Below are 229,677 nucleotides of genomic sequence, written 5' to 3'. Positions count from 1 at the left end.
GTTTCCGGCAAGCAAAGGCTTGAGTAAATCGGCTGGCTTGACCGCATCGCCATACTTTGCATTACGCGCAGCACCACGCCATTCACTCATTTGCATTTCTTGAATAGTGCATGCCAATGGAGAGGCAGAATCGATTGCCTTTAACAACGCCCGCGCCGTCTTGGCATCTTCAACAATCCAGTGCCTTAGCCTGGCTGTTTGTGTAATCGTTTCAGATGGAAGAACCCAAGGCAATTGCTCAACACGACCATCATCACCCAAGGTATTGGGAACTAAATACAAGGTGCCGAGTTTGCTCATGAATTATTTTTTTCTAATGAATCTAGTTATTAATTTTTGCTTTATTTTTTTGATGGAATTGCATAGCCAGCATCGCGTAGCATGCTGGTTAATGCAATCAGCGGCAAGCCAATTAAAGCGGTTGGATCATCGCTCTTGATCGACTCTAGCAGGCTGATGCCTAGGCCTTCTGACTTGGCGCTGCCAGCGCAATCATACGGCTCTTCAGCCAGTAGGTAAGCCTCTAGGGTGCTGTCTGGAAGTTTGCGAAAAGTCACTTCAGTAGGAACACATAAAGTGGTTTGGGTATCACCCTTCATCAAACATAGCGCCGTTTGAAAGGTCACCACTTGACCACGCATGAGTTGTAGCTGCGCTAAGGCTCTTTCAAAATTACCAGGCTTACCAATCGCTGCACCACAAAGATCGGCGACTTGATCAGAGCCAATGACCCAAGCATCAGGATGCTCTTTAGCAACTGCAGCTGCTTTTGCTTGAGCAAGTCGTAGTGCCAAATCAAGAGTGCTCTCTCCAGTAAGTGGGGTTTCATCTACCTTTGGTGAGATGATTTCAAAGGGGATGCGTAGGCGTTCTAAAAGTTCACGTCGGTACACCGAAGTGGATGCCAAGATGAGGCTTGGATTTTTAGGTGTATTTGTGGATGTAATCATTTTTGCTGTGCTTTCTAAGGCGCCTTCATTTAGACTGATGCCATGAATCGTAATCAAGTTTTACCTCAAGTCGAACTATCTCCCGAGCCTAGCGCCTTAAAGAGGGTAGATTTTTGTGCCCCCCAATCTTATGCAGGCACCGGTTTTTTAAGCTTGTCAGATATGCCAAGGGTGGCCGAGGAGGCGTCAACCGTTAACCCAGCCGATGGCTTTAATTGGTCTGTGAGGACCCATTTTGAGGATTCCCCGGGGAGTGAACCCCATCAAATCCTCGAATTAGGGCTAAAAGGACGTCTGCACCTGGTTTGTCAGCGCTGTTTGCAAGATTGCGCGGTGGATTTGGACGAAAAACGTCGATTTATTCTGGTTTTGACAGATTCTGAAGCAGATGAATACCCTTTGGAGGATGAGGAGCAAGATCCTCTGGTCGTAAATCAGCACTTCAACCTCCTGGAAACGATGGAGGATGAGGTTTTGCTGTCTTTTCCCCTGATTCCAAAGCATCCAGATGGGTTTTGTGAACCTCATGCATCTACCTTTGGGGATGAGGCTGATGAGGAGCCGTCAAATGAGCGGGAAAACCCCTTTAACATATTGAAAAATATGAAGAAAAACTGAAATTAGGGGCCTGATTTCAGTTGTTGTTTTAAGTATCTTTTGTCAATAAATCAAGCATTTAGGCGCATTTCCATGCTAGAATATCGCCTTGCTTAGGAGTTCAATATGGCCGTTCAACAAAACAAAAAATCACCTTCCAAACGTGGCATGCACCGTGCGCACGACTTCTTGACCGCACCTGCTACGGCTGTTGAAGCCACAACTGGTGAGGCTCATTTGCGCCACCACATTTCACCTAACGGCTACTATCGTGGTCGTAAAGTTGTTAAAACTAAAAACGACTAATTTTTTAGTCTAAACAGATAGAAGCGGCTCCAGTAAAAGCCGCTTTTTTCTTGGATAAATCACTTGCAGCAATCAATGAGCTTATGAGCGTTACTCTTGCTATTGATGCCATGGGCGGAGATCATGGAGTCGTCGTGACGGTTCCGGCTGCCTGCGATTTTTTAGAAAAACACGCTGACGTGAAGATTACCCTCGTTGGTGATCCCGATTTAATCAAGCAAGTCTTGAGTAAATCTCCTAAAGCTCCTATGGAGCGAATTCAAATTATTTCCGCTAGCGAAGTTGTCTTAATGGATGATCCCATTGAGATTGCTCTGCGTCGCAAAAAAGATTCGTCTATGCGTGTTGCCATTGAGCAAGTTAAAGAGGGTGCTGCTGATGCTGTAGTTTCATCAGGCAATACTGGCGCACTCATGGCGATCTCTCGCTACATTCTCAAAACGCTTGATGGCGTTGATCGCCCTGCGATTGCTACCGCGATCCCCAATGAATTAGGGCGCGGGACAACTATGCTGGACCTCGGCGCAAATGCCGACTGTGAACCAATGCACTTGGTGCAGTTTGCTCAGATGGCAAACGTGATGGTGCAAGTGGTGGATGGCAAACAAAACCCTTCAATTGGCCTTCTCAATATTGGTGAGGAAGTGATTAAAGGGAATGAAGTTGTTAAGCAAACCAGTGAGTTACTTCGTCAAACCTCTTTAAACTTTTACGGCAACGTAGAAGGCAACGATATTTTCAAGGGTACTACGGATATCGTGGTGTGCGATGGTTTTGTTGGCAACGTCGTTCTGAAAGCCAGTGAAGGCTTGGCAAAAATGATGAGTGGTTTGATTCGCCAAGAATTTAATCGCTCATGGCTTACCAAGTTAATGGCGATCTGTGCAATGGTGCCATTGCTAAGAGTACGTAAGCGTGTTGATCATCGTCGTTATAACGGCGCAGTATTGTTGGGTTTACGTGGTTGTGTAATTAAGAGCCATGGTTCTGCTGATCGGTTTGCTTTTGGCTTTGCCTTGGATCGCGCCTATGAGGCGGCTAAGAACCGCATGGTGGAGCGCATTGCTGCAGCCTTTGTAGTGGAGACAAAAGTATGAGTATTTTTGCAAGAGTAGCGGGTACCGGAAGTTATCTTCCTGAGTTGCGCTTAACTAACCAAGACTTAGTGGAGCGTCTTGCTAAAACTGGCTTAGAGACCAGTGATGAGTGGATTAAAACGCGTAGCGGTATTTCCGCACGTCACTTTGCCGCTGAAAATGAGTTAACTAGTGATCTGGCTGCCAAGGCGGCACAAGCTGCATTAACTAGTGCCGGCAATACCTCTGAAGATTTGGACCTCATCATTTTGGCCACTTCTACTCCAGATCATTTGGGTGGTTTTCCAAGTACCGCTTGCGTTGTACAAGACAAATTGGGCGCACACACTGCTTGTGCTGCTTTTGATGTGCAAGCAGTGTGTGCTGGTTTTACTTATGCGCTTGCCATTGCAGATGCATTTATTCGATGTGGCTCATACAAAAAAGTATTGGTCATTGGCGCAGAAACATTCTCCCGTATTCTAAATTTCCAAGACCGTGGCACTTGCGTCTTGTTTGGCGATGGTGCTGGAGCTGTTGTACTTGAGGCTTCTAAAGAAGCCGGCATTCTCTCTACTGCATTACATGCCGATGGTAGTCAACGCGATATTTTGTGTGTTCCTGGGCGTGCAGGTAATGGCGAAGTGCATGGTTCCCCATTTATGACTATGGATGGTCCAGCGGTCTTTAAGCTTGCTGTGAAGGTCTTAGAGCAGGTAGCTCACGAGGCGCTCGAAAAAGCGAACCTCAAGGCTGAGCAAATCGACTGGCTAGTACCGCATCAAGCCAATATTCGCATCATGGAAGGCACGGCTAAGAAGATGGGTATGTCCATGGATAAAGTCATTGTTACTGTGCATGAGCATGGCAATACTTCGGCTGCATCCATTCCGTTGGCATTAGATGCTGGCGTGCGCTCTGGGCAGATTCAGCGTGGACAACATCTCTTGCTAGAGGGTGTTGGCGGCGGGTTCGCTTGGGGTGCGGTTGCGATTAAATACTAAGAGCGGCACACTATTTTTATTCATTCATCTCTTTAATTTCTTTTCAGCGAATTAATCACATGACATTTGCATTTGTATTTCCTGGTCAAGGCTCTCAATCCGTTGGCATGCTCAATTCCATTTCTGAGCGTCCAGAAGTACGCGCAACATTGCAAGAGGCTTCTGAGGCATTAGGTGAGGACGTTGCAAAGCTGATTTCTGAAGGCCCTGCAGAGGTGCTGTCATTAACCACGAATACTCAGCCTGTGATGTTGACTGCAGGCGTTGCTTTTTATCGAGCCTGGCTGGCAGCAGGTGGATCTGCGCCTAAGGTAATGGCAGGTCATAGTCTTGGTGAGTACACTGCCTTGGTTGCATCTGGCGTTATTTCTTTTAAAGATGCTGTTCCATTGGTGCGCTTTCGTGCTGAAGCAATGCAAACTGCTGTGCCGGTAGGTACAGGCGGCATGGCTGCGATTCTCGGCTTGGATGATGCAATCGTGATTCAGGTGTGTGCTGAAGCAAGTGCTGTTTCTGGTGGTGTTGTTGAAGCCGTCAATTTCAATGCCCCCGGCCAAGTGGTGATTGCTGGTGCAAGTGATGCCGTTACTAAGGCATGTGAATTATTAAAGGCTGCTGGCGCTAAGCGTGCCTTGCCGTTGCCAGTATCTGCACCATTTCATTCTTCTTTGCTGCAGCCAGCCTCTGAAAAATTGAAAGGCTACTTAGCCAGCATTGAATTTAAAGCACCAACCATTGCTGTGATTAATAACGTGGATGTTCAAATCTTGAATGACCCGATTGCAATTAAAGATGCCTTAGTGCGTCAAGCTGCTAAGCCTGTACGTTGGCAAGAAACCGTTCAGGCTATGGCCTCTCAAGGCATTACTCGGGTAGTAGAGTGCGGTCCTGGCAAAGTATTGGCAGGCCTTACCAAGCGCATTAATGATCAGGTCACTGGTGTGCCGGTATTTGATGAAGTCAGCTTGAATGAAGTTCTGGCAAGCTTTCAATAAAACAAACGTTATAGCGGAAGATAAAAATGAATCTCGACTTAAGCGGACAAATTGCTTTAGTAACTGGCGCCTCACGCGGTATTGGTCAGGCAATCGCGGATGAGCTAGTCAAGTGTGGCGCCAAGGTAATTGGAACGGCTACATCCGAGAGTGGAGCTAAAGCGATTGATGAGCGTTTAAAAGCTTCAGGCGGTGCTGGCAAAGTATTGAATGTGACTGCCCCAAATGCTTGTGAAGAAATTATTGATCTGATCGTCAAAGAGTATGGCGGCATCAACATCTTGGTGAATAACGCCGGCATCACTCGTGACAATTTAGCAATGCGCATGAAGTCTGAAGAGTGGACTGATGTGATTGATACCAACCTCAGTTCAGTCTTCCGTCTTTCTCAAGCAGTAATGCGTCCCATGATGAAGGCCCGTGGTGGCCGCATTATTAATATCACTTCAATTGTTGGTCATATGGGTAATCCTGGTCAGGCAAACTACGCAGCTGCAAAAGCAGGCGTTTCTGGAATGACCCGTGCCTTAGCCCGTGAAATTGGTAGCCGCAATATCACTGTGAATTGCGTAGCTCCTGGATTTATCGACACTGATATGACCCGCGCCTTGAGCGAAGAACAGCAAAATGCCCTAAAAGTGAACATTCCTTTGGCGCGTTTGGGTAGTCCTGAGGATGTTGCCCAAGCGGTGGCCTTTTTGGCCTCTCCAGCGGCTGGCTACATTACGGGTAATACCCTGCACGTCAATGGCGGACTCTATTTAGCCTAACGGCAAAGCCAGGATTTGGTCATTTTTAGGCGAATTTGCTAATTCGGTCCGCCAAACTGATAAAATCCTTTCATCGTTTTTTACAACCCCTGGGGAAATTAATGGACAACATCGAACAACGCGTTAAGAAAATCGTCGCTGAGCAATTAGGCGTCGCAGAAGGAGACATCAAGAATGAATCTTCTTTCGTGAACGACTTGGGCGCTGACTCTCTTGACACTGTTGAGCTGGTTATGGCCTTGGAAGATGAATTCGGCATCGAAATTCCTGATGAGGAAGCTGAAAAGATCACCACAGTTCAGCTCGCGATCGACTTCGCTACATCAAAAGCTCAGGGTTAATTCCCTAGCCTAGGTATTACTGTGTCAGCATCAAATGGCCGACGCCGGGTAGTAGTCACCGGCCTTGGCCTTATCTCACCTGTTGGTAATTCAGTTGATGTAGCTTGGTCTAATTTGCTTGCGGGCAAATCAGGTATTGCTACCATCACTAAGTTTGACCACACTCCGCTTAGCGTTCATTTCGCTGGAGAGGTGAAAGATTTCAATGTCGAAGAATATGTTTCTGCCAAAGAAGCGCGCCACATGGATACCTTTATCCATTACGGCATTGCTGCTGGTACACAAGCCATTCGCGACAGTGGTTTAGAGATCACCGAACAAAACGCTGAGCGCATTGGCGTCATGGTTGGTTCCGGCATCGGTGGCTTGCCAATGATTGAAGAAACGGGTGCTGAGTTATTGGCTCGTGGTCCTCGTCGTATCTCCCCTTTCTTTGTTCCAGGCTCCATCATCAATATGATTTCTGGCCACCTCAGCATCTTGTTTGGTCTCAAAGGTCCAAACGTGGCTGCGGTAACAGCTTGTACAACGGGTTTACACAGCATTGGATTGGCTGCACGCTTAATTCAGTACGGTGATGCTGATGTCATGGTTGCTGGCGGTGCTGAATCGACTATCTCCGCATTAGGGGTTGGTGGCTTTGCTTCTGCAAGAGCGCTTTCTACTCGCAATGATGATCCTGCAACTGCATCACGCCCTTGGGATAGAGACCGCGATGGTTTTGTTCTGGGTGAGGGCGCAGGCGTAGTGGTGATTGAAGAGTATGAGCACGCTAAAGCCCGTGGCGCAAAAATCTATTGCGAATTACTGGGCTTCGGCATGAGTGGTGACGCTTATCACATGACTGCCCCAAATATGGATGGCCCCCGTCGTTGCATGCTTAATGCAATGCGCGACGCAGGCCTAAATGCTGATCAGATTCAATATATTAATGCTCACGGCACTTCCACGCCTTTGGGTGATAAAAATGAAACTGGCGCTATTAAGGCTGCTCTTGGCGACCACGCTAAGAAGACTTTAATTAACTCCACCAAGTCTATGACTGGTCACCTCTTGGGCGGTGCAGGTGGCCTGGAGTCTGTTTTCACGATTTTGGCTCTTCATAACCAAAAATCACCACCTACTATCAATATTTTCAATCAAGATCCTGAGTGCGACCTGGACTACTGCGCCAATACCGCTAGGGATGTGAGGATTGACCATGCAGTCAAAAACAATTTTGGCTTTGGGGGTACTAACGGTACCTTGATTTTTGGCAAACTGACCTAATATTCTTAATATCTTCATTGTTGGTTTTCACCAAGTAGGTCTATAGCATCATGAAAAAGTACTTCATTGCACTCTTGGCTATATTTAGTCTGGGACAAGTCGCCTTTATTCCATTTGCTTCTGCGCAAAATCCCCGGGTCACGATTCCTGACTTTGCGGATTTGGTTGAACGCGCAAGTCCTGCAGTTGTCAATATTCGTACCACTGAAAAAGTAGTAGTGCAGCAAGCGCAAGGTGGCATTCCGGGAATCCCAGAAGATCAGGCGGAATTTTTCCGCCGTTTCTTTGGTGTACCAATTCCAGGAATCCCAAATGGACCTAAACCAGCGCAACCTAATTTAGGCAAGCCGCAAGAAGCGGATCGTGGAGTAGGCTCTGGTTTCATTATCGAATCCAATGGTCTGATTTTGACTAACGCTCACGTTGTTGAGGGTGCCACCACTATTTATGTGACCCTGACTGATAAGCGCGAGTTCAAAGCAAAGTTACTCGGCATGGATAAGCGTACCGATGTTGCAGTCGTCAAAATTGAAGCGCGTGATTTACCAAAGCTACCTTTGGGTGATTCATCGAGGGTGCGAGTAGGTGAATGGGTGCTTGCAATTGGTTCCCCGTTCGGCCTTGAGAACACGGTGACTGCAGGTATTGTGTCGGCGAAGAGTCGCGATACAGGCGACTACTTACCTTTTATTCAGACTGACGTTGCTGTGAATCCAGGAAACTCTGGAGGGCCGCTTTTAAATACGGCTGGTCAAGTAATTGGTATCAACTCACAAATCTTTAGTCGCTCTGGTGGGTATATGGGTATCTCCTTTGCGATCCCGATTGATGAAGCAATGCGTGTTGCAGATCAATTGCGTACATCCGGAAAGATTTCTCGCGGGCGTATTGGTGTTGCTTTGAGTGAGATGACGAAAGAGGTAGCTGAGAGTCTTGGTTTAGGAAAACCTCGTGGCGCTTATGTGCGCAATGTTGAACCAGGTGGCCCTGCAGCCGCCGGTGGAATTGAGGCGGGCGATGTGATTCTGAGCTTCAATGGCAAAGATATTTCTAAGTCCACCGATTTGCCTAGAGTCGTAGGTGAAACCAAGCCAGGTACTTCTGTGCCTGTGCAAGTTTGGCGTAAAGGCGGAACCCGTGATTTAACGGTTACCGTAACTGATACCGAATCCGGTCAGGTGGTCAACAAGAAGCCTGATGCACCCGCAACCAGTGGCAATAGCGTCAATACCCTTGGAGTTGTTGTAGGCGAGTTATCGGATGGCAAAAAGAAGGACTTAAATATTAAAGGTGGAGTTGAAGTGACTGGTTTAGGTGATGGCCCCTTGGCAAAAGCGGGGATTCGACCAGGTGACGTCATTATTCGGGTGGCGGATGCCGATATTACGAGCGTTAAGCAGTTTGAGGCTCTAGTTAAGGGTTTGGACGCCAATAAGGCTGTACCGGTCTTTATCCGCCGCGCTGACAGCACTTTAGTCGTTCCTGTAAGGCCTAAATAACCCCATTTTGGGTCTAAAAAAGGGGTTTGGCGCCTTTTAGGCGCCACCCATTACAATCACTTTAAGACGACTTTTTGCAGCGCATCATCGTGGTGCGTTCTGACAAGGCGTTTTTTGAATGACCTATTAAGACGCTATGGATTTAATCCGCAATTTTTCTATCATCGCCCATATCGATCACGGCAAATCGACGCTTGCTGATCGCATTATTCAGCTCTGCGGCGGCCTCTCCGACCGTGAAATGGAAGCCCAAGTTCTAGACTCAATGGATATTGAGCGTGAGCGCGGCATCACCATTAAGGCGCAAACCGCAGCTTTAAATTACAAAGCCAAAGACGGCAAAATTTACCACATCAACCTGATTGACACACCGGGACACGTTGACTTCTCTTATGAGGTTAGTCGCTCTTTGTCTGCCTGTGAAGGTGCTTTGTTAGTCGTAGATGCCAGTCAAGGTGTTGAGGCGCAAACCGTTGCCAACTGTTACATGGCGCTTGAGTTGGGCGTTGAGGTTGTACCAGTACTGAATAAGATTGACTTGCCGCAAGCTGATCCTGAGCGCGCTAAAAAAGAAATTGAAGATGTCATTGGTATTGATGCTTCTGAAGCGGTTACTTGCTCAGCCAAGACTGGCTTGGGCGTTGCGGACGTGATCGAAGAAATGATCGCCAGGGTGCCGCCGCCAAAGGGTAATGCAGAAGATCCATTGCAAGCCTTGATTATTGACTCCTGGTTTGACAACTACGTAGGCGTAGTCATGTTGGTGCGTGTTGTGAATGGCACTTTAAAACCAAAAGAAAAAATTACCTTGATGGCCAATGGTTCAAGCCATTTAGTCGAGCATGTAGGTGTCTTTAGCCCAAAGTCAGTAGATCGTCCAGAGTTATCTGCCGGTCAAGTGGGCTTCGTGATTGCTGGCATTAAAGAATTAAAAGCCGCCAAGGTTGGCGACACCGTGACACATACTACTGGGCAGCAAGGGCGCGTTCCTGCGGCCGAGCCACTTCCTGGTTTTAAAGAAGTGAAGCCCCAAGTTTTTGCTGGCCTATATCCAGTAGAAGCGAGTGAATACGATCAGTTGCGCGAGTCCCTTGAAAAGCTCAAGCTAAATGACGCCTCACTCTTGTATGAGCCAGAGGTATCTCAGGCTTTAGGTTTTGGATTCCGCTGCGGCTTCTTAGGTTTGCTCCACATGGAGATTGTGCAAGAGCGTTTGGAGCGTCAGTACGGCATGAATCTCATCACGACCGCTCCAACGGTGGTGTATCAAGTAGAGCAATCTGACGGCACGCTCATGATGGTGGATAACCCTTCGAAGATGCCTGAGGCCAGCAAGATCAATACCATTCTTGAGCCTATCGTGACCGTTAATTTATACATGCCGCAAGAGTATGTAGGAGCGATGATTACCTTGTGTGTTGGTAAGCGTGGTATTCAGATGGACATGAACTACTTAGGTCGTCAGGTCAAACTCACTTATGAGTTGCCGATGGCCGAGATTGTTTTGGACTTCTTTGACAAAATGAAATCCATCTCACGCGGATATGCCTCAATGGATTACGAGTTCAAAGAATATCGCCCGGCAGACGTAGTTAAGGTCGACATCCTCATTAATAGTGAGCGGGTTGATGCCCTCTCAGTGATTGTTCATAGAAGCAATAGCCAACATCGTGGGCGCGAAGTAGTTGCCAAGATGCGCGGCATTATTCCTCGTCAAATGTTTGATGTAGCGATTCAGGCGGCAATTGGTAGCAATATCGTTGCGCGTGAAAACGTCAAAGCTTTGCGTAAAAACGTTTTGGCTAAGTGCTACGGTGGTGACATTTCCCGTAAGCGTAAGTTATTAGAGAAGCAAAAAGAAGGTAAGAAGCGTATGAAGCAAGTCGGTAACGTAGAAATTCCACAAGAAGCCTTTTTGGCCATTCTGCAGGTGGAGGATTAATGAACTTTGCTTTAGTCCTTTTTATCTTGGTGATTGTTTCTGGAATCGCTTGGGTTGCTGACAAATTACACTTTGCCCCGCAAAGACGTTTGGTTGGTATTGACCGTATGCCTTTGTGGCTTGAATACACAGCAGGTTTCTTCCCAGTAATTTGTGCCGTATTTGTATTACGCTCTTTTATCGCTGAGCCTTTTAAGATTCCTTCTGGCTCAATGATCCCTACATTGCAAATCGGCGACTTCATTTTGGTTAATAAATTTACCTATGGAATTCGTTTACCGGTGCTCAATCAAAAAGTCGTTGACTTGGGCTCACCCAAACGCGGTGATGTTGTTGTGTTTCGCTATCCACGTGATGAATCGGTGGATTACATCAAGCGCATAGTGGCCTTGCCAGGTGACGAAATCACTTATGAAAATAAGCGTCTGACTATTAATGGTCAGCCTCTGCAATATAGCGGTGGCGAGCCGTATCTCGATCCTGAGAATATGCGCTATGCCAAACGTTTCACAGAGACTTTCCCAGCAGACTTGGGCGGTAATCGTCATGACATCTTGAATGACCCTGATCGTCCGGCTACTGTATTTCCGACTGAGCGTTTTCCGGGTTCTGAGTTCTGCCAGTACCAGCAGTCTGGCGTGACTTGCAAAGTACCTCCAGGGCATTACTTCGCGATGGGCGATAACCGTGACAACAGTGCAGACTCACGTTATTGGGGCTTTGTACCGGATAAAAACATTGTCGGTAAGGCCTTCTTTGTGTGGTTGAACCTGGGTAATCTTGGCCGCATTGGCGGATTCGAGTAAATATCATGAATGCGCGCGCCGTTATCGAAACTGGGCCGCTACAAGAGCGCCTCGGCTATACCTTCAAGAAGCCAGAGCTACTAAATCAAGCCTTGACTCATCGCAGTCATAGCAAGAAAAATAACGAGCGCTTAGAGTTTCTGGGCGACTCTATTCTGAATTGTGTCGTTGCTGAAATGCTCTATGAGCGTTATTCGGACTTAGATGAGGGCGATCTTTCTCGCGTACGTGCAAACTTAGTAAAGCAACAAGCTTTATATGAAATTGCCCAAACATTATCCTTGTCGGATTACTTGCGCCTGGGCGAAGGTGAGTTGAAGAGCGGTGGCTTCCGTCGCCCCTCTATTCTTGCTGATACCTTAGAGGCAGTGACTGGCGCAATCTTTATGGATGGTGGTTTTGAAGCGGCTAAGGCCAGCTTACGTAAGCTGTATTCCATTATCTTGGCAAACGTAGACCCTAAAACCTTAGGTAAGGATGACAAAACTTTATTGCAAGAATGCTTGCAAGGCTATCAATTGCCATTGCCGACCTATAACGTTACCGGCACTACTGGTGCTGCACACAACCAGCAGTTTGAGGTGGAGTGCTTGATCCCTAGTCATAAAGTGGCGGTCAAAGGTGAGGGTGCTTCGCGTCGTGCTGCTGAACAAGCGGCAGCAAAGTTAGCTTTGATTGCTATGCTTAAGGCTTTACCGCAAGAATCTCGCAAACCCAAGAAAACTCGGTCGGCCAAGAAGAAAGCGGCCAAAAAAGAAGCAACCGAAGAGCAGTTCAATCTTAAGCTGAAGGGCTAATCGTGTTTAGATGCGGCACCATCGCCATTGTTGGGCGTCCTAATATGGGTAAATCAACTCTTCTGAATGCGTTGGTTGGTCAGAAGATCAGCATTACTTCTCGTAAAGCGCAAACGACACGTCACCGTATATTGGGTATTCAGAATCGCGAAGAAGCGCAGTTTATCTTTATCGATACCCCAGGCTTTCAGACCCGTTTAATGAATACCTTAAACAAAGCGTTGAACCGCACTGTCACTACAGCTTTGCAAGATGTAAACGTAGCGTGCTTTGTGGTTGAGGCTGGATACTTTGGTGAAGACGATAAGAAGGTATTGAAGCTGCTGCCAGATGACTTGCCGGTTGTTCTGGTTCTGAATAAATTAGATCTGTTTAACAGTCGCTTTCAGACTCCATCAGAGCGTGACCAAGCTCTCCTTAGCTTCATTAAAGACATGGCTCGCCCTTGGTGCGAACTAGGTGGCCATGAAGACCAGAAGTGTGAGTTTTCTGAGATAGTACCGATGAGCGCCAAGAGTCCTGGCGATATTGAAAGATTGTTAGATGTCCTTGAGGGCTACCTGCCTGAGGCTGCGGCTGTCTATGATGGCGATACTATTACCGATCGCAGCGAGCGCTTCTTAGCTGCTGAGATTCTGCGTGAAAAAGTATTCCGCTTTACTGGCGAAGAACTGCCATACACCAGCACGGTAGTAATAGACCAGTTCAAGATGGATGGCAAGATGCGTCGGATTGCGGCAACTATTTTGGTTGATCGTGACAGTCACAAGGCAATGATCATTGGTCAAAAGGGTGAGCGTCTCAAGAAGATTTCAACTGATGCCCGCATCGATATGGAAAAGCTCTTTGACGGCAAAGTCTTTTTAGAGACTTGGGTGAAGGTTAAACGTGGCTGGGCAGATGATCGAGCTGAATTGCGGGCTCAAGGTCTGGAATAAGTTTCATGGCCTCGATTCGCATTGCTGACGAGCCTGCTTTTGTATTGCATAGCATTCCCTATAAAGAGACTAGCTTAATTCTGGATGTCTTTACTCGGCAATATGGCCGCATGGCTTTAATTGCTAAAGGTGCCAAGCGTCCACACTCAACCTTAAGACCTGTTCTACAGCGCTTCCAGCCATTATTAGTTTCTTGGAGTGGTAAATCAGAGCTCCGCACTTTAACGAAGTCAGAGTGGGTGGGGGGTATGCCTTCTTTGGTTGGCGATGCTTTGCTCTGCGGCTTCTATCTAAATGAATTGCTCGTCAAGTTTTTAGCGCGCGAAGATGATTATGAAAAACTCTACGATCGCTATTCTGAGACTATTAATGCTTTATCGAATCTGGAGTTTGAGTCTAAAGGCTTAGAAGAGATTTTGCGTCCGTTTGAGTTATCACTCTTGCAGGAGACGGGGTATGCAGCCGCCTTAGATCGCTGCGTTGAAACAAATGAAGTACCTCTAGCTCAAGAGCAATATGTCTATCAACCAGAGCGAGGGGTACGCCCTGTTCAGGCCGATGATCCTGGGCACTGGCCTGTTCTTACTGGTAAATCCCTTTTGGCGATTGCAGCGGGGGATTTCTCAGACCCTGAGACTCTTTCTGAGAGTAAGCAATTAATGCGTTTTCTTCTTGGCCTGCACTTGCAGGATCAGGTATTGACGACTCGCCAAATTTTGATTGATCTGAAGAAAATCTAGTAATCTACAGAGATGAGCAGCCATCCAAGCCTTGAACTAGGTATCAATATCGATCACGTCGCCACTTTGCGTAATGCACGAGGCACCATCTACCCTGATCCGTTAAGAGCGGCAACGTTGGCTGAGGAGGCGGGTGCAGATCTCATTACGTTACATCTGCGCGAAGATCGTCGCCATATTAAAGATGCCGATTTATTGGCACTTCGCCCACTCATCAAAACCCGTATGAATTTAGAGTGTGCGGTAACGCCTGAGATGATTGATATTGCGTGCCAAGTAAAGCCGCACGACGTCTGTTTAGTCCCAGAGAAACGTGAAGAAGTTACTACTGAAGGTGGTTTGGATGTCTTAGGGCATTTTGAGGCGGTGAGGGCTGCCACAAAAAAATTAGTTGATGCTGGTATTCGGGTATCTCTATTCATTGATCCAGAAGAAAAACAAATTCAAGCGGCCAAAGAAGTTGGTGCAACTGTAGTGGAATTACATACCGGTCGTTACGCGGATTTATCTGGAGCTGATCAGGCGGTAGAGCTTGAGCGTATTCGTAAGGCGGCGATATTTGGAAAAAGTATTGGCCTGAGAGTCAATGCGGGCCATGGTTTGCATGAGGGTAATGTCAAACCAGTAGCAGCCATTGTTGAATTATCCGAGCTCAATATTGGCCATGCCATTGTTGCTGAGGCTTTGTTCAAAGGGTGGCAAAAAGCAATCATCGATATGAAAGCCTTGATGGATCAGGGCAGAGCCAGTGCTTAAGTATTAATAACGGCAAATAACAAAAAGCCATTACAGTAAATATGATCATCGGCATAGGCACAGACATTCTGCAGATTGAGCGCTTACAAGCGGCTTACGATCGCACTAATGGCCGCTTAGCTGAAAAAATTCTGGGGCCAGACGAGATGCTGGTATTTCAGCATCGCCTTGCCAGAAACCATAAGCGGGGCATTGCGTTCTTGGCCACACGCTTTGCAGCCAAGGAGGCCTTCTCAAAAGCGATTGGCTTGGGAATGAGAATGCCTATGACTTGGCGTTCACTCCAAACCCTAAATGAGCCTAGTGGCAAACCAATTACTTCTTACTTAGGAGCTTTGGCGCTATTTATGATAGAAAAAAATTGGGAAGCTCACGTTACTGTGAGTGATGAAAAAGATATGGCAATTGCGCATGTCATCGTTACTCAAATGTAAATAAAAAATACAGTTTAATCAGAGGAAGAAATGAGTAAGTCAACCATGGCCCCCGGCCCAGTCACTCTGGATGTAGTTGGTCTGGAATTAAATGCCGAGGATCGTCGACGCATCTTGCATCCCCTGACTGGTGGCGTTATTTTATTTGGTAGAAACTTTACTAATCGCCAGCAGCTCACTAAATTAACTGCTGCTATTAAGAAGCTGCGCCCTGATGTGCTTATATCCATTGATCATGAGGGTGGTCGAGTACAGCGCGCAAGAACAGACGGCTTTACCCACTTACCAGCTATGCGTAAATTGGGTGAATTGTGGAGCGCTAAAAATAAATCAACTCATGCCGCAGAATCTGCTGCTATCGCAATGGCTGCAGCAACAGCTTGCGGATATGTGCTCGCTGCTGAATTGCGTGCTTGTGGCGTTGACTTCAGTTTTACACCAGTGCTCGATTTAGATTTTGGTCGCAGCGGTGTGATTGGTGATCGATCTTTTGGTCGCGATCCACAAATAGTCTTTGCTTTGTCGAAGAGTCTGAATGAAGGCTTACGTCTTGCCGGCATGGCCAACTGCGGTAAACACTTTCCAGGACATGGCTGGGCTGAGGCAGATTCACACGTGGCCATCCCGGTAGATGAGCGCCCCTTAAAGGAAATTTTGAATGATGATGCTAAGCCGTATGAGTGGTTGGATTTGAGTTTGGCATCAGTCATGCCTGCCCATGTGATTTATCCAAAAGTGGATAAGAACCCAGCAGGATTTTCAAAGATTTGGCTTCACTCCATTCTGCGTCAAGAGTTGGGTTTTGAAGGCGTGATCTTCAGCGACGACCTATCCATGGAAGGTGCAAGCGTTGCAGGATCGGTAGTGAAGGGTGCAGAAATGGCGCTAGAGGCTGGTTGCGATGCGGTATTAATCTGCAATCGCCCAGACCTTGCAGATCAGCTATTAAGTAAGCTAAAGGTATCAAAAGCTAAGCAGGAAGAGTCAAAAGCGCGTTTAAATAAGTTAATGCCGACAGCGCTTGCATTGGGTTGGGATGAATTGCAGAACGAGGCTCAGTACCAGCACGCTAAAGGCCTGCTTGTGCAGTTAGGTTTGATTGCTGAGTAAGTTAAATTCATTTGTAGAAATAAAAAAGCCCGGCATGCCGGGCTTTTTAACATCTGTAGCTAGCTAATTAGTTAGCGCGGCTACGGTATTCACCGGTGCGAGTATCGATCTCGATCTTGTCACCGGTATTGCAGAATAGGGGAACTTGTAATTCATAACCAGTTGCCAATTTTGCATTCTTCAATACCTTGCCTGAGCTGGTATCGCCTTTAACTGCTGGCTCTGTGTAAATGATTTCACGAACCAATGAGTTAGGCATTGCTACTGAGAGCGCTTTACCTTCGTAGAATACTACTTCACACGGCATGCTTTCTTCGAGGTAGTTCAATGCATCACCCATGAACTCAGCTTCAACTTCGTACTGGTTGTATTCAGTATCCATAAATACATACATTGGATCTGCGAAATAAGAATAAGTGCATTCTTTCTTATCGAGAATCACAACATCAAATTTGTCATCCGCTTTGTAAACACCTTCGTTTGGCGCGCCGGTTAACAAATTCTTAAATTTCATTTTTACAACAGAGGAGTTGCGGCCAGAGCGGCTATATTCGGCCTTTAAAACGACCTGGGCATCGGTGCCGATCATCACTACGTTACCAACGCGGAGTTCTTGTGCTGTTTTCATCTTGCTATTCCTGGGGGCAGAGCTAATTTTCTGCGGTTTTTATCAAAAACAAGATTGTAACCGCCCGCAAGCCTTTATTGCTTGGGATTAGGCGACAAAGCGGATTAAACGCGCTGGCAAGCCGCCATCTGCTTGTTTTCCAAGTAAATGGGTGCGCCAATGCTCGGCATGCGCATTCCAGCTGTTTAAGTCCTTAAACCATTCGCTGGGCGTTGCCCAAGTCATGGCGGCTATCGTAGCTAGCCTCAACCCTTGGCTAGCCTCTTCCAGGTAGAGGTCCAGAAAAGCTGCTAATTTCACTTCATGGGCGCGGTCTTCTTGGGGATAGATATGCCAAATAAATGGTTTGCCAGCAAGTTGCGCCCGAACAAAAGAATCTTCTCCCCGCACAATATTGAAGTCGCATTGCGATAGTACCCAGTCATATTCATCCTGAGATACAAATGGCATCGAGAGCAGTTGGATATTGGTGGATAGAGAGATTGGGTGCTCTCCATAAAGACTTAATTGTTCGGCATGACCATGGGCAAGCAAGACATCAACATCTTCACCAAGATGTCCTAAGTCAACTAGCCATTTTTTCAGAGGAGCGCCGGGATAGCAAAAGATGCTGATTCGTTTTGCGCCAGGACGCAATTTAGACCATACGGTCTTCAGATCGCCAGGAATATTTTTTGCCACAATATGACCTTCTGGCGGAATGGGGTCTAGCAATAGCCCACCCACCTCATCCTGGAAGCCGGGAAAGAAAAAATATTTCGGAATACCGTGTGACTGAGGTGACGCTTTGCCATGAAAATCAATTACCCAGGGCTCTGCGCTCAAGTATTCCAAGTTAATAATGATGGGTTTGACCGGGGCGATAAAAAGGCCCACCAAGTAACGTTCTGGCAGTTCGCAACCAAAAGCCTCAATCACAACGTCGGGTATTTGTACTGGATGACGGGCATTAGCATGGCTGGCCTCCCATGGCTGTATATCGATTTTTTGCTTAATGGACGGCTCTACTCCTGATGCGAGTAAATTAAGGGTTGGCAGATCATCGCAAAAAATACGGACCCCTTGCCTATGAATGCTTGATAAGCTTCGGGCTAGACGCCAGCAAACACCGGCATCACCATAGTTATCGACGATTTGGCAGAAAATATCCCAACGCATGAGTAATTCGCTTTTCGAAACCCTTCAGCAGGATGTTAAACGGCTACCCGGATTACCGGGGGTATATCGCTTTTTTGATGAAGCGGGACATATTCTGTATGTAGGCAAAGCGCGCAACCTCAAAAAGCGTGTCTCTAGTTATTTCCAGCGTACCCAGTTATCACCGCGTATCGAACTAATGGTGGGCAAAATTGCCCGCTATGAGACAACGGTAACACGGACTGAAACGGAAGCCCTCATTTTAGAGAACAATCTCATTAAAGAGTTGGCTCCTCCATTCAATATTTTGTTTCGTGATGACAAGTCTTATCCCTATGTGATGTTAACGGGGCATCAGTTCCCAAGGCTGGCCTCGTATCGTGGAAAAGTGGATAAGCGCAATCATTACTTTGGACCATTTCCGAATAGCTGGGCAGTACGCAATAGTGTGCAGATTCTTCAAAAAGTATTCCGCTTAAGAACTTGTGAGGATTCTGTTTTCAAGAATCGCAGTCGTCCTTGCCTCTTACATCAGATTCATCGCTGCAGCGCTCCTTGCGTTGGCCGTCTGAGTATTGAACAGTATGGGCAGGATGTTGCCCAAGCAACTCGATTTTTAGAGGGTGATCACAGCCGAGTGTTATCCGAACTCGAAAAAGAAATGCACAAGCATAGCGAAGCAATGGAGTTTGAGATGGCTGCGGTATTGCGAGATCGTATCGCTGACTTATCTAGCGTGCTACAACAACAGTCGATGGATACCGTTGCCGAGGGTGAGGGTGATGTAGATGTGATCGCTGTAGCACAAATGGAGGGTATGGTTTGCGTGAACTTAGCAATGATTCGTGGCGGCCGTCACTTGGGTGATAGAGCCTATTTCCCTAAAGGTTTGCGCTCCACCTCTGGTGAGCTGCCATCCCCCGCGGAGATATTGGAAGCCTTTATTACTCAGCATTATTTAGAAGAGCATGTGGATGCAACTGCCGCCAATTTAATTCCACCAGTACTAGTTTTAAATCATCCCCTTCAATCCGCAAGCGATGACCTGACTCAACTCAATGAATCTCCCCCTGAAGATTTGCACGAGTTATTAAATGCACAAGCTGGCAGAAAAATTACTTTCTTGCATCAACCCCAAGGTCAAAGACGTCACTGGCTTGGGATGGCAGAGGGTAATGCGAAGATTGCACTCACTAAACGCTTAGTTGAGACGGGTGGGCAGTTGGCTAGGGCACGTGCATTGGCTGATATCTTGAGTCTCGAATTGGAGAGTCTTGAGCAGTTGCGCATCGAATGTTTTGATATTAGCCACACCTCTGGTGAAGCAACCCAAGCATCTTGTGTGGTGTATACCAAGAACGCGATGCAGTCGAGTGAGTATCGACGCTTCAATATTAATGACATTACACCAGGTGATGATTACGCAGCTATGCGCCAGGTCTTGCAGAGACGCTATGCTAACTTTCAAGAGTTACCTGTTGAAAAAATTCCTCAAGTGATTTTGATTGATGGCGGCAAAGGCCAGGTAGAGATGGCAAGACAAGTGCTTTCTGAATTTGGCATGGATGTGGGTTTAATTGTGGGCGTTGCTAAGGGTGAAGGTCGTAAGGTTGGACTGGAAACCCTCATTTTTGCGGATGGACGCAAGTCTTTGGAATTGGGTATTGATAGCGCGGCATTGCTATTAGTCGCCCAGATACGAGATGAGGCCCACCGGTTTGCCATTACTGGCATGCGCGCTAAGCGTGCCAAGGCTAGGACAATCTCCCGTTTAGAGGAGATTGAGGGCATTGGCGCCAAGCGTCGTCAAAAGTTGTTGGCTCGTTTTGGTGGCTTAAAGGGCGTCTCCAATGCCAGCATCGAAGAGATCGCCGGTGTTGAAGGCGTCTCTTTAACGCTCGCTGAACAGATATATCGTCAGCTTCACTAGGAGCATTGACCGTTCTTGGTTTATGCTTATCTAATGCCTTTTAATCTACCGATCGCCCTGACCTGGTTGCGTGTTGCAGCGATTCCGCTGTTGGTAGCTATTTTTTATCTTCCCAATTCTTGGCTTACTCCGTTTGATAAGAATCTGATTGCTGCAATCATCTTTATCTCTGCCGCCATTACCGATTGGTTGGATGGTTTCTTAGCGCGCCGTTTAAAACAAGAATCTGCATTTGGTCAGTTCTTGGATCCTGTGGCAGATAAGCTTATTGTTGCTGCCGCTTTATTGGTTTTATTAAACATGGATCGCGTCCAAGTTTGGGTTGCACTCATCATTATTGGTCGTGAAATCACAATCTCCGCCCTGAGGGAGTGGATGGCTTTATTAGGGGCCGGAAAAAGTGTGGCAGTTCATATGGTTGGCAAGCTCAAAACGACTGCTCAACTCATCGCCATTCCCTTTTTATTGCTGAATGACACCTTATTTGGTTGGTTAAATTGTGCGCAAGTGGGTACCTGGTTAATTTGGATTGCCTCATTTTTAACTCTTTGGTCGATGTTCTATTACATGAAAAAGGCCTTGCCTCAGCTCGTTGGAAAAATCGACTAAGCGTTATAAAGCCCAGCCAGTTAAGCCTTTCAGGGAGATTGAGTTCCCCTGGCTTTAAGGTTTTGTGAGGAATAATGCTTTCTTGAAGATTGTTTGTTAAACTACTGCCCTGTTATGCGGGAATAGCTCAGCTGGTAGAGCGATACCTTGCCAAGGTATAGGTCGGGAGTTCGAACCTCCTTTCCCGCTCCAAGTTCGATGGGAAGCCCTCAAAAGCTTCCCATTTTTGATTCAAGAGTATGGCGCGTTGGCCGAGTGGTTAGGCAGGAGCCTGCAAAGCTTCGTACGGGGGTTCGATTCCCTCACGCGCCTCCAGTAATTTCGCTTGACGAAATAGGTAGAGCACCTAAAATACTTTCAGCATCTATAAGAAAGTCGCATCAATTCTGTAAAGCGAAAAATGATCAAACTTCACACCCTTAAAATCAGCGCTCTTACTTTGTTCCTGTCGGTATTGTTAGGAGCATGCGCTAGCTCTGGCGATTCGCCAACAGGTACCCCTCAGGAAGTTCAAGAAGTTCAGGCTCAGTTGTTGGGCGATATGCCTTTGCCGGCAGCCTCAAAAATTATTGGCGCGGATTCATTAATTATTGGCCGTGGTGATAACTGGGTCGGTCGTGTAGTTTTATCTGGTGTGCAAACGCCCACTGATATTTATGCATTTTTCCAATCTGAATATCCACGCGCTGGCTGGACAACTGTGAGCGCAGTGAAAACAAAAACGAGCATCTTGGTATTCACCAAAGGTGATCGTACTGCTACAGTGGAACTCAATGAAGGGTCATTAACTGGACCAAAGACATTGATCACGATTACTTCTTCACCAAAGAACGCTAACGTAGTGGCGCCCAGTAAGAAGTAAATCAAAAATACCGCTCTTCACGGCAGTAAATAAAAAGGCCTCTACTCAGAGGCCTTTTCTTATATGCAACTTTGCTTACAGGCCTTCAGCCCTAATTAAGCCAACCGCTTGTCCTTCTATAGCAAAGTTGGGCTGACGATCATCTACCAAAATGTTTTTGAAGTCTGGGTTCTCTGCTTGTAATTCGATGAACATGCCATTCGCAGTTTTCTTTTGTTGCCAACGCTTCACAGTCACCTCATCATCTAAGCGAGCGACAACGATGTCACCATTACGAACTTCGGTTGTCTTTCTTACTGCCAAGTAATCGCCATCTAAGATGCCGGCATCGCGCATGCTCATACCTTTTACTTTTAATAGGTAATCAGCGCCTTTACTAAATAAATTTGGATCCACTGGAACATGTTTTTCAATATGTTCCACAGCCATGATTGGGGATCCAGCTGCAACGCGACCAATTAATGGCAATGTGAGTTGTTGTAATGCGCCTGACGGTAAAGAAAGCTGGCGGTATTTATTGCTGTTGTGCGATTGATTAAATCGTTGCGGAATCCGAATGCCGCGTGAAGTACCGGGCGTTAATTCGATATAACCTTTTTTAGCAAGCGCGCGCAAATGTTCTTCAGCGGCATTGGCAGAAGCAAATCCGAGTTGGGTAGCTATTTCTGCACGAGTGGGCGGCAGGCCGCTTTCATCGATGGCCTTAGTAATCAACTCCAAAATCTCATTCTGACGTGGAGTGAGCTTGGGGAGGGCAGTCAGCTCCTCTGGAAAATCGACTGTGTTTATGTCCATACTGGGATTGTATACAGCAGTATTTGATAGATCAAGCTATTTCAGGGGGATAATGGGGTATGAGTTCACTACAAAACACCTCTGAAGCTGCCCCCCAAATCCTTGTTTTGGGTATGGGTGGCACGATTGCCGGTTTGGCACCGAGCCCAGCTGACAATCCTATGCAATATGAAGCTGGCCAGGTCGAAGTCGCCTCCTTGCTTACCCATATTCAGTCTGCCGTTCCTGAGGGCATCAGCTTGGTTTCTAGGCAGATTGCCAACATCAATAGTCGCAATCTGACAGAGTCCTTATTGACCTTACTGGGTGAGGTTGTAAGAGAGGCCCTGGCTAATACCTTGGTTAAAGGGATAGTGGTCACTCACGGAACTGACACGATTGAAGAGGCAGGCGTCTTTTTACAGCTGACTTGCGGAAAATATGCTCAAAATTTAGGCAAAAGAGTCATCTTGACTGGCGCTATGTTGCCGTCCAATGCCCCTAAGGCAGATGGCCCATCCAACTTGCTGGACGCCATTCGTTGGGCATCTACTCCGATAGATAACTGCCCGGGCGGTATTTATGCCGTTATGGATGGCAGAGGTTGTTTGGCTATGGATCTGGCAAAACGCCACGGTAGTGCCCTCAATGCACCTATCCAAGCCTCTCCTAGCAGCTCAGTTGGGTTGATTAATCCATCCTGGCTATCCGGCGTGAAGGCTGTTCAAGCTCTCTGGACTGAAGATTTGCCGATTCCAAAGGAAAACGAGTGGCCTTGGGTTGAAATCTTAACTAGCCATGCTGGCGCCCGTTCAGAGACGATTACCCATTGGTTGAACTCTAAGGTAAAGGGCTTGGTCCTTGCTGGATCTGGCATGGGAGGCTTTCATGATGCCTGGAGAGATTCGCTGGTTGCGGCAGTAAAACATGGCATTGCTTTGGTGCGAACCACCAGAACTGGCGCAGGGGAAACCTTGCCTGATCTTCCTGAAAAGGACATTGCCGGATGTCTGGCGGCAGGCAGTCTTTCTGCACCCAGAGCTAGGATTGCCCTTCAACTTTCTCTGAATGCCGAAAAACAAGCTCAGCCCACAGGTAAATCCCTGACTTGGCAGGATTTTTTTGCTAGAATAGCAATCTTGCCAGTAATACGGTAAGTGCTGAAAAGCAGTTTTAAAAGTGTTGTTAGCAGTACCTACAATTTGTTACTACCTTGTCACACTGGCGCTGAGTTCACAACCATCAGAACTTAGCAAGACGCCCAGGTGACTCTATCCTTAAGGAGTGTTAGATGCGTCATTATGAAATCGTCTTTATCGTCCATCCGGACCAAAGCGAGCAAGTGCCAGCGATGATCGATCGTTACAAAGCTACATTAGCAGCTGCGGGCGGCAAAATTCATCGTATGGAAGACTGGGGTCGTCGTCAGATGGCTTACATGATCGACAAGCTTGCTAAAGCCCACTACGTTTGCATGAACATTGAGTGCGACCAGAAAACTCTGGAAGAGCTCGAGCATGCGTTCAAATTTAACGATGCTGTTTTGCGTCACCTCATCATCAAGACTAAGAAAGCTGAAACAGAGCCTTCCATCATGATGAAAGAAGTGCAACGTGAAGAAGCGCGTAAATCTGCTCAAGCCGACGCTCCTGTAGCGACAGCCTAAGTTAGAAATTTGAAGAGGAATACACAGACTAGAAAACGTATCAGAGAAGCGGAGCGGCGTTGAATCATTTCACCCTCACTGCGATCTTGGTATCTAAAGACGCGATTCGATTTACACCAGCAGGAATACCGGTGATGCATTGCCAGCTAGAACATAGCGGCCAAGCAAACGAGGTAGGAGTGGCAAGGAAAATTCAGATGAACGTTGAAGCCATCACAATCGGTCCGATACAAAAGGACTTAGAGCGAATGGATTTAGGGGCTGAGGCAGTGTTTGAGGGATTCTTAGCACCCAAGACTCTACGTAATCAAAGACTTGTTTTCCATATTACCCATATTCAATTGAAAAATTAAAGAGGAAATCATCATGGCGTTTGGAAAGAAACCCGATTTCAAAAAGAAACCAGCTCAGAACCCATTGTTCAAGCGTAAGCGTTATTGCCGTTTCACTGTTGCTGGCGTAGAACAGATTGACTACAAAGATGTAGATACATTGAAGGACTTCATTGGCGAAAACGCCAAGATCACTCCTGCTCGTTTGACAGGCACAAAAGCAAAGTATCAGCGTCAGTTAGACACTGCTATCAAGCGTGCTCGTTACTTGGCTTTATTGCCATTCTCCGATCAACATAAGAAATAATTGGGAGCCCTCAATGCAAATCATTCTTTTAGAAAAAGTAACTAACCTGGGCAACCTTGGCGACGTAGTTCGCGTTAAAGACGGTTTCGCTCGTAACTTTTTAATCCCACAACGCAAAGCCCGTCGTGCAACTGAAGCAGCAATTGCTGATTTTGCAGTTCGTCGTGCTGAGTTGGAAAAATTGGCTGCTGAGAAATTGGCTGCTGCTGAAGTAGTTGGCGCAAAGCTTAAGGACTTGGTTCTCGAAATTGGTCAAAAAGCGGGTGTTGACGGTCGTTTGTTTGGTTCTGTAACCAATCATGACATCGCTGATGCTTTGAAAGCTAAAGGCTTCACAATTGAGAAGTCTTCAGTACGCATGCCTACTGGCCCATTGAAAATGGTTGGTGATCACCCTGTAGCGGTTGCTGTTCATACCGACGTAGTTGCAGACATCACTATTCGTGTAGTTGGCGAGCAAGCTTAAGTTTTAGAACTGTAAATAAGCCACATGGCTGAATCCCGTTCACGTTCCGTTACGCTGAATCCCGGCATGATGGGTTCTGGGGATGCAGTCGTGCAGGCTTTAAAAGTCCCGCCGCATTCTGTAGAAGCCGAGCAATCACTGCTCGGCGGTCTACTGATCGATAACTCTTCTTGGGATAACCTGGGTGGAGTATTAAACGATAAAGATTTCTATCGCCCCGAACATGCTTTGATCTACAAGGCAATTGCTCGTTTGGTTGGCGACAATCATCCCGCTGACGTCATTACTGTTCATGATGCAATTAAATCTGAACAGGGTGGTGATTTGGTTGGTATTGATTACCTAAATTCATTGGCGCAAAACACTCCCAGTGCAGCGAACATTAAAGGCTATGCCGATATTGTTCGTGACCGCAGTATTTTGCGTCGCTTGATTGAGGTTTCTGACAGCATTGTTAATTCAGCATTTGTTCCTGAGGGACGTACTGTTAGAACGCTGTTGGATGAAGCTGAGTCACGCATTCTTCAGATTGGCGAAGAAGGTAGTCGCAAAGCCGACTATCTAGAGATTGAACCTTTGCTGAAGGCTGTTGTTGCCCGCATTGATGAGCTCTATAACCGCCAAGGTGGAAGCGACATCACCGGTATTGCAACTGGCTTCATAGATTTAGATAAGCAAACTAGCGGCCTGCAAAAAGGTGACTTAGTGATTGTTGCGGGTCGTCCTTCTATGGGTAAAGCTCAGCCTCTAGATGCAAAAGTGAAAACGGTTGATGGCTGGAAGTTGATGGGTGATTTGCGTTTTGGCGATCGCCTGGCTTCCGTTGATGGCCAGCATTCAATGGTTACCGGTATTTATCCGCAAGGCATGAAACAGATTTATAAAGTTACTTTTTCCGATGGTCGTCAAGCTGAGTGCTGTGATGAGCATCTCTGGCGGGTGATGTATCGCGATTGGTCCGAGCCACGCGTTATCAATACCACCCGATTAATGGAAATGCTGCAATGTGTTCGATATAAAAATAGATTGTGGATTGATCCTGTTTCGGGTGACTTTGGCCACTCAAATGCCTTACCAATTCATCCATGGGTATTGGGTGCATTGCTTGGCGATGGAACTTTGGCCCTATCTCATAGGAGTATTTCATTCTCCACTAAATCTCCAGAGTTGGTGGAGCGTATGAATTTGCTTGCGAACTATGAGATGGAGTTGGTGCATGCTAATGCTTATGACTGGAGATTGGTTTCGAAAGAAAGAATTGCCGCTAATGGTCAAAGAGCAGCTGTAAAGACAAATTATTTTAGAGCTGCTTTAGGTGAATTAGGCGTACTAGGTTGCAGAAGTTTTGATAAATATATTCCTGCTACTTATCTAGAGGCGAACAAGACTTCTCGTCTCGCATTATTCCAGGGATTGATGGATACCGATGGGTGGATTGAGAAGTGGGGTTCTATTCGTTTCTGTACGGCGAGTAAGCAATTGTCTGAAGACGTTGCGGCTTTAGCCAGGTCTTTGGGTGGCTTTTGCTCAACAGCACAGAAAAAATCAAGCTACACCTACAAGGGTGAAAAGAAGCAAGGCCGCTTATCTTATGTTTTAAATATGAGTTTTGGTCCCGGTTTTCAAGCTTTTACTCTGCCCGAAAAGACTGAAAGATTAAGAGCAAGTTGGGATCGCCAACGTAGACTTTCATTCAAGAGTATTGAGCCGTCTAGGATGTCTGAAGCGCAATGTATTTCAGTAAGCCATCCTCAAAGAACTTACGTAACGAATGATTATGTCGTTACTCACAACACTGCATTTGCCTTGAATATTGCTGAGAACGTTGCATTGGCAGAAGGTTTGCCTGTTGTGGTTTTCTCCATGGAGATGTCGGGCGAACAATTGGCTGCCCGTTTATTGGGTTCGGTAGGGCGCGTAGACCAGAGTCGCATGCGTACCGGTAAGTTGCAAGATGATGAGTGGCCGCGTGTCACTGATGCCATTGCACGTTTAAGTAATACCCAAATTTTGATTGATGAGACCGGCTCTTTATCTAGCTTAGAGTTGCGCGCACGCGCACGCCGTATCGCCAGAAACTTTGGTGGTACTCTTGGTTTGGTAGTGATTGATTACTTGCAGTTGATGAGTGGCTCCGGTTCTGAAAACCGCGCAACCGAGATTTCAGAAATCTCCCGCTCCCTCAAGTCTCTTGCAAAAGAACTGCAGTGTCCTGTAGTTGCGCTATCACAGTTAAATCGTGGTCTTGAGCAACGCCCTAATAAGCGTCCAATCATGTCAGACTTGCGTGAGTCAGGCGCTATCGAGCAAGATGCCGACTTAATTATGTTCATCTATCGTGATGAGGTTTATCACCCGGACACTACCACCGATAAAGGTATGGCTGAGATCATCATTGGTAAACAACGTAACGGTCCGATTGGAACTGTGCGCTTAAGTTGGCAAGGTCCATATACTAAGTTTGATAACTTGGCGATGGGCTCTGTTGGTTATTCATCTGGTGGTTATGAGCCTTTCTAATGCTGAAGAAGTAAAAAGAATACGGAATAATAGATAAAGAAAAGCCTCACAGTGTGAGGCTTTTTTAATACAGAAAATTAGTCTGATCAAAACAGATTAAATAACTAACCTTATTTTCCGCCTTCACATTTTTTGATTGAGGCTGCTTTAGCCGCACCGTACAGTGGCTTGCCATCTTTGCTAATTGCTTTAGCTTCACAGTCATTTGCTTGAGCTCCGCCCATGCATTTTTTAATGGAAGCCTCTTTAGCTGCGCCATAGAGGGGTTTGCCTTCTTTGCTCACTGCTTTGGCTTCGCAAGCCGCTTGGTCAGCAAAAGCAGAAGTAGGGAGTGCAAAACTAAACGCAATACTTAAAGCGATGATGATTTTTTTCATAACATCTCCAATTATGAGTACTTCTTATCGTGGACTACTTAATTAAATACTGTAATCTAAATTAAGCCATTAGGAAACATGGGGAAAGTGCTATTAACCCTAAAGAATGTCAATATCAGGGCACCATACGACGTGTTTCAGTAAATTTAGCCGCCCAATAGGGTGCCGTAATGTAATCTAGGCGCACGGTTCCTCCAGCACTTGGGGCATGCACAAATCTGCCTTGACCAACATAGATTCCTGCATGGGAATATTTTTCACCGTTAGTGTTGAAGAACACTAAGTCTCCTGGAGCTGGTGGTTGACCTTCAATACTTACACCCTTAGCGCTCATCAATTGAATTGTGCGCGGTAGTTTGATCCCCGCCGCTTTGTTATAGACATAAACAATGAGGCCGCTACAGTCAAAACCGCCTTTGGGAGTATTGCCACCATATCGATAAGGAACATCGACTAGACCTACCGCTGCAATAGAAATGTCCTCTGTTCCAACACTGGTGTCTTGCTTGAATTGAGAAACTTTTGCGGCGTTTGGCTTACCGCTGAATGTGCTGCATCCACTTAGGATGAGTAAGCAACAAATAAAAATGCCGCACCCCAGGAGAGTGCGGCATGAGAAAGATTGCTTAAAGTGCGTCAGCAGCATGATCCGCAAGACGTGAGCGCTCACCACGCGCCAATGTCACATGACCACCATGACGCCAGCCTTTGAAGCGATCAACTACATAAGTCAAACCAGAAGAACCTTCTGTTAAGTAAGGTGTATCAATCTGGGCGATATTACCCAAGCAAATAATTTTGGTTCCAGGACCTGCACGAGTCACCAAAGTCTTCATTTGTTTAGGGGTGAGGTTTTGCGCTTCATCAATAATGACGAATTTACTCACAAAAGTTCTACCACGCATAAAGTTCATGCTCTTTACTTTAATGCGCGAACGAATTAACTCTTGAGTTGCGGCGCGACCCCATTCACCAGCGCCGCCATCTTCATTGCGCTGTAATACCTCAAGGTTATCGTCAAATGCACCCATCCAAGGTTGCATCTTTTCTTCTTCGGTGCCTGGAAGGAAGCCAATATCCTCACCCACAGGGACGGTGGCACGTGTAATGATGATCTCGTTATAGCGTTTGCTGTCGAGGACCTGCTCGAGGCCGGCAGCCAGTGCAAGCAAAGTTTTTCCGGTACCAGCCTGTCCCAATAGGGTCACAAAGTCTACATCTGGGTTCATGAGTAAATTCATGGCAAAGTTCTGCTCGCGGTTACGCGCAGTCACACTCCAAACATTATTTTTCTGATGAGAGAAGTCTCTGAGTGTTTGTAAGAGAGCGGTCTTCCCATTAATTTCTCTAACCTGTGCGTAGAAAGGCGTAGAGCCATCTGGATTTTCTTGATAGACAAACTGATTGACCAGCATGCTTTGTACGGATGGTCCGGTGACTCTATAGAACATGGTGCCAGATTTGGAGTCAGCCCAGCTTTCCATATCCTTGCCATGCTTAGGCCAGAAATCTGCATTCAGTTGCATGACTCCGGCATACATCAAGTCGCGATCTTCTAAAACTTGGTCATTGAAATAATCTTCAGCCGGTAAGCCAAGTGCGCGTGCCTTGATGCGCATATTGATATCTTTGGATACCAATACCACTTCTTGACCCTTACGAGTTTTTTGTAGCTCGCTGACTACTGCCAAAATCAGGTTGTCACCTTTACCTTCGGGCAAACCCTCCGGTAATGCTTGCGTAGAGAATTTGGTTTGGAAGAAGAGGCGACCGGTGACATCTTGGTTGCCCAACTTGTTCAGGGGAATGCCCTCATCTAGAGTGCCGCTTGTTCCGGCAATCAGTTGGTCCAAGGATCTGCTGACAGTGCGGGCATTACGAGCTACCTCGGTCATGCCCTTCTTGTGGTTATCCAGCTCTTCTAGAGTCGTCATCGGTAAATAAAGGTCGTGCTCTGAGAAGCGGAATAGGGAGCTTGGATCGTGCATCAATACGTTGGTATCGAGAACAAATAAGCTTGGTGGTCCAGTTCGAATCACGCGTTTAGGTTTTGCGGGTGTAGACGCCTTACTTTCGTTTCGCACATTAGAGGTGGGGCGATGATCCGCTTTGATCTTTTCGAGAGCTACTTCTGCAGCAGATAAATCTTCCTCTGCGTCATTAGTCCAATCAACGGCTTCCACTACCACCGGTTTTGCTAGAGCGGGTCGTTTCTTTAAGTCGGGAGTATCTTTGCGACTGAGTTTGACTTGATCAGCAATTTGAGTGGGGATTGGGGGCAGTGGCATGGACTCTCCTAAAAGAAAAAACCGCCAAGCGGAGTGCGTTGACGGTTTATTACGAAACTAGTTGCAGTGATACTTGAAAAACGGAGGGGGTTGCTCCCCGTACCTGATCTGAGATATTCAGGTTTCTGATTCAAACGGATTGTCAGACTTTCCCGTCGTTTACGGTGCATATGAATCACTTTACCCCAAATTTTGGGGTTTGCAAGCACCTCTGATCAAATTATTGTAAAAATTATTTAGTGGCTTGGGCAGCTTGTAATACCTCTGTCACATGACCGGGAACCTTCAGGCCGCGCCACTCTTTTGCTAGCTTGCCAGTAGAGTCAAACAGGAAGGTGCTGCGCTCGACGCCACGGACTTGTTTGCCATACATATTCTTCATCTTCATAACGCCAAAAATCTGGCAAAGCTTTTCTTCCGTGTCAGCAACTAGCTCAAACGGGAGTTCTAGTTTGCTGCGGAAATTGTCATGTGACTTAAGGCTATCTCGTGAAACGCCTACGACCAGAGTATTGGCTTTGGTGAATGCTTCAATGTTGTCTCTGAACTCGCCGGACTCGGCAGTACATCCCGGAGTCATATCTTTAGGGTAAAAATAAAGAACCAATTTTTTACCTTTTGCAGAGGCAGGTGAAAACATCAATCCAGAGGTTGCTGGAATTGTGCACTGTGGCATAGGTTGACCGATGGCTACTGTCATGATGATCCTTCGTTGGTTGTTATCTCTGAGTTCTAGTTATTTTGAATGATTAAGTCGCCACTGCGATTGGGTATTTCTCCCCAGGTCAGCGGTAGTACAGCTATTTTATCGAGTTGCTTGGTGGCTTCCCAGGATTTATGAAGCTCGCCCATAGTGACGAGCTCATGACCTTGATTTAGCCATCCAGCTAGCAGCTGCTCGAACGCAGGCAATAGCTTTTGCCCCTCTAGTTCAGCGTGCAGTGTGAAGACTTGGTCATTTGGATTGCTTTGGGTGATTTCTAATAATTTTTTAACTGCGCCAAATTCATCTGCGCCATCGATGCCAATAAGTTCATCAAAGGTAGGGAGTGTGGTTGGGTACTGAACATGCTTTGCTTTTCCTGAAGGAAGTGCAAGGCGATAGGGCATGAGATTGGGTTCAGCTCTGCCATCAGAGGAATAGGCAATGCCCCATTGATCGAGTTGCTCAAAGGCGGCGGCGTTCATTTGCCATCCTGCAGCACCATAGGTCACTGGTGCATGACCAAAAATTTCTATAAAACGATCCCAGCTTTTTTGCATCATCGCTTTTGTCCAGGATGCATCTTGATTACGAACTGCATCTTGCCAGGCAACGTGATCCCACGTATGAATGCCCGTCTCATGACCTGCTTTATCAATGGCGCGCATTTCTGCGGCAGCTTTCTTGCCAATATCCGGTCCAGGAATGAGGACGCCATAGAGTAATGTCCTAATCCCATAGTGCTCCACAACAGAGGTACGGCTAACTTTTTTCAGAAAGCCTGGGCGAAAGACGCGCTTTAAGGCCCAGCCGGTGTGGTCAGGCCCAAGACTAAATAGAAAGGTGGCTTTCAGGCCAAAACGCTCAAGAGTACGAGCTAGATTCGGTACGCCTTCTTTGGTGCCGCGTAAGGTATCTACATCAACCTTGAGAGCTATCTTTGCCATGTACCTTTGAGTTTACTTTTGCTTATTCTTTGTCGACTAGGTGACGTGCTTTTTCTACGTCTCCACGATAGGCTTCAAAAATGTTCTTGAGCGCATCAGTCATCGTAGTGGTTGGCTTCCAACCCAATTCGCTCATCGTATTGTCAATTGCTGGAACACGATTTTGAACATCTTGATAGCCTTCACCGTAGTAAGCACCCGAAGTAGTTTCTACAATCTTCACTTCATTCGCATTCTTTGCGTACTCAGGAATGCTGCGAGCAATTTCCAACATTTGATTGGCTAGCTCACGAATAGAGTGATTGTTCTTTGGATTACCGATGTTATAAATCTTGCCATTAGCAATACCATCTTTGTTATCGATAATATGCATCAAAGCATCGATACCATCATCAATATAAGTAAAGGCACGTTTCTGTGCGCCACCATCAACAACGTTGATGGATTCGCCGCGAACGATATGACCTAAGAACTGAGTCACAACGCGGGATGAGCCTTCTTTTGGTGTGTAGATACTATCTAGACCAGGGCCAATCCAGTTAAATGGGCGGAAGAGTGTAAAGCGCAAGCCTTCCATGCCATAACCCCAGATCACGCGATCCATCAATTGTTTGGAACAAGCGTAGATCCAGCGCGGCTTGTTAATTGGGCCATAAACCATATTCGATTTGGTAGGATCAAATTCACCATCCTCACACATTCCATACACTTCAGAAGTTGATGGGAATACCAAATGCTTTTTGTATTTGACTGCAGAGCGTACGATCGGTAAGTTGGCTTCAAAGTCGAGTTCAAATACTTTGAGTGGTTGTTGTACATAAGTTGCAGGCGTTGCAATCGCCACTAAAGGCAAGATGACGTCGCATTTGCGAATGTGATATTCAACCCATTCTTTATTGATGGTGATGTCACCTTCAAAGAAATGCATGCGTGGATGATTGATTAAATCACCAAGGCGATCGTTTTGCATATCCATGCCGTAGACATCCCAGTCGGTTGTCTCGAGAATGCGCTTGGAAAGGTGGTGACCAATAAAGCCGTTAACACCAAGAATGAGTACTTTTTTCATCTTTACTGCCTCGTTTTAATCTAATTTGCTATTGCTAAATTTTCTACTTATTTGCTTGCTGGGAACCATTCCAAAACTTCAACCGCTTGATGGTCGCCACAAATACCGAATACCCGATTATCAACCACTTGGATGCCGCAAACCCCAAGATTGAGCTTGTCTGGAAATGGCCGATTTAGGCTGGTACGCGCCACAATCATGGCCTTCCCCTCATGATCAGTAAAGGCGCCTGGATAAGGGGGTGCAACAGCCCTAACCAGGTCGTGAACCTGTTTGGCGGTCTGATTCCAATGAATTTGCCCGTCTGCAGGCTTTCGCCCTCCAAAATAGCTCCCTTTTTGGAGCTCATTTGCCTTGCGCGGAACAGTTCCCTTTAAAAGGCCGGGCAAGACTTGATCGATCACGCTGACGGCAGCCTGACTGACCTTAGCAAATACATCGGTAGCGGTCTCATCTGGGTCGATGCTGACGGCTGCTTGCCCAACAATATCTCCGGCATCGGGTTTTGCGTCCATGAAGTGTAAAGTTGCGCCGGTCTCCGTTTCGCCATGCAGAATTGCCCAATTAACTGGTGCGCGTCCGCGATATTTTGGAAGTAGTGAGCCATGCATATTGAGTGCGGCAATTTTGGCGCAATCCAAAATCTGCTCCGGAATCATGAAGCGATAGTAGAAAGAAAAAATATAGTCAGGAGCTAACGCTTGGAGCTTGGGAACTAAATCTATTAATTCATTAGCGCTTGGAGTAATGTAAGAAATATTTTTTTCTTGGCAAAGTTTTGCAACGCTCCCAAACCAAACATTCTCATTGGGATCATCCTGATGGGTTACTACGAGATCAACTTGTATGCCAGCATTGAGAAGTGCTTTGAGGCAGTTGACGCCAACATCGTGATAGGCAAAGACGACTGCGTGCAATTATTTTTTCTCTAAAACAGTTTGCACCACATAGCGGGGACGCTTGCGGATTTGCTGATAGATACGGCCAATATATTCACCTAAAAGACCGAGCCCAAAGAGCATTACACCAATCAGGAAGAAGGTTAGGGCGAATAGGGTAAATACCCCCTCAACCTCAGCACCCAGAAGGAAGCGACGCACTAGCAGGTAGACGAACAAGCTACCAGCCGCAAGTGATAGAAGCATGCCGAGTATTGAGAAAATCTGCAATGGCATGACAGAGAAGCCAGTGACTAAGTCAAAGTTCAGGCGAATCAATTGGTACAAACTGTATTTGGATTCACCCGCAAAACGCTCTTCGTGTTTGACAGTAATTTCGACTGGATTTGCAGAGAAGGTATATGCCAGTGCCGGGATAAATGTATTACTCTCATCGCATTGACGTACTAAGTCAACAATGCGACGGCTATAGCCACGCAACATACAACCTTGATCAGTCATCGTGATGCGCGTAATATTTTCGCGCAAGCGATTCATAACGCGTGAAGCGAATTTTCTGAAGAAACTATCGCGGCGATCGGCGCGAATAGTGCCTACGTAATCATGACCCTTTAATAGCTGCTCAGTTAAAGCATCAATTTCTTCGGGAGGATTTTGTAGGTCTGCATCCAGAGTAATGATGTGTTCGCCTTTGGCGTATTCAAAGCCAGCCATGATGGCCATATGTTGGCCAAAGTTGCTGTGAAATAAAACGGCACGGGTTACATCAGGACGTAACTCGACTTGCTTGGAAAGAATGCCAGCAGATCGATCTTTGCTACCGTCGTTAACAAATACAATCTCATAGGTGATCTTGCGTTTGGCAGACAGGACATCCAATGCCGGATAAAGGCGATCAAATAGAGCCTGAAGACCATCTTCCTCGTTGTAAACGGGAATAACGATGCTGAGTATTGGGTTGGCAACTAAATTTGCAGTCATGCTGCAATTTTGCCTGATTCTTTGGGTTTAACCCAGGAACGCTAGTTTTTGCGGTATTTCTGCAAAATTCCGACCAATCCACTGGCTATACGGGCAATATCTTCATCTGCCATTGCGGGAAATAAGGGGAGGGTGAGAATAGATCGACCAATGCGTTCGGCAACCGGAGTGTCTGAAGTTTTGTAGCCCTGGTTTTTATAGAGAGTGAACCCAGTAATTGCGGGGTAATGAACGCCAGTGCCAATACCCAAATCTTTTAACTCCGTCATCACTTGAGCACGATCAATATTGAGCTGATCAAGTGGCAAAATAACTTGAAACATATGCCAGTTACTATCAGTGAAATTTTCTACTGGAAGTTCTAATCTCAAGCCTTCCAATCCAGCAGATTTCAGTTTGGCACGAAGCATATCAAAGTATTGGCGCGCGAGTTCGGCACGACGTGTTTGATAAGGGGGAAGTTGCTTGAGCTGTTCAAGGCCGATGGCTGCATTCACATCGGTCAAGTTATCTTTGCCGCCCAATACATCAACATCCATGCCGTCCATGCCTTGACGGGTTAATCCTTGTAGGCGGAATTTCTCAGCCAGCTTTGCTTCGTCGAGATTATTGAGAACAAGGCAGCCACCCTCAATAGTGGTGAGGTTCTTATTGGCCTGGAAGCTAAAGCTCACCAGGTCACCAAAGCTGCCAATCTTCTTGCCTTGCCACTGCGAGCCAAAGGCCTGAGCTGCATCCTCAATCACGCGAAGCTTGTGTTGTTTGGCTAGCGCATAGAGTTGATCCATATCAACAGGTAATCCAGCTAAATAGACCGGCATGATCGCGCGTGTCTTTGGCGTGATTGCAGCCGCCACTTTATTCAGATCAATGTTGCGTGTAATAGGATCAATATCCACAAATACTGGTTTGGCACCAACACCTAAAATCACATTAGAAGTTGCGACCCAAGAAATTGGGGTGGTGATCACTTCATCGCCATTGCCAATGCCGGCAACTTGTAGAGCGATCTTCATGGTCGCTGTCCCATTTGCAAAACAGCGCACAGGACGGTCACCAAAGTATTGGCTTAGGGTTGCCTCAAACTCTGCTAACTTCGGTCCAGATGTCACCCATCCTGAACGCAATACCTCTGAAACAGCATCAATGGTTTCTTGATTGAAGCTCGGGCGCGTGAAGGGGATGAAGTTTGACATGGTGTCCTATATTACTGCGAGATATCTGGATGCTTGACAATGACCCTGCGTGAATCACGATCGACCTCCTGCATTGGAAAGCCTTGAGCCTTAAGCGCATTAAATTGCTCTGGAACCATGATGGCATAGGCCGTTTGATCTTCTTTCCAGCGATTAACAAAAGTATCTAAAGTCGGCATCCAAAGTTCTGGCTCTTGATTAACCCCAAACTCAAGCTCATCGGGTGATTCAACCATGATCATCGTTCTGCCTAAATAGAAAGGCATGGTGTGATCCAAAAGACGCACTGAATAGAAATTCACTTTTTCCGGAATTGAGGCTTTGACTCGCTCTACTAGATCGATGCCAGAGACTGCGCGACCTAGAGTTTCGTGACCTGTTCCTGCGATGATGGCGCATAGAAAAAATCCATAAGCAAAACTCACAATACTTTGAGTGCCATTACGTTTGCTTTGCCATGCTGCATAAGCGCTAAAGCTGACAAGTGCCACTAATGCAGTAATCACCCAATAGGTATATTGCGCATAAGCTTCAATCTCATCTGGTCTTGCTTGTTTGCCAATAGCATCTAAAAAGAAGAATCCAATGCATCCAAGAATTGCAAAAGCTAGTGTCTGCAATTTCCATAGAAATGCCATGGTGTTGGTGTGACTAAGTAAGCGATCTAAACGATTGCCAATAATTAAAGCGAGCGCTGGGAAAACGGGAATGATATAGCCAGGTAATTTGGAGTGAGATACGCTAAAAAATGCAAAGATCACTGCAAACCAGCAGACTAACAACCAACCTGCTGAGAACTCGCGACGGCGCCCGCTCCATGCCTGTGCAATAGCCCCCGGGACTTGCAGAATCCAGGGGAGTAAGCCAATCAGGAGTAGCGGTACAAAATAATAAATAGGGCCTGTTCTACTGTGAGCATCTTGTGTGAAGCGTTGTAGATGTTCGTGAATAAAGAAGAACTCTAGGAACTCGGGATTGCGTTGGGCCACTAGTGCGAACCAAGGCGCAGTAATTGCTAAGAACAATATGCTACCGCTAAGTAAACGTAAACGAGTCCAGATTTTCCAGTCCCACGTAGTTATGGAGTAAACAATAAAAACCATTGCAGGTATCGCTGCACCAATAACTCCTTTAGATAGTGTTGCTAGTGCCATAAAAATCCAGCAAGCCCACATCCAGTTGCGACAGTAATTTTTGTTATGGGAAGTTTGTGCAAGTAAGAGGCTACAGAGAGCTGCCACTAAAAATGAGGATAAGCCCATGTCGAGCGAGTTGAAGTGACCGCTGATAATCCAGATTGGGCTCGATGCCAATACAACGGCAGCCAACCATCCTGCTCTCGCGTTGAAGATGCGTGCACCAGTAAAGCCGACTAAAAGAATAGTTAGGAAACCCGTTAGCGCTGTCCAAAGGCGCGCTTGCCAATCACCAATACCAAATACTTGAAAAGCGGCGGCAGTTGCCCAGGCCTGGAGAGGGGGCTTTTCAAAATACTTGTAACCGTTGTAACGAGGGGTTATCCAGTCACCGGTAACCAGCATTTCTCGGGCTATTTCTGCATAGCGGCCTTCGTCGGATGGAATGAGATGGCGGTAATTGAGGGTGCCAAACCAGAGTAGGGCATAAATGATGACCAACAGCAAAATCTTGCCTGGATGCAGGGCTGAAGACTGCCGAATTTGGCCAAATTGCATTAAATAGGCTCCACAATCAGGGCTAGTAAGACTTGACGACCCTCGCCGACTAGGATGTTGTAGGTGCGGCAGGCAGCCTGGGAATCCATGATTTCAAAGCCAATTTTGGCCTCAATCAAGGATTTAAGAAGTTCTGGCTTAGGAAAGCGCTGGCGGCTACCGGTTCCGATGAGGATTAATTCTGGTTTTAAATCAACCATTTGCGCGAAATGACTGGCTTCTAAACTATCAAATGTTTGCGCAGACCAGTTAGAGATGGCGCCGTCCGAGCTGAGTAGGACTGCATGGTCATAAGAGATCTTATTGATCTCTACGTAGCCATCACCATAGCCAGTGATCGTATTCGCTCCGGAATGGGGGTCAGATTGAAGCTTCAAGTGGACTCTCTGTCATAATTATGTGGATTATAGCTAGCTGTTTTTTCTCATATTTCAAGAACTTACCCTTAAACTTATTGTGAAACCGATCCTAAAGTCCCAAAAGCTCAATAACGTCTGTTACGACATACGTGGGCCGGTGCTTGAGCTTGCTCAGCGCATGGAGGAAGAGGGCCACAAAATCATCAAATTAAACATCGGAAACGTAGGGGTTTTCGGTTTTGATCCGCCTGAAGAGATTCAGTTGGACATGATTCGCAATTTAAGCAATGCCTCAGCTTATTCTGATTCCAAGGGAATCTTTGCTGCTCGCAAAGCCATCATGCAGTATTGCCAAGAAAAAGGTATTCAAGGCGTGACCTTGGATGATGTATATACCGGTAATGGCGTATCCGAGCTCATTGTTCTGTCGATGAACGCACTTTTAAATGATGGCGATGAGGTTTTAGTCCCAACTCCAGATTATCCGCTTTGGACTGCTGCAGTTAGTTTATCGAGCGGTACACCGGTGCACTATCTTTGTGATGAATCCAAAGAGTGGGCGCCAGACTTAAACGATCTCCGTAAAAAAATTACACCGCGTACCAAAGCAATTGTGGTGATCAATCCAAACAATCCTACTGGTGCAATTTATTCCAAAGAAGTTCTGCTGGAGTTAACGCAAATTGCTCGTGAGCATGGTTTGATTTTGTTTGCGGATGAGATTTACGACAAGATGTTGTACGACGGCGAGAAGCATCTCTCATTAGCTTCTTTGTCTACAGATGTAGTCATTATTACCTTCAATGGCCTTTCTAAAAATTACCGCTCCTGCGGCTACCGCGCTGGTTGGATGGTGGTTTCAGGTGATAAAGAAATGGTCCGAGACTATATCGAAGGTCTCAATATGCTGGCCTCAATGCGCTTGTGTGCGAACGTGCCAGGCCAGTATGCGATTCAAACTGCATTGGGCGGTTACCAAAGCATTAATGATTTAGTTAGTGAGGGTGGTCGCCTTGCGAAGCAACGTGATCTTGCATGGAAACTCATAACTGATATTCCAGGTGTGACTTGCGTGAAACCAAAATCCGCTTTGTATTTATTTCCAAAACTAGATCCTGAGGTTTATCCAATTGAAGATGATCAGCAATTTGTAGCTGATCTTTTGAAAGAGGAAAAAGTATTGTTAGTGCAGGGCTCTGGTTTCAACTGGGGCAAACCTGATCACTTCCGTGTAGTGTTCTTGCCTCACGAAGATGTGCTCAAGGAAGCTATTAGCCGCCTTGCCCGTTTTCTGGAGCGTTATCGTAATAAGCACAGCCGTAAGGCTTCTTCAACTGCAGCAAAGGCATCATGAAACCGATTCAAGTAGGTCTGTTAGGTATTGGCACTGTTGGTGGTGGCGTATTCACCGTTCTCGAGCGTAACCAAGACGAAATTACACGTCGTGCTGGACGCGGCATTCGCATTAATACAGTTGCTGATTTAAATGTAGAGCGTGCCAAAGCATTGGTTAAAGACCGCGCACAAGTGGTGAGTGATGCCCGTACAGTAATCAATAACCCAGAGATCGATATCGTTGTTGAGCTTATTGGTGGTTATGGCATTGCTAAAGACTTGGTTCTTGAGGCTATCGCTGCCGGTAAGCATGTGGTTACAGCCAATAAAGCATTGATCGCTGTTCACGGTAACGAGATCTTTAAGGCGGCACATGCTAAAGGCGTGATGGTTGCCTTTGAAGCTGCTGTTGCAGGTGGTATTCCGATTATTAAGGCCTTGCGTGAAGGCTTAACGGCTAACCGCATCGAATGGATTGCCGGCATCATTAATGGCACTACGAATTTCATCCTGTCAGAGATGCGCGACAAAGGTTTGGATTTCTCAACAGTGCTTAAAGAAGCGCAACGCCTAGGCTATGCAGAAGCAGATCCGACTTTTGACATCGAAGGTTTTGATGCTGCTCATAAAGCGACCATCATGAGTGCGATTGCATTTGGTATTCCAATGCAGTTTGAAAAAGCACACATCGAAGGCATCACTAAATTAGATGCAATTGATATTAAGTATGCAGAGCAATTAGGCTATCGCATTAAGTTGCTTGGTATTGCCAAGAAAACGTCAACTGGTGTCGAGTTGCGTGTCCATCCAACTCTCATTCCTTCCAAGCGTTTGATTGCAAACGTTGAGGGCGCCATGAATGCCGTGCAAGTATTTGGCGATGCCGTTGGAACAACTTTGTATTACGGCAAAGGTGCAGGCTCTGAGCCAACTGCTTCCGCAGTGATTGCTGACTTAGTAGATATCACTCGTTTGCTAAGCGCTGACGCTGAGCATCGTGTGCCTTACTTGGCCTTCCAGCCAGATGCTGTCCATGACACACCAGTGCTCCCTATTGGCGAAATCACTACTAGTTACTATCTGCGCTTGCGTGTAGCTGATCAAGCTGGCGTATTAGCTGACATCACTAAAATTTTGGCATCGCATGGTGTTTCTATTGACGCACTTTTGCAAAAAGAAGCTGATGAGGGTGAAAGTCAAACTGATTTGGTGGCTTTAACTCACGAGACTAAAGAAAAGAACATGCTTGCCGCGATTAAAGAGATTCAGAATCTCAAGACAGTTACTGGCGAAGTGGTGAAGATCCGTTTAGAAAATCTGTCTTAAGTAAAACTCAGCAAAATATATGCGTTACCAATCTACTCGTGGCAATAGTCCACAACAATCCTTCTTAGAAATTTTGTTGGGTGGATTGGCGCCTGATGGCGGGTTGTATTTACCTACTCAATACCCACAAGTCACTGCAGCGCAATTGGATTCTTGGCGCGGCTTGTCATACGCAGACCTCGCTTATGAAGTATTGAGTCTGTATTGCGACGATATTCCTGAGGCGGATTTGCGTGCAATCTTGCGTAAAACGTATACCGAGCAGGTCTATTGCAATGGCCGTGCACAAGATAACGCTAAAGACATCACGCCTTTGCATTGGTTGGGCGAAGAGCAGGGAACACGCATTGGGCTATTGAGTCTTTCAAATGGCCCAACCTTGGCTTTTAAAGACATGGCCATGCAATTGCTGGGCAATCTTTTTGAGTACACTCTCAAGAAAAAAGGTCAGCAGCTCAATATTTTGGGCGCTACATCTGGTGATACGGGTAGCGCAGCTGAATATGCGATGCGCGGTAAAGAGGGTGTGAAGGTATTTATGCTTTCTCCCCGCGGCAAGATGAGTGCCTTTCAGTCTGCACAGATGTATTCCTTGCAAGACCCTAATATTTTTAACTTAGCAGTAGCTGGTGTCTTCGATGACTGCCAGGATATTGTTAAGGCAGTCAGCAATGACCATGCTTTTAAAGCGAAGAACCAAATTGGTACCGTGAACTCCATTAATTGGGGTCGTGTAGTGGCTCAGGTGGTGTACTACTTTCAAGGTTATCTACTGGCCACTAAGTCCAGCTCCGAAAAAGTCTCATTCACCGTACCATCCGGTAACTTCGGTAATGTCTGCGCTGGTCATATCGCCCGCATGATGGGTTTGCCTATCGAGCATCTCATCGTTGCTACCAATGAAAACAATGTATTGGATGAATTCTTTTCCACAGGCATCTATCGTGCACGTAAGTCTGCTGAGACCTTGCATACTTCCAGCCCTTCGATGGACATCTCTAAAGCTAGTAATTTTGAGCGCTTCGTATTTGATTTTATGGGTCAAGATGGTAAAGCGACTGCAGCTATGTTCAAGCAAGTAGATGAAGCAGGTGGTTTTGATATCTCAAAAGAGGCAGTCTTTAAAGAGCTGGGTAAATACGGCTTCCAATCTGGCCGTAGCACTCACGAGAATCGCTTAGAAACTATTCGTGATATTGATCAACGCTATGGCGTCATGATTGATACCCATACCGCTGATGGCGTGAAAGTGGCTCGTGAGCATTTGCAAGCCGGAATCCCGATGATCGTGCTCGAGACGGCGCTCCCCATTAAGTTTGAAGAGACAATTGAAATTGCTTTAGGACGTCCAGCAGAATGTCCACCAGCATTTAAAGACATTAAATCTAAGCCGCAGCGCGTAGAAAATATCGATGCCGACATGAATCAAGTTAAAGCGTTTATTACTTCACATCTAAGTTAATTCTTAACTTAGAAAATTTAAGCAATAAATAATTACTCTATGACAAAGCCACCGATGTTGACTGCGCAGCAGGCTTTAGATCACTTACTTTCGCATGCTCAAACTGTTGGCGAGAGTGAGAAAGTTGCCATGCAGGCCGCTTTAGGCCGTGTGCTCGCTGAAAACGTCAATAGCCTTGTTGATGTGCCTCCACTTGATAACACTGCGATGGATGGGTATGCGGTTCGCTCTGCTGATATTGCTACTCCAGGAAAATCACTCAAGATTGCTCAGCGCATTCCGGCTGGATCGATGGGAACCCCCTTGGAGTCAGGCACTGCCGCTAGAATTTTCACAGGAGCCCCTGTGCCTCCTGGTGCAGATGCAGTTGTGATGCAAGAGGATTGCTCGGTAGAGGGTCAAGCCGATCAAGTTACTGTAAACATTGCTCCGACAGCAGGTCAGTGGATTCGTCGTAGAGGCGAGGATTTAACTGCCGGGAAGACTTGTTTGACTGCAGGTGCTTTCTTGCGCCCACAAGAGTTGGGTGTAGCTGCTTCAGCGGGTTTGACTCACTTAAGCGTTAAACGTCGCGTCAAGGTGGCCGCCTTTTTCACTGGCGATGAATTAGCCCTTCCTGGTGAGCCATTAAAACCAGGCGGTATTTATAACTCCAATCGCGACACCTTATTAGCCTGCCTCAAGTCTTTGGGTTGTGATGCCACTGATTTGGGTATCGTCCCAGATCGCTTAGATGCAACCCGTGCAGCATTGCGTAAAGCCAGCAAGGACCACGATTTAATTATTACCTCTGGTGGCGTCTCAGTTGGCGAAGAAGATCACATCAAGCCAGCAGTTACCGCTGAAGGAAGATTGGATCTATGGCAGATCGCGATTAAGCCAGGTAAGCCATTGGCATTTGGTGCAGTCCGAAAATCAGACGAACCTAAGGATGGTGAGGCTTGGTTTATTGGTCTGCCAGGCAATCCGGTATCCAGTTTTGTAACTTTCCTATTGTTTGTACGTCCTTTTATTCTGAAGTTGCAGGGTCGTGAAGTGAGTCTTCCTCAGTCGTATTTAATGCGCGCAGATTTTGATTGGTTGAAAGCCGATCGACGTAATGAGTTTCTGCGTGTCAAATTGAATAGCAACTGCGGCTTAGATTTATTTCCTAATCAAAGTTCTGGCGTGCTCACTAGCGCCTCTTGGGGTGATGGCCTGGTTGATTGCCCGCCAAACCAGCCAATCAAAGCTGGCGATTTGGTGAAGTACATCCCATTTGATGCGCTGCTCAAATAATCGGTTTACGATTAGCTCATGAAACTCGAATTACGATTCTTTGCCTCACTACGTGAAGCGCTTGGCATCTCACAAGAGAGCATTACTATCCCGGCGACAGTAAAAACCATTGCCGATCTCAGAACGCACCTCATTGAACGTGGCAATCCATGGTCTGAGGTCTTGGCAGATGGCAAAGTCTTGCGTTGCGCCTTGAACCAGCACATGGTTGATGCAAATACAGCATTGCAAGATGGTGCAGAAGTTGCTTTCTTTCCTCCGGTGACTGGGGGCTGATATGCCAATCAAAATCCAAGAGAGCGATTTTGATGTCAGCGCTGAAATAGCGGCATTACGTAAAGGTGATCCGCGAGTAGGTGCGGTAGTTTCTTTCTTGGGTACCGTGCGAGATATGAATGACGGTAGCCAAGTAAAGGGCATGACGCTTGAGCATTACCCCGGCATGACTGAAAAAGCGCTACAGGAAATTCTGGATCAAGCCAAAGCGCGCTGGGATATTTATCAGGCCTTAGTGATCCATCGTGTTGGTCCCTTATTGCCCGAAGATCAAATCGTATTAGTGGTGGTCACCAGCGCACACAGAGGTGAAGCATTTGCTGCCTGTGAGTTCGTCATGGACTACCTTAAGACGGCGGCCCCATTTTGGAAGAAAGAAGACACCCCTGAAGGGGCTCGCTGGGTTGATGCCCGCGTTACCGATGAAGTGGCATTATCTAAATGGAAAAAATAATTAAAAAACATATAACGAGAAAGCTCTATGTTTGCCTATCGATCATGCTTACAGGCGGACTATCTGGTTGCGGTGCTGGCGATAGTGTGCAAGCACAATCAACCCCATCTACTTTGGCAACAAAAGATCTTACTGCTTTTGTGGATACGTATTGGTATGTGCCTACGGATTATTTGCTGGCCTATGCCTATAGCTCTTCCGGAAATCCAAAGACTAGTGCGGTAAACGATCAGACTATTTGGCATATCACTTCTGTCAATCAGGGATTTTTATTGGGCTGCTCTTTTGCTAGCACCAATAATGGCGCTACTTGGTCTGCATCAACTATTGTGGGGTCTGTAACAGCCAATAATTCGGTATCTATTGGTTTTTATGGATCATCTCTAACCGTAGGTTCTGGGCAGTTAACTACATCTAGCGGTCAACCTGCATTTTTGATGCAGATGTCAACCGGAAATGGAGCAGCCGGTCTCACGCACTGGGCTTATATGCTGCCCGTAACCTCATCTAATCCTGCCTGGTCTAGTTTGCCTGGCACTAATAGTGTGAGCGTCCCTACGGCAACTGCTTCGGGGTGCTAGATCAAATTCGTTTTATAGAAGCAGATGCCTGTTTGAAAAGATGAGCCATCCTTAGGGGTGGTTTTATTTTTATTGGTGCATCAAGCTGCATCAAAATAAGCGCTTCTGCACCATATCAGGGAATTCCTTAGTAATTACCCGTAAATTTAGATCAAAATGCATTAACAAAAGCATTTTAGAAATTTTGATTAAACAAAGCTCAGGAGATTTACATGACAACAGCAGCATTGAGTACGGAAAGTACTAGTAGCAGCCCCCTAAAGTCGAAATGGGTGCAATTGGCTTTAGGCGTCATTTGTATGATGTCCATATCCAGCCCTCAATATGTGTGGGCTTTATTTACTAAGCCAATCATGGGTCAGCTCGGTGTTACTTTGACTGAGTTGCAAATTACATTTTCGATTTTGATTGTGTTGCAGACTTTCTTTTCACCGTTTCAGGGTTACTTAGTTGATAAGTTTGGCCCTCGCCTTTTGTTATCCATTGGTACTATTCTGACGGGTGCAAGCTGGGTTCTTTCGGCTAACCTGACTACTGTATCCCATCTTTACCTCACCTATGGTGTGTTAGGTGGCTTGGGTACCGGTATTGTTTACATCGGCGTTGTTGGCTTGATGGTTCGTTGGTTCCCAAACAATCGAGGATTTGCAGTAGGTATGGTTGCTGCAGGTTATGGCATCGGTGCATTGCTGACGACTTTCCCAATCGCCACTAGCTTGACTGAGACAGGGATTCAGGGCACGTTGACATTCTTTGGTTACATCATTGGCGCTGTTGGACTATTGGCTGCTCAAGGCATTCGTGTGCCGCACGCTGATCGTGTGCAAACGGCTGATCAAAAAGAGGCTGCTGCATCGGGAGTTGCACCAAAGGTAATGTTAAAGACACCGGTTTTTTGGCTTATGTTTTTAATGATGTCCATGATGTCTACATCAGGTTTGATGGTTATCTCCCAAATGGGCGCATTTGCAAAAGACTTTGGTATTACATCGACCATGGTTTTTGGTATGGCTGCCTTACCTTTGGCCTTAACAATTGACCGCGTTACCAATGGTTTAACTCGACCAATATTTGGCTGGGTATCTGATCGTATCGGCCGTGAATACACCATGACGATTGCTTTTGGTTTAGAAGCGGTCGCTATGTTTGCTTGGGTAATGACACGCTCAGATCCCGTCATGTTCGTATTGCTCTCAGGTATTGTGTTCTTTGGTTGGGGTGAGATTTTCTCCTTATTCCCATCTACTTTGACTGATACTTTTGGCCAAAAGCATGCCACTACAAACTATGGTTTCCTTTACATGGCTCAAGGCGTTGGCTCTATTGTTGGCGCACCAGTTGCAGCCTACATTCATGGTGTTACAGAAAGCTGGATACCAGTATTTGGCATCATGATCGTATTGGATGCTACTGCGGCTATCCTGGCATTCTTCGTACTACGCCCAATGCGTGCTAAGTATTTGAAGACCTGTGCTGCATAAGTGCTAACTCAGTGGTGATTTGAAATTCGAAGATAGAAAAAGGCTACCAAGTTTGGTAGCCTTTTTTAATGCCATCTAATTGTTACTGAATTGAGACCTATTAGAATGAGCTCACAGCCCCATCACTTCTAGGATCCCATCCACCTTGTAGCGTACCCGATGGATCGCGAATGATACAACCCGCATGACCAACGGTTTCGTCAAATGCATCGAGCATTTCAATTTCATGACCTAAAGCGTGAAGTTCTTTAGCTACCCATGGACTAAAGCGCGACTCTAATTTAAGGCTATCACTGGTTTGCCCCCAGGTCCGTCCAAGCAACCAGCGTGGACGACTGATAGCATCCTGTGGATCAAGACCATAAGTTGCTGTTCGAGTAAATACTGCGCACTGGGTTTGTGGTTGACCATCTCCACCCATCGTTCCATAAACCATTGAGCGACCATCTTTAAATAAAGCCATCGCTGGGTTAAGAGTATGAAAAGGCTTGCGATGCGGCTCAAGGTGATTGAGTGTATTTGGGTCAAGAGAAAAGCTGCAACCACGGTTTTGCCAGTTGACACCTGAGGTAGGAAGCACAATGCCTGCGCCAAACTCATGATAGATGCTTTGAATGAAAGAAACACAATTGCCGTCGCCATCAATCACACCCATCCAAATAGTATCTGCAGGACCTTTACCCTGACCCCAAGGGAGCGCTTTTTCTGGATCAATATTCTTGGCTAACTTTTTCAGGAATGCGGGTGATAAGAAAGATTGCGCATTCTTTGTCATATAGGCAGGATCAGTTACAAATTGATCGCGTACTTTAAATGCTTGTTTGGTAGCCTCAACACAATGATGAACGTACTCGGCGCTATCAACCTTAAAGCGTTTTAAGTTCAACTGGTCCAAGATGCCAATAATCATCAATGAGACAACGCCTTGTGTGGGCGGCGTCATGTTGTAGACATTACCCATGCTATGTTTGAGCTCTAGAGGGTCTATGAGTTTTGCCTTATGACGGTGTAGATCGTCTAACCTCAGTGGACTGCCTAACTCAGCGAGTTCTTTTGCTAGTGATTGAGCTAGTTCGCCGCGGTAATAGTCATCCGTACCTTTTTTGGCAATCTGACGTAAGGTTTTAGCAAGACGCTCTTGCTTAAAGATGCTGCCAACAGCGGGCGCTTTGCCATTTGCTAAAAAAGTCTCTGCAAAGCCTGGAATGGGACTCAGTTCTTGACGCTTCTTTTCTGTGAGGCTGGATTGACTAAAGGTAACTGGTGTGCCAGCTTCTGCATAGTGAATCGCATCAGCCAATAGGCGTGAAAGAGGTAGTTTTCCACCCAGTCCTTGCTTGGAGAGTTGGTGCGCTGCGCCCCAGCCAGAGATAGTTCCAGCAACGGTATTCGCTGCTACTGCACCACGAAATGGAATGGCCTTAGTGATACCACGTTCTGCGTACCACTGCTTTGTCGCCAAACCAGCAGCCGCTCCACAAGCATCAATTCCACCCATGGCCTTTCCAGGAGAATGAACTACCCAGAAAGAGTCACCGCCTATGGAGTTCATATGAGGGTAGACCACTGCAATAGTTGCAGCAGCAGCTACCATTGCTTCTAAGGCGTTGCCACCTTCTCGTAAAACAGCTAAAGCAGATTCTGATGCTAGAGAATGTGGCGCTACCGCCATTCCTCTGGTTCCCCATTTTGGTTGCATGATTGTTGTCCGGTTAAATAATTGGTTTTGTTATAGCTATATTGTATTGCTGGCTCATAGATTGCTCTGACTAACTGTGCCCAGTTTTGGTGGTGATCTCAGTCTCAAAAAAGGCTAGCTTTTCAGACCTTGGTAAACGCTTTAAGCGGAGCTCTGCTTTAGAGGCTTCAGAACGGTCAGGGTGCTTTTGTGTTGCTAAGAGGACAACTGGTCCGCGCGATCTTGTATAGCGAGCGCCTTGCCCTGAGTTATGGGCCTCTAAGCGATGTTCTAAGCGGTTAGTAATGCCGGCATAGTAGGTGCCATCTGAGCATTCAAGGAGGTAAACAAGCCAGGTCAAAATAGGGAAAATTAGGGTTAAAAGTGCGGTAGATGCTTGAAATTATTAATATTGCCCTTATATTCTATAGATAGATAGACGGAGCTCAAAAATGAGAATAGATAAATTAACAACCAAATTTCAAGAGGCCTTAAGTGAGGCCCAAAGTATCGCTTTAGCCAAAGATAACCAATATATTGAGCCTGCCCACTTGTTGCTGGCCATGTTGCGTGATTCCGATGGTGGCGCCAAGAGTTTATTGACTCGAGCAGGAGTCAATGTCCCTAGCCTTGAAAAAGGCGTAGAGAAAATCATCAGCAATCTCCCCGAAGTGCAAGGAACTAGTGGAGAAGTGCAGGTGGGCCGTGATTTAAGTAATTGGCTCAACCTATGTGAAAAAGAAGCCAATAAACGCAATGATCAATTTATTGCAGGCGAATTGTTTTTGCTTGTGGTGGCTGATGACAAGGGCGAGCTCGGTAAAGTGGCTCGTGAAAATGGATTAAATCGCAAATCGTTAGAAGCGGCTATTGATTTAGTGCGCGGAGGAGAATCAGTGAATAGTGCAGATGCTGAAGGCCAACGTGAAGCCTTAAAGAAATACACAGTGGATTTAACTGAGCGCGCTCGTATGGGCAAGCTTGATCCAGTCATTGGGCGTGACGATGAGATTCGTCGCACCATTCAGATCTTGCAACGTCGCGGTAAGAATAACCCTGTACTCATCGGTGAACCTGGTGTGGGCAAGACTGCCATCGTTGAGGGCTTAGCGCAGCGCATCGTTAATGGTGAAGTGCCTGAGACTCTGAAAAATAAGCGTGTCCTAGTCTTGGATATGGCCTTACTTCTAGCTGGCGCTAAGTACCGCGGTGAGTTCGAAGAGCGCTTGAAAGCAGTTCTCAGTGATGTCGCTAAAGATGAAGGTCAAACAATCATCTTTATTGATGAAATTCATACGATGGTAGGCGCTGGTAAGGGTGATGGTGCAATGGATGCTGGAAATATGCTCAAGCCTGCCTTGGCCCGCGGTGAATTACATTGCATTGGTGCAACTACCTTAGACGAATATCGTAAGTACATCGAAAAAGATCCAGCGTTGGAACGTCGTTTCCAAAAAGTGATGGTGGAGGAGCCTACCGTAGAGGCAACTATTGCCATCTTGCGAGGCCTTAAAGAGCGCTATGAACTACATCATGGCATCGAAATTACTGATCCAGCGATTGTTGCGGCTGCTGAGTTATCGCATCGCTACATTACGGATCGTTTCTTGCCAGATAAGGCGATCGACCTGATTGACGAAGCGGGTTCGCGTATTCGGATGGAGATTGATTCTAAGCCTGAAGTGATGGATAGGCTGGAGCGTCGTCTGATTCAATTAAAGATTGAGCGCGAAGCGGTTAAGAAGGAGAAGGACGATGCTTCGCAAAAACGCCTAGGTCTCATTGAGGATGAAATTAAACGTCTGGGTGCTGAGTATGCTGATTTAGAAGAGGTTTGGAAAGCAGAGAAGGGCGCTGTATTAGGCGCAGCTCAGCTGAAAGAGGAAATTGAAAAAGTAAGGGTAGATATTGCAAAGTTACAACGCGATGGCAAGTTAGAGAAGGTTGCTGAATTGCAATATGGCAAGCTCCCCGAACTCGAAGCAAAACTGAAGTCTGCCGCAGCTGCCGAAGCTAAGGGTGACAAAGATGGCGTATTGAAAAACAAGTTACTTCGCACTCAAGTTGGCGCAGAAGAAATTGCTGAAGTGGTTTCTCGTGCGACAGGTATTCCAGTTTCGAAGATGATGCAGGGTGAGCGCGATAAGTTACTCAAGATGGAAGAGCTATTGCATAAGCGTGTAGTTGGTCAAGAAGAGGCCATTCGAGCAGTATCGGATGCTATTCGTCGTTCCCGTGCTGGCTTGGCTGAAGAGAATCGTCCTTATGGATCCTTCTTATTCCTTGGGCCTACCGGTGTTGGTAAGACTGAGCTCTGCAAAGCTCTGGCGGGCTTCTTGTTTGATAGCGAAGATCACCTCATTCGTATTGATATGAGTGAGTTTATGGAGAAGCATAGCGTGGCCCGTTTAATTGGCGCGCCTCCAGGTTATGTTGGTTACGAAGAGGGTGGTTATTTAACCGAGCAAGTTCGCCGTCATCCATATAGCGTGATCTTGTTTGATGAAATTGAGAAGGCTCACCCAGATGTATTTAATGTGCTCTTGCAGGTATTGGATGATGGTCGTCTAACTGATGGTCAAGGTCGTACCGTAGACTTTAAAAACACTGTCATCGTAATGACTAGTAATATTGGATCACATTTGATTCAGTCGATGGTTGATAAGAAGCAAGCAGAGATTAAAGAGGCAGTATTCGAAGAACTAAAGAATCATTTCCGTCCTGAGTTCTTAAATCGTATTGACGAAATCGTAGTGTTCCATGGTTTGGATAAAGGCAATATCGCCAATATTGCGAAGATCTTGCTGAAGAACTTGTCAGATCGTTTGGCAAAAGTGGATATGCAACTTGAGGTCAGTGATGCCGCCTTGAATAAGATTGCTGAGGTGGGCTTTGATCCAGTCTTTGGAGCAAGGCCTCTGAAGCGGGCGATTCAGCAGCATATTGAGAACCCAGTCTCCAAGATGATTTTGGAAGGTAAGTTCGGACCCATGGATGTGGTACCTGTCGATGTAGATAAATCAGGTGAGTTTAGCTTTAGCCGTCAGGTTCATTAAGTAGTCCTAAGTAGCAAATACGTAGTTCAGCAGGAATATTCCTGCCCTAGTAAACTCGGTACATGACTGTTGCGCTTAGTAGGCGTGCCAGTGATGTCCGGGTTATTAGTCTCATTAGCCTAGCTCACGGCAGCTCTCATTTCTTTCATTTAATCCTTCCTCCCATGTTCCCATGGTTGAAGGACGCTTTTTCCCTTAGTTATGCTGAGCTTGGCATGCTCATGTCAATATTCTTTGTAGTCTCTTGCATTGTGCAGGCTGCCTCCGGATTTTTGGTGGATCGTATCGGCGCAAGACCCGTACTGTTTGCTGGGCTTGCTTTGCTAGCGCTTGCAGCACTTACCTATTCACAAAGCACTAGTTATGCCATGTTGATTTTGGGTGCGGTAATTGCTGGTTGCGGTAATGGTATTTTTCATCCAGTTGATTACACGCTCATTAATCACAAAGTATCGCCACCCAATCTTCCTTATGCCTATTCAATGCATGGAGTGACTGGATATTTAGGGTGGGCTGCTGCACCCACCTTTATGGTTGGGATTGCAGAGTTATCTGATTGGCGCATTGCCTTCTTATCTGCAGCGCTATTAGAGGTTTGTATCCTAGTGATTCTTTGGATGAATAAAAGCTATTTACTGGATAACGTCAAAGAGCGTCATGAAAATAGTTATGCAAGCGCTCAGGTTGCTAGGCTTGGCGTAGCACCTGAGAGTACATTCGCATTTCTGAAGCTCACTGGGGTTTGGTTATGCTGGATTTTCTTTTTCTTCAGCATGGCTTCTACTTCTAGCCTGCAATCATTTGCCCCTAGCGCGCTCTTTAAGCTTTACGAGATACCTTTAGATGTGGGAAGTTATTTCATTACCCTGCTGGCATTAGGAAGTGCTGGAGGAGTTTTATTTGGTGGATATTTAGCAGCCAAGTTGCAAGCTCCTGAGCGTATTGTGAGTTCTTGCTTATCTATTACCGTAGCTATGTGTTTATTACTTGCTACTGGACTACTTTCCGCACAGATCATTCCCTATGTATTTTTTGCGCTGGGATTTGGATATGGTGTCGTAGCGCCTTCTCGAGATCTCATGGTGAAGCAGGCAACCCCTAAGGGAGTGGCGGGTCGCGTTTATGGGATTGTCTATTCAGGAATTGATTTAGGAGCAGCGGTTGGCCCATTTATCTTTGGCTTCTTTATGGACGCCGGTCTTCCTAAGGCCTTGTTTATTGGAATTGCCCTATTCCAATTGATGATCATTCCTACCGTCTTTAAGGTGTCATCGAGCACACAGAGTAGAGTCTAAGAGAGTGCCGCTTTAATTTTTTTAGCAAATTCAATGGCATGTGGGTTATCCCCATGAATGCAGAGCGTATCCGCTTGAATTGAAACTTCACTACCGTCGATCGCTATCACTTTTCCAGTTTGTGACATTCCCAATACCTGCTTGAGTGCCGCCGATTCATCTTCAATCATTGCGCCCACTTGGCCGCGTGGCACCAAAAACCCTTCTTTTGAGTATCTGCGATCCGCAAATACTTCCTGCCACACGGGAATATCGAGTTCATTAGCAGCATCAACTAAACAACTTCCCGCTAATCCATACAAAATGACATCGTTACCAAGATCTTTCACCGCTCTAGCAACTCCTCGGGCAAGTTTCATATCCCTTGCGGCTTGGTTATATAAAGCGCCGTGTGGTTTCACGTGATGCAGTTTTTTGCCTACCGCTTGAACAAATGCTTGCAAGGCACCTGCTTGATACAATACATAGTTATAGGCATCTTGTTCGGAGATAGCCATTTCTCGTCTGCCAAATCCTTCTAAATCAGGAAGGCCGGGATGTGCGCCAATATGAACCTTTTTTTGCGTTGCGAGTCCAACTAATTTTTTCATACGGGCGGGATCACCAGCATGCCAGCCGCAGGCGATATTGGTGGAGGTAATGTAGTCAAGCAAGAGGGCATCATTGCCCATTTCCCAAGCTCCGAATCCTTCGCCCATATCACTATTTATATCCATCACGCTTTTCCAGTAGTTTGAATCATGGTTTGAATTGAGTGCATCGTTGCATCTTGTAACTTTAATGCTTCTGCATTGATGCGATCCGCCTCTTCAAGATCAATTGGCATCAATTGAATTTTATTACCTGGTTTCAGTTGCGCTAACTTCACAAGATCTGCGCGAATAACTTCTGCGAGGCGCGGGTATCCTCCCGTAGTTTGATGTTCTGCCAACATGACGATTGGCTCTTGAGATGGCGGAAATTGCACAGTTCCGAATGTGATTGCTTGAGAGGGGATATGAGGTAAATCTTTTTTAAGTTTGAAGTTACTTTGTAAGCGCACACCCATACGGTTACTTTGATTGCTCACAGTCCAAATGGTAGACCAAAATAATTCTCGGTCTTTTTCTGGTAAAAAAGATATGTGAGGCCCTGCTAAGCAATTGATGTGCGTTACGGAGTTTGCAGGGTGGAAAGGTGATCTCACATGCCATTTTGGGAAGCATGGCAACAGACCAGATTTATAAAGGGACTTTAGGAATGGTGAGCTCAGAGGTGCTTTGACATCGGAAAGCAAAAGTACATCACCTTTTTCTAAGCGCTTCGGACCGATATCAGCACTGATGTGGGAGCCTGCCCGACCTAAAATTTTAGGAAGCTCAAGACCTCCCCCAATAGCCAGCACTACTCTAAAACCCAAATTGAATGAAGAAAATTTGAGGGTATTTCCCTTTGCCAACCATACTGGCCGATTGCCTGGAATACGTTGGCCATCCACAATACCTTCGCAGGAGGCGCCAACCCAAGCTACACAGCATGCTTCGTGGAAAAGCAGTGTGGGTCCGGTAGAGGTCATTTCAATGGCGGCAGTTTCTGGTGAATTGCCAACCATTGCATTCGCTAGATGAAGCGAATCAAGGTCACACGCGCCCCCGGGTCCCACGGCCCAGTGAGATAAATTTTCACGAGGATTATCTTGAATGGTACTGAATGTCCCAGCCTGCAATACTTCAATACTGGCATTGCCTTCATCGGGTTTCGGTGCGCGAAGAATTTCAGATGAGGGTTGATTTTGATCTAGCTGTTTAAATTCATCTAAGGAGATTTCATGAATTTCCATTTGATCGCCCGCCATAAATAATCCTGGCGGATTTTTTTGAATATCAAACAATGTATTGGGCGATCTGCCGATGATATTCCAGCCACCCGGTGTAGTACGCGGATATATGGCTGTTTGTAGTTCTGCAATCGCCACGCTTCCTTTGGGCACTGATGGTCTAGGAGAGCTGAGTCGGGGTAGACGCAATTTCGGATTCAGCCCGCTGAAATAGGTAAAGCCGGGCATGAATCCAAGAATGTCAGCGGTGTAGAGGCTATCTTTGTGTATGCGGATGACCTCTTCAGTAGTTAGCTTACAAGCCTTGGCGATTGTCATTAAATCCAAAGCTACATCAGGGTGATAGCAAACCTGAATACGATGCGTAGTACTTAGCTCTGACTGAATCCTTTTTTGCTTGAGGAATTTCTCCCCCAGCTTTTCTAATTCATCAATAGCGCGCCTGCGAACGACGCTGGGGTTATCTGAGGAGTACTTCAGTTGCACAATCAAAGACTCTAGTCCGGGGATAATTTCGCCTGCCCATTCTGGCTTATTCGCAAAAAGGAGCTTACTGATTCCATGGATCTCACTTAAAGGATTCGGTGATTTCGAAAAATCTGCCAAAACACTGTGATCGCCAATTAGTGTGCAATGCATCATGAAAAGATATTAAGGGTTTTCTCTAGTTTGCCCTGTGGGCGCAATATTTGAGTTATAAAGATGCTACTCATTCAATAATTTAAAGCCTAAAAATAAAGGAGACAAAGTGAGTCAACAAACAGATACTAGTCTGACCGGTTTTTATAAAGTCATGAACCCTAAAGAGAAAAAAACCTTTTGGGGTTGTTTCTTGGGCTGGGCTTTGGACGGCATGGATTTCATGATTTACCCTCTGGTGATTGGCACCATTATTGCAGTATGGCAGGTGGACCGCGGAATGGCTGGTCTTGCTGTGACGGGTACGCTCTTGGCATCCGCATTTGGTGGCTGGTTTGCTGGTTACTTAGCTGATCGTATAGGTCGCGTTAGAACTTTGCAGTTCACTATTCTTTGGTTTTCTAGCTTTAGTTTGATCTGTGCATTTACCCAAGACTTCAATCAATTGATGGTTGCACGCGCATTACTTGGCTTTGGCTTTGGTGGTGAGTGGGCTGCTGGTGCGGTGTTAATGGGTGAAACGATTCGTGCAGAATATCGTGGCCGTGCAGTGGGTACCGTCCAATCTGCCTGGGCAATTGGTTGGGGTGCTGCAGTACTCTTACAAGCGATTATGTTTAGCCTGCTTCCGCCTGATATGGCTTGGCGTGCAATGTTCGTAGCTGGCTTCTTCCCTGCTGTTCTTTTGTTATACATTCGTCGCCATGTCGAAGAGCCAACAATTGCTAAGCTTGCTCGTGAAAAAGTAGCAGCAGCAGGCCAATCACCCTCCATTCTAGAAATCTTTAAACCTGGTTTATTGAAGACTACGATTTGGGCTTCATTACTCACGATGGGTGCACAAGGTGGTTACTATGCAATTACCACTTGGGTTCCTACATTCCTCAAGACGGAGCGTAAATTGACGGTAGTTGGCTCTACTGGTTATTTAGCATTTCTTATTGCGGGTAGTTTTATAGGCTACTTGGTTGGCGCGTGGATGGCTGACCGATTTGGCCGTCGGAAATTATTTATCACCTTTTCAATTGGCGCGATTGTCTTGGTTCTGGCATATACCCAGCTAGAAATCACAAATGAAATGATGATGTGGCTTGGCTTCCCATTGGGATTCTTTGCTAGTGGATATTTTTCCGGTATGGGCGCTTTCTTGACAGAGTTATTTCCAACTCGCTTACGTGGATCCGGACAAGGCTTTTGCTATAACTTTGGTCGCGGAATTGGCGCTTTATTTCCAGCCTTAGTGGGATATTTTTCAGCGCAATATGGATTGGCAATGGCAATTGCTATTTTTGCTGTCATTGCTTACGGAGTTTTCTTGATCGCTGCTATTGTGCTTCCGGAAACACGTGGTCGCGAGTTACAAGCAAACTAAATAAAGATCCTAACGTTGGAAAAAGATATTCCGTTTTGCCCAGGGCCGCCTGAACATCAAGGCGGTCCTTTTCCTTTTGTGATGCCTAAAGGTGCGGTCGATACACACGCCCATGTGATAAGCGCTGCCAGTCTCGTTCCTGGCCGCTCTTACACTGCGCCAGAAGCAACGGGTGAGCAATATATAGAAATGCTCGATGAGGTGGGTATGACCTATGGTGTTTTGATTCAGGTCAGCGTCAATGGGCAAGACAATGAGCCCATGCTAAGAGTGCTAGACCAACACCCCAAGCGGTTGCGGGGAGTAGCGGTCCCATTGCTTGGGCAGCCCAATGCTTACTATCAAAATATGAAAGATAGGGGTGTAGTAGGAATTCGAGTCAACGTCATGTTTGCTGGTGGTGGTCTAGATCTATCAAACCTAGAAGAATGCGATGCGCTTGCTCGAGACTGGGGATGGCATATTCAGTTCTTATTAGATGCAAATGATTTGCCCGCTCTGATGCCGCGCATGCAAAAGATGAAATCTACTTTAGTCATTGATCACATGGGTTTCCTGAAAACTTCAGTCGGCGTTCATTCCCCTGGGTTTATGGCATTGGTGGAATTGGTGCGCGAGCGAGCTTGGGTAAAAGTATCGGGTGCTTATCGCTTGAGTGAAAAATACCCCGGCTATCATAATCTGGTTCCTTATGCAAAGGCATTGATTGAGGCTGCGCCCAATCGCTGTATTTGGGGATCGGATTGGCCGCATGTTGCAACGTGGGGGAATATGCCTACCATTGCACAATTATTGGATTGTTTCGCTTTATATGCTCCTAATGAGGCAATTCGTAAGCAAATCTTGTGCGACAACCCTCAGCGTCTATACGGGTTTTAATTACCCATACCTAGCACTTTCTTTTTCATAATATGAAATCTCATTACGCTGCGTAAAATCCAGCGCAACATCTAGCCCTATATTCCATTCCAAGAAGTGAATAAATATTCCACATAGTAAAAATATATTTATAAGTTATTGAATTTAAATAACTAAATATTTTGAAAAATATCTTAAATTCCTCTTGCCTGCTTTTTTGAACTGTCTAAACTCTTATATAAGACATAAGACTGAACTCAGTCTTAAGAGTCCTCAAATTTAGAAGTACTTGTTTAACTTAGGGAGAAAAACATGGCAGATCGCAAAGCAGAAATCGCAGCACTACAAAAAGACTGGGATACCAATCCACGCTGGAAAGGTATTACTCGTGGCTATACGGCTGAGGACGTAGTGCGTCTTCGCGGTTCATTGAAAATTGAGCACACTTTAGCTAAGCATGGCGCTGAGCGTCTTTGGGAATTAGTAAATAACGAAGCTTACGTTAACTGTTTAGGTGCTTTGACTGGTGGTCAAGCAATGCAACAAGTTAAAGCTGGTGTACAAGCTATTTACTTGTCAGGCTGGCAAGTAGCTGCTGACGGTAACTCTTACGCAGCGATGTACCCAGACCAATCTTTATATCCAGTAGATTCAGTTCCTAAGATGGTTGAGCGTATTAATAACTCATTCCAACGCGCTGATGAAATTCAAACAGCTAAAGGTATCAACAAAGGTGATGCAGGTTACATTGAGTATTTCGCTCCAATCGTTGCCGATGCTGAAGCTGGTTTCGGTGGTGTATTGAATGCATTTGAGTTGAGCAAAGCATTGATCAAGCAGGGCGCTGCTGGCGTTCACTTTGAAGATCAATTGTCTTCTGTTAAGAAGTGTGGACACTTGGGTGGCAAAGTATTGTTACCTACTGCCGAGTCAGTCCAGAAGTTGATTTCTGCACGTTTGGCTGCTGACGTGATGGGTGTTTCTACTATCATCTTGGCCCGTACCGATGCTGAAGCTGCTGACTTGTTGACATCTGACTATGATGCAAATGACAAGCCATTCTTGACAGGCGAGCGCACTCCAGAAGGTTTCTACAAAACACGTAAAGGCTTGGATCAAGCGATCTCACGTGGTTTGGCTTACGCTGCTTACGCTGATATGGTTTGGTGTGAAACTGGTACACCTGACCTGGAATTTGCTCGTCAGTTTGCTGAAGCAATTCGTGCGAAGTTCCCAGGCAAGATGTTGGCTTACAACTGCTCACCATCTTTCAACTGGAAGAAGAACTTGGATGACGCAACAATCGCTAAGTTCCAACGTGAATTAGGTGCAATGGGTTACAAGTATCAGTTCATCACATTGGCTGGTATCCACTCTATGTGGTACAACATGTTCGACTTGGCGCAAGACTACATGCAGCGCGGTATGACTGCATACATCGAGAAAGTACAAGAGCCAGAATTCGCTGCTCGTGATCGTGGTTACACCTTCGTTTCACATCAGCAAGAAGTTGGTACTGGTTACTTCGATGACGTAACTACTGTTATCCAGGGTGGTAAGTCTTCCGTAACAGCATTGACTGGTTCTACTGAGGAAGAGCAGTTCCACTAATCTTTACTAGATCCCTAAGTAGTATGTAGTAAGCAGTAGTACACCAATACTGCCGCGGCACCTAAATGACCCCACAAGGGTGACTTAGGTGCCGTTTTCGTTTACATTCTTCCCATGACTAATTGCGTACTCTGTAAAGACGACCTCAAGCCTGAAGAAGGCCAACTCATATGGCGTGGGGATGACTGTCGAGTCATCCTGGTAAATGATCCTGACCTACCTGGTTTCTGCAGGGTGATCTGGAATCGCCATGTGGCCGAGATGACTGATCTGAGCTACGGAGAGCGTGAGCACATCATGACCTTGGTATTTGCTGTTGAAGAAGCAATCCGTCATGTCATGCATCCAGATAAGGTGAATATTGCTGCCTTAGGGAATATGGCTCCCCACATTCATTGGCATGTCATCCCTAGGTTTAAAGATGATACTTTCTTCCCGGGATCAGCTTGGTCTAAAAAGACTCAAGAAACATCAAACGATGTTTTAGAGGCGAGAAGAAAAAAGACTGAAGCATTGCCAGCAGCTATTAAGAGTGCAATTGCTAATCTTGCCTAGGAATCTAATGCGTAATTTATTTATAACTTTCTTAATCTTCATAGCAAATGTTTTTTCTGTCAGTTTTGTTTATGCGGCAGAAATTCAGGTAATTACCTCTGGCGCTTTTGCCGAAGCATTAAAAGACTTGGTCCCGGTGTATGAAAAACAATCTCCGAACAAAGTCATCATTTCTTATGGCTCATCGATGGGCGCTGCGCCTGACTCCATTCCATCCAGATTGGCCAAGGGCGAGAAGTTTGATGTATTAATCCTAGCTGCGCCTGCATTAGATGGTTTTATTAAAAGTGGGGCAGTGCAGTCTGGTACGCGAGTCGATTTGGTGGCATCAGTTACGGGTGCAGTAGTTAAAGCGGGCGCGCCAAAACCCGATATCAGCACGATGAATGGCTTGAGATCTGCATTATTAAATGCAAAGTCCGTTGCGTATTCCGCAAGCGCTAGCGGTGTTTATTTATCAACAGAGTTGTTTCCAAAGATGGGTATTTCTGAGCAGATGGATAAAACTGCTAGAAAAATTTATAGCGAGAGGGTCGCATCTGTTGTAGCTAGAGGTGATGCAGATTTGGGTTTTCAGCAGGTTAGTGAGCTCCTTCCTATTCCCGGCGTAGACTTTATCGGTGAATTGCCTCCTGAAGCGCAAAAGACCGTTCTTTTCTCTGCGGGAATCACCAAGGACTCAGCTAATGAGGGGGCTTCTAAAGACTTGATTGCTTTCTTGGCCTCTCCTAAGGCAGTGCCTACTATTCAGAAGGCGGGCTTAAAGCCAGTATTACCAGCTTTACCTTGGTAGTAAATATAAATAAAAATGTATTTCAAATGAAGGAATAAGAGATGAAAAAAATAAAGATCCTTTTTAGGGCGGCGCTTGTTCTTGCTACTTGCATGACATTTAGCCAGTCATATGCAGCAGACCCATGGCCCAATCACCCTATTAAGTTTGTTGTCGGGTTTGGTCCCGGGGGTGCTAACGATACTGTTGCAAGGGTGGTTGCTGAAGCAGCCTCTAAGCAACTGGGTCAACCAATTATTGTGGAAAACAAACCAGGAGCTGGCTCTGTATTGGGCGCGGATTTTGTAGCAAAAAGTGCACCTGATGGATATACCTTCTTTGTTAGCGCAGGTGGAATTGTTACTAACCCAATGATTAAATCATCCATGCCATATAAAGAGGGCGATCTAGTTCCTGTTGGGATGCTTGCTATCAGCCCATCCATCATTGTTGTTTCTGCAGATTCAAAAATCAATAACATGAAGGATCTTTTGGTATTGGCCAAAGATCCAAAAGGTCTTAACTTCTCTACAGCTGGTACTGGTAGCACTCCACACTTTGTCGCCGAAATGTTGAAGGTGAAAGCAGGCGGTAAATATGAAATCATTCCTTACAAGAGTGGTTCCGAAGGAATGGTAGCCGTTATCTCCAATCAAGTAGATGCTACTTCAGAGGCAAGTGTTGTAGTGATTCCGCAAATTCAGGGCGGTAAGCTAAAAGCAATTGCATCTACTTGGAATAAAAGAATTGCCGCTCTGCCTGATGTTCCAACAACCAAAGAGCAGGGATACCCAGAAGTTTTCATTGGCCACTGGGCAGGTGTCTTTGCGCCTAAAGGAACGCCTGATGCTATTTTGGAGAAAATGAATCAGGCGATTAACGCGGGCCTAAAGACCGCTGCTGTTCAAAGCCGCTTAACACCACAGGGCATTGAGCCATCACCTGGAACGAGAGCCTCGTTTACGAAATTCCTCGCAGATGAGAAAGCAAGGCTAGAGCCTATTGTGAAGCGCGCCAGCATGAAAGAGGATTAAACCAATTTCTTAAGGGCTTCGAGATATTTCTCGGGATTGAGTGACTGACCTTCACGCTGCGCTTCCCACATCACTTGCCCGAGGCATTCCATCATGACATGTTGCGCCTCATGCATGGAGCCAAGCTTTAGCGATAGTTTGTCTGCGATCTCTTTAATGCCAGGCGGCTGATTAATTGAGATCTGCTCGCTAATGGACAGATGCATTGATAAATGCAGGAATGGATTAGTTTCACCGCGTTCTGGTGTGTAGTCCTGTCCTAGGGCACCTTCTGGGTCGGAGAGTAGGTCGTGATATTCGGGATGTTCAACCATCCAATCGCTCGCAAGCGTTTCCATGGGATCAAGAATGTGATTCTCAGTTTTCTTTTTCCAGGTGTCACAGAAAAAGCGACGCACTTCTTCACGGGTTGGATTAAATATCGCCACGAACTTTTCCTTTGCCAGTCTTTTGTTTAAAGCCACATAGTGGCTCTACTATGCATTGTGCGCAATCTGGGTTGCGTGCTTTGCAAGTATATCGACCATGCAGAATAAGCCAATGATGGGCGTCATGCAGATACTCTTTTGGTACGCGTTTAAGTAATTGCTCTTCAACCTTCACCACGTCTTTGCCGGGCGCTAATCCTGTGCGGTTCGATACTCTGAAGATATGAGTATCAACGGCGATAGTTGGTTGCCCAAAGGCAGTATTGAGAATGACATTCGCAGTCTTTCTGCCGACACCGGGTAGGGCCTCTAATTCTTCGCGAGTTTGTGGAACTTCACCCCCATGTTTTTCTAAGAGTAGTCGGCAAGTTTCTTGAATATGCTTGCCCTTGGAGTTAAATAATCCAATATGCTGAATATAGGGTCTGACACCTTCTTCGCCAAGAGCTAAGAGGGCCTGTGGAGTATTGGCAACCTTATAGAGTTTGCGAGTCCCCTTATTGACTGATATGTCAGTTGCTTGAGCAGATAGCAATACTGCGATTAACAGTTCAAAAGGCGAGCTGTATTCCAGTTCAGTTTCTGGTTTTGGATTATTGGCTTTGAGCTGCTCAAAAAAAGCACGACGCTTTTCTAGATTCATCATTTCTTTTGTTGGGCTCGTGCGATCGCAGCTGCAATGATGGCGCGTTTACGCTCCTGCTCTTTTAATTCGTCTGCGGATGAAGGGCTTTCAGCATTAACTGCTGCTAATTTGCTTGCCGCTTTTTTTGCCAGACGCTCATCATTATCTTTTTGTTCTCTATCAAGCCGTTGTTCTCGATCGTGATAGCGCTTGCGAGCAATATCGGCAAGATCTTGTGACCAAGCATTCCAACCAGTTTGATTGCCTGTCACATCAATCATGCTGATGCAATCAACAGGGCATGGTGGAATACAAAGATCGCAACCAGTGCACCATTCTGTCAGCACCACATGCATTTGCTTGGATGCGCCAACAATCGCATCAACAGGACATGCCTGAATACAGAGTGTGCAGCCAATACATTTCTGGGGATCGATGAACGCTACTGGACGGGGACGTTCTACGCCGCACTCTGGATCAATAGAGGGGTGAAGTTCAAAGGCGTCTTTTGGGTAGATCGGTAGCAGGATTTTGCTTAGGCGCTCAATACCCTCAACTCCACCAGGAGGGCAGCGATTTGGCAGTGCATCACCAGAAGCCATTGCCTCAGCGTATCCACGGCAATCTGGGTAACCGCACTTAGTGCATTGTGTTTGCGGAAGAATATCCTCAAGTTGATCGATGAGGTTATTGGCTTGGCTCATGGAAATTGCTTGTGAAGATCTTCTTAAAATTAAAGGCTCCGAAGAGCCCTTAATTTAAGCAGACTTGGTAGTCCGTGTCGCGGTTTTCTTCGTATTCTGATGCTCACGAATGAACGCCTTAATCTTTGGATACACTTTCTCGCGCCAACGACGGCCAGCGAAAATTCCGTAGTGACCTGCGCCCATCACTTCGTAATGATCTTTATCTTGCTTTGGAATGCCTGCACATAAAGCATGCGCTGAACGAGTTTGTCCGCTTCCAGAAATATCGTCTAACTCACCTTCAACTGTAAGCAGGGCAGTCTTTTTAATATCTTGTGGTTTAACTAGTTCACCAGCAACTTCCCATGTGCCATTAGGCAGTGAGTAGTCTTGGAAAACAGTCTTGATGGTATCTAAGTAGAACTTGGAGTCCAAATCTAATACCGCGTTGTATTCGTCGTAGAAGCGAATATGTGATTCAGCATCTTGTTCGTCGCCGCGTACCAAGTTTTGGAAGTAATCCCAATGAGACTGCAAATGGTTTTGCGGGTTCATGGCAATAAAGCCAGTGTGTTGCAAGAAGCCTGGGTAAACGCGACGACCAGCGCCTGGATAGTTAGGCGGCACGTTATAAATCACGTGACTCTCAAACCATTCGTAAGACTTCTGGTCTGCTAAGTTATTTACGGCAGTTGGTGATTTGCGTGCATCAATTGGACCGCCCATCATGATCATGGAGGCTGGTGTTGCTTCACCGGCAGAAGCCATCAATGAGATTGCGCCTAAAGTTGGAACCGTAGGTTGGCAAACAGAAATCACATGCAAATCTTTAGCGCCAATGGTGCGAATAAATTCTTGTACGTAGTGCACGTAGTCATCAAGACCAAATTCACCATCTGCTACTGGTACTAAGCGAGCATCGATCCAATCGGTGATGTAAACCTTGTGATCTTGCAAGAGCGTGCGCACAGTGTCACGCAGCAATGTGGAGTGATGTCCAGATAACGGGGCAACAATTAATACGACTGGATCGTCTTTGAGCTTCTTAATGACTTCGACATCATCAGAGAAGCGCTTGAAGCGCACTAAGTTGCAAAATGGTTTCGCAACCGCAGTTCTTTCATGGATGGCCACTTCTTTGCCATGCGCCACGACTGAACGAATGCCAAATTCTGGCTTCTTGTAATTTTTACCTAGGCGGTAGAGGAGTTCATAGCTAGCGGCTAAACGGTCAGATCCTGGAACTTTAGAAGCGGGATTCGAAGCGTTAATAAAAGCTTCTGAAGCAGCTCTTGCCCATGAACTAACTGGTTGAAGTAGGGCTTTTTGAAATTCGTGTAACTGATATAGCATGGTACCTCCGGTAATTCAGTGTATCCGCTTATTACGCTTTGTTAAGCCAATACGCGGGCGATTGCTTTTGCCACTTTATCAATATTTTTAGTATTGAGGGCTGCGACACAAATGCGTCCAGTAGAGAGTGCATAAATGCCATCTTCTTTCTGTAGGCGCTCAACTTGCTCAGCCGTTAAGCCTGAGTAAGAAAACATTCCACGTTGCTTTTCGATGAACGCAAAATCTTGCTTCACACCAGCAGCAGCGAGTTTTTCTAAGAGACCATGACGCATCGCTTTAATACGATCACGCATTTCTGCCAACTCATCTTCCCAGAGCTTACGCAATTCTGGTGAATTTAAAACAGCGGCAGCAATCGCAGCGCCGTGAGTTGGAGGATTGGAATAGTTTGTGCGAATCACACGCTTCAATTGTGAAAGTACGCGAGTAGATTCATCTTTGCTTTGTGTCACGATAGACAGCGCGCCCACACGCTCACCGTACAGTGAGAATGATTTGGAGAAAGAGCTAGATACAAAGAAAGACATGCCTGACTCAGCAAAGAGACGCACTGCAATGCCGTCTTGCTCAATCCCAGCTGCAAAGCCTTGGTAGGCCATATCCAAGAAGGGGATGAGACCTTTGTTCTTGCAGATATCAATCACTTGGCGCCATTGCGCTTCTGTAATATCTGCACCAGTAGGGTTGTGGCAGCAAGCGTGCAACAACACGGTCGTGTTCTTTGGGAAAGACTCTAAGGACTTCACCATACCGTCAAAATCTACGCCACGAGTTTTGCCGTCAAAGTAGGTGTACTCGACAACATCAAAACCAGCAGATTCAAAAATGCCGCGATGGTTTTCCCAGGTTGGGTTGCTAATCGCGCAAGGCGCATTGAGGTTCAGGCGCTTAATGAAATCCGCACCAACGCGCAATGCACCGGTTCCACCAAGGCATTCGGCTGTGACAACGCGACCGTCTTTAATGAGTGCGGAGTCAGCGCCAAACAATAAATTTTGCACTGCACTGTTATATGGGTTTGGTCCTTCGATTGGAATGTAGCTACGTGGCGAGTGCTTTGCAACAATCGCCTCTTCCGCTTTAATCACCGCCTTAAGAAGTGGAACTTTGCCTTCGTCTGTGTAATACACGCCCACACCTAAATTCACTTTGTCAGCACGTTGGTCTGCAACGTAGGCTTCTGTAAGGCCAAAAATAGGATCTTTAGGGGCTAGCTGGACTGAGGCAAACAGGGTCATATGAGTTTGAAAGTGGTAGTTAGGGGGTGATTAAGGATGGTTTTGTTTGTTGTTGACGTTATATTCAGTTTAATTGTCGGTTTTTGAAGCCAGAATCAACTATTTCCTAAGAAAAACGGCAAAATCATTGTTTGTACAAAATTCGCTGTGAATAACTCTCACAGGTGAAATGATAGCCGAGATGCCCCCTAAGTTGCCCAAAACTGGTCTAAATGTTGAAGTAAAAGAAGTGCAAAAAACCCCTGTGGCAGATCCCTTGGGTGAGGCGGGTCACGACCTCGATCCGGCCAAGTTTGTAAGCTTCCCAGACTCCCCCTATCAGCTCTATCAGCCATTTCCGCCTGCTGGAGACCAGCCCCAGGCCATTGACGCCCTGGTTGAGGGTATTGAAGATGGTCTGACGTTTCAGACACTCTTGGGCGTTACAGGGTCCGGAAAGACCTTCACGATGGCGAATGTCATCGCCAGAACCGGCCGTCCTGCCATCATTTTTGCCCCGAATAAGACCCTAGCTGCCCAGCTTTACAGTGAATTTAGGGAGTTTTTCCCGAGAAACGCCGTTGAGTACTTCGTCAGCTATTACGACTACTACCAGCCAGAGGCTTATGTACCTCAACGCGACCTCTTTATTGAAAAAGATTCCTCTATTAACGAGCACATCGAACAGATGCGTTTGTCTGCAACCAAGAGTTTATTAGAGCGTCGAGACGTCATTATTGTTGCGACCGTATCTGCAATTTACGGCATTGGTAATCCTGGTGACTATCACAGTATGGTGATGACATTGCGTCCTGGCGACAAGATGAGTCAGCGTGATATTTTGATGCGCCTCATTGCGATGCAATACGACCGCAACGAAACGGATTTCAAGCGCGGTGTATTTCGAGTGCGTGGCGACACAATTGATATTTTCCCGGCTGAACATAATGAGTTAGCAGTAAGGGTGGAGTTGTTTGATGATGTCGTGGAGAGTTTGCAATTCTTTGATCCCCTCACTGGCAAGATTCGTCAAAAGATTCCACGCTTCACTGTTTACCCAAGTTCTCATTACGTTACACCTCGCGATACTGTTTTGAAAGCAATTGAAACTATCAAAACAGAGTTGCGCACGCGCTTAGATGAGTTTGTGAAGGATGGCAAACTGGTCGAGGCACAACGTCTCGAGCAACGTACTCGTTTTGATTTAGAGATGCTCAATGAGTTGGGTTTCTGTAAAGGTATTGAGAACTATTCTCGCCACCTGTCTGGTGCCGCTCCGGGCGATGCCCCGCCGACGCTAGTCGACTATTTGCCGAATGATGCCTTGATGTTCTTGGATGAAAGCCATGTCTTAATTGGGCAGCTTAATGCAATGTATAACGGAGATAAATCTCGTAAACATACTTTGGTGGAATTTGGTTTCCGTTTGCCTTCGGCGATGGATAACCGCCCACTCAAATTTACTGAGTTTGAAACCAAAATGCGTCAAACTATTTTCGTTTCTGCAACACCGGCTGATTATGAGAAAACGCATCAAGGACAAGTTGTCGAGCAAGTGGCTAGACCAACTGGTTTAGTCGATCCAGAAATTGAAGTGTTGCCAGCAAGTACACAGGTTGATGATTTGTTAGATCAAATTCATGCACGCGTCAAAGTGCATGAGCGAGTTCTAGTTACTGTATTGACTAAACGTATGGCTGAGCAATTAACGGACTATCTTTCTGATAATGGTGTAAAGGTGAGGTATGTTCACTCAGACATCGATACAGTTGAGCGAGTAGAAATTTTGCGTGACTTACGTTTGGGCGTCTTCGACGTACTGGTCGGTATTAATTTATTACGCGAAGGCTTGGATATTCCTGAGGTATCTCTTGTAGCCATTTTGGATGCCGATAAAGAAGGCTTCTTACGTTCAGAACGCAGCCTGATACAGACCATAGGCCGTGCTGCTCGTAACGTTCGTGGCAAAGCCATTTTGTACGCCGATCGGATTACCGACTCCATGAAACGCGCAATGGGCGAGACCGAAAGACGGCGAACCAAGCAAATTGCCTTCAATAAGCTTCATGGGATTGAGCCTAAGGGCGTCAAAAAGCGCATTAAGGACATTATTGATGGCGTCTATGACGTCAAAGAGAAGCGTCAGGAGATGCAGGTTGAGCAGGAGCGGGCTCATTATGAAGATATGAGTGAGAAGGACTTGGCGGCTGAAATTAAGCGCCTAGAGAAGCAAATGAACGCTGAAGCCAAGAATTTGGAGTTTGAAAAGGCTGCCAGCACCAGGGATAGACTCACTAAGGTTAAAGAAATGGCTTTTGGGGCCAGATCTAGGGACTCTGTCTAAAGATTCGGCGGCCAATTCCTGGCTTCCATTGAGGTTTTTTGGGATAATTCCCGAGCAATTTGATAGGGAATATGGTAAAGTTGAGTGGAATGGTCGGGTATTACCCGCCCGACTGTTAGCTGTCCATAACAATCCATTACCAAGGTGACATATGAGACTTACAACCAAAGGTCGTTTTGCAGTAACCGCAATGATTGATTTAGCCCTGCGTGAAACGCATGGTCCCGTAACTTTGGCCGGAATTAGCCAGAGACAAAAGATATCCCTTTCTTACCTCGAGCAATTGTTCGGCAAATTACGCCGTTTCAATATCGTGGAGAGCACTCGTGGTCCTGGTGGTGGTTACACCTTGGCGCGTCCGTCCTCTGAGGTGAGTGTGGCTGACATTATTGTTGCTGTCGATGAACCTCTCGATGCAACCCAATGTGGTGGCAAAGGTAACTGTCATACCGATGAAGAAAATCATGGTCGCTGTATGACGCATGATCTCTGGAGCAATCTCAATTCCAAAATGGTTGAGTACCTGAGTTCGGTGAGCTTGAAAGACTTGGTTCATCAACAAGAAGGGCGCGGCATTGTGATTCAAGATATGCGTCAAAAGAAAATTAAAGTTGAAAGCTCTAAAGCAGATAAGCCTGCTACAGCACTTGCAGCTAAAAAAGAAGTGGCACCTAAAGCACCATTAGTGAATTCTGTATTCAATTTGGCGCGCCAAAGTTAATAACGTATTACCTACCTATAAATAAATCATGAACGCACCACAAGACCTTCCTAAGCAACCGGTTCCAATGTTTAGCCCTAAGCACTTCCCTGTGTACATGGACTATTCAGCTACAACGCCGATTGATCCGCGTGTGGTTGAAAAAATGCTGCCTTATTTGCGCGAGCAGTTTGGTAACGCCGCATCCCGTAGTCATGCTTATGGCTGGGCTGCAGAAGAGGCGGTTGAGTGGGCGCGTTCAGAGGTTGCTCAATTAGTACACGCTGATTCAAGAGAGATTGTGTTTACAAGCGGTGCTACTGAAAGTATTAATCTTGCATTAAAAGGCGCAGCACATTTTTACAAAGATCGCGGTAATCACATCATCACCGTCAAGACCGAGCACAAAGCGACTTTAGATACTTGTCGTGAACTTGAGCGCGAAGGTTTTGAAGTGACTTATTTAGATGTATTGCCTAATGGTCTGATTGATTTTGCGCAGCTTGAAGCTGCAATGAAGCCAGGCACAATTTTGGCTTCAGTGATGTATGTCAATAATGAAATCGGTGTGGTGCAAGATATTCCTGCAATTGGTGAGTTGTGCCGTTCACGTGGTGTAATTTTTCATGTGGATGCAGCGCAAGCAACTGGCAAAGTGGACATTGATCTAGAAAAGATCAAAGTGGATTTGATGAGCTTTTCTGCTCATAAGACTTATGGCCCTAAAGGTATTGGCGCTTTGTTTGTGCGTCGTAAGCCACGTATTCGTATTGAGGCGCAGATTCATGGCGGTGGCCATGAGCGCGGTATGCGTTCTGGAACCTTGGCGGTTCACCAAATCGTTGGTATGGGCGAAGCCTTCCGTATTGCTCGTGTTGAAATGATCGAAGAGAACAAGCGTATTCGCGGACTGCGTGACCGCTTACTCAATGGCTTGAAAGATATTGAAGAAGTCTATGTCAACGGCGACATGGATGATCGTGTTCCGCATAACCTCAACATTAGCTTTAACTATGTTGAAGGCGAGTCTATGTTGATGGCGCTCAAAGATTTGGCGATCTCCTCTGGTTCAGCGTGTACCTCAGCATCGTTAGAACCTTCTTATGTATTGCGTGCCTTGGGTCGCAACGATGAATTGGCACATAGCTCCATACGCTTTACCTTGGGTCGCTTTACGACTGAAGAAGAGGTGGACTTCACTATCAAGTTGGTAAAAGAGAAGATTGCCAAGTTGCGTGAGTTATCTCCGCTCTGGGAAATGTATAAAGATGGAATCGACATCAGCACGATTCAATGGGCTGCACACTAAAAGATATTTAAAGATAAAGAAATTAAAGAGGAAATACCATGGCATATAGCGAAAAGGTCATCGACCATTATGAAAATCCCCGTAATGTTGGCTCATTTGAAAAAGGCGACGACAGCGTAGGTACTGGTATGGTTGGAGCTCCAGCCTGCGGCGACGTAATGAAGTTACAGATTCGCGTGAACGATCAAGGTGTAATTGAAGATGCTAAGTTTAAGACTTATGGATGCGGCTCTGCAATTGCCTCCTCTTCACTAGTAACCGAGTGGGTTAAAGGTAAGACATTAGATCAAGCACTTGAGATCAAGAATTCATTGATCGCAGAAGAGTTGGCTTTACCGCCAGTAAAAATTCACTGCTCTATCTTGGCTGAAGATGCCATTAAAGCGGCGGTAGCTGACTACAAAGAAAAGCACCCAGCGAAATAAAGAGTAAAGAATAAGCAGGCATAACTATGGCAATTACCCTAACTGACAAAGCAGCTGCACACGTAAACCGCAATCTTGAGAAACGCGGCAAGGGTTGTGGCTTACGCTTGGGCGTTCGCACAACAGGTTGCTCTGGCTTGGCATATCAGCTTGAGTATGTGGATGAGCCTGCTGCTGAAGATCAAGTATTTGAGTCTAATGGTATTAAGGTATTTGTGGATCCAAAAAGCTTGGCTTACCTGGATGGAACGGAGCTAGATTTTGTGCGCGAGGGTTTGAATGAAGGATTTAAGTTTCAAAATCCAAACGTAAAAGATGAGTGTGGTTGTGGCGAATCCTTCCGCGTCTGACGATTACTTCCGCTTCTTTGGATTAAATCAGCAGTTCAAAATCGATTTGCCTGCTCTAGATCAGGCATACCTGGCAATTCAGAAAGAAGTTCATCCTGATCGCCATGCGCGTGGTAGTGATGCAGAGCAACGCCTTGCTATGCAGATGGCTACCTTTGCTAATACTGCTGTTCAAACACTAAAGAATCCCATCCAACGTGGCCTCTATATTTGCCAGCTTCATGGCGTTGATGCCAAGCTAGAAACCAATACTGCCATGCCTGCTGCTTTTCTGATGAAGCAAATGGAATGGCGTGAGAATTTAGATGAACAAGCGGAAGACTTGCCTGCACTTGAAGTCTTGATGGCTGAAGTAGAGCAATCAAAACAAGATACGCTTGCAGAAATCGCCCAAGCCATTGATGCCGCCAAAAACTATGTACGTGCCGCGGAGCTACTTCGTGGCTTGCTCTTCATTGATAAGTTTGCGGTTGAGCTTGATGATGCCATCGCAGCCTTAATCTAGTCCCCACTCAAGCTAAACTCTATCTCCTATGGCCTTATTACAAATCTCTGAACCCGGTAAATCACTCGCGCCCCATCAGCGCCGTATTGCTGTGGGCATTGATTTGGGGACCACTAATTCTTTAGTAGCCATTGTGCGTGATGCCTTGCCTAAGGTGTTACCAGATGCGCAGGGGCGCGAGCTACTTCCATCCGTTATTCGTTATTTGCCTAATGGTAGAACTCAAGCTGGCTTTGAAGCGCTTGAGAGCGTGGTCATTGACCCAAAAAACACCATTGTTTCAGTGAAGCGTTTCATGGGTCGCGGCTTGTTGGATGTCGAGAATATTGAAAGCGCCCCATACGACTTTGTTGATCAACCGGGCATGCTTAAACTCAGAACAGTTGCTGGGGATAAGAGTCCAATTGAAGTCTCGGCAGAAATCTTGGCGCGCTTGCGTCAATTAGCGGAAGATTCTGTATCTGATGAGATTGTTGGCGCTGTGATTACAGTCCCTGCTTACTTTGATGATGCACAGCGTCAAGCAACCAAAGATGCTGCTAAGTTAGCTGGCATCGAAGTTCTCCGTTTATTGAATGAGCCGACTGCTGCTGCGATTGCCTATGGATTAGATAATGCCTCTGAAGGCGTCTATGCAGTTTATGACTTAGGTGGCGGAACATTTGATATCTCGATACTGCGCATGAGTCGCGGTGTCTTTGAGGTGCTCTCTACAGGCGGTGATTCTGCTTTAGGTGGTGATGACTTTGACCACCGCTTGTACTGCTGGGTAATTGAGCAGGCCAAGCTTCCCCCTTTATCCATTCATGATCATCGTACGCTGCTACAGGCCTGTAAGCATGCCAAAGAGCTACTAAGCCACAACCCTCTGGCGCGCGTTCACGAGACGCTGGCAGATGGTACGGTAGTTAATGTTGGCGTTAGTCAGGCGCAGCTCTTTGAGATAACCCAAAATCTAGTAACCAAGACTTTGATAGCGTGTAAAAAAGCTTTGCGTGATGCTGGTCTTAAAGCTGAAGATGTTAAAGGTGTAGTAATGGTGGGCGGCTCAACCCGTATGCCAAATGTACAACGCGCTGTTGGCGAACTCTTTGGCACCCAGCCATTGAACAATCTGAACCCCGATCAAGTAGTTGCATTGGGTGCGGCGATGCAAGCTGATTTATTAGCTGGCAATCAAAGCAAAGATGATGAGTGGCTCCTATTGGATGTTATTCCGTTATCGCTTGGTATTGAAACCATGGGCGGTTTGGTAGAAAAAATCATTCCACGCAATACACCTATACCGGTAGCTAGAGCGCAAGACTTCACGACCTTTAAAGATGGACAGACTGCCTTAGCTATTGCGGTGGTGCAGGGCGAGCGCGAACTTGCGCAAGACTGTCGCTCATTAGGTAGGTTTGAATTACGCGGCATACCGGCAATGGCTGCAGGCGCAGCCCGTATCCGGGTCACCTTTCAGGTGGATGCCGATGGTTTATTGTCTGTAAGCGCGGTAGAGCAAGGCTCTGGCGTAAAAGCATCCATTGATATCAAGCCCTCTTATGGCCTAACTGATGCAGAAATTACTCGCATGCTGCAAGACGGTTTTGCATCTGCTAAAGAGGATTTGCTTTCGAGATCATTGCGTGAAGAGCAGGTAAATGCGCAGCGCTTATTAGATGCAGTGCAAACGGCGCTAGCAAGTGATCGCTCTTTACTGAGTTCGGCAGAGCAGAAAGAGGTTGATCAAGAGATGGCAATCCTACAAAAGATCTTAAATGAAGAAACTGATAGCGCTATTGTTCGCAAGGCCGTTGATCATGCCGCCAAGGCGACTGATGACTTCGCACAAAAACGCATGAACGCTAGTATTAAGAAGGCTTTATCTGGCAAGAATGTTGCTGAAATTTAAGTAAATAAAATACAAACTGAATACCAATAGAAAAGAATCATGACTCAAATCGTTGTACTACCGCATAGTGAATATTGTCCTGAAGGTGCAGTTGTTGAGGTTGCCCCAGGCACTTCGATTTGCGAAGCTTTGTTAGAGAATGACATTCCCATTGAGCATGCTTGCGATATGGTGTGCGCTTGCACTACTTGCCATGTGATCGTGAAAGAGGGCTTTAACAGCCTTAATCCTCCTGATGAGAATGAGGAAGATATGCTCGATCGTGCATGGGGGCTAAACCCGCAATCCCGTTTATCTTGCCAAGCCATTGTTGCCAAACAAGATTTAGTGATTGAAATCCCTAAATATTCAATCAATCACGCCAAAGAGAATCACTAATGCACCAAAACAATGCATTAATGCCTACAATCATGCATCCCTAATACGGAGAGCTTTCTAGCGGGACTAATATGAAGTTGTAGTTCATTCTTTAGGTAGTACCTCCAAAAAAATCTTTTAAGCCATCCTTCGGGGTGGCTTTTTCTTTGCTAGTTTTTAAATTATTGCGTAGGAATATTTCTCGCCTTAATTACTTTTTCCCAGTTTGCAGATTCGACCTGTATTTTGGTGTCTACATCCTTGCTCTTCATCATCATTGGTGTCAAGCCGTTGGTATCCATATTGGCAAGTAGAGACGGCGCCTTAAATGATTTCTCAGTTGCGACATAAATTTTGTCAATGATAGATTGTGGGGTGCCTGCTGGAACTGCTAAGGCATACCAGCCGGTATTTTCAAATCCAGGAATACCTGCTTCAGAGGCTGTGGGAACATTGGGGAGTTGCTTCAATCTTTTGCTGCTGGTAACAGCAAGCGCTTTTACTTGACCTGCTTTAGCAAACCCTCCGGTTGCTGGAAAATTCCCAGCCATAAAATCAATTTGTCCAGCAATCAAATCATTTAATGCAGGGTTCTCACCTTTATAGGGCACATGCGTCGCATGAATTCCTGCGGAGTACAGAAAATTCTCGTTAGCCATGTGTATCTGGCTCCCAATGCCAGCTGATCCAAAGTTCAACTCTTTTGTTTTGGCTAAGGCAATAAGTTCTACAAGCGTATTGACTGGTAGTTTTGGGCTTACTGCAATCACCATAGGAACGGTTGCTATGGCAGTGATATAAGTTAAATCCTTTATATAGTTAATAGAGGATTTTTTATAGATGAAGGGATTGACGGTCATCATGCTGCCAGAAGCTAGCAGGATGGTGTAGCCATCCGCTGGCGATTTGGCAACCATTTCTGCGCCGATATTGCCGCCGGCACCTCCACGGTTTTCAACAATCACGTTTTGACCAAGATTCTTAGCAAGTTCTTGGGAAAGTATTCTTCCTAGAATATCTGCGCTTCCACCTGCAGCAAACGGAACAATCATTTTGATCGGTTTATCGGGCCATGATTGCGCAGAGATATTGGCAGAAGAAAATATGCCTAGTGTTGCGCAAAGCGCAAGAATAATTCTATTATTTTTGGTAAAGATGCTATTTAAAAGTTGCATGGTATTTTTCTCCAACTACTTTGTTATGAATATTTTTTATTGATAAAAGAGGATGCCTTAAATTCTCCAGCCCAATTTTTTAGGGTGCTTGCCACATTACTGGGATCTTCATCCCAGCTAAGACGGTGTTGAAAAGCGGGTCGTAATTCTGATCCAATTCCGCAACCCCACAATTGAAGATGGGGTTGCTGCTCACACCAAGAAATAGCCTGCAAAAGATGATCTTTTAGAAACTCTTCACCGTTTGCCTCAATAGTCGCTCGATCCATTGGACACCCATCAGAAAAGAGGATGAGTGTTTTATTGGAATGCTTATTGCGATCAGTCTTTTGCAAGCGCTCCACAGCCCATAGAAGTGCCTCGCCATCAACGCTCTCGGTATAGATTTCTGGGCGCAATAGTGCAGCGATACCAGCTCGAGATCTTCTCCAACTGGTATCGAAGTCTTTAAAAATCCAATGCGCTCGTTCATTGAGTCGGCCAGGATTGGATGGCTGACCACTTTTGCGCCACTCTTTGAAAGGTTTTCCACCTTGCCAGGTATTGGTGCTGTATCCGAGCACTTCAGTTTTAATGCCAGCCCGCTCAAGGATTCTCACTAAAGAATCAAGGCAAGCGGCAATTTTGACGCGCTGCTCTTTCATGGAGCCAGAACAATCTACTAAAAGTGTAACCCTAGCATTTACTTGGCTAGTAGGTATCAGTTGCTTGTACAGTGCTGGCTGCAGTGGGGAAGTTACAGTACGAGTAAGATAGCGCCGATCAAGAACTGCCTCAGCCTCAGTGGTTTGCCAGTGATTGGGGGCATTACTTGAAAATAATTGCTGGTACATGCGAATGAGCTTTGCCCAGGGAATATTTTGTTTGGCTATTTCAGCATTCAACTGATCTTGATAAACAGCCAATTGGGCTAATCTGATTTTTTTCTTAGCCTCAACCTCGGTGTCATAACTTGAGTTGTAAATGACATACTTTTCAAGTGATTTCTGAGCTTGGTGTCGCCTCTCGCTCGAAGATGTTGCTGGACTTTTAAAATCTACCGAAATTTTTCCGGCATGTGGTGGCACCCATTCAATTTTTAGTTGGGTTGCGCTTTGACTTTTGCGTTTGGTGCGAATGCTGGGATTATTGCGGTACTCATTAGCAATTAATCCAGATACTAGATTAATCACTTCATGCGAGGTATTCCCATACTGTGCTTGGTCGTATCGGTTGGCTTTTAGTTTCACTAAAAGAGGCCCCATACTTTCAGCCAATCCAGCTCTGGTGGCTTCCACGATATCTTGCATTAACTGCGGAATAGGTTGGCTATTGAGTTTCATCCAAACCGTTGAAAAGATCGTGATGAGTAAAAGGCCGATACTTCCTTCCACTCCGCCACTGGCAATGAATTGCTGCATCCAAGCGATAAATTGAGTCTGAACATTTTGCTGGCTGCCTTTGAGCTCATCTGGACAATTGCTCTCTACTCGAATTTGCTCTAAGACTTCAAATATCAGCGATTCAATCATGCCTTCAGGTGTTAGTGATGCATGTATATCGGCATCCGAATACCGAAGACGCAATGCAATGCCATCCAATATCCCTCTTGGGAATGCCCATGATGTTTTGAGATTCTCTAAATTGAGATGTGGCGCAATAGAGTCCAGCGGCGCAGATTGATGAAAAAGTTGCCAATCGCGAATTTGCGCGCTTGCTTCCCCAGACAATGAACGAATCATCGCACCATATTGCTGCTGCTGTTCGAAGTCTTGGTGAGTTTGGGTTTGCAAGGTGAGTCTAATCGCGCCTAAAGTTATTTCGTATTTAAATCAAGCTCGCTAGCGAAGCAGCGTTGGTAGTATTCAGCTACCAATGCTTTTTCTTCGGATTCACATTTGTTTAAAAATGCGAGAGCAAATGCAATCTGCAAGTCCTTAAAAATGCGCCAATTTTCTCCCCAGGTAATAAGGGTTCTTGTTGACATTAATGTCGAAATGTCTCCGGCTGCAAAGCCGCTTCTAGTCAGGTTCGCAAGGCTAATCATCGCTTTTGCTTGGGCATCAGAAAGCTCTGGTACTTTTGCCATTAAAATCTTTTGCTCTTCGCTGGGCTCAAGATAGTTAAGCGCAGCGACGATATCCCAACGATCCATTTGGCCGTGGTTTAGTAATTGTGTGCCTTGATATAACCCATTCCAATTTCCTAGTCCAACTGTATTGCTGGTAGCAAAGATGCGAAATGCAGGATTGGGATTAATGACCCTATTTTGATCGAGTAGAGTAAGGCGACCTTCGCGCTCCAACATTCTCTGAATGACAAACATGACATCTGGTTGACCGGCATCGTATTCATCTAGGATGAGTGCAACAGGGCGTTGCAGGCTCCAAGGTATGAGGCCTTCTTGAAAGCGGGTAATTTGCTTTCCATCCTCTAGACCAATGACATCTTTTCCGATGAGATCCATCCGAGTAATTTGGCCATCTAGGTTGATGCGTAAGCAGGGCCAATTTAAACGGGCTGCAACTTGCTCAATATGAGTGGATTTGCCAGTGCCGTGCATGCCCTGAAGCATCACTCTGCGATTAAAGGCAAATCCAGCCAGAATGGCTAAGGTTGCCTCTGGATTGAGTTGATAGCTAGGGTCGATAGCCGGCACAAGCTCGGTGGCCTTATTAAAGGCAGGGATCTGAAAGTCTGCAAAGCCCTTGCACTCTGGAAAGGCGGAGTGCAAAGAAACCCTCTTTTCGGGCTGTAAACCCATTAAATCGATTGAAGATGTGCTTTCAGCCATTTCTTTGCCTTTAAAAGTCTTAATATGTTGTCAAATATATTCCAGATTGGGGTTTATATGCTTGACTTTCCTAAAAATACGCTATTATTATTCATATTGTAGAACAAAATGTTCCGTTTAATCGAATACCTAGGAGAGCTTTATGTCTAAGTCTGGCACTAATTTACCCACTGGCCCGCAGAAAATGACCCCTTCCGAAGCGTTTGTGGAGACCATGGTCGCCAACAAGGTGAAGGATATTTTTGGAATCATGGGCTCTGCCTTTATGGATGCAATGGATATTTTTGCTCCAGCGGGGATTCGCTTGATTCCGGTAGTGCATGAACAAGGTGCTGCACACATGGCCGATGGCTATGCTCGTGTTAGCGGAAGTCATGGTGTTGTCATCGGACAAAATGGCCCTGGCATTAGTAACTGCGTTACTGCAATTGCAGCGGCTTATTGGGCTCATAGTCCTGTGGTGATCATTACTCCTGAAACAGGAACCATGGGTATGGGCTTAGGTGGTTTCCAAGAAGCTAACCAATTGCCAATGTTTGAAGAATTCACAAAGTATCAAGGGCATGTAAATAATCCTAAGCGTATGGCTGAATTTACTGGCCGCTGTTTTGATCGCGCATTATCTGAAATGGGTCCAACTCAGCTCAATATTCCACGTGATTATTTTTATGGCGAAATAGAAGTAGAAATTCCACAACCAAATCGTCTTGATCGCGGGCCTGGTGGCGAGAAGAGTTTGGATGAGGCTGCAGAGCTCTTAGCAAATGCTAAGTTCCCCGTGATCATTTCTGGCGGCGGCGTGGTAATGGGCGATGCTGTAGAAGAATGCAAAGCCTTTGCAGAGCGCTTGGGTGCTCCTGTAGTGAATAGCTACCTACATAACGATTCATTCCCTGCAAGCCATCCTTTGTGGTGCGGCCCTTTGGGCTACCAAGGCTCCAAGGCTGCAATGAAGTTGATGGCGCAGGCAGACGTAGTCGTGGCTCTTGGATCACGTCTTGGACCTTTTGGAACATTGCCACAGCATGGCATGGACTACTGGCCTAAGAATGCCAAGATTATTCAAATCGATGCTGATAACAAGATGCTTGGCTTAGTGAAGAAAATTTCAGTAGGCATTTGTGGTGATGCTAAGGCTGCTGCAGTGGCATTAACCAAGCGTTTAGAAGGTAAGAAATTAGCTTGTGATGCTACCAAAGCAGAGCGCGCTAAGACCATTGCTGCTGAAAAAGCCGCATGGGAAAAAGAGTTGGATGAGTGGACTCATGAAAAAGACCCATTTAGTCTTGACATGATTGAAGAGCAGAAAAAAGAAGTGACTCCAACAGGTGGTCATTACTTGCACCCACGTCAAGTTTTGCGTGAGCTTGAGAAGGCTATGCCTGCTGATGTAATGGTGTCTACCGATATTGGCAATATCAACTCGGTTGCTAATAGCTATCTTCGCTTTGAAAAGCCACGTAGCTTCTTTGCTCCAATGAGTTTTGGTAATTGCGGTTATGCACTACCAACCATTATTGGAGCTAAAGCAGCCGCCCCTAATCGTCCAGCGGTTGCATATGCTGGCGATGGCGCTTGGGCAATGAGTATGGTCGAGATTTTGACGGCGGTTCGTCATGACATTCCAGTTACGGCGATTGTGTTCCACAACCGTCAGTGGGGTGCTGAGAAAAAGAACCAAGTGGATTTCTATAACCGTCGCTTCGTAGCGGGTGAGTTAGAGAGCCCAAGTTTTGCAGGCATTGCGCAATCCATGGGTGCCGAGGGAATTGTGGTCGACCAGCTTGATCAGGTTGGCCCAGCACTCAAGAAGGCAATTGATATGCAGATGAAGGAAGGTAAAACTTGTGTAATCGAGATCATGTGTACTCGTGAACTCGGTGATCCATTCCGTCGTGATGCATTAGCTAAGCCAGTACGTTTCTTGGATAAATACAAAGATTACGTATAAGTCACTACGAGCAATAAGAAAAGGTCCGGTTTAGCTGGACTTTTTCTTTTGCACTTGACTAACCCCATTCGCACTTTGCTGAGGTCTGTTTTTATGAATAGCCTAGTAATAAAAGGTTTTAAATATTTTTTAACTTGCTTTGGCTTAATTTTGCTTTCAAGCAATGTGATAGCGGATGTCTATCCCAGTAAGCCTATCAGGCTAATTGTCCCCTTTCCACCGGGAGGGCCAACTGATATTGTTGCTAGACCGTTAGCAGTTCTTCTGGGTGATCGCCTTAAAGAGCAAATCATTATTGAGAATAAAGGCGGTGCTGGCGGTTCAATTGGCGCTGATCTTGTCGCTAAATCTTTACCAGATGGCTACACCTTGTTTATGGGTACTGTAGGAACAAATGCAATCAATGGCAGTTTGTATAAACAGCTGCCATATGACATGACTAGAGATTTCACACCAATTGCTTTGGTTGCCACCGCTCCTGTTGTCATTGTGGTTAATTCAAGTGATCGCATTAAAACGCTTGCTGAGTTAATTGCTGAGGCCCGTTCAAAACCCGATACGATTGCGTATGGAACAGCTGGAAATGGAACTCCAGGACATTTAACCGCGGCCTTATTTGAATCAACTACTCAGATCAAGCTAAAACATATTCCCTACAAGGGTAGTGCGCCTGCTGTTACAGATCTGATTGGCAACCAGATACCATTAGTCTTTGATCCGATTCAATCGGTATTGCCGCACATCTCATCAGGAAAGCTGCGTGCTTTAGCGGTAACCAGTAAGACGCGCTCACCTTTATTGCCTAACGTACCAACGGTTGCAGAATTGGGATACCCCCAGTTTGAGTCAACTGCTTGGTGGGCCTTATTTGGTCCAGCGAAATTGCCAGATTCAATCACCAAAAAATTAAGAGTCGATACAGAGAGGGTGGCCCAATCAGCTGCGTTCAAAGAGCGGTTGGGTAACTTGGGGGTTCAGCCAAATACAGACTTCAAAGAGAGTTTGGCTAACTTCCAAACTAGTGAGATTGCGAAATGGGCTAGGGTTGTTAGAGATTCTGGCGCCACTATTGATTGATAGTAGATGAATGAGGATTGAGAAGAGAACAAGATGAAGCTAAATCAAGAAGAAAAGGCTATGCTTGCTGGTGAGTTTGGTCCAGTAAGGCAAACAGCTATCGCACATCAAATTAAAGTAGGTGAGTTCTTTGGCGCTAAAGATTTGGTGCCTGTATCTCAAGCGCACATCATGGCGGATACCGAGAGCTTGGGTGAAGCTGGTGTTGAGTGGTTAGAAGGCCTAGCTAAGAATGTGATTGAGGATCGATCGGTTCGAATTCCCACTATTACTGATCCAAGAGGCACCGACTTTAGTAAAGCAAAGCAATTAGGTCAAACCGAAAAAATGCTTGAGCTTGAAAGACGTGCAATAGATGCATTTGTAAAAATGGGTGTGTCCATGACAGACACTTGCATTAATTACCAAACTATTATGGCTCCCGTATTTGGAGAGCATTTAGCATTTGGTGACACCGGAGTGGTTATCTATTCCAATAGTGTCTGCGGTGCCAGATCGAATTTTGAAGGAGGTCCTTCTGCGTTGGCGGCAGGTTTGACCGGTAGAACTCCTCGCTATGGTTATCACCTTGATGAACATCGTAAGCCTACGCATCGCTTTAAAACTTCATGGACACCCCAAACGCTCAATGAGTGGGGCGCTTTAGGAGGCTTGATTGGCAAGAAATCAGGGAACTATTGGTCAGTTCCTATTTTGGAGGGGATCGAAGGCCATCCAGGCTCTGATGCTATGAAGCACTTTGGCGCGGCAATGGCGAGTTTTGGATCTACTGCCTTATTTCACGTATTAGGTGTTACGCCTGAAGCGCTTCGCGCTCGAGATTTGGAGTACTTGCATCTGCCAGAGGTTCTTATTACCAAAGAAGAGGTAATGGGATTACAAAATTCTTATCGTATTGCTGAAGAAATTGATGTTGTAGTATTTTCTGCGCCGCAGTTGAGTCTCATGGAGATGAAGAGTATTGCGGAGTTATGCAAAGGTAAGAAATTCATTAAACCTTTGCTAGCCATGACTAGCCCGCAAGTAAAACCAGACTCAGATCGCATGGGGTATACGGAGATGATAGAAAGTGCAGGCGGTACAGTATTTTCTGGAATGTGTTTCTATCAATCCTATGCGAGAGAAATTGCGGAGACTAATGGGTGGAAGGTATTAGCAACCAATAGCGCAAAAATTGTGAATATTTTGGGCGGCTATGGTTATACGCCGATGCTGGCCTCCATGGAAGACTGTGTGCAAGCTGCTGTAACGGGGAGACTAAAGTGAGCGGAAAAATTTATAAGGCTAAACACGCCCAGGGCGATAGTATTGAGGGCGAATGTCTGAGTGCATCCGACGGATTTTCGGCTCGCTATGATTTAGATCGAATAAAAGGAGTGTTTTCACGTCCAGCGCATAAGCTTTTTGGACAATCCTATAAAGATAAGATTCTAGTGCTGGATGCCGCCAAAGGTGGGGTTGCAAGCGCATGGATGCTCTATGAGATGAAATCGAGAAATCTTTGCCCTGCTGCCATTATTTTTAATGCGGCCAATCCAATCTTGGCCCAAGGCGCTGCACATGCCGGCATTCCGATGTTGAGTGGCTTCGATTGCGACATTACTCAGGCAATTGCAAGTGGCGCTAAATTACGCATCGATACTAAAAACCAAACAGTAGAAGTGCTTTAGTGATAATCTAAAAAATAGAGTGGTACTCAGATAAGCTCGGCCGAATACGACCGGGCTTATTTTTTTGAACGGTGCCAATCGTAATGAAGCAAATCGGCTCTTCATCTTTTGTTAGTTGAAATAGCGTCCTGATACGATCACTTTGTAGAGCTCTGCCGCTAGATAGTCCAGAGCCAAAGCCAAAGGCATGAGCACTCAGGAGAATATTCTGAATGGCGCACCCAAGGGAAACCAGCTTTTCTTGTTTACTGATGTCGTTATTTGCGTCTTGGTAGTTTGCTATAGCTAGCAGGAGTAGTGGGCCACGAGATGCTTTGTCGCGCGCTTCTTGCTGTTGTATCTCCGTAGCCTCTTGGTCACGATCTAAGAGGCAGTGGTGGAATACTTCTCCCAGGGCAGGGCGACTGCTTTCCTGAATCTCAATAAAGCGCCATGGAACCATTCTGCCGTGATCAGGGGCGGCATTAGCTGCCAAGAGGATAGTTTCTTTTTGGCTAGGGCTAGGACCCGGATTCCCTAATCTCTTGGGTGATATATGCGCTCTGCCATGAATCAGTTGTTCAGCGAATTGATCCATAGGCATCGGGCGTACTCAAGAGACTCTTTGGTAATACAAGTTCTGCGGATGGTTTGCCTCTGCAAAGAACATCCATCTTTCAGCAAGCAGGCCTAGATAATTAATCAGCAATGCTAGTGCAATTATCAAGATGCTTGGAATAGTAATGGTGTAGGCCATCAATATCATTGGTATTACATAGGCACACAGCAAGATAATTTTACGAAGATTTACAATCACACGATCAGTTTGGTGATGAAAGAATTCGCGGGTATTAAAGCTACCGCCCATTAAACCCATTGATGTTTGACGAATATTGCTACCTTTAATGCCTGTTGCTGTAGAAAGATTTGATTTTGGTTTTAGATCCCGATTGCGTCTCCAAATCCAGAGCTTTAGATTAAAGGATAGGAATAACAGCAAGAATGCAACGATGGAGAGTGGGGCATCTATGATTTGAGCGGAGGAATCACCCCATGCCGCAATCAGTAATTCCAATAAAATTAATCCCGAGGTCAATCCCAAGAGAATGAAGTTCGTTAGGGTGGAGGGGTGTGACCATTCTTGGATAAAGCGTATGCATTGATAAATCTTTGCAGTGCAGACCCAAAGCGCGATCGTAGTAAGCAGCAGGGCAAGCCACAACCATTGTGGCACTACGCTAATGCAGGCATAAAAGTAAGTTGACGCAGTCACCGCCATAAGCGCTGGCAAGGCAATCACTTCTCTGGATAGCCATGAGGTCTTCCACATCATGGCAGCTCGCCAAGCACGCTCAGGGTGGCCTAAGTGAAAGAATGAGGCCACCAAGCCTAACGTCAGAAGTACAAATGCAACTGGCAGTGCCAGATTGGTGAGGAATACATTGGGGGTGGCTTGGCTATATAAATTTGATAAAGCCAGGAAGAATAAAAGACCCTGCGCCATTCCGGCTAGGGTAGTAAAGAAGATGATTGAAAATTGTGGGCGCATTATTTGTCATTCCTTGCTGCATCAATCGTTTCCATGATGGAGCGCGGTAAATAGTGATTGGCAGGTTGGGTTTCCCATTCGGGCATGAGTGCGTAACCTGAGCGTTCTTCGATCGCTTTGCTGGCGGCAGATTCTGGATCATGAACATCGCCAAAGATACGTGCGCTAGTAGGGCAAGCAAGAACGCATGCAGGCTTTTTCTCAGACTCCGGCAAAGTCTCGCTATAGATTCGATCCACACAGAGAGTGCACTTAGTCATTACTTGACGCTCTTGGTCCAGCTCTCGAGCGCCATAAGGGCATGCCCAAGAGCAATAGCTGCAACCGATACATTTATCGTAATCCACCAGCACAATCCCATCCTCTTTGCGCTTATAGCTCGCACCAGTAGGGCAAACAGGAACACATGGCGGCTCTTCGCAATGCAAACACGATTTTGGAAAATGAACTGTTTGGGTATTTGGGAATGTTCCCGCCTCAAAAGTTTGTACTCGATTGAAAAAAGTGCCGCTTGGGCTAGCACCATAGGCGTTCAGATCAGTAAGCGGGCCTGCTGAGCCGGAGGTATTCCACTCCTTACATGAGGTTACACAGGCATGACATCCTACGCAAACATTAAGATCAATAACTAGAGCGAGTTGTTTATTTTTTTTGCTCATTTTGTCTCCCCCGATTTTTTGAGGGCCATTCCAGGAACTTCAAATGCTTTTACTTGTGGCCAAGTTTCTTTGGGTTCATTTTCATCTGCAGGCGCCAATCGCACCCTGACGTCATACCATCCTGCTTGACCAGTAATTGGATCAGAGTTGCTAACAGTAAAACCTCCCAACGGAAGCTCTTCTGAGATGAGGTGATTTAGCAGAAAACCTTTTTTAGATTCATCGGCATCACTAGTCAAACTCCATGCTGACTCTGCTTTGCCGATAGCATTCCAGGTCCATACTGTTCCAGGGTCAACGGCTTCTGAGTGTCTTGCCATACATCTGACCTTGCCCCACTGAGATTCAATCCACATCCAGGCGCCATCTGCAATGCCCCTCTTGAGTGCAGTCGCAGTATTGACGTATAGATAGTTATGACTATGAATTTGTCTTAACCAGGCATTTTGTGAATCCCATGAGTGATACATCGCCATTGGGCGTTGAGTAATCGCATTAAGGGTAAATTTAGTAAGGTCAGTCGCTTCATCCTCAAGTGGCGGATACCAGAAAGGCAGTGGATCAAAATACTTATAGATGCGCTCTTTGAGATGCTCTGGTGGTTGGGCGCCAGGACGTTTGCCGGTTGCCGCTAAGCGAAAACGTTGCAATATGTCTGAATAGATCGCAATCATGATCGGATCATTCTTCTGACGCAGAGCATTGTCTTTGGAGAAATCTAAATAACCTTTGTTCCAGTTGCGCATGTACTGATGCTCGGGAGGCATGTGATATTGATGCACACAATTGTTCTCAGCATATTTTTGCCATTGGTTCGGATTAGGTTCGCCACGCAATGATTTATCACCATCTTTACCGCGCCATCCACTTAAGAAGCCAATTCCTGAATCTGGAGTGGTCTGGAAGCGAGTAATAAAATCGGGATAATCCTTAAACTTACGCTCACCTTCTGGGGTAGTGAATGCAGGGAACTTTAAGCGGGAAGCTAATTCAATCAATACTTCCTGGAATGGTTTGCATTCTCCCAAGGGCTCGAGAACCGGAATTCGAACAGAGTCTACAGGACCGTCAAATTCAGAGATTGGTCGATCGAGCATGCTCATCACATCGTGACGCTCAAGATAAGTTGTGTCAGGGAGCACTAAGTCGGCAAAGTCCACCATTTCCGACTGGAATGCATCGCATACCACTAAAAATGGAATCTTAAATTCACCATCCTCATTTTTAGCATTGAGATGTTCCCGCACTTCCATCGTATTCATGGTGGAATTCCATGACATATTCGCCATGAAGATCATGAGCATATCAATAGAGTAGGGGTCGCCTTTGACTGCATTGGTAATCACGTTGTGCATTAATCCATGGGCTGCTAAAGGATGCTCCCATGAATAGGCTTTATCAATGCGCAGTGGCTTGCCATCGGAATCCAATGCCAAATCTTCTGGCTGTGTTGGCCAGCCAAGTGGAGGTTTAGCTAATGGAGTATTGGGCTTAATGTCATTCTCAGAAGACGGCGGCTTTGCATTCGGCGGAACTTGACGTGGGTAAGGCGCTTTATGTCTAAACCCACCTGGGCGATCAATGGTTCCCAGCAATGACATCAGTACTGCTAAACCACGGGTAGTTTGGAATCCATTGGAGTGTGCTGAGAGACCACGCATTGCATGGAAAGCAACTGGTCTGCCAGTTACAGACTCATGCTTTTCACCCCAGGAGTCTGTCCACTGAATGGGTAGCTCAAATTCTTGACCAAATGCGGTATCCGCCATCTCTAGAGCAAGCTTGCGAATACGTTCCGCAGGAATGCTGGTAATGGCTGCTGCCCACTCTGGAGTGGTTTCACTCACTTGTCGCTTAAGAAGCTCAAATGAAGGAACCACTTTCTTTCCTTGGTGTGGTCCTGGGCCCATGACATATTCACCTAGAAGAGCGGGTGAGGTGCCTTGAGCAAAACAAGGTTTCGCACTTTGGGATTTTTCATCCCAAACGTATTTATTGTGAGGTAAATCCAAGTTAAGCGGATCGGAGTCAGGGTCATACAAGAATAATCCCTCTTCTGGACCTGAGTCCATGCATACCAATTGCGCTGAATTACTAAAACGTTTTAAGAAAGGAGCGTCGTACTTCTCAATGCGAACCAGCTCATGCATCAAAGCCATGAAGAGTGCGCCATCAGTTCCTGGTTTAATCGGAATCCATTCATCTGCAATTGCAGAATACCCAGTTCTCACCGGATTGATTGAGATAAAGCGACCGCCAGCCCTTTTAAATTTGGATAAAGCAATCTTCATTGGATTGCTATGGTGATCTTCAGCTGTGCCAATCATCACAAACAACTTCGCCTGATCTAAATCGGGACCACCAAATTCCCAAAAGCTTCCACCAATGGTGTAGATCATGCCGGCAGCCATATTAACCGAGCAGAAACCACCATGGGCTGCATAGTTAGGCGTACCAAACTGTCTTGCAAACAAACCAGTGAGGGCCTGCATTTGGTCGCGGCCGGTAAAGAGGGCGAATTTTTTTGGATCAGTAGCGCGAATTTTGGCAAGACGCTCAGTCAGGATCTCAAATGCTTTTTCCCAGCTAATAGGTTCAAACTCGCCATTGCCTCTTTCGCTGCCCGCTTTTCGCAACAGTGGTTGCGTGATACGGGCAGGAGAGTTCTGTTTCATGATTCCCGAGGAACCTTTGGCGCAAATGACGCCTTGATTCAATGGGTGCTCAGGATTTCCATCGATGTAAACCAATTTACCATCGCGTAAATGTGCCCGAATGCCGCAACGACAGGCACACATGTAACAGGTAGTCTTTTTTATCTCAGTTGCTGGTGCTTGTTTATTGATAGGGTCATGCACTGGATCATTTGAAAATATTTTAAACATAGGATTACTCAGTTATTGAGAATTTTTAGCAAGAACAATGGCCATCGCGCAGGATGCAACTCTGGAGAAAACAGAGTCAGCTCTTGATGTGAGAATGATGGGAACTTGAGCGCCCAGAACGGCACCTGCGCACTCTGCTCCAGCCATGTAAACAAGGGATTTATAAAGAATATTGCCCACTTGTAAATCGGGCACTATCAAAAGGTCTGGGTCACCCGCAACAGCCGACTGAATCCCTTTTGTTTTTGCTGATGCGGAAGAGATGGCATTGTCAAAGCCAAAAGGACCCTCAATAATCGTATCGGGATGAATAGGATTAATTGCATGGACATCAACAATTTCTTTGGCATCGATTGTGGCTTGCATAGCCGGGTTGACGACTTCAGTAGCCGCAATGACGGCAACTTTTGTGCGCTTTACTCCCAACTTGCCAAGTGCTTCAAGACTGCTTTTAAGAATTTGTATTTTTTGAGCAGCATTGGGTGCAATATTGACTACGCAATCACTAATACCTAGTAGTTTCGGGTAACGCTCGAGCTCAAATAAAAATAAATGACTGGTTCTGCGATCAGTACGTAGGCCATCGCGACTCACAATTGGCCCCATGAGATCTTCGGTATGTAAAGATCCCTTCATGAGAACTGCCAGTTTACCTTCTTTGACCATCTGCACTGCTTTCTTGGTCGCCAAGATTGGATCCTTAGGCGTATCGACAATTTGGATGTCTTCTAAGGAAAGTTTTTCTATGGCGGCCAACTCCTCAATCTCCTTTTTGGGGCCAATAAGGATGGGAACGCACAGCCGTCTTTTGATGAGATCAAACACCGTTCCCAGTGCTGGTGCGCTAAGGGGATACACAACTCCCAGTGGGAGATCGCTCTTAGCCTCCTCAATCATTTTTTCTAAGAGTGGATATTGCACGTTTAGATTTGTCCTGAGGTTGTAGTGATGGGCTGCTGATTAAGATAGGGTTTGAGAAATGCGCTCAGAAGCTTTTTTAAGTTTTGGGATATGCTCCATCGCTTGATTTAATGGGAGTCTCGCGGTGGCAGCGTGGACAGCAATTGCAGCTACTACCTCGCCAAGAGAATCTTTGACGGGGACGGCTACACAAGAAACACCTAAAACATACTCTTCGTTATCGACTGCATATCCAGTGCTAACAATTCTTTCCATCTCTGATTCCAATAGGTGGCGATCAGTAATGGTTCTGTGGGTAAATTGCTCCAATGGAAGATTTTCTAAAATCTTAGTGCGCTCATCTACAGGCTTATAAGCGAGAAGTAATTTTCCGCTAGCGCTGCAATGTGGTGGCAGCACTGTTCCAGGCGGGAGATGCAGGCGTAAAGCCCAATTTGCCTCAACACGGTCCAAATAAAACAATTCACCACGTCTTAAGACCGCAAGGTTGCAGGTTTCACCAAGATCAGCTACTAGGCCCCGAAGAATCGTATGGCGAATTGCTGAAACAGTGTCATGAGTCAAGGTGGATAACGCCAGGTGCGATAGTCGATTGCCTGGCGCATAGGTGCGGCCACCGGGCTCCCTAGCTACCAAACCCGCTTCCTCAAAAATTGCTAGAGTTCTATGGAGGGATGCCTTTGGCATACCTGTTATTTGTATTAGCTGGGCAAGGGTGGCTGGCTGCTGGGTGGCTGCTAAAGCTTCCAAAATGACAATGCCCTTGAGCATTGATGAGTTTTCACTCGAGCTATCTTTTTTGACGCTATCTAGCTGTTCAGTTGTGTCGATTTCGAGCATAAGTTTAAAATCTCAAGAATTGTGCTATTTTGTTCATTCTAATAGAACAAATGTGAAAATAATAGGATTTTTACTAGTGTTTTTACTAATATGAAACAAGTTGTCCTACTGTATAAGATCTATGGTACACAGATTTACTGTTGATAGGAGACGTCATGAAGGGTATTTTTAAGACTCGCCACCTAATTTTGGGTGTGATTTGTTTGATGTACTTCATTACCTATATTGACCGCGTCAATATTTCAGTAGCGGGGCCGATGATTAAGCAAGAATTTGGTCTAACTGCTACGCAACTCGGTATTGTCTTTTCAGCCTTTGCATACCCTTACGCTGCAATGCAGATCATTGGTGGCTGGTGTGCAGACCGATTTGGTCCTCGCATTGTTCTGACAATCCTCAGTATTATTTGGGCCATCGCCACCATCCTTTGTGGCTTTGCTTGGGGCGTCACATCACTTCTCGTTTTCCGCTTCGTTCTTGGCATTGGCGAAGGAGGTGCCTTCCCAACTGCAACTCGAGCATTTACTTTTTGGTTGCCTGCAACCGAGCGTGGGTTTGCACAAGGTATTACCCATAGCTTTGCACGACTTGGGGGCGCCGTAACTCCACCAATCGTCCTTGGGATATCGATGTTATATGGCTGGAGAGAGTCTTTCATTATCCTCGGCGTGATTAGCTTGGTCTGGACAGCATTGTATGTTTGGTATTTCCGAGATACCCCTCTTCTCCATAAGGGAGTGACCGAACAAGAGCTGAGAGAAATTTCGCTTGACACACGTAAGATGCGCTTTAGTCCATCGGTAACTAAAAAAACACCTTGGGCCGAAATGATTCGGAAGATGTGGCTTGTGACGTTTGTAGATTTTTGTTACGGCTGGTCATTGTGGGTATTTTTGACTTGGCTGCCTTCTTACTTGAAGGATGCGCGTGGATTCGACTTGAAACAGTTAGCGCTTTTCACTTCATTGCCTTTGCTAGCTGGAGTGATCGGGGATACTTTGGGTGGAGTAGTGTCAGACCAGATTCTCAAACGAACTGGTAACCTCAAATTGGCTAGAAGATTGATGCTCATCATTGGTATGGGTGGCTCTTTGGCCTTTATTCTGCCTGTGGTTTCGGTTGAAGATCCGATTGCTGCTGTGGCATTACTTTCAGCATCATTCTTTTTCCTGGAACTAACTAATGCGGTTTTGTGGAGCTTGCCGATTGATATCGCAGGTAGTTATGCAGGCACTGCTGGCGGTATGATGAATACTGGATTTGGCGTAGCGGGTATGATCTCCCCAGTGGTATTTGGTTACCTGATCGAGACTACGGGAAGCTACCAAGTTCCATTCTTTGTATCAGCTGGATTATTGGCTATCGGTGTTGTTGCCACTTTATTTATTGATCCAACCAATAAATTGGCTGACTCCTAAGATCCTTATCACTAATTTTTAAAAAAAAGTAAATATGACGCCAGTAGAAGCTATTGTTGAGCGCGGACGTGCGGCTCAAAAAATATATGAACAGTACACTCAAGCGCAAGTCAATTTGGTGGTTGAAGCTGTGGCTTGGTCTATTTTGGAGCCAAAGCGTAATCAAGAGTTGGCTGAGCTAGCGGTCAGAGATACGGGCCTCGGAGATGTGGCTGACAAGTTTAAAAAGAACTTTAGAAAAACCTTGGGCTTGGTCCGCGACTTAAGTTATGCCAAAACAGTTGGGGTAATTTCTGAAGATACGAAAACAGGCCTTACGGAGTATGCCCGTCCAGTCGGGGTAGTGGCAGCAATAACGCCATCAACCAATCCGGGTGCTACTCCGATTAATAAGATTCTCAATGCCATCAAGTGCCGCAACGCGGTAGTAGTGGCGCCATCACCCAAGGGATACTCTACTTGCGCTCGTTTACTAGAGTTTGTTCATCAGCAGCTAGACCAAGTCAATGCGCCTAGAGACTTAGTACAAATGCTGCCGTTTCCAATTACTAAGGATTCCACAAACGAGTTAATGCGTTTAGCGGATTTAGTTGTGGCAACAGGCTCGCAAGCTAATATTCGCTCTGCATACACATGTGGCACACCCGCATTTGGTGTTGGCGCAGGCAATGTATTGGTGATCATTGACGAGCACGCAGATTTTGCGGGTGCAGCTAATAAAATTTTGCAGTCTAAAACATTCGATAATGCAACCAGCTGTTCAAGCGAGAATGGTGCAGTGATTTGCTCTCAGGTCTATGACAAAGCCATTGATGCTTTGGAAGCGGTAGGCGGCTTGATGTTGGATGCTGACGATAAAAAACGTCTCGAAAATGTCATGTTTCATGATGGCAAACTTACCTCTACCCTGACCGCTCAAAATCCTGCAGTCATTACAGAGCGTGCCCAATTGCAAAACCCTAAAGCAAAATCAGCCAAGTTTTTTATGGTTGAAGAGCAAGGGTTTGGTCCATCAGTTCCTTTTTCTGGTGAGAAGCTAAGCCCAGTTCTAACGGTGTGGAAAGCGACTGACTTTGATGCGGCTAAGAAATTAATTGCCGATGTATACGCATACCAAGGCGCTGGACATTCCGTTGGATTACATACCGCAAGAAGCGGCGACATTTTAGAGTCCAGGGCTGCAGCATTAGCGCAGCAGTTGCCAGTGGCGCGAATTATTGTGAATCAGGCCCATGCAATTGCAACAGGTGGCAGCTTTGAAAATAGCTTGCCATTCTCTTTATCTATGGGTTGCGGAACTTGGGGAAAAAACAATTTCTCTGAAAATATGAACTATCGTCACTATATGAATATCACGCGGGTTGTCAGGCCAATCCCTGAGCATGTACCTAAGGTGGAAGATTTGTTGAAAGACTATTTCACCCGTTTTCCTCAGGCCTAATCAGAATATGACGGTTTCTTGTAAGAGTTTGGGTGAGGTGCTATTGCACTGGGAGGCGATTCAGCCTGTCAAGCCATTTCTATTTGCTCCCGAGATTGGGGCTGCGCTAACTTATGGCCAATTGGCTCAAGAAGCCCGTCATTTTTCTACTTGGTTAGATCAGCAGGGCATTAGTGCGCAGGGTCACGTCGGTTTATTTATGCAAAACGGACGTCAGACTAGCACAGTCTTTTTGGCAACCATGTCTTGTGGTCGCGTGATTACTCCATTGAATCTCTTGGCCCCAACCGATCAGTTGGCTTGGGTCTTGGATCACAGTGATATTGAAGTTTTATTCTATTCGCCAGACAAGAAGCAAAGTTTGTTTTTGGCGATTGAAAAAACCAAGCGAAAGTTCTTATTAGTCGAGCTGGATCCAGATGCAGCCGAGGGCCCCTTCATGCAATGCGCCTTGGGAGATCTACCTCTAGTGGAGTCTTCACGACCAGCGCTCTTAATGTATACCTCAGGTACAACGGGTACGCCCAAGGGCGTTTTACTGACCCATGCAAATTTATTACATGCTGCACGATCCATGGCGGCATGGCACTCATTAACACAAGCAGATGTTGTTTTGAGTTCTTTGCCCATTTATCACATTAATGGCCAAGTTATTTCTACCATTACACCTTTTGTTTCTGGTGGATCTGTTGTGGCTCCGCATGCATTTTCTGTTTCAAGTTGGTGGAACTTGGCGATTCAGTATCACTGCACCTGGATCAATATGGTGCCTACCATCATTGCATACTTAATTAACGCCGCTAAAAGTGGTGGGGCATTGCCGAGCCGCGAAGAATTAAAGTTAATTCGGTTTGGACGCTCCGCTTCTGCACCGCTACCACCTGAGCATCATCGCGAATTCGAGAATCTATTTGGAATTACGGTGATAGAGGGTATGGGCATGACAGAGTCTGCTTCAATGGTCTTTTGTAACCCCCATGATGAAAGCAGGCGTTATGGAAGTCCAGGCCAGCCATGCGGGGTTGAGGCTAAAGTGGTTGATCCAGCGGGCAATCCTCTTGGCAATAATACTGTTGGTGAAATTTGTCTGCGTGGCGGCAACGTTCTCAATGCTTATTACAAGGCAGAGACTGAAACTGCAAAAGCCTTTGATAGTGAAGGGTGGTTAAAAACAGGTGATCTGGGAATGCGGGATGATGATGGTTTTTATTTCATCACGGGTCGCCTGAAAGAGCTCATTATTAAAGGCGGGGAAAATATTGCCCCTCGAGAAATTGATGAGGCCGTCCTTAGGCATCCCGCTGTATTGGATGCAGCAGCAGTCGGTATTCCGGATAGCAACTATGGACAAGAGATTATGGTTTGCATTGTTCTCAAGCCAGGAGCAAGCTGCTCCGAGGATGAGATGCGTGCATTCTGCTTAAAGGAGTTGGGCAAATTTAGAACGCCGAAGTTTATTCTCTTTATGGAGGATCTTCCACGTGGCCCATCTGGAAAAGTCCAGCGCTTAAAGCTAATGGATGTGATTCCTAAAGCTGCTTAGTTTGTGATTTAACTTAACGAGCGTGCAATTACCCACACCCCTAGGCTGACAAGGTAGCAACCCAATAAGCGTTGCCTGAGGCCATCTCTCATTCTGACTAATTTTCCCGCTGCTAGTGTTTGTGCCAGCGCAGCACTTACCCCTAGAATGAGTATCAAAATTAACATCGTACTATCTATGCTATCTGCCCCGTGAATTCCTACCCATGCTGAGCTTAGGGTAGTTAAGCTGACGATGGAGGTGGCTGATACAAATAGAATCGAAATATCAACGCAAATCGCAATCGGCAATCCAACCCACATTGTTAAGAGTGGCATCAAGAGAGTTGCTCCGCCGAGACCAAATAAGGCTGAGGAAATTCCAGAAATTGCCCCTACGGTAATGAGTTTATAAGTACTAGGTTTGACGAGAGTAGTAGCTGATTTGCTAGATGGATTTTTACCAAAGAGAGTCCATAGCCCAATTAAAACAATCGTCCCAGAAAATCCTAGGCGCAGTGCTTGATCAGCCAATTGAGTCGCTGCTAGGCTTGCCAGTAATATGAATGGTAGAGCGCTGAGTATTAATAGTCTTGCAATACCGCGTTCATTTTTATCGCCAATTAGAACTTTAATAGCGCGGGGTAGGGATCCTATAACAATGGTGCATAAGCTACCAATGACTATCAGTTGAAAAGGTGGATGAGCAGAATTGGGCACTGCTAAAAAGGCGGCGTCTAATGCTGGAACAATAAATGCGCCACCGCCGATACCAAATAGGGCCATTAACAAGCCTGTCATTACCCCGATCATGGAAAAGATAAAGTAATGCATTAGTGAGATTAAATCTTTCCTAGAATGAGGTCTGATGCTCTTTCAGCAAGCATCACTGCAGGCCAATTGGTATTGCCTGAGGGAAGTGTTGGCATGGCAGAGCAATCCACCACTCTTAGGGCTTCTACGCCCCTCACTCTTAAAGAGGAATCAAGTACTGCCATTGGATCACTGTCTGGCCCCATCTGGCATGTGCCGGTGGGGTGGAAAATAGTTGCGCCGTTATTGCGGCAAAACTCTAGGATTTCTTCATCCGATTGTGGATTGTTAGGCTTTACTTCTCTAACCACAAGAGATCGTAGCGGTTCGGTCTGCGCAATTTTTCTGGCGTACTTAACTGCAGCTATGCTGATATCGCGATCGTAGGGCGTAGACATATAGTTCGCAAACATTTTTGGAGGTACGAGTGGGTCTGAAGATTGAATGCGGACATGACCTCGAGATTCCGGTCGCAATTGACATACCGACATAGTGAATCCAGAAAAAGGGTGAACCTTGCCACCAGCCATTTCAGCAGAAAGCGTTGCTAAGTGAAACTGGATATCGGGCGTTTTGGAGTCTTTCATGACCCGTGTAAAGAGGCCGCCTTGATTGATGCCAATAGACAGTGGACCACCACGGAAAAGCAGCCAATCCAAGCCCATTTTTAATTGCCCAAACCAAGAGGAGAGTTGGTCGTTGGTGGAGATGGGTTGGTTTAGTTCATAAATGAGGCGGTGTTGCAGATGGTCTTGTAAGTTTTCTCCGACCCCTGGCAAATCTTGTACAACAGGAATATTAAATTCTTGTAGTAGTTTGGCTGGGCCCACTCCAGATAGCTGCAGGAGTTGTGGGCTGAGGATGGCGCCGGCGCTAAGAATAACTTCTTTGTTTGCATGGACGACACTCTTAACGCCGTTGCGAATGATCTCAACCCCAACAGCTTTTTTATTTTCAAAAATAACTTTGCAAGCCTGGCTGTCTGTCAGGATCTGTAAATTGCTGCGTTTCTTAGCGGGTTTTAAGTAAGCAACTGCAGTGCTGCAGCGAAAACCTTTGTGAGTAGTCAGTTGATAGTAGCCAACACCTTCTTGCGTTAAGTTGTTGAAGTCATCTGTCTCGGGCACTCCTAGAGCATTTGCCGTCTTTTTGAATGCCTCAACCAATGGATGCTTCTTTGGAATGGACGAAGCTTTTAATGGCCCAGTTTTAGAATGCAATGGCTCGTCTAGGCGATCATTGCCTTCAGCCTTTTTAAAATAGGGGAGTACATCATCCCAGCCCCAGCCTGGGTTACCGAGATCACGCCAAGTGTCGTAATCTTCTTTCTGGCCACGAATAAAAATTAAGCCGTTGATTGAGCTAGAGCCACCCAATGTCTTTCCTCTAGGCCAATAAATTTGCCGATTGTTGACACCAGGATCAGGTTCGGTCTGAAATTTCCAATTCAGTTTTGGATCCCACATTGTCTTCGCGTATCCAATTGGTAGATGGATCCAAGGGGAGCGGTCCTTAGGCCCCGCCTCAATAAGGCAAACGGAATTCTTGGGATCCTCCGAGAGGCGGTTGGCTAAAACGCAGCCGGATGAGCCGCCGCCGACAACAATGTAATCGAACGATGTGTTTGACATGCTGATTAGTGCTTTCGTAATCCTAAAATTTCACGAGCTTGTGCTGGTGTTGCTACTGTTCGGTTATATCTAGGCGCTATTTCAGCTAAGCGTGTCACAAGCTCTGCATTATCTTTTGCCGCACGGGTTTTATCAAAGCGCGTATTGTCTTCGAGTCCAGTTCTAACATGGCCACCTAATTCAAGTGTCCATTCGTTGACAGTTAATTGGTGGCGCGCAATACCTGCTGCAGTCCAAGTAGCATCAGGCATAACGGCTTTTAATTCTGAAATAAGAAATTCCAGTATCGAACGTCTTGCTGGCATCGCGTTAGGAATGCCCATGACAAACTGCACATGAGCTGGCGCCTTTAATAAGCCCCTTTCAATGAGGTTTGCCGCGTTATAGAGCATCGCTAGATCGAATATCTCAATTTCTGGCTTGATGTCATATTTAAGCATCTCACTTGCAAGTCCATCTACAAATTCTGGCGGATTCTCATAGATTCCGGTGGGGAAGTTGACTGATCCGGTTGCCAGTGAGGCCATATCAGGCCGATGAAATAGCATGCCGCCTCGCGCTGCTTGATCGCGACCACGACCACCGGTAGAAAATTGAACAATCATTCCTGGGCAATGTTTCTGTATGCCTGCTTGTACGATTGCGTATAAATCGGGATCAGAGCTTGGAGTTTCGTCTGAGTTGCGCACATGGATATGTGCAAGAGATGCGCCTGCTTCAAAAGCCTTATGGGTTTCTTCAATCTGCTCGCTGGTAGTTACCGGCAAACCTGGACAATCCTTTTTTCTAGGAATCGCTCCGGTCATTGCTACTGTGATGATTACTGGTGTACTCATATAAATTCCAAGAAATTAATTGCTGGTTTCGGATAGGCTGCTTTGAATATCTTGCGCAGCGCGTTTTAAAGGTTTGATATAAAAATCAATGGATTTTTCTTGCATGCGAGGCGCTGGACCATGAGCGGTAATCGTTGCATATGTTTTCTGTTTAGAGTTAACTACTGGTACGGCAATACCAATAAATCCCTCTAGGAAGGCCGATTCATCGAGGGCATAGCCATTTTGACGAATATGTTCTAGCTCAGAAAACAATGTATCGTAAGTAGTGATTGTTTTGGATGTGTAAATTTCAAAAGGCTCATTTCCTAGTGAGCGTTGAACCTGCAATTCCGTCATGCCAGAGAGAAATAATTTCCCGCTAGCGGTGCAGTGGAGCGGAACGCGCATGCCTAGGTCTACGTGTAGCCGAATAGGGGCACTTGTTTCGACGCGATCTAGATACATTACTTTGTTGCCATCGAGAATGTTGAAGTTACAAGTTTCGCCAATTTCCTCTACAAGACGTTTCATTACTGCTACGCGTTGTGATCGGATAGAGTCCACCGAGAGAATATTGATCCCCAGGATTCTGAGTTTTGCGCTGGGTTGAAAACGTCTCCCATTGGGGTCGCGCTCAATAAATCCTTGCGTGACCAATGTGTTTAGTAATCTAAATGCCGTAGGTTTGGCTAAGCCGGTACCCGTCGATATGGTCTCAAGCGTCAGGGGGAATTCTGATTGCGCAATTGTCTCCAGGATAAGCAGAACCTTTTCCGCCATGCTGGATTTGGCGGATTCTTCCAATATTTCAGTTGGAGGAGTGATGCGGGAGAGCTTTTGTGGCATTTATTAAGGATTTTTTGAAGATATTTGCATTTTTAAGTGTTTACCCTTAAAGCATTTCACCTGATGATACTTTAAATTTCATTAGAGAAAATATTAACTAAAAATACGAGACAGTGCAAACAAAAAAGAAAGTCGCCCCTAAAGCGAAAGCAAGCCCAAAGACTTCTAAAAAAGTTCCAGCAAAAAAAGCTGCGACCAAGGTGAAGGTGCCTCCTGAATTCACAATGAAGCAGGTGAAGGAAATTGTTGCCCTCATTAAGGACGCAGGAACATTTACGACCTTTGGTTATAAGACTGAAGAATTTGAGATTGAGATTTCGGTTGGAGCGCCAAGTGCTGCTCCTCAAGCTACTTATGTTGCTTCCCAGGCTACTGTTTCTGCCCCAACACAGATTGTTACCCCAGCGCCTAATGCAGCGCTGACTATTTCATCTACAGAGCGCATGATTGTGAGTCCGATGATCGGTACTTTTTATCGTAGGCCAAGCCCAAGCTCTCCGCCATTTGTTGAAGTAGGTGATAGCGTTACGCCTAGTACGGACCTATGCATTGTTGAGGTAATGAAATTGCTCAACACAATCCCCGCAGAATGCACCGGCAAAGTCTCTAGGATCTTGGTGGAGGATGGTGCAACGATTGAGGTTGGACAGCCTCTAATGGTGATTGAGCTTACGTGATGACCAAGAAAAAGCCATTCGAAATGATCGATGTCACTCTGCGCGATGCGCATCAGTGCCTTTGGTCAACGCGTATGACGACTCCCCATATGTATCCAGCCTTGGCTGATATAGACCAGGCTGGCTATGGCTATATCAATATATTGGGTGGGGCTGTATTCGATGTCATGGTGCGATTCCTGCGTGAAGACCCATGGAAGCGTATGGAGTTTTTGAGTAAGCAACTCAGCACGCCCACAGATGCATTAACGCGTGGCCAAAGTATTTATACGTTTGAGTTATTCCCAGATGACGTGGTTGAGTTGAATGTGGAGTTATTGGCTCAGTCTGGCGTGAAGGTTCTTACTGTTTACGATGCGCTGAACGATAACCGCAATATTGAATCGTCTGTTAAGGCGGGTAAAAAATACGGCATGTTGATTAATGCAATGCTGACTTATGCCTTAAGTCCTGTGCATGATGATGCTTACTTTATTTTTCGCACACGTGAGTTGGTAAAACTAGGCGTAGATTTTATTTCGGTGAAAGACCCAACTGGCTTACTCACTCCTGAGCGGGCCGCAACACTTTTCCCTGCGGTAGTAGCCGCGGCTGCTGGTATCCCGATTAAATTACATTCTCACTGCCAATCTGGTTTGGCGCCATTGGTCTACGAAGAGGCTATCAAGGCTGGTTTTGCTTATGGTTATGTCGCAACTGACTGTTTGGCGAATGGCGCCTCCTTGCCATCAGTCTTAGATGTTTATGCCAGCGCTCAGAAGTTAGGGCGTGCACCAAAGATGAATCATTCTGCTTTGCAAAAAGCGGATGAATATTTTGATTGGATTTGTGCTCGGGATAACTTTTCTCGCGGAGAGAAGGCGAGTTATGACCCGGCCTTATATGAGCATCAAATTCCTGGCGGGATGATCTCAAACTTGCGCGCTCAGTTAGCCACAATGGCAATTTCTCATAGAGAGGCTGAGATTCTTGAGGAGACAGCCAGAGTTCGTGAAGATTTGGGTTACCCCATCTTGGTTAGCCCATTTGCTCAATACATTGTGACCCAGGCCGTTCTGAATGTGATGCAGGGTGAGCGTTACAAAACGATTCCTGATGAGGTTAAGTTGTACCTCAAAGGTCACTACGGAAGATTAGCTGGCACCCCAAGTGCTGAAGTGATGAGTCGTGCCAATGTAGATTACGACGCCTCTCGCAGGCCTGGAGAGCTAATTGAGCCGGCATTGCCTGGGTTAAGAAAAAAATGGGGTCGCTCCATTAGCAAGGAGCAGTTGAGCCTTCATGCTTTCTATCCCGAAAACCTTGCTACAGGATTAAGAGATGGTGCCCAAGAAGCTTTGCAGCAGGGACCTACCTTGCAGCCCTTTACTGAGCTGGTGAAGTATTTAGTTATGAAAAAAGAATATAGAAAAATTAGAACCAAGTTGGGCGGTATAGAGTTAAGCTTCAGCAGTTAGTTTTTTGACCTTTGCTTGTTGTATTCGGTACAAGAAATTTCATTCTTAAGGAGATCGTAATGAAACAATTTAGCGCATCACGCCGTATCTTTTCAGTACTTGCTGTCGCCATGTTATCGGGCGCTCCAATGTTATCGATGGCTCAGAACGCCACCAAATTCAATGACTATGGATGGCCGGAGGGTGCTGATGAGAAGGTATCCGCCAAGTCTGTAGCCTGGCTCAAAGAAAAGGGTTGGTGGCCATTGCAGATTGCATTTCAGCCACCATGGTCAGGTCAAAATACGATTAACTTAGTAATGGATAAAAAAGGTCTATTGGCCAAGCGGGGTATTGAATCGAAATTGCAGGCGTTCCCTTCTGGGCCGGCTATTAACGAGGTCATCATCTCTGGTCGTTTCCAGTTTGGCAACGGCGGCAATTTCCCGTTCACTTCATTAATAGATAAAAATATTCCTGTTAAAACCATTGCAGTGATCAACACGAATTTGATGCATGCAGTTTTGGTGCCATTGGATTCCAAAATTAAATCCTTTAAGGACTTTAAGGGCTCGAATCCCCCAGCAACTATTGGTATCGTGACTGGCTCTTCAGCTGAGTTTTATATTCAAGCCGCAGCCAAGGCTAATGGTATTGAGATTGGAAAAGACATCATCCTAAAGAATATGCCTCCGGGTGAGCAAATGGCGATGCCTAAAGGAATTGATGCGGTAGTACCTTGGGATCCAACCCCAACCATCATGTCGAAGGAGCGCAAGAACGCCAGAATTATTAGCGATAGCTATCCCTACAATATTTATGAGGGAACTTTCTATGTGCGCCAAGAGGTGATTGATAATGCGCCCGACGTGGTTCAGGCCTTTACCGATGCCATTGCTGAAGCAACGCTTTGGATTAGAAAGAATCCGGATGCCGCTGTAGATGTTATGCAAGAAGATCCGAATCTCAAGAATTACTCAAAAGAAATCTTACGTCAGCAAATTTCTGCCTACAACCTCTTGTACAAGCCCAATTACATTTACCCAATTCCAGTGTTCTGGGGTCGTGCAAATGAGCCGATTTATACCTGGCTTTATGAAAACAAGCGCATTCAGAATAAGCTAACGGGTATTGATTTCGCCCGTGCTGTGGATACCCGATTTATGGATAAGACTTTTGAAAAATTAGGTTGGGCAACTATTACAAGACCACCATTCTTGCCGGCTAACTGGTCTGCACCAATGGATAAAACGCCTTACCCAACTTATATGAATCCATTGAATACTACAAAACCTCAGGCTTTCCCAGAAAAGGGCGATCTCACAAGAGATTGGTCTTTTGACGGCAAGGTTTATAAAAAATAAAGCGCTATGCCAATAATTCATTTTTTGAAGCAATTTCGTCGCCTAGCTTTATTGGTTCTATTGCTTGCTGCCTGGGAATATGCCAGTCGGTTTATTCTGGATAAAACAGAAGCCACCTTGTTGCCTCCTCCTTCGGGGGTGGCGCAAGGCGGATTTGAATTAATGAAATCTGGAGAAATCTGGAAACATTTGTTCGATAGTTTGTCTAGAGAGTTTGTAGCATTTTGTTATGCCTCTGTCGCTATCCCTTTGGGGATAGTGATGGGATGTTTTAAGTGGGTAAATGAGCAGGTAGATCCCATCGTAGAAATCTTGCGACCTATTCCGCCAATTGCTTGGATTCCATTAAGTATTTTGTGGTTTGGAGTTGGTAACACTCAAAACCAATTCATTATTTTCTTGGGAATCTTCTTCCCAATCCTAATTAATACAATCGATGCAGTAAAAAATGTAGAGCCGAATCTCATTCGAGCTGCGCGTTGCCTAGGTGCGAGTTCTTGGAGTGTGATTACTCGCGTTATTTTGCGCGCTGCACTGCCTCAGATAGTGACTGGCATTCGCATTGGTCTGGGAGTGGGTTGGATGGCTTTAGTGGCAGCTGAATTGGTTGGTGCTAATTCTGGTCTTGGCTTCCTTATTAACGACGCCCGTACTGTTTTGCGCACAGATTATATTTTGGTTGGCATGTTAGCTATCGGAGTTATTGGTTTATGTTTGGATAGGCTGATTCGATATACCGCGCAGAAACTCATGCCTTGGTCGAGAGCGCTGAATGCGTAAGCAGTATTGTTAATCATTAAACATGTAAATAGATAATCTAATGCCAGCACTTAAAGTAGAACACGTACGAAAAATTTATCCGTCAATGCACGCCAAGGGCCAAGAGGTATTGGCTATTGACGATATTTCATTAGAGGTTCGCAAGAATGAGTTTTGCTCAATCTTAGGGCACAGCGGCTGCGGCAAGACTACTTTGCTCAATTTGATTGCTGGCTTTGAGGTTCCAACGGCTGGCCATATCGAGTGTGCTGGTAAGGTGGTCAAGGGTCCTGGCGCAGATCGCTCCATGGTATTTCAGGATTACGCACTCTTTCCTTGGTTGACTGTATTTGACAATATTGCTTTCGGTTTAAAAATTAAAGGCATTAATGCTGCAGAAATTAAACAAATCGTTACTCGCTTTGCTGCGCTAGTTGGCTTAAGTCAATTTATCAACCATTACCCACATCAACTTTCTGGCGGTATGCGTCAACGTGTATCGATTGCAAGAGCGCTAGTTGTGGATCCGACGGTGCTCTTAATGGATGAGCCTTTTGCAGCCTTAGATGCGCAAAATCGCGCGATGATGCAGGCTGAAATGATTCGAATTCTGAATGAAGAAAGCAAAACAGTCGTATTGGTAACCCATAGCATTGAGGAAGCCATCAATCTTTCCGATGTCATTGTTGTGATGACGCGTCGTCCTGGCAGAGTGAAGGAGATTATTCGCGTCCCTGAGCCGCGAAGAATGGTTGAAGATACTCCTGCTTATTTAGAAATCCGTCGTCAGATTCGTGACCTCATTGCTGGCGAACATGATGTCAGTGAGGCCGTTTGATTCTTGAAAGCTTGCCCTCGATCGGCTTATTGCTAGTCGCAGCAGTTTTTGGCGGATTCATCAGAAGGTTAAGTGGTTTTGGAGGGGCGCTCATCATGACGCCTCTTCTAATGTGGGTGTTCCCAATCCCCTTTTTGATTCCAATTGTGATGTGCTCTGAAGTGTTTGGAGGCGTATTACTTTCCCGGCAATGGAAGCTCCATCAAACAGATCGCCCTCGACTTTGGCTGATGTTGGTTTTTTCTGCAGCGTCTTTACCCATAGGTATTTGGTTGGGAAGATTTATTCCATTGGTAACGCTGAAGACAGCGACAAGTTTGGTTGTTTTGTTTTTTGCTGCTTACTTATTATTTAAGCCCCATGTACGAGTAACTAGCTCTAATGCTTTGGACGGACTGGCAGGCGGCTTGTCAGGCTTGTTGTTGGGAGCCTGTGGAATTGGTGGGCCTCCAGCAGCTTTGTATCTCAACTCAACCAATCAAGCATTCGATAGAACGCGGTCTTTGTTATCCCATTTCGTTTCTGGGATCTCTATATTTGCGATCGTTGCTGCAAGCTTCATGGGTGGTGGATTAGGCTGGATTACCTATCTTGTATTCGCTATTCCAGCATATTGGCTTGGTCTAAGGCTGGCTCAGTGGGTTTTGGGGGTTCATGCTGTTTCAGACAATGCCTTAAAGAGGCTCTGTTTATGGCTTCTCATTGCTAATGCAGGCTTTAATTTGCTCTTTCTACTTATATTTAAATAGATATAAGCAAATGAAATATATATTCTTCTCAGATATAAAAAAACACCCTATTCTGTAAGCTCATTAGGCAAATACGCCGGCATAGATTAGATATGGGAGTTCGACATGGGTTGCACAGTTGAAAATAAACAAGATGCAGTTGTTAAATCCGTTTTGCAGACTACGGAAAAAACTTTCACCTCATCTAAGGTTGCTGATCAAGTTGTGATTAGCCAGGCTAGCAAACAAGCAAACGCTGAAGTGTATTTTCAAATAGAAGATTAATAAGTGAAGCCAAAATAAGTCGCCCTGATGTTAGGTGCTTTTCAGGTCAATAAAAAAACCGCCATTTAGGCGGTTTTTTTATGTCTTAGAAATGACTACTTAAGAGAATGAAGTTTCAAATTCTGCAGTTTTGATGGCATTCATTAAAAAGAGAATTTGGCGCTGAAAACTTTTTCTTTCAGCAATATTGTCATGGGGTAACTGATCGTGTGCACGCAACAGGCTGATAATGGCCGGGTTGTAATGTTCTCTGGTAGGTGACATCTTAATTCCTTGAAACTGATCTCGTTAGAAACACTGTATCAAGGCCGCTATATATTCGCAAGGAATATATAGCGATAACTAAACTACTTTTAGCTATATTGATTCGAGGCTTACTTTTCTACAAAGGCGCGTTCGAATACATAGTCGCCGAGTTGGCCTAGGCTTGGAGATACCTTAAAGCCTTTGGCATCCAGCATCTCAGCGGTTTCCTTGAGCATGGAAGGGCTTCCGCAAATCATAGCTCTATCAACTGCAGGATCCAATGGCGGTAGGCCGATGTCTTTGAATAACTGACCAGATTCGATAGCGGTCGTTAAGCGTCCGGTATGCTTAAAGGCTTCTCTGGTTACGGTAGGGTAGTAGATGAGCTTTTCTCTAATCAACTCTCCCAGATACTCATCTTGAGTCAGCTCATTCTTAATATAGTCCCCATAAGCCAGCTCGCTGACTAGGCGAACGCCATGAATCAGAACTACCTTTTCAAACTTTTCGTAAGTCTCTGGATCACGAATAATGCTCATGAATGGTGCAAGACCAGTGCCCGTGCTGAAAAGGTAAAGATGTTTTCCAGGATTTAAATCATCAATCACTAAAGTGCCAACCGATTTTTCGCTAACGAGGATGGGATCCCCCACCTGAATTTTTTGTAAGCGCGATGTTAGTGGGCCATCCTGGACTTTAATGCTTAAAAATTCGAGATGCTCTTGGTAGTTAGGGCTAGCAACACTATAGGCCCTCACAAGTGGCTTGCCTTCAACCTCAAGACCAATCATCAAAAAGTGACCACTACGAAAGCGCAGACCTTTATTGCGAGTGGTGGTGAAGCTAAAAAGGGTGTCATTCCAATGGTGAACGGTCAGAACGGTTTCGGTGTTATAGGCTGCCATAAATACGTAATCTTATTGAGGTTATCTAATCCTTAATTATCCTCAATCTTGGGGGCATCCATGACTCAGCTACCAATTAACTTCTTATAAGGTACCCACTTTTAGTTATAAAAGCCTTAGTTTGGGTCTTTTGGAAGGCGATCTCGCTATCATCTAGGGATGCGTCGCACCCAATATCTATTTATTTCATTGTTTAGCCTGAGTTTGGTGGTCCTAGCCGCCTTGCTGCAGCAATTTGGCTATCAGAACACTCCTTTTTTGCCATGCCCTTTATGTATCTTGCAGAGAATTGGCTATCTTGGAATCGCTATCAGCTGTTTTTTGGCGGCCGGAATTCCTCCTCTGAAAAAAATCTTCCACTCCTTGGCGCTCACATCTGCTTGTTTTGGAGTGATCATTGCGGGCAAGCAGGTCTGGTTGTTATCTCATCCAGATTCATCTTGTGGAATTGATCCTCTTGAGACGTGGATAAATCAATTTCAGTTGGCCCAAGCTCTGCCTTGGTTATTTAAAGCCGATGGACTTTGTTCGGCTCAGTTGCCTGCCATTTTGGGATTGCATGTTCCGGAGTGGTCATTGCTTTGGTTTGCAGCACTCTTACTAGTATTGTTGATTGCTTTTTTTAGAAAGCCTTAGCCTAAAGAAGATTTGGTTCTTAGCAAATAACCATCCCTTCTTTTACAAAAACTACTTTAACCCATAAGATCTCCATCAATCTCATTGCATTAAGGAATCCCGATGACTTACTTTACCGACAACTCCCAAACCATTGGCAAGACTCCTTTGGTACGCTTAAATCCCGTAACCGATGGCGCTAAAGCAACTGTACTTGCCAAGATTGAAGGTCGCAATCCAGCCTATTCAGTGAAGTGTCGTATCGGTGTGGCCATGATTAATGATGCGCAAGAACAAGGCATCTTGGGGCCAGGAAAAGAATTGGTTGAGCCAACTAGTGGCAATACTGGCATTGCTTTGGCTTTCGTAGCAGCAGCTCGGGGCATCCCACTAACACTAACCATGCCGGAGACCATGAGTATTGAGCGTCGTAAATTGCTCACTGCTTTGGGTGCAAAGATTGTTTTGACCGAAGGCCCTAAGGGTATGAATGGCGCCGTTGCTAAGGCGAAAGAAATTGCGGCATCTGACTCTAAATATGTCTTACTGCAACAATTTAGTAATCCATCCAATCCGGCGATTCATGAAAAGACCACTGGTCCAGAAATCTGGAAAGACACTGATGGCAAGATCGATGTATTTGTAGCGGGCGTTGGTACTGGCGGAACAATTACGGGTGTCTCTCGTTACATCAAGAACACCAAGAAAAAGAATATTGAGGTAGTCGCTGTTGAGCCAACTTCAAGTCCAGTCATCACGCAAAAATTGAATGGTGAAGAAATTAAACCAGCCCCTCATAAGATTCAGGGTATTGGCGCAGGCTTTATTCCGGACAACCTGGATTTATCAGTGGTCGATAAAGTTGAGCAAGTCAGCAACGAGGAAGCCATTGAATTTGCCCGTCGCATCGCCAAAGAGGAGGGTATCTTGGTAGGCATCTCTTGTGGTGCCGCAGCTGCAGTTGCGGTTCGTTTGGCCAAGAGGCCTGAATACGAAGGAAAAACCATCGTGGTTGTTCTGCCCGATACCGCTGAGCGTTATTTAAGCTCTGCCTTATTCGAAGGGGTGTTTGACGAAAAAGGCTTGGCTGCATAATTGCTCTCCAAGCGGAATGCTCGGTAGGCTCTTTAGCCTAAATGGTTTATAAAGAGATTATGAAAAATACTTATAAATTTCTTGCCCTCTTTTTAGCTACATTTTCATTGGCTTCGGCCGCTAATGTTACTGCGCCCACCGTGTACTTCAACGGGGACATTCTCACGATGGAGGGTGATACCCCTAAGTATGTTGAAGCACTGGTTGTCAAAGACAACAAGATTGCCTACACCGGCGACATGCGCGAAGCCTTGACTCAGGCTGGAACCAATGCCGCTCTTCAAGATTTAAAAGGGCACACCCTATTGCCTGGCTTTATTGATACATGGGGCCACTTTGCATTAATCGCCCAAGATACGCTCGGTGTCAATCTTGCCTACTTCTCTAGAAATCCTCCGCAAACTAGAGCCCAGTTGATTAACAGGCTGCGTTCAGAGGCCAAAGTGTTTAATGGCTGGGTTATTGGCACTGGTTACGCTGAAGCAATGTTGTCTGATGGTGGATTGACAATTTCAGATCTAGATGCGGCCTACCCAAATCAACCGGTATTACTTGAGAATATTTCTACGTTGACCGGTATGGTCAATTCTGCCGGCCTCAAGAAGTTGGGGATCACAAAAGCTACAAAAGCTGTTTCTGGGTTTATTCCGGTAGACCCCAAAACTGGTCAACTCACAGGTGAATTGATTGGCATGCCTTATTTAGAGGCGGTTGCTAAGGCGGTCGGGAAGTATTCGCAAGATCTGACATTTGAAACTTACCGCAAAGCCGAGAAGATCTACGTCTCCAATGGTTTTACAACAGCACAAAGTTATGAAGCCAGCATTGCGGATATGCGTAATATGCGATTAGCTATCGATAGAAAAATTGTAGCCATCGATTTAATTGCTTTACCAACTTTCGATATCGTCGATCAAATGTTGGCTTCTAATCCTAATACCCAGTTTGGCGTTTATAGCCACGGAGATGGAGGATTTAAAGTTGCCGGAATTCAGGTGCCAACGGATGGAGCACCGCAACTGCGTTTGGCCTACTTTACCAAGCCCTATCTCGATACCACAGGCTTTCCAAAAGATTGGCGTGGCTTTGCCTACTACCCACAAGCCTTGTTTGATAAGTACACCAAGATGGCTTACGAGAAAAATATTCAATACTTTGGATATAGCAATGGTGATGCTGGCATTGATATGACTCTAGCTGCTTTAAGTAAAACGATTGCGGAGACTGGCATCACAGAAGATCGTCGTACCGTGATTGCCCACTCTTTCTTTGCGCGCGATGATCAGTTAGATGATTACAAGAAGAAAAATATTATGGCGGTAATGATGCCAAACGATACCTGGTTATATGGTGATGTTTATAACAAGGTCTTAGGTGGTGAAAGAGCGGCTAATTTAAGCCCTGCGAATAGCGCTAATGCAAAAGGTATAACACTTGCTCTACATAATGACACTCCTTCATCCGGCCCGAATGTGCTCTTTTCGGTTTGGAGTGCCGTGAACCGTAAGACATTCTCTGGTGCAGTGTTGGGGCCTGAACAGCGGATTACTCCGTATTTGGCTCTACAGGGCTTTACTCGCAATGCAGCCTATCAATATAAGGAGGAGCTCAGCAAGGGATCGCTAGCACCAGGAAAGCTGGCTGATTTAGTAATTCTTGATCAAAACCCCTTAAAGGTTGCGCCAGATGATATTAAGAATATACAAGTCCTTAAAACCATTAAAGGCGGCGTTGAGGTCTATGGCAATTAAGTGATTGCTTGTATGGCAGTAAAAAAGAAGTTAAAAAAAGAGAGGTAGTTGCCTCTCTTTTTCTTTGCTGAAGAATTTATTCTTCTTCGCGCCGCAAGTGCGGAAATAGAATCACATCGCGAATATTAGGTGCATCCGTCAGTAGCATAACTAAACGATCGATGCCAATACCACAACCACCAGTTGGAGGCATGCCGTACTCGAGGGCGCGGATGAAGTCATGGTCAAAGTACATGGCTTCTTCATCACCAGCTTCTTTTTGTTCTACTTGCTTACGGAAGCGGTTCGCTTGATCTTCAGCATCATTTAACTCAGAGAAGCCATTGGCAATTTCACGGCCGGTAATAAAGAGTTCGAAGCGTTCAGTGATGCCTGGGCGGGTATCGGATTCTCTGGCGAGTGGGCTGACTTCAATTGGGTAATCAATGATGTAAGTTGGCTCCCAAAGATGTTCCTCAGCAACTAATTCAAATAAAGCAAGTTGAAGTGCGCCGATACCTGCATTCTTGAGGGTTGGGGCGTCTGGGTTCTCACCACCTTTTTTCAATTCAGCGCGAATGAAGTTGATGTCATCCAACTGAGATGCATCATAGTCTTTGCCTGACTGGCCACAGTATTTGAGGATGGCCTCAGTAATAGTTAGGCGTTGGAATGGTTTGCTCAGATCAAGTTCGCGACCTTGGTGAGTTAGTACAGCAGTGCCTTGGGCATCTATTGCTGCTGCACGAATTAAGCCTTCTGTGAAGTCCATTAACCAGCGATAGTCTGTATATGCCGCATAGAATTCCATCATGGTGAATTCAGGGTTATGACGTGGGCTTACGCCTTCGTTACGGAAGTTGCGGTTGATTTCAAAGACACGCTCAAAGCCTCCGACTACCAAACGCTTGAGGTAAAGCTCTGGAGCAATACGCAAGAACATTTGCATGTCGAGTGCATTGTGGTGAGTAATGAAGGGCTTCGCTGCTGCACCACCAGGGATAGGGTGGAGCATTGGTGTCTCTACTTCCATGAAGTCGGCATCTAACATATGGCGACGTAAAGATGCGATTGCATTACTACGTGCTTTAAATGTATTGCGACTTTCTGGGTTCACAATGAGGTCTACATAGCGCTGGCGGTATTTAGTCTCTAGGTCTGAGAGGCCGTGAAACTTATCAGGCAGCGGACGCAGTGATTTACTGAGTAAGCGTAAGTTGCTGCACTCAACAGACAATTCACCTTTATTGGTCTTAAAGAGATTGCCTTCAGCAGAGATAAAGTCTCCCATATCCCAATGCTTGAAAGCACCATGAATGTCGGCACCGCTGAGCTCATCATTGATGTAGAACTGAATCTGTCCACTGCGATCTTGAATGGTGGCAAAGCTGGCTTTACCCATCACGCGTTTGAGAACCATGCGTCCGGCTACTTTGACATGAACTTTCTTGGCGGCTAATTCTTCTTTAGTCAGACTGTCGTAATGAGCATGTAAATCAGCCGCTAAATGAGTAGGAACAAAGTCATTCGGAAATGCAACACCACCAGCACGTAGCTTGGCCAGTTTTTCACGACGCTCCGCAATGATGTGATTTTCATCAACTACTTCAGTAGCTGGGGCAGTATCTAAATGGGTTTTATCGTTCATATCTATAGTGGTGCAGTAATGGGTGTTAGTTATTACACGCCTTGTTTTAGGCTGGCTTCAATAAAGGCATCGAGATCGCCATCTAATACTTTTTGAGTGTTGGAGATTTCGACGTTAGTGCGTAAGTCTTTAATGCGGCTTTGGTCAAGGACGTAGGAGCGGATTTGATGTCCCCAACCCACATCGGTCTTGCTGGCTTCTAACTTATCTTGTTCGGCACGGCGCTTTTGCATCTCATGTTCGTAGAGGCGAGACTTCAGCATGCTCATCGCTTCAGCGCGATTGCGATGCTGACTACGGTCGTTCTGACACTGCACCACAATTCCCGTTGGTATGTGGGTTAAGCGGACGGCTGAGTCTGTTTTATTAATGTGCTGACCACCCGCACCAGAGGCGCGGTAGGTGTCAGTGCGGATATCGGCAGGGTTAACGTCGATCTCAATCGAGTCATCAATCTCTGGATACACGTAGATAGAGGCAAACGAAGTATGACGACCGTTAGAGGAGTCAAAGGGGGATTTGCGCACCAAACGATGCACGCCAGTTTCAGAGCGAAGATGTCCGTATGCGTATTCACCATCGACTTTAATCGTCGCACTCTTAATGCCTGCAACATCACCATCAGACTCTTCGAGAATTTCTGTTTTGTAACCCTTACGCTCGCAATACTTGAGGTATTGACGATAGAGCATGCTAGCCCAATCACAGGCTTCAGTACCACCAGCTCCAGCTTGAATATCGATAAAGCAATTACATGAATCCATCTCGTTGTGGAACATGCGGCGGAACTCTAGATCACCGATAGTCTTGCTATAGCTCTCAACATCTTTCTCAATAGCGCCGATTGTTTCAAAATCGCTTTCCTCTTTGGCCATATCAAACAGTTCAAGCGCGCTAGTAATATTGGTATTGAGATCGGTAAGAGTCGCCACTACGCCATCAAGCAATTTCTTTTCTTTGCCCAGTGCTTGCGCTTTCTTTTGATCATCCCAAATGGTGGGATCTTCCAGAATGGAGTTAACTTCGGTAAGACGACGTGACTTTACTTCGAAGTCAAAGATACCCCCGAAGAGCTTGCTCACGGGTGAGCAGATCGGACAAGGTATTCGAAATAGTATTTAGTTGTTCAGCTTCCATCCCTTGATTATAAGGGGGTTATTGCCTTCGACCCTTAGGTGCTGGTCGCCTCATCATAGGCTTCAATCATGATCTGTACTCGGGCTTGACCCTGATACCGATCAGTGACAAGGCGATAGGCTAATTTGGCTTTAGCGGGCAGGCTTTGAGTGCGGTTAAACCAAACAGCGGTGAGTGGTTTGCCAGTCGGCTTGAGTTCAGAGCCGCTAATAGGGCGAACCATCAGTCGTAAATGCTTTTCTTTCATGAGGCTTTGCTGGGTAATCTCGAATTCCCCATAGAAAACGGGCTGAGGGAAGCCCTGACCCCAGATCTCTTCAGCAAGTAGATCACCAATCTCAGGGGTAAATTCAGAGAGCTCCAACGTGCCATCGTGGGCATGGCGACGCTCTAGTAACTCATCCGTTAATAGGCTACTTGCTACCTCCTGAAAGCACGCATCAAACTTTTCAAAATCACTTTTTCGAATCGTCAAGCCTGCTGCCATCGCATGACCGCCAAACTTCAAAATCAGTCCGGACTCTTTTTTAGAAACAAGATCTAAGGCATCTCTCAAGTGAAAGCCTGTCAGTGAACGACCGGAGCCACGTAATTCTTCACCGGTGCTGCCATCGGCAGGAGCAAACACAATCGCTGGGCGATTAAAACGCTCCTTCAGTCGTGAAGCCACAATGCCAACAACTCCCTGATGCCATTCGGGATTCCATAAACAAATGCTAGAGCGCTCAGTCATAGTGCCATCAAGTTGATCTTCTGCAAGATGAGAGAGGGCAGTTTCTTGCATCCCCGTTTCAATCACGCGGCGTTCGCGATTAATGCGATCGAGTTCATGCGCAAGATTAAGAGCCTCATCTATATTGTCAGTGAGGAGCAAGCGGATGCCTAAAGTCATATCCGCTAGACGCCCAGCAGCATTGAGTCTGGGGCCGATGGCAAAGCCTAGGTCAAAGGTATTCGCTTTACGTGGATCTCGTGTTGCCGCCTGAAATAGCGCCTGAACGCCTGGCTGGGATATCCCAGCGCGGATACGCTTCAAGCCATTAGAAACTAATACTCGATTGTTGCGATCGAGTTGTGCTACGTCAGCAACTGTTCCTAAGGCAACAAGGTCGAGGAGGTTTTCTACTTTAGGTTGAGTTTCATTGGTGAATTTTCCGCGCTTGCGAAGTTCAGCGCGTAATGCCACCAGCATATAAAACATCACGCCAACACCAGCAAGAGCTTTGCTTGGAAAGCTGCAACCTGGTTGGTTGGGATTAACGATTGCCAGCGCCTTCGGTAAGTTATCTCCAGGTAGATGATGGTCGGTCACAATCACTTCCATACCTAATTCACGAGCACGATCAACGCCAGCCTCACTAGCAATGCCGTTATCGACAGTGATCAGGTATTTCGGTTTAGGCGTTTGCTGTGCTGCTAACTCAACAACCTCAGGCGTGAGGCCATACCCCATCGCAAAGCGGTTCGGAACCAGAAACTGAATTGGGGTGTCAGGTCCGCCGAGCATGCGTAGGCCCCGCAGGCCAACAGCACAAGCGGTTGCGCCATCACAGTCATAGTCTGCGACGATCAGCATAGGCTCTTTTTTCTCAAGGATATCGGCGAGTAAAGAGGCGGTGCTGATGCAATTCTTTAGTTCAACTGGTGAAATCAGTTGCTTTAAATCGAGCGAGAGTTCTTCTGGAGATTGCAGGCCTCGAGCAGCATAGAGTCGAGCCAGTAGTGGGTGTAAGCCACTCTGCGCTAACCAGGTGGCAGTGCGCTCTGAGAAGGGGCGTTGTGAAAATAAGCTCATATGAAACTCATGCGTAACTCATAGCTGACTAATTTCTTTCCAAGTCAGTGGCTCTGCTTTTTTCCAGAAGGCCCAAGATTTTTTATTGAGATCTGTAGCGGTGAAAGTACGTTCACGAACTTTACCTTTCGGAAAATCAATGATGACAACCTCATCTAGTTGTTTGCTATGTAGTGCTGCACTTAACTGAGGCCATGCTGCTTGTGGTTGATCTAGCCAGGCGAAGGCACCAAGTAAATTTTTATCATCTAAATCGATTTCATGCGGAAGGGTTAATAGCTTTGATAGGCCAGCCAGAATGGGGTGTGAGCCGATGAGACGCTGCGATTGTTTTAATAATGCAGGCGCTTGAACATCATTGAGCTTACCGATGCCGCTAATCCAGATTGAGTTGATGCTGGGCATGCCACGTTGTCCGCGCTCTTCATTAACGGGGCCAATATGCCAAAGCATTTGGATTTCATTTTGAAGTTTGCGCCAACGTTTCGCGATGCCTTCTTCTTGAGTATCACGCGGCATCCACCAGTCAATATTTCGGCCATGAGCCTGATCCACGCTATAACTTTCTAAGCTGGAAAATGGGCCAGCAGGAACAAACCAATAATGCTGGTTATGGAAAAGTACAGAACCCTGAAAATCTTCTTCAATAAAAGGTAGCGCTGCTTGTAGAAGCTTAGCTGACTCTTCGGGGGTCAGATCAATCTGGTTTTGACCCATCAAAATGAGGTGATCTCGGGTGGCATGCAGATGAACGGGCTGTAAGCAGGCAATGACTTCGTTTGGGTTGACTGGTTGATTGGATTGACCGAGCAGTAAGACCGGTGCAATAGGAAGTAATTCTCCGAGCAAAAACCGCTCATGAGGTAGTCCCTTGTGGGGGCTATCTCTACTTTCGAGCTCATCCAAGGCATCTTCCCCTGAAAGCATCAGGGTGAAGCGGCGTAGCGGGGCTTTGGGGGAGGTGAAATTCGCAGTCATTCCCCTGATTTTAGGTGGCATTTAAGTATTCCATCAGTTTGTCCGCGCGATTCACTAAACTGTGGCTATGTTGAGACTTCCTATTGAGCTAGAAATTGGCCTACGCTACACCCGATCCAAGCGTCGTAAGACCGTGGGGAAGCGTGATGGCTTCCTATCCTTTATCTCCGGGATTTCTACAGCCGGTATCGCTTTAGGGGTTGCCGCGCTGATTGTGGTTCTTTCGGTGATGAATGGTTTCCAAAAGGAAGTGCGTGATCGCATGTTGTCGGTGCTATCTCATGTGGAGATTACCGCTCCCGATGGTTTGGCAAATTGGGAGCCACTGGCGCTGAAGGTTTCAGCTCAACCACACGTTATTGGTGTGGCACCCATGGTGAGTTCGCAAGGCTTATTGACTCGCGAAGGAGTGATACGTGGCGTTGCTATTCGTGGCATCTTGCCTAGCGAAGAAGGTAAGGTTTCGGATTTACCAAAACAATTTGTTACCGGCAATATTGATGATCTAAAGCCCGGTAGTTTTGGTGTTGCTCTGGGCGCACAACTTGCAGCAATTGTTGGCGCACATGTCGGCGATCGTATTAATTTAATTGTTCCTGAAAGTGATTTAACTCCAGCAGGTGCTATGCCGCGGATGCGTACTTTGCAGGTAGTCGGCATTGTTGATAGCGGTCATTATGAATACGACAGCTCTCTAGCCATCATGCATTGGAAGGATGCTGCCGCCTTGTTACGCCTACATGATCCATCTGGTCTGCGCGTCAAGGTGGATGATATGCAGCGGGCCCCAGAAGTCGCTAATGAGTTAGCAGCGATTGTTCCTCAGGCGCTTTGGGTCACTGATTGGTCAAGATCTAACCGGAATTGGTTTGCAGCAGTTCAGACTGAAAGAAAGATGATGTTCATCATTCTGACTTTAATTATTGCCGTAGCCGCATTTAATTTGGTGTCCACCTTAGTCATGACGGTGAACGAGAAGCAAGCTGACATTGCCATTCTGAGAACTATGGGTGCAAGCCCTGGACTTATTCAAAGAATATTCTTAATTCAGGGATTGGCGATTGGTCTTTTAGGCTCTTTGGTTGGTGTTGCATTAGGTCTGTTGATTGCGCTGAATATTGATGTCATCGTGCCGGTCATTGAGGCCATTTTCCATGTGCAGTTCTTGCCGCGTGAGGTGTATTTCATTAGCGAATTACCTTCTGATGTTCGGGCAAGTGATGTGCTGACAGTGGGATTAATGGCATTTGGTCTTTCTGTATTAGCGACGCTTTACCCAAGTCGTCGTGCTGCCAAGGTCCAACCTGCGGAGGCCCTGCGTTATGAATAATTCAGCTATGAGTGATGTGAATAACTTAGTGCTAAAGGCCAGAGGCTTAGCCAAGACCTATGGTCAAGGACCCACTGCGGTAGAGGTATTAAAAGCGATTGATTTGGATATTTCTACATCGGAGAAGGTGGCTATTGTCGGTTCTTCAGGTTCTGGCAAGAGCACCTTGCTTCACTTATTGGGTGGTTTAGATACTCCAAGCGCTGGCTCCGTCATGTTGGCTGGTTCTAACTTAAATAACTTATCAGTGAAGAGGTTAGATCAGCTGCGTAACCATAGTCTTGGGTTTATTTATCAATTCCATCATCTCTTAGATGAATTCAGTGCTGCAGAGAATGTGGCTTTGCCTTTGCGTATTCGTGGCCTTAGTAATGATGAGTCAATGGATCGCGCTAGCAAGATGCTTAAAGCGGTTGGCTTGGCTGCACGTGAACTCCACACTCCAGGTGAATTATCTGGAGGAGAACGTCAACGTGTGGCAGTAGCTCGTGCCTTGGTTGGTAATCCCGCTTGCGTTCTGGCGGATGAGCCAACAGGCAATCTCGATACCGAGACTGCAGACGGCGTATTTGATTTGATGTTGAACATCGCTCGAGATCAAGGCACAGCCTTTGTGATTGTGACGCATGACCCGGTGCGCGCCAAGCGTTGTGATCGGATCTTGCATTTAGAGCGTGGAGTATTAAAGCCATTCTCAGTGTGAGTGGACATCCCATGTGGATCGATACCCATTGCCATTTAGACGCTCTTGAGTTTGCGATTTCATTGCCGACAATTATTCAGGCGGCCACTGAAAAAAACGTTAAAGCAATACTATTGCCCGCTGTGAAGGTGGCAGACTGTGCTCATGTTAGAGAGTTAGCCCATCAATATAGTCAACAAATCCCGGGTTTGGTTTATACCCTAGGAATACACCCGCTCTATACCAATCAAGCCCAAGAGGGCGACATTGAAACACTTGAGAAAAGAATTGTCGAATCCCTATCTGATCCTCGCTTTGTGGGTGTCGGTGAAATTGGTTTGGATTATTTTGTAGAGGATTTAGACCCTCATAAGCAGGAGTTCTTTTTCAATGCGCAATTGGATTTGGCTCAGAAATATCAATTGCCCGTAATTCTGCATGTGCGTCGCTCTCAGGATACGATTCTGAAGGCTTTACGTCGCCGCAATATCCCTGGCGGAATAGCGCATGCTTTTAATGGCAGCTTTCAGCAGGCCGAGCAATTTATTGAACTCGGATTTAAATTGGGATTTGGAGGAGCCGCGACGTATGAGCGCGCTTTACAAATCCGCAGACTTTTAAAAGAGTTGCCGCTTGACAGTATTGTGACTGAAACAGATTCTCCCGACATCCCGCCGGCATGGCTTAGGGGGGAGGGCACTGCTTTTAATGAGCCCGCCTTTCTGCCGCGGATTGCAAAAGAACTCGCCTTAGTTAGGGGTGTAAGTGACGCTGAATTTACTTCGGCGGTATGGGCTAATGCAATGCAAGTGTTGCCACGCTGGTCTGCCCTCTGCGCAGGTATTCCTCAGCTCTCAAGTCTCAACTTAGCCTCTTAATTACTTGCGATTAGCTATTACGGCATTCATCGCCGGGGGATTACTCCTTTTGCTTTTGCCGCAATTGCCAGAATATTGGCTCATTTCCTGCATTACTTTTAACGTAGTTTTTTTGCTGACAATCCTGCTTTCTAATCAAGGATCTCCTCTTAAGAAATTTGCAGTGATTGGCCTGCTATTTGTAGTGGGGTTCGCATGGAATGCTTTGTACGCTGAAAATCGCTTAAAGAATGTTCTCGCCACAGAGTTGGAGGGCAAAGAGTTAACGCTCAAGGGAAGAGTTGTAGCATTGCCGCAAAGTAATTCATCGGGTGCCAAGTTTGCCTTTGAGGTCGATGAGGCCTTCTCTGGAAAAGAAGCCCTGAATCACTTTCCAGAGAGAATCTATTTGAGTTGGCAGCCTGCCTGGAGAAATCCTCAAGCAATTCCAGAGGTAATTCCTGGGCAGCGCTGGAAGATCATGGCAAAGCTAAAGCGTCCATATGGTTCCTTAAATCAACATACCTTTGATTTTGAGCGTTGGTCTTTTCATCAAGACTTTGGAGCTAGTGGATCAGTAAGGTCTGGGGAGTTATTGCTGGATAAAGATATCTTTTGGATAGAGCTTGAGTTACGTATGGAGCTTGCTAGATGGCATCTGCGAAAAAAGATTCAGTCTATGCTGCCGGATGATGCAAGGTATGTCGGTGTTTTGATTGCTTTGGTAATGGGTGATCAGAACGCCATCGATCAAGATGACTGGCAAGTATTTAATGCAACGGGCATTGGGCATCTCATCTCTATATCTGGGCTTCATGTAACTATGTTGGCGGGTGTTGGTGCTTCATGTGCTGCATTTATATGGCGTAGACGCACTTGGCCTCTGATTGCTCCAGTCAGCAAGGTAGCGGCAGTAGCGGGATTTGTAACTGCGTTTATCTATGCGTGGTTGGCGGGCTTTCAGATTCCAGCGCAAAGAACGATGTATATGGTTGGGGTGGTGGCATTTGCGTTATGGACTGGCCGAAATCCACGTTCTTTTGATATCTGGTGGTGGGCCCTGGCATTCGTGTTGCTCATTGATCCTATGGCGCCCTACACACCAGGCTTTTGGTTATCTTTCGGTGCAGTGGCTGCCATACTCTATGCCATGGGGGATTCGTCTGGTTTATTGGGCATCCCTACGGGTAAAGAATTAGAAACGCATTGGATGTATCGCATCGGGCAAGCCCTTCGTGAGGCATGTCGTGTCCAAGCCGTTGTCACACTGGCGCTGCTGCCATTGACTTTGTATTGGTTTTACCAAATTTCAATTGTTTCACCATTGGCAAATGCGTTTGCTATTCCGCTGGTAAGTTATATCGTGACTCCGCTGGCAATTGCCGGCGCCTTACTTCCGGAATTTATCGGCCGCTGGCTCTTATTGCCGGCGCATGCATCCATGGAATATCTTGCAGTCATCTTGGAGTGGATGGCGAGCTGGAGTTGGTCTGTGGCTTGGTCAAAGCAGCCTGAGTGGTGGATGCTGGTGATTGCTGGATGCGGAATTGTGTATGCAATTCGACCTGGTCCGATTGGTGAAACGTGGAAAGGTCGATTGCTTGGCGTCTGTTTATCTGGCCCCTTATTTTTTTGGCCAAGCCAATTATTTGGAGATGCCTCTCGCGCTCAAGGAGAGTTTAGGGCTAGCGTTTTTGATATTGGTCAGGGCACAGCAGTTCTCATCGAAACCGCTAATAGAAAATTGTTATACGACACAGGGCCTATTCAAGGCAAGAAAGATGATGCAGGTCAGAGAGTGATTCTCCCCTATTTACGTGGCAAGGGAATTAATCACATTGATCTGATGGTAATTAGTCATAGCGATAGTGATCATATTGGTGGGGCTGCAACACTTCTGAAGAGTATTCAATTTGATTTGATGATGGGATCTTTACCCAGCGCTAATCCACTACTTCAAAATTTATATAAAAGAAAGATTCCAGCCCTTCCGTGTCGCTTCGGTCAGAGCTGGAAATGGGACGGTGTCGAGTTTGTCATCTGGCACCCTCATGAAGAGACAGTATTTACTGATCAATATCCTGGGAAGCCTAACGAAATGAGTTGTGTGCTTGAGGTACGCAATCAACAAAGCTCGCTTTGGTTAACAGGCGATGTTGAAAAGCAAGGTGAAGCAGAAATTACCGAGCGCTTAGATGAAAAAATGTTGCATGAAATTGGCGACAGAGAATTAATTTTTATGGCACCACATCATGGCAGCAAAACCTCCTCTTCCTTGGCGCTCCTTCAAAGATTGGAGCCTCATCAGGCTTTTGCACAAAATGGCTATCGCAATCGTTATGGGCATCCACATCCAGATGTCACGGCACGCTATCAAGGCTTGGGGATTCCTTTTCATCAAACCCCGAAAACAGGTGCCCAGACTTGGCTATTTAAAAATAATTCAAAATCTTCGACACAGTTTTTGCGGCATGATATAAAACGGATATGGCATCGATCGATGTCAAATTGAGTAAGAGGATTCTGCTGATGAATAAGTTACTTGTCCTATGTTCTCTGGTGGTTGCTGTGACATTTGGATGCGCTGGTGCGAATGTTCGCCCCCTCGTAGATATGAAGGGCGTCAATGAGGCTACTTATGAGAGCGATTTAAAAGACTGTCAAAATTATGCTCAACAACAATCAGGAATGGGTTCTACAGCCGCCAAAGGAGCTGGTGCTGGCGCGGTAGTCGGTGGTCTGCTGGGATTGGTTACTGGCGGCAACGGATCAGGAATTGCGCAGGCTGCTGGAGCTGGCGCCGTAATTGGTGGCGCAGGTGGTGCGTTTAGTGGAAACCAAGCTCAAGAGGCTGTTGTGAAGAGGTGTTTGAGTGGTCGCGGTTACAAGGTTTTGAACTAAAGCCACCCTGAAATAGCTAAAAAGCCCGAGTAATCGGGTTTTTTTATGCCCAGAAAAGCAAAAAGCCCTTAAAGATTAAGGGCTTAGTACGTAAATCTTGGTTGCGGGGGCAGGATTTGAACCTACGACCTTCGGGTTATGAGCCCGACGAGCTGCCAGACTGCTCCACCCCGCGTCTGAAGCTAAAATTCTACCATTTTTTGGGGGTCCCTGTCGAGGTATTCCTGTAAATAACGCATAAATAAGGCGTTTTATCGAAGAAATTCTCGTTTTAATCGCTGCCGGCAAGGAGTAACATATTGCCACGCAACATCACGCCAAGGTTTAATAATGTCAGTTAGCAATCCTGAGTTTTCAGAATCATCCTTATTGCGGCCTGTAGAGATTTCTCGAGAGGATCATCCTCACAAAAAAGGCGCCTCGATCTCCCTTATGTTCGCGGCTATCGGCGTTGTCTTCGGCGACATTGGTACAAGTCCCTTATATGCGTTAAAAGAATGTTTTAGTCCCGAGCATGGCATTCCGTTTTCTGCAGATGCTGTGTATGGCGTGATCTCGATGGTATTTTGGGCTTTTGCGATTGTGGTCTCGCTGAAGTATGTTTTATTCGTGATGCGTGCAAACAATCATGGCGAGGGCGGTATTTTGGCGCTTATGGCTTTGGCATTGAGAACTGTAAAGACTGGCTCAAAGCGTTCCTTGGTAATCATCATGGCTGGCGTCTTTGGGGCCTGTATGTTTTATGGTGATGCCATCATTACCCCAGCAATTTCTGTGCTTTCTGCTGTTGAAGGTCTTGAGGTGATATCCAGTGATTTAACGCGTTATGTCATACCGATCACTATTTTTATTCTAGTCGTCCTGTTTTTTATTCAGAAGACCGGAACCGATTTAGTTGGCAAACTTTTTGGCCCGATCATGATGGTCTGGTTTATTGCTATCGGATTGATGGGGGTGCATCAGGTTATTCAAAACCCAGCTATTTTTGCTGCCATTAATCCTCTTTTTGCTATTCGATTCTTGATCGAACATTCATTGCAAGGCTTTATTGTTTTGGGAGCGGTCTTCCTGGTATTGACTGGTGCTGAAGCTTTATATGCCGACATGGGTCACTTTGGACTCAAGCCTATTCGTATGGGTTGGTTCTTCATTGTTATGCCTTGCTTGCTCCTGAATTACTTTGGTCAGGGCGCCATGTTTTTGAACAACCCAGAGACGATTACCAACCCATTCTTTTTGATGGTTCCCGAATTCCTGGTATTTCCTTTGGTGATATTGGCCACTGCTGCAACTGTGATTGCTTCGCAAGCGGTGATTTCTGGTGCGTTCTCAATGACCAGCCAAGCAATCCTTTTGGGCTTTGTCCCACGTATGAAAGTGCGTCACACCTCTGATAGAGAAATTGGTCAGATCTATATGCCCTTGGTGAACTGGGCTTTGTTGATTCTAGTGATCGCCGTGGTTTTAGCATTTAAGAAATCTGAAAATTTGGCGGCTGCATACGGTATCGCTGTTACAACTACGATGATCGTAACCACCTTCTTGGCCGCTATTGTGATGCGTGTTGTGTGGCGTTGGAATACTCTATTGGTAACTTTAGTTATTAGTGCTTTTTTGGTCGTGGATTTAGCTTTCTTAACTGCTAATCTCTTAAAAATTATGGAAGGCGGCTGGTTCCCGCTGCTACTCGGTGCCGCATGCTTCTTATTGCTGATGACTTGGTATCAAGGTCGCAAGATTTTGCGTCACAACGCAATGAATAATGGTATTGAACTGAAGAGTTTTATTGAGGCTTTGATGAAACATCCTCCGCATCGTGTAGAGGGCACTGCTGTTTTCTTGACGGCGCACGTGGATTACGTACCAGTTTCTTTCCTGCATAACCTAAAACATAACCATGTACTCCATGAGAGAGTATTTTTCTTAAAGGTCAGTATTTGGGATGTGCCGTACGTAAAAGACAGTGAGCGTATTACCTTGCGCGATCTTGGTAATGGCATTTATGTTGTTCGTGCGGTTTATGGTTTCAATGAAACTCCAGACATGGGTCAAATCATTGAATTAATCGAGAAGAGTTCTGGATTGAATTTTGATTTGATGAATACCTCATTCTTCTTATCGCGTGACACGATAGTTTCTACTGAGATACCGGGTATGGCTATGTGGCGTGAAAGATTATTTTGCTGGATGTATCAGAATGCCGGTCGCCAGTCAGACTTCTTCAAAATTCCTGCAAACCGTTTGGTTGAGATGGGTGCGAAGGTCGAGATTTGAGAAAGAGTCTTTTGCTCCAATCAAAAATATTGATTTCAATATTTTTATTGGCTTCTGCACTGAACGGTGTTGTATTGGCCACTCCTGCAGAAGAGGCTGACCTCGATCAGTTGAATAAGATTGAGCAAGAGCTTGAGGTGCAGCGTGACTGGGCTAAATATCGCTGGGGCAAAGCATCCTCTGAGTGCTACCAGAATTACTGGGTTAACTCTTGCTTGAGAAGTGCTCGCGCAGACTATCGCAAGGAAATCGATCCGATTCGTGAGCAAGAGGTGGCTTTGCATGAAGTGCAACGTAAGCTTCGTGATAGTTTAAAGACTCAAGAAGACGCTAAGCGTGCTGCTGAGAGGGCCTCGCCTGAAAAAGCGGCTGAAAGAGCAGCCAATCAACGTGAGTTTGAGCAAAAGCAAAAAGATGCTGCAGCCAGAGCGGCTGATCTAGAGCAACGACGTAAGGATGCCCCTAAGCGCGCACAAGAAAATAAAGCGGGCACTCAGCTCGATTAATTTCGATTTAATTATTTTTATATTTCATTAGGTAACTCTTGGCTAAAGTCAAATCGGTTTATATCTGCCAGTCTTGTGGTGGTACCTCTGCTAAGTGGCAGGGCCAGTGCCCATCTTGCCAGGCTTGGAATACTTTGGAAGAGGGTCTGCCAGAAACAACATCTAATTCTCGCTTCCAGGGCTTGGCGCAATCTCTTCCAAGACAAAAGTTATCCGCTATTAGTGCTGAAGACCTGCCGAGATTTAGCACAGGCGTTGAAGAGTTTGATCGCGTTCTAGGTGGTGGCTTGGTTCCTGGTGGCGTGGTGCTTTTGGGTGGCGATCCTGGTATTGGTAAATCTACCTTGCTACTCCAGGCATTAGCAGAGATGAGTTCTGCGGGCATGAATGTGCTCTATAGCAGCGGCGAAGAATCCGCTGCGCAGATTGCTCTGCGTGCAAAGCGTATTGCTTTAGATGCACCTCAGCTTGAAGTGTTGGCGGAGATTCAGCTGGAAAAACTGATTTCGATTATGGATACCGTGAAGCCGCAAGTATTGGTAGTGGATTCGATTCAGACTTTGTATTCAGAGGTGTTAAGTTCAGCTCCTGGCTCTGTTGCGCAGGTTCGTGAGTGTGCGGCGCAGCTCACTAGGGCCGCTAAATCAAGTGGTATCTGTGTGCTGATGGTCGGGCACGTTACCAAGGATGGTCATCTTGCTGGTCCTAGGGTCTTAGAGCACATTGTCGATACCGTTTTGTATTTTGAGGGTGATACACATTCCTCTTTTCGCTTAGTGCGTTCAATTAAGAATCGTTTTGGCGCAGTCAATGAGCTGGGCGTATTTGCAATGACTGAAAAAGGTCTGCGCGGTGTAACTAATCCATCAGCAATTTTTCTGTCACAACATGAGCAAATGGTTCCGGGCGCTTGTGTATTGGTGACCCAAGAGGGTAGTAGACCTTTGCTGGTAGAGATTCAGGCTTTAGTAGATACGGCGCATGTGCCTAATCCCCGTCGTTTAGCGGTTGGCTTGGAGCAAGCTCGTTTAGCGATGCTCTTGGCGGTACTGCATCGTCATGCTGGCGTCGCTTGTTTTGATCAAGATGTTTTCTTAAATGCGGTAGGTGGCGTCAAGATTTCTGAGCCAGCCGCTGACTTAGCCGTTCTTCTGGCGATTCAGTCTTCGATTCGCAATCGCGCATTGCCAAAAGAGTTGATTGTCTTTGGTGAAGTAGGTTTGGCTGGTGAGATTCGTCCTTGTCCTCGTGGTCAAGAGCGCTTGAAAGAAGCCGCTAAATTAGGCTTCACTGTGGCCATTATTCCAAAAGCAAATATGCCCAAGACCAAGATTCCGGGATTGAAAGTAATTCCAGTCGAGCGAATTGATCAAGCCATTGCTGCGGCTGCTGAGCTGGGTTAATTCCCTAGCGTAAGTCTTCCGCTTGAATTAATAAGACTTGCTCTTCTCCTGCGGAGACTTCCATCCAGATTGCTGGAATTTGTGGGAAAGCTTTTTTGAAATGCTCATACTCATTACCAATCTCGAGCAAAATAGCGCCGCGCTCAGATAGGTAGTCGGGTGCTGAAGCAATAATTCGCCTGATGATGTCCATGCCATCCTCTCCACCAGCTAAAGCCAATTCTGGTTCCGCGTGATATTCAGTAGGAAGCGCATTCATCGAAGCGGCATTTACATATGGTGGGTTACAAATAATGAGATCAAAGAGGTTATCTTCATTAGGCTCTGGTAGGGCATCCCACAGATCGCCATCTAATAGCTCTACTTGAGAGCTGAGACCGTGACGATCTAAGTTACGGGCAGCCACAGAGAGTGCGGGCATGCTGATATCGCATGCACTTACATGAATATCCGGGCATGACAGAGCTAAGAGGATTGCCAGCGAACCGTTGCCAGTACAAAGATCAAGCGCCTTGCCATCAGCTGGCAGCCAGGTCTCTAGTGAGCCATTTACGATAAGCTCTGCAATCCAGGAACGCGGCACAATACTTTGCTCGCTGCAGAAAAAAGGCACACCCATGAGCCATGCTTCACCTAAGATGTAGGCAAGTGGTTTGCGTGTCGAGATTCTGATATCGGCAATAGCGGATGCTTTTTGCTGTTGCTCATCAGAGATTGAATCATCTAGATGATCTAAAGCTTCTGCTGGACTGAGATTGAGCTGCTTGCTCACAATCCACAAGGCTTCACTTTGGGCATCAATTGCCCCGTGGCCATAATGTAAGTTTGCTGCTTCGAGCATTTGTGCGATCTGATTAACGCACTGGTTTACTGTGACGTGTTGCTGAGACTCAGGATCCATGATAGAGGGGTTCTTTAGAAGAAAAGGCAGGTGCGCAATTAATCGATCAAGCGATTAATTGTTCGAGTGTCTTGCGATAGATATTTTTGAGTGGCACCACATCATCAACAATAACGCACTCATCGATCTTGTGACTAGTCGCATTGAGGGGGCCAAACTCCACTACCTCTTTGCAAATCTTGGCGATAAAGCGGCCGTCACTAGTCCCACCAGTAGTAGAGAGTTCTGTATCAATATTCACTTCTGCTTTGATAGACTTGCGTAATGCTCCAGCCAGGTCACCATCACCAGTGATGAACGGGCTACCGCCCAATACCCAGTCAATCTCAAATTCAAGACCCGCATCTTTCAGAATCTTTTCTAGACGCTCACGCAATTGCTCTGGCTTACTCTCAGTAGAGAAGCGGAAATTAAAGTCGACTACGAGTTCGCCTGGGATGACGTTATTAGCGCCAGTACCAGCATGCACATTCGAAATCTGAAAGCTGGTGGGTTGGAAGTATTCATTACCTTTGTCCCACTCGGTTTCTACTAATGCAGAAATCGCTGGTGCCGACAGATGAATTGGATTCTTGCCTAGGTGAGGGTAGGCGATGTGCGCCTGAACACCTTTCACCTTCAGCTTGCCAGATAGAGAACCGCGACGACCATTCTTAATCATGTCGCCAAGCTTATCCACTGAAGTAGGCTCACCAATAACGCAGTAATCCAAACGCTGACCTTGTTTTTGCAAGCGATCGCACATAATGACTGTGCCATCGTTAGCAGGACCCTCTTCATCGCTTGTAATTAAGAACGCAATAGTGCCCTGATGATCTGGGTGTGTAGTGACAAATTCTTCTGTAGCGACCACAAAGCCTGCGAGGGATGTTTTCATATCCGCTGCGCCACGACCATAGAGCATGCCGTCACGAATGGTTGGGGTAAAGGGGTTGTTGGTCCACTTCTCCAATGGGCCTGTAGGCACCACATCAGTATGACCTGCAAATACTAAGACTTTGCCTTGATCACCAGACGTACCTTTTTTAATTGCCCACAAGTTGGTTACCTGGAAGTTTTCAGGACCACTCACCACGCTTTCAGTATGAAAGCCAATCGCTTGGAGGCGTTTTGCAATTAAGTCTTGGCAGCCACCATCGGCCGGAGTTACGGAATGGCAGGCGATGAGAGCTTCGGTGAGCTCAAGTGTGGCGCTCATGGATTTAACTTAGTCGCGGAGTAATTCGTTAATAGCTGTCTTTGCTCTTGTTTGAGCATCAACCTTCTTAACGATGATTGCGGCATACAAGCTGTATTTGCCGCAAGCGGAGGGAAGTGAGCCTGGAACAACTACTGAGCCAGCTGGAACGCGGCCGTAGTGGACTTCGCCAGTTTCGCGGTCATAAATCTTGGTGCTTTGGCCAATATAGACACCCATGGATAAAACAGCGTTTTCTTCAATCACAACGCCTTCAACCACCTCAGAGCGAGCGCCAATAAAGCAGTTATCTTCAATAATCACTGGGCCAGCTTGGATTGGCTCCAAAACACCGCCAATACCAACGCCGCCAGAAAGGTGAACATTTTTGCCAATTTGGGCGCAAGAACCTACGGTTGCCCAGGTATCGACCATCGTGCCTTCGCCTACATAAGCGCCAATATTGACGTAAGAAGGCATTAAAACAGCGTTTTTGCCAATAAATGAGCCGCGGCGGGCCATGGCAGGGGGAACCACGCGGAATCCACCGGCAGCAAAGTCGGCGGCAGTGTAGTTTTCAAACTTGCTGGGAACCTTATCGTAGAACTGGGTAAAGCCACCAGCACTCATAGGTTGATTGTCTTCTAGGCGGAATGAGAGCAAAACAGCCTTCTTAACCCACTGATTTACCTCCCATTTACCGACGTCACGTCGCTCAGCCACACGGATAGTGCCGGCATTGAGGCCTTCTAAAACGGCATTTACGGCATTACGGACATCCCCCGGGGCGCTGTCTGGGGAGAGGTTTGCGCGGTTTTCCCAGGCTTGTTCAATGATGTTTTGTGGTGATTGGCTCATGCTTTTTAGTTAACTATCAGATTGTTAAGGGATTTTGTCCCGGGAGGTAGATTTATCATTATATAGATGGGGCAAAAACGCGTCCAAGCAGGCAAGAGCTTGCTATCATCTTCCCACTTTAGCTTTAATTTTTACCCCTTTATTTGAACCCCTTTTTTCCCTGCAAAGTACGCCGTGCAACTGAAATCCATCAAACTTTCCGGCTTTAAGTCTTTCGTAGACCCAACCCATTTTGAAATGCCTGGCCAACTCATTGGTGTCGTGGGTCCTAACGGTTGCGGAAAGTCGAACATTATTGACGCCGTCCGCTGGGTTTTGGGAGAGTCCCGCGCCAGTGAGTTGCGTGGCGAATCGATGCAGGACGTTATTTTTAATGGGTCTGGTTTGCGTAAGCCATCTGGGCGCGCTAGTGTTGAACTCATTTTTGATAACACTGAAGGGCGCGCTCAAGGCCAGTGGAGTGCTTTTACAGAATTGGGTATTAAACGCGTTTTAACTCGCGATGGAAATTCAAGTTACTACGTGAATAACCAAGTAGTACGTCGTAAAGATATTCAAGATATTTTCTTGGGCACCGGTATGGGTCCAAGAGGTTACGCCATTATTGGTCAAGGTACGATCAACCGCATTTTGGAAGCAAAGCCAGAAGAGTTGCGTGTGTTTTTGGAAGAGGCCGCTGGTGTTTCAAAATATAAAGAGCGTCGCAAAGAAACTGCCTCACGTTTAGAAGACACGGTAGAAAATTTAACGCGCGTTGAAGATATCTTGCGTGAACTCGATCAACAGTTAACACGCTTAGAAAAACAAGCCACTGTTGCTGAGCGTCATGCTGAGCTTTCTACACAGATGAAGTCCCAGCAACAACTGCTTTGGTTTGTGCGCCAGACCGAGGCGGGTAAAGAGCAAGAGCGTCATGCTAACGGTATTCGCGATACGCAAGTTGGCCTGGAAGAACAGACAGCTAAGCTACGCCATGTCGAGGCTGAACTAGAAACTATGCGTACACAACAGTACGCATTACAAGATAAAGTTTCTCAAGCGCAAGGTGATTTATATCAAACCAATTCTGATGTGAGTCAGGTTGAGGCACAGATTCTTTATGTGCAAGAAGCGCGTCAACGTTTGCAGCAGCAAACTCAGGATCTACAAGCGCAGTTACAGCGCTGGACCGTGCAAGAAACAGATGCAGCACAAGCGCAGCGTACTACTGAGCATGAGTTGTCTTTAGCTGCTGAAAAAGAACAAACACTCTTAGCCGATTTAAATGGTTTGCAAGAGCAAATGCCAAGTCGTGAAGAGGCTTATCAAAATGCCTCACGCGAACTCAATAGCGCACGTGATTCAGTCGCATCTATTGAGCAACGTTTAGCCAGTTTGGGTGAACGTCTTCGTTCAATGTCAGCTCAATCAGATGAATTGAAGGGGCGCGAAACTCGCCTTGTTGGTGAATTCGATGGCTTACGCCGTCCTGATGCTGAAGCTTTACAAACAGCAATGGATCGTCAGGTCATGGCCGCCCGCAAAGTGGAGGAGGCTAAGCAGCACGCTGTTGAAACCCAACAACGCGTTCCGGCTGCTGATGAAGCCCGTAATACTGCGCAACAACAGATTCAAATGGCCAATCAAGATCTTGCTCAAACTGAAGCCAAGTTGACGGCATTGACTGCCTTGCAGGCAAGCGTGCAAGCTCAAGGGAAGATTGGGCCTTGGCTTGAAAGCAAGGGCCTTAAAGAAAGCAAGCGCCTCTGGCAAGAACTTAAAGTAGAGAGTGGCTGGGAAACTGCGCTGGAATCCGTACTGCGTGAGCGTTTGGCTGCTGTGACTGCAAAGAGTGTGCAAGAAACATTGGCCCTGGCTAATGATGCGCCCCCAAGCCGTTTAGCAATTTTGCTTACAGAAGAAATCACGCCAGCGCATACCTCTGCTCCTGCGGACTTCACACTATTATTGAGTCGCGTGCAAAGTGCGGGCGCTCCAAGACTCACATCTGTATTGCAAGAGTGGTTAGACAATATCTATATTGCTAGCAGCCTTGAGGATGCTTTGCATCGCCGTGAAAAATTACCGGCTGGTGGCACATTCGTTACCCAGCAAGGTCATTTAGTGAGTCGTGTTGGCGTACAACTTTACGCAGCCGATTCTGAGCAAGCCGGTATGTTGGCGCGTGCTCAAGAGATGGAAAGTCTCGAGAAGCAATTGCGCGCACAACAACTGATGCAAAGTGAGCTCAAGGGTGAGTTGGATCAATGTGTTGCTAACTATCAAGCAGCTCACCAAGCAGCAGAACATGCTCGTGAGAATGCAGAACATGCTGTTCAGGAATCGCACGGCTTTGAAGTGGAAAGAATGCAATTAACTCAAGCTGAAGAGCAATACAGTCAACGTGCAGCACAGATTCAGAGTGAGTTAAGCGAGTTGCGCCAACAGATGGAGCAATTGAGTCAGACCCAAGAGCAGTCTGCTGCTGAGTTGCTTGAATCCGAAGAATCTAAAGAAGGCTTGCAAGAAGCTTTGCAGGTAGCACAAGAAAAATTAGAGCACTCCACTGATGAGCGCGATCGTTTGCGTGAGTCTCTCCGTTCTGCTGAAATGGCTGCTCAAGAGGCGGCCTTTGCAACGCGTTCATTGCAACAGCGCATTACTGATTTGCAACGTGACCAAAGTACCGCCCGTACTCAGATCATGGAAATTCAGGATAAGCATGATGCCGCTGCTCATGAACTAGAAACTTTGAGCGACGAAGAGGCGCAAGATAAATTACAAGGTCTATTACTAGCCCGCAGTGCACGTGAAGCAGCTTTGGCAAATGCGCGTACTGAGCAGGATGCTTTATTGCATCAACTGCGTGAAGCCGATGAGTCTCGTATGCAGGTTGAGCGCAGCCTACAGCCAATGCGTGACAAAGTGGTGGACTTGCAATTGCGTGAGCAGGCTGCTCGTTTGAACTTTGAGCAATTTGCCACATTGCTATCTGATGCAGAGGCTGACCTTACTGCACTTGAAGCAAATTTCAGTGCTGACTTAAAAGTTGGCGCCTTGCAGAGCGAAGTTAATCGCTTGAATACTGAAATTCAGTCTTTAGGCCCAGTCAATATGGCTGCTTTGGATGAGTTATCAAGCTCTCGTGAACGCAAGCAGTTCTTGGATGCGCAGTCTGCCGACTTGAATGAAGCAATGCAGACTCTGACAGATGCGATCGCCAAAATCGATGCTGAAACACGTGATCTATTGCAGGGCACCTTTGACCAGGTCAATACCCACTTCGGTAAGCTCTTCCCTGAGTTATTCGGTGGTGGTCATGCTGAATTGGTAATGACTGGTGAAGAGATTTTGGATTCTGGCGTACAGGTAATGGCCCAGCCTCCTGGCAAGAAAAACAGTTCCATTTACCTCCTCTCTGGTGGTGAAAAAGCCTTGACTGCGATTGCCTTGGTATTCTCGCTCTTCCTCTTAAATCCAGCCCCATTCTGCTTGCTCGATGAGGTGGACGCTCCATTAGATGATGCAAATACCTTGCGTTATGCACAGCTAGTAGCCAAAATGTCAGATAAGACACAGTTTTTGTTTATCTCACATAACAAGATCACTATGGAAATCGCACATCAATTGATTGGTGTCACGATGCAAGAGCAGGGCGTATCCCGCATTGTTGCGGTAGACATCTCTTCTGCTGTTTCAATGGTGGAGGCCGCCTAAGTGTACATAGAACAAATCATGACGATGTTGGGTTTGTCTGATTTGCAATTAGCATTGGCTGTTATTGGGCTATTAATTCTGATAGCAGTCGCGGTTCTGAATATTAAGTATGCTCGTGCTCGTCGTAAGGCAAAAGAGCTCAGTGAATATTCTGTAGATGATCGCTTTGGAAAAGAGCCGAGTTTTGGTCAAGGTTTTGCCGATGGCGATGCAGGGCGCACTGAGCCTAGTTTCGGCGAAGTGATCACAACCATTTCTGCCCCAGAAAAGTTTACGATTGATCCACGGATTGATTGTGTCATCACACTGCGCTTTGATGAGGCTATTAGCGGCTCAGAAATTCTAGAAGAAATTAATGCCTGGACGGATCTTGAGGCGCAATCGACTGCACGCTGGATGTGTGAGGGCTTAAATGCCAATCTAGATGTTGCTGAGGACTGGGAAGTACTCCATCCTGACTCTAAGTATTCTGATTTACAGCTAGCCATTCAGCTAGCAAGCCGCAAAGGTGCTATCGGCGTTCTAGAGCTATCTGATTTTTGCTCTCGCACCCAAGCGCTTGCTGAAACTTTGGGCTCCCAAATCGATATGCCTAGCGTGAGCACAATGTTGGAAAGTGCGAATGAATTAGATGTCATGGCTGCTGAGAGCGATATTCAGTTGAGTATCAATGTTCTGTTTGATGAACCATGTCCATGGGGTAACTTTGATGCGCTCATGCGTCAACGTGGCTTTAAGTTATCTCGTAATGGCCGCCAATATGAATATCTCAGCAAAGGCGTAGTACTTTTTAGTAGCACTGATTTTGATCCAAATAAATCGGTAACTCAGGTGACCTTATTGCTTGAAGTTCCCTTGGTCCCGCAAGAAGAGCGTGCATTTGAGCGAATGCTCTCTGAAGGTGTGGAGATTGCACAAGCTGCTCATGGGCGCTTGGTGGATGACAATGGTATCAACTTGAGTGAGGCTGCGGTCATTAGCATTCGTCAGCATCTCGATGTTCTCTATGCCAATCTTGAGAAATCTGGCGTTCCTGCTGGATCTTCTACAGCTAGCAGACTATTTAGCTAGGAAATCACTTTGTCGTTCACCAGTCCGACAAATTTAGCGGAGCGTTACGCATTCTTGCAATTAGAGCTTGCTCGTCTAGAGCATGCCTATTATGTTTTAGATAATCCGCTTCTTCCGGATATTGAATACGACCGCCTCTATAGAGAGTTAATTGATATTGAGACTGCTCATCCCGAGTGGATTACCCCAGAATCCTTGTCTCAGCGGGTAGGTGGAGCAGCATTAAAAGAGTTTGATTCTGTTACTCATGCAGTGCCAATGCTTTCATTAAATAATGCATTTGAAGATAGTGAGCTGATTGCCTTTGATCGTCGTTGTCGTGAGACTCTTCATGCTGATCATGTGACCTATGCAGGTGAATTGAAGTTTGATGGCTTGGCAATCTCACTTCGCTATGAAAATGGCTTGCTCGTAACTGCTGCCACTCGTGGTGATGGCGCTAGCGGTGAAGATGTCACTGCCAACATTAAAACGATCCGTGCTATTCCTCTCAAGCTCACTGGAAAAAATATTCCGCAGGTCCTAGAGGTGCGCGGTGAAGTCTTTATGTATCTCAAAGACTTCGAGAAAATGAATCGACAAGCGGCAGAGTTGGGTGAGAAAGAATTCGCTAACCCTCGCAATGCAGCAGCAGGTAGTCTTCGTCAATTGGACTCTAAGATTACTGCGAAGAGGCCACTCTCTTTCTTTGCCTATGGCTTAGGTGCTCTAGAGCCTCAGTCTTGGTTGCCTAAAACCCATGCAGAATTACTCAATGCTTATGCTGAATTGGGTCTACCGGTTTGCTCGGAGCGTAAGGTATTGCATTCTGTAGAGGAGATCTTGGCATTCTATAACGATGTAGGGGCCAAGAGGGATTCATTGCCCTATGACATTGATGGCGTGGTCTACAAAGTTAATTCTTTTGCCGAGCAAGCTAAGTTAGGATTTGTTTCAAGAGCTCCCAGATTTGCATTGGCACATAAGTACCCAGCGCAAGAAGCCCTCACTACCGTTTTGGGTATTGACGTCCAAGTAGGACGCACAGGTGCAATTACGCCCGTAGCAAGGCTCGCTCCTGTAGAGGTGGGCGGTGTCACAGTTACCAACGCCACGCTACACAACGAAGACGAAGTGAAACGTAAAGATGTGCGGATTGGCGATACCGTTTCAGTGCGAAGAGCGGGGGATGTGATTCCAGAAGTGGTTTTAGTTATCAAGGATCGTCGCCCCGCAAACACCCATGAGTTTCAAATGCCAACCCGCTGCCCTGTATGCGATTCACATATCGAGCGTTTGGCAGATGAGGCGGTGGCCCGTTGTAGCGGCGGTCTTTTCTGTGGCGCACAGCGTAAGCAGGCATTAATTCACTTTGCCCACAGAAGAGCGCTGGATATTGAGGGTTTGGGAGAGAAGATTGTTGATCAATTGGTCGACCACAATCTAGTCAGAACCCCCGCAGATCTTTACAGACTAGGATTCACAGCGCTAGCTAACCTAGAGCGTATGGGTGAGAAGTCTGCTGATAACCTCATTCAGGCAATCAATCAATCCAGAAACACCACCTTAGCCAGATTTATCTTTGCTTTAGGTATTCGTCACGTAGGCGAGACTACTGCCAAGGATCTAGCTAATCATTACCAGTCCATGCATGCCTTAATGGATGCAAATCTTGAAGATCTGCTGACCGTTAAAGATGTAGGCCCCGTTGTTGCGGATTCCATCACGAGCTTTATGCAAGAAGCGCATAACCGAGAAGTCATTGAGCAGTTACTAGCCTCAGGAATGCAGCTCGCTGTAGAAGCAAAAGTTATTAGTGAAGCAGTTGCAGGTAAGACATTTGTCCTGACTGGTACATTTCCAACAATGACTAGAGACGAAGCTAAGGATCTCCTGGAAAAAGCTGGTGCCAAAGTAGCGGGATCCGTCTCTAAGAAAACAGACTATGTTGTTGCTGGTGCGGATGCTGGAAGTAAGCTCACAAAGGCTGAAGAGCTAGGTGTGCCAGTGATTGATGAAGCAGCAATGCTCAAACTTCTTAAATAGTTTCTTTCAGCATGAATATTTTTTCTGAAATTGCCATTCAGGGCCGCAAAACTATTCATCATGTTCAGTGTGATGCTGTTCTTAAGTCGTCCAATCCATTTTCTCGCTCAACAACCCAGGGCCACATTACAGCCAGTGGCTTAGTAATTAAGGATGACAAAGTGCTCTTAATTTTTCATCCATATATAAAACGTTGGTTTCAGCCTGGAGGCCACATTGATGAAGGGGATTCACCAATTGAGGCTGCTATTAGGGAGGTATATGAGGAAACTGGCTATATCTGCGAGCTAGATGCCAACAGTCAAGAGCCCATTGACATTGATATTCACGAGATTCCTGAGAATTCCAAAAAGGGTGAGGGCGCTCATTTGCACATAGATCTACTTTATAGGTTGCGAGCCCTACGACAAGAGCAATCTGCAGAAGATATTGAATGTAAGTGGTTTGCTTTTAGCGAGGTTGAAAGCATTCGCATCCAACGTGCTTTAGCTAAATTGGCTTAAGCCCCTAAAGCCTCAAGTAGTTCAGTTTCTAGCTGGATCTGCAGCTTTGGATTCTTACCCAGGTTTGCTGCATCCAAGAGTAGGATATCTTCCACTCTTTCTCCCAAGGTATTAATTCTGGCAGTATGAATCGATACCTGATGCTTTGCTAATACTCTAGAGATGGTGTAGAGCAGTCCGGTACGGTCACTTGCAGAGAGTGCCAATGTGTAATAGCGGCCACGATCATCCGGAACCATATGCACGCGTGGCTGAATTGGGAAAGTGCGCGACTGTCTTGAAAGGCGACCCATGCTTGGGTTAGGTAGTGGCTCCGCATTCGTTAAAGCCTCGGTCAACTCAAATTCAACGAGTTGAATAATGTCGCGATAGCTACCACCTTCATCTACCAGGTTGCTGCCTGAGATTTGGAAGGTGTCCAAAGCATAGCCGTGCCGTGTTGTATGAATGCGGGCATCCCAAATGGAGAAACCATGTCTTTCAAAGTAGGCGCAGATACGAGCAAATAAATCTTCTTGGTCTTTAACGTAAACAGCCACTTGCAAACCTTCACCAATGGGGGACAGTCTTGCCCTCACAATCGGTTGGTCGCTATTCACCTTGTTGTATAGATGACGTGTGAGCCAAGCAATGTCAGATGAGTCCTGCCTTAAGAAGAAGGCTACATCTAATTGCTTCCATAAATCTTCATAAGATTCGTCATTGATGCCATACAGACGTAATTTAGCTTTGGATTCTTCTTGGTGCTGCGCTAATTCTGATGAGGCATCTGTCTTGGCTCCGCCGAGCACTCTTAAGGTCGCGCGATAGAGATCTTCCAGGAGCTTGCCTTTCCAGGCATTCCATACTTTAGGGCTGGTTCCACGCACGTCAGCCACAGTCAGTAAATAGAGTGCAGTCAGGTGGCGCTCATCACCCACCTTTTTAGCAAATGCTCTTACTACATCTGGGTCGGTGATGTCTTGTTTCTGAGCGGTTTGACTCATGTTGAGATGCTCAGCGACCAACCAAACTAATAGCTCAGTATCTTTTTTTTCTAAGCCGTGATCCTTGGCGAACTTGCGCATGTCAGCTCTGCCCAATTGAGAGTGATCACCGCCACGTCCTTTGGCAATATCATGAAAGAGTGCGGCGATGACCAGTAACCAAGGTTTCTCAAAGTGAGCAATAAGGCTGCTGCAGAAAGGGAACTCATGCGTATGCTCAACCACCATAAAGCGGCGTACATTCCGCAATACCATCAAGATATGTTGATCAACGGTGTACACGTGAAATAAGTCATGCTGCATCTGCCCAACAATCTTGCGGAAGGCTGGGAGGTAGCGACCTAGCACGCTGCTGCGATTCATGAGATGGAAGGCGCGACTGACGCCTTCGGGTTGCTTTAGCAACTCAATAAAGAGGGCTCTATTGATCGGGTCGGCACGCCACTTGCTATCCATCTTGGTACGAGCGTTATAGAGAGCTCTAAAAATAGTTGCGGACAGACTCTTTACATTCGATGCTTGGGCAAATACCAAGAAAGTTCTCAGAATCTGTTCAGGATGATTTTGAAAAAGCTGGGGATCGGTAATATCCAATACCCCTTGACGCTCAATAAAGTGCTCGTTACCTTCGCCTGGAATGGTGAGAATCGTTTTGGACTCTTGCGGAAAGAGCAGGGCTTCAATGTTTTGCAAGAGAACGTCATTCAATTGGGTTACTGCTTTAGCTGCCCAGTAGTAGCGACGCATGATGGCTTCGCTGGCTTGACGTGAAGATTCCTCTTTAATCCCCATCGATGCTGCTAATGCTGCTTGCAAATCAAATGCAAGAACGTCTTGCCTACGTCCCGCTAACAAATGGAGGTTGGCGCGCAGGGTTTCCAAGAAACGTTGATTGCGTTTGAGCTCAGTGAGTTCGCGCTGCGTCACCAGACCAGCTTCATTGAGGTCCTTGAAGGTGTCCCCCAATAGCGCAGCCTTACTAACCCAGGTGATGACCTGTAAGTCACGCAAGCCCCCAGGACTCTCTTTGCAATTAGGTTCTAAAGAATAAGGGGTGTTTTGATATTTGTAATGACGCTGAATTTGTTCAGCTTGTTTGGCCTGAAAAAAGGCTTTTGGATCCATCGCCGCTTCAAAAGCTTTGGCAAAGTCCTTGAAGAGCTGCTTCTTGCCACAAATGAGTCGCGCCTCTAAAAGGGAGGTACGCACTGTGATGTCTTGTTCTGACTCAGAGATGCATTCAGCAACATTTCTGACTGAGGAGCCAATTTCTAATCCAGTATCCCAGCAGCTGGCAACAAATTGCTCAACTTGCTTTGAAAGGGCTCTAGCCTGTCCTTCATCAGCAGGCAGCAGAATCAGAATATCAATATCGGAGTAAGGAAATAGTGCGCCCCTACCGAATCCGCCAACTGCGATTAAGGTGGCTTCATTATTTAAGCCGCAGCTATTCCAAAGATGGGAAAGGAGCTGATCGCTTAATTTAGAGAGTTGCTTAGTTAATTTACCAACAGACTGTGTTTTTCTAAACTCGTCGTAAGCAATTTCGCGAGCGGCACGTAGACTAGCTGCATCAATAACATTGCTAACTGCTTGCGACTGACTCATTCTATTAAGCGCTTACTAATGTCGGTCTAAATGAAAGGCCTTTAACGCAATCAGGAGGTGGGTTGCTTCCTTCTGACCAAGTCAGCACTTCAACGCCTGTTGGGGTAACCAACAGCGTATGCTCCCATTGGGCTGACAAGCTGCGGTCTTTTGTCTTCACGGTCCACTGGTCAGGCATGGTGCGAATATCTCGTTTGCCCGCGTTGATCATTGGCTCGATCGTAAAGGTCATGCCGACTTCTAACTTTTCACCAGTACCTGGTTTGCCATAGTGAAGAATCTGTGGGTCTTGGTGGAATACTTTGCCAATGCCATGACCGCAGTATTCGCGCACGACTGAGTAACCTGCTTTTTCAGCGTGGGTCTGTATTACGTGACCGATATCGCCAAGTGATGCACCTGGTTTCACTTGAGCAATTCCTAACCACATGCACTCAAATGTGATTTGTGTAAGGCGTTTTGCCATGACAGAAACTTCGCCCACCATGAACATGCGACTAGTGTCGCCGTAGTAACCATCGGGGGTAATAACGGTAATGTCTAAGTTCACAACATCACCATTTTTGAGAACCTTGTCGCCTGGAATTCCGTGGCAGATCACATCATTCACGGAAGTGCAGATGGATGCTGGAAAGGGAGGGTATCCAGGCGGCTGATAATTTAATGGAGCCGGAATGGTCTTTTGGACATCGCGCATGTATTCATGACAAATCCGATCCAATTCGCCCGTGGTAACTCCCGCCTTAACGTGGGGAGCCACATGGTCCAAAACTTCGCTAGCTAAGCGGCCAGCTTCGCGCATCCCAAGGATGTCTTTTTCTGCGGTAAATACACTATTCATGCCTTGATTATCAACGACTTGGATAGTTTTGGCTTGGTCATATTGCCTAAATTTTAGGCAAATATCCCATTTTTGGGGCTTCTAGGGCCTATTTTGAGAGTTGACCCCTTTTATTGCTTGGGGGTGAGGGTGGCTAGAGCATTGATATTTAAGCTATAATTTTGGTCTCGGGTCTATTTTGGACTTGAAATCGCGAGTTGAGCCTTCCAGGGTGGCGTTTTTTAGCGCAGCTAGGACTCAACTTTAGAACCAACCCTTAGGAGAAGTTATGTCAGTAACTATGCGTCAAATGCTGGAAGCCGGTTGCCATTTTGGTCACCAAACTCGCTTCTGGTCCCCAAAGATGGCCCCATTCATTTTCGGTCATCGCAACAAAATCCACATCATCAACTTGGAAAAAACATTGCCAATGTTTCAGGACGCCCTGAAATTTGCAAAACAAGTTGCTTCTAATCGTGGCACTATTTTATTTGTTGGTACTAAGCGTCAATCACGCGAGATCATTGCTGAAGAAGCTGCTCGTGCTGGTATGCCTTACATCGACAGCCGTTGGTTGGGTGGCACACTCACCAACTTCAAAACTGTTAAAGGTTCCCTCAAGCGTTTGAAAGATATGGCAGTTGCTAAAGAAGCTGGTGACTGGGAAAAGCTCTCCAAGAAAGAAGCTTTGACTAATGACCGTGATCTCGACAAATTGCAAAAAGCACTTGGCGGTATTCAAGATTTGAATGGCGTTCCTGATGCAATTTTTGTAGTGGACGTTGGCTATCACAAGATTGCTATTACTGAAGCTAACAAGCTTGGTATTCCAGTAATCGCTGTTGTAGATACCAACCACTCACCAGAAGGTGTTGATTACATCATTCCTGGTAACGATGACTCCAGCAAAGCGGTTCTCCTTTACGCACGCGGCATTGCAGATGCAATCCTCGAAGGCAAAGCTAACTCTGTTCAAGAAATCTTGACAGCAGTTAAAGAAGGCGAAGAAGAGTTTGTTGAAGAAGGGAAAGCTGAATAATGGCCGCTATTACCGCTGCAATGGTTGGCGACTTACGCGCCAAAACTGATGCTCCGATGATGGAGTGCAAAAAAGCTTTGACTGAGGCTGATGGTGATATGGCTCGTGCAGAAGAAATTCTGCGTGTAAAGCTGGGTAGCAAAGCTGGTAAAGCAGCTTCTCGTGTTACGGCTGAAGGTATTGTTGCTACTTCTATCAATGGTACTACTGGTGCCTTGTTAGAAGTGAACTGCGAAACTGACTTCGTTTCTAAGAACGACGATTTCTTGGCATTTGTAAATGACTGCGTGAAGTTGGTTGCTGAAAAGAACCCGGCTGACGTTGCTGCATTGTTAGCATTGCCATTGAATGGTCAAACTGTTGATGAGGTTCGTAGCGCACTGATCGGTAAGATCGGCGAGAACATCATGCCACGTCGCTTTAAGCGTTTTTCTGGTAGCAACAAGTTGGTTTCCTATCTCCATGGCGCTCGTATTGGTGTCATGGTTGAGTTCGAAGGTGACGAGACTGCTGCTAAAGATGTAGCAATGCACATTGCTGCAATGAAGCCAGTGGCCCTGTCTATGGCTGACGTTCCTGCTGAAGCAATTGCTGTTGAGCGAAGCGTTGCTGTTCAAAAAGCTGCTGAATCTGGTAAACCACCAGAAATCGTTGAAAAGATGGTTGAAGGTTCCATTCAGAAGTACCTCAAAGAGGTTTCTTTGTTGAACCAAACTTTCGTTAAAAACGACAAGCAATCTGTAGAGCAAATGCTCAAGGCTGCAAATACAACAATCAAGGGTTTCACCATGTTTGTTGTAGGTGAGGGCATTGAGAAGCGTCAAGACGACTTTGCGGCTGAAGTAGCCGCACAAGTGGCTGCCGCTTCTAAAGCAACAGCTTAATAGGCTAGTTTGGGGCTTGCCCCACTGCTTGGTAATACCCAAAAGGGCATAGAAACCTTAGTTTCTGTGCCCTTTTCTTTGATCCTTCTCAAGCCCTTTATAATTTGGCAGAGATATTAAAAAGTGCTTAAAGATCAATAAGCTAAGTAAGTAAATTACTTGGCAAATTACGGAAAATAAAAAACATGCCAGCCTACAAACGAGTCCTCCTAAAACTATCTGGTGAAGCCCTTATGGGCGATGATGCTTTTGGCATCAATCCAATCACTATCGATTCCATGGTTAAGGAAATCGCCGCTATTGTGAATATCGGAGTGGAGCTAGCGATTGTGATTGGCGGCGGAAATATTTTCCGCGGAGTTGCAGGTGGTGCCGCCGGCATGGATCGCGCAACTGCCGATTACATGGGTATGTTGGCAACCATGATGAATTCTTTAGCATTGCAAGATGCGTTGCGTCAAAAAGGTGTTGAAGCGCGCGTGCAATCTGCACTCCGTATGGATCAAGTGGTTGAGCCCTACATTCGTCCACGCGCAATTCGCGCGATGGGTGAAGGGAAAGTGGTTATTTTCGCAGCGGGTACGGGTAATCCATTCTTCACTACTGATACTGCTGCCGCTCTGCGTGGGGCTGAGATGGGTGTTGAGATTATGCTCAAAGCAACGAAGGTGGATGGTATTTACAGTGCCGATCCAGTAAAAGATCCAACTGCCACCTTATATAAAACCATTACGTTTGACGAAGCATTAATCAAGAATCTGCAAGTCATGGATGCAACTGCATTTGCATTGTGCCGCGATCGCAAATTACCAATCAAAGTATTTTCAATTCTCAAGCCAGGCGCATTAATGCGTGTAGTGCAAGGTGAACCTGAAGGTACTTTAGTACACGTTTAATAGGAGGCCTGATGTCCGCAGCAGAAATTAAAACCAATACCGATCAAAAGATGCAAAAGTCTCTTGAGGCTTTGAAGACCAATTTAGCCAAGATTCGCTCTGGCCGTGCTAACCCAGGAATTCTGGAGCATATTCAGGTGGATTACTACGGTAATCCAACACCATTAAGTCAGGTTGCCAGCCTAGGCTTAGCGGATGCGCGCACCATTAATGTTCAACCATTTGAAAAGACGATGGTTGCGGTTATTGAAAAAGCGATTCGTGATTCAGACTTGGGTCTAAATCCAGCCTCTCAAGGCACGGTAATCCGCGTGCCAATGCCTGCTTTGACTGAAGAGCGTCGCCGCGACCTCACTAAGGTTGTGAAGAATGAGGGTGAAGAAACTAAGATTGCTGTTCGTAATTTACGTCGCGACGCGAATGAGCATTTAAAGCGTCTCACTAAGGATAAAGAAATTTCCGAAGATGAAGAGCGTCGCGCTACTGATGACATACAGAAGATGACGGATAAAGCAGTGATCGATGTCGATAAGATCGTTTCTGAAAAAGAAAAAGAAATCATGACGGTTTAAGGCCGTTTTGTATTTTTAGCCCCCATGACTCAACACTCTAGTTCCACCCTAGCCATCCCAGAGGTGAGTGCTATACCTCGCCATGTGGCGATCATCATGGATGGTAATGGGCGTTGGGCTAGTAAGCGCATGATGCCTCGCGTTGCGGGGCACTCAGAAGGTTTGAGCGCTGTGCGAAAAATCGTTGAAGAATGCCGCAAGCTTGGTGTTGAATACCTTACGGTATTTGCCTTTAGTTCAGAGAACTGGCGACGACCACCAGAAGAGGTAGGTTTCTTGATGAAGTTATTCCTGAAGTCACTGAAGGGTGAAGTGTCTCGTTTGGCGGAAAATGATATTGCTTTGCGTTTAATTGGCGACTTGAGCCGTTTTGATTCTGCTATCCAGGAGATGGTGCAATTCTCAGAACAAAAGACTGCCGGGTGCAAAGGGTTAACTTTTACGATTGCTGCTAACTATGGTGGTCGCTGGGATATCTTGCAGGCAATGCGCCAATGCCTTTCTGCTAATCCCAATTTAAAGCCAGAACAGGTTACTGAAGAATTGCTTCAGCCACATCTTTCAATGGCTTACGCACCAGAGCCGGATTTGTTTATTCGTACCGGTGGTGAGCAGCGTGTAAGCAATTTCTTGTTATGGCAGCTTGCATACACCGAGCTGTACTTCACAGATATTTTGTGGCCTGACTTTGATGAAAAAGAATTGCACAAGGCGTTTGACTGGTTTAGCCAGCGCGAGCGCCGTTTTGGTCGTACCAGTGCTCAGCTTGCATCTCAAGCCGTGAGCGATGCAGTTTGACGCTGCTAATTACTAAGTTTAATTCCCCATGTTAAAAACCCGAGTCATTACCGCCCTTGTTCTATTGGCGGTATTGCTGCCTATTCTATTTTTACTCCCCGCAATGTACATTGGCGTATTCTTTTTGGTGGCATTGTTGGCCGCTGCTTGGGAGTGGAGTCGCTTATTAGCGCCTGAGGCAGGACGTGCTGCCTGGCTATACGCATTATTTTGCTTGGCCATTATTTTGTTTTTTCTAGGCATGCAGAATGCCTCCTGGCAATTCGCTTTATTACTTCTAGCTGTCATTTTCTGGTTCTTTATTGCGCCATTTATATTAGCCAAAGGCATGAATCTTTCGCTGGAAAAGCTGCGACCTTTTTATGTGGTGCTCGGCTTCATTTTATTGCCAGCCACTTGGTTTGCATTGGTGTTCTTACGTGAGTTAGGCCTGATCTTTTTGCTTAGTAGTATGGCTCTAGTGTGGATTGCCGATATTGGTGCTTACTTTGTTGGTAAGGCGTTTGGTAAACACAAGCTTGCCGTGCAAATTAGTCCGGGTAAATCGATTGAAGGTGCTATCGGCGGTTTAATACTTTGCTATGTTTATGCATTCTTGTGCGTTTACTTTTTGCCTTTTGAATCGACTTTGTTTGGCGCCTGGGCCATTCGCTTTGGTTGGGTTCCCATGTTCCTCATGGTGACGGTATTAACGGCCTTCAGTATTTTTGGGGACTTATTTGAGTCTCAGTTAAAGCGTTTAGCTGGCGTCAAAGACTCCAGTCATTTATTGCCAGGACATGGTGGCGTATTGGATCGGGTAGATGCTTTGATTCCGGCAATGCCCATCGCAGCGCTCTTGGCGGGATTTGTGTAATGCCAGTCAAGCAGGTCGCTATCCTAGGCTCTACTGGCTCCATCGGCGTTAATACGCTCGATGTGATTCGTGCCCACCCAGATCGCTTTAGGGTAGTCGCACTTACCGCAGCAAAGCAGGTAGATTTGCTGGCTGAGCAATGTGCTGAATTTAGACCCAATATTGCGGTAGTAGCGGATGCTGATGGCGCCGCTCGCTTAAGTAAGATTTTGCTCGAGAAAAAAATCAATACCCAGGTCTTGCATGGACCGCAAGCTTTAGTTGGCGCTGTTACTGAATCGAATTGCGATACCGTTATGGCTGCGATTGTAGGTGCCGCAGGATTGGTGCCTACCTTGGCTGCTGCAAAAGCTGGCAAAAGAGTGTTACTCGCCAATAAAGAAGCCTTGGTGATGTCTGGCGATTTGTTTATGCAGGCGATGAAGGCGGGGGGCGGAGAATTACTGCCAATCGATAGTGAGCACAATGCCATCTTTCAGTGCCTACCAAATCAATTTTCTAAAGCCCCTAATCCGAGTTTGGGGGTTGAAGAGCTATGGTTGACTGCCTCCGGTGGACCATTCAGAAATACGCCACTTGATCAATTGGCCGGCATTACTCCCGAGCAAGCTTGCGCACATCCGAACTGGGTGATGGGTAGAAAAATTTCGGTTGATTCTGCGACGATGATGAACAAAGGCCTTGAAGTGATCGAGGCGTTTTGGTTGTTTGGTTTGCCTTTAGAAAAAATTAAAGTATTAATCCATCCGCAAAGCGTTGTGCATTCAATGGTTCGTTATCGTGACGGTTCTGTGCTTGCTCAACTGGGTCAGCCCGATATGCGAACCCCTATTGCTTATGGTCTAGCATGGCCAGAGCGTATCGAAGCAGGTGTAGCCCCGCTCAGTTTGACGCAGTTGGCAAACTTAAGTTTTACTGATCCAGAGCTAGAACGTTTCCCTTGTCTTTCTTTGGCGTTTGCTGCTGCTACGGCTGGTGGTACTGCACCGGCTGTTCTGAATGCTGCTAATGAAATTGCAGTAGCAGCATTCTTAGATGAAGGTCTGCCGTATTTACAAATTCCGCATGTAGTGGAGAGCGTGTTGAACTCTATTTCTTCCGTCAATGCAGACTCGCTAGAATTAATTTTGGATGTGGATGCTCGTGCTCGTCAGGCGGCACAAGTGGTAGTGAAGGATATTCTTTGCAGGCATTAATTACTCTTGCAGCTTTTTTGTTAACCCTGGGCGTGTTGGTTAGCTTTCATGAGTTCGGCCATTTTTTTGCAGCTCGCTGTTGCGGGGTTCGAGTCCTTCGCTTTGCTGTTGGCTTTGGTAAACCGTTATTCACTTACCGCGCAAAAAATAAAACAGAGTGGGTATTGGCTGCAATCCCATTGGGCGGCTATGTGAAATTGCTCGATGGTCGAGATCGTCAGCAAGTGATTGCTCCCGCTGATGAATCTGAAGCGTTTGATCAAAAGTCCTTATGGCAGAGATCTTTGATTGTGGCCGCGGGCCCATTAGCCAATTTCTTTTTAGCGATTGTCTTTTTTGCCCTGATCTATATTTCTGGCGCCCCACAATTACCAGCCGTTCTGCAAAACCCCCCTGAGCATTCTGTTGCTGCCAAGCTGGGGGTAATAGCGGGTGATCGGGTAATTGGTTGGCAGAATTTGGGGTCTGAAGAGGGTGGCACGCCCCTTTTGGGGGATTTTGACCCCGTACCGAGCTGGAATGCCTTGCGTTGGAGCTTGATGGATGCGCTTACCGGAGCGGGAGGATTTGCTCTAGAGTTAGAAACGCCTACTGGTGGAAGCTCAATAAAGTCCTTTCATGCTAATGAGTTACCCAAAATTAGCCCTCATCAGGATCCGATATTGGCCCTGGGCATTCTGCCTGCACTAACACCGCTGGCGCAATGGCAGGACCTGAAATTAGGGCCGGTAGACGCCCTCATTTTTGCCACAAAGAGGGTGTGGGTAATTACGAAGGTTTCTGCAAGGCTAATGGCTGGTTTGTTTGCCGGTAATACCTCCTTAAAACAGCTGGGTGGACCCCTCAGTATTGCGGACATGGCTGGGAAATCAGCCCAGGTAGGGTGGCAGCCATTTTTGGCCTTTTTGGCACTTATGAGCATTAGCATTGGTTTGTTGAATTTGCTCCCCTTTCCGATGCTTGATGGGGGTCAGCTACTGTATGATGCATGGGAGTTGGTCGCTGGTAAGCAGATTTCGACATCAACGCAGGAGCGCCTCCAAAAAGTGGGCTTTATTTTGCTGATCTCTATGTCATTACTGGCCTTGTTTAACGATTTACAACGCTATATTTCGCCTTGAATCCTCTGACACGTTCTTTCCGTATTTTTGCCCGATTTATTACCCATATCTTGGTATTTTCCGCGCTTGGGTTGAGTTTGAATGCCTCTGCGGCCGAGTCATTTGTGGTGAAAGATATTCGCGTTGAAGGTTTGCAGCGCGTAGAGGCTGGAACGGTATTTAGTTATTTGCCCGTTCAAGTAGGCGATACCTTTACCGAAGAAAAAGGTGCCGAATCGATTAAGGCCTTGTATAGCACTGGGTTCTTCAGGGATGTGCAAATTCAAGAGCAGGGCAACGTTCTGATTGTGATCGTGGAAGAGCGCCCAACCATTTCTCGTATTGAATTTACGGGAATGAAAGAGTTTGATCCCGAGATCGTGCGTAAGTCCTTAAAAACAGTGGGTGTTGCTGAAGCGCGTTTTTACGACAAAGCCCTGATTGATAAGGCCGAGCAAGAATTAAAGCGCCAATACGTTGGTAAAGGTATGTATGCGGCTGAGGTAGTCGCTACGGTTACCCCGGTTGAACGTAACCAAGTTGCTATTTACTTTAATATTGATGAAGGCCCTGTTGCCAAAATTCAAGAGATTAACTTTATTGGTAATGAAGTCTTTAGCGAGGGTACGCTAAAAAGCGAGATGCAGTTAAAAACCGGCGGTTGGTTGTCTTGGTACAGCAAAGACAATCTTTATTCTAAGCAAAAGTTAACTGCCGACTTAGAGTCCATTCGATCTTATTACCTTAATCGTGGTTATCTCGAGTTTGTAATTGAGTCCACTCAGGTGTCGATTACCCCGGATAAAAAGGGCATCTACCTCACCATTAGTATTCGTGAAGGTAAAAAATTTACCGTTAAGGATGTGCGCTTAGCAGGAGAAACTTTAGGCAAAGAAGCAGAGTTGATGCAGTTGGTTGTTTTGAAGCCTGGGGATACTTTCTCATCAGCTAAATTAACCGAGAGCACCAAGGCAATTGCTGAGATATTGGGTTCTTATGGCTATGCATTCGCAACCATCAATCCGCAACCTGATATTCGTCGTGACGTTGCCGAGGTTGACCTTACATTAGTGGTTGATCCGGGGCGTCGTATCTATGTACGCCAAGTGGCAATTTCTGGAAATGCAAAAACTCGTGACATGGTGGTTCGCCGCGAAATGCGTCAGTTCGAAAGCTCTTGGTTTGATAGCGACAAAATCGATTTATCTAAAAAGCGTTTGGGTCGCTTGGGTTATTTCACTGAAACTGATATCACCACGGAAGATGTTCCGGGTTCCCCTGATCAGGTGGATGTGAATGTGAAGGTTACAGAAAAGCCAACGGGTGCCGTCACCCTTGGTGCAGGCTTTTCTTCAACTGAGAAATTGATTTTGTCTGCCGGTGTTAATCAGGATAACGCGTTTGGTACTGGTACTGCGATTGGTTTGAATGCGTCGCTAGGTAAGATTACTCAAAATCTAACGCTCTCAAATTACGACCCGTACTTTACGGAAGATGGCATTAGTCGTTATACCGATCTTTACTATCGTTCATCCAAGCCTTTGTACTATGCTGGCGATCCGGATTATCAAATTAAGTCAGTTGGCTCCAACATTAAATTTGGTGTTCCGTATACCGAAGTTGATCGCGTGTTCTTTGGAACAGGTATTGAGGTGTTCAGTATTTATGCCACCACCAATACGCCGATCCCTTATCAGAATTATGTAACTAGCTATGGTGGAACAGTGCCAGGCCGTTTGCAAACATACAACGTACCCCTAACAGTCGGTTGGGCGCGTGATGGTCGCGATAGCACTTTGATTCCTTCTGACGGTTCATTGCAGCAGCTCTCTGCTGAAGTGGGAACCCCTGTTGGAGACCTCACTTTTTATCGTATTTATGGCCAGTACCAGAAATACCACTCATTCTCAAGAGGCAATATTTTGTCCTTTAATGGTGAGGTTGGCTATGGCGAGGCTTATGGCAGCAAGCCCTTCCCGATTACTAAAAACTACTATGTGGGTGGTATTGGCTCTGTTCGTGGCTATGCTCCTGGCTCTTTGGGCCCTCAGTACTACAACACCATTATTGGTTCCTACCAGCCTACGGGCGGTCAGTCGAAAATTGTTACTAATGTGGAATACACCTTCCCTGTTCCAGGTTCGGGCGTTGATAAGACCTTGCGCCTATTTACCTTCGTGGACGGCGGTAATGCGTTTGGGGAAAACATCAATCTAGTTCTGAGATATTCCTATGGATTGGGTTTATCATGGATATCACCTTTAGGGCCACTGAAATTTAGCTACGGTATTCCGTATAAGTCACAACCAACGGATAACGTTCAGCGTTTGCAGTTCCAAGTGGGTACAGCGTTTTAATTGTTTAAGGAAAGTTTTATGAAGCTTTATCAATCTTCTAAATGGATTCAAGTTGGCGTGATTGCTGCCATGACAGCAATCGCAGCCCCTCAAGTTTTTGCTCAAGATGCAGGAACGCGCGTTGCGGTTGTGAATTCTGAGAAAGTCTTCAACGAGTCCAACCTAGCTAAAGCAATGCAAACTCGTTTGCAAAATGAATTTACTAAGCGCCAGAACGATTTGCGCGATAGCGCTCAAAAAATTAAATCTGCTGCTGAAAAGTTAGATCGTGATGCTGCGGTTATGAATGAAGCTGAGCGCGTGCGTCGCCAACGTGAGTTGGCTGATCAGGATCGTGAACTACAACGCAAGCAACGCGAATTTACTGAAGATCTTAATCAGCGCACTTTTGAGGAGCGCGCCAAGATTGCAGAAAAAGCAAATGCAGTGTTGAAGCAAATTGCAGAACAAAGAAAAATTGATGTCATTGTTCAAGAAGCAGCTTATGTCAGCCCTAAGGCCGATGTAACCGATGACGTTATCAAGGCTTTAAATAGCCAGAAGTAAGCTTTATGCCGACCGCCATTGAGCTGGCCGAACAGTTTCAAGCAAGCTTGGTGGGGGAGGCTTCCCATGGATTTACTGGCCTCGCTCCTTTGGAGCGAGCGCAGCCAGATCAAATCTCCTTCCTTTCCAATCCGCTTTATAGACGGCAAGCTAGTGATAGCGCTGCTGGAGCATTGATTGTTGGCAAGTCTGATTTAGAGTTTTTGCAGGCAAATCCTAGCGCTCATTCCGCAAAGCGGGTGTACTTTGTTTCTAAAAATCCATACGCTACTTTTGCCAGAATGGCGCAACACTTTGCAAAAGTGATTAGCCCAATCTACGCCCCCGGAATACATCCTAGTGCAGTTATTGATTCCACTGCAAGCGTTCCATCTTCCTGCCACATCGGACCATTTGTTCAGATTGGCGAGGGCGTAAAGTTAGGCGAACGTGTTTCTATTCTGGGAAATTCCATCATTGCCAGGGATAGCATTATTGCAAGCGATACGCTGATCTATCCATCTGTTTCTATTTATTACAACACTCAGATTGGTGAGCGTTGCATTATTCATAGCGGCGCAGTCATCGGCGCCGATGGCTTTGGTTTTGCCCCAGACTTTTCTGCTACGGGCGGTGAGTGGGTCAAGATTCCTCAGACGGGGCGAGTGGTCATTGGCAATGATGTCGAGATTGGCGCTTCAACCACAATTGATCGTGGCGCGATGAGTGATACGGTTGTGGGCGCAGGAACAAAAATTGATAATCAGGTGCAAATAGCGCATAACGTAGTAATAGGTAATTGCTGTGTTGTCGCTGGGTGTGCAGCTGTATCTGGAAGTACCAAAATTGGCAATTTCTGCATCATTGGCGGCGCAGCAAACTTTGCGGGTCATCTCACGATTGCCGACAGAACGACGGTGTCTGGTAATACTTCCATTATTCGATCTATTACAGAGCCTGGACAGCATTTCACAGGCGTTTATCCATCAATGCTCCACGGCGCTTGGGAGAAAAACGCTGCTATCTTGCGTGGGCTAGATAAAATACGTCAGCGCTTGCGCTTGTTAGATAAAAACAAATCTACAGAGTCTTGAGATTCTGTAGAACCAAAATTAATATTTACTTTTCAGCGGGTCATTTATGAGCACACCAATCGCAATCGACATCAATAAGATTCTTCAATTGCTACCGCATCGCTACCCATTCCTATTGGTAGACCGCGTATTAGAAATTACCCCGCGTGAAAGCATCACCGCATTAAAAAACGTCACCATGAATGAGCCTTTCTTTCAGGGCCATTTCCCAGATTTCCCAGTCATGCCTGGTGTCTTAATTATTGAGGCTTTAGCTCAAACTGCTGCTTTGCTAACATTCTCTGAAGAACGCGCGGAAGATGCAATCTATTACTTTGCCGGTATTGATGGCGCGCGCTTTAAAAAGCCTGTGTTACCTGGTGATCAGTTAATTATGACTGCCACATTAGAGCGCGGTCGCGCTGGTATTTATAAGTTTGCTGTTAAGGCAACTGTGGATGGTGAGATTGCTGCAGAGGCTAATATCACTTGTGCGGTTCGTACGAAAGGCGCGTAATGACTCGGATTCATGCAACTGCTGTAGTAGACAGTAAGGCTGAGCTAGCTGGCGATGTTGAGGTTGGCCCGTATTCCGTCATTGGTCCTAACGTGAAGATTGGCGCTGGAACTAAAGTGGGCTCTCATACAGTGATTGAGGGTTACACCACAATCGGTGCGCAAAATAGCTTTGCCCATTTTGCGGCCATTGGCGGCCCTCCGCAGGATATGAAATACCGTGGCGAGCCAACCCAGTTGATTATTGGCGATCGCAATACTGTGCGTGAGTTCACTACGATTCATACGGGTACGTCACAAGACGAAGGCATTACTCGCATCGGTAACGATAACTGGATCATGGCTTATGTACACATTGCTCACGATTGCCAGGTTGGCAATCACACGATTTTTTCAAGCAATGCGCAAATAGCTGGCCATGTTCAGGTCGAAGATTGGGCCATCATGGGCGGTATGTCTGGCGTACATCAATTTGTTCGTATTGGTCAACATGCGATGTTGGGTGGTGCTTCTGCACTAGTACAAGATATCCCGCCATTCGTGATTGCTGCGGGTGATAAGGCTTCTCCTCATGGTATTAACGTTGAGGGTTTAAAGCGCCGAGGTTTCTCAAGTGAAACAATTTCGGCCTTGCGTCAAGCCTATAAAGTACTTTATAAGGATGGCCTGAGTTTTGAAGATGCGAAAGTAGAGATTCAGAAGCTGGTTGTTGCTTCAGCGGCAGATGCAGTTACTGCTGAGAAGCTCGCGCAGTTCCATGACTTTATTGCCGCATCAACGCGCGGCATTATTCGGTAACGGAATTACTTTGCCAAAGTTAGCTTGTGTAGCTGGCGAACCTTCTGGCGATCTATTAGCAGCGCCAGTTCTTAGTGCGCTAAATCAAATTCCGGATATGGCCGGCCTTGAAGTTTATGGCATTGGTGGCCCACGCATGCAAGCCGAGGGAATGCGATCCGATTGGCCCATGGAAACCTTAAGTGTGCGAGGTTATGTTGAGGCTATTAAGCAGCTCCCAGCTATTCTGAAACTTCGCAAAGAGCTCATTCAAAATCTCCTCAACGAAGGTCGCCCAGATGTTTATTTAGGAATTGATGCGCCAGATTTTAATTTGGGTGTCGAGTTGCAATTACGTAAAGCAGGTATCCCAACTTTGCATTTGGTCTCACCTTCTATTTGGGCTTGGCGAGCAGGGCGGATCAAAAAGATTTCCCAAGCAGTGGAGCGCATGCTTTGTATCTTTCCTTTTGAGACTGAAATCTATGACAAAGCTGGGGTAGCATCCACTTATGTAGGGCACCCCTTGGCCAGCGAGATTCCACTTGAACCTAATATTCAGCAAGCGCGAGAAAAATTAAGCAAACCCCTCAAAATTCCTACTACTTCACTTGAGGGATTGGTAATTGCCGTCTTGCCTGGAAGCCGTGGATCAGAGATTGAGCTTATAGCCCCCGTCTTTTTTGAAACGATGCAGTTATTAGCCAAGAGATTAAAGGGGCAGAGGCTCAACTTTTTAATTCCGGTGGCAACACCACAATTACGCGAGCCTCTTGAGCAACTTTTACTCAAGACAAAAAACAGCAATCCAGATATTCAGATTCATCTGCTAGATGGCATGGCCGATGAAGTGCTAGAAGCTTCAGACGTAGTGTTAATTGCAAGCGGCACAGCTACCTTACAAGCGGCTTTGTGGAAAAAGCCGATGGTGATTTCTTATAAGGTGCCTTGGTTAACTGCGCAGATCATGAAGCGCCAAGGCTATATGCCTTATGTAGGTCTACCAAACATCTTGTGCGGCGAATTTATTGTTCCTGAGTTTCTGCAAGATGATGCCACTCCAGAAAAACTAGCTCATGCCGTACAGGCTTGGTTAGAGCATCCAGCTAAAGTTGCTAAGCTCAAAGAACGCTTTGCCCAGATGCATGAAACTTTGCGTCGTCCTACGGGTTTATTAGTTGCGCAAGCGATAGCACAAACTATTGCCAATCAACGCAAGAACAAAACAAGCATATGAGTCTGATTTGGATCTGCGGCGTAGATGAAGCAGGGCGAGGACCATTAGTTGGTGCGGTGGTTGCTGGTGCCGTAGTGCTCGATCCCAGTAATCCAATTGAAGGTTTAAAAGATTCTAAGAAATTAACTGCTATTCGTCGTGAATATCTCTATGAGCAGATCATGGAAAAGGCAAAGGCTTGGGGTGTTGGTGAAGCCAGTCCAGCCGAGATTGATGAGATTAACATTTTGCAGGCCACGATGCTGGCAATGCGCAGGGCAATCGAAGATCTAACCACTCGCTTAGGCGCTTGGCCTGATAAAGCGTTGATCGATGGCAATCTTTGCCCAGAGTTGCCAATTGCTGCAGAAGCAATTGTTAAGGGTGATGCTAAGGAGCCTGCAATATCTGCGGCATCGATAGTCGCCAAAGTTACTCGTGATCGACAGATGCAAATATTGCATGAGCGTCATCCAGAATATGGATTTGCACAACATATGGGTTATCCAACGGAAGCCCATTTTGCTGCACTTAAACAATATGGCACATGCGATCAACACAGAAGAAGTTTTTCACCAGTGCGCAAAGTTCTCGAAAATCAAAACCATTAAGTCATGAACTTCGATCTCATCACCTCCAAAGAGAATCCGCTATTTAAGGAGATTCGCAACCTACAGGCCACCGGATCTAAAGGGCAGAAGGCTAGGCTCGCTAGCGGCCAAGCATTATTGGAAGGCATTCATCTAGTTCAAACTTGGGTGGGTGATCCTGCTTTAAGAGCTCTCCTCACATCAGAAGTCGGTCTCAAGAATGTAGAGATCGCACAAGCCGTCTACGAACATCTCGAGATCTGTCCAGAGACCAAGGTATTCCAGTTAGATAGCGCACTCTGGGACTTGCTTTCTGATTTGGTGAATGCGCCACATATTGCAGGCTTACTCGATCTTCCTAGATCCACGCTCACAACACCTCAATCCGTTGCAACCTTTAATGGCGATGTGGTGATATTGGATCGAGTACAAGATGCGGGTAACGTAGGCTCTATTCTGCGCACTGCAGCAGCCGCAGGCTTTACCCAAGTGATTGCTTTATCAGGCTGCGCCCATCTATGGTCTACAAAAGTATTGCGTGCTGGTATGGGCGCTCACAAACTTCTAGATTTATATGAGGGCTGGTCTAACCAACAATTACTGAGTGCCGTGACTGCACCTTTATTGGCGGCTACAGCAGATGCAGAGCAAGACCTTTATTCCCTTAAAAAAGATTTACTCCACCCAGTTGCTTGGGTAATGGGTAGTGAAGGGCAGGGTGTATCAGATGATTTGCTTGCTCAAGCAAGAGGGGTATCGATCCCAATTGATCCAAGGGTGGAATCGCTCAATGTATCTACTGCCGCTGCAGTGTGCCTATTTGAGACTGCACGCGTTAGAAGAGCTTAAATCGCGCTCTTAAAACTTACCCCAGTATTGTTTTATCTGACTTAATTGCCTGCAGCACTGTAGTGGCAATTTCTTCAATGGATTTGCTGGTAGTCAGCACCCATGGGATGGATTGCTTTTTCATCATTGCCGTTGCTTCATTGATTTCATAACGACAGTTTTCGAGCTTGGCGTAGTTACTACCAGGTCTGCGCTCATTACGAATCTCTGAGAGTCGTTCAGCATCAATCATTAAGCCAAAGATTTTTTGACGGTAAGGCACCAGATCTTTCGGGAGCTGTCCTCGTTCAAAGTCTTCTGGAATGAGTGGGTAGTTAGCTGCTTTGAGCCCATACTGCATAGCCAGGTAAAGACTGGTTGGCGTCTTGCCAACCCGGGAGATGCCAATCAGAATGACATCGGCTTCAGCCAGGTTTTGATTGGATTGACCATCATCATGGGCCAAGGAATAGTTAATGGCCTCAATCCGGTTCTTATAGGCCTCGGTATCGGCATTATGGTGAAGGCGGTTCATGGCATGGGTGGATTTCATGCCTAAAGCCTCCTCTAGAGGGGCTACGAAGGTCTGAAACATGTCCAAAATAAGGCCATTTGCCTTGGCCACGATTGCATTGAGCTCGGAGTTCACCAAAGTGGTGAAAACGATGGGTTGCACCCCATATTTAGTGGCCGCTTGATTGACGCTGCTAACGGCATCGTAGGCCTTATCAACGCTATCCACAAAAGGCACTCGAATATGCTTAAAAGTAGCCTCAAATTGGGCCAAAATCGACTGGCTGAAGTTCTCGGCAGTAATGCCGGTGCCGTCAGAGACAATAAAAACAATGCGGGTTTCGTTGGACATGGATTTGGCTTAAAAGTCAGGGTCAGCACTACAATAGAGTCATATTAAAGCACGCCCCCTTTAGGGTGGCCGCTACACCAGTTTCCTTATCTTTTGAGAGTATTTTATGTCCAACCAACAGCAACAAAATAGCAGTATGGCTGATGCCTACGTTTTGCCTTTTGAACAACTCCGCATGACTGATGTTGAATCGGTTGGTGGTAAGAATGCGTCATTAGGAGAGATGATTTCTCAGTTGGCGTCTACTGGGGTTCGTGTTCCTACAGGTTTTGCAACGACTTCGTTAGCATTCCGTGACTTTCTAAAGCACAACAATTTGACTGAGCGCATTCAACAGCGCTTGGAAGGCTTGAATATTGATGATGTGCGCGCATTGGCGCAAGCTGGTGCAGAAATTCGTAGCTGGATTGAGACAGCGCCATTGCAACCAAAGTTGGACGAAGAAATTCGTAAAGCATTTTCTGTATTGGATGACTCTGGTAAAGGTTCATTTGCGGTACGTTCATCAGCTACTGCCGAAGACTTGCCAGATGCTTCTTTTGCTGGTCAGCAAGAAACCTTTTTGAACGTCGAAGGTATTGATGATGTTCTAAAGAAGATTCGTGAAGTATTTGCTTCTTTGTATAACGATCGCGCGATCTCCTACCGTGTTCATAAGGGCTTTGCCCACGCTGAAGTAGCCTTATCTGCTGGTATTCAACGCATGGTTCGTTCTGACTTGGGCGCTGCTGGCGTGATGTTTACTCTGGACACCGAGTCAGGATTTGAGGATGTAGTTTTCATTACCTCAAGCTATGGCTTGGGCGAGACCGTTGTCCAGGGCGCAGTGAACCCGGACGAGTTTTATGTATTTAAAACCACTTTGGCTCAAGATAAGAAGGCGATCATTCGCCGCTCCTTGGGTTCAAAGTTAATTCAAATGCAATTTGCCCCAAAAGGCTCCGCAGAAAAAGTACAAACTGTTGATGTCACCCCAGAAAAGCGTAACCGCTTCTCTTTGGAGGATGCGGATATCACTGAGTTGGCTAAATATGCAGTGATCATTGAAAAGCACTACGGCCGTCCAATGGACATCGAGTGGGGTAAAGATGGTCAAGATGGCCGTATCTATATCTTGCAAGCGCGCCCTGAGACTGTAAAGAGTCAAGCTGCTGGTCAAGTGGAGATGCGCTACAAATTAAAAGGTAGCTCAAAGGTATTGGCAAAAGGTCGTGCGATTGGTCAAAAGATTGGCGCAGGTCCAGTACGCATTATTCGTGACCCAAGCGAGATGGATCGTGTTCAGCCAGGAGATGTCTTGGTTGCCGATATGACTGACCCGAACTGGGAACCAGTCATGAAGCGTGCTTCAGCGATTGTGACTAATCGTGGTGGACGCACATGTCACGCAGCGATCATTGCCCGTGAATTAGGCGTACCTGCGGTTGTTGGTTGCGGTGATGCCACTGAGCACTTGCAAGACGGCATGATGGTGACGGTTTCTTGTGCTGAAGGTGACGAAGGCCATATTTATGATGGCTTGATCGAAACCGAAGTGACTGAAGTATCTCGTGGCGTATTACCAGAGATTCCAGTGAAGATCACCATGAATATCGGCAATCCTCAGTTGGCATTTGATTTCTGCCAGATCCCGAATGCTGGTGTTGGCTTGGCTCGCCTTGAGTTCATTATTAACAACTACATTGGTGTGCATCCACGTGCTGTATTGGAATATCCAAATATTGACCCTGACCTCAAGCGTGCAGTTGAGAGTGTTGCTCGTGGCTATGCAAGCCCACGTCAGTTTTACGAAGACAAGTTGGTTGAGGGTGTAGCAACTATTGCTGCTGCTTTCTATCCAAAGCCAGTGATTGTTCGTTTGTCAGACTTCAAGTCCAATGAATATAAGAAGTTAATTGGCGGATCGCGTTACGAGCCTGATGAAGAGAATCCAATGTTGGGATTCCGTGGTGCGTCACGTTACGTTTCTGAAGACTTTGGCGAAGCCTTTGCTCTCGAGTGCGCAGCAATGAAGCGTGTTCGTGAAGATATGGGCTTGGATAACGTAGAAATCATGGTTCCGTTTGTACGTACTATCAATCAGGCTAAGCGCGTGATCGACATGATGGAGAAGTTTGGTCTGAAGCGTGGTGTGAATGGTTTGCGTCTCATCATGATGTGTGAGATCCCATCTAATGCGATTTTGGCTGATCAGTTCCTGGAGTACTTTGATGGTTTCTCAATCGGCTCAAACGATATGACTCAATTAACATTGGGTCTGGATCGTGACTCCGGTATGGAATTGTTGGCTATCGACTTTGATGAGCGTGATCCAGCGGTAGAGTTCATGATTGCTCGTTCAATTGATGCTTGCCGTAAGCAAAACAAATATGTTGGTATTTGCGGTCAAGGTCCTTCAGATCACCCAGACTTTGCCCGTTGGTTGGTTGAAAAGGGAATTACCTCAATCTCATTAAATCCAGATAGCGTAGTGGCTACTTGGGAGATGTTGGGTAAGAATTTAAAAGCCTAAACCAAAGCAGATAGCGTTAACGCAAAAGGCCTAGATTTTTTCTAGGCCTTTTGTTTGTAAATGCATCCAACACTTCATTAATGGAGGATTATTTTCTCTTTGCAGCCACCTTCTTCGGTGCCATCTTCTTTACGGGGGTAGCCTTAGTTGTTCTTGTGGCCTTTTGAGCTCTCGCCTTAGATGGTGGATGATTGATAGGAACAATCCCCATTTTTTTAGCAGGAGTGGAGATATCACTCGATTTATGAGCGCCGCTCCAGCTGGGTTCCGCTATGGAGTTAAAAGCCTCGCGTAGTTTCTCGCCCCAGGCTTGATGGATCATTGCGAAATAGGGGTTTGCATCATCTAGAGTCACGAGCTTCGTGGCTTTCAGAGAATTTATTTCGTAAACCAACATATCCAGAGGTAGTCCAACCGAAATATTACTTTTCAAGGTGGAGTCCATGGAGATGAGGGCGCACTTAGTTGCCAGATTAAGCGGTGTATTGAAATTGAGTACTCGGTCTAAGATGGGCTTGCCGTACTTAGATTCACCAATCTGGAAATAGCAAGTCTCGGGTGTAGCCTCAATAAAGTTCCCAGCCGAATAAATATTAAATAGGCGCGGTTTCTCACCTTTTACTTGACCACCAAAAATCATATTGCAGTTAAATTCAAGGCCCGATTTTTCAAGTGCGGCATGATCACGTTCATACACTTGTTTAATAGCATCACCCACAACAACAGCAGCTTCATAGGAGTTTTTGGCTGTCCAGAGGTTCTTGCCCTTAAAAAGCTGTCCTTGCAGCAGGATTTCTTTAACGGATTGGGTAATGGCGAGATTGCCCGCACTCATTAAGGTAAAGAAGCGATCCTTGTTTTGAAACAAGGTCATCTTTCTAAAGGTGCCGATTTGGTCGACGCCAGCATTTGTCCGGGTATCGGATAAAAAAACAAGACCATCTTTTAGGCAAAGCCCAACGCAATACGTCATACACAGACCCTCTTCATTATTTCCTGGGATTATCTCTTAAATATCCCAGAGGGTTGCTATAGCAGCTGTTGAATCGAAATGTTAGCGCTGAGTTCTTCTCCACCGCCGCCAGAGCGGACCCCTTTAACAGGCGCGGCGGAATAATAATCTCGACCAATAGCAAGGCGAATATGACGTGAGTCAACTAAGCAGGCGTGGGTGATATCTACGCCAGTCCAGATGCCTTTATCGATATCGCTACAAAAGTCAATCCAAGCATGGCTAGCAAGATTTGGAGATTCTTCTGCAAAGAAATAACCACTGACATATCGAGCGGGAATTCCAGAGGCGCGACAGAGACTTAACATAATGTGGGCATGATCTTGGCAAACACCAGATTTCATGGCGAAGGATTGAGCTGCAGTAGTGGCAAAGTTCGTTTGGCCAGGAGAATACACAATCAAGCCTTGAACTGCCTCAGCAAGTTTAAGTATTTGATCAACTGAATTTTTCTTTGGAATGCCATAAGAGAAATATTCCAACATTTCGTCTGTAGGCTCAGTCAGATTGGTTTGTTGCAGTAAGTAGTAAGGCGAAACTGCTTTAGCATCATCTAAAAACTCATATGCATCTTGTGTATGCACTTCACCTTCAGCCTCAATCATCATTGAGGTGTAAGGGCTCTCCTGCACGAATACACTGCAAAGATTGCCAAAAGTATCTATAGAGCTAGATGCTTTAATTGGCGTGCTAATTCTCCATTTGTCGACTTGTTGGCCAGCGAGAGTAGGAGGCGTCAAGCGCAACTCTTGTATGGAATAACGCACCGGTGTTTCATAGCGATATTCCGTGCGATGGCGAATTTTAAGATGCATATAGTCTTTGTGATTTCTTAGGCAACAGCCAGTGGAATGAGATAAGCATTGCTAAACTCATCGGCTATGTAGTTAATGCGCTCTAAGAAAGCCTCAATAAATTCTTCCAGGCCTTGCTCAAATACCTCATCAATATCAGAGTAATCCAAACTTGCCTTGAGCTTTCCAAGCAAACGTTCAATTTCTTTGGATTGCTGATTCTTAACTTCGGAAATGAGGGGGATTAATTCATTGACGCAGGATACCAAGGAGCGAGGCATCTGTTTATTGAAGATGAGTAGTTGTGCGACTTGTTTTGGTGTGACTTGATCAGAATAAATTTGACGATAGATCTCAAATGCTGAGACGGAGCGCAGTAACGCCGCCCAGTGATAGAAGTCAAAGAATTCACCGTCTGTACCATCTTCCGAGGATTTCTTGGCGCCAAGAACTCTCAGGGCTGCTGGGTCCTCATACTTAGTTTCCAAAATACGTGCGGTGTTGTCGGCGCGTTCTAGCAGGGTTCCCACATTGATAAAGTAAAAGGCCTCATTCTTCAGCATCGTGCCGTATAGAACACCCCTAAAGAGGTGGCAGCGGTGCTTGACCCACTCCAAAAGGCGACTAGGATCAGCTTGATGTCTTGCCTCTAGGATGCGCTGCAGCTCAAGCCACGTAGTGTTTTGGGTTTCCCAAACCTCGGAAGTAATCTTGCCGCGGATAACGCGTGCGTTCTCACGCGCTGCAAAAAGGCAAGAAACGATACTAGAGGGATTACTGGTCTCATAAATCATGAAGTCCAAAACATTCTCACGATTAACGACATCATATTTGCTGAGGAAGGCTTCTTCCAACTTAGAAATAGTGAGTAATTTTTTCCAACTCTGCTCTAAAAACTCTGCAGGCTGTGGAAGTAGTGAGGTTTGATGGTTTACATCGAGCATGCGGGCAGTATTCTCTGCGCGCTCGGTGTAACGGGCCATCCAATAAAGACAATCAGCGGTACGACTCAACATATTTTCTTATTCCCCATACTCTTCATTCACTCTTCCAATACCCAGGTATCTTTAGTTCCGCCACCTTGGGAGGAGTTCACTACTAAAGAGCCTTCTTTGAGTGCAACCCTAGTCAATCCACCAGGAACCATCTTGATAGTTTTGCCTGAGAGAACAAAGGGTCTTAAGTCGATATGTCTTGGAGCAACGCCTGATTCAACAAAGGTAGGGCAGGTGGATAGTGCCAATGTAGGTTGCGCAATATATTTATCTGGATTAGCGATGAGATGAGTTCTAAATTCTTCAATCTCTGCTTTGGTTGATGCCGGACCAACTAACATGCCATATCCACCGGCACCATGGGTCAGCTTCACCACCAACTTATCCAGATTGGCTAATGTATAAGCTAAGTCATCTGCCTTACGGCACTGGAAAGTGGGAACGTTATTAAGAATCGGTTTCTCACCAAGATAAAACTCGATCATCTCGGGTACATATGGGTAGATAGATTTGTCATCAGCAATACCAGTGCCAATTGCATTTGCCAGTGTCACGTTACCAGCGCGGTGTGCAGATAAGAGTCCTGCAACACCCAGAGTGGAGTCAGAGCGAAATGCCAACGGATCCAAGAAGTCATCATCAACGCGGCGATAGATTACATCAACGCGCTCAGGCCCTTGAGTAGTTCGCATAAAGACTTGTTCATTTTTCACAAATAAGTCTTTACCCTCTACTAACTCAACACCCATCTGCTGCGCGAGGTAGCTGTGCTCAAAGTAAGCGGAGTTATACATGCCTGGAGTCAACACAACAACGTTTGGTTTTTTAACGTCATCCGGTTTAACTGACTTGAGGCATTCCAATAAAAGATCGGGGTAGTGCTCTACAGGAGCAATGCGATATTTTTGAAAGAGGTCAGGGAAGAGTCGCATCATCATCTTGCGGTCTTCAACCATATAAGACACGCCAGATGGAACTCGCAAGTTATCTTCTAAAACGTAGAACTCACCTTCGCCGGCGCGAACGATATCGATTCCAGCAATTTGTGCGTAGATGTCGCGCGGTATGCTGACGTTGCGCATTTCGGGGCGATATTGCGCATTGTTATAAATCTGTTCAGCTGGAACAATGCCTGCCTTAATAATGTCTTCATCGTGATACACGTCGTAGATAAAGCGATTAAGTGCTTTGACTCGTTGGCGTAATCCAGCTTCTAATTGCTCCCACTCTTTGGCAGTAAAGATGCGCGGTACTTGATCGAAAGGAATGGTTCTTTCTGAACCTAGGTCATCTCCATAGACGGCGAAGGTGATGCCCACTCTTCTAAAGATCAGATCTGCTTCAGCGCGTTTGAGACCCATGAGGGTGTCACTTTGCTGCTTCAGCCAGTTGTGAAAGATTTGGTAGTGGGGACGCGCTTTGCCTGCGGCGTCGAGCATTTCGTCAAAAGGCAATTTCATAGTTACCAAACTAATGCCTTTATAAAAGCTGGAATGACTCATTTGAAGCGGCTTGGTGCCGAATTGCACTATAAAGGTGCATAAATGCTCAAATATTCGCTCCTAAGGGTAGTCTACCCCAGTTTTTCTGGGATTAAGCGTTTAAATCGCCTCTGGCAATGCGACCTTTTTGGACTTCCCACTCACGTTCTTTAGTGGCTGCGCGTTTGTCATGTTGCTTTTTGCCTCTGGCTAGACCAATCTCACACTTCACATTTCCTTTGGAGAAATGTAGGTTGAGCGGCACCAGGGTGTAGCCCTTTTGCTCTACTTTGCCGATGAGTTTTTTAATTTCGATAGCATTGAGCAGGAGCTTTCTAGTGCGGGTGCTATCGGGAACGATATGGGTGGAGGCTGAGAGTAGGGGGGTGATATGGCAGCCGATCAAAAATAGCTCCGCCTTGCGAATGACAACATACGCTTCTTTGACGTGCACGCGCCCTGCTCGGATGGCTTTCACTTCCCAGCCTTCCAACACAAGCCCTGCCTCAAAGCGCTCCTCGATAAAATAATCAAAGAAGGCTTTTTTGTTATCGACGATACTCATATTTATTTAGCTCTCAAGAACGATTATGGCAGACGTCTACAAGACCGTTTTAATTGGCCAATCAGCCGACCGTATGTACGGCTTAGTGACCGATGTCGCCCACTATCCTGAGTTCCTGCCTTGGTGTGGCGGGGTAGAAATTTTTGAGCAGACTGAGACCGTGCTCGACGCCAAAATTAATATTCATTTCAAGGGCATTACCCAGTATTTTCATACTCGAAATGTGAATCACCGCCCTGAAACGATTGATATGGTCTTTGTAGACGGCCCGTTTAAGCACTTCTCTGGGCAGTGGAACTTTATCCCTTTGCGGGAAGATGCTTGTAAGGTGGAGTTCAAGCTGCACTGGGAGTTCAAGAGCGTCATTCTGGACAAGATTATTGGCCCAGTATTTGGACATATAGCCGGCACCTTTGTTGACTGCTTTGTAAAGCGTGCCGAAGACCTCTATGGCTGAGCGCTCGCTTGACCTCATTCTCTGTGATGCCAGGCAGGGTAAGCCAGAACTTAAGGCGTTCAAGCTCCTTCTATCAGCCAAAGAGTCACCTACGATTGGTCTAGCCCTCATTAGAGCTGGAATCGCAGTTGGTCCAGACGACCCTGTTTTAGCCAGAAAAGGCTGCTTCGGGGTCTTTGGTAAGCGCAAGGACTGGGATAGTCCCATTTATCCTGGAGATCGTCTAGAGCTCTATTCCCCGCTATTAATCGACCCTAAGACGGTTCGGCGTAAGAAGGCTAATCAGAACCAGGATGCCAAATTCCAGGCTGCCGCAGCTAAAAGAAAGGCTAGGAGGCTATAATCTGTTTTTGCGACTAGGGGTTTTGCATGCGACTCATTCAAAAAGCACTCACTTTTGACGATGTGCTCCTCGTACCGGCTTATTCATCGGTACTCCCTCGAGATGCCAGCTTGGCAAGTAAGTTAACTCGAGATATTTCACTCAATACACCATTGGTGTCCGCAGCTATGGATACCGTCACTGAAGGTCGTTTGGCAATTGCTATGGCTAGTGAGGGTGGCATTGGTATTGTTCATAAAAACTTAAAGCCTGCTGAGCAAGCGCGTGAGGTGGCTAAAGTGAAGCGATATGAATCTGGTGTTCTGCGTGATCCAATCACGATTAGTCCAGATGTCACTTTGCGTCAAGTGATCCAACTTTCTCGTGAACATGGTTTCTCAGGATTCCCAGTGCTCGTTGGTAAAGAGGTTGTTGGCATTATTACGAATCGCGATTTGCGTTTCGAAGAAGACTTAGATGCTCCAGTAAAAACCAAGATGACTCCACGTGAGCGTTTGATTACCGTGAAAGAAGGCTGTTCATTGGATGAAGCAAAACGCTTAATGAGCCATCATCGTTTAGAGCGTGTATTGGTTGTCAATGACAAGTTTGAACTGCGTGGCCTCATTACTGTTAAAGACATCCTCAAGGCAACCGAACATCCGAATGCTTGTAAAGATAGCGAAGGTAAGTTGCGCGTTGGCGCAGCAGTAGGTGTTGGTCCTGATAATGATGAGCGTATTGAGTTATTGGTGCGCGCTGGTGTTGATGTGATCGTAGTTGATACAGCTCACGGCCATAGCCAAGGCGTATTGGATCGCGTGAAGTGGGTTAAGAAAAACTATCCACATGTGCAAGTGATTGGCGGCAATATTGCTACTGGTGATGCTGCTAAGGCATTAGCTGATCATGGCGCTGATGGTGTCAAGGTTGGTATTGGCCCTGGCTCAATTTGTACAACACGTATTGTTGCTGGCGTAGGCGTTCCACAAATCACTGCGATTGTGAATGTGGCAACCGCCCTTAAGGGCACTGGCATTCCATTGATTGCTGATGGTGGCATACGTTACTCAGGTGACGTTGCAAAAGCATTAGCTGCTGGCGCCAGTTCAGTCATGATGGGTGGTATGTTCGCTGGAACCGAAGAAGCCCCAGGCGAAGTATTCTTATACCAAGGACGTTCTTACAAGAGCTATCGCGGTATGGGTTCTTTGGGCGCGATGGCGGATGGTTCTGCTGATCGTTACTTCCAAAGCGATATTGTTGCGAATACAGAGAAGCTAGTGCCAGAAGGTATTGAAGGTCAGGTGCCATACAAAGGTAGCGTATTGGCAATCTTGCATCAGCTCACTGGCGGCATTCGTTCTTCTATGGGCTATCTCGGTTGCAAGACCATTGATGAGCTCCATGAAAAAGCTAACTTCGTAGAAATCACTTCAGCTGGCGTGCGCGAGTCGCATGTTCATGATGTGAAAATCACTAAAGAAGCGCCAAATTACCATATTGATTAACAACTAAAAAAGCTGAAATAAAGGCTGATCTTTTCGTGCACGACAAAATACTGATTCTCGACTTTGGTTCACAAGTAACTCAACTTATTGCTCGACGTGTGCGCGATGGACGTGTGTATTCAGAGATCCATCCTTACGATTGCGATCCTGAATTCATTCGTAAGTTTGTTCAGGAGCAAGGTGGCAAAGGCATCATTCTTTCTGGCGGTCCAAGTTCGGTAACCGAAGATGGTAGCCCCCGTGCGCCTCAAATCGTTTTTGAGCTTGGTGTTCCTGTTTTAGGAATTTGCTACGGTATGCAAACCATGGCTACTCAGTTGGGTGGTGCAGTTGCCTCTGCAGAGTCCTTAGGTAAAGCGCGTGAGTTTGGTTACTCCGAAGTGCGCGCTCGTGGGCACACAAATTTACTTAAAGGCATTCAGGACTTCTCCACCAGCGAAGGTCATGGGATTTTGAAGGTGTGGATGAGTCATGGCGACTCAGTCACCTCAATGCCGCCTGCGTTTAAGTTGATGGCCTCTACTGAGTCTTGTCCAATTGCTGGCATGGCGGATGAAGAGCGTCGCTTCTATGCATTTCAGTTTCATCCAGAGGTCACTCATACCATTCAAGGCACTGCAATCATTGAGCGCTTTGTACACGAGATTTGCCAATGCAAACCTGACTGGGTAATGGGTGACTACATTGCAGAAGCAGTTGAGAATATTCGCAAGCAAGTTGGAAATGAAGAAGTCATTCTGGGCTTGTCTGGCGGTGTCGACTCCAGTGTTGCGGCAGCTTTAATTCATCGTGCGATTGGCGATCAATTGACTTGCGTATTTGTAGATCATGGCTTGCTTCGTTTAAATGAAGGCGATATGGTGATGGAAATGTTTGCACGCAATTTGGGTGTGAAGGTTATCCGCGTTGATGCCAAAGAAAAATTCATGGGTGAGTTGGCTGGTGTTGCCGATCCAGAAGCTAAGCGGAAGATCATCGGTAAAGAATTCGTAGAAATTTTCCAGACTGAGTCTGGAAAAATCGAGAATGCTAAGTGGCTTGCCCAGGGAACGATCTACCCTGACGTCATCGAGTCTGCAGGTAAGGGCAAGAAGGGTGCACACACGATCAAGAGTCACCATAACGTTGGTGGCTTACCTGAAGACATGCATCTCAAATTGCTTGAGCCCTTGCGTGAGCTCTTCAAGGATGAGGTCCGTGAACTTGGAGTGGCCTCAGGTCTTCCTCGTGAGATGGTGTATCGCCATCCATTCCCAGGGCCAGGTCTTGGCGTGCGGATTTTGGGTGAGGTCAAAGCAGAGTTTGCGAGCTTGCTGCAACGTGCTGACGCCATTTTCATTGAAGAGTTGCGCAATACGATTGATGAAGCAAGTCAAAAATCTTGGTATGACCTTACTAGCCAAGCGTTCGCTGTTTTCTTGCCAGTGAAGTCTGTTGGCGTGATGGGCGATGGCAGAACTTATGAATATGTTGTTGCTCTCAGAGCAGTCCAAACCCAAGACTTTATGACAGCGCATTGGGCCCACTTGCCACATGAGTTGTTGGGCAAGGTTTCAAACCGCATCATCAATGAAGTGCGCGGCATTAACCGTGTTGTGTACGATATTAGTGGAAAACCACCCGCAACGATCGAGTGGGAGTGAGAATTTTAACGTAAGTTATTGATTTTTATAGGTTTTCTACTTACACAAAAGTTTCACACTAATCATTAAGTCATTGTTTTTCTTAGCTTAATAATTTACAGTTACACATAAAGCTACACAAAACTGTAGCTACTCGTAATCGTAGTTATTTAAAGCAAGCAATGCCGTCCAAAAAAATCAAATTTAACGAAAATGAAATAGCCATATTTGACGACGCTGTTATTTACAAGCGTGGTGACTATTGGCAATTTAGGATTTGGCTGACTAAAGAACGTAAGTACGCACGCTTTAGCTTAAAGACAAGAAACAGAAGTACAGCAGAAGATAAAGCCAAGCTGCACTATCACGAGCTGATGGCTTTGCAAATGCAGGGCAAGAGTTATTTTTCACTCACTACAAAAGATGGTGTTGCTATGTATTTGGAGCAACGACAAAAAGACGTAGATGCAAAATTAATTGTTAAAGGCAGATACTCAACAATCAGCACACACTTAGAGCATTGGCTTGAATTTATTAAGCGTGACACAAAGCTAAAGGAATTGGAGCGTACAGATTGTGAAGATTACTTTGCAGAACGCACTAAGACTAAGAAAGGCTTAAAGATAAGCCAAACTACAGTAGAGAATGAGCAAAGCACTATTAATGCAATGATGGCTTGGTTGTATAAGCGCAAAGAAACATATATTGATGGCTTTGACTTTAAGAAGTTACCAAAAATAGATAGAGGCAAGGAAGAAAATAGAAGAGACTTGTTTACTGACGCTGAATTTAAGGCTATTGGAGTTGCATTAGATGGCTACATTAAAGAAGCTGAAAAAGACTTAACGAATGCAGAAAACTTAGTGCAAGCTATAACAGGCTACTACTTAGGGTTTAACTCAATTACAGGCTTGCGACGTGGAGAGCAGTTACAACTACGTTGGAGTGATATTGAGGAGATGGAGCACAAGGAAGCACGTAATAAGAAGTTTGATTTGCTAAAGATAACAGTAAGAGGCGAGACAAGTAAGGTTAGAAAAACAAGAAAAGTAGTTGTTAAAGACACTGGCTACTTTACTGGGTTGCTTAAGTTGCAGATTGGCAGGCTTGACGAGCAGGTTAAAGAAAAAGATATGCAAAAGCGTTTGGGTGATAACTTAATGTTTAGCGTTAATGACAAAAATCCCATTACTGCACGTGCAATCGGCTATCACTTTAATAAAATATTAAAACTGGCTAAGGTTAGCAGTATAGAAACACGTGACTTAGTGCCGTATAGCTTTAGGCATTACTTCATTACGCAACGTGTTAATAGTAATTTGCCACCCGCAGCAGTTGCAGAAATGTGTGGCACAAGTATTACGCAAATTGAAAAGACTTACTATCACACAACGGAAGAGAAGATGGTGAGTAATGCGCTTGCTGACTACGAATACAGGGATGGCTTACTAATTCCAAAATAGTATCTAAGCTATGCCTGTCATTCCCTTTATCTAAAATTCTAAATCTACTAACAAATCACCAAAAAACACCCAAATTTATGTGAAATCTCACTTTCTTGTAATAAGAGTTATTAAGAATACGAGGTGGGGTTAGATTAAAACTGGTGGGGGTTAGGTTCTCCACTGGCGCTAAAAATTGCGCAGTAACTTTTTAGTGGGTAGCTTTGAAAATTTGTTGCTGTGCTTTAGCTACATTCTGCCTATCCTTCTCAGCCTTATAAGCTTGCTTAGCATTGTCAGCATTGCGCTTCAAACTGGCTGTCCGAGCTTGTTGGGGTTTAAGCGGCTTAGCGGGCTTGAGAGGCTTAATAGTGGAGATGGATTGAAATTCATAAAATCGCATACAAGTATTTAAGCCTCTCTTGCCAAACTTATTAATTACTTACTTCTATATAGCTGAGCACATTGCCTACGCCAAACTGATGTTCCCCAATTAACTTCGCCGCATAAGCATTATCCGCATACACAATCGTATTGGTAGTTTGCGTTTGACTAATACGCACCCATAGCCTGTAAGTTTTCATTTTCCAAATGCCTCACGTGTGGCTGTGCTCACTGCTGTAATAGCCTCATCAAGCTCACCCTCTAATACCGCAGCTTTCAGCGTTTTTAAAGTAGCAATCAACTCGTCACCGCTAGCTAGCTCAATAGCATTAGCACCTTTCTTATTAAGCGGTAGTGTTTTAGCGCCGTACTTAACAGCTAAATTGATTTTGCCGTTATCTCCAATCCAAAACCACTCTTTCACACGTTTGACTACTTCCGTAGTCATACGTTCACCTGTTTGTTTATTAGTAAAGGTTTTCAACTTCTTAGGTGCGTAAGTATTGCCACTCTTTTGTGCTTCACATAATTCCAATTGCTCATGTAGCTTAGCTACTAGCTTGTTGCGGCGATGGACGATTGGGCTAGCAGTGACGTGTTTCTTACTTGCTACCAGTTTTAAGTTATTCAGCGTACTCATTTCAACTCCTTTATTGTTAGTGGAGTTTTAACTTTAGTTTCAGATAACAGCTTTTCCTACCAAAAACCCCAATAACCTAATGCCGTATCGCCTTGATTGATATAAGGAAAGATAAGAAATATTCAGGTTTTATTTGGTTCGGCTAAATAAACATATGAACCTAGAACAAATAAGACAGAAAACAGCCTATTGCCCTACTGCTACGCCTACGCAAAAGCAGGCTACACGCACTTGGTTAAACAGCTTGCATAAGCAATATCCACTTGCCTTAACCCTTACGCTTAAACAGTCCAATGTCGTTAAAAACGCTAATGGTGCGTACATACAGAAATTGGACAAAGACGAAGTAAGACGCATAGCTAGACACTTTACGCAAAAGCTAAACCAGCAAGTGTTTGGTAGTAGCGCAAAGCGTTATGGCAAAGGCTTGAAATACTTAGTAGTGGTGGAAGGTGAGCGTACAGGCAAGAACTTACATTTACATATGGCTATTGGTGACTTGCCTAGCTATGTGAAGTGGAATGAAGTAGATGGATTGGTACGCAACGCAAAACTGAAGGTGGCAGAACTAGATGAACAGCACAAAGTAGATATTGTTGATAGCGGCTGGATGGAATACTTAACTAAAGAACTAGGAATGAAAGACACAGACAATGTTCTGTGGGATTTAGCGTAATACAGCACTACTGACTTAAGTTGTCTCTTGCTGAAAGCACTTAAAGCTGAATGAAGCTTTAATTAGCGAAGCTTTGTTAAAATTTGTTACAAAAACTATGAACTGTTAAAGTAAAGAGTGAATAATATTAATAGAACTAAAAACTTACACTGGGCTTGATTATGAAACTTAATCTAAACATAGCAGGTGCTCTAACGATTTTGCTACTGCTATTCAATAGTTCAAATTATGTATACGCCCAAAATAATGGTTCAAGTACTTTTAGTAGACTGCCAGAAACTAATGACTATATTGGAATAGTAAGCAATGAAGAAATAGTTGGACCGAATAACTTAAGAACATCTTGTACTGACATAGCAAATTTATATGGCAGCAATATTCTTAAAAATAGAAACAAACTAACGACAAGCGATGGCAAGGAATTATTCAACGCAAATGAAGGATGGGCAGGCACTAAGTTTATTAACTGGACTCCTGACACAGTAGCGTTCATTAAAAATCAAATTGATGATTGTGTTGAGAAAAATTCTTCATTTCTTAATACTGTCATACGGATGAATGGGGGCTATAGAAATACCCAACTATCGCCATCTCGCACTAAAAATTTAATTGATGACATATACCAAGTTGCTGTAAACACGCAAAATTATCAACAAGCGCAAGAATTAAACAGGAGACAGGCTGATAAGGAAGCTGAACTAAATGCTATTGCTGAGAAAGAGCATCAGCAAAAAATTAAATCTGGCGCACTAAAAATTCAAAATGTTAATGACGCTTGTATTTACTACTCAGCAAAGCCATTAACACCAATTATCGCCTCTCCATTGCTTAATCCTGACAATCAATTTTATTGTGGAGATATAACTATTGATTTACAGGAGACATCAAATTTAATAAGAGGAAAAGTATTAAATGTATTCAGTAGCAATGGTCAATATCCCACTATACTTCCTGTTGCTTACGCTTTTTTGAAAACTGATGGGAATACTGTTACATTTAATCCAGATGCTATGCGGATTGGCTATAACATTAAAGTAGCAGGAAAATATATTGGCAACACAAAATACACAACAGTTATTGGAGTAACAAAAGAATCTCCCGTGCTACAAATTTATTACATTGGAACGAAATAAATCACAAGGCATTGGAGGGTTGTTATGGGTGAGAATAAAAACGCACGGGGCAGTTCAGCACAGTTTTTTGTTGCTGGTGAGCTATGTAGACGAGATTTAGTTGCTGTAGTAACTATGGGCAATACACCTAATACAGACATACTCTGTAGCAATACAGAAGGCACTAAGTTTGTACATATACAGGTTAAAACTTTTGTGCCTGGCAACAAGACTGTAACTGTAGGACAAAAGGCAGAAAAAGAATTTGGTAAAAACTTTATTTGGGTATTAGCAGGAATTCCTAAAGCGGATAGTGATAAAGCATTTGAGTACTACATCATCCCATCAGATGAACTTGCTAAGCAAGTAAAGTCAGCGCATGAAAAGTGGATGAGTACAGAAGGAAAAAACGGACAGAAGCACAATGAAACAACAATGCGTACTGTTCATATACCTCCAGCCACATCAATTACTGGCTGGAGCATTGAGAAATATAAAAATAAATGGGAAATAATAGAGAGCTTATTAAAGTAATCAAAACCTAAACATCTCGTAAGTAACCCACTTCACTCCATCCTTTAGTTTTGTAAAAGCCTCTTTCTTTGCCTCATCCCTAATTGCGTTAATTACCTTGTCCGTTTCAAGCGTATGCTTTTTGGGCGGTGTAATTTTTCTTGTAGCAACAAACTCCTTAATTTCATTCTTATCCATCACTACATAGCGTGTGGAGCAAGAGTTAATGGGAATGGTATGGCTACTGTTACAGACAATTAAATGAGAATCTAATACGCTTGCGAAAGTAAGCAAGTGATTTTGTAAATCAAACAATGGTTTTGGTTCACTTATCAAAGTAAAGCCTGTAGAGGTAGGCATATATTGCGTGTCATTGCTATAGCGCACATCAGTAATCACATCACGCTTACGCAGTTCTTTAGCTTCTGCTGTAGTTAAACCATAAAAGATTCTGTAAACAGTTAATGGGTTGCTATGTCCGTGTTTTGCGTGATCATCAATAAATCTGTAGTTAATTTCGCTGTTAAGTATTTCAATAGCCCTATTGCCAGTTAGCGTAAGGCGGTTGTAGTAAGCATTTGACATTTTTAATCCAAGTTATTTCTTACATACTGCCACAGCACAATTTGTTAGTAAGCACTTAAACCACGCTACAAGCGCATAACGCATAACAGCTAATAGCAATACAGCAGAGAACGACTTAAACAGCGCATAGGGCTTATAAGCAAGTCCGTGTAAATCTGTAGTCAATAAGCCACATCCCCAATAAATACAACAATGTAAGGATTTATAGAAAAGCTTACATATACGCACTTAGACAGTGTAACCACTTGATTATTGGAAGAAAAAACTAATGACAGCGCACAAGCAAAAAGAGGTAGGAATAGATAAACAAAGAAAACATACTAATGACATAGCAACTATTACTTTAGAGGTGAATACTATGTCAAAGCAAGCAAAAACACTAACAACTACAGAATTACGTAGGGTTTTAGATTACACAGCTACACGCAAGCACAGCGCACGGAACAGGGCTTTGCTAATGACTACGCACTTAAGTGGTATGCGTGTAGGCGAGGTAGCAAGTTTACGTAACAGCGACGTTTTAGATGGTGAAGGTAATATACGCAATGAAATACGCCTGTCCGCAGAGCAAACTAAGGGCAATGAAGCTCGTGTAGTGTTTGTTAACGATAAGTTGCGTAAAGAGCTTGAGCTATACACACGCTTATTTGACAAAGCCGCTATAAATCCAGCAGTTAAGTTCTTTTATAGTCAAAAGCGTAGCAGTGATGGCTTTACAGCAAATACATTAACGCAGTTCTTCCACTACCTATATAAACGTGCTGGGGTTGATGGTGCTAGCTCACATAGTGGACGCAGAACATTTATTACCAACCTAGCAAGCAAGGGAGTGGGTGTGCGTGTACTGATGAGCTTAGCTGGACATAAGAACATCAGTACAACGCAGGCTTACATAGATGTAAATGACGATATGAAGCGTAAGGCTGTGGAATTGGTTTAATCTTTATCTAAAGCATCTACTAAACGTTGGTGCTTTAGTGGAAGTTCTTTAGATGGGAAATAACGTCGCATAAGACAAATCTTGTTCAATATTTTATGTATGTAGTCAAAGTGTTCATCGTTCAGATTGTTGGCGGAATACATTGTTAGTTCCTCAATATATCTCTCAAGCTCTCTAGCAATGCTTTTATTGGGATCAACATCATTACAGTAATCGCAAGAGCAGTTTAAGTTATGTTTCTGTGTATGTTTAAAGTAAGTCATACTATTCTCCTTAAGCTGCTAACAAATGTTTGTGAGGAATGCCATGCTCAATACACTTTGCTGTGCTGATTGCTTTTAGTTCGCTGATTGTGTTTAGAGCTTCTGTGCTTAAGTTAGAAAGAGAGACATTTTCTAATAACACTTTCCATCCACCATCAAATACTTCCAAGCTAAAGTTCTCAAGTGTTAGATCTTCTGTAGCAATCCAAAATGAACGCACATCATCATCTACTTTGTTTGCTACGCTTTCCATTCGCATCCAAAACTGATTATTTTTAAGATGTTTACGTTCTTCGCTAAAGAACCATTTTTTAATACGTGAGTCAGAACTATCAAAGCTAAATCTATAAAACTTACCAAAGACAGCACCAATTTTGTCTAAATCAACGTGAACGTGTTTATTCATGACATGTATTAATAAGTCTGTTTCACGAAACGAACCGAGTAGAGGTAATGCTGTTTTGGGATATTGAAGCTTCTCAGTCAGCCAGACGTAGTCAGTGAGGTTAATTCCACCTCCGAGCGTACGCTTCATTTCAGTAGCAATAAAGCCATCCGTAAAAATGCTGTTCAATCTGTTACATTTTGTATAGTGATAAATCTTCATTTCAATTCCTTATAAAGTTGATAAAAAACTTGCTGTTAAACAAGTTGATCGGACTCTATAGAGCATCGTCAGAAACATCGAGCAGATAAGTCATCTATCTGCTCCTTCATACGTTTTTAATTAAAAACGGCACTTAGAGGAAATTGCTCCTGTGCTCGCTCGATCTATCAGTTAATGCTCTATAGAGTCAGAGAGACAGTAAGTTCTGTCAATTTTTTAACTTAAAAAGGACTTAAAAATGTTACAAATTAATACAACTGAATTACTAGATGAAACTAAACGTAATAGCTATGTTGAAACGCTGCTTGAAAAGTGCGGTATTACACGCAATGTTGAAAGCTTGGTTAACTACATTGAAGATGATATTGCTGGGATATATACACAGCACAATGAAGATGACGAAGACAATGAAATTGCATCATATGGTGGCGGTGTTATATACGAAGGCTATGACTTAGTAGAGGGCGGACAGGTTACTACGATGCTTAAGCGTTTATTGTCATCGCAAGAAATTGCGTTTTTACAAGACGCAAGTAATGGTGATTTGCGTTTAGTTATTGAAAGAACGGATTATGATTTTGAACAAGTATGGTCAATGGCATTTGAAGTAACAGATGGCAAGAGTGATAGTGATGCATTTATGCTAGATATTGAAATAAAAGTATCACTGTTTACGAGTGAGATTAAGAGTATTGAATCGAGCTTTTTAATTGAGTCATTGGCTTTGAACGACTTAGAGCATAAAAGATTAGTTAATGCTTAATTTTTAGTTTAGGATTAATTCACGACGCGATCACAGTGTATTTTGTAATTGCGTCGTGTTAATCATTAAGGTTTATAAAAAATAAAGATAGGCTCGTATTTCCTCCATCTACCGTTTACTACACAGAAGTTTTTCATACTGGGCTGACGTGTTTCTTTTTTAATTTTCATAGACGGGCTAATTGCCAACACCATCTTTAGCTTTCCCTGATAACTTAGTCCACACTCTTTTAGTATCTCAATTAAATCATTTTCAAGCGGATATTGAGTCGAGCCTACATTTATATCGGCAATATTAAAAGCTAAGATTCTGTCGTGTTTAAGCCAATCTGCAGCAGTAGTTAGAGTGGGGCGTAAAAAGTTATCCCGCCAACCACCATACTCTTTGTATTTGATTGAGCTTTGGGTGGGTTCATCGCTGTATATTTCAGCTGAGAAGTAGGGTGGTGAAGTAAAGACAAAATCGACTTTGCCTTTATACTTTTTAAATTCAGTATTCTTAGCCACATCCTCACTGCCACTACAGATATAAGTTCCTTTGAACAGTTCTCCATAACGCACATGGCTTTTAAATATCCGTTCCATATATTCATAACGAGATATGCCTAGCTCTTTAATCCAATTCTCAGTGTTAGGGTCAGTGCCAATATAGTGAATGGGTCTGTCTCGTAAACTCATTGCGCCAAGTAAGCGTCCACCAAAGCCCATACTGGGGTCATAGATAACAATTTCATCTTGCCCAATACATTTATCGGTAGCGTATTTGTACAAGAGTCTAGCTACAGCAGAAGGAAAGTTGTTAGGGGCAATACCAGCGCCTAATTCTAAGTGTCTAAAAATAAGAGGCAATACTTTTTGATTGATGTTGTAAACACGAATGCGATAGAGGCTATCCTCATCGACTTTATTTAAATCAATACCATTCAAATGCTTCTTTTTAAGTAAACCCTTTTCTTGTAACTGTTTTAATTCTTTGGCATTAATACGAGGTGTACGTCTTTCAATCTTTTCTGAAACGTCCAACCAAAGACTACGAGTGCCAGCACCACTTTGTTCTTCCGTTAGTATTTCCTCAACAATGCGACGGGCTTCACGTCTTAAATCACCTTTATAGGTAGTGGGGGGTCGATAGATGGGGGAAAAGTCGTAAAAGCCGTCATCACGGATACATTTATCAAGTACCGCTAATGTTTTCGGTCTTGCTGACTTTTTGGCAAATAAGTCGTACACACTAATCGCTTTATCCTCACCCACTGTATCTTTGGCTTTAAGGATGTTAGGGAAGAAGCTATTAGCAATGGAGACTCGTGCCCCGTCCATCACACAGTCAAGTTTGCGTGTCTGCTCATCTTTAAACCACATCTTGCTCGTATCAACACGACAGATGCGCTCAAACTCACTGCCCATCTCCTCTAGCTTCACTCCAGCTTTTGGAGGCTGTCCTTTTTCATCCCACTGTTTTGTAACAGCAGTACATAGCTCATTAACCCACACCTCAAATTGTTTTGGGCTACAAGTAAACAACTCGCCAAATGTTTTATTAATGTTCGATTTAACTAAGTCATCATTCTTTGTGTAGTAGTAAGCCATCGTTAAGCCTTGTTATCAAAACGAGTCAGCTCTTTTAATACTTTCTGCCCCAATGTTCTAATCTTTGGAAAACGACTACGACTTGCCATATCGTTTAATCGTTTCAGAGAGCCTTTAATATCTTTCTTCTCTAGTATCAGTCTGACTTGTTCCCATATATAAAATTCCTTATCCATACTTTTTAAATCAGTAAATTGATTGGGAACTTTATTTTCTTTGCACCATTCATTAATTGATCCTTTGGTAATATCCTTTTGCTTAATCAATTTAGAAATACGTTTGTAGTCTTTATATTCGGGAGATAGGCAAGTGCGTGTTACTAACTCACCATTAATCACAATTTCAGATTTGTATTTTTGATTTTTATCTTTTGTTAGAAAGAAAGCCGCATCTTCAAGCATTCGTAAATCATCAATATCAATATTTGTTAATTCTGATTCACATTGCTTAATTTTCTCTAGTGCTTGATTAAGCATTACATGCCGATGCCAGTCTAATAATGAATTTTGTCTACCAGTGTATGTGATTGAACCTTTGTATTTTTGAATGAGAGCATCTAATTCAGCCTGAAAAGCTTCTGTACTTCGAGGCTCAGCAATCGATAGTGTTCCCACTTCAAATAATGTGACTTTTGGTTTTTTGCTATTAGGGACTTTAGCTAATGATTTGGTTGGGGAAGCATCACGTAATGTTTTGGCGCTAGCTAAGGTATAGCTGGGATTAATTTCCCCACTCTCAATTTGCTGTACTAATTTTTTAGGGTCAACACTGGCTAGGTGATATAGCGTGTTGTAAGCATTGGGAAGTCGGGAGAAGTAAGCTGGGTTACTAAGGACTGGGTTTTCAGCAATCTTAATGAGGAATGCGGCTACCGTGGAACTGAAAGGTAGTTCAGTCTCCAAAAGACTGTAACTAACACCCAATTCTCCTTTTGCCTCTTTAACTAGTCTGCCAACCTCAATAACGCTCGCCACGCTTTTCTGCCAAGCTGTCTCTATTTTGATGCGCCAGCTTGTAAGCTCTTTTTGACTGTGGACGACTACTGTATTCATTGACAGCTCCAATCTGCGTTTTTGGTTAAAAATAACACTTACAACTTTATACTGTTAATTAGAAGTAAATTGGTGATTCACGCCATATACGGGCTTTAAAATTATTAAAAACCTCGTTAATACCCTTACTGATAGGCAATCCATTATTCCTAAGTTATGACAAATAAACGCATAAAATAACGGGATGCGCCCTTACTCTATATACCAATCTAAGCTATGGGCAACACAATTAAGCCTTAAGCAGCAATCCAACTCAATTGATAAGCTAAGTAGGGCAATAGCTACCGCCCGTGTTGACCTTAATCCCCACCAAGTTGACGCTGCTTTATTCGCTGTCCGTAGCCCATTATCTAAAGGCGTGATATTGGCTGATGAAGTTGGTTTAGGTAAAACAATTGAAGCTGGTATTGTGATTAGCCAAAAGTGGGCAGAGCGTAAGCGCCGTATTCTGCATAAAGTCATTAGTGTTTATCCTTAGTCCCATACAAGTTAATATGTAATTTATGGCAGATATAACAATTAACGAAGTCCGCAGACGCTTACAGCTATTTGCGAAAGAACACGAGAACGACAGGGAAGAGAAACAATACGCACAGCAATTTATGCGTGATTTCTACGCTTGCTTTGGATTAAGCAAGAGTTCTGCGTCAATGTTCGAAAAGAAGGTTATTAAGTTTGGCAATGCACGGGGTTATATAGATAGCTTTATACCTGGCGTGTTATTGGTTGAGCAAAAGACAACTGGTGAAAACTTATATAAAGCATATGAGCAGGCGCTTGATTATGCAATGGCAATTACTAATGAGTTTGAAAAGCCGCAGTACATATTAATTAGTGATTTTCAAACATTTCACCTATATAACCTACACAGCTTAGATAAAGAGCCACTTATATGTAGCTTAAGTGAGATTAGTAAACGTGCTGATTGGTTTATGTTTTTGGTTGATAAGCGAGTTATTGCTTACAGCGAGGAATTACCAATTAACCGTAAAGCTGTAGAGCAGATTGCCAAGCTACACGATGCTTTACTTAAAGCTAACTACACAGGTAGGGATTTAGAGAGCTTCTTAACTAGATTACTGTTTTGCTTGTTTGCAGACGATACAGGCATATTTGGTGAGGATGGACAGTTTAAGAAGTTAGTGGCTAAGACTAAGGAGGATGGCAGTGACTTAGGAATGGCTATTGCTATGCTGTTTCAAGTGCTTAATACAGCACACGACAAACGGCAAACAAACTTAGATGAAGTACTTAAGGCTTTTGAATATGTAAATGGTGGATTATTTGCAGAGCAAATATCTATCCCTAGCTTTGACTTTGACTTAAGAACAATATTAGTTAAGTGTTCAGAATTAGATTGGAGTGGAATTTCGCCAGCTATTTTTGGTGCAATGTTTCAAAGTGTATTAGAGGCTGGTGCTACTGACACAGCACATCGCAAAGAGAGTAGACGAGAGTTAGGAGCACACTACACAAGCGAACGCAACATACTTAAAGTAATACAGCCGTTATTTTTAGATGAGTTGCATAAGGAATTCGAGCAAGCAATCACTAAACCTAAATTACAAGCACTTTACGATAAGTTACATACACTTAAGTTCTTTGATCCAGCTTGCGGTTGCGGTAACTTTTTAGTTATTGCTTACAGGGAATTAAGACGTATTGAGAATGACGTTATTGCTAAGCTGTACTTTAAAGGTGAACAAGGCGGCTTGTTAGACGTTAAAGAGTATTGCAAAGTAAGCATTGAACAGTTTTATGGAATTGAGATTGATGAGGCGGCTGTGCATATTGCACGTGTAGCAATGTACATAACAGATCATCAACTTAACTTAGAAAGTGGTAATAGGTTTGGTGAAACTCGTGCAACTGTTCCTTTAGTTGCTACGCCGCATATACATTGCGGTAATGCATTGCGTACAGATTGGAACAGCATAGTTAAAGCAGAAGATTGCAATTACGTGTTTGGCAATCCCCCGTTTATTGGAAAGAAAGAGCAAACTACAGAGCAGAAGAACGAGCTACTTACTGTTGCTAAAGGTATTAAAGGTAGCGGAGTATTGGATTATGTGTGTTGTTGGTATTTACTAGCTGGTGAATATATTAAATTAAACAATACAATTCGCTGTGCATTTGTATCAACAAATAGTATTACACAAGGAGAACAAGTTGGTATCTTTTGGGGTTACTTAAACGCAAGAGGTATTGCAATAGATTTTGCACATAGAACATTTAAGTGGAGCAACGAAGGTAGAGGTGTTGCCGCTGTTCATTGCGTAATTATTGGATTTAGCATTGGCAATACGAGTAAGAAAAAAGATCTTTATTACTATGCTGATGAAGATGACGCAAATAGTGGTGAGCAACACATAGTTGATAATATTAATCCTTATCTAGTTAATGCTCCATTTGTTGCTATTGATAAGCGTAGTAATCCGCTATGCAATGTTGCGGAAATGAATTACGGCAGTATGCCAATTGATAATAATTTTTTCACCTTAACACCAGAAGAGCGTGATATTTTTATTGCGGAGAATGCTGATAACGATAAGGTTATAAGAAAATACATAGGTGGTAATGAGTTTATTAATAGCGTAGAGCGATATTGCTTATGGCTTGTAGATGCGGAGCCCAACTTAATTAGCAAAAGCCGCCTAATAAAAGAGCGTATTGAATCAGTTAGACAATTTAGATTAGGTAGCGAAAGGTTGGCTACTAACAAGTTAGCAAGTTATCCAATGCTTTTTGGCGAAATTAGACAGCCAAAAGCAAGCTATCTTATTTTACCTAAAGTTTCATCACAAAATCGTGACTATATGCCAATAGGTTTTGTCGATTCTAGTGTAATAGTTAGTGGTAGTGCGTTAGTTATTCCTAATGCAACATTGTATGAGTTTGGGGTTTTACAAAGCAAAATGCATATGGCTTGGATGCGAACAGTTTGCGGAAGAATGAAGAGTGATTACCAATACTCTGCAAGTATTGTGTATAACAATTTTGTATGGGCTAAAGACGTTAGTGATAAGGCAAAAGAAGCTTTGAAGACTAACGCTAAGAATATTATTGATTTAAGAAAATCGTTTGTTGATACAAATTTGGCAACTTTATATAACAACTCTTCAAGTCCACCTGTGTTAATAAAGGCACACAAGGATTTAGACAAAGCTGTAGACGAAGCATATGGCTATAAAGGTGGGGATGATGATGCAAGCAGAGTTGCATTTTTGTTTAAGCGTTATGAAGAGTTAACTAGCTTGTTACCAGCTACTGTGGTTAAGAAGAAGCGTGTAAAGAAAACTGATGATGGTGCATTGCTAATTTAAGGATTGCTATGCTTGGCTGGGAAATACACATAATTAACAATAATACTAAAGTTGAGTATGGTGACTGGTTAGGTGGACTTGGAGCAACTAAGTGGATTGATAGACTGGTTGATGTTGGCAAAGCTGAGAAAATCTATCAAGTAGCTTCTTCCTATTACTTAATTAAAGCTAAAGATTTAATACCTGAAATTGCCTTAGTTGAAGCCAATGCTAAGAATGGGGCAATAAAGGATGGCTGGATTAGTGACTTTGTTATGGATACAAAGGCTTTGAAACAATGTGCACTAGATGATGTAATCGTAGTGCAAACATATGACGCAAGTTGAGGTTAACTATGGAATTGCAAGAACACTTAAATACGTTGTCTACGTTAGAGCTACAGGATGCTATTAAATACAGCAAACTTAATGATGAAGCTGTAGTAATTGCAAAAAGTATATTGTTAAGCCGTAATGCCACTATTCCCGATGTAATACCTGCTGAAGTGCTTGAGGAAAATGCAAATCAAGTCATAAAGCAATCCAATAAGCTGTTCTTGTCTATTGCAATCACAGTTGTTATTTGGTTGGCATATGAATACGCTACTGGACTATTTGATGGAAATGATACAAAGCGGATTACTGATAGCATACGTAATTTAGGCTTATTTGTTATGGCTGAAGCAGGGTTATTTACATTAGCTAAGAAGAAGAAATAGGCATATGGGCTTACGATTACAAAAACGCATTACATTGTTTAAAGGCTTATCACTTAACTTAAGTAAGACTGGTGCAAGCATTAGCGTTGGTACACGTGGAGCAAGACTTAATATACGTGGCGATAAAGTTACTGGTAGCGTCGGTTTGCCTGGCACAGGCATAAGTTATAGGCAACGCTTAGATAACTTAGGCAGTACAGAACAAGCACAGCAATTAGAGCCAATACAGGATTTACACGCAGTAAGCGATAGCGTTACAGAACAAGAAGATAGGGAATTAACTTGGAAGCTACTTGCATTGCTGTTTTTTATTGGTTTTGCTGTAGTTACAGCACTTTACCTAACTAAGTAAATGATCGTATTTGGTGCATAAAGACTTTAAAATACAGTTATGACACAAGAAATGCTTACTGTAGGCTTTGACGATAACGAAGATAAGCTGGTGTTTAAGTTTGATATGAACTACATAAACACGGATGACGCTGTTAGGTTGAAGGTAATGACAAGACTTAAATCAATGATTGATGCTGAACTTGATTACTTAACAAGTGAGCGAGTCATACTTAAGTAATACCTGTTAATGAGGCTATTAACTTTCGTTTTTTGTCGCAAGTCGTGTAACCGCAATTTGCTTAAGTTGTTGTTATCATTGTGTTTTACGACAGTTGCGTAAGTTACGTTTACATAAATGCTGTTACACAAAAGTTACACACTTGGATATTGGAGAACGTAAGTGATTGATTATAAAGAGAAAATTACTTACGTTGTTATTGAGTGGGAATAAGGGGTAGGCGATTTAAGCCTGCCAATATTCATGCTTGAGTTACGCGAAGCTTCACTCGCAATCCTAGTAAGCACTGATGCACAAAACAAAGTAAGTCAGTTATTCAGTTTGTTTGGTAGCTATCACAAACAACAAATTACTCTGGATGTTGCCCATAAGATAGATGCTCAAGGCCTTTCTTTGCCTGGGCGTCCGCTAAAGCCAGAATTAGTGCTTCCTAAGCTTGTTCCTAAAAGAAGAATGGATACCCCTGAAGGAAGGGCGGGCTTATTGCACTCACTCGCCCATATTGAATTTAATGCGATGAACCTTGCGCTAGATGCAATCTGGCGTTTCCCAGATATGCCCAAGGAATACTATGAGGACTGGTTAAAGGTTGCCAAAGAAGAGGCCTATCACTTCAGTTTAGTAAATGAGTATTTGCATGCGCTGGGGTTTTCTTATGGAGATTTCCCCGCCCACAATAGTTTGTGGGAGATGGTCGAACGAACAACGGATTCTGTAATTGCCAGAATGGCCTTGGTACCCAGAACAATGGAAGCAAGAGGCTTAGATGCGGTACCAGCGATTCGGGATCGCTTCAAACAAATTAAAGAAGTTCGTGCGGTGGAGATATTGGAAATTATTCTCAATGATGAAATCGGCCATGTATTGATTGGCAATCGTTGGTTTAATTTCTTATGTACTCAAGATAATATTTCTCCAATCACTGCTTATCGAGAGTTGGCTGCCAAATATCGTGCGCCTGTTTTAAAGCCCCCATTCAATATGGAGGCCCGCAAGCAAGCTGGTTTCACATCCGAAGAGTTAAGCCTTCTCGGGGCATAGCAGATGAACATGAAGGTATTGAGCCTCATTCCACCCATGACCCAACTGAACACGCCGTATCCTTCTACGGCGTATCTCACGGGATTCTTGAGGTCTCGTGGTGTTGTTGCCGTTCAAGAGGATCTTGCCTTAGCTTTAGTGCTCAGTTTCTTTACTCCAGAGGGCATGTCTGAGATTCATGCTCAAGCCCTCAATGTTCCTGAGGAGAGTCGCAGTGCCAGCGTCAATTTTTTCCTAGACTACTTTGATTCCTATCAATCTACTATTGCCCCAACGATTAGCTTCTTACAGGGGCGCGATAGCACTTTAAGTCATCGCATCAATACCCGGGATTTTTTACCGGAGGGCCCACGCTTTGCTTCTCTTGATGCATTTGATGATGAAGAGGCGGGCGATCCTTTGTCTTGGGCCTTTGGCGCTTTAGGGTCTCAAGATAGGGCGCGTCATTTAGCCACCCTTTATCTCAATGATTTATCTGATGTATTGCGTGATGCTGTTGATGACCGCTTTGAATTCGTGCGTTATGCAGAATCCTTGGCAAGTAGTCAGCCTACCTTTACACCTTTGGCTGGTGCGCTCCAGGCTAAACCAACGCTCATGGACCTGCATTTACAAGAGTTAGCCAGTAAAGCGATTGAGCGTCACCAGCCGAATGTAGTGCTCCTATCCGTACCCTTCCCCGGGGCAATGTATGCGGCCTTGCGTATAGCTCAGGTAATTAAAAAATCACATCCAGAAATCAAGATTGCTTTGGGTGGTGGTTATGTCAATACTGAGCTTCGAGCGTTATCCGACGCTCGTATCTTTGATTATGTGGATTTCATTACGCTAGATTCTGGGGAGAGGCCATTGCTTGCTTTACTTGAGCATATCAGCGGCAAACGCTCCACCGAAAGATTGGTGCGTACCTTTATTCGCAATTCTAGCAATCAAGTGCAATACCTCAATTGGCAAGAACTTGATGTGCCTTTTGAAGAGGTTGGTACTGCCACTTGGGATGGGTTGCCGCTAGATTCTTATTTATCTCTTTTGGATATGCTTAATCCGATGCATCGCCTATGGAGCGACGGCCGCTGGAATAAGCTGACTGTTGCGCATGGCTGTTATTGGAAAAAGTGTAGCTTCTGCGATGTATCTCTTGATTACATCTCTCGTTATGAAACTGCGTCAGCCAGTTTATTGGTAGATCGTATTGAGCAAATTGTTGAGGAAACTGGGCAGACAGGATTTCATTTTGTCGATGAAGCTGCGCCACCTAAAATATTAAAAGCACTGGCTGAGGAGCTCATTCGCCGCAAGGTGCTCATTTCTTGGTGGGGCAATATTCGCTTTGAGAAAACCTTCACACCTGAATTGGCGGAGCTGTTAGCCAAGAGTGGATGCATTGCGATGTCTGGAGGTCTCGAAGTGGCCTCTGATCGCCTACTCAATCTCATGAAAAAGGGCGTATCGGTTGAGCAGGTTGCTCGGGTTACCAAAGGCTTCTCTGATGCCGGCATCTTGGTTCACGCTTATTTAATGTATGGCTTTCCTACTCAAACCGTACAGGAGACGGTGGATGCTTTGGAGTATGTGAGACAGTTATTTGAGAATGGCTGCATACAAAGCGGATTCTTTCATCGTTTTATCTGTACCGTACATTCTCCTGTAGGTCAAAATCCACAAGAGTATGGAATTGAACTCATTCCTTTGCCAGAAATCACCTTTGCCAAGAATGATGTTGCCTTTATTGATCCTACTGGAGTTGATCATGACATCCTTGGTCAGGGGCTAAAAAAGGCCATTTATAACTATATGCACGCCGTAGGATTTGAGATCAAAACTCAGTCTTGGTTTGATGGTTTGGGCATCTCCATACCCAAGACAACTGTCCCTAAAAATTTCATTCAAAACGCCTTGTATCGCTAGCTCACCTCTATAAATCAGACTTACAATTATTTTGTAAAGTTCTCAATTAACGTAGGAGATATCAATGAATTTATCACGCCGTACTTTTATTGCATCAGCCGCATTAGCTCCCGTCGCTTGTGGCGTTCCTCTCTCATATGAGCGTGGGACACCAGTTGCCCAGCCAAAACCTTTGCCAGCAGTGCGCGCCCCTCAAGTAGGTCAGGAGTGGTCTTATATCAAGCGCAATGTATTTGATGGGAAAAACCTAGGAATTATTACTGAGCGCGTTGCTAGCGTTGGCTCTGCCATTGTGATTGAGCGTACGGACGAAACCGGTGGCAAGCTGCCAAATGAAGTGCAGGGCCCATGGGGTGTTGTGCAGACCGATCCACAATGGTCTCGAACGATTAGTTTTAATCCAGCTATCCCGTTATGGCCAACAGAGCTGACTTCCAGTTGGAATAAACAACTCAACACTAAATACAAAATTGCGGGCTATTCCGATACGGCTTATGGCTGGCAGGAATTTATGGGTGCGCATGGCTGGGAGCAGATTACTGTACCTGCAGGAACATTCTTAACCTTGCGTTATCAAAACCTCATTAACTATGAGAGCAATGATGACAATAAGGTCAATTGCATTCGCAAAGAAACGATTTGGTTTGCGCCGAGTATTGGGCGCTGGGTAGCACGAGAGTCCTCTGGTTCGTACATGATTCAGGGCCAGTTAGGCATGCCAAATTTAGAGGATAGTTTTCAATGGCAGCTGACTTCTTACAAGTAAGCACGTTACGTCGCTTTGTCTTATTGATGCTGCCCGTCTTGCTGGCGGCATGCATCTCATCCCAGCCCTACCCCCGGGGTATTCTTGAGCCTCAGCCCATACTGGCTCCAGTTGTAAGGGCACCCAAGGTTGGTCAAGAATGGGTTTATCAAGTTCGAAATGTATTTAATCAAGAGATTGTAGATACCGTCACCGAAAGAGTAGTTTCCGTTGGTAATGAAGTACGTATTGCTCGTACGAGTCTTAAGGCGGGATCGCTTCCTGATGAAATCCAATCACCCTGGGGTTTTGTTGTGCAAGACCCCCATTGGAAGCCAGCTCAGAAATTCTCAAAGCCTATCCCGATATGGCCCCTACAATTGCAGGCCGGCTGGAATGAATTCTTTACAACCCAATATCAAGTGCCGGGATACCCTGATGGCAGTTATTACTGGGGTCTTGGCATGACTGCATCGCAATGGGAGCGCATTCAGACTCCTGCAGGGCAATTTTTGGTATTTCAGATTCATAATGAAATCCCAAATTTTGTCAGCAACGACCTATTTAGGGTCGGCAATGAGCGGCAAGAGGACTTGTGGTTTGCGCCAGAAATCGGGCGCTGGGTTATTCGGCGTTCTTCGGGCCGTTACATCACTCCCGGGGTCTATTGGGCTAATGCCTACTGGGAGGATTATCTGGAGTGGGAGTTAATCTCCTGGAAATAGGCATTGCGCTTAAAATAGGTGCACTGCTATGTATACCGTTAAAGAACTATTTCCCACACTTCAAGGCGAAGGCACCCACACTGGTAGAGCTGCCGTATTTTGTCGCTTTGCTGGATGCAATCTTTGGAGTGGACGTGAAGAAGATCGCGCCACTGCTATTTGTCAATTTTGCGATACCGATTTTGTAGGTAGCGATGGTGCTGGCGGCGGTAAGTTTGAAACTGCTGCCTCACTTGCTGATGCAATCGAGGCTTCATGGCGTAGCACTTCGGCTGGTCCGCAGCAGCGTTATGTGGTTTTCACAGGTGGAGAGCCGCTCTTGCAATTAGACGAGGAGTTGATTGCAGCACTTCATCAAAAAGGTTTCGAAGTGGCGATTGAAACGAACGGCACCATTAAAGTTCCTAAAGGAGTTGATTGGGTTTGTGTAAGTCCTAAAGCTGGTTCTGATCTGATTGTTCTTCAAGCGGATGAGTTAAAGCTAGTGATCCCGCAAAATGACCATAAGGCATTAGAAAAACTCATGGCCCGCTTTGAGGGTATGGATTATCGCAATCGTTTCTTGCAGCCCATGGATGGGCATAACCTCAAAAGTAATACTGAGTTAGCAGTAAGCTTATGTCAAAAGCGTCCCTTGTGGAGGTTGAGTCTGCAGTCTCATAAGCTGATTGGGATTCGATAGTTGACCAAGCTCAAATAGGATTAATTAAGCACCGAATGACAAATAAACAGCCTGCCATCTCCATTACCCGTCGCCTTGAGTTTGACTCCGGGCATCGTATCCCCAATCATGATGGTCAATGTCGCCATCTGCACGGACATCGTTATGCAATTGAAGTTACGCTAACTGGTGGTGTAGCTGATCATCCTGGTAAAGCGGATGATGGCATGGTACTCGACTTTGGCGATATCAAGCGCTTAACAAACCAATATGTAGTAGATCTTTGGGATCATGCATTTTTAGTGGCCAAAGAGGATGAAGGTTTGGTTACTTTCCTGTCGACTTTGCCTAGCCACAAAACCGTCATCATGGAGCACGTTCCTACTGTTGAGAACTTGGCTAACGCGGCCTTTGCAATATTGAAGCCAGTGTTTAGCAAAGCTTTTAGTGGTCGCCTAGAACTCTCTTCTATTCGTCTTTATGAGACGCCCAATTGCTGGGCTGACGTTCATTCTGTCTAAATGACGCAAACAGAGCTTGACCTGCAATATATGCGTATGGCAATTGAGCAAGCTCAGTTGGCAGCGCAATCAGGTGAGGTTCCCGTAGGCGCAGTGCTAGTTCGGGATGGCCAAGTCATCTCGAGGACATTTAACAAGCCGATTGCAAACCATGATCCTAGTGCTCATGCTGAAATGCTGGCCTTGCGAGAAGCGGCGCTAGCCGAAGAGAATTACCGTATCCCAGGTAGCACCATATATGTCACTCTTGAGCCTTGTGCAATGTGCTCCGGTGCTATGCTCCATGCTAGGATTGATCGAGTGGTTTATGGGGCACCAGATCCCAAAACAGGCGCTGCTGGTAGCGTGCTAGATATATTTTCTTCAAAACAGATTAATCACCAGACCAGTGTTGAAGGTGGCATCATGAGTGAAGAGTGCGGTCAATTGCTGCGTGATTTTTTTAAGGGGCGACGTTGAAATCTATTCACCTCATTGCTCCCTCTGGGGCAAGCTTAGATAGTAAAAGTCCATTAGCTGGTATTGACTGGTTTGGACGTCAAGGTATTGCTATCCAAAACGTAGATTGCATACATCGTGTCCATGAGCGCTTCGCTGGCAACGATGATGAACGTCTTACTGAGTTAAATGCCATATCCAAATTAGAGCCTCAGACTGTAGTGATGTCTATGCGCGGGGGCTATGGTCTCCATCGCTTGCTACCCGGTATTGAGTGGCAAGCAATTGAAAGGGCTATTAAAAACGGCTTGCAAGTCTGTGGTCATAGTGATTTCACTGTCTTTCAGTTGGGATTGCTGGCAAAAACTGGCGCCATTTCTTTGGCTGGTCCGATGTTGAACTATGACTTTGGAAGGTTGGGTGATGATGGTGTACCGGTAGTGCCGGATGAGTTTATGTGGAAGCATTTCCAGGCCGCAGTGCTAGACCGAAAGCTGGATTGCCAAGTATCGACCCCTCAGTCTTTCTTAGGTAAAAAAGATGCACGCCCGATCGCGGGTTTATTGTGGGGCGGTAATTTAACGGTTCTGGCGGGTTTAGTTGGCACTCCATACCTTCCAAGCACTAAGCAAACGCAAGGCGGGATTTTATTTTTGGAGGATGTGAATGAGCATCCATATCGAATTGAAAGAATGTTGATGCAACTTTTAGATGCAGGCATTCTTTCAAATCAAGCAGCCATATTGTTGGGTGGATTTTCTGCCTATCGTCTTTATGACAACGATAAGGGGTATTCGTTCGAGCGCGCTATTGAGGCGATTTGCAAACGTCTGCCTGAAGCAATTCCAATCTTGACTGGGCTGCCATTCGGGCATCAGGCCAATAAATTAACCTTGCCTATTGGTGCCCAAGCTGATTTAAATTGCAATTTATATGGATTTGAACTTAAAGCGCAGTGGTAATGTTTACCGAGGCCCATGCGGGAAACTCTTTGTTTAAAAGTCTTTTATTTTTCATTGCGCTCACCCTTACAGGAGCAGTCATGGCAACCGAAGAGCCAAAATATGCTGTTCTCGAAAAAGAATCACCTTTTGAAATCCGCTCTTATGCACCAATGATTGTTGCTGAGGTGCAGGTTGAAGGTGATTTGGATGAGGCCTCGAGTCAAGGATTTCGCTTGATTGCCGCTTATATTTTTGGTCAGAATCAAGTGAGCGAAAAAATTGCAATGACTGCGCCAGTGACGGTCGAAGATCAATCCGTTAAGAGCGCAAAGATTGCAATGACTGCACCGGTGGGTATTGAGTCTAAATCCGGAAAATGGACAGTGTCGTTCGTGATGCCTGCTGAATATACTATGGAATCAATACCCAAGCCTATGAGTCCGCAAGTGCAATTACGCCAAATTCCCGCGTTGAAAAAGGCAGTCATTAGTTTTAGTGGTTTTTATAATAGCCAGAAAGTGGCTGAGAAAACGCTAGAACTAGAGCAGTGGATGAAGTCTCGTAATTTGCACAGTGTGGGAAGTCCTAATTTCGCGCGTTACAACCCGCCTTGGACTTTGCCCTTCATGCGTCGCAATGAAGTCATGATCACTTTACGTGACTAATTCTTAGCTTCGAAGCTCTTCAATAAAAATTGGCCACCGCCATTGACGCCTAAAGCCTTTGTTAACGTAGGTAGTGCCTGCGCTAAATGTTTTTCTAGAGTCCAAGGTGGATTGAGAATAAACATCCCACTGGCTTGCAAACGGCGTTCGCCAGGCGCATTTTCAATTCGTAATTCTGTATGTAACCATGAGCGTTTATGTGCGGTAGCAATTTTTTTCAGACGGTCAGGTAGGGCTGCCGATTCTCTTCTGGAGAGTACTGGATACCAAATCGCATAGCAGCCCGTGGCAAAGCGTTGCAGCGCCTCTTCCATGGCAAGCTCAAGATAGCGATAGTCTTGCTTGTGTTCGTAAGAAGGGTCGATTAATACGAGGCCGCGACGACTGGGAGGGGGCAGTAGTCCTTTGAGTCTAGCAAAGCTATCCTCGGCATAAATATCAATCTGTTTAGATTGCTTTAGTTCGCCAATATTGTGACGCAAAATATCGATCTCTTTAGGGTGTAACTCAAAGAGCTTGAGTCGATCTTGTGGACGTAGCAGGCGCGCCAGAATAAAGGGGGAGCCAGGATAGGTACTCAGTTGCCCTTCAATATTTTCGGCATCAATACACTTCAGATACTCATGAATACTCTCAGGGACTGGGGTGTTTGCGCGATGGCAAGCTTCCACATATTGCTTGAGGCGAAAGATTCCGCCGTCAGCCTCTTTGCTTACTGTAGAAAAGCCATCTTGCAAGCTGTAGATGCCCGCACCTGCATGGGTATCAACAAAGGTAATGGCAACAGGCTTCTCTTGAAGGTATTGAACCAAGTGAATTAAGGTCAGGTGCTTTAGGATATCTGCGTGACTTCCCGCATGAAATGCATGTCGATAGCTAAACATCTTGAATTATTCTGCCTTGGGAGGCGCTTGAGTAAATTGCGCCTTCACATAAAAGAGAAGTGTAGAAGCTAGAATTACGATTGAGACATATTGCAATGGCAGATTTAACTCTAGATCCATGATTTGGGTGAGGTGGGCATAAATTGCCACTACGCCTCCAAGAGCAATCAGATGCGACCAGATTTTTCTTGGTCCCAGTTGATTTTCCGGAAATCGATTAGCCGCTAAGGCCCCGAGCATTCCACACCAAATACCAACACCTGCGCCACCTAAAACGTCAGTAAGCCAATGAGCCCCTACAGCGCTGCGTGATAGACCCACTAAAGTGGCAAGCAAAAATAGCGGCAATAATAGGGTGCGCCTTTCTTTAGCTGCGGAAAAGTACAGGGCGCTTGCAATAGCAAATGCGGTCAGAGTATGTCCAGACGGAAAGGCTTTGTAAAGTAGCGCTTCACCAATACGATGAAAGCTGCCATCAGTCAAGACGCCTGCAGGTCGGGGTAAATTAAACAAACCCTTTAAGGCTGTACTTGCTAATGCAGCTAGTCCGCCAGCAAAAATTCCAGCAGTCAGCATCCTCGGCGCAAGCAACAGTAATGGAAAGGTAAGCGCAAACACTCCCCAACCATTACCTAAAAAAGTAAGCCAAGCCCAAAGGGTGTCTGGCAGTAATTGTGTAAAGCGGTTAATGAATAAAAAAGTACTGCTTTGAAACTCGCCAAAGAAGATTGCGCAAGCAAGCGCAAGAGGGGTTAATGGAATGAACCACGCAAACGTGGGGATTGCTTTTTTGCTCATCTAGCTTAGCGAGCCTTTGCCTTATCAGCGTCTTGCAATTGCTTAATCACTTTATCCAGCACTTGTGGAACGGTGATGGCTTGCATGCACACGTTGTCCTGACAGGGGGTTTTACGGTGATTGGCAGCACTTACGCAGGGCGAGCAAGCTAGGTTGGCGGTGATCGCGATGGAGTTACCAACTGATCCATAAAGGGCTGGAGTCTCAGGCCCAAAGAGAACAACAGTTCTCAATGGCGTCACGGCTGAAAAGTGACCAGGACCAGAGTCGTTCGTAACCATAACATCTGATAGCGTGTACAACGGTGGCAGCTCAGCAAAGCCGACCTGTCCAGCAAAATTCAATGCATTTTTAACATTGGCAATAGCACGAACTTTTTCTACGTAAACAAACTCAGCAGGTGAGCCAGTAATTAAGATGAGGTCGTTGGGATATTGCTGATGGATTGCTTGAATCAATTCAGAAAAACGCTGTTGTGCCCAACGACGTTGTGGAAGTAGATCACTTGCATTCGGATTAATGAGGATAAGGCGATCCTTCCCCGGGGTGTAATTGATGCGGGCCTCTTTAGCCATTTTTTCAATACGCTCGCGCACCTTTTCGAGCGCGCTTGGGTCGATGATGGCTTGCTCTAAGCGTACTTCAGAGTCCAGAATCTCAATCTTGCTGAATGGAACCTCTATTTTTTGTGCAAATGCTGCATGAATTAAGGATAGGAAATTTTTGGTAATGTGAATATGTGGGTTGTAATGCACCTTGCGAGTGAGCATGAAGCCGCGCCACAATCCTTCACCATGAAAAATGTGATAACCGACGCGACGACGAGCGCCACACATGCCAGTCAGTAGGGCGGTAAATCGAGAGAACAACTCTAGGTCAATAACGGTATCAATGCGGTGCTTGCGAGCAAGTATCAGAAAGCGCAGCGTATCTTTAATTAAGCCACCTAAGCTAGATGAGTCAATTGTGAAGATGTTTTCCGGTTTAACAGTGTTCAGCAAAGTCAGGCTGGCGCGATTGCTTTTGAAGATCAAGAAAAACAATTCCGCTCCACGAGCTTTCGCATTACGCATTGCGGGATCTACCAGAATGGCGCTTCCCATTTCCGAGAGTTCAATAAAGAGTAATTTTTTTGGAGTCTCTGGGCCGTGATTGAATATATTCTTTATGCGATCGATCAAAGCGATAAATGGGCTAACGATTGCACAAAGAGGTACACCGATCCAATGATCAATCGCGCGCATAGTGTTGACACTAATAGTCATATTTTGGCTCTAAAAAATTATTTTCGTTTTAATAAGAAATAGGCGCCTGGTAGCACCGATAAAACAGTAATTGCTCCGTAGCTAATAGAGGCTAATACTGTTAATGAGGGATTCACACCCCATAAGGCCAGAACCGATGAAAGGGTGGCTTCACGCAAGCCCCATCCCGAAATGCTAATTGGCAACATGAGCAACAGGCTGAGCGCAGGTAAGCCAATCATTAAACCTTCGATAGGTGCATCCACACCGTAAGCCTTAAGACAAAAGAGTAGCGTCAAAATAGTGAGGAAATGAATGCCAATTGCCAGGCATGCTTGTGCAATATTATTGGGCCATGCAAATGCTAACTGGATGCCAGGCATGGCGTTGTTCATATTGAAACGCTCTAAGAGTTTTTGCAGGAGTTCCTTGCTAGGCCCCCAGGCGAGTATCAGGGCAATCGCTACACCAGCTAGCAGCATGACTGCCATTACCGCGTAGCCCAAATCTTGACCCCAAGCTGCGAGTGTAGCGCCGCCCAATATCAAACCAATTCCGCCTAGTAAATTATTGCCCGCCAAGCCAAGAAGACGGTCGACAAGCACCATCGAAAAACTTAAACGCAATTTAGGGGTGGCGTGCTCAAGGTCTACTGAGTGATGAAGTTCATCGTCTAATTTTTTGGTTTCGGAGAGATTGCCGGTGCTAGTCAAATGCGTTGCAGTAATGGCGCGATAACTGTCGCCACCCAAGGTACTAGGCAGACCTTGGTTAATGAGACCGCCTGCAAAGTAGAGGCCAATGTAAGAGCGAATACGGCGGGGAAATCCCACCCTTTGCATAAACAAGCCCCAGCGATATCCGCCACAAATAAATGCCAATATCATGCTTGCTAGAGCCGCCAAGAACCATAGAGGCTGCATCTGAATATGGGTATCAAATAGTAAGCGCCAATCAATTCCACTCGTTGCTTTCCAAAGCAAAGCAACGGAGAGTAGCACGCGAATAGTAGGCCAAGCCTTCTTGAGAATGGATTTCCACCCCGATTGGGATTTAGGGGCGGGTTGGGCTTGTGAACTCATAAGCGTAAGGATAATGCCTCGGGCGCCTAAGGTCTTGAATTTGGGGGAATTACTCCGCTTGGGCAGGGCCTTGCCAATGACTGCAAAGGCTAAAGTCAAATTTAGATAGAACTCGGCCAAATCGTACGATTTCTAGGCTATCCAAGGGCTCGCAGGCTTGAAATGCAGATTTATTGCCTATAGGCAGAGGGTATGACATTCCAGACCAGTTCATCAGGAGTACATTTGCCCCTTTTGGTAAATCCCCAAACCAGAGATCAAACTGATCCTGTCTCTGGTCTAAAACATAAACTGGCATAGGCGAAGCGTACCAAGCAGCTCGACTTCCTAAGGTCCAGTTTTGAACAGCAATGCCATTGGCTTGAGTGGCCTTAGCAAGGTCCGCTGCTTTTTGACCCGCCACTTTCCAGCCATACAAATCAGCAATCGGATTGGATTTAATTGAGGTCGAACTAATGCCACCTGACAATACGTATCCAAAGCCGATACAACAAAGAGCAATTTGAATAAAAAATAAAATGCGAATCCAGTAACGATGTTGTGTGGCCCAAGCTTTTGCTAAACCAATTCCGGCAAATGGTGCGAGACAGAACCAGGCCGGTGAAGTCCAGTGAGGAAGTCCACCTCCGCCAGAGAGGCTGACAAAGATTGCAAATGGAATCAAAAAGAAGCCGAAGAGCGCAAGCAATGACTGTTTTGTGGCGTGCATGCAGTCTTTTAAAAACACAACAGACCCCAAAATAAAAAGAGGACCAAAGACCAGTATTTGAATGCCGATATAAGCGCCTAGCCTGCGCCAGAGCCATTCTCCACCGCCACCATGGGCAAGTTGATATTTGAATGAAATCCAATCGTTAGCCCAATTCCAATACAGGACGGGGGTGATCAGGAGTAGAGCGCTTAGTGTGGCAATCCAAAAACCTACTTTTGTGATCCATGGTTTTCTTGGCGTACTTAAAAATACTAATAGCAATGCAAGCGCAGTAAAAGCAGCTGTGTATTTACTTAACCCAGCCAGACCCAATAGGAGGCCAGTAATAATCCAATCGCCAATGCTAAATTGTTCTTTGCTTAGCCAACGCAAAGCCATCCACATCAGACCAAGGCTTAATGGCGCAAGCAATGTATCTGGGAGTAAACCGATTGCCAGAATGTGCAACATGGGTGCAGCGATAACTGTTAAGACCGCCATTAGTCCGCATAAGTTTGCTGATGGCAGTGCACTGGTGAGATAGCCAGCGTTGCGCCCACGAATAAAGTGGTGCACTTCAACCGTAACTTCATAAACTAAGTAACAAGAGAGAATCCACAACAACTCTGGAATGAGGCGAATAATGCCTTCTGAAGAAGTGAGTGTTACCAAAGGCCACTGAATCCAACCCACCAACGGTGGGTGATCAAAATAACTCCAGGCTAAATGTTGGGCATAAAGCGCATAGTGGGCCTCATCAACTGAAAACTCTATTGAAAAGCCCAGGGCCAAGTGCACTACCGCGGTAATGAGGATGCAGATTGCAGCCCAGCTGGAAGGTGATTGTTGGCGCATTCGATGATTTTAGACTCACAAAGACCATTCTTTGGGACAATTAAGGCATGCTTAAGCAAGCCCTCTCACTTTTAATCCTTGGCGCAGTCGTATTTTTGACTGGTTGTGCTGGGCTGAGCGGCGAATCGGTACAAAACGAGGCAGGACAGGCATTTAATGTGGATCAATTGCCGGCGCAAGAAGAGTTGCCAAAGTTCTCGGCCGAAACTGCCCGGGCCAGCATGCCGAATGGTTGGAATTTTTACCGCATTGCACCCTTTAAAAAGAACACGGTGTATCGCCTGGAAAACTATCAAGGTAAAACAGTGCTAAGTGCTAATTCCAAAACATCTGCCTCCGGGTTGGCTGTGAAGTTACGCCCTCGTCAGGTCAATAATTTGTGGCTGCAGTGGGAATGGAAGGCCATCAACCCAATCATCAATGCTGATAATTCTGATGCTTACGCAGATGATGCTCCGCTACGTATCTTGGTTGCATTCGATGGCAATAAGTCAAAGTTACCCTTAAAAGAAAAAATGACTTTTGAAATGGCCAATCTGATTAGCGGCCAAGAAATGCCGTATGCCACATTGATGTATATCTGGTCTGGAAAATCCCCTGTGGATACCATCATTCCAAATGCGCATACCTCTCGCATCAAAATGATTGTGGTGGATTCTGGTTGGGATAATTTGGATCAGTGGCACAAGCATCAACGTGATTTAGCGGCTGACTATAAGCGTGCTTACGGTGAAAGTCCCGGCCAAATCATCGGTATCGCCTTATTGACTGATACAGACAATACCAAATCAGAAACGCGTGCTTATTACGGTGATATTGAACTTATTCGCAAGACTCAAAAATAAATAACATTCAAGTTGGCAACAACATGCAAGTAAGCGATATTTCTTATTTGTTAATGCGTAGGGCGCCAACGCTTGAGTAGAAGTGCGTTGCTAAGAACGCAAAAGCTCGATAAGGCCATGGCGCTACCAGCTAGCATCGGTGAAAGATATCCTAGTGCGGCCAAGGGAATGCCGGTAGCATTAAAGATAAAAGCCCAGAATAAATTTTGCTGAATCTTTTTCCAAGTCCGCTTGGAGATATCAATAGCATTTGCTACCAGAGTGGGGTCGCCTCGCATCAAGGTTATGCCGGCAGCTTGCATGGCCACATCAGTGCCAGTAGACATTGCCATACCCACATCTGCAGTTGCCAAAGCGGGGGCATCATTTACACCATCCCCTACCATTGCAACAAATTGACGCTCACCATCTTTTGATTGGAGTTGACGAATGATTTCCGCTTTATTACTTGGCATAATTTGTGCAAACACTTCTTGAATGCCAATCGTGTTGGCAACACGATGGGCAGCGGCAATATTGTCACCAGAAAGCATGACTGCGCGAATATGTAGATGATGTAGTGAAGCAACCGCTTGTTCAGCGTTATCTTTTAACTCATCACCAAATGCGATGATTGCAATGGGTGATGAAAGATTTTCATGACTCATTAATACGGAGACAGTTTGACCGGCATCAAAACAGGCTTGCGCCTTTGCAAGTATTGCGGAGTAATGGGGATTCTCTTCTAACGATGCAATGCTTTGTAGGTTCAGACTAAGGCCCAGAAAAACGCCAGCGCTTGGCCTACCGCTAATACCAATGCCGGGCAGGGCTTTGCTGTCTGTTGGCGTGATGGGATTTAAGCCCCTTTGTTTAGCAGCATCTAACAGTGCTTTTGCAAGAGGGTGCTCACTACCAAGCTGTAAACCTGCTGCACTCGCGAGAATGTCATCAACCGCATATGAATCACCAAAAGGAATAATTTCTAGTAGTCTTGGTTTGCCAATGGTGAGGGTGCCAGTCTTATCGAAGGCCACTACATTTAAGCGATGTGCCAACTCTAATACCTGCGGATCTTTAATGAGGATTCCAAAGCGTGCTGCAACGCCAGTGCCTGCCATGATGGCTGCAGGTGTTGCAAGACCCAATGCACATGGACATGCAATAACGAGAACTGAAACTGCGCGCAGTATGGCGACAGATGCAGAGTCTAAATAAAACCAGTTCGCTAATCCAGTAATAAATGCAATCCCAATCACGCTTGGTACAAAAATTGCACTTACTTTATCGACTAATTTTTGTATCGGTGCTTTTTGGGTTTGCGCATCTTCCACCAAAGAAATAATTTTTGAGAGAACGCTCTCAACGCCTACCGCCTGGGCCTCAATCACCAACAGGCCCTCCCCATTAAGAGAGCCGCCGATAACTTTTTTACCAAGATGCTTTTTAACGGGGTCGCTTTCTCCGGTGAGGAGGGACTCATCAACATGACTGTTGCCAAGTAAGATGATTCCATCTACCGGTATACGTTCACCTGGCAACACTAAGATGCGATCTTTAGGGAATACTTGATCTAGAGGAAGATCTCGAAATTGGTCTAATGCAGAGTTCTCGTTGATAACAATATTACGATCGATGACTTTGGCATGCTCCGGCCATAGCTTTTGTAATGCGCGTATTGCTTCACTAGTTTGCTGCTTGGCTCTGGCCTCCAACCATTTACCAAGCATGACCATGCAGATAATGACAGCTGAACCTTCAAAATAGAGCTCGTGACTGGCATGGGGCGATGCAATCATTTGATACACGCTTAATCCATAGGCTGCACTCGTGCCGAGTGCGACTAATAAATCCATATTGCCAACACCCGACATCAGAGATTTGAAGCCCGCTTTATAAAAACGCCAACCTAAAAAGAATTGCACTGGAGTTGCAAGTAATAGTTGCCATGTCGATGAAAGTGACCAGTGAATGCCAAAAGGCATGAGGAGCATTGGTAAAAAGAGTGGGGCTGAAAGACAAAAACCTAGAATGACGCGACCCAGACCATCGGCCCCCCAGAACAATTTAGAAGGGGCTAACTCAGGAATTGCGTGAGGGGCGCTGATTTTGGCTTCATAGCCTGTTTTTTGTACCAGAGCGATGACTTCATCGATTTTGACTCCAGAATCGGCGTTTACGCGAATTTTGGCTTGTTCGGTTGCTAAATTCACACTTGCAGCCTCTACCCCAGGAATCTTGTCTAAGGCCTTTTCAACCCTACCAACACAGGACGCACAGGTCATCCCGCCGATATCTAGAGTAAATAGCTCTGAATGAGTGTCTTTTTGGGGAACCATATAGAAGATAATCTACTCCATACAAGCCATATTCAAATCAAAAAGGCCTATATGTTGAGTTTAAAAGTATCCGGAATGACCTGTGGGGGCTGCATTAATGCCGTAACTCGGGCAATCCAGGCTCAGGATCCCAAGGCTAAAGTTCAAGTGGATTTGGCGAGCCAAACTGTCAATCTTGAAACCACTTTATCTGAGGCGCAGGCTAGTGAGTTGATTGTTGAAGCAGGGTTCCCCGCATCAAATTTGGCCTAGATCTTGGGGGTGGTAAGCAATTTTTTGCTAGCACCATTAATCTACCCACTATTTAAGAAATATTACATTTAACAATTCTAGGTCTTCATTCCCAGAATTGCACTTCACAGGAGAAGGTAGTGTCAGTAACTGTAGAGGCCGTTCAAGACGTGCTCAAGGGTCTAGTAGATCCAAACACAAAGGTGGATTTTGTTTCAGCAAAAAATATTAAAAATCTCCGCGTAGAAGGCGGTGATATTTCTTTAGATATTGTGCTGGGATATCCCGCTAAAAGCCAGTTCGATTCGATTCGTAAATCGGTAATTAATGCCTTGCGTGAATTATCAGGCGTCAAAAATGTGAGCGTCAATATCTCCAGTCAAATCGTTGCGCATGCAGTACAACGTGGCGTGAAGTTATTGCCTGGCGTAAAAAATATTGTTGCAGTCGCTAGCGGCAAGGGTGGAGTAGGAAAGTCCACAACAGCCGTGAATCTCGCTTTAGCTCTTGCTGCTGAGGGTGCACAGGTCGGCATTCTGGATGCAGACATTTATGGTCCAAGCCAGCCAATGATGTTGGGTGTTACCGGTAGACCGGACTCTATTGAAGAAAATACGATTGAGCCAATGGAGGCCTATGGTTTACAGGCAAGTTCAATAGGTTTTCTGATTGATGATGATGCTCCTATGGTTTGGCGTGGACCGATGGTGACTTCAGCTCTGGAGCAGTTACTTCGCCAAACTCGTTGGCGTGATCTGGATTACCTGATCGTAGATATGCCGCCTGGCACGGGTGATATTCAGCTGACTTTGGCGCAAAAGGTTCCCGTTACAGGCTCAGTCATTGTTACTACGCCTCAAGACATCGCTTTGCTCGATGCCCGTAAAGGTCTCAAAATGTTTGAGAAGGTGGGTGTACCTATTATCGGCATTATTGAAAACATGAGCACTTATGTTTGCACTCAATGCGGACACGAAGAGCACGTGTTCGGCACTGGCGGTGGTGAAAAAATGTGTAAAGAATACGCAGTAGATTTCTTGGGCTCCTTGCCCTTAAACCTTTCGATTCGTGAGCAGGCTGATGCTGGGCGCCCAACAGTAGTGGCTGACCCAGACGGCGCGATTAGCGCAATCTATAAAGGCATTGCTAGACAGGTCGCTATCCGTGTTGCTACTCTATCTAAGGATATGAGCAGTAAATTTCCGAACATTGTGATTCAAAACACCTGAGGCTCTGAACATTTATGCGCTTTGCAGTACTAATGCGTAAACAGAATATCGATAACCCATGGGTCTCGTTTCGCTGGGTACCTCAGGAAGTGTTGCCTGATTTTGGGCAATTCAATAGTCAGCAAAGTAAATCCATTGTGGGTCAGTTTCTTGGGCGCGATGCCGATGGTGAATCCTGGCTATTCACAGGCTATGAACTTGATCTCTTTCCGGATGAGGCTGAGGGCTACTATCTCAATGTTTCTGCTACAACTCCTGCATGGTTTGTCATGTGGCGCTTGGAAGAAGATATTGAGCGCTATATCGATGAGCAATCACTCTCCTTGGCAAAGTCTGAGACTTCGTTTGCAGTGCCCCATCGTATTTGTGTTAGTTATAACGAAGCCGCTCGCTTGCTGGATGGCGGTGAGTCGGTTGATACGATTCCGCTGAGTGAGCAGCATGCGTCATGGTTGCAAGAGTATGTCAATGACAACTATCGGCCGGAACCTAAAAAACGCCATAAGCCTGCTTCATTTAAGGGCGCTCAACGCCCTATGGAGGAATAATGGCCGATGGATTTCTGGGGCGTTGGTCTAAGCGTAAAGCTGGTAAAGAAGATGTCTCGCTAGAGAAAAAAGTAGAGATTCCTAAAGAAGCTTCTCAGACTACATCCATTGAGGGCGCTCAAGAGGCCGCACCTCCGCCAGTTACCCTAGAGGATGTAGTCAAGATCGATCGTTTTGATCCAGACTTTTCTGCTTTTATGAAGCCAGATGTAGACCCCGCTGTTCAGCAGGCTGCCCTAAAGAAAATGTTTACCGATCCCCATTTCAACATCATGGATGGATTGGATATTTATATTGATGACTACAGTAAACCGGATCCGCTGCCACCTGGAATGCTTGAGAGAATGGTGCAGAGCGATATGCTCAACCTTTTCCGCAAACCAAGCGAAGAGCTTACTCAGGAATCACAACAAAGCGTGAACAAAGCGCCTAGCCCCCAACTTGAGGGCGACACAGTGACAGCCCAACAGCAAACTGATTTAACATCCACACAACAAAAATCTACAGATCAGTTGGAAGAAGTGCCCAATAAGGTCTCAATAGAGTCTGAACAGAAAAAAACCTAAGAAGATAGCGCATGAGTCAAAAATTAGTCTGCAACTGTAATGGCACCATGCCTTTGGATGCAAAAACTATCGGGGTTCCGATTCACCAATCCTTGTGCAGGCAGGAGGTCGGCTCTTTTTTAAAGGCCCTAGATGGCTCTGATTCTCTGGTGATAGCGTGTACGCAAGAGGGCGCACTTTTTAGTGAGCTAGCTGACCAAGCTGAAAAGCCATTGGTTGCGCCACTGCGTTTTGTCAATATTCGTGAAGTAGCTGGTTGGACTCAAGAAGCTAAAACATCCGGCCCTAAAATTGCGGCTCTGTTGGCCTTGGCTGATATGCCAGAGGCTGAACCTGTTCCTGTTGTGAATTACGAAAGCCAGGGTAGGTTGTTAATTATCGGCGCTGGGTCACAAGCCATTCCTTGGGCTGAAAAATTAAGCCCATCTTTGGATGTGTCTGTCTTATGTACACAGCCCGGTGACTTACCGCTGACCCGAAGCTACCCAATCTTTACCGGAGCAGTTACCAAGTTGGATGGTTATTTAGGGAACTTTTCAGTAGATTGGCAGTTGCAAAATCCGATTGACCCAGAGATGTGTACTCGCTGTGGGGCCTGTGTTGAAGTATGTCCTGAGGGAGCCATTAATCTTTCCTTCCAGATTGATTTAGGTAAATGCAAATCCCATCGCGATTGCGTTACTGCATGTGCCGGCATTGGTGCAATATCGTTTGATCGCAAAGAGCGTGAACGTAATTCAGAATTCGATTTAATTTTGGACCTACGTGTAGATCCCAAGATGCGCATGAGCCAAACGCCGCAGGGGTACTTCGCTCCCGGTGTTGATCCCCTTGAGCAGGCGCTGGCAGTTAATCAACTCTCCGAGATGGTGGGGGAGTTTGAAAAGCCCAAATATTTTGCCTATAACGAAAAAATTTGTGCTCATGGCCGCAATGGCAAAGTAGGTTGCAGCGCTTGTATTGATGTTTGTTCAACAGGCGCTATTGGTTCAATCTTTAAAAATGGCCAAGGTTCTGTAGAGGTCAATCCAAATCTTTGCATGGGTTGCGGAGCTTGTGCAACTGCATGCCCTTCCGGTGCAATGCGTTACAACTACCCAAGCGTTGCTCATCAAGGTAAAGAGCTCAAAACGGTAGCGAGCGCCTTTACCGCCGAAGCTAAAAAGATCAATCAGGCGATGGCTCCCAGCTTACTTTTGCATACCCTAAAAGCGGGTACGCAAATGATTGATGGCTTGGGTAGGTCTGCGCATGTCATGCCAAAGCAATTCGAAGGTCTCCCAGCATTTGTGATTCCTTATGGCATTGAGCATATCGCCTCCACTGGCTTGGACTTATGGTTGGGTGCGCTGACGTATGGTTTTGCGGAAGTGACTTTGTTGTTAAGTGGAGACGAGGATCCCGCATATCGTGCAGTACTTGAAGAGCAGGTAGTTTTAGCAAACAGCATTCTCAATGCGTATGGGTTTGAAGATCGCGTTCATTTGATCTTGGCTAGTTCTGCTGAAGATATAGCGACTGTTTCTAAGGCAATGGGCATATTGCGTCAGCGTGGATCACTCAGTCCAATCTGTACTCCTGCAAGTATTGGTTTATCAAATCAGAAACGCGAAACGCTTGAGGCAGCTTTAGAGCATTTGCAAAAACAAGCGAAGACTCCGTTGCCGGAGATGGGTGTTGTACTTCCAAAGTCCTCCCTATTGGGTGGTCTAGCAATTAACAAAGATGCTTGCACCTTGTGTATGTCTTGCGTCAGCTGTTGCCCTGAAGGCGCGCTTTTAGACAATCCCGATGAACCCATTCTTTCTTTTATTGAGAAGCAGTGTGTTCAGTGCGGCATCTGCGTGCAAACCTGTCCCGAGAAGGCCTTAACCCTTATGCCTCGTTTGCAAACCGTTGAGCAACGCAAGCAACGGACTACCTTGAATGAAACCCAGGCATTCCATTGCATCAGCTGCGGCAAGCCTTTTGGAACACTTAAGATGGTTGATTTGATGCTCAGCAAGCTTGGTGCGCATGGTGCTTTTGCTGGAGCTGCAATGGATCGATTGAAGATGTGTAGTGATTGTCGAGTGGTAGATATGGTGAAAAAAGAAACATGAGCGAAATTGCGAAAGAAGCAGCAAAAGAGAATCTATCCGCCGAAGTAGGCGATGTAGGCTTGCCTGAGGATTTGGCTAGGGCCGATTTATATGGCTTGATCGCCCGCTTTTTTCAGATGCCGCCCGATCAAGAGCTTTTAGATCAAATTGCCGCTACCGCCGATCAACAAGATGCTGCCGATGAGGCGCCCTTGGCTAAGGTTTGGATGGACGTAGTGGAGGTCGCTAAAAATAATCCCGCTAAAGCTTGGCATGATGAGTTTGATTTGAATTTCATCAGTGTTGGTAAGCCGAATGTCATTTTGAATGGCTCCTTTTACATGGCAGGCCATCTAAATGAAAAGCCCTTAGTGAATATTCGCAAGGCTTTAGAGGGTTTTGGGCTTGAGGCCGCAGAAGAGGTGACTGAAACTGAAGACCACATCTCAGCCCTCAGTGAGGTCATGCGTTATCTCATCGCTGGGGATGACGTGGAGATCTCAAACCTTACAAATCAAAGGGGTTTTTTCAATGAGCATATTCGTCCCTGGTATGACGAATTTTGCGATGCTATAGAAGGCATACCGGAGATGCATCTGTATCACCCAATCGCAGCCCTAACTAGGGAGTTTCTAGCAATCGAAGGGCAAGGCTTTGACATGATTTGATGTTGCATCGCAATATAAATATTGCCTTAATAACTAATAGTTACACCAATATGTCAAAAATGCGATTTCCTATTACACTTGATGCAAATCAAGAATAATCCGATAGGAGCATGCAATGACCACTAAATCCAAGGTTGCTTTAAGCGAAGAAAACAAGCCATCGCGCCGTAAGTTCTTTATTGGTGCAGGCGCTGCAGTTGGGGCCGTTGCCGTAGCGAGCCAAACTCCAGTTGGCAAAGCAGTCATCCAAGAAATTACTGGCGCTAAAGCAGTGCAAGATGTTGGTCAAACGATGACTGCTCACATGCGCAAGTACTACGAATCCACTCTGATTTAACCATCATCGTTTCACTGTTCTAAATAAATAAAAAAACTTTCTCAGGGACATCATATGAGTCTGACTCGTAAATCCAATACCCCACAAAGCAGTCGTTCTACATCGCGCCTGATCGGTAGTCTGTCGCGCGGCTTAAAAGCTGCTGTACCAACGATGGACCGCCGCACTTTCCTCAAGCGCTCAGGTGTGGGAGTTGGTGCTGGTATCGCAGCTAGTCAATTGAGCTTTGTGCAAAAAGCATCTGCTGAGCAAAGCAAGGCAATGCTGGATGGCAAGGGCAAGATTGAAGTTAAAAGATCTATTTGTACTCACTGTTCAGTGGGATGTGCAGTAGATGCCACCGTTGAGAATGGTGTATGGGTCCGTCAAAACCCAGTATTTGATTCCCCAATTAATATGGGTGCTCACTGCGCCAAAGGCGCCGCCTTGCGTGAGCACGGACATGGTGACTACCGTTTGCGTTACCCCATGAAGTTGGTTGATGGAAAGTACCAGCGCATTTCTTGGGATCAAGCCTTAACTGAAATTACCGCTCAGATGAAGGATATTCGCCAGAAATATTCTCCAGATGCAATGTTCTTCATTGGCTCCTCTAAGCACAATAATGAACAGTCCTACTTGCTCCGTAAATGGGTCTCTTTCTTTGGCACAAACAATACAGACCATCAAGCTCGTATTTGTCACTCCACAACAGTAGCGGGTGTTGCAAACACCTGGGGCTATGGTGCGATGACCAATAGCTACAACGACATGATGAATTCCAAGGCCGCTTTGTACATTGGTTCAAATGCAGCTGAAGCTCATCCAGTTTCAATGTTGATGTTGTTGCATGCAAAAGAAAATGGTTGCAAGGTCGTTGTAGTAGATCCGCGCTACACGCGTACTGCTGCTAAGTCAGACCAGTACATCCGCATTCGCTCGGGTACTGATATTCCTTTCTTGTTCGGCATGCTGTATCACATCTTCAAAAACGGCTGGGAAGATAAGAAGTACATCAATGACCGTGTTTATGGCATGGAAGAGATTCGTAAAGAAGTGATGGAGAAGTGGACTCCCGCCGCAGTTGAAGAGGCTTGTGGCGTGCCTGAGGCTCAGGTTTACCAAGCCGCTAAAACGATGGCGATGAATCGTCCTAGTACCGTTGTTTGGTGCATGGGTCAAACCCAGCACACGATCGGTAATGCGATTGTGCGCGCCTCTTGTATTTTGCAATTAGCTTTAGGTAACGTAGGTAAGTCTGGTGGTGGTACTAATATTTTCCGCGGTCACGATAACGTTCAGGGTGCAACTGACGTTGGTCCTAACCCAGATTCGTTGCCTGGTTACTATGGTTTGGCTGCTGGCTCATGGAAGCACTTCTCAACAGTTTGGGGTGTTGACTACGAGTGGATTAAAGGTCGTTATGCGCCTGACATGATGGAGAAATCGGGTACTACTGTGTCTCGTTGGGTTGATGCTGTTCTCGAGAAGAATGACATGATCGACCAGCAGACTAACGTAAAAGGCTTGTTCTTCTGGGGTCATGCTCCGAACTCACAAACTCGCGGCCTCGACATGAAGCGTGCTATGGATAAGCTGGATCTCTTGGTGGTCGTTGATCCATATCCAAGTGCTACTGCTGCAATGGCAGCAATGCCTGCTGCAGAAGGTCAAGCGGTTAATAAGAATCGCAATGTGTACTTATTGCCTGCTGCAACACAGTTTGAAACTTGCGGTTCAGCGACAGCTTCCAATCGTTCATTACAGTGGCGTGAGAAAGTAATTGATCCATTGTTTGAATCTGTTCCTGACCACGTAATCATGCAGGCTTTTGCTGATCGCTTAGGTTTCGGCGAAGAATTGTCTAAGAACTACAAAATGCTCAGTTCCAAGTTTGCTGGTAAGCAATGGAAAGAGCCGCAAATTGAGGACATCCTGCGCGAGATTAATCGTTCTTGCTGGACTATTGGATACACCGGTCAGACTCCTGAGCGCCTCAAGGCTCACATGAGAATGGTGGCAACCTTTGATCCGAAGACGTTGAAGTCTCGCGGCGGTGTTGATCCAGTAACTGGATATGACACTACTGGTGACTACTATGGCTTGCCTTGGCCTTGCTACGGCACAGCAGCTATTAAACATCCAGGCTCACCAAATCTGTATGACACAAGCAAGAGCGTGATGGAGGGCGGTGGGAACTTCCGCGCCAACTTCGGCGTTGAGCGTGAAGGCGTCAGCTTGCTTGCTGCAGATGGATCTCACTCTAAGGGCGCCGCAATTACTACTGGCTACCCAGAGTTTGACCACGTGTTTGTGAAGAAATTAGGTTGGTGGGATCAGTTAACTGAAGACGAGAAAAAGCTCGCCGAAGGTAAGAACTGGAAGACTGACCTATCTGGTGGTATCCAGCGCGTAGTCATGAAGAATGGCTGTCATCCGTTTGGTAACGCCAAAGCGCGTGCAGTGGTTTGGAACTTCCCAGACCCAGTTCCAATTCACCGTGAAGCGCTCTACAGTACAAACGCGCCAATGATGCGTAAGTACCCAACAGCTGCTGATAAGAAAAACTTCTGGCGCTTGCCAACCCTCTATAAAACTGTTCAAGATCAAAACTTGAATCAGAAGTTATATGAGAAGTTCCCAATCATTTTGACTTCAGGTCGTTTGGTTGAGTATGAAGGCGGTGGTGATGAGACTCGTTCTAATCCATGGTTGGCAGAGCTCCAGCAAGAAAACTTTGTGGAGATTAATCCTAAGGCTGCAGCAGATCGTGGCATTAAGAACTGGGATTACGTTTGGGTGAAATCGCCAACGGGTGCCAAGATTAAGGTGCGCGCATTAGTGACTGAGCGTGTTGATCAAGGAACCGCGTTTGTACCATTCCACTTTGCTGGCTGGTGGCAGGGCGAAAATATTCGGAAGTATTACCCAGAAGGCGCCGCCCCAGTAGTTCAGGGTGAAGCGGTTAATACTGCAACTACTTATGGTTATGACATGGTGACGATGATGCAAGAAACGAAAACCACAATGTGTCAAATCGAGAAATTTGCCTAAGTCAAAAAAATAAGGTCAGGAGAACACAATGGCAAGAATGAAATTTATTTGTGACACGGAGCGATGCATTGAGTGCAATGGTTGTGTCACAGCCTGTAAGAATGAAAACGAAGTGCCTTGGGGTGTTAACCGTCGTCGCGTTGTAACGGTGAATGACGGCATCATTGGTCAAGAAAAATCAGTTTCAGTTGCTTGTATGCACTGTAGCGATGCCCCATGTATGGCCGTATGCCCAGTAGATTGTTTCTACCGCACGGACGAGGGTGTTGTTCTGCACGATAAAGATATCTGTATCGGTTGCGGTTACTGCTCTTTTGCCTGCCCATTTGGCGCGCCACAGTTCCTCAGCAAGGGTGCTTTCGGCTCCCGCAGCAAAATGGATAAGTGCACATTCTGTAGTGGTGGCCCAGAAGAAAACGGCAGCGTTGCAGAGTTTGAAAAATATGGCCGTAATCGTTTGGCAGAAGGCAAGTTACCGCTTTGCGCTGAAATGTGTTCTACCAAGGCATTGATTGGTGGCGATAGTGATGTCATTAGCGGCATCTTTAATAATCGCGTTGCAACGCGTGAGAAGAATGGCAAGTATCCAGGATCCAAAGCCTTTGGTTGGAATACTGCTTACGGTGGACCAGATGTCCCAGCGCCTACACCAACGCCTGCTGCAAAGATTCCAGGAGCTCAATAATGAAAGTCAATTTCAAAACTCTCGGCTTGTGTTTTGCAGTAGCTGCTTTCTTGGGGGCTTGCTCTGAGCCGCCAGAAATTGCTGCTAAAGCTGCTAAGCGTCCAGATGTAGCTCCTTATATGGGCGCTAATGATGGATTTATGACTAAGAATTGGACGCCAGGCAATCTGGCTAGTTGGACCGAGTCAATTGACAAGCGCAATCAAGGTCAAAACGAATACAGTCGCGTTAAGTGATCAACTAAATAACAATAAATAAAACGAAAACGTTTAAGGACATGTGTATGAAACGATCATTTTCTAAAGTTCTACGCACTTTGGTGGTGGCTGTAGGTTTGTCACTAACTCTAGCGAGTGGTATGAGCTTTGCTGAACGTGCACCGATGGCGCCTTTGCCTTCTCCTAGTGGAGTAGACGTGCCTCCTGCATCTGTGCCGGCAAATCCAAACACTTTGGCCAATGGCACTCAAGCGCAGGCTCAGCCAGCTAATCCATCCATTTTCACGGCGCCAAACAGTGATCCACAAAACTACGTCAGTATTCCGGATAAACAAGCAGGTGTTTTAATCCAGCGTGCTGGTCAAGAATGGCGCGTAATTCGTAACGGCATCATTACTGTATACGGAGGCTGGTTGTTGGCGATTGCCTTCTTTGGCATTATTGCTATGTTCACCATCAAAGGCTCAATCAAACTACACGAGCCATTGTCAGGCATTAAAGTAAAGCGCTTTAGTGCATTGGACCGCATCACTCACTGGGTTATGGCCTTTAGCTTCCTGGCCTTAGCGTTTACTGGTTTGATGATTTTGTATGGCAAATATTTTGCAATGCCATTGATGGGCGGTGTCGCATATGGATCCTTCTTGTTTGTTTGCAAGAATATTCATAATTTTTCCGGCCCATTATTTACCCTAAGCATTGTGATTTTCTTCTTGCTCTTTGTCGGTAAAAATATTCCAGAAAAAGGCGATCTCAATTGGCTGTTAACTTTCGGTGGAATGTTTAGCGGCAAGCATGTGCCTGCTGGCTTTTTCAATATGGGTGAGAAGTTTTGGTTCTGGTTCGGTATGACTTTCTTAGGCCTGGTAATTTCTGCCTCAGGATTTGTGCTCGATATGATTGTGCCGTTTATGCAGATTGAGTACCTGCGCGGCACTATGCAAATCGCCAACATCATTCACAGTAGCGCTGCAATCTTGATGACTACCATGGCGATGGGCCATATTTATATCGGCACCATTGGTATGCAAGGTTCAATCGATGGCATGAAGACCGGCTATGTAGATGCTACTTGGGCTAAAGAGCACCATGAGCTCTGGTATGACAAACTGAATAAATAAGGATAAGGCCATGAAAAGAATCATTGCTCTTACGTTTTGCGCATTTGCTGCCTCCTCGGTACTTGCGACTTTGCCACCATTGAGCCCAGAGGCACAAGAGGCTGCTAATTTGGCTAAAGCTAAAGCCGCTTATGGGGACAAGGTTGGCGCATATAAATTGTGTTTAGTCCAAAATAAGGTGGCAGATCAATTTAAGGTCTCTGGAACTCCAGCGCCAGCAGCGTGCACTGCACCACCACCATTTACTCCGCCTGTTGCAGCTGTTGCCAAATAATTAGGTGGAAAGTAATTCTTGCCGTAAGTAGCGTTTAGCTGCTGGAGTTTGAGGATTGCTAAAGAAGGGGCCTACGGGTCCCTTTTCCTTTATTTCCCCTTGGTCAATGAAGATAATGTACTCAGCTAGTCTTTGTACTTGGGCAAGTTGATGGGATGAAAAAATCACATCTACCCCCTGACGGTCAAATTGACGAATCAGCTCTTCAACCTGTTCGGTAGTCTTGGGGTCGAGATTGGCAGTAGGCTCATCTAGTAGAACCAAATTGGGTTTTTGCAGAATAGCTCTTCCAAGGCAAACCTTTTGTCTTTCGCCTGCGGATAATTTATGTGCTGGGCTGTTGGCTAACTCGCTTAAACCTACTTGCTCAATCACAGAGTCTATATCAGCATTCGTAATGGACGCGTCCGCATCACAAACCATTGCGATATTTGTTTTTGCTGAGGCTTTGATCATCGGGGTGTGATGTAAAACCAAAGCCGTTTTTGTTTTAAACGAGTAACTCACTGTTCCGCCATCTGGCTTAACGAGCCCATCTAGAAGTTTCAGAAGAGTAGTTTTGCCAGCGCCATTGGGGCCAATACAAGCAGTAATTCTGTCTGCTGGAATGAGGGCGTGCTGGATATTCAGAATGGTTCTGCCATTGCTTTTGACGATGATGTCTTTGAGCTCAATGAACTTTTCAAAAGTTTCCATTGCATTAACCATAGCGATGCTCCGCAATTTGGCGAACTGCAAAGGTAAATAAATTGGCCAGAAGAACAATGGCGAGCAAGACGATGCCAAGGGCAAGGGCTAAAGGTAGGTCGCCTTTGCTAGTCTCCAGCGCAATCGCAGTTGTCATTGTTCTGGTGGAATGATCAATATTGCCACCAACAATCATGACCGCTCCAACCTCGGATATGGCTCTAGCTAGGCCGGCAAGCACGGCAATGGTCAGCGAGAAGCGGCAATCCCATATCAGCCATTTAAAGCGGGAAAGGGGTGGCAATTTAAGGCTCAGAAAGGAATCGCGATGTATTTTCCAGGAGTCCTCCAGGATTTGGCGGCTAAGGGCTGCGATTAAAGGGGTTGTGAGCAATGTTTGAGCCACAGTCATACCCTTTACTGTAAATAGCCAGCCCCACATGCCAAGGGGCCCTGTACGTGACAGCATGAGATATACCAATACGCCAACTATGACTGTAGGCACACCCATGAGGGTGTTCAGGATCACAATGATGGTCCTTTTGCCCGCAAAACGTTCGGTGGCCAGAAGGGCGCCAATCGGTAGACCCAAAAGCGTTCCAACCAGAAGGGCGGTAAGGCTGACCTGTAGAGAAACCCAGACGATCCCCATTACACCGCCATCGAGGTGGGCTAACAAAGAAAGGGCATCTTGAAAAGCTTTTAACATGCGCCTGATTCTATCAAGGCAATGGCAAAATGACTGTAATGAAATTGATTTCCCTATTTTTGACCTATGGCTGAAGTGGTGTGCCTCTGCAATGAGGTCCTCGACGTGGATTTGCGCGAATATTTAGATACTCACCCGATAGACTCGATTGACGAGTTGCGGGAGCGGGCATCCATTTGCAATAAATGCATGCAGTGTCAAGATTTAGTCGAGAGCGAAATCTACTTGGCGCGCGTTCGACGTCAACGTGCCGCAGGTCAGTTTTAATGAGCCCTAATAAAACTTCTCGTTTCACGGTGCTGAGTATGAATGTCCATAAGGGGGTATCTCCCTTACATAGACATTCCACGATTTACCAGCTGCGAGAAAAAATGCGTAGTCATCACCCAGATCTACTTTTCTTGCAGGAGCTGCAACAGGAGCATCGGGGTAGAGTGCGTCGCTTTAGCCAATGGCCGTTAATAGAGTTGACTCACTTTCTTTCGGAAGACTTTTGGCGCGATTGGCATTATGGGAAAAATGTCGAGTATCGCGATGGGCATCATGGTAATGCCATCCTCTCTAAGCACCCTCAACAAAAAGGAAATAACTACGATATTTCAGCATATCGTTTTGAGAGTCGTGGCCTGCTACATAGCGTTACTACTTTGGATGGCATGGATCAACCGATTCATTGTTTCTGTGTGCATTTGGCGCTTTTCGAGCGGGGCAGAGAGCGACAGTTGGAGGCTATCATTGGGCATATCCAGGAACTCACTCAAAATGGACCTACGATCGTGGCTGGAGACTTCAATGATTGGCGCAATCGTGTGAGCGCTCCCATGAAGGCTGCCGGCTTTGATGAAGTATTTGAATTGCTGACTGGCTCTCCAGCAAAAACGTTTCCTAGTATGAAGCCATTGCTTTCAATGGATAGGATTTATGTTCGAGGAATAAAAGTACATTCAGCGGAAATTTTGTATGAATGGTTAAAGCTATCAGATCACCTAGGTATTACTGCTGAATTGGAACTTGAATGAATGACTTCTTAGGATTTTTTATTAATACACAATCTACATTTAATTTGAGATTGATTTTATTAATCCATTTCTCATTTGTAACGTATTTTATTTTCCTTATTATTTCTGTAAGAAGACCTGTTGGCGTAGCTTTTGCGTGGATATTTATTGTGATGACGTTCCCTCTATTGGGAATAAGTTTGTATATTTTGATTGGTGAGCGCCCAGTTGGAAGAGTCTTGACTCGAAAAATTATTCGGATGAATCGCGAATACCAGGAAACTACTGAGCTGATGAGGAAGCAATTTATTGGCGATAGAGAGAAATTGCCAATGGAAGGTAGGGCCTTGAGTCTGCTTGCAGAATCTAAGAACGGCTCACCCGTGGTTGCTGGCAATAAGATTAAATTGCACACAGAATCATTAAAAATTCTACAAAATTTCATTGATGAAATTAACTCAGCCAAGAAAAGCCTCCATTTAGAGTTCTATATCTGGGCATTGGGCGGTGATGCGGATCGGGTTTGCGAGGCTTTGATAGCCGCAGCCAAGCGTGGTGTTGCATGCCGTGTTTTGTTGGACTCACTCGGAAGTAAAGATTGGTTTAAGTCTGCTTGGCCCAAACGTTTTAAAGCGGCTGGCATTCAAGTCACTGAGGCATTGCCGATTCAGATTGGCCGCTTCCAGTTCCGCCGTGCAGATCTGCGCTTGCATCGAAAAATATTTGTGGTGGACGGATCCGTGGTGTGGACTGGCAGTATGAATATGGTCGACCCTCGTACTTTTAAGCAGGACTCTGGAGTGGGAGAGTGGGTTGATGCCATGGTGCGCATTGAAGGTCCAGTTGCATCTCAGTTTGAACTCACGTTTTCTTTTGACTGGAGTGTTGATAACCCTAAAATTACCCACTTCAATGATCGCGAGCTACCAGTATCGCCACATGAGGGTGGCGTTTTAGCTCAGGAGTTTTCATCTGGCCCGGTATACCGAGACGATATTCTTTATCAAGTGCTCTTGTCAGCCATTATGGATGCTAGACAAGAGTTAACCATTACTACGCCATACTTTGGCCCAGATGATGGCTTGCTTCAGGCATTGATGGCGGCTTCAGCCCGTGGAGTAAAGGTTACCCTGATCGTCCCTAAGTTAAATGATTCCAAATTGGTCGCCTGGAGTAGCAGAAGTTTCTATGGTGATTTAATGAATGCAGGCGTCAAAATCGCAGAGTTCCATGGAGGCCTCTTGCATACCAAGAGTTTGTTGATTGATAGGCGGATTGCAATCTTTGGTTCAGTGAATTTTGATCAACGTAGTTTGCGTCTGAACTTTGAAATTAGCTTAATTGTGTATAACGATGACTTCTGCGCCAATCTTGGGAAGCTGATTGCGTCCTACTTAGAGCAATCAGATTATGTTGATCCTAAGGCCTGGGCAAAGCGCCCGCGCTGGCATCGTTATCTCGAAAACGCAGCGCATCTTACTTCACCACTGCTTTAAATCGCGCCGCTTGCCTTCATGCTAGCAATGTCAGACTCTCCCAACCCTAATTCTTTAAGAATGGAGTCGGTATGATCTCCAATCGCAGGGATGGGGTCCATACGATAGTCATAGCTGCTATTTAATCCTGGGGGCAGCAAGGCAGCAATCGCACCGTTGGGGGTATCCACCTGGGTCCAACGATTGCGCGCTTTAAACTGCTCATGCTTCCAAAGACCCTCCATATCATTAAGGTGGGCATTTGCAATCTGCGCTTTTTCTAGTCTTGCAATTAATTGCTCGGAAGTAAGGCCGCCAAAGCAAGTGTCAATAATATCTAAAAGTTCTGCGCGCTTTTCATTGCGCTTGAAGTTACGATCAAAGCGTTCATCTTGGGCAAGTGCAGGGTTTTCTAAAACGGTTTCGCAAAACTGCACCCACTCACGTTCATTCTGTAAGCCGAGCATGACTGTCTTACCATCGCCTGCCTTAAAGGGGCCGTATGGATAGATAGTGGCGTGAGAGGCGCCATTGCGCGGTGGCGGTTCTGCACCTTTGTAGGCGTAATACAGAGGAAAGCTCATCCATTCAGTAAGAGACTCGAGCATAGAGATATCGATGACCGAGCCTTTACCTGTTTTTCCTCTTTGCAAGAGAGCGGCTAAGATATTGGTATAAGCATACATGCCGGCAGCAATGTCAGCAATGGAATTTCCAGCCTTGCTAGGGTTTTCAGGGGTTCCGGTAATCGACAAGAATCCTGCTTCACTCTGAATAAGTAAGTCGTAAGCTTTTTTATCACGATAAGGGCCGTCATTACCATAGCCCGAGATATCACACAGAATGAGTTTTGGATTGTCTTTCTGCAAAATTTCAGCTGTGAGTCCCATACGTGCAGCAGCACCTGGCGCCAGGTTTTGCACTAAGACATCGGCGGTCTTCAACAAAGTCTTGAGTGCTGCAATTGCTGATGGCTGCTTAAGATCTAGGGTCAAACTTTCCTTAGAGCGATTGACCCATACAAAGTGAGAGCAGAGTCCATCTACTTGGGTGTCATAACCCCTCGCAAAGTCACCGCCGCCAGGCCTCTCAACTTTAATGACTCGTGCGCCTAAGTCCGCTAATTGGCGCGTACAGAAAGGTGCGGCAATAGCATGCTCTAAAGAAACAACAGTAATACCATCCAGTGGGCGAATGCTCATATCAACGTCTTCCTAGAAGGATCTTGGGAGACCAAGAACATGTTCAGCAATATAGGAGTAAATTAAATTCGTTGAAATAGGCGCCACTTGGTAAAGGCGAGTTTCTCTAAATTTACGTTCAACATCGTATTCATTGGCAAAGCCAAAGCCACCATGAGTTTGCAAGCAGACATTTGCTGCTTCCCATGAGGCTTTTGCGGCTAGGTATTTCGCCATATTAGCTTCTGGGCCACAGGGTTGGTGATTGTCAAATAACTCACAAGCTTTAAAGCGCATGAGATTTGCGGCTTCGGTTTCAATATAGCTATCAGCAATCGGAAATTGAATCCCTTGGTTTTTACCTATTGGGCGATCAAAAACGACTCGGTCATTGGCATAGCGACGGGCGCGATCAATAAACCAGTACGCATCACCAATACATTCAGCAGCGATCAAGACTCGCTCGGCATTTAAGCCATCCAAAATGTATTTAAATCCTTGGCCTTCGGTACCAATCAGATTCTCTGCGGGGATTTCTAGGTTATCGAAGAACACTTCGTTAGTTTCGTGGTTCACCATGTTAGCAATGGGTCGCACTTCCATGCCTTTGCCAATGGCGTCAGCGAGATTGACGATAAAGATCGACATGCCTTCTGACTTGCGTTGTACTTCACTAAGTGGAGTAGTGCGCGCCAGCAAAATCATTAAGTCAGAGTGTTGAATTCTGGAGATCCACACCTTTTGACCATTGACTACATACTTATCACCTTTTTTAACTGCCGTCGTTTTCAGTTTAGTGGTGTCGGTACCAGTGGTTGGTTCGGTAACGGCCATGCTTTGAAGGCGAAGTTCTCCAGAAGCAATTTTGGGAAGATACATTTTTTTCTGCGCGTCTGAGCCATGGCGAAGTAGGGTACCCATGTTGTACATCTGCCCGTGACATGAGCCTGAGTTACCCCCAGAAAAATTAATCTCTTCCATAATTACTGAGGCTTCAGCAAGGCCTAAGCCGGAGCCACCATATTCTTCCGGAATTAAGGCAGCCAGCCAGCCAGCCTTAGTCATCGCATCCACAAAAGCCTCTGGATAACCTCGTTCGTGATCAATCTTTTGCCAATAGGCAGAATCAAAAGAGCCACAGAGATCTCGCAATGCTTCACGCATTTCTTGGTATTGGTCTGGCTTAGGAATAGGGTGATTCATAAAAGTCTCAATTTATAGGTTTTATGGTTTATTTGCTGATTTGGGTACTAGTTTAAGCAAGATTTGAAAATCTTGGAGATTGCTTAAAACAAGGCAAAATAGACTTCATGAGATCTAAAAAAATTCACTCGTATGGCAGCTCCTTAGAGGCTATGACTTAATGGACACGGTATTCGAGCATTTTTTTGGGTGGTTTGAAATGCCTTCTGTTGGCTTGCCGGCAGTATTTATCAGCGCGTTTATTTCCGCAACATTAATACCGGCTGGTTCCGAACCTATTCTGTTTGGCTATATCACTCTTAACCCCCACTTATTTTGGGCGGCGATTGCAGTTGCCACGGTTGGCAATACATTAGGGGGGATGCTAGATTGGTGGCTGGGGGTGATAGCACGCAATAGCTTTAAGGTAATGGATGAGCCCCGCAATACCCGCCTAAAGCGTTGGCTTGAAGAGTGGGGGCCTAAGTTGTTGTTGCTGTCTTGGTTGCCTGTATTGGGTGACCCCTTATGTCTAGCGGCGGGATGGTTAAAGCTCCCGTGGCAGCCATGTCTGATTTACATGTTTATCGGTAAGCTCTTGCGCTTTATTACGATTACCTGGTTACTTACTTTGGTCCCTGAAAGTTTTTGGCACCAGCTAGGTCACTGGCTTCATCTCATCTAAACGGCGCAATACTTCTGCTGAACCTCGTCATTGTTTAAGAGGTTCTGAGCAGTGTCATGAAAAACAATCTCGCCTTGATCAAGAATATAGGCGCGATCAGAAATTTTCAAAGCTTGTTGTACGTTTTGCTCCACCAGTAGAATGGTTAGACCTTCTTGCTTTAGTTTTGCAAAGAGCTCAAACATCTCTTCAACCAAGACCGGCATGATGCCTTCTGAGGGTTCGTCGAGCAGAATGACTTTAGGCTTACCAATCATGGCTCTGGCAATAGCCAACATTTGTTGCTCGCCACCAGACATTGATGTGCCGTCTTGATGTAAGCGCTCTTTTAGTCTGGGGAAGGTTTCAGCAATCTCATCAACTAATGCACTCATGTCACCTGAGTTCTTCTTGGCGATCACCCCAAGCTCTAAGTTTTCTTTAACAGTCAGCCCGGGAACGATGCGGCGATCCTCTGGAACATATGCCAGACCTAAATGAAAGCGCTCGTGAGCAGGTAAATCTAAAAATGAAGTGCCATCAATGGATGCTTTACCTTGGCGTTTGGATAACAGGCCCATCAGAGACCGTAGGGTAGTGGTTTTGCCGGCACCATTGCGGCCCATCAAAGTAACGATCTCACCTTTGTTCACCTCAAGTGAGATGCCTTGCAATACGTGACTACGGTCATACCAAGCGTTTAAGTTTTCTACACGCAACATAGTTTGCTTTCTGATTAACCTTGACCTAGGTACACACGACGTACCTCTGCATTATTTTGGATTTCTTCTGGAGTGCCTTCTGCCAAGAACTCGCCATGGTGCAGTACGATGATGCGCTTACAAAGGCCCATGATGAGTTTCATCTTGTGTTCAACCAAAATAACCGTGCGCTCACTAGCAAGTGTGCGAATCAATTCCATCATGACCAAAGTTTCTTCTGGAGACATGCCGGCAGTGGGTTCATCTAGCAATAGAAGGCTGGGGTTGCAGGCCAATGCCATCGCAATTTCCAGGGCGCGCTGTTGGCCATGCGCTAAGTCACCCGTCTTCTTATTGCGTAAGTGCTCTAGATTAACTCGATGCAGTAATTCATCGGCGATCTCAATTGGCTTGGGATAGCTTTGGGCGTTACGAAAGAAGTTATAGCGTGCAGTTTCCATCTGTGCAGCCACGCGGACATTCTCATGAACGCTCAACTGCTTAAAGACGTTAGTAATCTGAAAGCTTTTAGAGATTCCAATTCGAGCAAATTCATGCTGCTGCATACCAGTGATATCTTTGCCATTAAATAGAATTTGACCGCTTGTTGGAGGGAATGCGCCACTCAAGACATTGAAGAAGGTGCTTTTGCCTGCGCCATTAGGGCCAATAATGGCCGTAAGTGTTCCAGGCATAAAGCAAGTAGACACATCCTGCAAAGCTTTGAACTTACCAAAGCTCTTACTAACGTGACGTGCTTCAAGAATAGGGGTTGTAGTTGCGCTATTCATTATTTCGAATCCTGATTAATTTGTAGCTTGCTCAGAATGGTTCCCCAAATGCCTTTAGGGAAGAACAGCACAAAGAACATGAACACTAAACCAACAACAGCCATCCAATGCTTGGTGAAGGTGGTGACCACGTCTTCCAAGTAGAGCATGACTGCTGCGCCGATAAATGGACCAAAGAAGGTGCCCATTCCACCGAGAATGCTCATCATGACTGCCTGACCAGACTGCAGATAGTGCATAGAATCAATTGGCACGATAGAGAGGTGGAGGGCGCGCAATGAGCCTGCTAAGCCACAAATCGCCGCTGACAATACGAAAACCAATAGTTTGGTACGGGCTACATCAAATCCACAAGCTGCTGCGCGCTTCTCATTCTCGCGAATCGCTTCCATTACGGCACCTAAAGGTGAGCTTAGGATACGGGAAATAAGCCAAATGGTAATCACTACAAAGAAAAGAATAATGTAGTACTTGATCAATGGATTTAAGAAGTCGACTGGGATGCCTAAAATGTTGAATTCATCTACGCGGACACCTCGTAAACCATTCTCACCACCAGTAAGGCTCTCTGCCTTATAGAAGATGTAGTACACAATTTGACCAAGCGCTAAGGTCACCATGGAGAAGTAGATGCCACGAGTGCGAATGGCCAGGTAGCCCATGATGAGGCCGCCAAGAGCGGCGCCAATGACGCCAACCAGAATGGCGGCGCCCCAAGGTAAACCATAGTGAACAATGGCTATGCCGGTGATATAGCTACCAATGCCTAGGAAGGCTGCATGACCAAAAGATAGTAGGCCCATGTAACCAAACAGCAAGTTAAAGCCCATGGCGAATAAACCAAAGATCAAAATATTGATCGCCAAGGCTTCATACGGCATGATGAATGGAAAGATTGCTAAGAACAGCATGCAAGCTAGTACGCGATGACGTGCAATGAGTTGGAAAAATGAATTCATAAATATTCGGAGCCTTAGCCCATTGCTCCTGCTTTGCCAAATAAACCTTGTGGGCGAATTAACAGCACTACAGCCATCAGTACAAAAATGGAAAGTTCTGCTAAGTCGGGGAAGAAGAGGGAGGTCATGCTGTAGACCACACCCACTAACAAGCCAGCCAGCACTGCGCCGACTGGAGAGCCCATGCCGCCTACAACGGTCACCACAAAAGATTCCGCCAGAATGGGAATACCCATCTCTGGATTGACTGAGCGTGTTGGTGAGGCAAGAATTCCTGAAAGACCGGCAATTGCGCAACCCAACCCAAAAACCAAAAGCCAAACCTTAGCAATATCGATGCCTAAGACCTTCACAATTTCTTGGTCGGCAGCGCCGGCTTTAATGATGAGGCCATAACGCGTCTTTTGAATGAAGAACCAAACACCCAAAATGACGACTGCAGTAGCCGCAATGAGGAAGAGGCGATATTTAGGGAAATAACCAATGCCTACATTCACTGTTCCGCCAAGACCCTCTGGGGTAACTGACGGAAGGCCTTCGATGCCAAAGGTTATACGTATAACTTCGATCAAAACATAAGAAAGACCAAAGGTAAGAAGAAGGGGGTAATCGAGACCGCGACCATAGAGCGGCCTAACTAAGAAACGCTCGGTTACAAGACCAATACAGCCTGTTATTAGGGGTGTTAGTGCCAGACTGAACCAAAAGCTTCCGGTGATACCCAGGAAGTAGACGCCTAAAAATGCGCCCACCATAAAGAAGGCGCCATGTGCAAAGTTCACCACGTTCAGCATGCCAAAAATGAGACATAGGCCAAGGGCTAGAAGTGCATAAATACTGCCTAAGGCGATACCTGTAAGCAATTGCATGCAGAGAAGTTCGAATGTAATACCGGTCATAAATGTACTCAGAAAAAACTCCCCTCCACCAAGTGGTTTTGAGGAGTGAATCAGGGTGAATTAGAAATTCACCCTGAAGTTTTGGATTAGGCCTTGTGACCTAGCTCTGCACAAGAACGCATGTTTTTCTCTGTAGTAGGTTCAATCGTCAAAATCTTGAAGACGTCATACTTATCTTTCATATCTTTTGATTTTGACTCGATGATGATGACAGATTGAACTGCTTGATGATCGCATTTACGATAGTATTCGGGACCCTTGTACCAGTCATACTTGAGATTTTCCATTGCAGCGACCACCTTCATAGTGTCGCTAGATTTTGCAATTTTGACTGATGCAAGTACGCTTTTAACGCCTGCATAACCTAATGCACCGTAATCAGAAGGAACGGAGCCGTTGTATGCTTTTCTGTAGGCATCGTTAAATGCTTTTGCTTGCGGGATACGATCCTCCAGACCCCAATAGTAGGAGGTTCCACCAGCAATGCCTTCAAATGCTTCTGCTCCACCGGCAATGCGTGAGGTGTAGAGCAAAACAGGCGCCACAATTTTCATGCTGGATTTCAAACCAAAATCAGTACACTGCTTTGCTGAATTCACCAGGTCACGTCCAAAGTTGCATAAAACTAAAATATCTGGATTCAAGGCTTTGATACGCGGTAAGAATGCTGAATAATCTGATGTGCCCAATGGATGGCGAATATCAGCCAGGGTTGTAGCACCCATTTCTTTACCAGCACGCTCAAACGCGCGCACCATTTCATGGCCGTAAGCATAGTCAGCTGTTAAGAATACAATCTTCTTTCCAAAACGTGGAATAGAGTAACGTGCTACAGCGCCAGCAGTCATTGTTGGGTTTAGTGCTTCGTGGAATGTATAAACACTCCAGTCTTTCGCTTCGTTAATTGCATCAGATTGACTAATGGAGTTAAAGAGAACTTTACGCTCTTTGCAAACGGCATTGATAGAAAGTTGTGTTGCCGCTGAAAGTGAGCCAACGACAAAGTTAACTTTGTCTTTTTCAATCAACTCCAAAGTACGAGTTGCGGCTTCTCCAGCGTTGAGCTTGGTGTCTCTCACTAGAAGCTCTGCCTTACGTCCGTTAAGGCCGCCTGCATCGTTAAATTCTTTGATGGCTAATTCAGCCGCCTTCACCTGATCCTGAGCTTCTGCTGAGAAGGGTCCTGTCAACGGCGTTGGAAAGCCGATCTTAATAGTGTCAGTCTGAGCATTTGCCACGTTTAACCAAAGTGGGGTGCTTGCTGCTGCGGCTCCACCAATTAACATCTTGCGTCTTGTTTGATTCGTTACTTTTTGTTTCATGGTTGTCTCCTCCATATAAAACTTTGTTAAATAAGAATACTTTTTATTGTTTTAAATCTTAACTGAATGCACCTTTTAATGCGCAGATTCAGGCACTGCTTTCCCTTGAGCTAATAGATCGCTGATATCAATCGCGGTTTCCGCCATCACAGTATCGGCATTTCTTTTTAACTTCTCGTTATCCCTATTGCCCTTACTTCCTTGGGCTTGCATATAGCGACCCAAATATTGGGCTCTAGCCACTACTTGTTGGCCTAGCTCTAAGCGCTCTTCGCTGTATGTGTTGAGCGCTGCTGGGGTAGCGCCATGTGCGGCAATATGCTTTGCAATCACTATTGCCTCATCAGCGGCCTTGGTAACACCCATACCTACGTGCGGCCTACCAACAAAAGCGGCATCGCCCATGAGTGCGATTCTGCCAAAGACAATTTGTTCGGAGCGGACGTCATAAATGGCTTGTAAAAATGGTGCGGCTGTTTTTTCTAATATTTCTGCGTATTGGGGTGCCAAGATCTCCTGCGCCACTTTTCGCATGCGAGCGATATGCTTCCAAGACACTTTGAGTGGTGGGATGCCGGTAGGGTAGTGATGACCATCATCGTCTGTAAGAAGGCTTACCAACTCCTCATGCTCTGAGGCTGGGCGATACCAAACAAAGTTATAGCGACGCTTGCCTGGACGCGTGTCATTGCCAGAACCAGCAACTGGATAACCCAGCATTTGCTCGCCATTGGGCAAACAAAAGCCAAAGCGATTGAATAGAGTCTCTAGAGTGTTCCTTGATAGGCAGGCTTCGTCACACACGCCACGCCAAGCTATATAGCCTGCATATTCAGGTTGAATCTTTGGTGCGACTTGCGCTCGCACTGCAGAGCGTATGCCATCGGATGCAATGAGTAGCTCTGCGTCATACTGACTGCCATCTTCACAAAGTACCTTTACGGCGTTCGCATCTTGCGTAACCGACTTCACTGTCTTGCCTTGAAGGTAGCGCTCGCTTGGAAAGCTTTCTTTGAGCATGTGATAAAGGCGACTCCAAGAGGTTAATACTTGAGGTAACTCCATTTCACCAAGGCTTTGACCGTCAGCACCCAAAGTGACACGCTTAGTCACGGGTACGCCGAGTGTTTCATCAACAGTCACTCCAGCAGCGCGTAGTGCTTCAGCCAAAGCATCATGGGTGACAATGCCGGCGCCACGACCGTCCAAGGATCCAATAGTCTTTTCTAGCAAAGTAACGTCATGCCCTTGGCGCAGCAAAATATTTGCCACGAATAAACCACCAAGAGAGCCGCCTACAACTAGAATTTTTGCCATCAATAACTCCTAAGCCGCTTTTGCATCCAGGGCTGCTTTTTCTTCAGCTGGGTAGTTGAGTTCAATAACTACACCATTAGGATCATCCAAAAAGATTTGGTGGAGCTTCAGGACAGGTACAGTGCGCTCGCGATAAGAAACATTGAGTTTCTTTAGGAGAGCAATTTTTTCTTCTAGGCCGGTCGCAAAAAAAGCAATGTGATCTACTGCGCCAGATCCATGGAGTGTGCTGGGGTCGCGTTCACCTAAATATTTTTTCAGTCCGTTCAGATCATTTTTGTCGATAGCAATGAGGTGCAAGACTGCATTAGCCCAACTACTCTCATCACCGTTGTATAGCCAGACGCCTGGGAAAGGAAACTCAGGTCTTGGACCAACAGTTAAGCCAAGGAGCTTGCTAAAAAATTCAGTCGTTTTTTCAATCTCTAGACTGCGGATGGAGAAGTGATTTAGGCTTAGATTAGACATAGATACCTTTTGAATTAAGCAAACAGTGATTTAGCAGAGTGAAGGTAAGACTGCACTCGGTCGCGAATGATCTCTTGTTCTGTATTGGGGCTTTCGGCGGCATAGATGGCTTGCCCGTAGATCCAACGTCTCATGCCGATATAGAAAACGCCACCATGCAATCCCATGAGAAATTCAAGTTCACGCTGGGTGGGCTTTGATGCATCAGACCTGCCGCAATACTTGCGAGTTTCGCGAATGAGTCTTGGTAATAAGCGCGTGCGCAAGAGCTCGAAGAAGCGATCGCTAATAGAGTGATCACTTAAGCCAGAAAAAATCAAAATGCGCACAAAGTCATAAGTTAAGACTGTGTTGGAGTAGTCCAAATAGAACGCATTGAATTTTTCTTCGGGAGTAAGGGAATCATCATCCAGCAGTTCTTCCCACTCTGGCTTCCAGCGAGATTCAAAGACCTCTTTATAGACTTCTTGAATCAGCGCATCTTTGGTGGGGAAGTAGTGATAGAGCAGGGTGTGAGTGATACCCAACTCTTTGGATAAATTTCTTAATTGGCCATCGATACCATTTCTGGCAAAGAACTGAATAGCGCTATCCAATATTTGGCGTTTCCGCTCGGCTGTACCCATTCTTTTTCGGATGGGCGCCAAAGAGCCCTCTGAACTTTCAGCAGTATTTGGGCTGGAAACACTATCTTCAGTAAAACGCATGGATTCTCAGGGTTTATCCGAATTTGGACTTATTGACCAAAAGTTAAATAATGGTACATTGTTGAACAATTGGTAGATAAGACTCTATTCGTACAAACCCCAAGGAGATCAAATGGAATTAAATGGCGAGCAACTCATATCCGCTCCAATCCCTGAAGTATGGAAGGGTTTGAACGATATTGACGTGTTAGCCAAGTCCATTCCTGGCTGCGAGGAGATTAGTCGCATCTCCCCAGAAGAGATTCATGCCAAGGTGATGTTCAAAATTGGACCCGTTAGAGCCCGTTTTGCAGGGAAATTGCTCCTAAGTGACATTATCCCGGACCAGTCTTGTTCTATGGCCTTTGAAGGGTCTGGTGGGGCGGCAGGGTTTGCCAAAGGTAAGTCACGAGTGGAGCTAAAGCAAGCCGAAGGAGGTACTTTGGTCTCTTATACGACGGAAGCCTCGATTGGCGGCAAGTTAGGTCAAATTGGCGGTCGCTTAATTAGCGCATCGGCAAAAAAGATTGCAGATGATTTTTTTCAGAAATTTGCAAAAGAATTAGGCGGGGAGACAGTGGCGTTGGAGTCAGACGCTGGCGGTAAATAAAGAGCGGTAATAAAAAAGTAGCGCAAAAAAATAAAAAGCTAGAAAAGCTTAATACATTGGTGGTGGAGGAGACTTAATGAAATCTGCAGCATTCGATTATGTAAAGCCCAAAAGATTACAAGAGGCATTATCTTTGCTTGAGCAGGGCGGCGATGATGCGCAATTAATTGCGGGTGGGCAAACTTTATTGGCCACGTTGAATATGCGTTTGTCTGAGCCCAAAGTGTTAATCGATATTACTGATATCGCTGAGCTCAAAGGTATTTCGGTTGTTGGCGATAGTTTGCGTATTGGCGCTCTAGTGACCCATACTGAAATTGAAGATTCAGAATTAGTTGCAAAACATGCACCACTTTTAAAAGCTGCCGCTCCACATATTGCCCATCGCGCTATTCGTAATCTTGGCACTTGGGGAGGCTCACTGGCATACGGTGACCCAGCCGCCGAATGGCCCGCTTGTAGCTTGACTCTGCGTGCCACCATGGTGATTCATGGTCCAGCGGGCGAGCGCCGAATTTCTGCAAACGATTTTTTCATTGACTTGTATACGACCTCATTAGAGCCCGATGAAATTCTCGTGGCGACTGAGATTCCAATGGCAAGCAAGCAAGCAGTTTTCTATTTTCATGAGCTGGCTAGGCGTCATGGCGACTACGCGGTTGCTGGTTTAGCTGCAGTTGCAGAGAAGCAGGGTGATGTTTTGACTCATTGCGCCTTTACATTCTTTTCTGTTGGCGCTACGCCAGTAATGGCAACTAAAGCGCAGGATTTAATCAATGGCCAAAAACTCAACGTTGAGTTAATTACCAAGGCCGTAGCCGAAGCGCGTAATGAAATCGAAGCCATTGCAGACATTACCAATAGCGCAGAAGCGAAACAACATTTAATTGGTGTATTGCTTGAGCGTGGACTCAAGCACATGATTGCTTAATACTCAAACAGCAAGCATCGGCACAAGAATTCGGAGATCAAAATGAGTTTGAAGAAAAAAATTTCAATGACCGTGAATGGTCGACTCGTCAATGCAGAGATTGAGCCACGCAGACATTTGGTGGATTTCTTACGTGAAGATTTACATTTAAAAGGCCCTCACTTGGGTTGCGAGCAGGGCGCGTGCGGAGCTTGTACCGTCAAGGTAGATGGACAAATCATTCGCGGATGCCTATTTCTGGCAGTACAGGCCGATGGCAGCGTAGTCGAGACCGTGGAAGGTCTAACTAAAAACGGTGTTTTGACTGATCTGCAAGAATCTTTCATGCGCCACAACGCTATGCAGTGTGGCTTCTGCTCCTCTGGCATGTTGTTAGCTGCAGCAGAGTTGATTGAGAAACAACCAAAAGCAACGCGCGAACAAGTGCGCGAATGGATCTCAGGTAATTATTGTCGTTGCACTGGTTACCACTCTATCGTCGATGCAATCGTCGATGTATTGGATGCTCGTGCCAAGGGCCAAAAAATTAAACCTGTCCTTGCTAACGCCTAAGGTATTAAGGAAAACGCATTATGAATAAGCCAAGTGATTTAAAAGGAATGGTGCTCGATCCCGTAACAAATGATCAGCGATATATAGGCCATAGCGAACCAAGACATGGGGCTCGTCGTCTGCTTGAAGGTCAGGGCACTTACATTGACGATATTCAATTGCCTCGTATGGCGCATGTGGTGTTCTGGCGTTCCCCGGTAGCACACATGAAAATCGGCAAAATTCATACAGAGCATGCCAGTAAGATGCCTGGTGTTCTTGCAGTTGTAGATGGCGTGCAAATGGCGAAAATTTGCAAGCCTTGGGTAGCCACTTTGGGCCACCTAGCTGGTATGAAGTCTGCCCCTCAACACGCCTTAGCAATTGATCGTGCTTGTTGGCAGGGTGAGCCGGTGGTGGCGGTAGTTGCAGAAACTAGAGCGCAGGCGGAAGATGCTCTGCAGCATATCGATGTTGAGTGGGAAGAGTTGCCGGCGGTCGTTTCCATGGAAACCGCGCTTGATGCAGATACTCCGGTTATTCATCCCGACCTTGGCGACAATTTATGCTTCACCCGTACTTTAGATGTCGGTAATGTGGAAGAAGTATTTGCAACTGCTGACGTGGTAGCAGAAGCTACTTTTGGATTTGGGCGCCATACCGGCGTAACACTTGAGCCGCGCTGTCAGATTGCAGATTACAACCCAGGCGATCGTCGCCTCACTGTGTACCATTCGCAACAAGCGCCACACATGATGCAAGATCTATATTGTCGTCAGTTTGGGCTTTCGGAATCAGATGTGCATGTCATTTGTAAGGATGTGGGCGGATCATTTGGTATTAAGGTGCATGCCTATCCAGATGACTTTGCTACCGTAGGGCTTGCCATGATGCTTGAGCGCCCGGTGAAGTTTGTTGCAGACCGTCTTGAATCATTTACCAGTGATATTCATGCGCGTGAGCATCGTATTAAAGGACGTATAGCTGCCAATAAGGCAGGCGATATATTGGCTTTTGAGATCGATGATCTGACTGCAATTGGCCCATACTCCATGTTCCCTAGAACTAGCGCTATTGAAGGCAATCAAGTCGTGAACTTGGTCGGTGGTCCTTACAAGCATCAAAACTATCGCGCTAAGCTGAATGTCGTTTTTCAGAATAAAACACCCACTTGTCAGTATCGTGGGGTAGGTCATCCGATTGCTTGTGCTGTGACCGAAGGTTTAGTGGATTTGGCTGCGCAAAAATTACAAATGGATCCGCTCGAGTTTCGTAAACGTAACGTCATTCCGGATGATGCTTATCCTTGCTCTGGAATTTCTGGAATTAAGTTGGAAGTTCTCTCACATGAGCAATGTTTGCGAACAATCGAAAAGATGATGGATTATTCTGCATTGCGTAAAGAGCAGGCTGAGTTGCGCAAAAAAGGGATCTATCGCGGCATTGGGTTTGCAACATTAATTGAGCTAACCAATCCAAGCCCTGCTTTCTATGGCGTAGGAGGTGCTCGCATTGCCTCTCAGGATGGCGCTACCGTTCGCATGGATCCTAGTGGTGTGGTTTCAGTCTTGATTGGTGTTGGTGAACAAGGTCAAGGTACTGAAGGTATCTATACCCAGATTGCGGCTGATGCTGTCGGTGTTTCAATCGACCAAGTGCGCGTTATTACTGGTGATACCGATGTGACTCCTTACGGCGGTGGCACGTGGGCTTCACGTGGAGCAGGTGTTGGCGGTGAAGCGGTTCTCTTGGCTTCTCAAGCCCTACAAGAAAATATTATTAAACTGGCGGGCGCCATTTTGAATCGGCCTGTTGCAGAACTCACTGCGCGTCGTGGATACATCTTAGATAAAGCGACTGGTGAGCAATTGTTGCCGTTTGGTGAAGTGGGTAGAGTGGGTTATTTCCGCACTGATACTTTACCGGCAGGATTTTCTGCAGATCTCATGGTGACACGTCACTACACTCAAAAGGAATACCCATTTATCTTTACGAATGGGGTCCAAGCATCTTATGTTGAGGTTGACCCAGACACAGGCTTTGTAAAGTTATTGAAGCATTGGGCGGTAGAGGATTGTGGACGCGTTATCAATCCAATGTTGGTCAATGAACAAGTGCGCGGTGCAATCGTTCAAGGTATTGGCGGCGTTCTGTTTGAAGAGTGCCTCTATGACGAAAGTGGTTTGTTGCGCAATGGCAGCATGGCAGATTACTTAGTGCCGATGGCTAATGAGATGCCGGATATTGAGGTTGCTCACGTTGAGACGCCTACCCAATCTTCCAAATTGGGTGCTAAAGGGGCGGGTGAGGCTGGTACGGCCGGAGCGCCAGGTGCAGTTCAAAACGCTATTAATGATGCCTTGGCGCCATTAAATGCATCCGTCTTTGATCAGCCCATCACCTGCGAAAAGATCCTGCGGGCTCTCAAGAAAATCTAATATTTATAGGTTCTGACTACCCCTGGTGCATCGCCTCCAGGGGTAGTTCAGCACATCCTGTAACATCAAGTTTTGGGGCCATAAAGCAGTCTGCAGCCCTTTTAATTAACTTGATACGGTAAATGATATGTCCACATTAAAAGGTAAAACAGCACTAGTTACTGGTTCCACTAGCGGTATTGGCTTAGGAATGGCTATTGCACTGGCTAAACAAGGCGTCAACATCATGGTCAATGGTTTTGGCGAGAAAGATGAAGCCATTGCTCAAATTAAAGCTTGCGGAGTAGAGGTTGATTACCATGGCGCAGACATGATCAAGCCCGCTGAGATCGAAGATCTAATTAGGCAAACAGAGAAGCGTTTTGGTTCGCTGGATATCTTAATCAATAATGCTGGCATTCAATACACTGCAAACATTGAAGAATTTCCAACAGATAAGTGGGATGCCATCATCGCCATTAACTTAAGTTCAGCATTTCACACAACACACCATGCCTTGCCTGGTATGAAAAAACGTAACTGGGGCCGCATTATTAATATCGCCTCAGTACATGGCCTAGTAGCTTCTACTCAGAAGGCTGCCTATGTTGCTGCAAAACATGGCATTGTTGGATTAACCAAAGTGACGGCCTTGGAAAATGCTCGCACTGGTATTACTTGTAATGCAATTTGTCCGGGCTGGGTTCTTACTCCATTGGTTCAGAAACAGGTAGATGCTCGTGCAGAACGCGAAGGCATTTCCAATGAGGCCGCTAAGATTGCCTTGGTATCCGAAAAGCAGCCATCTGGAGAGTTTGTGAGCCCAGAGCAATTGGCAGCCTTGGCGGTTTTCCTATGTGGGCCAGATGCCTCTGAAGTGCGTGGAGTAGCTTGGAATATGGATGGTGGTTGGACTGCTCAATAATCCTTAGTAAACACTATTGAAATTAATGCCAGTAAGCTGCTTTACTGGCCTTTTTCTTGGATCAAACAAAAACCGCAGAATAGTCTATAGTTATCCAAAATTTGTCTATATTTGGCGTAATGTAATTAAAAGGAATACAAATGGAACATACCTTACCTCAGTTGCCATATGCACTCGATGCTTTGGCCCCATATATCTCTAAGGAAACTTTGGAGTATCACTATGGCAAACATCACCAGGCTTATGTCACTAATTTAAATAATTTGATTAAAGGGACTGAGTTTGAAAATTCATCTCTTGAAGACATCATTAAGAAATCTACAGGCGGTGTATTTAATAACGCTGCACAGGTCTGGAACCATACCTTTTATTGGTCAAGCATGAAGCCAAATGGTGGTGGAGCACCTAGCGGCCCATTGGCTGATGCTATCAATGCCAAGTGGGGCTCATTTGATAAATTCAAAGAAGAATTTACAAAGTGTGCTGTAGGAACTTTTGGCTCAGGCTGGGCATGGCTGGTTAAAAAAGCAGATGGTAGTCTTGATCTTGCTTCCACTAGTAATGCTGCAACGCCTCTCACCACAGATGCTAAGCCATTAATGACATGTGATGTTTGGGAGCATGCCTACTATATTGATACACGTAATGCACGTCCAAAATATGTAGAAAATTTTTGGAATGTAGTGAATTGGGATTTTGCTAGCCAAAATTTTGCTTAATTTAATTTATCTCATTTAGGAAAATCTAATGACATCAATCTTGACCTCTTTGGGACGCACTATTTTTGCCGGTTTTGTCCTGCTCGCCCTTATTATTTTGGCTTTAGGCGGCAACTTTAGTTCTGCTGAACTTCCGTTTGTCTTCCGCTGGTTGCACGTGATGTGCGGTGTGATGTGGATTGGTTTGCTCTGGTACTTTAACTTTGTGCAGATTCCATCAATGCCAAAGATTCCCGATGAGCAAAAGCCAGCGATTGGCAAAGTCATTGCTCCAGCAGCATTGTTCTGGTTTCGTTACGCGGCTTTGTTTACTGTGCTAACGGGTTTGATTGTGGCCGCTTTAAATGGTTACCTTCATCAAGCCTTCACATTGCAAGCCCCGTTCCGCGCAATCGGTTTAGGTATGTGGATTGCCTTGGTAATGGCTATTAACGTTTGGTTCATTATTTGGCCAAATCAAAAGCGCGCTCTTGGTATCGTTGCTGTTGAAGCTGACGTTAAGGCAAAATCTGCTCGCGTTGCGATGTTGACATCCCGTTTGAATACATTGCTATCCGTACCAATGTTGTTCTTGATGGTTGCTCAATCACACAACACTACATGGTTCGTGATCGTTTCTTAATCACTACCAGCTGCATAAAGAAAAGGCCCGCATCGCGGGCCTTTTTGTTTGATCAATCAAATAAATTCCAGAGAATTTAAGCCAGAATAGCCGGCAACTCCTTGGTGAGGGCACCACGTTGTGCGGTGGCAGTTCCCATTAATACAAAACCCAACAACTTGCCATCAGCAGATTCAAAGCGAGACTCCATGCCACCTTCAATAGGTGTTGTGGTCCATTTACCTTCGGCACCTTTAGCGGGTGGAGAAACAATTGTGGCTAGGGAGGGGGTTTTGACCATGACCGGCATCGCTGGATAGGTGAGTGCAGTAGTTTGTCCAATTAAGGTTGGCGCCAACGCTCTTGCTGCTTGCATGATGGGCATCACGTAAGGCAGAACTAAGCCGTCCACCTCTGCGCAATCTCCAATTGCGAATATGTTTTTAATGTTGGTTTCGAGTTCGCGGTTTACCTGAATGCCAGCTCCTGTATTCATGCCACTTTCTTTAGCTAATTCAATTCTGGGCTTTAGACCAACGGCCGATAAAAATACGTCGCAAGAGATTGTATTGCCATTGGCTAGTGTGACCTGCAAAGCGTCCCCATGACGATCAATTGCTTGCACGGTTGTAGATAGGTGCCAATGCACGCCAGCCGCACTGAGTTTCTCCTGCAGCTCTAGGGCTGCAGCTTCAGGCAAAAGGCGACCCAGAGTTTGTGGAGATAAGTCAATCACATCTACCTCATAACCTCCCAGCACAAGATCATTGGCGAATTCACAGCCAATCAGGCCCGCACCCAGAATGGCAATCTTCTTTTTTCCGGTGATTGCATTACGAAAGCGTGCGTAGTCTTCCAAATCATTTACTGTGATGACTTCGTTCGCAGCGCTCCCTTGAAGTGGGAGACGAATTTGATCGGCACCCAAAGCCATTACCAGTTTTCCATAAGGTACTTCACCTTTACTAGTTTGAATGGTTTGCGCACTAGGATTAATTGAGATGACATCACACTCACCCAAGACAGTCATTTCTAGTTGCGTTGCCATGCCATCAGCTGGCGTAGAGATTAATTGCGCCGCTTCTTTCTTGCTTGCCAGAGCGGTAGAAAGCATAGGTTTGGAATAAAAATATCCAGGCTCACGCGTTACCAGCGTAATTGGAACTGCTTTATCCAATTTTCGGATTTCACGAATGACGGTGTAGCCAGCCAATCCACTGCCAATAATGACAATTGTGGATTGGAATTGAGGGGTGGTTTGATCCAAAGCTGGGCTCTCCAAATAACGAATAGGTAAACAGGGTGAAGGGGTGCTGAAGTGGCCTTAGCTTACCTGAACCATTTCAAAATCTGCTTTTGCTACACCGCAATCAGGGCATTCCCAGTCTTCTGGTACATCAGCCCAGAGTGTGCCAGCTGGAATGCCATCTTCTGGGATTCCTTTTGCTTCGTCATAAATATAGCCGCACACGATACATTGGTAAGTTTTCATTTTGATTCCTTAAATAGTCTGTTGATTTTAAATTTAATTTCTAATTATTTCTGGGCCCGTCTTATTGGGCCGCAAAACCCTTTGCTTTTTCCAAAGCCTGCTTGTAATGGTTTGCATGACGCTCTTCAACGTTTGCCAACGCAGCGAAGCGTTTTGCTGCTTTTGCCAATAACGCCTGAAATTGCTCAGCATGCTCTTTAGATTCCGCAATTTGCTCATCGATTTCTTGTATGGCCGCAGCATTGCCTTCTTCGACTGCCGTTTTCCGAAAGGATGGGTACATCTCGGTGTATTCATAGGTTTCGCCTTCAATAGCAATCTCCAAGGCACGTGCAGGAGTAATGGCGCCAGCGGGGTAGAGTAAATCTAAGTGGCCAAAGGCATGCATCACTTCTTGGTCAGCGGTAGCTTCAAAGATCTTTGCGGTTTCTTCGTCACCAGCAGCGCGAGCTAATTTTGCAAAATAACGATACTTGATATGAGCCATAGATTCGCCGGCGAAGGCGGACTCTAAGTTTTGGATAGTTTTGATTTCTGGACGTGTCATTTTGATTCCTTTATTAAGACATAAGGTTTGTTGAGTATTCCTT

At 45.6% G+C, this 229,677-nt stretch carries 225 protein-coding genes, 3 tRNA genes and 4 pseudogenes (1 of these 232 only partly in view); 147 read left to right on the top strand and 85 right to left on the bottom strand.

Annotated elements, in window-relative coordinates:
• A protein-coding gene (locus tag ICN37_RS11080) for an SAM-dependent methyltransferase (RefSeq protein ID WP_216157517.1) crosses the window boundary here: on the bottom strand, window positions 1–300 show its 5' portion. Its footprint begins 471 nt before the window's first position; the window shows 300 of its 771 coding nt (coding positions 1–300); the start codon lies at window positions 298–300; the stop codon falls past the left edge of the window.
• A 41-nt stretch (window positions 301–341) separates the two neighbouring features.
• Window positions 342–950 carry a Maf family nucleotide pyrophosphatase gene (locus ICN37_RS11075; protein ID WP_216157514.1) on the bottom strand — a complete coding sequence of 203 codons (609 nt, stop codon included), beginning with the start codon at window positions 948–950 and terminating at the stop codon, window positions 342–344.
• 42 nt (window positions 951–992) lie between these two features.
• Between ICN37_RS11075 and ICN37_RS11070 the strand changes: the two genes are divergently transcribed.
• The 17 genes from ICN37_RS11070 to nagZ all read left to right on the top strand — a co-directional run bounded on the left by ICN37_RS11070 (window position 993) and on the right by nagZ (window position 16,330).
• Window positions 993–1,568 carry a DUF177 domain-containing protein gene (locus ICN37_RS11070; RefSeq protein ID WP_216122105.1) on the top strand — a complete coding sequence of 192 codons (576 nt, stop codon included), beginning with the start codon at window positions 993–995 and terminating at the stop codon, window positions 1,566–1,568.
• Window positions 1,569–1,673: 105 nt separating this feature from the next.
• A complete protein-coding gene (gene rpmF / locus ICN37_RS11065) occupies window positions 1,674–1,853 on the top strand; it encodes a 50S ribosomal protein L32 (RefSeq protein WP_011902241.1) in 180 nt (59 codons plus the stop codon).
• An 83-nt stretch (window positions 1,854–1,936) separates the two neighbouring features.
• Window positions 1,937–2,950, top strand: a complete 1,014-nt coding sequence (plsX, locus tag ICN37_RS11060; protein ID WP_072583198.1) for a phosphate acyltransferase PlsX — start codon at window positions 1,937–1,939, stop codon at window positions 2,948–2,950.
• Window positions 2,947–3,933 (top strand): beta-ketoacyl-ACP synthase III, encoded by a 987-nt coding sequence (locus ICN37_RS11055; protein WP_216157511.1) that lies wholly within the window; start codon window positions 2,947–2,949, stop codon window positions 3,931–3,933. The genes plsX and ICN37_RS11055 overlap by 4 nt, the downstream gene beginning before the upstream one ends.
• A gap of 59 nt (window positions 3,934–3,992) precedes the next feature.
• Window positions 3,993–4,928: an ACP S-malonyltransferase gene (gene fabD / locus ICN37_RS11050; RefSeq protein ID WP_072583140.1), complete on the top strand. Its 936-nt coding sequence runs from the start codon at window positions 3,993–3,995 to the stop codon at window positions 4,926–4,928.
• A gap of 26 nt (window positions 4,929–4,954) precedes the next feature.
• Window positions 4,955–5,698, top strand: a complete 744-nt coding sequence (fabG, locus tag ICN37_RS11045; protein ID WP_215359376.1) for a 3-oxoacyl-ACP reductase FabG — start codon at window positions 4,955–4,957, stop codon at window positions 5,696–5,698.
• Between the two features lie 101 nt (window positions 5,699–5,799).
• Entirely contained in the window at window positions 5,800–6,039 is a 240-nt protein-coding gene (gene acpP, locus ICN37_RS11040) for an acyl carrier protein (RefSeq protein WP_011902246.1), read from the top strand.
• A 21-nt stretch (window positions 6,040–6,060) separates the two neighbouring features.
• Entirely contained in the window at window positions 6,061–7,308 is a 1,248-nt protein-coding gene (fabF, locus tag ICN37_RS11035) for a beta-ketoacyl-ACP synthase II (RefSeq protein WP_216122107.1), read from the top strand.
• A 50-nt stretch (window positions 7,309–7,358) separates the two neighbouring features.
• Window positions 7,359–8,807 carry a DegQ family serine endoprotease gene (locus ICN37_RS11030; protein ID WP_216157508.1) on the top strand — a complete coding sequence of 483 codons (1,449 nt, stop codon included), beginning with the start codon at window positions 7,359–7,361 and terminating at the stop codon, window positions 8,805–8,807.
• Between the two features lie 136 nt (window positions 8,808–8,943).
• On the top strand, window positions 8,944–10,749 hold the full coding sequence (lepA, locus tag ICN37_RS11025; protein WP_216157505.1) for a translation elongation factor 4: 1,806 nt from the start codon (window positions 8,944–8,946) through the stop codon (window positions 10,747–10,749).
• On the top strand, window positions 10,749–11,555 hold the full coding sequence (lepB, locus tag ICN37_RS11020; protein ID WP_072583135.1) for a signal peptidase I: 807 nt from the start codon (window positions 10,749–10,751) through the stop codon (window positions 11,553–11,555). Before lepA ends, lepB begins: the two co-directional genes overlap by 1 nt.
• A gap of 5 nt (window positions 11,556–11,560) precedes the next feature.
• A complete protein-coding gene (gene rnc, locus ICN37_RS11015) occupies window positions 11,561–12,352 on the top strand; it encodes a ribonuclease III (RefSeq protein WP_215321595.1) in 792 nt (263 codons plus the stop codon).
• A 44-nt stretch (window positions 12,353–12,396) separates the two neighbouring features.
• Window positions 12,397–13,290 carry a GTPase Era gene (gene era / locus ICN37_RS11010; protein WP_216860974.1) on the top strand — a complete coding sequence of 298 codons (894 nt, stop codon included), beginning with the start codon at window positions 12,397–12,399 and terminating at the stop codon, window positions 13,288–13,290.
• Between the two features lie 5 nt (window positions 13,291–13,295).
• Complete coding sequence (gene recO, locus ICN37_RS11005) at window positions 13,296–14,030, top strand: DNA repair protein RecO (RefSeq protein ID WP_215321597.1); 735 nt, start codon at window positions 13,296–13,298, stop codon at window positions 14,028–14,030.
• 12 nt (window positions 14,031–14,042) lie between these two features.
• Entirely contained in the window at window positions 14,043–14,786 is a 744-nt protein-coding gene (gene pdxJ, locus ICN37_RS11000) for a pyridoxine 5'-phosphate synthase (protein ID WP_072583131.1), read from the top strand.
• A gap of 41 nt (window positions 14,787–14,827) precedes the next feature.
• Complete coding sequence (gene acpS, locus ICN37_RS10995; RefSeq protein ID WP_216157499.1) at window positions 14,828–15,220, top strand: holo-ACP synthase; 393 nt, start codon at window positions 14,828–14,830, stop codon at window positions 15,218–15,220.
• A 30-nt stretch (window positions 15,221–15,250) separates the two neighbouring features.
• Window positions 15,251–16,330 carry a beta-N-acetylhexosaminidase gene (gene nagZ, locus ICN37_RS10990; RefSeq protein ID WP_216157496.1) on the top strand — a complete coding sequence of 360 codons (1,080 nt, stop codon included), beginning with the start codon at window positions 15,251–15,253 and terminating at the stop codon, window positions 16,328–16,330.
• Window positions 16,331–16,397: 67 nt separating this feature from the next.
• Here nagZ and efp read toward each other — a convergent pair whose 3' ends face one another.
• Together efp and earP are read right to left on the bottom strand one after the other, a co-directional pair.
• On the bottom strand, window positions 16,398–16,958 hold the full coding sequence (efp, locus tag ICN37_RS10985) for an elongation factor P (protein ID WP_072583128.1): 561 nt from the start codon (window positions 16,956–16,958) through the stop codon (window positions 16,398–16,400).
• Window positions 16,959–17,045: 87 nt separating this feature from the next.
• Entirely contained in the window at window positions 17,046–18,116 is a 1,071-nt protein-coding gene (gene earP / locus ICN37_RS10980; RefSeq protein ID WP_216157494.1) for an elongation factor P maturation arginine rhamnosyltransferase EarP, read from the bottom strand.
• On the opposite strand from earP, the gene uvrC reads away from it, so the two are divergent.
• The 5 genes from uvrC (at window position 18,115) to ICN37_RS10955 (ending at window position 21,496) form a co-directional block, all read left to right on the top strand.
• Entirely contained in the window at window positions 18,115–20,025 is a 1,911-nt protein-coding gene (gene uvrC / locus ICN37_RS10975; RefSeq protein WP_215321602.1) for an excinuclease ABC subunit UvrC, read from the top strand. The two genes, earP and uvrC, sit on opposite strands and share 2 nt — an antisense overlap.
• 33 nt (window positions 20,026–20,058) lie before the next feature.
• Window positions 20,059–20,634 carry a CDP-diacylglycerol--glycerol-3-phosphate 3-phosphatidyltransferase gene (gene pgsA / locus ICN37_RS10970; RefSeq protein ID WP_216157492.1) on the top strand — a complete coding sequence of 192 codons (576 nt, stop codon included), beginning with the start codon at window positions 20,059–20,061 and terminating at the stop codon, window positions 20,632–20,634.
• Window positions 20,635–20,750: 116 nt separating this feature from the next.
• Window positions 20,751–20,826 (top strand) — tRNA-Gly (locus ICN37_RS10965).
• Window positions 20,827–20,875: 49 nt separating this feature from the next.
• Window positions 20,876–20,949 (top strand) — tRNA-Cys (locus ICN37_RS10960).
• Window positions 20,950–21,034: 85 nt separating this feature from the next.
• Window positions 21,035–21,496, top strand: a complete 462-nt coding sequence (locus ICN37_RS10955) for a hypothetical protein (protein WP_215321604.1) — start codon at window positions 21,035–21,037, stop codon at window positions 21,494–21,496.
• 75 nt (window positions 21,497–21,571) lie between these two features.
• Here ICN37_RS10955 and lexA read toward each other — a convergent pair whose 3' ends face one another.
• On the bottom strand, window positions 21,572–22,291 hold the full coding sequence (gene lexA, locus ICN37_RS10950) for a transcriptional repressor LexA (protein WP_216157489.1): 720 nt from the start codon (window positions 22,289–22,291) through the stop codon (window positions 21,572–21,574).
• Between the two features lie 59 nt (window positions 22,292–22,350).
• On the opposite strand from lexA, the gene ICN37_RS10945 reads away from it, so the two are divergent.
• The 6 genes from ICN37_RS10945 (at window position 22,351) to dnaB (ending at window position 27,561) form a co-directional block, all read left to right on the top strand.
• Window positions 22,351–23,427: an asparaginase gene (locus ICN37_RS10945; RefSeq protein WP_216157486.1), complete on the top strand. Its 1,077-nt coding sequence runs from the start codon at window positions 22,351–22,353 to the stop codon at window positions 23,425–23,427.
• 134 nt (window positions 23,428–23,561) lie between these two features.
• The gene (rpsF, locus tag ICN37_RS10940; RefSeq protein ID WP_072583121.1) at window positions 23,562–23,936 is read left to right on the top strand and encodes a 30S ribosomal protein S6; all 375 of its coding nucleotides are present in this window, start codon (window positions 23,562–23,564) and stop codon (window positions 23,934–23,936) included.
• A gap of 59 nt (window positions 23,937–23,995) precedes the next feature.
• The gene (gene priB, locus ICN37_RS10935) at window positions 23,996–24,289 is read left to right on the top strand and encodes a primosomal replication protein N (protein WP_215321607.1); all 294 of its coding nucleotides are present in this window, start codon (window positions 23,996–23,998) and stop codon (window positions 24,287–24,289) included.
• Window positions 24,290–24,302: 13 nt separating this feature from the next.
• Complete coding sequence (gene rpsR / locus ICN37_RS10930; RefSeq protein ID WP_011902267.1) at window positions 24,303–24,575, top strand: 30S ribosomal protein S18; 273 nt, start codon at window positions 24,303–24,305, stop codon at window positions 24,573–24,575.
• A gap of 13 nt (window positions 24,576–24,588) precedes the next feature.
• The gene (gene rplI / locus ICN37_RS10925) at window positions 24,589–25,041 is read left to right on the top strand and encodes a 50S ribosomal protein L9 (protein ID WP_072583119.1); all 453 of its coding nucleotides are present in this window, start codon (window positions 24,589–24,591) and stop codon (window positions 25,039–25,041) included.
• Between the two features lie 24 nt (window positions 25,042–25,065).
• Complete coding sequence (gene dnaB / locus ICN37_RS10920) at window positions 25,066–27,561, top strand: replicative DNA helicase (RefSeq protein ID WP_370623842.1); 2,496 nt, start codon at window positions 25,066–25,068, stop codon at window positions 27,559–27,561.
• Window positions 27,562–27,671: 110 nt separating this feature from the next.
• Here the strand turns inward: dnaB and ICN37_RS10915 are convergent, their stop codons facing one another.
• From ICN37_RS10915 to ICN37_RS10865, 11 genes and pseudogenes are all read right to left on the bottom strand, one after another.
• Window positions 27,672–27,938, bottom strand: a complete 267-nt coding sequence (locus tag ICN37_RS10915; protein WP_215321608.1) for a hypothetical protein — start codon at window positions 27,936–27,938, stop codon at window positions 27,672–27,674.
• A 118-nt stretch (window positions 27,939–28,056) separates the two neighbouring features.
• Window positions 28,057–28,440 (bottom strand): annotated as a pseudogene (locus ICN37_RS10910) (C40 family peptidase); the annotation flags it as partial.
• A gap of 124 nt (window positions 28,441–28,564) precedes the next feature.
• Window positions 28,565–30,226, bottom strand: a complete 1,662-nt coding sequence (locus ICN37_RS10905) for a PhoH family protein (RefSeq protein ID WP_215321610.1) — start codon at window positions 30,224–30,226, stop codon at window positions 28,565–28,567.
• 232 nt (window positions 30,227–30,458) lie between these two features.
• A complete protein-coding gene (locus tag ICN37_RS10900; RefSeq protein ID WP_216157480.1) occupies window positions 30,459–30,926 on the bottom strand; it encodes a peroxiredoxin in 468 nt (155 codons plus the stop codon).
• 32 nt (window positions 30,927–30,958) lie between these two features.
• Window positions 30,959–31,876: a polysaccharide deacetylase family protein gene (locus tag ICN37_RS10895; RefSeq protein WP_215321612.1), complete on the bottom strand. Its 918-nt coding sequence runs from the start codon at window positions 31,874–31,876 to the stop codon at window positions 30,959–30,961.
• 22 nt (window positions 31,877–31,898) lie between these two features.
• Window positions 31,899–32,945 (bottom strand): bifunctional UDP-4-keto-pentose/UDP-xylose synthase, encoded by a 1,047-nt coding sequence (locus ICN37_RS10890; protein WP_215321613.1) that lies wholly within the window; start codon window positions 32,943–32,945, stop codon window positions 31,899–31,901.
• Between the two features lie 47 nt (window positions 32,946–32,992).
• Window positions 32,993–33,862: a formyltransferase gene (locus ICN37_RS10885; protein WP_215321614.1), complete on the bottom strand. Its 870-nt coding sequence runs from the start codon at window positions 33,860–33,862 to the stop codon at window positions 32,993–32,995.
• Complete coding sequence (locus tag ICN37_RS10880; RefSeq protein ID WP_216157478.1) at window positions 33,863–34,825, bottom strand: glycosyltransferase; 963 nt, start codon at window positions 34,823–34,825, stop codon at window positions 33,863–33,865.
• Between the two features lie 41 nt (window positions 34,826–34,866).
• Window positions 34,867–36,021: a DegT/DnrJ/EryC1/StrS aminotransferase family protein gene (locus ICN37_RS10875; RefSeq protein ID WP_216157474.1), complete on the bottom strand. Its 1,155-nt coding sequence runs from the start codon at window positions 36,019–36,021 to the stop codon at window positions 34,867–34,869.
• A gap of 11 nt (window positions 36,022–36,032) precedes the next feature.
• Window positions 36,033–37,715: a glycosyltransferase family 39 protein gene (locus tag ICN37_RS10870; RefSeq protein WP_216157472.1), complete on the bottom strand. Its 1,683-nt coding sequence runs from the start codon at window positions 37,713–37,715 to the stop codon at window positions 36,033–36,035.
• The gene (locus tag ICN37_RS10865; protein WP_215321618.1) at window positions 37,715–38,092 is read right to left on the bottom strand and encodes an Mth938-like domain-containing protein; all 378 of its coding nucleotides are present in this window, start codon (window positions 38,090–38,092) and stop codon (window positions 37,715–37,717) included. Before ICN37_RS10865 ends, ICN37_RS10870 begins: the two co-directional genes overlap by 1 nt.
• A gap of 79 nt (window positions 38,093–38,171) precedes the next feature.
• On the opposite strand from ICN37_RS10865, the gene ICN37_RS10860 reads away from it, so the two are divergent.
• From ICN37_RS10860 to oxlT, 8 genes are all read left to right on the top strand, one after another.
• Complete coding sequence (locus tag ICN37_RS10860; protein ID WP_215321619.1) at window positions 38,172–39,428, top strand: pyridoxal phosphate-dependent aminotransferase; 1,257 nt, start codon at window positions 38,172–38,174, stop codon at window positions 39,426–39,428.
• Window positions 39,425–40,735 (top strand): homoserine dehydrogenase, encoded by a 1,311-nt coding sequence (locus ICN37_RS10855; protein WP_216157469.1) that lies wholly within the window; start codon window positions 39,425–39,427, stop codon window positions 40,733–40,735. The genes ICN37_RS10860 and ICN37_RS10855 overlap by 4 nt, the downstream gene beginning before the upstream one ends.
• 19 nt (window positions 40,736–40,754) lie before the next feature.
• Entirely contained in the window at window positions 40,755–42,197 is a 1,443-nt protein-coding gene (gene thrC, locus ICN37_RS10850; RefSeq protein ID WP_216157466.1) for a threonine synthase, read from the top strand.
• Window positions 42,198–42,251: 54 nt separating this feature from the next.
• Window positions 42,252–43,475: a gephyrin-like molybdotransferase Glp gene (gene glp / locus ICN37_RS10845; RefSeq protein WP_216157756.1), complete on the top strand. Its 1,224-nt coding sequence runs from the start codon at window positions 42,252–42,254 to the stop codon at window positions 43,473–43,475.
• An 18-nt stretch (window positions 43,476–43,493) separates the two neighbouring features.
• The gene (moaD, locus tag ICN37_RS10840; RefSeq protein WP_216157463.1) at window positions 43,494–43,751 is read left to right on the top strand and encodes a molybdopterin converting factor subunit 1; all 258 of its coding nucleotides are present in this window, start codon (window positions 43,494–43,496) and stop codon (window positions 43,749–43,751) included.
• Window position 43,752: 1 nt separating this feature from the next.
• Window positions 43,753–44,205 carry a molybdopterin synthase catalytic subunit MoaE gene (gene moaE / locus ICN37_RS10835; RefSeq protein ID WP_216122149.1) on the top strand — a complete coding sequence of 151 codons (453 nt, stop codon included), beginning with the start codon at window positions 43,753–43,755 and terminating at the stop codon, window positions 44,203–44,205.
• The gene (locus ICN37_RS10830; protein ID WP_216157460.1) at window positions 44,193–44,786 is read left to right on the top strand and encodes a hypothetical protein; all 594 of its coding nucleotides are present in this window, start codon (window positions 44,193–44,195) and stop codon (window positions 44,784–44,786) included. The genes moaE and ICN37_RS10830 overlap by 13 nt, the downstream gene beginning before the upstream one ends.
• A 212-nt stretch (window positions 44,787–44,998) precedes the next feature.
• A complete protein-coding gene (gene oxlT, locus ICN37_RS10825) occupies window positions 44,999–46,267 on the top strand; it encodes an oxalate/formate MFS antiporter (RefSeq protein WP_216157457.1) in 1,269 nt (422 codons plus the stop codon).
• 100 nt (window positions 46,268–46,367) lie between these two features.
• On the opposite strand, the gene ggt is transcribed toward oxlT, so the two are convergent.
• Window positions 46,368–47,966 carry a gamma-glutamyltransferase gene (gene ggt / locus ICN37_RS10820; protein ID WP_216122156.1) on the bottom strand — a complete coding sequence of 533 codons (1,599 nt, stop codon included), beginning with the start codon at window positions 47,964–47,966 and terminating at the stop codon, window positions 46,368–46,370.
• Between the two features lie 70 nt (window positions 47,967–48,036).
• The gene (locus tag ICN37_RS10815; RefSeq protein ID WP_216122157.1) at window positions 48,037–48,306 is read right to left on the bottom strand and encodes a GIY-YIG nuclease family protein; all 270 of its coding nucleotides are present in this window, start codon (window positions 48,304–48,306) and stop codon (window positions 48,037–48,039) included.
• Window positions 48,307–48,397: 91 nt separating this feature from the next.
• Here ICN37_RS10815 and clpB point away from each other — a divergent pair, with 91 nt between their 5' ends.
• On the top strand, window positions 48,398–51,001 hold the full coding sequence (gene clpB / locus ICN37_RS10810; protein WP_216122159.1) for an ATP-dependent chaperone ClpB: 2,604 nt from the start codon (window positions 48,398–48,400) through the stop codon (window positions 50,999–51,001).
• A gap of 62 nt (window positions 51,002–51,063) precedes the next feature.
• Window positions 51,064–52,296, top strand: coding sequence for an MFS transporter (locus ICN37_RS10805; protein ID WP_216122161.1), 1,233 nt, complete (start codon window positions 51,064–51,066; stop codon window positions 52,294–52,296).
• Here the strand turns inward: ICN37_RS10805 and ICN37_RS10800 are convergent.
• Entirely contained in the window at window positions 52,293–53,012 is a 720-nt protein-coding gene (locus ICN37_RS10800) for a 5-oxoprolinase subunit PxpA (RefSeq protein ID WP_216157454.1), read from the bottom strand. The genes ICN37_RS10805 and ICN37_RS10800 overlap by 4 nt on opposite strands.
• Window positions 53,012–54,754 (bottom strand): 5-oxoprolinase/urea amidolyase family protein, encoded by a 1,743-nt coding sequence (locus tag ICN37_RS10795; protein ID WP_216157451.1) that lies wholly within the window; start codon window positions 54,752–54,754, stop codon window positions 53,012–53,014. Before ICN37_RS10795 ends, ICN37_RS10800 begins: the two co-directional genes overlap by 1 nt.
• Window positions 54,755–54,905: 151 nt before the next feature.
• Between ICN37_RS10795 and ICN37_RS10790 the strand changes: the two genes are divergently transcribed.
• The 6 genes from ICN37_RS10790 to ICN37_RS10765 all read left to right on the top strand — a co-directional run bounded on the left by ICN37_RS10790 (window position 54,906) and on the right by ICN37_RS10765 (window position 60,953).
• Window positions 54,906–56,123: an MFS transporter gene (locus ICN37_RS10790; protein WP_216157754.1), complete on the top strand. Its 1,218-nt coding sequence runs from the start codon at window positions 54,906–54,908 to the stop codon at window positions 56,121–56,123.
• Between the two features lie 15 nt (window positions 56,124–56,138).
• Window positions 56,139–57,002 (top strand): amidohydrolase, encoded by an 864-nt coding sequence (locus tag ICN37_RS10785; protein ID WP_255538519.1) that lies wholly within the window; start codon window positions 56,139–56,141, stop codon window positions 57,000–57,002.
• Window positions 57,003–57,293: 291 nt separating this feature from the next.
• On the top strand, window positions 57,294–58,592 hold the full coding sequence (gene aceA / locus ICN37_RS10780) for an isocitrate lyase (RefSeq protein WP_072583092.1): 1,299 nt from the start codon (window positions 57,294–57,296) through the stop codon (window positions 58,590–58,592).
• Window positions 58,593–58,706: 114 nt separating this feature from the next.
• Window positions 58,707–59,147, top strand: coding sequence for an HIT family protein (locus tag ICN37_RS10775; protein WP_216157448.1), 441 nt, complete (start codon window positions 58,707–58,709; stop codon window positions 59,145–59,147).
• Window positions 59,148–59,154: 7 nt separating this feature from the next.
• On the top strand, window positions 59,155–59,940 hold the full coding sequence (locus ICN37_RS10770; protein WP_216157445.1) for a substrate-binding domain-containing protein: 786 nt from the start codon (window positions 59,155–59,157) through the stop codon (window positions 59,938–59,940).
• A gap of 41 nt (window positions 59,941–59,981) precedes the next feature.
• Window positions 59,982–60,953, top strand: coding sequence for a tripartite tricarboxylate transporter substrate binding protein (locus tag ICN37_RS10765; RefSeq protein WP_216157442.1), 972 nt, complete (start codon window positions 59,982–59,984; stop codon window positions 60,951–60,953).
• Here ICN37_RS10765 and ICN37_RS10760 read toward each other — a convergent pair.
• Genes ICN37_RS10760 through ICN37_RS10740 form a run of 5 tightly spaced genes read right to left on the bottom strand, consistent with a single transcriptional unit; the run spans window position 60,950 to window position 65,286 of the window.
• A complete protein-coding gene (locus ICN37_RS10760; RefSeq protein WP_216157748.1) occupies window positions 60,950–61,375 on the bottom strand; it encodes a DUF1841 family protein in 426 nt (141 codons plus the stop codon). The genes ICN37_RS10765 and ICN37_RS10760 overlap by 4 nt on opposite strands.
• Window positions 61,368–62,024, bottom strand: a complete 657-nt coding sequence (gene nth / locus ICN37_RS10755) for an endonuclease III (RefSeq protein ID WP_216157744.1) — start codon at window positions 62,022–62,024, stop codon at window positions 61,368–61,370. Before nth ends, ICN37_RS10760 begins: the two co-directional genes overlap by 8 nt.
• The gene (rsxB, locus tag ICN37_RS10750; RefSeq protein ID WP_216157439.1) at window positions 62,024–62,710 is read right to left on the bottom strand and encodes an electron transport complex subunit RsxB; all 687 of its coding nucleotides are present in this window, start codon (window positions 62,708–62,710) and stop codon (window positions 62,024–62,026) included. Before rsxB ends, nth begins: the two co-directional genes overlap by 1 nt.
• 54 nt (window positions 62,711–62,764) lie before the next feature.
• Window positions 62,765–64,045 carry a polyhydroxyalkanoate depolymerase gene (locus tag ICN37_RS10745; RefSeq protein WP_216157437.1) on the bottom strand — a complete coding sequence of 427 codons (1,281 nt, stop codon included), beginning with the start codon at window positions 64,043–64,045 and terminating at the stop codon, window positions 62,765–62,767.
• 41 nt (window positions 64,046–64,086) lie between these two features.
• A complete protein-coding gene (locus tag ICN37_RS10740) occupies window positions 64,087–65,286 on the bottom strand; it encodes an amino acid aminotransferase (protein WP_216157436.1) in 1,200 nt (399 codons plus the stop codon).
• A gap of 169 nt (window positions 65,287–65,455) precedes the next feature.
• Between ICN37_RS10740 and uvrB the strand changes: the two genes are divergently transcribed.
• The 8 genes from uvrB to fdx all read left to right on the top strand — a co-directional run bounded on the left by uvrB (window position 65,456) and on the right by fdx (window position 73,170).
• Window positions 65,456–67,609 (top strand): excinuclease ABC subunit UvrB, encoded by a 2,154-nt coding sequence (gene uvrB / locus ICN37_RS10735; protein ID WP_370623841.1) that lies wholly within the window; start codon window positions 65,456–65,458, stop codon window positions 67,607–67,609.
• Between the two features lie 151 nt (window positions 67,610–67,760).
• Window positions 67,761–68,330 carry a Fe-S cluster assembly transcription factor gene (locus ICN37_RS10730; protein ID WP_215321639.1) on the top strand — a complete coding sequence of 190 codons (570 nt, stop codon included), beginning with the start codon at window positions 67,761–67,763 and terminating at the stop codon, window positions 68,328–68,330.
• 28 nt (window positions 68,331–68,358) lie between these two features.
• Complete coding sequence (locus ICN37_RS10725) at window positions 68,359–69,618, top strand: IscS subfamily cysteine desulfurase (protein ID WP_370623840.1); 1,260 nt, start codon at window positions 68,359–68,361, stop codon at window positions 69,616–69,618.
• A 38-nt stretch (window positions 69,619–69,656) separates the two neighbouring features.
• Window positions 69,657–70,043 carry a Fe-S cluster assembly scaffold IscU gene (iscU, locus tag ICN37_RS10720; RefSeq protein WP_068322308.1) on the top strand — a complete coding sequence of 129 codons (387 nt, stop codon included), beginning with the start codon at window positions 69,657–69,659 and terminating at the stop codon, window positions 70,041–70,043.
• Window positions 70,044–70,069: 26 nt separating this feature from the next.
• Window positions 70,070–70,393 carry an iron-sulfur cluster assembly protein IscA gene (iscA, locus tag ICN37_RS10715; protein ID WP_012357505.1) on the top strand — a complete coding sequence of 108 codons (324 nt, stop codon included), beginning with the start codon at window positions 70,070–70,072 and terminating at the stop codon, window positions 70,391–70,393.
• The gene (hscB, locus tag ICN37_RS10710) at window positions 70,359–70,898 is read left to right on the top strand and encodes a Fe-S protein assembly co-chaperone HscB (RefSeq protein ID WP_216157434.1); all 540 of its coding nucleotides are present in this window, start codon (window positions 70,359–70,361) and stop codon (window positions 70,896–70,898) included. The genes iscA and hscB overlap by 35 nt, the downstream gene beginning before the upstream one ends.
• Before the next feature lie 28 nt (window positions 70,899–70,926).
• On the top strand, window positions 70,927–72,792 hold the full coding sequence (hscA, locus tag ICN37_RS10705) for a Fe-S protein assembly chaperone HscA (protein ID WP_216157431.1): 1,866 nt from the start codon (window positions 70,927–70,929) through the stop codon (window positions 72,790–72,792).
• 39 nt (window positions 72,793–72,831) lie between these two features.
• On the top strand, window positions 72,832–73,170 hold the full coding sequence (fdx, locus tag ICN37_RS10700) for an ISC system 2Fe-2S type ferredoxin (protein ID WP_215275308.1): 339 nt from the start codon (window positions 72,832–72,834) through the stop codon (window positions 73,168–73,170).
• Between the two features lie 161 nt (window positions 73,171–73,331).
• On the opposite strand, the gene ICN37_RS10695 is transcribed toward fdx, so the two are convergent.
• Genes ICN37_RS10695 through ICN37_RS10685 form a run of 3 tightly spaced genes read right to left on the bottom strand, consistent with a single transcriptional unit; the run spans window position 73,332 to window position 77,097 of the window.
• Window positions 73,332–74,324, bottom strand: coding sequence for a tripartite tricarboxylate transporter substrate binding protein (locus tag ICN37_RS10695; RefSeq protein WP_216157428.1), 993 nt, complete (start codon window positions 74,322–74,324; stop codon window positions 73,332–73,334).
• Window positions 74,325–74,347: 23 nt separating this feature from the next.
• Window positions 74,348–76,096, bottom strand: coding sequence for a hypothetical protein (locus ICN37_RS10690; RefSeq protein WP_112313808.1), 1,749 nt, complete (start codon window positions 76,094–76,096; stop codon window positions 74,348–74,350).
• 23 nt (window positions 76,097–76,119) lie between these two features.
• Window positions 76,120–77,097, bottom strand: a complete 978-nt coding sequence (locus ICN37_RS10685) for an AAA family ATPase (protein ID WP_246531446.1) — start codon at window positions 77,095–77,097, stop codon at window positions 76,120–76,122.
• A gap of 142 nt (window positions 77,098–77,239) precedes the next feature.
• Between ICN37_RS10685 and xsc the strand changes: the two genes are divergently transcribed.
• The 4 genes from xsc (at window position 77,240) to ICN37_RS10665 (ending at window position 81,795) form a co-directional block, all read left to right on the top strand.
• The gene (gene xsc / locus ICN37_RS10680) at window positions 77,240–79,048 is read left to right on the top strand and encodes a sulfoacetaldehyde acetyltransferase (protein WP_216157425.1); all 1,809 of its coding nucleotides are present in this window, start codon (window positions 77,240–77,242) and stop codon (window positions 79,046–79,048) included.
• 93 nt (window positions 79,049–79,141) lie between these two features.
• Window positions 79,142–80,125, top strand: coding sequence for a tripartite tricarboxylate transporter substrate binding protein (locus ICN37_RS10675; RefSeq protein ID WP_112313810.1), 984 nt, complete (start codon window positions 79,142–79,144; stop codon window positions 80,123–80,125).
• A gap of 33 nt (window positions 80,126–80,158) precedes the next feature.
• Window positions 80,159–81,391 carry an aconitase X catalytic domain-containing protein gene (locus tag ICN37_RS10670; protein ID WP_216157422.1) on the top strand — a complete coding sequence of 411 codons (1,233 nt, stop codon included), beginning with the start codon at window positions 80,159–80,161 and terminating at the stop codon, window positions 81,389–81,391.
• On the top strand, window positions 81,388–81,795 hold the full coding sequence (locus ICN37_RS10665; protein WP_112313812.1) for an aconitase X swivel domain-containing protein: 408 nt from the start codon (window positions 81,388–81,390) through the stop codon (window positions 81,793–81,795). Before ICN37_RS10670 ends, ICN37_RS10665 begins: the two co-directional genes overlap by 4 nt.
• A gap of 7 nt (window positions 81,796–81,802) precedes the next feature.
• On the opposite strand, the gene ICN37_RS10660 is transcribed toward ICN37_RS10665, so the two are convergent.
• From ICN37_RS10660 to ICN37_RS10635, 6 genes are read right to left on the bottom strand one after another with little or no spacing between them, the layout of a single operon-like run.
• Entirely contained in the window at window positions 81,803–82,372 is a 570-nt protein-coding gene (locus tag ICN37_RS10660; RefSeq protein WP_216157418.1) for a nitroreductase, read from the bottom strand.
• 15 nt (window positions 82,373–82,387) lie between these two features.
• A complete protein-coding gene (locus ICN37_RS10655) occupies window positions 82,388–83,323 on the bottom strand; it encodes a DmsC/YnfH family molybdoenzyme membrane anchor subunit (RefSeq protein ID WP_216157415.1) in 936 nt (311 codons plus the stop codon).
• On the bottom strand, window positions 83,323–83,982 hold the full coding sequence (locus ICN37_RS10650) for a 4Fe-4S dicluster domain-containing protein (protein ID WP_215275317.1): 660 nt from the start codon (window positions 83,980–83,982) through the stop codon (window positions 83,323–83,325). Before ICN37_RS10650 ends, ICN37_RS10655 begins: the two co-directional genes overlap by 1 nt.
• The gene (locus tag ICN37_RS10645) at window positions 83,979–86,867 is read right to left on the bottom strand and encodes a molybdopterin oxidoreductase family protein (RefSeq protein WP_216157413.1); all 2,889 of its coding nucleotides are present in this window, start codon (window positions 86,865–86,867) and stop codon (window positions 83,979–83,981) included. The genes ICN37_RS10650 and ICN37_RS10645 overlap by 4 nt, the downstream gene beginning before the upstream one ends.
• 12 nt (window positions 86,868–86,879) lie before the next feature.
• Window positions 86,880–87,788: a bifunctional enoyl-CoA hydratase/phosphate acetyltransferase gene (locus tag ICN37_RS10640; protein WP_225971479.1), complete on the bottom strand. Its 909-nt coding sequence runs from the start codon at window positions 87,786–87,788 to the stop codon at window positions 86,880–86,882.
• Between the two features lie 39 nt (window positions 87,789–87,827).
• A complete protein-coding gene (locus tag ICN37_RS10635; protein WP_225971480.1) occupies window positions 87,828–88,628 on the bottom strand; it encodes an IclR family transcriptional regulator in 801 nt (266 codons plus the stop codon).
• A 155-nt stretch (window positions 88,629–88,783) separates the two neighbouring features.
• On the opposite strand from ICN37_RS10635, the gene ICN37_RS10630 reads away from it, so the two are divergent.
• The 3 genes from ICN37_RS10630 to ICN37_RS10620 are packed head-to-tail and all read left to right on the top strand — an operon-like array spanning window position 88,784 to window position 93,030.
• Window positions 88,784–90,046 (top strand): MFS transporter, encoded by a 1,263-nt coding sequence (locus ICN37_RS10630; protein ID WP_215313404.1) that lies wholly within the window; start codon window positions 88,784–88,786, stop codon window positions 90,044–90,046.
• A gap of 34 nt (window positions 90,047–90,080) precedes the next feature.
• Entirely contained in the window at window positions 90,081–91,487 is a 1,407-nt protein-coding gene (locus ICN37_RS10625; protein WP_112313817.1) for an aldehyde dehydrogenase family protein, read from the top strand.
• A 7-nt stretch (window positions 91,488–91,494) separates the two neighbouring features.
• On the top strand, window positions 91,495–93,030 hold the full coding sequence (locus ICN37_RS10620) for an AMP-binding protein (protein WP_216157410.1): 1,536 nt from the start codon (window positions 91,495–91,497) through the stop codon (window positions 93,028–93,030).
• 8 nt (window positions 93,031–93,038) lie between these two features.
• On the opposite strand, the gene ICN37_RS10615 is transcribed toward ICN37_RS10620, so the two are convergent.
• Genes ICN37_RS10615 through ICN37_RS10600 form a run of 4 tightly spaced genes read right to left on the bottom strand, consistent with a single transcriptional unit; the run spans window position 93,039 to window position 97,116 of the window.
• The gene (locus tag ICN37_RS10615) at window positions 93,039–93,842 is read right to left on the bottom strand and encodes a sulfite exporter TauE/SafE family protein (protein ID WP_216157407.1); all 804 of its coding nucleotides are present in this window, start codon (window positions 93,840–93,842) and stop codon (window positions 93,039–93,041) included.
• A gap of 8 nt (window positions 93,843–93,850) precedes the next feature.
• Complete coding sequence (locus ICN37_RS10610; RefSeq protein ID WP_216157404.1) at window positions 93,851–95,452, bottom strand: GMC family oxidoreductase; 1,602 nt, start codon at window positions 95,450–95,452, stop codon at window positions 93,851–93,853.
• A 5-nt stretch (window positions 95,453–95,457) separates the two neighbouring features.
• Window positions 95,458–96,288: a 3-keto-5-aminohexanoate cleavage protein gene (locus ICN37_RS10605; protein WP_216157401.1), complete on the bottom strand. Its 831-nt coding sequence runs from the start codon at window positions 96,286–96,288 to the stop codon at window positions 95,458–95,460.
• Window positions 96,289–96,303: 15 nt separating this feature from the next.
• Window positions 96,304–97,116, bottom strand: a complete 813-nt coding sequence (locus tag ICN37_RS10600; RefSeq protein WP_112313822.1) for an IclR family transcriptional regulator — start codon at window positions 97,114–97,116, stop codon at window positions 96,304–96,306.
• 113 nt (window positions 97,117–97,229) lie between these two features.
• On the opposite strand from ICN37_RS10600, the gene accB reads away from it, so the two are divergent.
• The 7 genes from accB to ICN37_RS10565 all read left to right on the top strand — a co-directional run bounded on the left by accB (window position 97,230) and on the right by ICN37_RS10565 (window position 103,203).
• Window positions 97,230–97,793 (top strand): acetyl-CoA carboxylase biotin carboxyl carrier protein, encoded by a 564-nt coding sequence (accB, locus tag ICN37_RS10595; protein WP_216157398.1) that lies wholly within the window; start codon window positions 97,230–97,232, stop codon window positions 97,791–97,793.
• Complete coding sequence (locus ICN37_RS10590; RefSeq protein WP_216157395.1) at window positions 97,793–99,250, top strand: pyruvate carboxylase subunit B; 1,458 nt, start codon at window positions 97,793–97,795, stop codon at window positions 99,248–99,250. Before accB ends, ICN37_RS10590 begins: the two co-directional genes overlap by 1 nt.
• A 59-nt stretch (window positions 99,251–99,309) precedes the next feature.
• Window positions 99,310–100,593 (top strand): ABC transporter substrate-binding protein, encoded by a 1,284-nt coding sequence (locus ICN37_RS10585; RefSeq protein ID WP_112313825.1) that lies wholly within the window; start codon window positions 99,310–99,312, stop codon window positions 100,591–100,593.
• Window positions 100,594–100,599: 6 nt separating this feature from the next.
• Window positions 100,600–101,373: an ABC transporter permease gene (locus tag ICN37_RS10580; protein ID WP_216157392.1), complete on the top strand. Its 774-nt coding sequence runs from the start codon at window positions 100,600–100,602 to the stop codon at window positions 101,371–101,373.
• A gap of 40 nt (window positions 101,374–101,413) precedes the next feature.
• Window positions 101,414–102,190, top strand: a complete 777-nt coding sequence (locus tag ICN37_RS10575; RefSeq protein WP_215291633.1) for an ABC transporter ATP-binding protein — start codon at window positions 101,414–101,416, stop codon at window positions 102,188–102,190.
• Window positions 102,187–102,939, top strand: coding sequence for a sulfite exporter TauE/SafE family protein (locus ICN37_RS10570; RefSeq protein WP_216157389.1), 753 nt, complete (start codon window positions 102,187–102,189; stop codon window positions 102,937–102,939). The genes ICN37_RS10575 and ICN37_RS10570 overlap by 4 nt, the downstream gene beginning before the upstream one ends.
• A gap of 105 nt (window positions 102,940–103,044) precedes the next feature.
• Window positions 103,045–103,203 (top strand): hypothetical protein, encoded by a 159-nt coding sequence (locus tag ICN37_RS10565; protein WP_216157385.1) that lies wholly within the window; start codon window positions 103,045–103,047, stop codon window positions 103,201–103,203.
• 99 nt (window positions 103,204–103,302) lie between these two features.
• Here ICN37_RS10565 and ICN37_RS10560 read toward each other — a convergent pair whose 3' ends face one another.
• Window positions 103,303–103,467, bottom strand: coding sequence for a hypothetical protein (locus ICN37_RS10560; RefSeq protein WP_192874953.1), 165 nt, complete (start codon window positions 103,465–103,467; stop codon window positions 103,303–103,305).
• Window positions 103,468–103,577: 110 nt separating this feature from the next.
• Window positions 103,578–104,354 (bottom strand): ferredoxin--NADP reductase, encoded by a 777-nt coding sequence (locus ICN37_RS10555; RefSeq protein WP_216157371.1) that lies wholly within the window; start codon window positions 104,352–104,354, stop codon window positions 103,578–103,580.
• A 159-nt stretch (window positions 104,355–104,513) separates the two neighbouring features.
• Between ICN37_RS10555 and ICN37_RS10550 the strand changes: the two genes are divergently transcribed.
• From ICN37_RS10550 to ICN37_RS10540, 3 genes are all read left to right on the top strand, one after another.
• A complete protein-coding gene (locus tag ICN37_RS10550) occupies window positions 104,514–104,990 on the top strand; it encodes a disulfide bond formation protein B (protein ID WP_112313830.1) in 477 nt (158 codons plus the stop codon).
• Window positions 104,991–105,092: 102 nt separating this feature from the next.
• The gene (gene cysK, locus ICN37_RS10545; protein WP_216157368.1) at window positions 105,093–106,064 is read left to right on the top strand and encodes a cysteine synthase A; all 972 of its coding nucleotides are present in this window, start codon (window positions 105,093–105,095) and stop codon (window positions 106,062–106,064) included.
• A gap of 59 nt (window positions 106,065–106,123) precedes the next feature.
• Window positions 106,124–107,815 carry an amidohydrolase gene (locus ICN37_RS10540; RefSeq protein WP_216157365.1) on the top strand — a complete coding sequence of 564 codons (1,692 nt, stop codon included), beginning with the start codon at window positions 106,124–106,126 and terminating at the stop codon, window positions 107,813–107,815.
• A 76-nt stretch (window positions 107,816–107,891) separates the two neighbouring features.
• Here ICN37_RS10540 and lysS read toward each other — a convergent pair whose 3' ends face one another.
• The 4 genes from lysS to ICN37_RS10520 all read right to left on the bottom strand — a co-directional run bounded on the left by lysS (window position 107,892) and on the right by ICN37_RS10520 (window position 113,352).
• A complete protein-coding gene (gene lysS, locus ICN37_RS10535) occupies window positions 107,892–109,442 on the bottom strand; it encodes a lysine--tRNA ligase (RefSeq protein WP_216157362.1) in 1,551 nt (516 codons plus the stop codon).
• Window positions 109,443–109,474: 32 nt separating this feature from the next.
• Window positions 109,475–110,579 (bottom strand): peptide chain release factor 2 gene (gene prfB / locus ICN37_RS10530; protein WP_215321673.1). Its coding sequence is split into 2 segments (ribosomal slippage): window positions 109,475–110,506 and window positions 110,508–110,579, totalling 1,104 coding nucleotides; the frame shifts between segments, so codons are not numbered across the junction.
• Between the two features lie 34 nt (window positions 110,580–110,613).
• Window positions 110,614–112,374: a single-stranded-DNA-specific exonuclease RecJ gene (gene recJ, locus ICN37_RS10525; protein ID WP_216157359.1), complete on the bottom strand. Its 1,761-nt coding sequence runs from the start codon at window positions 112,372–112,374 to the stop codon at window positions 110,614–110,616.
• Window positions 112,375–112,392: 18 nt separating this feature from the next.
• A complete protein-coding gene (locus ICN37_RS10520; RefSeq protein WP_255538516.1) occupies window positions 112,393–113,352 on the bottom strand; it encodes a hypothetical protein in 960 nt (319 codons plus the stop codon).
• Window positions 113,353–113,419: 67 nt separating this feature from the next.
• On the opposite strand from ICN37_RS10520, the gene ICN37_RS10515 reads away from it, so the two are divergent.
• The 5 genes from ICN37_RS10515 to ICN37_RS10495 are packed head-to-tail and all read left to right on the top strand — an operon-like array spanning window position 113,420 to window position 119,122.
• Window positions 113,420–114,682, top strand: a complete 1,263-nt coding sequence (locus ICN37_RS10515; RefSeq protein WP_216157353.1) for a lipoprotein-releasing ABC transporter permease subunit — start codon at window positions 113,420–113,422, stop codon at window positions 114,680–114,682.
• On the top strand, window positions 114,675–115,385 hold the full coding sequence (locus ICN37_RS10510) for an ABC transporter ATP-binding protein (protein WP_255538515.1): 711 nt from the start codon (window positions 114,675–114,677) through the stop codon (window positions 115,383–115,385). Before ICN37_RS10515 ends, ICN37_RS10510 begins: the two co-directional genes overlap by 8 nt.
• Window positions 115,386–115,396: 11 nt before the next feature.
• Window positions 115,397–116,242 (top strand): TatD family hydrolase, encoded by an 846-nt coding sequence (locus ICN37_RS10505; RefSeq protein WP_216157729.1) that lies wholly within the window; start codon window positions 115,397–115,399, stop codon window positions 116,240–116,242.
• Between the two features lie 4 nt (window positions 116,243–116,246).
• Entirely contained in the window at window positions 116,247–118,733 is a 2,487-nt protein-coding gene (locus ICN37_RS10500; protein WP_255538514.1) for a DNA internalization-related competence protein ComEC/Rec2, read from the top strand.
• 17 nt (window positions 118,734–118,750) lie between these two features.
• The gene (locus tag ICN37_RS10495) at window positions 118,751–119,122 is read left to right on the top strand and encodes a glycine zipper family protein (RefSeq protein WP_215321678.1); all 372 of its coding nucleotides are present in this window, start codon (window positions 118,751–118,753) and stop codon (window positions 119,120–119,122) included.
• 98 nt (window positions 119,123–119,220) lie between these two features.
• Here the strand turns inward: ICN37_RS10495 and ICN37_RS10490 are convergent.
• A tRNA-Met gene (locus ICN37_RS10490) sits at window positions 119,221–119,297 on the bottom strand.
• Between the two features lie 155 nt (window positions 119,298–119,452).
• Here ICN37_RS10490 and ICN37_RS10485 point away from each other — a divergent pair.
• From ICN37_RS10485 to radA, 3 genes are read left to right on the top strand one after another with little or no spacing between them, the layout of a single operon-like run.
• The gene (locus ICN37_RS10485) at window positions 119,453–121,396 is read left to right on the top strand and encodes a potassium transporter Kup (RefSeq protein ID WP_215321679.1); all 1,944 of its coding nucleotides are present in this window, start codon (window positions 119,453–119,455) and stop codon (window positions 121,394–121,396) included.
• Between the two features lie 11 nt (window positions 121,397–121,407).
• Window positions 121,408–121,902, top strand: coding sequence for a hypothetical protein (locus ICN37_RS10480; RefSeq protein ID WP_251368521.1), 495 nt, complete (start codon window positions 121,408–121,410; stop codon window positions 121,900–121,902).
• A 38-nt stretch (window positions 121,903–121,940) separates the two neighbouring features.
• Window positions 121,941–123,305 (top strand): DNA repair protein RadA, encoded by a 1,365-nt coding sequence (gene radA / locus ICN37_RS10475; RefSeq protein WP_216157350.1) that lies wholly within the window; start codon window positions 121,941–121,943, stop codon window positions 123,303–123,305.
• 4 nt (window positions 123,306–123,309) lie between these two features.
• On the opposite strand, the gene prmB is transcribed toward radA, so the two are convergent.
• The 3 genes from prmB to dapD are packed head-to-tail and all read right to left on the bottom strand — an operon-like array spanning window position 123,310 to window position 126,241.
• On the bottom strand, window positions 123,310–124,206 hold the full coding sequence (gene prmB, locus ICN37_RS10470) for a 50S ribosomal protein L3 N(5)-glutamine methyltransferase (protein ID WP_215321682.1): 897 nt from the start codon (window positions 124,204–124,206) through the stop codon (window positions 123,310–123,312).
• 46 nt (window positions 124,207–124,252) lie between these two features.
• Window positions 124,253–125,404: a succinyl-diaminopimelate desuccinylase gene (dapE, locus tag ICN37_RS10465; RefSeq protein ID WP_216157347.1), complete on the bottom strand. Its 1,152-nt coding sequence runs from the start codon at window positions 125,402–125,404 to the stop codon at window positions 124,253–124,255.
• A gap of 9 nt (window positions 125,405–125,413) precedes the next feature.
• Window positions 125,414–126,241, bottom strand: coding sequence for a 2,3,4,5-tetrahydropyridine-2,6-dicarboxylate N-succinyltransferase (gene dapD / locus ICN37_RS10460; RefSeq protein WP_072583047.1), 828 nt, complete (start codon window positions 126,239–126,241; stop codon window positions 125,414–125,416).
• A 174-nt stretch (window positions 126,242–126,415) separates the two neighbouring features.
• Here dapD and smc point away from each other — a divergent pair, with 174 nt between their 5' ends.
• From smc to ICN37_RS10440, 4 genes are read left to right on the top strand one after another with little or no spacing between them, the layout of a single operon-like run.
• Window positions 126,416–129,937: a chromosome segregation protein SMC gene (smc, locus tag ICN37_RS10455; RefSeq protein ID WP_216157345.1), complete on the top strand. Its 3,522-nt coding sequence runs from the start codon at window positions 126,416–126,418 to the stop codon at window positions 129,935–129,937.
• Window positions 129,938–131,008, top strand: a complete 1,071-nt coding sequence (locus ICN37_RS10450; RefSeq protein ID WP_251368522.1) for a cell division protein ZipA C-terminal FtsZ-binding domain-containing protein — start codon at window positions 129,938–129,940, stop codon at window positions 131,006–131,008.
• Window positions 131,009–131,017: 9 nt separating this feature from the next.
• A complete protein-coding gene (gene ligA, locus ICN37_RS10445) occupies window positions 131,018–133,033 on the top strand; it encodes an NAD-dependent DNA ligase LigA (protein WP_216157342.1) in 2,016 nt (671 codons plus the stop codon).
• A gap of 11 nt (window positions 133,034–133,044) precedes the next feature.
• Entirely contained in the window at window positions 133,045–133,536 is a 492-nt protein-coding gene (locus ICN37_RS10440; protein ID WP_216157340.1) for an NUDIX hydrolase, read from the top strand.
• Here the strand turns inward: ICN37_RS10440 and ICN37_RS10435 are convergent.
• Window positions 133,533–136,130, bottom strand: a complete 2,598-nt coding sequence (locus ICN37_RS10435) for a [protein-PII] uridylyltransferase (RefSeq protein WP_216157336.1) — start codon at window positions 136,128–136,130, stop codon at window positions 133,533–133,535. The genes ICN37_RS10440 and ICN37_RS10435 overlap by 4 nt on opposite strands.
• Before the next feature lie 4 nt (window positions 136,131–136,134).
• Window positions 136,135–137,034, bottom strand: coding sequence for a type I methionyl aminopeptidase (gene map, locus ICN37_RS10430; protein WP_215322273.1), 900 nt, complete (start codon window positions 137,032–137,034; stop codon window positions 136,135–136,137).
• Window positions 137,035–137,239: 205 nt separating this feature from the next.
• Here map and rpsB point away from each other — a divergent pair, with 205 nt between their 5' ends.
• From rpsB to ICN37_RS10350, 16 genes are all read left to right on the top strand, one after another.
• Entirely contained in the window at window positions 137,240–137,989 is a 750-nt protein-coding gene (rpsB, locus tag ICN37_RS10425; protein ID WP_011903288.1) for a 30S ribosomal protein S2, read from the top strand.
• Complete coding sequence (gene tsf / locus ICN37_RS10420; RefSeq protein ID WP_215321689.1) at window positions 137,989–138,873, top strand: translation elongation factor Ts; 885 nt, start codon at window positions 137,989–137,991, stop codon at window positions 138,871–138,873. Before rpsB ends, tsf begins: the two co-directional genes overlap by 1 nt.
• A gap of 185 nt (window positions 138,874–139,058) precedes the next feature.
• Complete coding sequence (gene pyrH / locus ICN37_RS10415) at window positions 139,059–139,769, top strand: UMP kinase (protein WP_215321690.1); 711 nt, start codon at window positions 139,059–139,061, stop codon at window positions 139,767–139,769.
• Window positions 139,770–139,780: 11 nt separating this feature from the next.
• On the top strand, window positions 139,781–140,341 hold the full coding sequence (frr, locus tag ICN37_RS10410) for a ribosome recycling factor (protein WP_215321691.1): 561 nt from the start codon (window positions 139,781–139,783) through the stop codon (window positions 140,339–140,341).
• 24 nt (window positions 140,342–140,365) lie between these two features.
• On the top strand, window positions 140,366–141,139 hold the full coding sequence (locus ICN37_RS10405) for an isoprenyl transferase (RefSeq protein ID WP_215321692.1): 774 nt from the start codon (window positions 140,366–140,368) through the stop codon (window positions 141,137–141,139).
• A gap of 28 nt (window positions 141,140–141,167) precedes the next feature.
• On the top strand, window positions 141,168–141,995 hold the full coding sequence (locus ICN37_RS10400; RefSeq protein WP_215321693.1) for a phosphatidate cytidylyltransferase: 828 nt from the start codon (window positions 141,168–141,170) through the stop codon (window positions 141,993–141,995).
• Window positions 141,995–143,191, top strand: a complete 1,197-nt coding sequence (ispC, locus tag ICN37_RS10395; RefSeq protein WP_216157334.1) for a 1-deoxy-D-xylulose-5-phosphate reductoisomerase — start codon at window positions 141,995–141,997, stop codon at window positions 143,189–143,191. Before ICN37_RS10400 ends, ispC begins: the two co-directional genes overlap by 1 nt.
• A complete protein-coding gene (locus tag ICN37_RS10390; protein WP_216157331.1) occupies window positions 143,179–144,312 on the top strand; it encodes an RIP metalloprotease in 1,134 nt (377 codons plus the stop codon). Before ispC ends, ICN37_RS10390 begins: the two co-directional genes overlap by 13 nt.
• A gap of 5 nt (window positions 144,313–144,317) precedes the next feature.
• Window positions 144,318–146,648 (top strand): outer membrane protein assembly factor BamA, encoded by a 2,331-nt coding sequence (gene bamA, locus ICN37_RS10385; protein ID WP_370623847.1) that lies wholly within the window; start codon window positions 144,318–144,320, stop codon window positions 146,646–146,648.
• Between the two features lie 18 nt (window positions 146,649–146,666).
• On the top strand, window positions 146,667–147,194 hold the full coding sequence (locus ICN37_RS10380; protein WP_216157329.1) for an OmpH family outer membrane protein: 528 nt from the start codon (window positions 146,667–146,669) through the stop codon (window positions 147,192–147,194).
• Window positions 147,195–147,199: 5 nt separating this feature from the next.
• Entirely contained in the window at window positions 147,200–148,267 is a 1,068-nt protein-coding gene (gene lpxD, locus ICN37_RS10375) for a UDP-3-O-(3-hydroxymyristoyl)glucosamine N-acyltransferase (RefSeq protein WP_216157326.1), read from the top strand.
• A gap of 46 nt (window positions 148,268–148,313) precedes the next feature.
• Window positions 148,314–148,763 (top strand): 3-hydroxyacyl-ACP dehydratase FabZ, encoded by a 450-nt coding sequence (fabZ, locus tag ICN37_RS10370; RefSeq protein ID WP_072583028.1) that lies wholly within the window; start codon window positions 148,314–148,316, stop codon window positions 148,761–148,763.
• Complete coding sequence (lpxA, locus tag ICN37_RS10365; protein WP_072583027.1) at window positions 148,763–149,560, top strand: acyl-ACP--UDP-N-acetylglucosamine O-acyltransferase; 798 nt, start codon at window positions 148,763–148,765, stop codon at window positions 149,558–149,560. Before fabZ ends, lpxA begins: the two co-directional genes overlap by 1 nt.
• Window positions 149,561–149,564: 4 nt before the next feature.
• A complete protein-coding gene (lpxB, locus tag ICN37_RS10360) occupies window positions 149,565–150,776 on the top strand; it encodes a lipid-A-disaccharide synthase (protein WP_370623846.1) in 1,212 nt (403 codons plus the stop codon).
• Window positions 150,773–151,366, top strand: a complete 594-nt coding sequence (gene rnhB, locus ICN37_RS10355) for a ribonuclease HII (RefSeq protein WP_216157320.1) — start codon at window positions 150,773–150,775, stop codon at window positions 151,364–151,366. The genes lpxB and rnhB overlap by 4 nt, the downstream gene beginning before the upstream one ends.
• 3 nt (window positions 151,367–151,369) lie before the next feature.
• Window positions 151,370–152,194: an RNA methyltransferase gene (locus ICN37_RS10350; protein WP_216157317.1), complete on the top strand. Its 825-nt coding sequence runs from the start codon at window positions 151,370–151,372 to the stop codon at window positions 152,192–152,194.
• Between the two features lie 16 nt (window positions 152,195–152,210).
• On the opposite strand, the gene ICN37_RS10345 is transcribed toward ICN37_RS10350, so the two are convergent.
• Window positions 152,211–153,038, bottom strand: a complete 828-nt coding sequence (locus ICN37_RS10345) for a pyruvate, water dikinase regulatory protein (protein ID WP_215321707.1) — start codon at window positions 153,036–153,038, stop codon at window positions 152,211–152,213.
• 106 nt (window positions 153,039–153,144) lie between these two features.
• Here ICN37_RS10345 and ppsA point away from each other — a divergent pair, with 106 nt between their 5' ends.
• Entirely contained in the window at window positions 153,145–155,550 is a 2,406-nt protein-coding gene (ppsA, locus tag ICN37_RS10340; RefSeq protein WP_255538513.1) for a phosphoenolpyruvate synthase, read from the top strand.
• Window positions 155,551–155,638: 88 nt separating this feature from the next.
• On the opposite strand, the gene ICN37_RS10335 is transcribed toward ppsA, so the two are convergent.
• The 5 genes from ICN37_RS10335 to smpB form a co-directional block, all read right to left on the bottom strand.
• Window positions 155,639–156,523: a peptidase gene (locus tag ICN37_RS10335; protein ID WP_216157314.1), complete on the bottom strand. Its 885-nt coding sequence runs from the start codon at window positions 156,521–156,523 to the stop codon at window positions 155,639–155,641.
• Between the two features lie 56 nt (window positions 156,524–156,579).
• Window positions 156,580–157,377 (bottom strand): transglutaminase family protein, encoded by a 798-nt coding sequence (locus ICN37_RS10330; RefSeq protein ID WP_215321709.1) that lies wholly within the window; start codon window positions 157,375–157,377, stop codon window positions 156,580–156,582.
• Window positions 157,378–157,394: 17 nt separating this feature from the next.
• Window positions 157,395–158,372: an alpha-E domain-containing protein gene (locus tag ICN37_RS10325; RefSeq protein WP_216157311.1), complete on the bottom strand. Its 978-nt coding sequence runs from the start codon at window positions 158,370–158,372 to the stop codon at window positions 157,395–157,397.
• A gap of 26 nt (window positions 158,373–158,398) precedes the next feature.
• Entirely contained in the window at window positions 158,399–159,811 is a 1,413-nt protein-coding gene (locus ICN37_RS10320; RefSeq protein ID WP_215322276.1) for a circularly permuted type 2 ATP-grasp protein, read from the bottom strand.
• Window positions 159,812–159,944: 133 nt separating this feature from the next.
• Window positions 159,945–160,397, bottom strand: a complete 453-nt coding sequence (smpB, locus tag ICN37_RS10315; protein WP_072583017.1) for an SsrA-binding protein SmpB — start codon at window positions 160,395–160,397, stop codon at window positions 159,945–159,947.
• A gap of 25 nt (window positions 160,398–160,422) precedes the next feature.
• On the opposite strand from smpB, the gene ICN37_RS10310 reads away from it, so the two are divergent.
• The 5 genes from ICN37_RS10310 to ICN37_RS10290 all read left to right on the top strand — a co-directional run bounded on the left by ICN37_RS10310 (window position 160,423) and on the right by ICN37_RS10290 (window position 165,772).
• A complete protein-coding gene (locus tag ICN37_RS10310; RefSeq protein ID WP_216157308.1) occupies window positions 160,423–160,854 on the top strand; it encodes a type II toxin-antitoxin system RatA family toxin in 432 nt (143 codons plus the stop codon).
• Window positions 160,832–161,197 carry an RnfH family protein gene (locus ICN37_RS10305; protein ID WP_370623839.1) on the top strand — a complete coding sequence of 122 codons (366 nt, stop codon included), beginning with the start codon at window positions 160,832–160,834 and terminating at the stop codon, window positions 161,195–161,197. The genes ICN37_RS10310 and ICN37_RS10305 overlap by 23 nt, the downstream gene beginning before the upstream one ends.
• A 26-nt stretch (window positions 161,198–161,223) precedes the next feature.
• Window positions 161,224–162,687 (top strand): IMP dehydrogenase, encoded by a 1,464-nt coding sequence (guaB, locus tag ICN37_RS10300; RefSeq protein ID WP_216157304.1) that lies wholly within the window; start codon window positions 161,224–161,226, stop codon window positions 162,685–162,687.
• Between the two features lie 35 nt (window positions 162,688–162,722).
• The gene (gene guaA / locus ICN37_RS10295; protein ID WP_216157301.1) at window positions 162,723–164,330 is read left to right on the top strand and encodes a glutamine-hydrolyzing GMP synthase; all 1,608 of its coding nucleotides are present in this window, start codon (window positions 162,723–162,725) and stop codon (window positions 164,328–164,330) included.
• 161 nt (window positions 164,331–164,491) lie between these two features.
• The gene (locus ICN37_RS10290; protein WP_216157298.1) at window positions 164,492–165,772 is read left to right on the top strand and encodes a tyrosine-type recombinase/integrase; all 1,281 of its coding nucleotides are present in this window, start codon (window positions 164,492–164,494) and stop codon (window positions 165,770–165,772) included.
• A gap of 190 nt (window positions 165,773–165,962) precedes the next feature.
• Here the strand turns inward: ICN37_RS10290 and ICN37_RS10285 are convergent, their stop codons facing one another.
• From ICN37_RS10285 to ICN37_RS10275, 3 genes and pseudogenes are all read right to left on the bottom strand, one after another.
• Window positions 165,963–166,154 (bottom strand): hypothetical protein, encoded by a 192-nt coding sequence (locus tag ICN37_RS10285; protein WP_216157296.1) that lies wholly within the window; start codon window positions 166,152–166,154, stop codon window positions 165,963–165,965.
• Window positions 166,155–166,185: 31 nt separating this feature from the next.
• Complete coding sequence (locus ICN37_RS10280) at window positions 166,186–166,335, bottom strand: hypothetical protein (RefSeq protein WP_216157294.1); 150 nt, start codon at window positions 166,333–166,335, stop codon at window positions 166,186–166,188.
• Window positions 166,332–166,778 (bottom strand): annotated as a pseudogene (locus ICN37_RS10275) (DUF6641 family protein); the annotation flags it as partial. The gene ICN37_RS10280 and the pseudogene ICN37_RS10275, both read right to left, overlap by 4 nt.
• Before the next feature lie 151 nt (window positions 166,779–166,929).
• On the opposite strand from ICN37_RS10275, the gene ICN37_RS10270 reads away from it, so the two are divergent.
• From ICN37_RS10270 to ICN37_RS10260, 3 genes are all read left to right on the top strand, one after another.
• Complete coding sequence (locus tag ICN37_RS10270) at window positions 166,930–167,451, top strand: hypothetical protein (protein ID WP_216157288.1); 522 nt, start codon at window positions 166,930–166,932, stop codon at window positions 167,449–167,451.
• Window positions 167,452–167,612: 161 nt separating this feature from the next.
• Entirely contained in the window at window positions 167,613–168,584 is a 972-nt protein-coding gene (locus ICN37_RS10265) for a hypothetical protein (RefSeq protein ID WP_216157285.1), read from the top strand.
• A 24-nt stretch (window positions 168,585–168,608) separates the two neighbouring features.
• Complete coding sequence (locus tag ICN37_RS10260) at window positions 168,609–169,097, top strand: hypothetical protein (protein ID WP_216157282.1); 489 nt, start codon at window positions 168,609–168,611, stop codon at window positions 169,095–169,097.
• On the opposite strand, the gene ICN37_RS10255 is transcribed toward ICN37_RS10260, so the two are convergent.
• Window positions 169,098–169,661, bottom strand: a complete 564-nt coding sequence (locus ICN37_RS10255; RefSeq protein ID WP_216157279.1) for a hypothetical protein — start codon at window positions 169,659–169,661, stop codon at window positions 169,098–169,100.
• 358 nt (window positions 169,662–170,019) lie between these two features.
• Here ICN37_RS10255 and ICN37_RS10250 point away from each other — a divergent pair, with 358 nt between their 5' ends.
• Window positions 170,020–170,601 (top strand): site-specific integrase, encoded by a 582-nt coding sequence (locus tag ICN37_RS10250; protein WP_216157277.1) that lies wholly within the window; start codon window positions 170,020–170,022, stop codon window positions 170,599–170,601.
• On the opposite strand, the gene ICN37_RS10245 is transcribed toward ICN37_RS10250, so the two are convergent.
• Both ICN37_RS10245 and ICN37_RS10240 read right to left on the bottom strand, forming a co-directional pair.
• The gene (locus tag ICN37_RS10245) at window positions 170,598–170,864 is read right to left on the bottom strand and encodes a hypothetical protein (protein ID WP_216157275.1); all 267 of its coding nucleotides are present in this window, start codon (window positions 170,862–170,864) and stop codon (window positions 170,598–170,600) included. The genes ICN37_RS10250 and ICN37_RS10245 overlap by 4 nt on opposite strands.
• 10 nt (window positions 170,865–170,874) lie before the next feature.
• Window positions 170,875–171,471 carry a hypothetical protein gene (locus ICN37_RS10240; protein ID WP_216157273.1) on the bottom strand — a complete coding sequence of 199 codons (597 nt, stop codon included), beginning with the start codon at window positions 171,469–171,471 and terminating at the stop codon, window positions 170,875–170,877.
• A 238-nt stretch (window positions 171,472–171,709) separates the two neighbouring features.
• Here ICN37_RS10240 and ICN37_RS10235 point away from each other — a divergent pair, with 238 nt between their 5' ends.
• Window positions 171,710–172,234, top strand: coding sequence for a hypothetical protein (locus ICN37_RS10235; RefSeq protein ID WP_216157271.1), 525 nt, complete (start codon window positions 171,710–171,712; stop codon window positions 172,232–172,234).
• Between the two features lie 65 nt (window positions 172,235–172,299).
• Here the strand turns inward: ICN37_RS10235 and ICN37_RS10230 are convergent, their stop codons facing one another.
• Together ICN37_RS10230 and ICN37_RS10225 are read right to left on the bottom strand one after the other, a co-directional pair.
• The gene (locus ICN37_RS10230; RefSeq protein ID WP_216157269.1) at window positions 172,300–173,823 is read right to left on the bottom strand and encodes a site-specific DNA-methyltransferase; all 1,524 of its coding nucleotides are present in this window, start codon (window positions 173,821–173,823) and stop codon (window positions 172,300–172,302) included.
• A gap of 2 nt (window positions 173,824–173,825) precedes the next feature.
• The gene (locus tag ICN37_RS10225) at window positions 173,826–174,875 is read right to left on the bottom strand and encodes a hypothetical protein (protein ID WP_216157267.1); all 1,050 of its coding nucleotides are present in this window, start codon (window positions 174,873–174,875) and stop codon (window positions 173,826–173,828) included.
• 184 nt (window positions 174,876–175,059) lie between these two features.
• Here ICN37_RS10225 and ICN37_RS10220 point away from each other — a divergent pair.
• The 15 genes and pseudogenes from ICN37_RS10220 to ICN37_RS10150 form a co-directional block, all read left to right on the top strand.
• Window positions 175,060–175,326 (top strand): annotated as a pseudogene (locus ICN37_RS10220) (hypothetical protein); the annotation flags it as partial.
• A gap of 52 nt (window positions 175,327–175,378) precedes the next feature.
• Complete coding sequence (locus tag ICN37_RS10215) at window positions 175,379–178,198, top strand: DNA methyltransferase (RefSeq protein ID WP_216157264.1); 2,820 nt, start codon at window positions 175,379–175,381, stop codon at window positions 178,196–178,198.
• Between the two features lie 8 nt (window positions 178,199–178,206).
• On the top strand, window positions 178,207–178,524 hold the full coding sequence (locus ICN37_RS10210) for a hypothetical protein (RefSeq protein ID WP_216157262.1): 318 nt from the start codon (window positions 178,207–178,209) through the stop codon (window positions 178,522–178,524).
• A gap of 8 nt (window positions 178,525–178,532) precedes the next feature.
• Window positions 178,533–178,895 carry a hypothetical protein gene (locus ICN37_RS10205; protein WP_068948155.1) on the top strand — a complete coding sequence of 121 codons (363 nt, stop codon included), beginning with the start codon at window positions 178,533–178,535 and terminating at the stop codon, window positions 178,893–178,895.
• 70 nt (window positions 178,896–178,965) lie between these two features.
• Window positions 178,966–179,247, top strand: a pseudogene (locus tag ICN37_RS10200) (DUF4236 domain-containing protein); the annotation flags it as partial.
• A gap of 39 nt (window positions 179,248–179,286) precedes the next feature.
• Complete coding sequence (locus ICN37_RS10195; protein WP_216157258.1) at window positions 179,287–179,466, top strand: hypothetical protein; 180 nt, start codon at window positions 179,287–179,289, stop codon at window positions 179,464–179,466.
• 243 nt (window positions 179,467–179,709) lie between these two features.
• Window positions 179,710–180,507 (top strand): ferritin-like domain-containing protein, encoded by a 798-nt coding sequence (locus ICN37_RS10190; protein ID WP_216157257.1) that lies wholly within the window; start codon window positions 179,710–179,712, stop codon window positions 180,505–180,507.
• Between the two features lie 9 nt (window positions 180,508–180,516).
• The gene (locus ICN37_RS10185) at window positions 180,517–182,415 is read left to right on the top strand and encodes a radical SAM protein (RefSeq protein ID WP_216157254.1); all 1,899 of its coding nucleotides are present in this window, start codon (window positions 180,517–180,519) and stop codon (window positions 182,413–182,415) included.
• A 64-nt stretch (window positions 182,416–182,479) separates the two neighbouring features.
• Window positions 182,480–183,181 carry a hypothetical protein gene (locus tag ICN37_RS10180; RefSeq protein ID WP_216157252.1) on the top strand — a complete coding sequence of 234 codons (702 nt, stop codon included), beginning with the start codon at window positions 182,480–182,482 and terminating at the stop codon, window positions 183,179–183,181.
• Window positions 183,157–183,885 (top strand): hypothetical protein, encoded by a 729-nt coding sequence (locus ICN37_RS10175; RefSeq protein ID WP_216157250.1) that lies wholly within the window; start codon window positions 183,157–183,159, stop codon window positions 183,883–183,885. Before ICN37_RS10180 ends, ICN37_RS10175 begins: the two co-directional genes overlap by 25 nt.
• Window positions 183,886–183,913: 28 nt before the next feature.
• On the top strand, window positions 183,914–184,567 hold the full coding sequence (gene queE, locus ICN37_RS10170) for a 7-carboxy-7-deazaguanine synthase (RefSeq protein WP_216157247.1): 654 nt from the start codon (window positions 183,914–183,916) through the stop codon (window positions 184,565–184,567).
• A 35-nt stretch (window positions 184,568–184,602) separates the two neighbouring features.
• Window positions 184,603–185,067 carry a 6-carboxytetrahydropterin synthase QueD gene (gene queD, locus ICN37_RS10165; protein ID WP_216157244.1) on the top strand — a complete coding sequence of 155 codons (465 nt, stop codon included), beginning with the start codon at window positions 184,603–184,605 and terminating at the stop codon, window positions 185,065–185,067.
• Window positions 185,068–185,526 carry a tRNA adenosine(34) deaminase TadA gene (gene tadA, locus ICN37_RS10160; protein ID WP_216157241.1) on the top strand — a complete coding sequence of 153 codons (459 nt, stop codon included), beginning with the start codon at window positions 185,068–185,070 and terminating at the stop codon, window positions 185,524–185,526.
• Entirely contained in the window at window positions 185,523–186,467 is a 945-nt protein-coding gene (locus ICN37_RS10155; RefSeq protein ID WP_216157238.1) for an LD-carboxypeptidase, read from the top strand. Before tadA ends, ICN37_RS10155 begins: the two co-directional genes overlap by 4 nt.
• 80 nt (window positions 186,468–186,547) lie before the next feature.
• Window positions 186,548–187,114, top strand: coding sequence for a heme-binding protein (locus ICN37_RS10150; RefSeq protein ID WP_216157235.1), 567 nt, complete (start codon window positions 186,548–186,550; stop codon window positions 187,112–187,114).
• Here the strand turns inward: ICN37_RS10150 and ICN37_RS10145 are convergent.
• From ICN37_RS10145 to ICN37_RS10125, 5 genes are read right to left on the bottom strand one after another with little or no spacing between them, the layout of a single operon-like run.
• Entirely contained in the window at window positions 187,111–187,998 is an 888-nt protein-coding gene (locus ICN37_RS10145) for a 23S rRNA (adenine(2030)-N(6))-methyltransferase RlmJ (protein WP_216157232.1), read from the bottom strand. The two genes, ICN37_RS10150 and ICN37_RS10145, sit on opposite strands and share 4 nt — an antisense overlap.
• 6 nt (window positions 187,999–188,004) lie before the next feature.
• Entirely contained in the window at window positions 188,005–188,796 is a 792-nt protein-coding gene (locus ICN37_RS10140) for a phosphatase PAP2 family protein (protein ID WP_216157230.1), read from the bottom strand.
• Between the two features lie 5 nt (window positions 188,797–188,801).
• Window positions 188,802–190,061: a glycosyltransferase family 9 protein gene (locus ICN37_RS10135; RefSeq protein WP_216157227.1), complete on the bottom strand. Its 1,260-nt coding sequence runs from the start codon at window positions 190,059–190,061 to the stop codon at window positions 188,802–188,804.
• 17 nt (window positions 190,062–190,078) lie between these two features.
• Window positions 190,079–191,122 (bottom strand): lysylphosphatidylglycerol synthase transmembrane domain-containing protein, encoded by a 1,044-nt coding sequence (locus ICN37_RS10130; RefSeq protein WP_216157223.1) that lies wholly within the window; start codon window positions 191,120–191,122, stop codon window positions 190,079–190,081.
• Window positions 191,123–191,171: 49 nt separating this feature from the next.
• A complete protein-coding gene (locus ICN37_RS10125; protein WP_216157220.1) occupies window positions 191,172–192,668 on the bottom strand; it encodes a glycosyltransferase family 39 protein in 1,497 nt (498 codons plus the stop codon).
• A gap of 47 nt (window positions 192,669–192,715) precedes the next feature.
• Here ICN37_RS10125 and ICN37_RS10120 point away from each other — a divergent pair, with 47 nt between their 5' ends.
• Window positions 192,716–193,513 (top strand): DUF3047 domain-containing protein, encoded by a 798-nt coding sequence (locus ICN37_RS10120; RefSeq protein WP_216157217.1) that lies wholly within the window; start codon window positions 192,716–192,718, stop codon window positions 193,511–193,513.
• Between the two features lie 50 nt (window positions 193,514–193,563).
• On the opposite strand, the gene ICN37_RS10115 is transcribed toward ICN37_RS10120, so the two are convergent.
• Window positions 193,564–195,831, bottom strand: a complete 2,268-nt coding sequence (locus ICN37_RS10115) for a cation-translocating P-type ATPase (protein ID WP_216157215.1) — start codon at window positions 195,829–195,831, stop codon at window positions 193,564–193,566.
• A gap of 51 nt (window positions 195,832–195,882) precedes the next feature.
• On the opposite strand from ICN37_RS10115, the gene ICN37_RS10110 reads away from it, so the two are divergent.
• The 12 genes from ICN37_RS10110 to ICN37_RS10055 all read left to right on the top strand — a co-directional run bounded on the left by ICN37_RS10110 (window position 195,883) and on the right by ICN37_RS10055 (window position 206,822).
• On the top strand, window positions 195,883–196,083 hold the full coding sequence (locus tag ICN37_RS10110; protein ID WP_216157212.1) for a heavy-metal-associated domain-containing protein: 201 nt from the start codon (window positions 195,883–195,885) through the stop codon (window positions 196,081–196,083).
• Window positions 196,084–196,157: 74 nt separating this feature from the next.
• The gene (gene apbC, locus ICN37_RS10105) at window positions 196,158–197,291 is read left to right on the top strand and encodes an iron-sulfur cluster carrier protein ApbC (RefSeq protein ID WP_216157713.1); all 1,134 of its coding nucleotides are present in this window, start codon (window positions 196,158–196,160) and stop codon (window positions 197,289–197,291) included.
• Window positions 197,292–197,323: 32 nt separating this feature from the next.
• Entirely contained in the window at window positions 197,324–197,839 is a 516-nt protein-coding gene (locus tag ICN37_RS10100) for a DUF3305 domain-containing protein (protein WP_323483452.1), read from the top strand.
• Window positions 197,839–198,405 carry a DUF3306 domain-containing protein gene (locus ICN37_RS10095; protein ID WP_216157206.1) on the top strand — a complete coding sequence of 189 codons (567 nt, stop codon included), beginning with the start codon at window positions 197,839–197,841 and terminating at the stop codon, window positions 198,403–198,405. Before ICN37_RS10100 ends, ICN37_RS10095 begins: the two co-directional genes overlap by 1 nt.
• A gap of 11 nt (window positions 198,406–198,416) precedes the next feature.
• The gene (locus ICN37_RS10090; protein WP_216157203.1) at window positions 198,417–200,507 is read left to right on the top strand and encodes a 4Fe-4S dicluster domain-containing protein; all 2,091 of its coding nucleotides are present in this window, start codon (window positions 198,417–198,419) and stop codon (window positions 200,505–200,507) included.
• The gene (locus tag ICN37_RS10085) at window positions 200,504–201,154 is read left to right on the top strand and encodes a molecular chaperone (protein WP_216157200.1); all 651 of its coding nucleotides are present in this window, start codon (window positions 200,504–200,506) and stop codon (window positions 201,152–201,154) included. The genes ICN37_RS10090 and ICN37_RS10085 overlap by 4 nt, the downstream gene beginning before the upstream one ends.
• A 115-nt stretch (window positions 201,155–201,269) precedes the next feature.
• Window positions 201,270–201,491 carry a formate dehydrogenase gene (locus ICN37_RS10080; RefSeq protein WP_215321731.1) on the top strand — a complete coding sequence of 74 codons (222 nt, stop codon included), beginning with the start codon at window positions 201,270–201,272 and terminating at the stop codon, window positions 201,489–201,491.
• A 54-nt stretch (window positions 201,492–201,545) separates the two neighbouring features.
• Window positions 201,546–204,524: a formate dehydrogenase subunit alpha gene (locus ICN37_RS10075; RefSeq protein WP_216157197.1), complete on the top strand. Its 2,979-nt coding sequence runs from the start codon at window positions 201,546–201,548 to the stop codon at window positions 204,522–204,524.
• Window positions 204,525–204,552: 28 nt separating this feature from the next.
• Window positions 204,553–205,209, top strand: coding sequence for a formate dehydrogenase FDH3 subunit beta (gene fdh3B / locus ICN37_RS10070; protein WP_215321733.1), 657 nt, complete (start codon window positions 204,553–204,555; stop codon window positions 205,207–205,209).
• The gene (locus ICN37_RS10065) at window positions 205,209–205,445 is read left to right on the top strand and encodes a hypothetical protein (RefSeq protein ID WP_215321734.1); all 237 of its coding nucleotides are present in this window, start codon (window positions 205,209–205,211) and stop codon (window positions 205,443–205,445) included. Before fdh3B ends, ICN37_RS10065 begins: the two co-directional genes overlap by 1 nt.
• 47 nt (window positions 205,446–205,492) lie before the next feature.
• Window positions 205,493–206,548: a formate dehydrogenase subunit gamma gene (locus ICN37_RS10060; protein WP_216157194.1), complete on the top strand. Its 1,056-nt coding sequence runs from the start codon at window positions 205,493–205,495 to the stop codon at window positions 206,546–206,548.
• Window positions 206,549–206,558: 10 nt separating this feature from the next.
• A complete protein-coding gene (locus ICN37_RS10055; RefSeq protein WP_215321736.1) occupies window positions 206,559–206,822 on the top strand; it encodes a hypothetical protein in 264 nt (87 codons plus the stop codon).
• On the opposite strand, the gene ICN37_RS10050 is transcribed toward ICN37_RS10055, so the two are convergent.
• Complete coding sequence (locus ICN37_RS10050) at window positions 206,823–207,518, bottom strand: ATP-binding cassette domain-containing protein (protein ID WP_255538512.1); 696 nt, start codon at window positions 207,516–207,518, stop codon at window positions 206,823–206,825.
• Between the two features lie 4 nt (window positions 207,519–207,522).
• Window positions 207,523–208,218: an ABC transporter permease gene (locus tag ICN37_RS10045; RefSeq protein ID WP_215321738.1), complete on the bottom strand. Its 696-nt coding sequence runs from the start codon at window positions 208,216–208,218 to the stop codon at window positions 207,523–207,525.
• Between the two features lie 66 nt (window positions 208,219–208,284).
• Here ICN37_RS10045 and ICN37_RS10040 point away from each other — a divergent pair, with 66 nt between their 5' ends.
• From ICN37_RS10040 to cls, 3 genes are read left to right on the top strand one after another with little or no spacing between them, the layout of a single operon-like run.
• Window positions 208,285–208,485, top strand: coding sequence for a (2Fe-2S)-binding protein (locus tag ICN37_RS10040; RefSeq protein WP_215321739.1), 201 nt, complete (start codon window positions 208,285–208,287; stop codon window positions 208,483–208,485).
• On the top strand, window positions 208,485–209,237 hold the full coding sequence (locus tag ICN37_RS10035) for an endonuclease/exonuclease/phosphatase family protein (protein ID WP_216157191.1): 753 nt from the start codon (window positions 208,485–208,487) through the stop codon (window positions 209,235–209,237). The genes ICN37_RS10040 and ICN37_RS10035 overlap by 1 nt, the downstream gene beginning before the upstream one ends.
• Complete coding sequence (cls, locus tag ICN37_RS10030) at window positions 209,234–210,712, top strand: cardiolipin synthase (RefSeq protein WP_216157189.1); 1,479 nt, start codon at window positions 209,234–209,236, stop codon at window positions 210,710–210,712. Before ICN37_RS10035 ends, cls begins: the two co-directional genes overlap by 4 nt.
• Here cls and ICN37_RS10025 read toward each other — a convergent pair.
• Both ICN37_RS10025 and ICN37_RS10020 read right to left on the bottom strand, forming a co-directional pair.
• Entirely contained in the window at window positions 210,709–211,893 is a 1,185-nt protein-coding gene (locus ICN37_RS10025) for a CaiB/BaiF CoA-transferase family protein (protein WP_216157186.1), read from the bottom strand. The two genes, cls and ICN37_RS10025, sit on opposite strands and share 4 nt — an antisense overlap.
• Window positions 211,894–211,905: 12 nt before the next feature.
• A complete protein-coding gene (locus ICN37_RS10020; RefSeq protein ID WP_215321743.1) occupies window positions 211,906–213,075 on the bottom strand; it encodes an acyl-CoA dehydrogenase family protein in 1,170 nt (389 codons plus the stop codon).
• A 160-nt stretch (window positions 213,076–213,235) separates the two neighbouring features.
• On the opposite strand from ICN37_RS10020, the gene ICN37_RS10015 reads away from it, so the two are divergent.
• Window positions 213,236–213,739 (top strand): YqaA family protein, encoded by a 504-nt coding sequence (locus ICN37_RS10015; protein ID WP_215321744.1) that lies wholly within the window; start codon window positions 213,236–213,238, stop codon window positions 213,737–213,739.
• Here ICN37_RS10015 and ICN37_RS10010 read toward each other — a convergent pair.
• The 8 genes from ICN37_RS10010 to ICN37_RS09975 all read right to left on the bottom strand — a co-directional run bounded on the left by ICN37_RS10010 (window position 213,736) and on the right by ICN37_RS09975 (window position 220,882).
• Entirely contained in the window at window positions 213,736–214,440 is a 705-nt protein-coding gene (locus ICN37_RS10010; protein ID WP_215321745.1) for an ABC transporter ATP-binding protein, read from the bottom strand. The genes ICN37_RS10015 and ICN37_RS10010 overlap by 4 nt on opposite strands.
• 14 nt (window positions 214,441–214,454) lie before the next feature.
• Window positions 214,455–215,210 carry an ABC transporter ATP-binding protein gene (locus ICN37_RS10005; protein ID WP_216157184.1) on the bottom strand — a complete coding sequence of 252 codons (756 nt, stop codon included), beginning with the start codon at window positions 215,208–215,210 and terminating at the stop codon, window positions 214,455–214,457.
• Entirely contained in the window at window positions 215,210–216,169 is a 960-nt protein-coding gene (locus ICN37_RS10000; RefSeq protein WP_216157181.1) for a branched-chain amino acid ABC transporter permease, read from the bottom strand. The genes ICN37_RS10005 and ICN37_RS10000 overlap by 1 nt, the downstream gene beginning before the upstream one ends.
• Before the next feature lie 14 nt (window positions 216,170–216,183).
• Window positions 216,184–217,038: a branched-chain amino acid ABC transporter permease gene (locus ICN37_RS09995; protein ID WP_251368526.1), complete on the bottom strand. Its 855-nt coding sequence runs from the start codon at window positions 217,036–217,038 to the stop codon at window positions 216,184–216,186.
• Between the two features lie 116 nt (window positions 217,039–217,154).
• Entirely contained in the window at window positions 217,155–218,390 is a 1,236-nt protein-coding gene (locus tag ICN37_RS09990) for an ABC transporter substrate-binding protein (protein WP_251368527.1), read from the bottom strand.
• Between the two features lie 75 nt (window positions 218,391–218,465).
• Window positions 218,466–219,707, bottom strand: a complete 1,242-nt coding sequence (locus ICN37_RS09985; RefSeq protein WP_216157178.1) for an FAD binding domain-containing protein — start codon at window positions 219,705–219,707, stop codon at window positions 218,466–218,468.
• Window positions 219,708–219,716: 9 nt separating this feature from the next.
• On the bottom strand, window positions 219,717–220,175 hold the full coding sequence (locus ICN37_RS09980; protein WP_215321750.1) for a glyoxalase: 459 nt from the start codon (window positions 220,173–220,175) through the stop codon (window positions 219,717–219,719).
• 14 nt (window positions 220,176–220,189) lie between these two features.
• Window positions 220,190–220,882, bottom strand: a complete 693-nt coding sequence (locus ICN37_RS09975) for a TetR/AcrR family transcriptional regulator (RefSeq protein WP_216860970.1) — start codon at window positions 220,880–220,882, stop codon at window positions 220,190–220,192.
• Window positions 220,883–220,994: 112 nt separating this feature from the next.
• Here ICN37_RS09975 and ICN37_RS09970 point away from each other — a divergent pair, with 112 nt between their 5' ends.
• From ICN37_RS09970 to ICN37_RS09940, 7 genes are all read left to right on the top strand, one after another.
• Complete coding sequence (locus ICN37_RS09970) at window positions 220,995–221,471, top strand: CoxG family protein (protein ID WP_072582970.1); 477 nt, start codon at window positions 220,995–220,997, stop codon at window positions 221,469–221,471.
• A gap of 76 nt (window positions 221,472–221,547) precedes the next feature.
• Window positions 221,548–222,402 carry a xanthine dehydrogenase family protein subunit M gene (locus ICN37_RS09965; RefSeq protein WP_216157175.1) on the top strand — a complete coding sequence of 285 codons (855 nt, stop codon included), beginning with the start codon at window positions 221,548–221,550 and terminating at the stop codon, window positions 222,400–222,402.
• A gap of 42 nt (window positions 222,403–222,444) precedes the next feature.
• Window positions 222,445–222,954: a (2Fe-2S)-binding protein gene (locus ICN37_RS09960; RefSeq protein ID WP_215359658.1), complete on the top strand. Its 510-nt coding sequence runs from the start codon at window positions 222,445–222,447 to the stop codon at window positions 222,952–222,954.
• Window positions 222,955–222,974: 20 nt separating this feature from the next.
• Window positions 222,975–225,371, top strand: coding sequence for a xanthine dehydrogenase family protein molybdopterin-binding subunit (locus tag ICN37_RS09955; protein ID WP_215321753.1), 2,397 nt, complete (start codon window positions 222,975–222,977; stop codon window positions 225,369–225,371).
• A 127-nt stretch (window positions 225,372–225,498) separates the two neighbouring features.
• Complete coding sequence (locus tag ICN37_RS09950; RefSeq protein ID WP_216157172.1) at window positions 225,499–226,275, top strand: 3-hydroxybutyrate dehydrogenase; 777 nt, start codon at window positions 225,499–225,501, stop codon at window positions 226,273–226,275.
• A 140-nt stretch (window positions 226,276–226,415) separates the two neighbouring features.
• Window positions 226,416–226,994, top strand: coding sequence for a superoxide dismutase (locus ICN37_RS09945; RefSeq protein ID WP_216157169.1), 579 nt, complete (start codon window positions 226,416–226,418; stop codon window positions 226,992–226,994).
• A 28-nt stretch (window positions 226,995–227,022) separates the two neighbouring features.
• Entirely contained in the window at window positions 227,023–227,616 is a 594-nt protein-coding gene (locus tag ICN37_RS09940) for a urate hydroxylase PuuD (RefSeq protein ID WP_215321756.1), read from the top strand.
• Window positions 227,617–227,692: 76 nt separating this feature from the next.
• On the opposite strand, the gene ICN37_RS09935 is transcribed toward ICN37_RS09940, so the two are convergent.
• From ICN37_RS09935 to ICN37_RS09925, 3 genes are all read right to left on the bottom strand, one after another.
• Window positions 227,693–228,862, bottom strand: a complete 1,170-nt coding sequence (locus ICN37_RS09935; RefSeq protein WP_216157166.1) for an NAD(P)/FAD-dependent oxidoreductase — start codon at window positions 228,860–228,862, stop codon at window positions 227,693–227,695.
• A gap of 57 nt (window positions 228,863–228,919) precedes the next feature.
• Entirely contained in the window at window positions 228,920–229,087 is a 168-nt protein-coding gene (locus ICN37_RS09930; protein ID WP_068321654.1) for a rubredoxin, read from the bottom strand.
• Between the two features lie 61 nt (window positions 229,088–229,148).
• Complete coding sequence (locus tag ICN37_RS09925) at window positions 229,149–229,634, bottom strand: rubrerythrin family protein (protein ID WP_216157164.1); 486 nt, start codon at window positions 229,632–229,634, stop codon at window positions 229,149–229,151.
• Window positions 229,635–229,677: the final 43 nt, after the last annotated feature.

The sequence above is a fragment of the Polynucleobacter sp. P1-05-14 genome (assembly GCF_018881675.1).
Taxonomy (GTDB): Bacteria; Pseudomonadota; Gammaproteobacteria; order Burkholderiales; family Burkholderiaceae; genus Polynucleobacter.
Note: the sequence above shows the minus strand (reverse complement) of the source record. Positions and strands in the feature narration are given on the sequence as shown.

What these genes read in the sequence shown, in the direction of transcription:
- ICN37_RS11075 (WP_216157514.1), bottom strand. Translation starts at nt 950, where the DNA reads ATGATTACATCCACAAATACACCTAAAAATCCAAGCCTCATCTTGGCA.
- ICN37_RS11070 (WP_216122105.1), top strand. Translation starts at nt 993, where the DNA reads ATGAATCGTAATCAAGTTTTACCTCAAGTCGAACTATCTCCCGAGCCT.
- rpmF (WP_011902241.1), top strand. Translation starts at nt 1,674, where the DNA reads ATGGCCGTTCAACAAAACAAAAAATCACCTTCCAAACGTGGCATGCAC.
- plsX (WP_072583198.1), top strand. Translation starts at nt 1,937, where the DNA reads ATGAGCGTTACTCTTGCTATTGATGCCATGGGCGGAGATCATGGAGTC.
- ICN37_RS11055 (WP_216157511.1), top strand. Translation starts at nt 2,947, where the DNA reads ATGAGTATTTTTGCAAGAGTAGCGGGTACCGGAAGTTATCTTCCTGAG.
- fabD (WP_072583140.1), top strand. Translation starts at nt 3,993, where the DNA reads ATGACATTTGCATTTGTATTTCCTGGTCAAGGCTCTCAATCCGTTGGC.
- fabG (WP_215359376.1), top strand. Translation starts at nt 4,955, where the DNA reads ATGAATCTCGACTTAAGCGGACAAATTGCTTTAGTAACTGGCGCCTCA.
- acpP (WP_011902246.1), top strand. Translation starts at nt 5,800, where the DNA reads ATGGACAACATCGAACAACGCGTTAAGAAAATCGTCGCTGAGCAATTA.
- ICN37_RS11030 (WP_216157508.1), top strand. Translation starts at nt 7,359, where the DNA reads ATGAAAAAGTACTTCATTGCACTCTTGGCTATATTTAGTCTGGGACAA.
- lepA (WP_216157505.1), top strand. Translation starts at nt 8,944, where the DNA reads ATGGATTTAATCCGCAATTTTTCTATCATCGCCCATATCGATCACGGC.
- lepB (WP_072583135.1), top strand. Translation starts at nt 10,749, where the DNA reads ATGAACTTTGCTTTAGTCCTTTTTATCTTGGTGATTGTTTCTGGAATC.
- rnc (WP_215321595.1), top strand. Translation starts at nt 11,561, where the DNA reads ATGAATGCGCGCGCCGTTATCGAAACTGGGCCGCTACAAGAGCGCCTC.
- era (WP_216860974.1), top strand. Translation starts at nt 12,397, where the DNA reads ATGGGTAAATCAACTCTTCTGAATGCGTTGGTTGGTCAGAAGATCAGC.
- recO (WP_215321597.1), top strand. Translation starts at nt 13,296, where the DNA reads ATGGCCTCGATTCGCATTGCTGACGAGCCTGCTTTTGTATTGCATAGC.
- pdxJ (WP_072583131.1), top strand. Translation starts at nt 14,043, where the DNA reads ATGAGCAGCCATCCAAGCCTTGAACTAGGTATCAATATCGATCACGTC.
- acpS (WP_216157499.1), top strand. Translation starts at nt 14,828, where the DNA reads ATGATCATCGGCATAGGCACAGACATTCTGCAGATTGAGCGCTTACAA.
- nagZ (WP_216157496.1), top strand. Translation starts at nt 15,251, where the DNA reads ATGAGTAAGTCAACCATGGCCCCCGGCCCAGTCACTCTGGATGTAGTT.
- efp (WP_072583128.1), bottom strand. Translation starts at nt 16,958, where the DNA reads ATGAAAACAGCACAAGAACTCCGCGTTGGTAACGTAGTGATGATCGGC.
- uvrC (WP_215321602.1), top strand. Translation starts at nt 18,115, where the DNA reads ATGAGTAATTCGCTTTTCGAAACCCTTCAGCAGGATGTTAAACGGCTA.
- earP (WP_216157494.1), bottom strand. Translation starts at nt 18,116, where the DNA reads ATGCGTTGGGATATTTTCTGCCAAATCGTCGATAACTATGGTGATGCC.
- pgsA (WP_216157492.1), top strand. Translation starts at nt 20,059, where the DNA reads ATGCCTTTTAATCTACCGATCGCCCTGACCTGGTTGCGTGTTGCAGCG.
- ICN37_RS10955 (WP_215321604.1), top strand. Translation starts at nt 21,035, where the DNA reads ATGATCAAACTTCACACCCTTAAAATCAGCGCTCTTACTTTGTTCCTG.
- lexA (WP_216157489.1), bottom strand. Translation starts at nt 22,291, where the DNA reads ATGGACATAAACACAGTCGATTTTCCAGAGGAGCTGACTGCCCTCCCC.
- ICN37_RS10945 (WP_216157486.1), top strand. Translation starts at nt 22,351, where the DNA reads ATGAGTTCACTACAAAACACCTCTGAAGCTGCCCCCCAAATCCTTGTT.
- rpsF (WP_072583121.1), top strand. Translation starts at nt 23,562, where the DNA reads ATGCGTCATTATGAAATCGTCTTTATCGTCCATCCGGACCAAAGCGAG.
- rpsR (WP_011902267.1), top strand. Translation starts at nt 24,303, where the DNA reads ATGGCGTTTGGAAAGAAACCCGATTTCAAAAAGAAACCAGCTCAGAAC.
- rplI (WP_072583119.1), top strand. Translation starts at nt 24,589, where the DNA reads ATGCAAATCATTCTTTTAGAAAAAGTAACTAACCTGGGCAACCTTGGC.
- dnaB (WP_370623842.1), top strand. Translation starts at nt 25,066, where the DNA reads ATGGCTGAATCCCGTTCACGTTCCGTTACGCTGAATCCCGGCATGATG.
- ICN37_RS10915 (WP_215321608.1), bottom strand. Translation starts at nt 27,938, where the DNA reads ATGAAAAAAATCATCATCGCTTTAAGTATTGCGTTTAGTTTTGCACTC.
- ICN37_RS10905 (WP_215321610.1), bottom strand. Translation starts at nt 30,226, where the DNA reads ATGCCACTGCCCCCAATCCCCACTCAAATTGCTGATCAAGTCAAACTC.
- ICN37_RS10900 (WP_216157480.1), bottom strand. Translation starts at nt 30,926, where the DNA reads ATGACAGTAGCCATCGGTCAACCTATGCCACAGTGCACAATTCCAGCA.
- ICN37_RS10895 (WP_215321612.1), bottom strand. Translation starts at nt 31,876, where the DNA reads ATGGCAAAGATAGCTCTCAAGGTTGATGTAGATACCTTACGCGGCACC.
- ICN37_RS10890 (WP_215321613.1), bottom strand. Translation starts at nt 32,945, where the DNA reads ATGAAAAAAGTACTCATTCTTGGTGTTAACGGCTTTATTGGTCACCAC.
- ICN37_RS10880 (WP_216157478.1), bottom strand. Translation starts at nt 34,825, where the DNA reads ATGACTGCAAATTTAGTTGCCAACCCAATACTCAGCATCGTTATTCCC.
- ICN37_RS10875 (WP_216157474.1), bottom strand. Translation starts at nt 36,021, where the DNA reads ATGTCAAACTTCATCCCCTTCACGCGCCCGAGCTTCAATCAAGAAACC.
- ICN37_RS10870 (WP_216157472.1), bottom strand. Translation starts at nt 37,715, where the DNA reads ATGCAATTTGGCCAAATTCGGCAGTCTTCAGCCCTGCATCCAGGCAAG.
- ICN37_RS10855 (WP_216157469.1), top strand. Translation starts at nt 39,425, where the DNA reads ATGAAACCGATTCAAGTAGGTCTGTTAGGTATTGGCACTGTTGGTGGT.
- thrC (WP_216157466.1), top strand. Translation starts at nt 40,755, where the DNA reads ATGCGTTACCAATCTACTCGTGGCAATAGTCCACAACAATCCTTCTTA.
- glp (WP_216157756.1), top strand. Translation starts at nt 42,252, where the DNA reads ATGTTGACTGCGCAGCAGGCTTTAGATCACTTACTTTCGCATGCTCAA.
- moaD (WP_216157463.1), top strand. Translation starts at nt 43,494, where the DNA reads ATGAAACTCGAATTACGATTCTTTGCCTCACTACGTGAAGCGCTTGGC.
- moaE (WP_216122149.1), top strand. Translation starts at nt 43,753, where the DNA reads ATGCCAATCAAAATCCAAGAGAGCGATTTTGATGTCAGCGCTGAAATA.
- ICN37_RS10830 (WP_216157460.1), top strand. Translation starts at nt 44,193, where the DNA reads ATGGAAAAAATAATTAAAAAACATATAACGAGAAAGCTCTATGTTTGC.
- oxlT (WP_216157457.1), top strand. Translation starts at nt 44,999, where the DNA reads ATGACAACAGCAGCATTGAGTACGGAAAGTACTAGTAGCAGCCCCCTA.
- ggt (WP_216122156.1), bottom strand. Translation starts at nt 47,966, where the DNA reads ATGCAACCAAAATGGGGAACCAGAGGAATGGCGGTAGCGCCACATTCT.
- clpB (WP_216122159.1), top strand. Translation starts at nt 48,398, where the DNA reads ATGAGAATAGATAAATTAACAACCAAATTTCAAGAGGCCTTAAGTGAG.
- ICN37_RS10805 (WP_216122161.1), top strand. Translation starts at nt 51,064, where the DNA reads ATGACTGTTGCGCTTAGTAGGCGTGCCAGTGATGTCCGGGTTATTAGT.
- ICN37_RS10800 (WP_216157454.1), bottom strand. Translation starts at nt 53,012, where the DNA reads ATGGATATAAATAGTGATATGGGCGAAGGATTCGGAGCTTGGGAAATG.
- ICN37_RS10795 (WP_216157451.1), bottom strand. Translation starts at nt 54,754, where the DNA reads ATGATGCATTGCACACTAATTGGCGATCACAGTGTTTTGGCAGATTTT.
- ICN37_RS10790 (WP_216157754.1), top strand. Translation starts at nt 54,906, where the DNA reads ATGAACCCTAAAGAGAAAAAAACCTTTTGGGGTTGTTTCTTGGGCTGG.
- aceA (WP_072583092.1), top strand. Translation starts at nt 57,294, where the DNA reads ATGGCAGATCGCAAAGCAGAAATCGCAGCACTACAAAAAGACTGGGAT.
- ICN37_RS10775 (WP_216157448.1), top strand. Translation starts at nt 58,707, where the DNA reads ATGACTAATTGCGTACTCTGTAAAGACGACCTCAAGCCTGAAGAAGGC.
- ICN37_RS10770 (WP_216157445.1), top strand. Translation starts at nt 59,155, where the DNA reads ATGCGTAATTTATTTATAACTTTCTTAATCTTCATAGCAAATGTTTTT.
- ICN37_RS10765 (WP_216157442.1), top strand. Translation starts at nt 59,982, where the DNA reads ATGAAAAAAATAAAGATCCTTTTTAGGGCGGCGCTTGTTCTTGCTACT.
- nth (WP_216157744.1), bottom strand. Translation starts at nt 62,024, where the DNA reads ATGAATCTAGAAAAGCGTCGTGCTTTTTTTGAGCAGCTCAAAGCCAAT.
- rsxB (WP_216157439.1), bottom strand. Translation starts at nt 62,710, where the DNA reads ATGAGCCAAGCCAATAACCTCATCGATCAACTTGAGGATATTCTTCCG.
- ICN37_RS10745 (WP_216157437.1), bottom strand. Translation starts at nt 64,045, where the DNA reads ATGCTATATCAGTTACACGAATTTCAAAAAGCCCTACTTCAACCAGTT.
- ICN37_RS10740 (WP_216157436.1), bottom strand. Translation starts at nt 65,286, where the DNA reads ATGACCCTGTTTGCCTCAGTCCAGCTAGCCCCTAAAGATCCTATTTTT.
- uvrB (WP_370623841.1), top strand. Translation starts at nt 65,456, where the DNA reads ATGATAGCCGAGATGCCCCCTAAGTTGCCCAAAACTGGTCTAAATGTT.
- ICN37_RS10730 (WP_215321639.1), top strand. Translation starts at nt 67,761, where the DNA reads ATGAGACTTACAACCAAAGGTCGTTTTGCAGTAACCGCAATGATTGAT.
- ICN37_RS10725 (WP_370623840.1), top strand. Translation starts at nt 68,359, where the DNA reads ATGAACGCACCACAAGACCTTCCTAAGCAACCGGTTCCAATGTTTAGC.
- iscU (WP_068322308.1), top strand. Translation starts at nt 69,657, where the DNA reads ATGGCATATAGCGAAAAGGTCATCGACCATTATGAAAATCCCCGTAAT.
- iscA (WP_012357505.1), top strand. Translation starts at nt 70,070, where the DNA reads ATGGCAATTACCCTAACTGACAAAGCAGCTGCACACGTAAACCGCAAT.
- hscB (WP_216157434.1), top strand. Translation starts at nt 70,359, where the DNA reads ATGAGTGTGGTTGTGGCGAATCCTTCCGCGTCTGACGATTACTTCCGC.
- hscA (WP_216157431.1), top strand. Translation starts at nt 70,927, where the DNA reads ATGGCCTTATTACAAATCTCTGAACCCGGTAAATCACTCGCGCCCCAT.
- fdx (WP_215275308.1), top strand. Translation starts at nt 72,832, where the DNA reads ATGACTCAAATCGTTGTACTACCGCATAGTGAATATTGTCCTGAAGGT.
- ICN37_RS10695 (WP_216157428.1), bottom strand. Translation starts at nt 74,324, where the DNA reads ATGCAACTTTTAAATAGCATCTTTACCAAAAATAATAGAATTATTCTT.
- ICN37_RS10685 (WP_246531446.1), bottom strand. Translation starts at nt 77,097, where the DNA reads ATGGCTGAAAGCACATCTTCAATCGATTTAATGGGTTTACAGCCCGAA.
- xsc (WP_216157425.1), top strand. Translation starts at nt 77,240, where the DNA reads ATGTCTAAGTCTGGCACTAATTTACCCACTGGCCCGCAGAAAATGACC.
- ICN37_RS10675 (WP_112313810.1), top strand. Translation starts at nt 79,142, where the DNA reads ATGAATAGCCTAGTAATAAAAGGTTTTAAATATTTTTTAACTTGCTTT.
- ICN37_RS10670 (WP_216157422.1), top strand. Translation starts at nt 80,159, where the DNA reads ATGAAGCTAAATCAAGAAGAAAAGGCTATGCTTGCTGGTGAGTTTGGT.
- ICN37_RS10660 (WP_216157418.1), bottom strand. Translation starts at nt 82,372, where the DNA reads ATGGATCAATTCGCTGAACAACTGATTCATGGCAGAGCGCATATATCA.
- ICN37_RS10655 (WP_216157415.1), bottom strand. Translation starts at nt 83,323, where the DNA reads ATGCGCCCACAATTTTCAATCATCTTCTTTACTACCCTAGCCGGAATG.
- ICN37_RS10650 (WP_215275317.1), bottom strand. Translation starts at nt 83,982, where the DNA reads ATGAGCAAAAAAAATAAACAACTCGCTCTAGTTATTGATCTTAATGTT.
- ICN37_RS10645 (WP_216157413.1), bottom strand. Translation starts at nt 86,867, where the DNA reads ATGTTTAAAATATTTTCAAATGATCCAGTGCATGACCCTATCAATAAA.
- ICN37_RS10635 (WP_225971480.1), bottom strand. Translation starts at nt 88,628, where the DNA reads ATGCTCGAAATCGACACAACTGAACAGCTAGATAGCGTCAAAAAAGAT.
- ICN37_RS10630 (WP_215313404.1), top strand. Translation starts at nt 88,784, where the DNA reads ATGAAGGGTATTTTTAAGACTCGCCACCTAATTTTGGGTGTGATTTGT.
- ICN37_RS10625 (WP_112313817.1), top strand. Translation starts at nt 90,081, where the DNA reads ATGACGCCAGTAGAAGCTATTGTTGAGCGCGGACGTGCGGCTCAAAAA.
- ICN37_RS10620 (WP_216157410.1), top strand. Translation starts at nt 91,495, where the DNA reads ATGACGGTTTCTTGTAAGAGTTTGGGTGAGGTGCTATTGCACTGGGAG.
- ICN37_RS10615 (WP_216157407.1), bottom strand. Translation starts at nt 93,842, where the DNA reads ATGCATTACTTTATCTTTTCCATGATCGGGGTAATGACAGGCTTGTTA.
- ICN37_RS10610 (WP_216157404.1), bottom strand. Translation starts at nt 95,452, where the DNA reads ATGTCAAACACATCGTTCGATTACATTGTTGTCGGCGGCGGCTCATCC.
- ICN37_RS10605 (WP_216157401.1), bottom strand. Translation starts at nt 96,288, where the DNA reads ATGAGTACACCAGTAATCATCACAGTAGCAATGACCGGAGCGATTCCT.
- ICN37_RS10600 (WP_112313822.1), bottom strand. Translation starts at nt 97,116, where the DNA reads ATGCCACAAAAGCTCTCCCGCATCACTCCTCCAACTGAAATATTGGAA.
- ICN37_RS10590 (WP_216157395.1), top strand. Translation starts at nt 97,793, where the DNA reads ATGACCAAGAAAAAGCCATTCGAAATGATCGATGTCACTCTGCGCGAT.
- ICN37_RS10585 (WP_112313825.1), top strand. Translation starts at nt 99,310, where the DNA reads ATGAAACAATTTAGCGCATCACGCCGTATCTTTTCAGTACTTGCTGTC.
- ICN37_RS10580 (WP_216157392.1), top strand. Translation starts at nt 100,600, where the DNA reads ATGCCAATAATTCATTTTTTGAAGCAATTTCGTCGCCTAGCTTTATTG.
- ICN37_RS10575 (WP_215291633.1), top strand. Translation starts at nt 101,414, where the DNA reads ATGCCAGCACTTAAAGTAGAACACGTACGAAAAATTTATCCGTCAATG.
- ICN37_RS10565 (WP_216157385.1), top strand. Translation starts at nt 103,045, where the DNA reads ATGGGTTGCACAGTTGAAAATAAACAAGATGCAGTTGTTAAATCCGTT.
- ICN37_RS10560 (WP_192874953.1), bottom strand. Translation starts at nt 103,467, where the DNA reads ATGTCACCTACCAGAGAACATTACAACCCGGCCATTATCAGCCTGTTG.
- ICN37_RS10555 (WP_216157371.1), bottom strand. Translation starts at nt 104,354, where the DNA reads ATGGCAGCCTATAACACCGAAACCGTTCTGACCGTTCACCATTGGAAT.
- ICN37_RS10550 (WP_112313830.1), top strand. Translation starts at nt 104,514, where the DNA reads ATGCGTCGCACCCAATATCTATTTATTTCATTGTTTAGCCTGAGTTTG.
- cysK (WP_216157368.1), top strand. Translation starts at nt 105,093, where the DNA reads ATGACTTACTTTACCGACAACTCCCAAACCATTGGCAAGACTCCTTTG.
- ICN37_RS10540 (WP_216157365.1), top strand. Translation starts at nt 106,124, where the DNA reads ATGAAAAATACTTATAAATTTCTTGCCCTCTTTTTAGCTACATTTTCA.
- lysS (WP_216157362.1), bottom strand. Translation starts at nt 109,442, where the DNA reads ATGAACGATAAAACCCATTTAGATACTGCCCCAGCTACTGAAGTAGTT.
- recJ (WP_216157359.1), bottom strand. Translation starts at nt 112,374, where the DNA reads ATGAGCTTATTTTCACAACGCCCCTTCTCAGAGCGCACTGCCACCTGG.
- ICN37_RS10520 (WP_255538516.1), bottom strand. Translation starts at nt 113,352, where the DNA reads ATGACTGCGAATTTCACCTCCCCCAAAGCCCCGCTACGCCGCTTCACC.
- ICN37_RS10515 (WP_216157353.1), top strand. Translation starts at nt 113,420, where the DNA reads ATGTTGAGACTTCCTATTGAGCTAGAAATTGGCCTACGCTACACCCGA.
- ICN37_RS10510 (WP_255538515.1), top strand. Translation starts at nt 114,675, where the DNA reads ATGAATAATTCAGCTATGAGTGATGTGAATAACTTAGTGCTAAAGGCC.
- ICN37_RS10505 (WP_216157729.1), top strand. Translation starts at nt 115,397, where the DNA reads ATGTGGATCGATACCCATTGCCATTTAGACGCTCTTGAGTTTGCGATT.
- ICN37_RS10495 (WP_215321678.1), top strand. Translation starts at nt 118,751, where the DNA reads ATGAATAAGTTACTTGTCCTATGTTCTCTGGTGGTTGCTGTGACATTT.
- ICN37_RS10485 (WP_215321679.1), top strand. Translation starts at nt 119,453, where the DNA reads ATGTCAGTTAGCAATCCTGAGTTTTCAGAATCATCCTTATTGCGGCCT.
- prmB (WP_215321682.1), bottom strand. Translation starts at nt 124,206, where the DNA reads ATGGATCCTGAGTCTCAGCAACACGTCACAGTAAACCAGTGCGTTAAT.
- dapE (WP_216157347.1), bottom strand. Translation starts at nt 125,404, where the DNA reads ATGAGCGCCACACTTGAGCTCACCGAAGCTCTCATCGCCTGCCATTCC.
- dapD (WP_072583047.1), bottom strand. Translation starts at nt 126,241, where the DNA reads ATGAGCCAATCACCACAAAACATCATTGAACAAGCCTGGGAAAACCGC.
- ICN37_RS10440 (WP_216157340.1), top strand. Translation starts at nt 133,045, where the DNA reads ATGAATATTTTTTCTGAAATTGCCATTCAGGGCCGCAAAACTATTCAT.
- ICN37_RS10435 (WP_216157336.1), bottom strand. Translation starts at nt 136,130, where the DNA reads ATGAGTCAGTCGCAAGCAGTTAGCAATGTTATTGATGCAGCTAGTCTA.
- rpsB (WP_011903288.1), top strand. Translation starts at nt 137,240, where the DNA reads ATGTCAGTAACTATGCGTCAAATGCTGGAAGCCGGTTGCCATTTTGGT.
- tsf (WP_215321689.1), top strand. Translation starts at nt 137,989, where the DNA reads ATGGCCGCTATTACCGCTGCAATGGTTGGCGACTTACGCGCCAAAACT.
- pyrH (WP_215321690.1), top strand. Translation starts at nt 139,059, where the DNA reads ATGCCAGCCTACAAACGAGTCCTCCTAAAACTATCTGGTGAAGCCCTT.
- frr (WP_215321691.1), top strand. Translation starts at nt 139,781, where the DNA reads ATGTCCGCAGCAGAAATTAAAACCAATACCGATCAAAAGATGCAAAAG.
- ICN37_RS10405 (WP_215321692.1), top strand. Translation starts at nt 140,366, where the DNA reads ATGACTCAACACTCTAGTTCCACCCTAGCCATCCCAGAGGTGAGTGCT.
- ICN37_RS10400 (WP_215321693.1), top strand. Translation starts at nt 141,168, where the DNA reads ATGTTAAAAACCCGAGTCATTACCGCCCTTGTTCTATTGGCGGTATTG.
- ispC (WP_216157334.1), top strand. Translation starts at nt 141,995, where the DNA reads ATGCCAGTCAAGCAGGTCGCTATCCTAGGCTCTACTGGCTCCATCGGC.
- ICN37_RS10380 (WP_216157329.1), top strand. Translation starts at nt 146,667, where the DNA reads ATGAAGCTTTATCAATCTTCTAAATGGATTCAAGTTGGCGTGATTGCT.
- lpxD (WP_216157326.1), top strand. Translation starts at nt 147,200, where the DNA reads ATGCCGACCGCCATTGAGCTGGCCGAACAGTTTCAAGCAAGCTTGGTG.
- fabZ (WP_072583028.1), top strand. Translation starts at nt 148,314, where the DNA reads ATGAGCACACCAATCGCAATCGACATCAATAAGATTCTTCAATTGCTA.
- lpxA (WP_072583027.1), top strand. Translation starts at nt 148,763, where the DNA reads ATGACTCGGATTCATGCAACTGCTGTAGTAGACAGTAAGGCTGAGCTA.
- rnhB (WP_216157320.1), top strand. Translation starts at nt 150,773, where the DNA reads ATGAGTCTGATTTGGATCTGCGGCGTAGATGAAGCAGGGCGAGGACCA.
- ICN37_RS10350 (WP_216157317.1), top strand. Translation starts at nt 151,370, where the DNA reads ATGAACTTCGATCTCATCACCTCCAAAGAGAATCCGCTATTTAAGGAG.
- ICN37_RS10345 (WP_215321707.1), bottom strand. Translation starts at nt 153,038, where the DNA reads ATGTCCAACGAAACCCGCATTGTTTTTATTGTCTCTGACGGCACCGGC.
- ppsA (WP_255538513.1), top strand. Translation starts at nt 153,145, where the DNA reads ATGTCCAACCAACAGCAACAAAATAGCAGTATGGCTGATGCCTACGTT.
- ICN37_RS10335 (WP_216157314.1), bottom strand. Translation starts at nt 156,523, where the DNA reads ATGACGTATTGCGTTGGGCTTTGCCTAAAAGATGGTCTTGTTTTTTTA.
- ICN37_RS10330 (WP_215321709.1), bottom strand. Translation starts at nt 157,377, where the DNA reads ATGCATCTTAAAATTCGCCATCGCACGGAATATCGCTATGAAACACCG.
- ICN37_RS10325 (WP_216157311.1), bottom strand. Translation starts at nt 158,372, where the DNA reads ATGTTGAGTCGTACCGCTGATTGTCTTTATTGGATGGCCCGTTACACC.
- ICN37_RS10320 (WP_215322276.1), bottom strand. Translation starts at nt 159,811, where the DNA reads ATGAAATTGCCTTTTGACGAAATGCTCGACGCCGCAGGCAAAGCGCGT.
- smpB (WP_072583017.1), bottom strand. Translation starts at nt 160,397, where the DNA reads ATGAGTATCGTCGATAACAAAAAAGCCTTCTTTGATTATTTTATCGAG.
- ICN37_RS10310 (WP_216157308.1), top strand. Translation starts at nt 160,423, where the DNA reads ATGGCAGACGTCTACAAGACCGTTTTAATTGGCCAATCAGCCGACCGT.
- guaB (WP_216157304.1), top strand. Translation starts at nt 161,224, where the DNA reads ATGCGACTCATTCAAAAAGCACTCACTTTTGACGATGTGCTCCTCGTA.
- ICN37_RS10290 (WP_216157298.1), top strand. Translation starts at nt 164,492, where the DNA reads ATGCCGTCCAAAAAAATCAAATTTAACGAAAATGAAATAGCCATATTT.
- ICN37_RS10285 (WP_216157296.1), bottom strand. Translation starts at nt 166,154, where the DNA reads ATGCGATTTTATGAATTTCAATCCATCTCCACTATTAAGCCTCTCAAG.
- ICN37_RS10280 (WP_216157294.1), bottom strand. Translation starts at nt 166,335, where the DNA reads ATGAAAACTTACAGGCTATGGGTGCGTATTAGTCAAACGCAAACTACC.
- ICN37_RS10270 (WP_216157288.1), top strand. Translation starts at nt 166,930, where the DNA reads ATGAACCTAGAACAAATAAGACAGAAAACAGCCTATTGCCCTACTGCT.
- ICN37_RS10265 (WP_216157285.1), top strand. Translation starts at nt 167,613, where the DNA reads ATGAAACTTAATCTAAACATAGCAGGTGCTCTAACGATTTTGCTACTG.
- ICN37_RS10260 (WP_216157282.1), top strand. Translation starts at nt 168,609, where the DNA reads ATGGGTGAGAATAAAAACGCACGGGGCAGTTCAGCACAGTTTTTTGTT.
- ICN37_RS10255 (WP_216157279.1), bottom strand. Translation starts at nt 169,661, where the DNA reads ATGTCAAATGCTTACTACAACCGCCTTACGCTAACTGGCAATAGGGCT.
- ICN37_RS10250 (WP_216157277.1), top strand. Translation starts at nt 170,020, where the DNA reads ATGTCAAAGCAAGCAAAAACACTAACAACTACAGAATTACGTAGGGTT.
- ICN37_RS10245 (WP_216157275.1), bottom strand. Translation starts at nt 170,864, where the DNA reads ATGACTTACTTTAAACATACACAGAAACATAACTTAAACTGCTCTTGC.
- ICN37_RS10240 (WP_216157273.1), bottom strand. Translation starts at nt 171,471, where the DNA reads ATGAAGATTTATCACTATACAAAATGTAACAGATTGAACAGCATTTTT.
- ICN37_RS10235 (WP_216157271.1), top strand. Translation starts at nt 171,710, where the DNA reads ATGTTACAAATTAATACAACTGAATTACTAGATGAAACTAAACGTAAT.
- ICN37_RS10230 (WP_216157269.1), bottom strand. Translation starts at nt 173,823, where the DNA reads ATGGCTTACTACTACACAAAGAATGATGACTTAGTTAAATCGAACATT.
- ICN37_RS10225 (WP_216157267.1), bottom strand. Translation starts at nt 174,875, where the DNA reads ATGAATACAGTAGTCGTCCACAGTCAAAAAGAGCTTACAAGCTGGCGC.
- ICN37_RS10215 (WP_216157264.1), top strand. Translation starts at nt 175,379, where the DNA reads ATGGCAGATATAACAATTAACGAAGTCCGCAGACGCTTACAGCTATTT.
- ICN37_RS10210 (WP_216157262.1), top strand. Translation starts at nt 178,207, where the DNA reads ATGCTTGGCTGGGAAATACACATAATTAACAATAATACTAAAGTTGAG.
- ICN37_RS10205 (WP_068948155.1), top strand. Translation starts at nt 178,533, where the DNA reads ATGGAATTGCAAGAACACTTAAATACGTTGTCTACGTTAGAGCTACAG.
- ICN37_RS10195 (WP_216157258.1), top strand. Translation starts at nt 179,287, where the DNA reads ATGACACAAGAAATGCTTACTGTAGGCTTTGACGATAACGAAGATAAG.
- ICN37_RS10190 (WP_216157257.1), top strand. Translation starts at nt 179,710, where the DNA reads ATGCTTGAGTTACGCGAAGCTTCACTCGCAATCCTAGTAAGCACTGAT.
- ICN37_RS10185 (WP_216157254.1), top strand. Translation starts at nt 180,517, where the DNA reads ATGAAGGTATTGAGCCTCATTCCACCCATGACCCAACTGAACACGCCG.
- ICN37_RS10180 (WP_216157252.1), top strand. Translation starts at nt 182,480, where the DNA reads ATGAATTTATCACGCCGTACTTTTATTGCATCAGCCGCATTAGCTCCC.
- ICN37_RS10175 (WP_216157250.1), top strand. Translation starts at nt 183,157, where the DNA reads ATGGCAGCTGACTTCTTACAAGTAAGCACGTTACGTCGCTTTGTCTTA.
- queE (WP_216157247.1), top strand. Translation starts at nt 183,914, where the DNA reads ATGTATACCGTTAAAGAACTATTTCCCACACTTCAAGGCGAAGGCACC.
- queD (WP_216157244.1), top strand. Translation starts at nt 184,603, where the DNA reads ATGACAAATAAACAGCCTGCCATCTCCATTACCCGTCGCCTTGAGTTT.
- tadA (WP_216157241.1), top strand. Translation starts at nt 185,068, where the DNA reads ATGACGCAAACAGAGCTTGACCTGCAATATATGCGTATGGCAATTGAG.
- ICN37_RS10150 (WP_216157235.1), top strand. Translation starts at nt 186,548, where the DNA reads ATGGCAACCGAAGAGCCAAAATATGCTGTTCTCGAAAAAGAATCACCT.
- ICN37_RS10145 (WP_216157232.1), bottom strand. Translation starts at nt 187,998, where the DNA reads ATGTTTAGCTATCGACATGCATTTCATGCGGGAAGTCACGCAGATATC.
- ICN37_RS10140 (WP_216157230.1), bottom strand. Translation starts at nt 188,796, where the DNA reads ATGAGCAAAAAAGCAATCCCCACGTTTGCGTGGTTCATTCCATTAACC.
- ICN37_RS10135 (WP_216157227.1), bottom strand. Translation starts at nt 190,061, where the DNA reads ATGACTATTAGTGTCAACACTATGCGCGCGATTGATCATTGGATCGGT.
- ICN37_RS10130 (WP_216157223.1), bottom strand. Translation starts at nt 191,122, where the DNA reads ATGAGTTCACAAGCCCAACCCGCCCCTAAATCCCAATCGGGGTGGAAA.
- ICN37_RS10125 (WP_216157220.1), bottom strand. Translation starts at nt 192,668, where the DNA reads ATGCGCCAACAATCACCTTCCAGCTGGGCTGCAATCTGCATCCTCATT.
- ICN37_RS10120 (WP_216157217.1), top strand. Translation starts at nt 192,716, where the DNA reads ATGCTTAAGCAAGCCCTCTCACTTTTAATCCTTGGCGCAGTCGTATTT.
- ICN37_RS10115 (WP_216157215.1), bottom strand. Translation starts at nt 195,831, where the DNA reads ATGGTTCCCCAAAAAGACACTCATTCAGAGCTATTTACTCTAGATATC.
- ICN37_RS10110 (WP_216157212.1), top strand. Translation starts at nt 195,883, where the DNA reads ATGTTGAGTTTAAAAGTATCCGGAATGACCTGTGGGGGCTGCATTAAT.
- ICN37_RS10100 (WP_323483452.1), top strand. Translation starts at nt 197,324, where the DNA reads ATGCGTAAACAGAATATCGATAACCCATGGGTCTCGTTTCGCTGGGTA.
- ICN37_RS10095 (WP_216157206.1), top strand. Translation starts at nt 197,839, where the DNA reads ATGGCCGATGGATTTCTGGGGCGTTGGTCTAAGCGTAAAGCTGGTAAA.
- ICN37_RS10090 (WP_216157203.1), top strand. Translation starts at nt 198,417, where the DNA reads ATGAGTCAAAAATTAGTCTGCAACTGTAATGGCACCATGCCTTTGGAT.
- ICN37_RS10085 (WP_216157200.1), top strand. Translation starts at nt 200,504, where the DNA reads ATGAGCGAAATTGCGAAAGAAGCAGCAAAAGAGAATCTATCCGCCGAA.
- ICN37_RS10080 (WP_215321731.1), top strand. Translation starts at nt 201,270, where the DNA reads ATGACCACTAAATCCAAGGTTGCTTTAAGCGAAGAAAACAAGCCATCG.
- ICN37_RS10075 (WP_216157197.1), top strand. Translation starts at nt 201,546, where the DNA reads ATGAGTCTGACTCGTAAATCCAATACCCCACAAAGCAGTCGTTCTACA.
- fdh3B (WP_215321733.1), top strand. Translation starts at nt 204,553, where the DNA reads ATGGCAAGAATGAAATTTATTTGTGACACGGAGCGATGCATTGAGTGC.
- ICN37_RS10065 (WP_215321734.1), top strand. Translation starts at nt 205,209, where the DNA reads ATGAAAGTCAATTTCAAAACTCTCGGCTTGTGTTTTGCAGTAGCTGCT.
- ICN37_RS10060 (WP_216157194.1), top strand. Translation starts at nt 205,493, where the DNA reads ATGAAACGATCATTTTCTAAAGTTCTACGCACTTTGGTGGTGGCTGTA.
- ICN37_RS10055 (WP_215321736.1), top strand. Translation starts at nt 206,559, where the DNA reads ATGAAAAGAATCATTGCTCTTACGTTTTGCGCATTTGCTGCCTCCTCG.
- ICN37_RS10050 (WP_255538512.1), bottom strand. Translation starts at nt 207,518, where the DNA reads ATGGAAACTTTTGAAAAGTTCATTGAGCTCAAAGACATCATCGTCAAA.
- ICN37_RS10045 (WP_215321738.1), bottom strand. Translation starts at nt 208,218, where the DNA reads ATGTTAAAAGCTTTTCAAGATGCCCTTTCTTTGTTAGCCCACCTCGAT.
- ICN37_RS10040 (WP_215321739.1), top strand. Translation starts at nt 208,285, where the DNA reads ATGGCTGAAGTGGTGTGCCTCTGCAATGAGGTCCTCGACGTGGATTTG.
- ICN37_RS10035 (WP_216157191.1), top strand. Translation starts at nt 208,485, where the DNA reads ATGAGCCCTAATAAAACTTCTCGTTTCACGGTGCTGAGTATGAATGTC.
- cls (WP_216157189.1), top strand. Translation starts at nt 209,234, where the DNA reads ATGAATGACTTCTTAGGATTTTTTATTAATACACAATCTACATTTAAT.
- ICN37_RS10025 (WP_216157186.1), bottom strand. Translation starts at nt 211,893, where the DNA reads ATGAGCATTCGCCCACTGGATGGTATTACTGTTGTTTCTTTAGAGCAT.
- ICN37_RS10020 (WP_215321743.1), bottom strand. Translation starts at nt 213,075, where the DNA reads ATGAATCACCCTATTCCTAAGCCAGACCAATACCAAGAAATGCGTGAA.
- ICN37_RS10015 (WP_215321744.1), top strand. Translation starts at nt 213,236, where the DNA reads ATGGACACGGTATTCGAGCATTTTTTTGGGTGGTTTGAAATGCCTTCT.
- ICN37_RS10010 (WP_215321745.1), bottom strand. Translation starts at nt 214,440, where the DNA reads ATGTTGCGTGTAGAAAACTTAAACGCTTGGTATGACCGTAGTCACGTA.
- ICN37_RS10005 (WP_216157184.1), bottom strand. Translation starts at nt 215,210, where the DNA reads ATGAATAGCGCAACTACAACCCCTATTCTTGAAGCACGTCACGTTAGT.
- ICN37_RS10000 (WP_216157181.1), bottom strand. Translation starts at nt 216,169, where the DNA reads ATGAATTCATTTTTCCAACTCATTGCACGTCATCGCGTACTAGCTTGC.
- ICN37_RS09995 (WP_251368526.1), bottom strand. Translation starts at nt 217,038, where the DNA reads ATGCAATTGCTTACAGGTATCGCCTTAGGCAGTATTTATGCACTTCTA.
- ICN37_RS09990 (WP_251368527.1), bottom strand. Translation starts at nt 218,390, where the DNA reads ATGAAACAAAAAGTAACGAATCAAACAAGACGCAAGATGTTAATTGGT.
- ICN37_RS09985 (WP_216157178.1), bottom strand. Translation starts at nt 219,707, where the DNA reads ATGGCAAAAATTCTAGTTGTAGGCGGCTCTCTTGGTGGTTTATTCGTG.
- ICN37_RS09980 (WP_215321750.1), bottom strand. Translation starts at nt 220,175, where the DNA reads ATGTCTAATCTAAGCCTAAATCACTTCTCCATCCGCAGTCTAGAGATT.
- ICN37_RS09975 (WP_216860970.1), bottom strand. Translation starts at nt 220,882, where the DNA reads ATGCGTTTTACTGAAGATAGTGTTTCCAGCCCAAATACTGCTGAAAGT.
- ICN37_RS09970 (WP_072582970.1), top strand. Translation starts at nt 220,995, where the DNA reads ATGGAATTAAATGGCGAGCAACTCATATCCGCTCCAATCCCTGAAGTA.
- ICN37_RS09965 (WP_216157175.1), top strand. Translation starts at nt 221,548, where the DNA reads ATGAAATCTGCAGCATTCGATTATGTAAAGCCCAAAAGATTACAAGAG.
- ICN37_RS09960 (WP_215359658.1), top strand. Translation starts at nt 222,445, where the DNA reads ATGAGTTTGAAGAAAAAAATTTCAATGACCGTGAATGGTCGACTCGTC.
- ICN37_RS09955 (WP_215321753.1), top strand. Translation starts at nt 222,975, where the DNA reads ATGAATAAGCCAAGTGATTTAAAAGGAATGGTGCTCGATCCCGTAACA.
- ICN37_RS09950 (WP_216157172.1), top strand. Translation starts at nt 225,499, where the DNA reads ATGTCCACATTAAAAGGTAAAACAGCACTAGTTACTGGTTCCACTAGC.
- ICN37_RS09945 (WP_216157169.1), top strand. Translation starts at nt 226,416, where the DNA reads ATGGAACATACCTTACCTCAGTTGCCATATGCACTCGATGCTTTGGCC.
- ICN37_RS09940 (WP_215321756.1), top strand. Translation starts at nt 227,023, where the DNA reads ATGACATCAATCTTGACCTCTTTGGGACGCACTATTTTTGCCGGTTTT.
- ICN37_RS09930 (WP_068321654.1), bottom strand. Translation starts at nt 229,087, where the DNA reads ATGAAAACTTACCAATGTATCGTGTGCGGCTATATTTATGACGAAGCA.
- ICN37_RS09925 (WP_216157164.1), bottom strand. Translation starts at nt 229,634, where the DNA reads ATGACACGTCCAGAAATCAAAACTATCCAAAACTTAGAGTCCGCCTTC.